Source organism: Sorangium sp. So ce119 (assembly GCF_051524405.1).
Classification (GTDB): domain Bacteria; phylum Myxococcota_A; class Polyangia; order Polyangiales; family Polyangiaceae; genus Sorangium; species Sorangium cellulosum_G.
Genome location: NZ_CP150310.1, coordinates 2,944,387 through 3,175,072, shown reverse-complemented (window position 1 = coordinate 3,175,072; position 230,686 = coordinate 2,944,387). Strand labels below are relative to the sequence as shown.

164 protein-coding genes (1 of these 164 cut by a window edge) are annotated in these 230,686 nt (G+C 72.6%); 61 read left to right on the top strand and 103 right to left on the bottom strand.

The window, feature by feature from the left end; translation table 11 throughout:
- A protein-coding gene (locus WME76_RS12025) for a molybdopterin-containing oxidoreductase family protein (RefSeq protein WP_437960277.1) crosses the window boundary here: on the top strand, positions 1-737 show its end. 1,225 nt of this gene lie to the left of the window's left edge; 737 of the gene's 1,962 nt are visible here — the last part of the coding sequence; its start codon lies beyond the left edge, outside the window; the stop codon is at positions 735-737.
- 111 nt (positions 738-848) lie between these two features.
- Here WME76_RS12025 and WME76_RS12020 read toward each other — a convergent pair whose 3' ends face one another.
- Both WME76_RS12020 and WME76_RS12015 read right to left on the bottom strand, forming a co-directional pair.
- Positions 849-2,450, bottom strand: a complete 1,602-nt coding sequence (locus WME76_RS12020; protein ID WP_437960276.1) for a hypothetical protein — start codon at positions 2,448-2,450, stop codon at positions 849-851.
- Between the two features lie 106 nt (positions 2,451-2,556).
- Entirely contained in the window at positions 2,557-3,081 is a 525-nt protein-coding gene (locus tag WME76_RS12015) for a DUF4126 family protein (RefSeq protein WP_437960275.1), read from the bottom strand.
- A 307-nt stretch (positions 3,082-3,388) separates the two neighbouring features.
- Between WME76_RS12015 and WME76_RS12010 the strand changes: the two genes are divergently transcribed.
- Positions 3,389-3,895, top strand: a complete 507-nt coding sequence (locus WME76_RS12010; RefSeq protein WP_437960274.1) for a DUF4112 domain-containing protein — start codon at positions 3,389-3,391, stop codon at positions 3,893-3,895.
- 36 nt (positions 3,896-3,931) lie between these two features.
- Here the strand turns inward: WME76_RS12010 and WME76_RS12005 are convergent, their stop codons facing one another.
- The 10 genes from WME76_RS12005 to WME76_RS11960 form a co-directional block, all read right to left on the bottom strand.
- Positions 3,932-5,041, bottom strand: coding sequence for a glycoside hydrolase family 5 protein (locus WME76_RS12005; RefSeq protein ID WP_437960273.1), 1,110 nt, complete (start codon positions 5,039-5,041; stop codon positions 3,932-3,934).
- Positions 5,042-5,325: 284 nt separating this feature from the next.
- Complete coding sequence (locus tag WME76_RS12000) at positions 5,326-6,030, bottom strand: Bax inhibitor-1/YccA family protein (protein ID WP_437960272.1); 705 nt, start codon at positions 6,028-6,030, stop codon at positions 5,326-5,328.
- A gap of 284 nt (positions 6,031-6,314) precedes the next feature.
- A complete protein-coding gene (locus WME76_RS11995; RefSeq protein WP_061619397.1) occupies positions 6,315-6,662 on the bottom strand; it encodes a hypothetical protein in 348 nt (115 codons plus the stop codon).
- Positions 6,663-6,852: 190 nt separating this feature from the next.
- The gene (locus WME76_RS11990) at positions 6,853-8,280 is read right to left on the bottom strand and encodes a ParA family protein (RefSeq protein ID WP_437960271.1); all 1,428 of its coding nucleotides are present in this window, start codon (positions 8,278-8,280) and stop codon (positions 6,853-6,855) included.
- 191 nt (positions 8,281-8,471) lie between these two features.
- Complete coding sequence (purH, locus tag WME76_RS11985; protein WP_437960270.1) at positions 8,472-10,040, bottom strand: bifunctional phosphoribosylaminoimidazolecarboxamide formyltransferase/IMP cyclohydrolase; 1,569 nt, start codon at positions 10,038-10,040, stop codon at positions 8,472-8,474.
- A gap of 76 nt (positions 10,041-10,116) precedes the next feature.
- Complete coding sequence (gene lon / locus WME76_RS11980; RefSeq protein WP_437960269.1) at positions 10,117-12,609, bottom strand: endopeptidase La; 2,493 nt, start codon at positions 12,607-12,609, stop codon at positions 10,117-10,119.
- A 218-nt stretch (positions 12,610-12,827) separates the two neighbouring features.
- Positions 12,828-14,084 (bottom strand): ATP-dependent Clp protease ATP-binding subunit ClpX, encoded by a 1,257-nt coding sequence (clpX, locus tag WME76_RS11975; RefSeq protein WP_012235779.1) that lies wholly within the window; start codon positions 14,082-14,084, stop codon positions 12,828-12,830.
- A 515-nt stretch (positions 14,085-14,599) separates the two neighbouring features.
- Positions 14,600-15,244, bottom strand: a complete 645-nt coding sequence (locus WME76_RS11970) for an ATP-dependent Clp protease proteolytic subunit (RefSeq protein WP_012235778.1) — start codon at positions 15,242-15,244, stop codon at positions 14,600-14,602.
- 246 nt (positions 15,245-15,490) lie between these two features.
- Positions 15,491-16,783 carry a trigger factor gene (tig, locus tag WME76_RS11965; RefSeq protein ID WP_437960268.1) on the bottom strand — a complete coding sequence of 431 codons (1,293 nt, stop codon included), beginning with the start codon at positions 16,781-16,783 and terminating at the stop codon, positions 15,491-15,493.
- A gap of 235 nt (positions 16,784-17,018) precedes the next feature.
- Positions 17,019-17,183 (bottom strand): hypothetical protein, encoded by a 165-nt coding sequence (locus WME76_RS11960; RefSeq protein WP_061606239.1) that lies wholly within the window; start codon positions 17,181-17,183, stop codon positions 17,019-17,021.
- A gap of 533 nt (positions 17,184-17,716) precedes the next feature.
- On the opposite strand from WME76_RS11960, the gene WME76_RS11955 reads away from it, so the two are divergent.
- Together WME76_RS11955 and WME76_RS11950 are read left to right on the top strand one after the other, a co-directional pair.
- The gene (locus tag WME76_RS11955) at positions 17,717-18,649 is read left to right on the top strand and encodes a ParA family protein (RefSeq protein WP_437960267.1); all 933 of its coding nucleotides are present in this window, start codon (positions 17,717-17,719) and stop codon (positions 18,647-18,649) included.
- A complete protein-coding gene (locus WME76_RS11950; protein ID WP_437960266.1) occupies positions 18,646-19,554 on the top strand; it encodes a ParB/RepB/Spo0J family partition protein in 909 nt (302 codons plus the stop codon). Before WME76_RS11955 ends, WME76_RS11950 begins: the two co-directional genes overlap by 4 nt.
- Before the next feature lie 133 nt (positions 19,555-19,687).
- Here the strand turns inward: WME76_RS11950 and WME76_RS11945 are convergent, their stop codons facing one another.
- Genes WME76_RS11945 through WME76_RS11930 form a run of 4 tightly spaced genes read right to left on the bottom strand, consistent with a single transcriptional unit; the run spans position 19,688 to position 24,760 of the window.
- Complete coding sequence (locus WME76_RS11945; RefSeq protein ID WP_437960265.1) at positions 19,688-20,743, bottom strand: tetratricopeptide repeat protein; 1,056 nt, start codon at positions 20,741-20,743, stop codon at positions 19,688-19,690.
- Positions 20,740-23,601 carry a [protein-PII] uridylyltransferase gene (glnD, locus tag WME76_RS11940; protein WP_437960264.1) on the bottom strand — a complete coding sequence of 954 codons (2,862 nt, stop codon included), beginning with the start codon at positions 23,599-23,601 and terminating at the stop codon, positions 20,740-20,742. The genes WME76_RS11945 and glnD overlap by 4 nt, the downstream gene beginning before the upstream one ends.
- 19 nt (positions 23,602-23,620) lie before the next feature.
- Entirely contained in the window at positions 23,621-24,454 is an 834-nt protein-coding gene (locus tag WME76_RS11935) for a CheR family methyltransferase (RefSeq protein WP_437960263.1), read from the bottom strand.
- A gap of 18 nt (positions 24,455-24,472) precedes the next feature.
- Positions 24,473-24,760, bottom strand: coding sequence for a hypothetical protein (locus tag WME76_RS11930; protein ID WP_437960262.1), 288 nt, complete (start codon positions 24,758-24,760; stop codon positions 24,473-24,475).
- 112 nt (positions 24,761-24,872) lie between these two features.
- Between WME76_RS11930 and WME76_RS11925 the strand changes: the two genes are divergently transcribed.
- Both WME76_RS11925 and crcB read left to right on the top strand, forming a co-directional pair.
- Positions 24,873-25,823 (top strand): ABC transporter ATP-binding protein, encoded by a 951-nt coding sequence (locus WME76_RS11925; RefSeq protein ID WP_437960261.1) that lies wholly within the window; start codon positions 24,873-24,875, stop codon positions 25,821-25,823.
- A 54-nt stretch (positions 25,824-25,877) separates the two neighbouring features.
- Entirely contained in the window at positions 25,878-26,261 is a 384-nt protein-coding gene (gene crcB / locus WME76_RS11920; protein WP_437960260.1) for a fluoride efflux transporter CrcB, read from the top strand.
- A 121-nt stretch (positions 26,262-26,382) separates the two neighbouring features.
- Here crcB and WME76_RS11915 read toward each other — a convergent pair whose 3' ends face one another.
- From WME76_RS11915 to rpsB, 3 genes are all read right to left on the bottom strand, one after another.
- On the bottom strand, positions 26,383-27,327 hold the full coding sequence (locus tag WME76_RS11915; RefSeq protein ID WP_437960259.1) for a polysaccharide deacetylase family protein: 945 nt from the start codon (positions 27,325-27,327) through the stop codon (positions 26,383-26,385).
- Positions 27,328-27,336: 9 nt separating this feature from the next.
- Positions 27,337-28,287, bottom strand: a complete 951-nt coding sequence (tsf, locus tag WME76_RS11910) for a translation elongation factor Ts (protein ID WP_437960258.1) — start codon at positions 28,285-28,287, stop codon at positions 27,337-27,339.
- A gap of 263 nt (positions 28,288-28,550) precedes the next feature.
- Positions 28,551-29,390, bottom strand: coding sequence for a 30S ribosomal protein S2 (gene rpsB, locus WME76_RS11905; RefSeq protein WP_061617664.1), 840 nt, complete (start codon positions 29,388-29,390; stop codon positions 28,551-28,553).
- Between the two features lie 522 nt (positions 29,391-29,912).
- Between rpsB and WME76_RS11900 the strand changes: the two genes are divergently transcribed.
- Positions 29,913-31,958, top strand: coding sequence for an IPT/TIG domain-containing protein (locus tag WME76_RS11900; RefSeq protein ID WP_437960257.1), 2,046 nt, complete (start codon positions 29,913-29,915; stop codon positions 31,956-31,958).
- Entirely contained in the window at positions 31,958-34,009 is a 2,052-nt protein-coding gene (locus WME76_RS11895) for an IgGFc-binding protein (protein WP_437960256.1), read from the top strand. Before WME76_RS11900 ends, WME76_RS11895 begins: the two co-directional genes overlap by 1 nt.
- 51 nt (positions 34,010-34,060) lie before the next feature.
- Here WME76_RS11895 and mutS read toward each other — a convergent pair whose 3' ends face one another.
- The 3 genes from mutS to WME76_RS11880 form a co-directional block, all read right to left on the bottom strand.
- Positions 34,061-36,754: a DNA mismatch repair protein MutS gene (mutS, locus tag WME76_RS11890; protein ID WP_437960255.1), complete on the bottom strand. Its 2,694-nt coding sequence runs from the start codon at positions 36,752-36,754 to the stop codon at positions 34,061-34,063.
- 177 nt (positions 36,755-36,931) lie between these two features.
- Positions 36,932-39,811: a hypothetical protein gene (locus WME76_RS11885; protein WP_437960254.1), complete on the bottom strand. Its 2,880-nt coding sequence runs from the start codon at positions 39,809-39,811 to the stop codon at positions 36,932-36,934.
- Positions 39,808-41,526: a hypothetical protein gene (locus WME76_RS11880; RefSeq protein WP_437960253.1), complete on the bottom strand. Its 1,719-nt coding sequence runs from the start codon at positions 41,524-41,526 to the stop codon at positions 39,808-39,810. The genes WME76_RS11885 and WME76_RS11880 overlap by 4 nt, the downstream gene beginning before the upstream one ends.
- A gap of 686 nt (positions 41,527-42,212) precedes the next feature.
- On the opposite strand from WME76_RS11880, the gene WME76_RS11875 reads away from it, so the two are divergent.
- From WME76_RS11875 to WME76_RS11855, 5 genes are all read left to right on the top strand, one after another.
- Entirely contained in the window at positions 42,213-43,511 is a 1,299-nt protein-coding gene (locus WME76_RS11875) for a PP2C family protein-serine/threonine phosphatase (RefSeq protein WP_437960252.1), read from the top strand.
- A 437-nt stretch (positions 43,512-43,948) separates the two neighbouring features.
- Positions 43,949-44,989 (top strand): hypothetical protein, encoded by a 1,041-nt coding sequence (locus WME76_RS11870; protein WP_437960251.1) that lies wholly within the window; start codon positions 43,949-43,951, stop codon positions 44,987-44,989.
- A 225-nt stretch (positions 44,990-45,214) separates the two neighbouring features.
- Positions 45,215-49,357, top strand: a complete 4,143-nt coding sequence (locus WME76_RS11865; protein WP_437960250.1) for a serine/threonine-protein kinase — start codon at positions 45,215-45,217, stop codon at positions 49,355-49,357.
- Between the two features lie 33 nt (positions 49,358-49,390).
- Positions 49,391-50,149: an OmpH family outer membrane protein gene (locus WME76_RS11860; RefSeq protein WP_437960249.1), complete on the top strand. Its 759-nt coding sequence runs from the start codon at positions 49,391-49,393 to the stop codon at positions 50,147-50,149.
- A gap of 71 nt (positions 50,150-50,220) precedes the next feature.
- Positions 50,221-51,396, top strand: coding sequence for a hypothetical protein (locus tag WME76_RS11855; RefSeq protein WP_437960248.1), 1,176 nt, complete (start codon positions 50,221-50,223; stop codon positions 51,394-51,396).
- A gap of 73 nt (positions 51,397-51,469) precedes the next feature.
- Here the strand turns inward: WME76_RS11855 and WME76_RS11850 are convergent, their stop codons facing one another.
- Entirely contained in the window at positions 51,470-52,528 is a 1,059-nt protein-coding gene (locus WME76_RS11850) for a PEGA domain-containing protein (protein WP_437960247.1), read from the bottom strand.
- Between the two features lie 123 nt (positions 52,529-52,651).
- On the bottom strand, positions 52,652-54,766 hold the full coding sequence (locus tag WME76_RS11845) for a hypothetical protein (RefSeq protein WP_437960246.1): 2,115 nt from the start codon (positions 54,764-54,766) through the stop codon (positions 52,652-52,654).
- A 64-nt stretch (positions 54,767-54,830) separates the two neighbouring features.
- On the opposite strand from WME76_RS11845, the gene WME76_RS11840 reads away from it, so the two are divergent.
- Positions 54,831-55,265 (top strand): hypothetical protein, encoded by a 435-nt coding sequence (locus WME76_RS11840; RefSeq protein WP_437960245.1) that lies wholly within the window; start codon positions 54,831-54,833, stop codon positions 55,263-55,265.
- A 77-nt stretch (positions 55,266-55,342) separates the two neighbouring features.
- Positions 55,343-56,950, top strand: a complete 1,608-nt coding sequence (locus tag WME76_RS11835) for a hypothetical protein (protein WP_437960244.1) — start codon at positions 55,343-55,345, stop codon at positions 56,948-56,950.
- Positions 56,951-56,983: 33 nt separating this feature from the next.
- Here the strand turns inward: WME76_RS11835 and WME76_RS11830 are convergent, their stop codons facing one another.
- The 9 genes from WME76_RS11830 to WME76_RS11790 form a co-directional block, all read right to left on the bottom strand.
- Entirely contained in the window at positions 56,984-57,565 is a 582-nt protein-coding gene (locus tag WME76_RS11830) for a hypothetical protein (RefSeq protein ID WP_437960243.1), read from the bottom strand.
- On the bottom strand, positions 57,565-60,318 hold the full coding sequence (locus WME76_RS11825) for a type VI secretion system Vgr family protein (RefSeq protein WP_437960242.1): 2,754 nt from the start codon (positions 60,316-60,318) through the stop codon (positions 57,565-57,567). The genes WME76_RS11830 and WME76_RS11825 overlap by 1 nt, the downstream gene beginning before the upstream one ends.
- Positions 60,319-60,334: 16 nt before the next feature.
- On the bottom strand, positions 60,335-62,614 hold the full coding sequence (locus WME76_RS11820; protein ID WP_437960241.1) for a type VI secretion system Vgr family protein: 2,280 nt from the start codon (positions 62,612-62,614) through the stop codon (positions 60,335-60,337).
- 27 nt (positions 62,615-62,641) lie between these two features.
- Complete coding sequence (locus tag WME76_RS11815) at positions 62,642-64,867, bottom strand: type VI secretion system Vgr family protein (RefSeq protein ID WP_437960240.1); 2,226 nt, start codon at positions 64,865-64,867, stop codon at positions 62,642-62,644.
- A gap of 203 nt (positions 64,868-65,070) precedes the next feature.
- A complete protein-coding gene (locus WME76_RS11810; protein ID WP_437960239.1) occupies positions 65,071-66,126 on the bottom strand; it encodes a beta-ketoacyl synthase N-terminal-like domain-containing protein in 1,056 nt (351 codons plus the stop codon).
- Positions 66,123-67,154 carry a DUF2169 family type VI secretion system accessory protein gene (locus WME76_RS11805; RefSeq protein WP_437960238.1) on the bottom strand — a complete coding sequence of 344 codons (1,032 nt, stop codon included), beginning with the start codon at positions 67,152-67,154 and terminating at the stop codon, positions 66,123-66,125. Before WME76_RS11805 ends, WME76_RS11810 begins: the two co-directional genes overlap by 4 nt.
- 52 nt (positions 67,155-67,206) lie before the next feature.
- On the bottom strand, positions 67,207-68,694 hold the full coding sequence (locus WME76_RS11800) for a YkgJ family cysteine cluster protein (RefSeq protein WP_437960237.1): 1,488 nt from the start codon (positions 68,692-68,694) through the stop codon (positions 67,207-67,209).
- Between the two features lie 245 nt (positions 68,695-68,939).
- Positions 68,940-70,253 carry a DUF1566 domain-containing protein gene (locus WME76_RS11795; protein WP_437960236.1) on the bottom strand — a complete coding sequence of 438 codons (1,314 nt, stop codon included), beginning with the start codon at positions 70,251-70,253 and terminating at the stop codon, positions 68,940-68,942.
- 712 nt (positions 70,254-70,965) lie between these two features.
- Positions 70,966-72,006: a hypothetical protein gene (locus tag WME76_RS11790; RefSeq protein WP_437960235.1), complete on the bottom strand. Its 1,041-nt coding sequence runs from the start codon at positions 72,004-72,006 to the stop codon at positions 70,966-70,968.
- Between WME76_RS11790 and WME76_RS11785 the strand changes: the two genes are divergently transcribed.
- A complete protein-coding gene (locus tag WME76_RS11785; protein WP_437960234.1) occupies positions 72,005-73,081 on the top strand; it encodes an MJ1255/VC2487 family glycosyltransferase in 1,077 nt (358 codons plus the stop codon). The genes WME76_RS11790 and WME76_RS11785 overlap by 2 nt on opposite strands.
- Before the next feature lie 90 nt (positions 73,082-73,171).
- On the opposite strand, the gene WME76_RS11780 is transcribed toward WME76_RS11785, so the two are convergent.
- Together WME76_RS11780 and WME76_RS11775 are read right to left on the bottom strand one after the other, a co-directional pair.
- Complete coding sequence (locus WME76_RS11780) at positions 73,172-73,432, bottom strand: hypothetical protein (RefSeq protein ID WP_437960233.1); 261 nt, start codon at positions 73,430-73,432, stop codon at positions 73,172-73,174.
- A gap of 122 nt (positions 73,433-73,554) precedes the next feature.
- Positions 73,555-74,346, bottom strand: a complete 792-nt coding sequence (locus WME76_RS11775) for a Stp1/IreP family PP2C-type Ser/Thr phosphatase (protein WP_437960232.1) — start codon at positions 74,344-74,346, stop codon at positions 73,555-73,557.
- 58 nt (positions 74,347-74,404) lie between these two features.
- On the opposite strand from WME76_RS11775, the gene WME76_RS11770 reads away from it, so the two are divergent.
- Positions 74,405-75,790: an aldehyde dehydrogenase family protein gene (locus WME76_RS11770; protein WP_437960231.1), complete on the top strand. Its 1,386-nt coding sequence runs from the start codon at positions 74,405-74,407 to the stop codon at positions 75,788-75,790.
- A gap of 149 nt (positions 75,791-75,939) precedes the next feature.
- Here WME76_RS11770 and WME76_RS11765 read toward each other — a convergent pair whose 3' ends face one another.
- Complete coding sequence (locus WME76_RS11765) at positions 75,940-76,638, bottom strand: TetR/AcrR family transcriptional regulator (RefSeq protein ID WP_437960230.1); 699 nt, start codon at positions 76,636-76,638, stop codon at positions 75,940-75,942.
- 230 nt (positions 76,639-76,868) lie between these two features.
- Between WME76_RS11765 and WME76_RS11760 the strand changes: the two genes are divergently transcribed.
- Positions 76,869-78,359: a carotenoid oxygenase family protein gene (locus tag WME76_RS11760; protein WP_437960229.1), complete on the top strand. Its 1,491-nt coding sequence runs from the start codon at positions 76,869-76,871 to the stop codon at positions 78,357-78,359.
- Between the two features lie 15 nt (positions 78,360-78,374).
- Here the strand turns inward: WME76_RS11760 and WME76_RS11755 are convergent, their stop codons facing one another.
- Positions 78,375-81,020, bottom strand: coding sequence for a hypothetical protein (locus tag WME76_RS11755; protein ID WP_437960228.1), 2,646 nt, complete (start codon positions 81,018-81,020; stop codon positions 78,375-78,377).
- A gap of 410 nt (positions 81,021-81,430) precedes the next feature.
- Between WME76_RS11755 and WME76_RS11750 the strand changes: the two genes are divergently transcribed.
- The gene (locus WME76_RS11750) at positions 81,431-83,020 is read left to right on the top strand and encodes a BNR repeat-containing protein (RefSeq protein ID WP_437960227.1); all 1,590 of its coding nucleotides are present in this window, start codon (positions 81,431-81,433) and stop codon (positions 83,018-83,020) included.
- A 53-nt stretch (positions 83,021-83,073) separates the two neighbouring features.
- Here WME76_RS11750 and WME76_RS11745 read toward each other — a convergent pair whose 3' ends face one another.
- Positions 83,074-83,325, bottom strand: a complete 252-nt coding sequence (locus WME76_RS11745; protein WP_437960226.1) for a hypothetical protein — start codon at positions 83,323-83,325, stop codon at positions 83,074-83,076.
- Between the two features lie 394 nt (positions 83,326-83,719).
- Here WME76_RS11745 and WME76_RS11740 point away from each other — a divergent pair, with 394 nt between their 5' ends.
- Positions 83,720-84,358, top strand: a complete 639-nt coding sequence (locus WME76_RS11740; protein WP_437290879.1) for a PadR family transcriptional regulator — start codon at positions 83,720-83,722, stop codon at positions 84,356-84,358.
- Positions 84,359-84,372: 14 nt separating this feature from the next.
- Here WME76_RS11740 and rpsD read toward each other — a convergent pair whose 3' ends face one another.
- The 9 genes from rpsD to WME76_RS11695 form a co-directional block, all read right to left on the bottom strand.
- Positions 84,373-84,984 (bottom strand): 30S ribosomal protein S4, encoded by a 612-nt coding sequence (gene rpsD / locus WME76_RS11735; protein WP_437960225.1) that lies wholly within the window; start codon positions 84,982-84,984, stop codon positions 84,373-84,375.
- Between the two features lie 133 nt (positions 84,985-85,117).
- Positions 85,118-85,900, bottom strand: coding sequence for a class I SAM-dependent methyltransferase (locus WME76_RS11730; protein ID WP_437960224.1), 783 nt, complete (start codon positions 85,898-85,900; stop codon positions 85,118-85,120).
- Positions 85,901-86,077: 177 nt separating this feature from the next.
- Positions 86,078-86,749 (bottom strand): hypothetical protein, encoded by a 672-nt coding sequence (locus tag WME76_RS11725; protein WP_437960223.1) that lies wholly within the window; start codon positions 86,747-86,749, stop codon positions 86,078-86,080.
- Positions 86,746-88,875 (bottom strand): DUF6055 domain-containing protein, encoded by a 2,130-nt coding sequence (locus tag WME76_RS11720; protein ID WP_437960222.1) that lies wholly within the window; start codon positions 88,873-88,875, stop codon positions 86,746-86,748. Before WME76_RS11720 ends, WME76_RS11725 begins: the two co-directional genes overlap by 4 nt.
- A 342-nt stretch (positions 88,876-89,217) precedes the next feature.
- Positions 89,218-93,057 (bottom strand): methionine synthase, encoded by a 3,840-nt coding sequence (metH, locus tag WME76_RS11715; protein ID WP_437960221.1) that lies wholly within the window; start codon positions 93,055-93,057, stop codon positions 89,218-89,220.
- A 2-nt stretch (positions 93,058-93,059) separates the two neighbouring features.
- Entirely contained in the window at positions 93,060-94,013 is a 954-nt protein-coding gene (locus tag WME76_RS11710; protein WP_437960220.1) for a metalloregulator ArsR/SmtB family transcription factor, read from the bottom strand.
- A 150-nt stretch (positions 94,014-94,163) separates the two neighbouring features.
- Complete coding sequence (locus tag WME76_RS11705) at positions 94,164-95,474, bottom strand: ferritin-like domain-containing protein (RefSeq protein ID WP_437960219.1); 1,311 nt, start codon at positions 95,472-95,474, stop codon at positions 94,164-94,166.
- A gap of 140 nt (positions 95,475-95,614) precedes the next feature.
- On the bottom strand, positions 95,615-96,145 hold the full coding sequence (locus WME76_RS11700; RefSeq protein WP_437960218.1) for a GNAT family N-acetyltransferase: 531 nt from the start codon (positions 96,143-96,145) through the stop codon (positions 95,615-95,617).
- 29 nt (positions 96,146-96,174) lie between these two features.
- The gene (locus tag WME76_RS11695; RefSeq protein ID WP_437960217.1) at positions 96,175-97,308 is read right to left on the bottom strand and encodes a UTP--glucose-1-phosphate uridylyltransferase; all 1,134 of its coding nucleotides are present in this window, start codon (positions 97,306-97,308) and stop codon (positions 96,175-96,177) included.
- Between the two features lie 327 nt (positions 97,309-97,635).
- Between WME76_RS11695 and WME76_RS11690 the strand changes: the two genes are divergently transcribed.
- Positions 97,636-98,523: an ATP-grasp domain-containing protein gene (locus tag WME76_RS11690; protein ID WP_437960216.1), complete on the top strand. Its 888-nt coding sequence runs from the start codon at positions 97,636-97,638 to the stop codon at positions 98,521-98,523.
- An 81-nt stretch (positions 98,524-98,604) separates the two neighbouring features.
- Here the strand turns inward: WME76_RS11690 and WME76_RS11685 are convergent, their stop codons facing one another.
- Positions 98,605-100,137 carry an O-antigen ligase family protein gene (locus tag WME76_RS11685; protein WP_437960215.1) on the bottom strand — a complete coding sequence of 511 codons (1,533 nt, stop codon included), beginning with the start codon at positions 100,135-100,137 and terminating at the stop codon, positions 98,605-98,607.
- Positions 100,138-100,420: 283 nt separating this feature from the next.
- Between WME76_RS11685 and WME76_RS11680 the strand changes: the two genes are divergently transcribed.
- Complete coding sequence (locus WME76_RS11680; protein ID WP_437960214.1) at positions 100,421-101,026, top strand: polysaccharide biosynthesis/export family protein; 606 nt, start codon at positions 100,421-100,423, stop codon at positions 101,024-101,026.
- A gap of 316 nt (positions 101,027-101,342) precedes the next feature.
- On the opposite strand, the gene WME76_RS11675 is transcribed toward WME76_RS11680, so the two are convergent.
- A complete protein-coding gene (locus tag WME76_RS11675) occupies positions 101,343-101,981 on the bottom strand; it encodes a hypothetical protein (RefSeq protein ID WP_437960213.1) in 639 nt (212 codons plus the stop codon).
- Positions 101,978-103,048 (bottom strand): AAA family ATPase, encoded by a 1,071-nt coding sequence (locus WME76_RS11670; protein ID WP_437960212.1) that lies wholly within the window; start codon positions 103,046-103,048, stop codon positions 101,978-101,980. Before WME76_RS11670 ends, WME76_RS11675 begins: the two co-directional genes overlap by 4 nt.
- A gap of 254 nt (positions 103,049-103,302) precedes the next feature.
- Here WME76_RS11670 and WME76_RS11665 point away from each other — a divergent pair, with 254 nt between their 5' ends.
- A complete protein-coding gene (locus tag WME76_RS11665; protein ID WP_437960211.1) occupies positions 103,303-104,511 on the top strand; it encodes a hypothetical protein in 1,209 nt (402 codons plus the stop codon).
- A 38-nt stretch (positions 104,512-104,549) separates the two neighbouring features.
- Here WME76_RS11665 and WME76_RS11660 read toward each other — a convergent pair whose 3' ends face one another.
- Positions 104,550-105,764 carry an alpha/beta hydrolase gene (locus tag WME76_RS11660; protein ID WP_437960210.1) on the bottom strand — a complete coding sequence of 405 codons (1,215 nt, stop codon included), beginning with the start codon at positions 105,762-105,764 and terminating at the stop codon, positions 104,550-104,552.
- Entirely contained in the window at positions 105,761-106,300 is a 540-nt protein-coding gene (locus WME76_RS11655; protein ID WP_437960209.1) for a VOC family protein, read from the bottom strand. The genes WME76_RS11660 and WME76_RS11655 overlap by 4 nt, the downstream gene beginning before the upstream one ends.
- Before the next feature lie 308 nt (positions 106,301-106,608).
- On the opposite strand from WME76_RS11655, the gene WME76_RS11650 reads away from it, so the two are divergent.
- Positions 106,609-107,649 carry an AraC family transcriptional regulator ligand-binding domain-containing protein gene (locus tag WME76_RS11650; RefSeq protein ID WP_437960208.1) on the top strand — a complete coding sequence of 347 codons (1,041 nt, stop codon included), beginning with the start codon at positions 106,609-106,611 and terminating at the stop codon, positions 107,647-107,649.
- A 63-nt stretch (positions 107,650-107,712) separates the two neighbouring features.
- Here WME76_RS11650 and WME76_RS11645 read toward each other — a convergent pair whose 3' ends face one another.
- Positions 107,713-108,618: a LysR family transcriptional regulator gene (locus WME76_RS11645; protein ID WP_437960207.1), complete on the bottom strand. Its 906-nt coding sequence runs from the start codon at positions 108,616-108,618 to the stop codon at positions 107,713-107,715.
- Positions 108,619-108,757: 139 nt separating this feature from the next.
- Here WME76_RS11645 and WME76_RS11640 point away from each other — a divergent pair, with 139 nt between their 5' ends.
- Positions 108,758-109,537, top strand: coding sequence for an NAD(P)H-dependent oxidoreductase (locus tag WME76_RS11640; RefSeq protein ID WP_437960206.1), 780 nt, complete (start codon positions 108,758-108,760; stop codon positions 109,535-109,537).
- Positions 109,538-109,556: 19 nt separating this feature from the next.
- The gene (locus tag WME76_RS11635) at positions 109,557-109,910 is read left to right on the top strand and encodes a DUF4267 domain-containing protein (RefSeq protein WP_437960205.1); all 354 of its coding nucleotides are present in this window, start codon (positions 109,557-109,559) and stop codon (positions 109,908-109,910) included.
- Between the two features lie 109 nt (positions 109,911-110,019).
- On the opposite strand, the gene WME76_RS11630 is transcribed toward WME76_RS11635, so the two are convergent.
- On the bottom strand, positions 110,020-111,039 hold the full coding sequence (locus tag WME76_RS11630) for a metalloregulator ArsR/SmtB family transcription factor (RefSeq protein ID WP_437960204.1): 1,020 nt from the start codon (positions 111,037-111,039) through the stop codon (positions 110,020-110,022).
- Positions 111,040-111,282: 243 nt separating this feature from the next.
- On the opposite strand from WME76_RS11630, the gene WME76_RS11625 reads away from it, so the two are divergent.
- From WME76_RS11625 to WME76_RS11615, 3 genes are all read left to right on the top strand, one after another.
- Positions 111,283-112,614, top strand: a complete 1,332-nt coding sequence (locus WME76_RS11625) for a cytochrome P450 (RefSeq protein ID WP_437960203.1) — start codon at positions 111,283-111,285, stop codon at positions 112,612-112,614.
- A gap of 351 nt (positions 112,615-112,965) precedes the next feature.
- Positions 112,966-114,903: an alpha-amylase family glycosyl hydrolase gene (locus WME76_RS11620; RefSeq protein ID WP_437960202.1), complete on the top strand. Its 1,938-nt coding sequence runs from the start codon at positions 112,966-112,968 to the stop codon at positions 114,901-114,903.
- Positions 114,904-115,098: 195 nt separating this feature from the next.
- On the top strand, positions 115,099-115,773 hold the full coding sequence (locus WME76_RS11615; protein WP_437960201.1) for an O-methyltransferase: 675 nt from the start codon (positions 115,099-115,101) through the stop codon (positions 115,771-115,773).
- A gap of 308 nt (positions 115,774-116,081) precedes the next feature.
- On the opposite strand, the gene WME76_RS11610 is transcribed toward WME76_RS11615, so the two are convergent.
- Positions 116,082-117,620 (bottom strand): FAD-dependent oxidoreductase, encoded by a 1,539-nt coding sequence (locus WME76_RS11610; protein ID WP_437960200.1) that lies wholly within the window; start codon positions 117,618-117,620, stop codon positions 116,082-116,084.
- An 83-nt stretch (positions 117,621-117,703) separates the two neighbouring features.
- Here WME76_RS11610 and WME76_RS11605 point away from each other — a divergent pair, with 83 nt between their 5' ends.
- Positions 117,704-118,357 (top strand): TetR/AcrR family transcriptional regulator, encoded by a 654-nt coding sequence (locus WME76_RS11605; protein ID WP_437960199.1) that lies wholly within the window; start codon positions 117,704-117,706, stop codon positions 118,355-118,357.
- Between the two features lie 239 nt (positions 118,358-118,596).
- Here the strand turns inward: WME76_RS11605 and WME76_RS11600 are convergent, their stop codons facing one another.
- The 6 genes from WME76_RS11600 to WME76_RS11575 form a co-directional block, all read right to left on the bottom strand.
- The gene (locus WME76_RS11600; protein WP_437960198.1) at positions 118,597-119,007 is read right to left on the bottom strand and encodes a VOC family protein; all 411 of its coding nucleotides are present in this window, start codon (positions 119,005-119,007) and stop codon (positions 118,597-118,599) included.
- Positions 119,008-119,103: 96 nt separating this feature from the next.
- Entirely contained in the window at positions 119,104-120,255 is a 1,152-nt protein-coding gene (locus WME76_RS11595; RefSeq protein WP_437960197.1) for a ferritin-like domain-containing protein, read from the bottom strand.
- A 259-nt stretch (positions 120,256-120,514) separates the two neighbouring features.
- Positions 120,515-121,690, bottom strand: coding sequence for a PAS domain-containing protein (locus WME76_RS11590; protein ID WP_437960196.1), 1,176 nt, complete (start codon positions 121,688-121,690; stop codon positions 120,515-120,517).
- A 372-nt stretch (positions 121,691-122,062) separates the two neighbouring features.
- Positions 122,063-122,938, bottom strand: coding sequence for a hypothetical protein (locus WME76_RS11585; RefSeq protein ID WP_437960195.1), 876 nt, complete (start codon positions 122,936-122,938; stop codon positions 122,063-122,065).
- Between the two features lie 8 nt (positions 122,939-122,946).
- A complete protein-coding gene (locus WME76_RS11580; protein WP_437960194.1) occupies positions 122,947-124,671 on the bottom strand; it encodes a protein kinase domain-containing protein in 1,725 nt (574 codons plus the stop codon).
- 4 nt (positions 124,672-124,675) lie between these two features.
- A complete protein-coding gene (locus tag WME76_RS11575) occupies positions 124,676-125,683 on the bottom strand; it encodes a formylglycine-generating enzyme family protein (protein ID WP_437960193.1) in 1,008 nt (335 codons plus the stop codon).
- A 260-nt stretch (positions 125,684-125,943) separates the two neighbouring features.
- Here WME76_RS11575 and WME76_RS11570 point away from each other — a divergent pair, with 260 nt between their 5' ends.
- The 4 genes from WME76_RS11570 to WME76_RS11555 all read left to right on the top strand — a co-directional run bounded on the left by WME76_RS11570 (position 125,944) and on the right by WME76_RS11555 (position 132,137).
- The gene (locus WME76_RS11570; protein WP_437960192.1) at positions 125,944-127,320 is read left to right on the top strand and encodes a sigma 54-interacting transcriptional regulator; all 1,377 of its coding nucleotides are present in this window, start codon (positions 125,944-125,946) and stop codon (positions 127,318-127,320) included.
- Positions 127,321-127,560: 240 nt separating this feature from the next.
- Positions 127,561-129,255 (top strand): DUF1592 domain-containing protein, encoded by a 1,695-nt coding sequence (locus WME76_RS11565; protein ID WP_437960191.1) that lies wholly within the window; start codon positions 127,561-127,563, stop codon positions 129,253-129,255.
- On the top strand, positions 129,252-130,616 hold the full coding sequence (locus tag WME76_RS11560; protein WP_437960190.1) for a DUF1552 domain-containing protein: 1,365 nt from the start codon (positions 129,252-129,254) through the stop codon (positions 130,614-130,616). The genes WME76_RS11565 and WME76_RS11560 overlap by 4 nt, the downstream gene beginning before the upstream one ends.
- A gap of 42 nt (positions 130,617-130,658) precedes the next feature.
- The gene (locus WME76_RS11555; protein ID WP_437960189.1) at positions 130,659-132,137 is read left to right on the top strand and encodes a discoidin domain-containing protein; all 1,479 of its coding nucleotides are present in this window, start codon (positions 130,659-130,661) and stop codon (positions 132,135-132,137) included.
- Between the two features lie 153 nt (positions 132,138-132,290).
- On the opposite strand, the gene WME76_RS11550 is transcribed toward WME76_RS11555, so the two are convergent.
- The 3 genes from WME76_RS11550 to WME76_RS11540 all read right to left on the bottom strand — a co-directional run bounded on the left by WME76_RS11550 (position 132,291) and on the right by WME76_RS11540 (position 134,816).
- The gene (locus tag WME76_RS11550) at positions 132,291-132,869 is read right to left on the bottom strand and encodes a c-type cytochrome (RefSeq protein ID WP_437960188.1); all 579 of its coding nucleotides are present in this window, start codon (positions 132,867-132,869) and stop codon (positions 132,291-132,293) included.
- Between the two features lie 78 nt (positions 132,870-132,947).
- A complete protein-coding gene (locus WME76_RS11545; RefSeq protein ID WP_437960187.1) occupies positions 132,948-133,916 on the bottom strand; it encodes a TauD/TfdA dioxygenase family protein in 969 nt (322 codons plus the stop codon).
- An 84-nt stretch (positions 133,917-134,000) separates the two neighbouring features.
- Positions 134,001-134,816, bottom strand: coding sequence for a class I SAM-dependent methyltransferase (locus WME76_RS11540; protein WP_437960186.1), 816 nt, complete (start codon positions 134,814-134,816; stop codon positions 134,001-134,003).
- 731 nt (positions 134,817-135,547) lie between these two features.
- On the opposite strand from WME76_RS11540, the gene WME76_RS11535 reads away from it, so the two are divergent.
- From WME76_RS11535 to WME76_RS11525, 3 genes are all read left to right on the top strand, one after another.
- Positions 135,548-137,140, top strand: a complete 1,593-nt coding sequence (locus WME76_RS11535; protein ID WP_437960185.1) for a DUF1592 domain-containing protein — start codon at positions 135,548-135,550, stop codon at positions 137,138-137,140.
- A complete protein-coding gene (locus WME76_RS11530; protein ID WP_437960184.1) occupies positions 137,140-138,522 on the top strand; it encodes a DUF1552 domain-containing protein in 1,383 nt (460 codons plus the stop codon). The genes WME76_RS11535 and WME76_RS11530 overlap by 1 nt, the downstream gene beginning before the upstream one ends.
- Before the next feature lie 126 nt (positions 138,523-138,648).
- On the top strand, positions 138,649-139,410 hold the full coding sequence (locus WME76_RS11525) for a hypothetical protein (protein WP_437960183.1): 762 nt from the start codon (positions 138,649-138,651) through the stop codon (positions 139,408-139,410).
- Positions 139,411-139,573: 163 nt separating this feature from the next.
- Here the strand turns inward: WME76_RS11525 and WME76_RS11520 are convergent, their stop codons facing one another.
- A complete protein-coding gene (locus tag WME76_RS11520) occupies positions 139,574-141,619 on the bottom strand; it encodes a rhamnogalacturonan lyase (RefSeq protein ID WP_437960182.1) in 2,046 nt (681 codons plus the stop codon).
- A gap of 271 nt (positions 141,620-141,890) precedes the next feature.
- Between WME76_RS11520 and WME76_RS11515 the strand changes: the two genes are divergently transcribed.
- Positions 141,891-143,195, top strand: coding sequence for an RICIN domain-containing protein (locus tag WME76_RS11515; protein ID WP_437960181.1), 1,305 nt, complete (start codon positions 141,891-141,893; stop codon positions 143,193-143,195).
- A gap of 138 nt (positions 143,196-143,333) precedes the next feature.
- Here WME76_RS11515 and WME76_RS11510 read toward each other — a convergent pair whose 3' ends face one another.
- The 6 genes from WME76_RS11510 to WME76_RS11485 all read right to left on the bottom strand — a co-directional run bounded on the left by WME76_RS11510 (position 143,334) and on the right by WME76_RS11485 (position 149,747).
- Positions 143,334-144,410 carry a hypothetical protein gene (locus WME76_RS11510; RefSeq protein ID WP_437960180.1) on the bottom strand — a complete coding sequence of 359 codons (1,077 nt, stop codon included), beginning with the start codon at positions 144,408-144,410 and terminating at the stop codon, positions 143,334-143,336.
- Positions 144,407-145,723, bottom strand: coding sequence for a FecR domain-containing protein (locus WME76_RS11505; RefSeq protein ID WP_437960179.1), 1,317 nt, complete (start codon positions 145,721-145,723; stop codon positions 144,407-144,409). The genes WME76_RS11510 and WME76_RS11505 overlap by 4 nt, the downstream gene beginning before the upstream one ends.
- Positions 145,713-146,393, bottom strand: coding sequence for an RNA polymerase sigma factor (locus WME76_RS11500; protein WP_437960178.1), 681 nt, complete (start codon positions 146,391-146,393; stop codon positions 145,713-145,715). Before WME76_RS11500 ends, WME76_RS11505 begins: the two co-directional genes overlap by 11 nt.
- A gap of 328 nt (positions 146,394-146,721) precedes the next feature.
- Positions 146,722-147,057, bottom strand: coding sequence for a 4Fe-4S binding protein (locus tag WME76_RS11495; protein ID WP_433936185.1), 336 nt, complete (start codon positions 147,055-147,057; stop codon positions 146,722-146,724).
- The gene (locus WME76_RS11490; RefSeq protein WP_437960177.1) at positions 147,054-148,724 is read right to left on the bottom strand and encodes an FAD-dependent oxidoreductase; all 1,671 of its coding nucleotides are present in this window, start codon (positions 148,722-148,724) and stop codon (positions 147,054-147,056) included. The genes WME76_RS11495 and WME76_RS11490 overlap by 4 nt, the downstream gene beginning before the upstream one ends.
- Before the next feature lie 192 nt (positions 148,725-148,916).
- The gene (locus WME76_RS11485; protein WP_437960176.1) at positions 148,917-149,747 is read right to left on the bottom strand and encodes an NADPH-dependent oxidoreductase; all 831 of its coding nucleotides are present in this window, start codon (positions 149,745-149,747) and stop codon (positions 148,917-148,919) included.
- Between the two features lie 362 nt (positions 149,748-150,109).
- On the opposite strand from WME76_RS11485, the gene WME76_RS11480 reads away from it, so the two are divergent.
- Both WME76_RS11480 and WME76_RS11475 read left to right on the top strand, forming a co-directional pair.
- Positions 150,110-150,871, top strand: coding sequence for an alpha/beta hydrolase (locus WME76_RS11480; RefSeq protein WP_437960175.1), 762 nt, complete (start codon positions 150,110-150,112; stop codon positions 150,869-150,871).
- 123 nt (positions 150,872-150,994) lie between these two features.
- Entirely contained in the window at positions 150,995-152,029 is a 1,035-nt protein-coding gene (locus WME76_RS11475) for a hypothetical protein (protein ID WP_437960174.1), read from the top strand.
- 135 nt (positions 152,030-152,164) lie between these two features.
- Here the strand turns inward: WME76_RS11475 and WME76_RS11470 are convergent, their stop codons facing one another.
- Both WME76_RS11470 and aroA read right to left on the bottom strand, forming a co-directional pair.
- Positions 152,165-152,893 (bottom strand): hypothetical protein, encoded by a 729-nt coding sequence (locus WME76_RS11470; RefSeq protein ID WP_437960173.1) that lies wholly within the window; start codon positions 152,891-152,893, stop codon positions 152,165-152,167.
- 523 nt (positions 152,894-153,416) lie between these two features.
- Entirely contained in the window at positions 153,417-154,718 is a 1,302-nt protein-coding gene (aroA, locus tag WME76_RS11465) for a 3-phosphoshikimate 1-carboxyvinyltransferase (RefSeq protein ID WP_437960172.1), read from the bottom strand.
- A 303-nt stretch (positions 154,719-155,021) separates the two neighbouring features.
- Here aroA and WME76_RS11460 point away from each other — a divergent pair, with 303 nt between their 5' ends.
- From WME76_RS11460 to WME76_RS11450, 3 genes are all read left to right on the top strand, one after another.
- Positions 155,022-156,926: a PEGA domain-containing protein gene (locus WME76_RS11460; protein ID WP_437960171.1), complete on the top strand. Its 1,905-nt coding sequence runs from the start codon at positions 155,022-155,024 to the stop codon at positions 156,924-156,926.
- A 39-nt stretch (positions 156,927-156,965) separates the two neighbouring features.
- The gene (locus tag WME76_RS11455) at positions 156,966-160,160 is read left to right on the top strand and encodes a kelch repeat-containing protein (RefSeq protein ID WP_437960170.1); all 3,195 of its coding nucleotides are present in this window, start codon (positions 156,966-156,968) and stop codon (positions 160,158-160,160) included.
- Positions 160,161-160,391: 231 nt separating this feature from the next.
- On the top strand, positions 160,392-163,574 hold the full coding sequence (locus WME76_RS11450; RefSeq protein WP_437960169.1) for a Kelch repeat-containing protein: 3,183 nt from the start codon (positions 160,392-160,394) through the stop codon (positions 163,572-163,574).
- 64 nt (positions 163,575-163,638) lie between these two features.
- Here WME76_RS11450 and WME76_RS11445 read toward each other — a convergent pair whose 3' ends face one another.
- The 3 genes from WME76_RS11445 to WME76_RS11435 all read right to left on the bottom strand — a co-directional run bounded on the left by WME76_RS11445 (position 163,639) and on the right by WME76_RS11435 (position 166,608).
- On the bottom strand, positions 163,639-164,556 hold the full coding sequence (locus WME76_RS11445; RefSeq protein WP_437960168.1) for an isoaspartyl peptidase/L-asparaginase: 918 nt from the start codon (positions 164,554-164,556) through the stop codon (positions 163,639-163,641).
- 53 nt (positions 164,557-164,609) lie between these two features.
- The gene (locus WME76_RS11440; RefSeq protein WP_437960167.1) at positions 164,610-165,170 is read right to left on the bottom strand and encodes a hypothetical protein; all 561 of its coding nucleotides are present in this window, start codon (positions 165,168-165,170) and stop codon (positions 164,610-164,612) included.
- A 937-nt stretch (positions 165,171-166,107) separates the two neighbouring features.
- The gene (locus WME76_RS11435; protein ID WP_437960166.1) at positions 166,108-166,608 is read right to left on the bottom strand and encodes a hypothetical protein; all 501 of its coding nucleotides are present in this window, start codon (positions 166,606-166,608) and stop codon (positions 166,108-166,110) included.
- Between the two features lie 585 nt (positions 166,609-167,193).
- Here WME76_RS11435 and WME76_RS11430 point away from each other — a divergent pair.
- The 3 genes from WME76_RS11430 to WME76_RS11420 all read left to right on the top strand — a co-directional run bounded on the left by WME76_RS11430 (position 167,194) and on the right by WME76_RS11420 (position 172,705).
- A complete protein-coding gene (locus WME76_RS11430) occupies positions 167,194-169,014 on the top strand; it encodes a hypothetical protein (protein WP_437960165.1) in 1,821 nt (606 codons plus the stop codon).
- Positions 169,015-169,186: 172 nt separating this feature from the next.
- On the top strand, positions 169,187-170,467 hold the full coding sequence (locus WME76_RS11425; RefSeq protein ID WP_437962103.1) for a pyridoxal phosphate-dependent aminotransferase: 1,281 nt from the start codon (positions 169,187-169,189) through the stop codon (positions 170,465-170,467).
- Between the two features lie 90 nt (positions 170,468-170,557).
- Positions 170,558-172,705 (top strand): protein kinase domain-containing protein, encoded by a 2,148-nt coding sequence (locus WME76_RS11420; RefSeq protein ID WP_437960164.1) that lies wholly within the window; start codon positions 170,558-170,560, stop codon positions 172,703-172,705.
- Positions 172,706-172,737: 32 nt separating this feature from the next.
- Here WME76_RS11420 and WME76_RS11415 read toward each other — a convergent pair whose 3' ends face one another.
- The gene (locus WME76_RS11415; RefSeq protein ID WP_437960163.1) at positions 172,738-173,178 is read right to left on the bottom strand and encodes a response regulator; all 441 of its coding nucleotides are present in this window, start codon (positions 173,176-173,178) and stop codon (positions 172,738-172,740) included.
- A 222-nt stretch (positions 173,179-173,400) separates the two neighbouring features.
- Between WME76_RS11415 and WME76_RS11410 the strand changes: the two genes are divergently transcribed.
- From WME76_RS11410 to WME76_RS11400, 3 genes are all read left to right on the top strand, one after another.
- The gene (locus WME76_RS11410) at positions 173,401-173,907 is read left to right on the top strand and encodes a DUF2505 domain-containing protein (protein WP_437960162.1); all 507 of its coding nucleotides are present in this window, start codon (positions 173,401-173,403) and stop codon (positions 173,905-173,907) included.
- A 235-nt stretch (positions 173,908-174,142) separates the two neighbouring features.
- Positions 174,143-175,474 (top strand): NAD(P)/FAD-dependent oxidoreductase, encoded by a 1,332-nt coding sequence (locus tag WME76_RS11405; RefSeq protein ID WP_437960161.1) that lies wholly within the window; start codon positions 174,143-174,145, stop codon positions 175,472-175,474.
- 146 nt (positions 175,475-175,620) lie between these two features.
- Positions 175,621-176,415 carry a hypothetical protein gene (locus WME76_RS11400; RefSeq protein WP_437960160.1) on the top strand — a complete coding sequence of 265 codons (795 nt, stop codon included), beginning with the start codon at positions 175,621-175,623 and terminating at the stop codon, positions 176,413-176,415.
- Between the two features lie 24 nt (positions 176,416-176,439).
- Here the strand turns inward: WME76_RS11400 and WME76_RS11395 are convergent, their stop codons facing one another.
- The 3 genes from WME76_RS11395 to WME76_RS11385 form a co-directional block, all read right to left on the bottom strand.
- Positions 176,440-177,927: a tetratricopeptide repeat protein gene (locus tag WME76_RS11395; RefSeq protein WP_437960159.1), complete on the bottom strand. Its 1,488-nt coding sequence runs from the start codon at positions 177,925-177,927 to the stop codon at positions 176,440-176,442.
- 111 nt (positions 177,928-178,038) lie between these two features.
- Positions 178,039-180,249, bottom strand: coding sequence for a protein kinase domain-containing protein (locus tag WME76_RS11390; RefSeq protein WP_437960158.1), 2,211 nt, complete (start codon positions 180,247-180,249; stop codon positions 178,039-178,041).
- 44 nt (positions 180,250-180,293) lie between these two features.
- Positions 180,294-180,950, bottom strand: a complete 657-nt coding sequence (locus WME76_RS11385; protein ID WP_437960157.1) for a hypothetical protein — start codon at positions 180,948-180,950, stop codon at positions 180,294-180,296.
- A 151-nt stretch (positions 180,951-181,101) separates the two neighbouring features.
- Here WME76_RS11385 and WME76_RS11380 point away from each other — a divergent pair, with 151 nt between their 5' ends.
- Positions 181,102-182,316 (top strand): LNS2 domain-containing protein, encoded by a 1,215-nt coding sequence (locus WME76_RS11380; RefSeq protein WP_437960156.1) that lies wholly within the window; start codon positions 181,102-181,104, stop codon positions 182,314-182,316.
- Between the two features lie 22 nt (positions 182,317-182,338).
- Here the strand turns inward: WME76_RS11380 and WME76_RS11375 are convergent, their stop codons facing one another.
- Entirely contained in the window at positions 182,339-183,028 is a 690-nt protein-coding gene (locus WME76_RS11375) for a lysophospholipid acyltransferase family protein (protein WP_437960155.1), read from the bottom strand.
- Between the two features lie 220 nt (positions 183,029-183,248).
- Positions 183,249-184,310: a hypothetical protein gene (locus WME76_RS11370; RefSeq protein ID WP_437960154.1), complete on the bottom strand. Its 1,062-nt coding sequence runs from the start codon at positions 184,308-184,310 to the stop codon at positions 183,249-183,251.
- A gap of 182 nt (positions 184,311-184,492) precedes the next feature.
- On the opposite strand from WME76_RS11370, the gene WME76_RS11365 reads away from it, so the two are divergent.
- Positions 184,493-184,969, top strand: a complete 477-nt coding sequence (locus tag WME76_RS11365) for an acyl-CoA thioesterase (RefSeq protein ID WP_437960153.1) — start codon at positions 184,493-184,495, stop codon at positions 184,967-184,969.
- Here the strand turns inward: WME76_RS11365 and WME76_RS11360 are convergent.
- The 9 genes from WME76_RS11360 to WME76_RS11320 form a co-directional block, all read right to left on the bottom strand.
- Positions 184,966-186,543: an AMP-binding protein gene (locus tag WME76_RS11360; protein WP_437960152.1), complete on the bottom strand. Its 1,578-nt coding sequence runs from the start codon at positions 186,541-186,543 to the stop codon at positions 184,966-184,968. The genes WME76_RS11365 and WME76_RS11360 overlap by 4 nt on opposite strands.
- The gene (locus WME76_RS11355) at positions 186,531-187,616 is read right to left on the bottom strand and encodes a mandelate racemase/muconate lactonizing enzyme family protein (protein WP_437960151.1); all 1,086 of its coding nucleotides are present in this window, start codon (positions 187,614-187,616) and stop codon (positions 186,531-186,533) included. Before WME76_RS11355 ends, WME76_RS11360 begins: the two co-directional genes overlap by 13 nt.
- Before the next feature lie 5 nt (positions 187,617-187,621).
- Entirely contained in the window at positions 187,622-188,557 is a 936-nt protein-coding gene (locus WME76_RS11350; protein WP_437960150.1) for a 1,4-dihydroxy-2-naphthoate polyprenyltransferase, read from the bottom strand.
- 177 nt (positions 188,558-188,734) lie between these two features.
- Entirely contained in the window at positions 188,735-190,567 is a 1,833-nt protein-coding gene (gene menD / locus WME76_RS11345) for a 2-succinyl-5-enolpyruvyl-6-hydroxy-3-cyclohexene-1-carboxylic-acid synthase (protein ID WP_437960149.1), read from the bottom strand.
- Between the two features lie 33 nt (positions 190,568-190,600).
- Entirely contained in the window at positions 190,601-191,332 is a 732-nt protein-coding gene (ubiE, locus tag WME76_RS11340; RefSeq protein WP_437960148.1) for a bifunctional demethylmenaquinone methyltransferase/2-methoxy-6-polyprenyl-1,4-benzoquinol methylase UbiE, read from the bottom strand.
- A complete protein-coding gene (locus WME76_RS11335; RefSeq protein WP_437960147.1) occupies positions 191,329-192,603 on the bottom strand; it encodes a hydroxymethylglutaryl-CoA reductase, degradative in 1,275 nt (424 codons plus the stop codon). The genes ubiE and WME76_RS11335 overlap by 4 nt, the downstream gene beginning before the upstream one ends.
- Before the next feature lie 101 nt (positions 192,604-192,704).
- Complete coding sequence (locus WME76_RS11330; RefSeq protein ID WP_437960146.1) at positions 192,705-193,715, bottom strand: polyprenyl synthetase family protein; 1,011 nt, start codon at positions 193,713-193,715, stop codon at positions 192,705-192,707.
- 156 nt (positions 193,716-193,871) lie between these two features.
- Positions 193,872-194,429: a GbsR/MarR family transcriptional regulator gene (locus WME76_RS11325; protein ID WP_061616620.1), complete on the bottom strand. Its 558-nt coding sequence runs from the start codon at positions 194,427-194,429 to the stop codon at positions 193,872-193,874.
- Between the two features lie 261 nt (positions 194,430-194,690).
- A complete protein-coding gene (locus tag WME76_RS11320) occupies positions 194,691-196,439 on the bottom strand; it encodes a phosphoenolpyruvate carboxykinase (GTP) (protein ID WP_437960145.1) in 1,749 nt (582 codons plus the stop codon).
- Between the two features lie 187 nt (positions 196,440-196,626).
- Here WME76_RS11320 and WME76_RS11315 point away from each other — a divergent pair, with 187 nt between their 5' ends.
- Positions 196,627-197,484 (top strand): metallophosphoesterase, encoded by an 858-nt coding sequence (locus WME76_RS11315; RefSeq protein ID WP_437290806.1) that lies wholly within the window; start codon positions 196,627-196,629, stop codon positions 197,482-197,484.
- Positions 197,485-197,542: 58 nt separating this feature from the next.
- Here WME76_RS11315 and WME76_RS11310 read toward each other — a convergent pair whose 3' ends face one another.
- Both WME76_RS11310 and WME76_RS11305 read right to left on the bottom strand, forming a co-directional pair.
- A complete protein-coding gene (locus tag WME76_RS11310; RefSeq protein ID WP_437960144.1) occupies positions 197,543-199,534 on the bottom strand; it encodes an FTR1 family protein in 1,992 nt (663 codons plus the stop codon).
- Between the two features lie 102 nt (positions 199,535-199,636).
- Positions 199,637-200,836 (bottom strand): aminotransferase class V-fold PLP-dependent enzyme, encoded by a 1,200-nt coding sequence (locus WME76_RS11305; RefSeq protein ID WP_437960143.1) that lies wholly within the window; start codon positions 200,834-200,836, stop codon positions 199,637-199,639.
- A 328-nt stretch (positions 200,837-201,164) separates the two neighbouring features.
- Here WME76_RS11305 and WME76_RS11300 point away from each other — a divergent pair, with 328 nt between their 5' ends.
- Together WME76_RS11300 and mutH are read left to right on the top strand one after the other, a co-directional pair.
- Positions 201,165-204,722 (top strand): protein kinase domain-containing protein, encoded by a 3,558-nt coding sequence (locus tag WME76_RS11300; RefSeq protein WP_437960142.1) that lies wholly within the window; start codon positions 201,165-201,167, stop codon positions 204,720-204,722.
- 219 nt (positions 204,723-204,941) lie between these two features.
- Positions 204,942-205,625 carry a DNA mismatch repair endonuclease MutH gene (mutH, locus tag WME76_RS11295; RefSeq protein ID WP_437962102.1) on the top strand — a complete coding sequence of 228 codons (684 nt, stop codon included), beginning with the start codon at positions 204,942-204,944 and terminating at the stop codon, positions 205,623-205,625.
- Positions 205,626-205,656: 31 nt separating this feature from the next.
- Here the strand turns inward: mutH and WME76_RS11290 are convergent, their stop codons facing one another.
- From WME76_RS11290 to WME76_RS11280, 3 genes are all read right to left on the bottom strand, one after another.
- On the bottom strand, positions 205,657-207,384 hold the full coding sequence (locus WME76_RS11290) for a serine/threonine-protein kinase (RefSeq protein WP_437960141.1): 1,728 nt from the start codon (positions 207,382-207,384) through the stop codon (positions 205,657-205,659).
- A gap of 275 nt (positions 207,385-207,659) precedes the next feature.
- Positions 207,660-209,777: a hypothetical protein gene (locus WME76_RS11285; RefSeq protein WP_437960140.1), complete on the bottom strand. Its 2,118-nt coding sequence runs from the start codon at positions 209,775-209,777 to the stop codon at positions 207,660-207,662.
- A gap of 387 nt (positions 209,778-210,164) precedes the next feature.
- Positions 210,165-210,335: a hypothetical protein gene (locus WME76_RS11280; protein ID WP_437960139.1), complete on the bottom strand. Its 171-nt coding sequence runs from the start codon at positions 210,333-210,335 to the stop codon at positions 210,165-210,167.
- A 448-nt stretch (positions 210,336-210,783) separates the two neighbouring features.
- Between WME76_RS11280 and WME76_RS11275 the strand changes: the two genes are divergently transcribed.
- The 3 genes from WME76_RS11275 to WME76_RS11265 are packed head-to-tail and all read left to right on the top strand — an operon-like array spanning position 210,784 to position 214,162.
- Complete coding sequence (locus tag WME76_RS11275; protein WP_061618990.1) at positions 210,784-212,115, top strand: HD domain-containing protein; 1,332 nt, start codon at positions 210,784-210,786, stop codon at positions 212,113-212,115.
- A complete protein-coding gene (locus WME76_RS11270) occupies positions 212,115-212,861 on the top strand; it encodes a hypothetical protein (protein ID WP_437960138.1) in 747 nt (248 codons plus the stop codon). The genes WME76_RS11275 and WME76_RS11270 overlap by 1 nt, the downstream gene beginning before the upstream one ends.
- Positions 212,858-214,162 carry a DUF4147 domain-containing protein gene (locus WME76_RS11265; RefSeq protein WP_437960137.1) on the top strand — a complete coding sequence of 435 codons (1,305 nt, stop codon included), beginning with the start codon at positions 212,858-212,860 and terminating at the stop codon, positions 214,160-214,162. Before WME76_RS11270 ends, WME76_RS11265 begins: the two co-directional genes overlap by 4 nt.
- Positions 214,163-214,260: 98 nt before the next feature.
- Here the strand turns inward: WME76_RS11265 and WME76_RS11260 are convergent, their stop codons facing one another.
- The 4 genes from WME76_RS11260 to WME76_RS11245 all read right to left on the bottom strand — a co-directional run bounded on the left by WME76_RS11260 (position 214,261) and on the right by WME76_RS11245 (position 217,470).
- Positions 214,261-215,265 (bottom strand): hypothetical protein, encoded by a 1,005-nt coding sequence (locus WME76_RS11260; protein WP_437960136.1) that lies wholly within the window; start codon positions 215,263-215,265, stop codon positions 214,261-214,263.
- 191 nt (positions 215,266-215,456) lie between these two features.
- Positions 215,457-216,038, bottom strand: coding sequence for an ExbD/TolR family protein (locus WME76_RS11255; protein WP_437960135.1), 582 nt, complete (start codon positions 216,036-216,038; stop codon positions 215,457-215,459).
- Between the two features lie 15 nt (positions 216,039-216,053).
- A complete protein-coding gene (locus tag WME76_RS11250; RefSeq protein ID WP_437290797.1) occupies positions 216,054-216,623 on the bottom strand; it encodes an ExbD/TolR family protein in 570 nt (189 codons plus the stop codon).
- 226 nt (positions 216,624-216,849) lie between these two features.
- A complete protein-coding gene (locus tag WME76_RS11245) occupies positions 216,850-217,470 on the bottom strand; it encodes a MotA/TolQ/ExbB proton channel family protein (protein WP_231864858.1) in 621 nt (206 codons plus the stop codon).
- Between the two features lie 1,012 nt (positions 217,471-218,482).
- Between WME76_RS11245 and WME76_RS11240 the strand changes: the two genes are divergently transcribed.
- From WME76_RS11240 to WME76_RS11230, 3 genes are read left to right on the top strand one after another with little or no spacing between them, the layout of a single operon-like run.
- Positions 218,483-219,145 carry a MotA/TolQ/ExbB proton channel family protein gene (locus tag WME76_RS11240; RefSeq protein ID WP_434047396.1) on the top strand — a complete coding sequence of 221 codons (663 nt, stop codon included), beginning with the start codon at positions 218,483-218,485 and terminating at the stop codon, positions 219,143-219,145.
- A 3-nt stretch (positions 219,146-219,148) separates the two neighbouring features.
- On the top strand, positions 219,149-219,712 hold the full coding sequence (locus WME76_RS11235; RefSeq protein ID WP_437960134.1) for an ExbD/TolR family protein: 564 nt from the start codon (positions 219,149-219,151) through the stop codon (positions 219,710-219,712).
- Positions 219,709-220,317, top strand: coding sequence for an ExbD/TolR family protein (locus WME76_RS11230; protein WP_437960133.1), 609 nt, complete (start codon positions 219,709-219,711; stop codon positions 220,315-220,317). The genes WME76_RS11235 and WME76_RS11230 overlap by 4 nt, the downstream gene beginning before the upstream one ends.
- Before the next feature lie 192 nt (positions 220,318-220,509).
- Here WME76_RS11230 and WME76_RS11225 read toward each other — a convergent pair whose 3' ends face one another.
- The 3 genes from WME76_RS11225 to WME76_RS11215 form a co-directional block, all read right to left on the bottom strand.
- The gene (locus tag WME76_RS11225; RefSeq protein ID WP_437960132.1) at positions 220,510-223,839 is read right to left on the bottom strand and encodes an SNF2-related protein; all 3,330 of its coding nucleotides are present in this window, start codon (positions 223,837-223,839) and stop codon (positions 220,510-220,512) included.
- A gap of 94 nt (positions 223,840-223,933) precedes the next feature.
- Entirely contained in the window at positions 223,934-226,150 is a 2,217-nt protein-coding gene (locus WME76_RS11220) for a sodium-translocating pyrophosphatase (RefSeq protein ID WP_437960131.1), read from the bottom strand.
- 163 nt (positions 226,151-226,313) lie between these two features.
- Complete coding sequence (locus WME76_RS11215) at positions 226,314-227,933, bottom strand: TolC family protein (protein ID WP_437960130.1); 1,620 nt, start codon at positions 227,931-227,933, stop codon at positions 226,314-226,316.
- A 474-nt stretch (positions 227,934-228,407) separates the two neighbouring features.
- Between WME76_RS11215 and WME76_RS11210 the strand changes: the two genes are divergently transcribed.
- Complete coding sequence (locus WME76_RS11210; RefSeq protein WP_437960129.1) at positions 228,408-230,225, top strand: c-type cytochrome; 1,818 nt, start codon at positions 228,408-228,410, stop codon at positions 230,223-230,225.
- Positions 230,226-230,686 lie beyond the last annotated feature (461 nt).

Here is a 230,686-nt window from a genome sequence, read left to right as displayed (position 1 = left end):
TCGTGCTGCCCACGAGGACGCTCCTCGAGGCCGACGACGTGCTGGGCGCCTACGGCCACCACTACCTCGGCGTCTCCACGCCCGTGGTCCCGCCGCCGGAGGGGGTGAAGAGCGATCTCGAGATCATGCAGGCGCTCGCGCGGCGCGTCGGCCTCGGCGGCGCGCTCGACGGCAGCGCCCGCGACTGGAAGCGGCGGCTCACCGAGCCCAAGCTCGCGCCGTTCGGCGTCACCCTCGAGACGCTGGAGCGCGGGCCGGTGCGCAATCCGCTGGCGCCGGAGGTGCTGTTCGCGGACCGGAAGTTCCCGACCGCGAGCGGGCGGGTCAACCTGATCACCGAGGCGCCGGAAGAGCGCGGCGATCCCGACGCAGGCGAGTTCCCGCTGCTCCTCATGGCGCTCTCCACCGACAAGTCGCAATCGTCGCAGTGGGCGCGGCCCCAGCAGGGCCCCGCCGTCGTCACGGTCCACCCCGACGCGGCCTGCGGCGTGCCCGACGGCGGCGTCTGTCGGATCGCGTCGCGCGTCGGCGCCATGACGGTGCGGCTCCGCCACGATCCCGCCCAGCGCCGCGACGTGGCGCTGATCCCGAAGGGCGGCCACCTCCGCGACGGCCGCTGCGCCAACGCGCTGATCCGCGCCCGCACCACGGACATCGGCGAGGGCGGCGCGCTCTACGAGGAGCGGGTGCGCATCGCGCCGATCGCGCCGGACGACCTGCCGCAGCCCCGCTCGTGACGCGCGCTGCGCCGCGCCCGCCACCGGCCGCGGATCTGCCGTGACCCGAGGCGGCCGCGGCTCCTGCTCCGGAGCCCTCGCCCTCCGCCGCGGGGAGCGCCGCGTCGCCGCTCAGTCCTTCTGAGCCGGCTCCCGCATCGGTTCCCGCGGCGCGCCTCGCTCCGAGGGCGCGGCGGCCGAGCCCTCCACGGCGTCCCCGATCTCGCGCGCCACGTTCTCCACCGTGCGCAGGCTGATCCGCCCGGCGAGCACCAGGGTCGCGCCGAACTCGCGGCAGTCGATCGGGTCCAGCCGCACGGGGGACGCGAAGGTGTTGACCGCCGCCATCTGCCCCGCGGCGTAATCGAAGCGCGCGCCGAACACGAGATCGCCGTACCGCGTATACGACACCAGACCGAGCGCCGCGTGCACGCCGCTCATCCGCTCGAGGAAGAGCCTCGACTCGATGGACAGGGGGCCTCGCAGGCTGGACAGCGCGTTGAAATCCGTGACGACGCCGCTCGCCAGGCTGAGATCGCGCGTGAGGAACACCTCGGCGCCGAGCCCCACGTTGACCATGGGCGCCGCCGCCTCGACGACGCCGAACCGGCTCTGCCGTCGGCTCGTCACCGTCCCCGCCTCCATCGCGATCTCCTCCCGATCGGCGGCGATGCGCGCGAACTCCCGCTGGCCCATGTAGAAGAAGCCGTCGAGCTCCAGCCGCAGCCTGCTCCACTCCGCGCTCGCGCCCACGGCCACGCGGGCCGGCGAGGGCGCCACGAACTCCCCCGTGCCGGACCAGTGGCGCACCGCCGCCGTCCCTGTCGCGAGCGTGTCCTGGTAGCTCGCGTCGAAGGAGTCGAAGACGTGAACGCTGGGCGTCCTCACGCTGATCCCGGCCGAGAACACCCGGGTCAGCCGGTACGTCGCCCCGAGGTGCGCGAGGAGGTCCCAGGAGTCTCCCGAGAGCGCCGTCTGGTACGTCGTGCTGCTGGCCGCGCCCGTACCCGTGTCCTCCACGATGCTCGAGATGCTGAGCGAGCTCGTGTAACGCGTGCGTACGACCGAGAGCGAGGCGCCCACGGCGAGGCGGTCGTTGACGCTGTAGCTCCACGACGGGCCGGCGCTGTAGCGCCCCCACCTGTAGCGGAGCGTCTGCGCCTGGGTCACGCGGCGCGCGGCCGACTCCCCCGAGAACCCGAGCGCGTCGAACCCGAACTCGCTCTCTTCCGTCTTCGCGAGGCACGCGGCGAGGGTCTGGCGGCCGACAGGCACCCGCGCCGAATTCCCGTCTCGCGCGCCGCTCCTCAGGTCGAAGAAGTAGCAGGTCGCGTCCGGGAGGGTGCTCAGGCCCTGGTCGGTCACCGTCGTCCGGTCGAGCCGGAGGTCCCCGTACCGCTCGGCGTCGACCGGGCCTGGCTGGTGCCACGCCTCCAGCGTTCGATGCGCGTAGCGGAAGAACGACGACGAGAACGCGATGTTGCGGTCCTCGATGCGGACGATCGTCGCCGGGTTCAGGAAGGGCGCCGCGCCGTCGACGCCGAGCACGACCCCTGTGCTCCCGAGGAGCGCGGATCGCCCGCCGAGCAGCGCGGACTCGTATCTTCCCTGGGCGCGCGCCGGGGATTCGCCCAGCGCGCCGAGGAGCGCGCTGGCCGCGCCGACCAGGGCGAGGCGCAGTCCAGGGCGGCGGAGGGGAGCGCGCGGCCTCAGCGGCATGTCGGGCGCCAGCATGCATCGCGGCGCCGTGACCGCAACGGCAGCGGCGCCCCGCTGTGGCAGGAAGCGACGTGCGCGCGGGCCGGAAGCTCCCTGCGGGCGCTGGAGCGCATGCGCCTGCTCAGCGGCGGGCAATCACCGCGCCCAGGCCGAAGGCGATGGCATCCTCGATCATGGCTCCGACCGGGGCGGGAACGCGCGTCCCGCGGTCCATCCACGCGCGGGCGCGGTTGCCGACGAGCGCCCCCACCGCGGCTGCCACGGCGCCCACCACCGCGCCGGCGACGCGCAGGTTCTTCTCGGGGCTCTGGGCGCCCACCGCGGCGCCGAGGAGCGCTCCGATCACGAGGCGCCCGCTCAGCGGCCCTGTCGAGAGGCGGCTCGGCGCGGAGGGCAGCTTGTCCATCAGGAGCTCTCCGCCCGCGAGCACGCTCATCACGCGCTGCGCTGTCGGCGAGCGGAGCGCGCGCCAGAAGCTCCCGCTCTGCCCGTCGAACGCGCCGCGCCGAGCGCTGGACGCGAGGATCCTCACGCCCAGCATGGAACGCATCCCGGTCACCAGCCCGAGCCCTGCGGCCTGCCCGAGGAGAACGATCTCCGAGGAGCTGGGCCGCCGGGCGCCTCCAAAAAACGTTGCTGTCGCCATGACGACCGGCACTAGCAACGCATATGCCCCGGTTGGCGTGCGCGCTCTCCGTCCGGGGGACGTGGAGCGCTCCTGAACGACCTCCGCCCGCAGCGCGCCGGCCCGTCCCCCTCGCGGTGAGCCGGGGCACCGCTCTCCGGCGGCGTGGAGCGCCCTGCGTCCATCCGCTTCGTCGCGATGTCCGGAACCGGAAAGTTGCGGACCCGAGCGACGGCCTGTCCGCAGGTCCTCCGGCATCGCGGTTGAATGGGCGCGGGAGGTGCATTACCTGAGAATCTTCACCTTGCACCCCGGAGAACGGTCCGCCATGCCCGTGACCCCCATCGCCGCGCTCAGGACCGTTGACGTCGAGGATGAACGGCTGAGGCGCCTGAACGCGCTCGGTCAGTTTCTGGACAACGCCATTCGCATCCCGGGCGTCGGCTACCGGGTCGGCTACGACGCGGTGATCGGGCTGATCCCGGGCGTCGGAGATCTCATCGGCTTCGGGCTCTCGATGTACATCATCCTCGCGGCGACGCGGTACCGCCTCCCCGCCTCGACGTTGCTGCGCATGATGCTCAACGTGGGTCTCGAGGCGCTGATCGGCATGATCCCCCTCCTCGGTGACCTCTTCGACGCGGCCTACAAGGCGAACGCGCGCAACCTCGACCTCCTGCGGTCGCACCTCGCCGCGCGGGGCCAGGGCGGCGCGCGCCCCTCGGATGCCGGCTTCTATGCAGGGCTGCTGATCGTGGTGGCGGGCGTCGTCGCGCTGGCGGGCCTGCTGCTCTTCTCTCTGGTGCGCGCGGCGCAGGGCCTCTTCGGATCCTGAGGGGAGCGACAGCGGGCCCCGGAGGGGGCCCCCCGGCTACCGGACCGACGCCGACAGGTGCGCTTGCAGCGAGATCATCTGCGGCGTGTCCGCGCCATCTCGCGGCTCGAGCGACGTGAAATAGTCCTTCCAGGAGGGCCCTGCCGCCCAGTAGGTCCAGCCCACGTAAACGTCCTTGTTTTGCTCGAGGTAGATCACGACGTTGGCGATGGCCTTCAGGCATACCGCGCTCGCCCCGCCGCTGAACTCGCCGAGAAACCCCTTCTTCCCGTGCTTCCTGAGCCACGCCGTGAACCCCTTCAGGCGCTCCACCCCGACGGTCTCGCTGACGCAACTGGGCGATTCTCCGGAGGAATCGTCGTCGAGGTGCTGGTGGACCTCGAACGCGACGACCTGCTTCGGGTCGACGATCTTGACGAGCGCCTCGGCGTTCGATGTTCCGTAGAAGGTCGCGTCGAAGCTGTGCGCCCCGGACCATCCGTTGCCGGGGACGATGATGAGGTTCGTCGCCCCGGTGCTGCGGATCGAGACGATCGCGGCGTTGGCCGCCTCGATCCACGGCTCGGTCGGCATGTCGTGCGGCTCGTTCATGAGGGCGAACACGACCTTCGTGTTGCCCTTGAACTCGACGGCCACCCGCCCCCAGAACTCGGCGAAATCCGCGATCGGGATCTCCGCGCCGAGGACACCGGTTCCATAGCGGCCGTAGTTGTGCACATCGAGCACCACGTAGGCGCCCTTGGCGACCAGGTTGTTGACGGTCGTCTTCAGCCGGTTCAGCTCTGCTGCGTTGAGCGGCTGGTTGCGCGCGGGCTGCAGTCGTTCCCAGCGAAACGGCACCCGGAAGGTGTTCATCCCCTTGCTGAGGAAGTAATCCGCGGACGTGTATCCCTTGGAGAACGCGGGATCCGGGTAGGTGTAGTGGACGCCCGGGGTACCTGGGAGCGTGCCTTTGCCGAACGGGTCGACCGCGAACTCCGCCCCCGCGAGGCTGACGCCTCTCAGCGAGAGCGGCCGCGCGATGATCTCGGCCTCCGCCGCGCCGCTCACGGCGACGGCCGTTTCGCCCTTCTTCTCCGCGTCACCCCCCCGGCACGCTGCGAGAACAACCCCGAGCCCCACGAGCGCGCACGAAATCTTCCTCACAGCCGCTCCTCGGACCGCATGAGACCCCGGCCCGCCCCACCGCGCAAGCGTTCCCGTCCGGCCAACGCCACGCCGAGCGGCGCGCTCCGGCATCCGCCACGCCGAGCGGCGCGCCCCGGTGTCCGCCACGCCGAGCCGCGCGCTCCGGTATCCGCCACGCCGAGCGGCGCGCACCCGCACAGGAGACGGGCCCAGATCGGCGTTTTCGGCGCGCAGGCGTGCTCCCGCACGCCGAGCACCGAAAACGTCGAGGTGGGCCCGTATCCGAAGCGGGTGCGTGCCGCTCAGTCGCGGGAGCTGGTGAAGAGGCGGAGGATGTACCAGAACAGCATGGCGACGGACGCGAAGAGCTCGAGCGCGGCGCCGACATACCGGTCCTCGGGGAAGTGGTGGAGGATGTTCGAGGTGTCGTAGAGGATCGCAGCACCGGCGAACGCGACCATGGCGACGCTGAAGAACGTGCCGAGCTCGAAGCCGAACAGCGCGCCGGCCGCGATGAGGACGAGCGCGCAGATGCCGCCCCAGCGAAGGAGCGCGCCCAGGAAGGAGAAGTCCTTGCGGGTCACGAACGCGATCGCGGTGAGGCCCGCGAAGCCGGCCATGGTGGCGAGCCCGGCGCTCTGGATGGCGCCGGGGGCGACCCTGTCCGCGATGAAGAGGAGCGGCACGAAGATGATCGCCTGCGCGAGCACGTAGCCGAGCAGCGCGGCGTACTGCACCGGCTTCGACATGGAGGTGTGCGCGGCGCGGCTGGCCAGCCAGCTCACGAGCATGAACCCCCCGAGCACCAGCAACCAGCTCGTGCCGATCATCGCCCGGGCGATGACCAAGGCGGCGCCGGTCTTGAAGAGCGCGACCTCGATCGCCGCGAAGAGGGCGATCGCCCCGAACAGGTGATTGTACGTTCGCACGAGGAAGCGCTCGCGCGAATCGGCGCCGGCACGGATGGCCGAAGACCGGGCCCCGTATCCTACGTAGTTCTGGTTCATGTTCCCTCTCGTCGGTATAGGCCTCGACCGCTCGCGATACTAGCACGCCGCGTGCCGCCGACGCGATCGCCGGGGCAAGACGCGCTGCGACACGGTGCCGTGGACGCTGACGCTCCAGGGCGGTCTTCTCCGGCGCGCGCCGGATCGCGAGAAGCCGGGATGGCTCCACCACCACCGTACTGCCGGAGCGCCGCCAGGGGACGCTGCGGCGCTCGCGGCCGATGCTGGAACAGCCGGCGTGAACTTCGTGTGGGACGGCGTGGAGGTCCCCCTGAAAAGCTGACTTAGATCCCCTTCGGGATCTTGTCGAGGTCCACCTGGGAGAGGGCGTGACGGATCAACGCGCTCCGGTTGGCCTTCGTCATCCCGCGCGCCTTGAGCGCGCTGACCATCTCGTCCAGGCGCCCGAGATCCTCGGTGTACATCGAGATGCAGATGACCTTGTAGTGCTGCGGTCTCTCGGGTGGCGCTGCCCCCGGCTCGGACGCGGCGCCGGCGCCGGTCGTCCGGGTCTTCGCGCGCGAACGAGGCGCTTCCGCGGGCGTATAGAATGCCCCGGACAGAACACCTTCCACTTCGTCGCGATCGAGCAGCGCCCGCGCGGCGCCCCCGAGATCGCCTTCGCTCTTCATTGCTTCCTCCAGCTCCCTGCCCGCTCCATCCCCGGTGAGACCTCGCGTCGGCGGGTCCCTTCATCCTGTGGAATCCCGCGTCGCGGGTCCCTTCATCCTGCGGGATGCCGCGTTCGCGGGTCCCTTCATCCTGCGGGACTCCGCGTTCGCGGGTCCCTTCATCCTGCGGGACTCCGCGTTCGCGGGTCCCTCATGCGCCCGCCAACGCAGCGCCCGGCCGTTCGGTGCTCCACGACCCCTGATCGCGCGCCGCGCCGGCGTCGGATCCGGTCGCGCCGCGCTCGCGGCTCTCGATGATGCGGTCGACCACCGCGAGGTAATCGTCCGCCGCCGGGGTGCCCGGCGCATACTCGAAGATCGTCTGGCCCTGCGCGGGTGCCTCCTTCACCTTGATGGCCTGGCGGATCGGCGGAAGGCAGCGCTCCCCGAAGTGCTGCGTCATCGTGCTCACCGCCTCGCGCGCGATCTTCGCGCGACCGTCGAAGAACGTCGGAAGCACGCCCCATATCTGCACCGGGTGGTGCAGCAGCGCGTTCACGTTCTTCACCGTCTTGATCACCTGCCGGACACCGACGAGCGACAGGTAATCGCACGCGACCGGGACCAGCACGCTGTCCGCGAGCACCAGCGCGTTCTGGTTCATCAGCGAGAGGCTCGGCGAGCAGTCGAGGACCACGTAGTCGTAGTCGGCCGCCGCGGCGGAGAGCCGGTCCGAGAGCACACGGTCGCGGTTCTGGCGCCCGGCCAGGTAGAGCTCCGCGGCCGCCAGCGTCTCGTTGGACGGCAGGAGATCCAGGTTCGGGCGCACCGTCTTGATCGCGTCCGCGACCCGGAGCCCCATCACGAGCACGTGATAGAGCGATCGCTCCGCGCCGGCGCCGAGCGACACGGAGACGTTCCCCTGCGCGTCGGTGTCGACGAGCAGCACCCGCTTGCCGCGCGCCGCGAGCCCGGCCGCGACGCTCACGGCCGTGGTCGTCTTGCCGGTGCCGCCCTTGTGGTTGAACACCGCGAGGCACCGGGGCACCCCGGTCGGACGCTGCGGCGGCTGCGCCGCCCGCTTCGCACCCCCGGCTGGCGACAGGGGCACCGCGACCGCCCCCTGCTGCCCCCGTGCATCCGCCGGGCGCACCGCCGGCGCGACCGGGGCGGCGGCCAGCGCCGCGGCCGTTCCCGGCGCGCCGGGCCGGCCGGCCCGCTCGGCAGCCGCCGGCTCGCTCGCCTCGGCAGCGGCGCCGGCGCCCCCCGCCGCTGGCACCTCGCGGCGGGTCGACGGCAGTCCTTCCGCCGGCGCCGGCGCCACCGCCGCCGCCGCGATGTCGCCGAGCCGGACCCCCTTCGCCTCGCGCACGAGCTGCGTCCGGCACCCCAGCGAGCACGCGTAGTGCCGCCGCCCGGCGACATAGAGCACCTGCGACACGAGATGCGGGGTGAAGCGCTTTGCGCACGCATCGCACGTGGCGAGCGCGGCGCCGGCCTCCCCGCCGAGCTGGCTCTTTTCCAGGCATTTCTGCGAGCAGAAGAAGGAGAAGCCGCCGTCCTTCTCCTCCATCTGGTACCGGAACTGGACCTCGAATCCGGTCCCGCACACGCTGCACGTCTCGCTGATTCCGCCCACAGCTCGCTCCTTCACGCCGCGCACAGCGCTTTGCCCAGGCGCAGCGTTGACCATCATCACAGTCAAGGACCAAAGGTCAACTTTTCTGCGAGCATGGAAGCGCCGCGCGCGCGGCCACGAGGGCGCCACGCCGAGCGCCTTCCCCGGCCGGGGATCTCGCCCCCGGGGGGATGGGCCGGTGCCAGGGCGGCTCAGTGACGGAAGTGCCGCGTCCCGGTGAACACCATCGCGACCCCCGCCGCGTCGGCAGCCGCGATGACCTCCGCGTCCCTCACGCTGCCTCCGGGCTGCGCGACAGCGGTGATCCCGTGCTCGGCGGCGACCTGCAGGCCGTCCGGGAACGGGAAGTAGGCGTCCGACGCGAGGACGCTCCCGCGAACCCGCTCGCCCGCCTTGCTGCAGGCGATGCGCACGCTCTCGACCCGGGACATCTGCCCGGCGCCGACGCCGACCGTGCTCCCGGGCACCGCGAGCACGATCGCGTTGGATTTCACGTGCTTGCACACCCGCCAGCCGAGCTCGAGCGCCTCGATCTCCCGCTCCGTGGGCGCCCGCTTCGTCACGACCTTGCCGCCGCGGACCTCGCCGGCCGCGGTCGCGTCCCGGGCCTGGACCACGAGGCCCCCGCCGACGCGCTTGAACGTCAGCTCCCGGTGGTCCGCGGGCAGGAGCGCGCCGGTCGCGAGCACCCGGAGGTTCTTCTTGGTCCGGAGCACCTCGACCGCGTCAGGGGTGTAGGCAGGAGCGATCACGCACTCCAGGAACGTCTCGATCAGCACCTCGGCGGCCGCGCGGTCGACCTCGCGGTTCAGCGCGACGATCCCGCCGAAGGCGCTCACGGCGTCGGCCTCGCGCGCCGTCCGGTAGGCGGTCGCGAGGTCGTCGGCCGTCGCGACGCCGCACGGGTTCGTGTGCTTCACCACGACGGCGGCGGGCTGGGTAAACTCCCGCACCGCCTCGAACGCCGCGTCCACGTCGACGAGGTTGTTGAACGACAGCTCTTTCCCGCCCGCGCCCAGCGACTCCGCGAGCGCGAGCGACCCCGCGGCCGCGCCCCGCTCGCGGTAGAAGGCGCCCGACTGGTGCGGGTTCTCGCCGTACCGGAGCGGATAGGCACGCTCGAGGGCAAGCGTCAGGAAGCGCGGATACGCCTCGCGCTCCGCGGCGTTCGGCTCGCCCTCCTCCGGCAGCGAGGAGAGATAGCCGGCCACCATCCCGTCGTAGGCCGCCGTGTGCGCGAACGCCTTCGTGGCGAGCCGGCGGCGCGTGGCGCTCGACACCTCACCTGCCCTGTCGAGCTCGCCGAGCACAGCGTCGTAGTCGGCCGGGTCGACGACCACCGCCACGCGGGCGTGGTTCTTGGCCGCGCTCCGCACCATAGACGGACCGCCGATGTCGATGTTCTCGATGATCTCGGCGTGCGTGACCCCGGGCTTCCGGACCGTCGCCTCGAACGGGTAGAGGTTGCAGACCACGAGGTCGATCGGCGCGCCCCCGAGCCGGCCGAGGTCCTCGTCGTCGATCGCGCCGCGCATCAGGATGCCGCCGTGCACCCTGGGGTGGAGCGTCTTCACCCGGCCATCCATCACCTCGGGAGAGCCGGTATAGGCCTCCACGCCGACGACCGGCACGCTGGCCTCCTGGAGCGCCCGCTGCGTCCCCCCGGTCGAGAGGATCTCCACACCCTTGTCCGCGAGCCGCCTGGCCAGCGGGAGCAATCCCGTCTTGTCGGATACCGAAATCAGTGCGCGTCGAATCATCGCGACGCCAGCTAGTGCGTCTCGGCGCCCGCCGCCAGCCTATCCGTCCAGCGGCGTGCTCCCGCTCGCACGCCGCTCAGGCGGCGGGCGGCGCGGCCGGCGTCGGCTCGCCCGCCGGGGCCGGCGGCGCCTTGGCCGGCGCCTCCTCGGTGACGAGCTCGCCGTCCCGGTACTCCAGGACGTCCTTCGGGGGCCCGAAGACCGCGTTGGGGTCGGGCAGCATGAGCGCTTCCCGGAGCACGTCGTCGACGTGCTCCACGAGCACGAGCCGCAGCGACTTGAGCACCCGCCGCGGCACGTCCCGGAGATCCTTCCGGTTCTCCTTCGGAAGGATCACGGTCTTGATGCCCCCGCGGTGGGCGGCGAGCAGCTTCTCCTTGAGCCCGCCGATCGGCATCACGCGGCCGCGCAGGGTGATCTCGCCCGTCATCGCGAGATCGCGCCGGACGGGCACCTTCATCAGCGCGCTCACGAGCGCTGTCACCATGGTGACGCCGGCGCTCGGCCCGTCCTTCCGGACGAAGTCGGGGAAGTGAATGTGAACGTCGACCTTCTGGTAGACGTCCGCCTCGAGCCCGAGCCGGTCGAGGCGCGAGCGCACGTAGCTCATCGCCGCGTGCCCGCTCTCCTCCATCCCCTTCTCGAGCAACCCCGTGATCACGAGCTTGCCCTTGCCCGGGACCACCGTCGCCTCGGCCGGGAGCAGATCGCCGCCGACGTTGGTCACGGCCAGGCCGTTCACGAGCCCCACCTCGTCGCGCTCCTCGCGCCTGCCGAGCCGGTACTTGGGCACGCCGAGGTACTTCGGGATGCTCTTCGCGACGACCTCGATCGGCTTGTCCTTGCCGTCCGACACGACCTTCCGGGCCACCTTGCGGCACACGCTCGCGATCTCGCGCTCCAGCGAGCGCACGCCGCTCTCCTTCGTGTAGTGGTGGATGATCGTCCGGAGCGCCCCCTCCGTGAAATCGAGCGACACGTCCTCGAGGCCGCACTCCTTGCGCTGCCTGGGAACGAGGTACTTCACCGCGATGTTCAGCTTCTCGAACTCCGTGTAGCCCGAGAGCTGGATGACCTCCATGCGGTCCTGGAGCGGCACCGGGATGCCAGACAGCGTGTTCGCCGTCGTGATGAACATCACGTCGGAGAGGTCGTAGTCGAGATCCAGGTAATGGTCGTTGAAGGTGTGGTTCTGCTCCGGATCGAGCACCTCGAGCAACGCCGCCGCCGGATCGCCGCGGAAATCGGTCGACATCTTGTCGACCTCGTCGAGCAGGAAGACAGGGTTGTTCGTCCCGACCTTCTTGAGCGACTGGATCAGCTTGCCAGGGAGGGCGCCGATGTACGTCCGCCGGTGGCCGCGGATCTCCGCCTCGTCGCGCACGCCGCCGAGCGACAGCCGCACGAACTTGCGCCCCGTCGCGCGCGCGATCGACTTCGCCAGGCTCGTCTTGCCGACGCCGGGCGGGCCAACGAAGCAGAGCACCGGGCCCTTGAGCTTCTTCGTGAGCGCCTGGACCGCGAGGTACTCGAGGATCCGCTCCTTGATCTTCTTCAGCCCGTAATGATCCTCGTCGAGGATGCGCTCGGCCTCCACGAGGTCATAACGCTCCTCGCTCTTGTCGTACCAGGGGAGCTCCAGGATCCAGTCGATGTAGTTGCGCACCACGGTCGCCTCGGCGCTCGTGGGGTGCATCATCTTCAGCTTCTTGAGCTCCTTCTTGACCTTGGCGGCGGCCTCCTTGCTCATCCGCTTGGTCTTGAGGGCCTCCTCGATCTCCTGGATCTCGTTCTTGAATTCGTCGCGCTCGCCGCCACCCAGCTCCTTCTGGATGGCCTGCATCTGCTCGTTGAGATAGTATTCCTTCTGCGTCTTCTCCATCTGCTTCTTGACGCGACTCCGGATCTTCTTCTCCACCTGGAGAATCTCGATCTCGGCCTGCATCAGCTCGATGAGACGCTCGAGCCGCTTCTGCGGCTCCTCCATCTCGAGCAGCGCCTGCCGGTCCGTCAGCTTGATGGTCGGCAGGTTGGCGATGATGGTGTCGGCGAGCCTCGAGGCCTCGTCGATGGCCTGCACCGCCATCAGGACCTCGGGCTGGATCTTCTTGTTGAGCTTGACGTACATCTCGAACGTCGACTGGACCGAGCGCATCAGCGCCTCGACCTCGACGCTCGAGACCGAGCTCTCGATGATCTCGTCGTACTCGATCAGGAAGTACGCATCGCTCTGGACGTAACGGCGGATGCGCGCCCGGCGCTTGCCCTCGATCAGGACCTTCACGGTCCCGTCCGGCAGGCGAAGGAGCTGCATGATCGCGCCGACCGAGCCCACGCCGAAGATGTCGTCCGGCGTCGGGTCGTTCGTCTTCGCGTTTCGCTGCGCGGCGAGGAAGATCTCCTTGCCGCGGTTCATCGCCTCGTCGAGCGCGGCGATGCTGCGCTCGCGCCCGACGAAGAGCTGGGAGACCATATGGGGAAAGACGATGATGTCGCGTAGCGGGAGCAACGGGACGATCCCGCGCTCGGGTGCGTTCTTGCCGCGATCACTGTCGTTCTTGAAGAACATCCGCCGTCTTTCCGGGAGTGTCAGGAGGCCGGGGCAGCCCCGCCTCGGTTGTCACGAGTTTCCTGGTCTACTGCTGAACTTCGGCCGGATCGGCCCGCGTCCCGTGAGGACGCGCGCGGCGCCGGCATGCTGGAAGGGGGGTTGTGGGGGCGAGGCGCGCTTCGGTCCGGCGCCGGCTTCTCGCCGAGCGCCCTGGGCCGCGCCCCCCGGAGCAAGCGCTACGCGAGCTCCGCCTCCTTCGTGTACACGATGAGCGGCGGCTCGTGCTTCACGATCACGTCCTCGCTCACGACGACCTCCTTGATCCCGGTGCGGGACGGGACGTCGTACATGATGTCGAGCATCGCCGACTCGAGGATGGCGCGCAGGCCGCGCGCGCCGCTGTTCCTCTCGAGCGCCTGGCGGGCCACCGCCACGAGCGCGCCCCGGGTGAACTTGACCTTCACCCCGTCCATCTCGAAGAGCTTCTGGTACTGCTTCACCAGGCTGTTCTTCGGCTTCGTGAGGATGTCGATGAGCGCCTCCTCGTTGAGCTCGTGGAGCGTCGCCACCACCGGCAGGCGCCCGATGAACTCCGGGATGAGCCCGAACTTGAGGAGGTCCTCCGGCTGAACGACGCTGAGCAGATCGCCCAGCTTGAAATCCTTCTTCGCCTTGATGTCCGCGCCGAAGCCGAGCGTGTTCTGGCCGATGCGCCGCTGGATGATCTGATCGAGCCCGACGAACGCGCCGCCGCAGATGAACAGGATGTTCGTCGTGTCGACCTGGAGGAAGTCCTGCTGCGGGTGCTTGCGGCCGCCCTTCGGGGGGACGTTCGCGATCGTCCCCTCGATGATCTTGAGCAGCGCCTGCTGCACGCCCTCGCCCGAGACGTCGCGCGTGATGCTCGGGTTGTCGCTCTTCCGGCTGATCTTGTCGATCTCGTCGATGTAGACGATGCCGCGCTGCGCGCGCTCGACGTCGTGGTCCGCGTTCTGGAGGAGCTGGACGATGATGTTCTCGACGTCCTCGCCGACGTAGCCGGCCTCGGTCAGCGTCGTCGCGTCCGCGATGGCGAAGGGGACGTTGATGATCTTGGCGAGCGTCTGCGCGAGGAGCGTCTTGCCCGAGCCCGTCGGGCCCAGCAGGAGGATGTTCGACTTGGACAGCTCCACGTCGTCGGAGGAGACCCGGCTGTCGATACGCTTGTAATGGTTGTGCACCGCGACAGCGAGGATCTTCTTGGCGCGGTTCTGGCCGACGACGTACTCATCCAACGTCGCTTTGATGTCGGCGGGCTTGGGCACCGGGGTCGACCCCGCGTACGGCTCGTCCTTCTCGACCTCCTCCGCGATGATGTCATTGCAGAGCCCGATGCACTCATCACAGATGTACACCGTGGGGCCCGCGATGAGCTTCTTCACCTCTTTCTGCGACTTGCCGCAGAAAGAGCAGCTTAGATTGCCATTCGAGTGATCGTCCCGCCTTCGCTCCACTTCGACCCTCAGTGCGGTCTGCCGACGCTGCCGCTTCAACGAGAGGTGGGGTTCCGCCGTCGCGGCCCCGCCAACTTGAGAGGGGCGCGGCTTCCACCGTCCCCTGGATTTTCAGCGATGCGCAGCCAAACGCCGCGCTCGGATTCTAGTCCGGTGCCCGTACCGTCGCAAGCTAACGGGGGTGGTCTCCAGCCTGTGGCCGAAGTCAGGGAATCGCCCGATGGCGCCCCGGCGCGAGCCGGGGATGAGACCGTGCGCTGCGGGGCAAGCAAAGGATCGGGCGAGGGCAGCGGGGGCGCATCGGCTGACGCTGCCGCGCGCTGCGCGACCGTGCAGCGCCCGCCTCGCGCGACCGTGCAGCGCCGGGCAGCCCCGCGCGCCTGCGCGCCGCCGACGGCGTGGCGTCGCTGCGCGGCGCGCAGGCGCCACGCGGCGCGACGTCGCGCCGCAGCGCGACGCCGCTCCGCGCCGGCCCTCCGCCACAGCACGCCCGCCAGCCGAGGGGGCGCGGGCACCTACTTGTTCCGCTTCGGGAAGACCTCGTCGATCAGGCCGTACTCCTTGGCCTGCGTCGCGCTCAGGTAGAAGTCGCGCTCGATGTCCTTCGCCAGCTCGTCCCGGTTCTTGCCGGTGGCGTCGACGAGGATGTCGATCAGCGTCTCCTTGATCTTCTTGATCTCGCGCGCCTGGATCTCGATGTCCGTCGCCTGGCCGCGCGCGCCGCCGAGCGGCTGGTGGATCATCATCCTCGCGTGCGGCAGCGCGAAGCGCCGACCCTTGCGGCCCGCGCCGAGCAGCACGGCGCCCATCGACGCGGCCTGGCCGATGCACATCGTCGACACCGGGCAACGCACGTACTGCATCGTGTCGTACATCGCGAGCCCCGAGGTCACCACGCCGCCCGGGCTGTTGATGTAGACCTGGATCTCCTTCTCGGGATCCTCGCTCTCGAGGAAGAGGAACTGCGCGATCACGGCGTTCGCGACGAAGTCATCGATCTCCGTGCCGATGAAGACGATGCGATCCTTGAGGAGGCGGCTGAAGATGTTCCACTCCCGCTCGCCGCGGTGGGTCACCTCCGTGACCGTCGGGAGGATGTAGGCCTTCTCGCGTTCGAGAAACTCGATGGCTTGGGTGCGGGTTTCGACTCGTCGGGTCATCCGGTGCTCCGGGGGGTTTCCTGCCGCGCGGCAGGGGCTCTACTCCTGGGCCAGACTGCGTCCGATCGCAAGACCGAACGCGCCCGAGGTTACCGGAATCGTCGGCCGCTCGCCGGGCAACGCACGGAACGCGCGCCGCGCCGGCGCGCAGCGCGCTGGACGTGATCGATGTCGTCGGAGGAGGGCCGCGCGGCGCCACGAGGGCGCCGCGCCGAGCGCTGATCGGCCGTCGCCGGCCGGGGTAGATCAGGCGCCGCTGGGCTGCTGCGTCGGGTCCGCCTCGGCGACCTTCGCCGCGGCCTCGATGATGTCGAGGATCTTGTCCTCGAGGATCATCCCGGCGAAGAGCTCGCGCTTCTGGGGCTCGCGGTACTCGGCCTTGATCTTCGCCACGTTCTTGCCCGTCTGCTCGGCGAGCTCCTCGTAGCCCTTCTCGAGATCGGCCTCGGTGATCTTGACCTGCTTCGCCTTCGCGATCTCGGCCATGACCAGGCCCGCGCGCACCTTCATCTCGGCGTCGAGCCGCACGCGCGCGCGGAACTCCGGCGTCGGATCGATGCGCTGCCCCTGCCGGCGCGCCGTCGCGAGCAGCTCGCGCTCGGCGAGCTGCGCCTGCTGATCGACGAGCGACGGCGGGACCGGGATCGGGTTCGCCTTGCAGAGCTCGATCACGAGCTGCTCGGCGACGGCGTCGCTCGCCCGCTGCGTCAGCTCCTTCTCGAGCTTCTTGCGCACCGACTCGCGGAGCGCGGGGAGGCTCTCCTCGCCGCAGTCCTTCGCGAACTCGTCGTCGACCTCCGGGAAGATGCGCTCGCGCAGGTCCTTCAGCGTGATGTGGAAGGTCGCCTCCTTGCCACGGAGGTCCGCGTTCGAGTGCTGCTCGGAGAACGTGACCTGGACGTCCTTCGCCTGGCCGGGCGTCATCCCGAGGAGGGCGTCCTCGATCTCCTTGAAGACCTGGCCGCTGCCGAGCTCGGTCTCGATCTCCTGCTCCTTCGTGTCGCGCAGCGCGCCGCCGATCTCCAGGGTGAAGGAGATCGTCGCCATGTCGCCCTTGGCCGCGGGGCGCTCGGGCTCGGGCGCCTGCAGCGTCGAGTGCTCGCGCCGCAGGGCGGTGAGCTCGGCGTCGATCATCTCCTCGGACGGCGTGGTCGAGGGGCGCTTCACCTCGAAGCCCTCCCACTTCACCTCGGCGATGTCGGGGCGGACCTCGAAGCGCGCCTTGTAGGAGAACGTGTCGTCGGGGCGGAGCTCGGTGGGCGCGATGGCCGGCTGGGACAGGGGCTGCACCTGCTTGTCGGCGAGCGCCTGGTTCAGCGTGGCGTCCACGAGCCGCTGGGCGACATCGGCGTGGATGCGGCCGCCGTAGAGGTGCGCGAGCACCTGGCGCGGCGCCTTGCCAGGCCGGTAGCCCCGGACCCGGGCCGTCCGCTGGAGCGCCGTATAGGCCTTGTCGACCTCGCTCCGGACGCGGTCCGCGGGGACCTCCACCTGAAACTCCATCAGCACGGGAGAAAGCTTTTCGACGTTGACTTGCATGGCGTTCTTTTCGAAGGCGGCACTCGTGCCACGCGTCGCCGGGGGGGTCAAGACGAGCGACAGGACGCTGCTTGAAAAAAAGGAGCCCCGGCGGAGAGGCGGCCGCCGGGGCTCGGATCCCGGGAGGGATCGTGCAAGCTGATGTGCATCGCCGCGCGGCGCGCCGTCGTCGACGGCGTCGCGGCTCAGCGGGGCGCGGGAGCGACGAGGCCCGTCCGCGACGCACCGGCCGCGCTCAGTCGTCGTCCGAGACGTCGAAGGGGTCCTTCTCGAAATCGAGCTCAGCGTCGAAGGATCCCTCGTCCTCGACGATGTCCTCGAGCGAGAAGCCCACACGGTTCGGGCGCAGAATCTCCCGCTCGAACTCGGCAAAGTTCTGATACGATTTGGGAAGCGGCATCTGTCCTCCTCACATGTGCCGAGGCGACGTCGGGGCGTCGGTCCGCTCGGCGAAGCTGGGCGTCACGTCCGTGGATCCAGGGGCGGTCAGCGCTGCCCCTCGACGCGCGTCGAGGGCAGACGACGGGGCGAGCCGGTCGCCGACCTGCGTTGAAGCGAAGGCGAAAGCACTAGGACCTGCGCAGGCGCGAGCAACGAAGGCGCGCGCCCGTCGCACCAGAACGCGCGGGCAAGGACACGGTCGACAGGGCCGGAGTCGCCGCAAGCCAGCAGCGCCCCACCGAGGCCGAAGCAGCGGCCCCGCCTCGAGCCGCGCCCGCGGATCGACAGCCGCGCCGCGCGCTCACCCTTGACCACATCAAGCGACATGTGGGGCACTGTATACACCCCCGCCGTTCAGGCCAACAATCCGGCGAGCGAACCCGCGCAGGGCCGGACGCGCGCGTCCGGTCGAACGTGCAGGCCGAGGCGCCGCATCTCTCGACGTGCCGATGGGGGTCGTGTAAGCAGCCGGGTCGGACGCGACACAGCACGATGCCATCGCCCAACGAGGGGGGCGCGCCCGGCAAGCCCGGCGCCGCCCCCAAGCCTTCGCCTGTCGTCTTTGCCGTCGCCAACCAGAAGGGGGGCGTCGGCAAGACCACGACCTCGGTCAACCTGGCCGCGAGCTTCGCCGCGGCGGAGCGCCGTACCCTGCTCGTCGACTGCGATCCGCAGGGGAACGCGTCGAGCGGCGTCGGCGTGCGGCGCGGGAGCTTCGAGCTGTCCCTCTACGACGTCATGATCGGGCGGGCGACGCTGAAGGAGGCGGTCGTCGCGACCGAGGTGCCGCTGCTCGACGTGGTGCCCGCGACCCAGGACCTCGTCGCGGCGGAGCTCGAGCTGGTCGACGCGGACGATCGCGCGGTGCGGCTGCGGCACGCGCTGCGCCCGCACCTCGACGGGTACGCCTTCGTCGTCCTCGACTGCCCGCCGTCGCTCGGCCTGCTGACGCTCAACGCGCTCACCGCGGCCCACCGGGTGCTCGTGCCGCTCCAGTGCGAGTACTACGCGCTCGAGGGGCTGACGCACCTCATGGCGACTATCGACCGGGTGCGGAGCGCCTTCAACCCGGAGCTCACGGTCGAGGGCGTCGTCCTCACGATGTTCGACGGGCGCAACTCGCTCACGCACCAGGTGGCCGACGAGGTGAAGGCGCACTTCCGCGTGTTCGACGCGATCATCCCGCGCAACGTGAAGCTCAGCGAGGCGCCGTCCCACGGCAAGCCGGCGCTGCTCTACGACGCGCAGTCGAAGGGCGCGCAGGGCTACCTGAGCCTCGCGCGCGAGATCCTGGACGGCCCGCCCGCCGCCGCGGACCCGAAGAAGCGGCAGCGCGGGGACGCCGCCCAGGCGGAGCCGCAGGCCGAGCCCTCACCCCCGCCCACCACCGGAGCGCGCGCGAGGGACGCACGACCCAGATCATGAATGCCGATCAGAAAGGGGCGCGGCGCGCGCTCGGACGGGGGCTCGACGCCCTGCTCCCGGCGGCGCCGCCGGCGACATCGACGGCGGCCGAAGGGCGCAGCGTGTTCGTGTGCGCGATCGAGAAGATCGTGCCGCAGAAGGGGCAGCCGCGGCAGCACTTCGACGAGACCGAGCTCGAGGAGCTCACCGGGAGCATCCGCGAGCACGGGCTCATCGAGCCGCTCATCGTGCGCAGGACGCAGTCCAGCAACGACACCTTCGAGCTCATCGCGGGCGAGCGGCGGTGGCGCGCGGCGCAGCGCGCGGGGCTCCGGGAGGTGCTCGTCGTCGTCAAGGACGTCTCCCCCAAGGAGGCGTTCGAGCTGGCGCTGGTCGAGAACGTGCAGCGGGCCGATCTCAACCCGATCGAGATCGCCGAGGCGTTCGATCGGCTGCTGCGCGAGCACAGCTACACGCACCAGACGCTCGCGGAGCGCGTCGGCAAGGACCGCACGACGATCGTCAACTCGCTCCGGCTCCTCCGCCTGCCGCCGCGCATCCGCACCATGGTGATCTCGCGCGAGCTCAGCGAGGGTCACGCGCGGGCGCTGCTCGGCGCGCCGAGCGACAAGGTGATGGCCGACGTCGCCGAGCGGACCGTCCACGGCAAGCTCCCGGTCCGCAAGGTCGAGGCGCTGATCAAGGCGGCGAAGGAGAAGGAGGCCCGGGGGGCCACCGACGGCGAGGAGCCGGGCGAGAAGAAGCGCGCGGGGAAGTCGCCGGCGATCAAGGACCTGGAGGCGCGCCTCATGCGCCGGCTCGGGACCCGCGTCGAGGTCCGCGATCAGGGGGGCCACGGCGAGCTCGGCATCACGTACGGCTCGCTCGACGAGCTGGACAGGATCATCGCGCTGCTGGGTGCGTGAGCCGCCGCGCGCAGGCGTGCGCCTGCCCGGCGCCAGCTGCGCGCGACCCGCTCGAGCGACGCCGCGCGACGGCGCGGCGCCCGCTGCCGCGCCCGGGCGCGGCGATCCGGCGCGCGATCGCCGCGCGACGGCGTCACTTCAGCCTGGCGCTGAGCTCCTTCACCTTGGCGCGGGCGCGCTTGCCGATCTCGGTGTCGCCGCCGTGCTTCCCGGCCTCGGTGAGCGCCGCGAGCGCGCTCTGCGGCTTGCGGTCGGCCAGGAACGACAGGCCGAGGTAGTAGTGCGCGGCCGCGAACCGCGGATCCACCTTGATCGCCGCCTGGTAGTCCCCGCGCGCCCCCGCCTCATCGCCGAGCTCGTGGCGGCACGTCCCGCGGCGCACGTGGAACTCGGCCTCCGGCTTCAGCTTGATGGCGCGGTCGAAGGCCGCCACGCAGTCCGCGTACGCCTTCGCCGGCCCGAGCATCCGGCCGATCGTGGCGATCGTCGCCACGTCGTCGCCGGTCGCGGCGAGCGCCTTCCTGAGCTCCGCGGCGGCCCGGTCGAGCTCCTTCGCCTCGAACAGCATGGCGCCGTACGCGAAGCGCGTGGCCGCCGAGTCCTCGGCCTTGAGCGCCGCCTCGTAGTGCTTGCTCGCGTTCGCGACGTCCTTCTTCAGGCCGTACGCGTAGCCGAGGTTCTGGTGGAGCGCGCCCCGGTCCGGCGCCTGCTCGACGGCCTTCGTGAGCACCGCGATCGCCTCGTCGGGGCGCGGCGGCTCGTCCAGGTAGAGCGCCGCCAGGTTCAGCGCGGCGGCCTCGAGCTTCGGGTCGCTCGCGAGCGCCTTCTTGTACGACGCCTCGGCGCCGGCGCGGTCGTTCGTCTTCTCGCGCGCGAGCCCGAGGTAGTAGTGCGCCTCGGCGCTGCCCGGCTCGTGCTCGATCGCCTGGAGGAGATGCTGCTTCGCCTCCTCGTACCGCTCGTTCTTGATGTACGCGACGCCCCGATCCAGCGCCGTGGACGACGCGCCCTTCGAGGTCGCCGCGTCGCTGCCCTCGGGCGGATCGGCGAAGAGCTGCTCGCGCGGGGGCTCCTGCGCTCCACCGCATGCTGCGGCGCACGCCGCGAGCGCCGCGACCGCCGCCGCCGCCACCACCCGATGAGCGGCGGGCCTCGCCCACGCCGCGCGCGACAACCACCTCTCGTTCATCCGACACTCCCTTCGCCGTCCAGGCCCTGGAGCACCGCATGGAGCCGCTCCTCGACCTCTTGCATCCGATTGCCGTTCGAGATCTTCGTCCCGTCCGCCTCGCTCACATAGAACACGTCGGCCACGCGCGTCCCCTCCGTGTTGATCTTGGCGACCGAGATCGAGAGGCCGAGCTGGTAGAGCGCGTCCGAGACCGCGAACAGGAGGCCGGGGCGATCGCGCGCGAGGACCTCGATCACCGTGTGGTGGGAGGCGCGGTCGTCGATGGATATCTGCGTCCGGACCTTGGGCGTCGGGCGCTCGCGCAGCGCGCCGCCCCGCCGCTTCTTGGCGAGCTCCGCGCCGGAGAGCTGGCCCGTGAGCACCGCCTGGATGTCGGCCATGAGCTTCGGGATCGCGCGGGCCACGCCCCCTACCCCCTCGCCGCGGTCGCGCACCCAGAACAGGTCGACCGCCTGGAGGCGCACGCCCGCCGGCGGAGACGAGCTCGCCCGCGCGCGGATCGCGCCGCCGTCGTCGAGGCCCTGATCGTCGCACGCGCGCGAGTGGATCTGCGCGGCGTGGACCTCGAGGCGCGAGGCGGCGAGCGCCGCCGTGATCGCCGCGAGCAGGCCGGGGCGATCCGGCGCGACCACGCAGATCTCCGCGGCCTCCGGGTGCCGCGACGGCACGAGCGCGACCGAGACGCCGTTGCCGTTGCCCTGCTGCTGCCGCGCGAGCTCGGCGTGCGCGGCGATCGCGACCGGGCTGTTCGCGAGCAGGTAGCGCTCGGGCATCGACGCGAGGTAGCGGGCGAGGAAGTCTCGCTGCGCGCGCCGCTCCGCCTCGCTCGCGGCCGGCATGTCCTCGAGGGCGCCCACCGTGCCGCTGATCGCGCGGGCCATGCGCTGGTCGTCGACGCCGAGCGGCCCGCCGTCCTCGCGCGCGCCGCGCAGGGCCGCGTCGGCCGAGAGGTACAGCTCGTCGAGCATCCGCGCCTTCCACGACGTCATCGACGTGGGGCTCGTGGTCGACAGATCGGCGACCGTGAGCAGGTAGAGGTCGCGCAGCCCCTCGCGGCCGTGCACCTCCTGGCAGAACTCCGAGATCGTCGCGGGGTCGTCGAGATCGCGCCGCGTCGCGATGAGGTACATCACGAGGTGCTTCAGGATGAGGTGGCACGCCTCGTCGACGTCCTCCGGAGGGAAGCCGAGCCGCTCCAGGATCTTCCTCGCCATCTCGGCGCCGCGCCGGCTGTGATCGGTGCCGCCGATCGCCTTGCCCACGTCGTGCAGGAGCGTGGCGAAGAACAGCATCGTCGGCCGCGTCGCCTCGGCGGCGAGCCGGCACGGGAGGCCGAACTCGCCCGCGAGCTCGCCGCGCGCGAGCGCCGCGAGCCGATCGACCGCGGCCACCGAGTGCACGTCGACGGTGTAGACGTGGTAGACGTCGTGGTGGACGCGCCCGACGACCGGCAAGAACTCGGGGATCATCGCGAGCAGCAGGCCGAGGTCGTGCAGCTCGCGCACCACCGAGCCGCTCTGGAGCGAGGTCTCCTTGCACGTGGCGACGAGGGTCCGGAACCGCTCGGCGGCCTCGGGGCTCTCGCGGAGCGCCGCGCAGAACGCAGGATCGCCGGCGGCGCGCACGATCGCCCCGCGGGCGTAGGGCAGGAGCGGGACGCCGCGCTCGACGGCCTCGGAGACGAGCCGCAGCGCGATGGCCGGGTCGGTCCGGAGCAGATCCGGATCGCTCATCGTGATGCAGCCGTCGAAGAGGCGGACGCCGCGGCCGAGATCCTCGTCGCGGCGGCGGCGCCGCGTGAGCGTCGGCGTGGCGCGCGAGACGATGACGTCCAGGGCGCGCGAGATGGTCCGAGCGCTCCGGTAGTAGTCGCTCATCATGCGCTCGATCGCCTCGGGCGACACGGCGGGCTCGTCGGCGGACGGCGCGGCCTTCTGGCCGTCGCCGGCGGGCCCCGCGGCCTTGCTGTAGCCGAGCGCGCCCGCGCACAGCTCCTGCTCGTCGAACGTGAGCCGGTCGGTCCGCCGCCCGGAGTGAGCGTGGAGGAGGTTGCGGATGCGCCAGAGCATCTCGGCGGCGCCGCGGATCTCCTCGGCCTCGCGGGCGACGAGCGCGCCGAAGCGGACCAGCGCGTCGAACTCGCCGACGCCGTAGCGCGCCTTCGCCGCCCAGCGGGCGACGTCGAGATCGCGGAGCCCGCCCGCGCCGTTCTTCACGTCGGGCTCGAGCAGGTAGACCGAGCCGCCGAAGCGCTCGTGGCGCTGCGAGATCTCCTTGCCGAGCCGCTCGATGAAGCGGGGCAGCTCCGAGTGCGCGAAGATGCCCATCGCGGCGCGCTGCCAGAGCGACTCGGACAGCGACGCGTCGCCGACGACGTGCCGCCAGTCGAGCAGGCTCGTCGCGGTCGGCAGATCCTCGCGCGCGCCCTCGACGAGGTCGTCGATGGTGACGACCTGGTGCCCCACGGTGACCCCCATGTCCCAGAGCGGGTAGAGCAGCGCGTCCGCGATGGCGCCGGCGCGCTGGGCGTCGCGGGCGAGGATGCGCACGTCGAGATCGCTCCGCAGCGCGACGGCGCCGCGGCCGTAGCCGCCGACCCCGGCGATCGCGACCGAATCCCACGCGGCGCGGCTCGGCGCGCCGGACTCGCGCAGCAGGTGGAAGAGGCGGCCGAGGAGGTCGTCGAGCAGCTTCGCGTGGCGCCGCCCGAGGACGACCCCGAGCGCGGAGGGATCCGCGGCCGGCGTGGGGCCGCTCGGCACGGTGCGGTCGAGCCCCGCGCGTTCGCGCGCGTAGGCGGCGCGGAGCTCGGCGAGCCCGCTGGGCCTGGACGTGGGGGAGAGGTCGAAGCTCATTCGATGTGGTGTAGCTCTCTCAGGAGCCCGGGGCGCGGAAGGCGGTGACGTGAGCGTTCACCCTGACCGAGGTGAGTCCGGCGCTGCAGAGCCGCGGCGCCTCGCTCGCGGCCGAGAAGAGCAGCCCACCCGGGCTGAGCTCGGCCGCGAGGCGGCGGGCCACCGCGTCGCCAGCCGGCTCAGCGAGATACAGGAGCACGTTCTTGAAGAAGATGATCTGGAAACCGCCGCTCGGTACGGCGTGCACCAGGTCGCAGACCTCGAAAGATACGACGTCGCGGAGCTTCTGGCAGACGTGCAGCGCTCCGCCCTTCTGCTCACAGTACCGCTGAAGCAGGGCCGGGGGGAGCTGCTCGGCGGCCTCCGGGGCGTAGACGGCCTCGCGCGCCGCCTCGATCGCCGCCGGGGCGCGGTCGACTCCGAGCACGCTGAAGCGGCGGCCGGCGCTGGCGAGGATCATCCCCAGCGTGTAGGCCTCCTCGCCGGTGCTGCAGCCGGCCGAGAGGCCGGCGATGGGGAGGTCGGGCGGGAGCCTGGGCAGCACCGAGGAGACGATGGCCTCCCAGATGATGGGATCGCGGTAGAACCGCGTCTCGCCCACGCGGAGCGCGCTGACGATCTCCTCGGAGGCCTCCCTGTCGTCGTGCAGCCGCTCGGCGGCCGCGAGCGGGGAGACGCCGTGGCGCGCGGCGACGCCGCTCAGGACGGTGAGGACCCGCTCGCGCACCCACCCGGGGGCGGCGAGGCTGCGGCCGAGGCCGAACCGGCGCTGCAGATCGGCGAGCGCCAGGTCGACGGCGCGCTCGGCGGCCCGCCCCCCAGGACCTCCACCCGCTCTCGGCGATCTGGCCATACGAAGGCGACGCCGCGATCAGCCCAGGAAGCCGGCCTTCCTGGCCTGCGCTCCCTTGCCACCGCCGTCGAGGGCGATGGCGAACACGTCCTTCAGGGCGAGCACGAAGGTCTCGCCCTTGGTGCTGCGGGCCTTCAGGAGCCCGCCCACGCTCGAGACCGCCTCGATCTTGCTCACCGGGAGCGACACGCCTTCGTGGGCGGCGTAGAGCGTGAGCACCCGCCCTTCGGGGAGCTCGGCCCAGCCATCCTTGTCGATCTTGGCCTCGGCCGTGTCGAGGGCTGCCTTGAGTATGTCGTCGGTCATGAGCAACGTTTCCGTCCCACGCCCGGCCGCGTCAAGCGCGTGCTGAGCCTTACGGCAATGCAAGGCGATCGCCGTCCTGCGGGGGCCCCCTCCGTGGTACCGTGACGCGCCGATGTCGAGAAGGCCGCCCAGCCACCCCCCCGAGAACGGGCAGCCCCCCCGGAACGGGGCCGAGGCCGCGCCGGGGGGCGGGCCGCAGGCGCGCGAGATGCCTCCGGGGTGGCTGCCGGGGGATCACCTCTTCGTCGATGACATCAAGAAATCGTTCGGGCCGACGAAGGTGCTGCACGGGATCACCATGCACCTCCGGCGGACCGAGACGGCGGTGATCATCGGCGGGTCGGGCGCGGGCAAGACGACGCTGCTGCGGCTGCTCATCGGGCTCGAGCGGCCGACCACCGGGCACATCTGGGTCGACGGCGTCGATATGGGCGCGCTGGACGACTACGAGATGAACCGGATGCGCCAGCGGTTCGGCATGGTGTTCCAGTACGCGGCGCTGCTCGACTCGCTCACGATCTTCGACAATGTGGCGTTCCCGCTGCGCGAGCACCGGAAGCACATGTCGAACAAGGACATCCGCGACAAGGTCGTGGGCATGCTGAACTCGCTCGGCCTCGAGAACAAGGAGGACCGGATGCCCTCGGAGCTGTCGGGCGGGCAGCGCAAGCGCGTGGGGCTGGCGCGCGCGCTGATGCTCGAGCCCGAGATCCTCATCTACGACGAGCCGACCAGCGGGCTCGATCCGCTGACGAGCCGGATGGTCGACGACCTGATCGAGGAGACGCGGGCGCGTTACAAGGTGACGAGCGTGGTCATCTCGCACGACATGGCGAGCACGTTCCGCATCGCACACCAGGCGTTCCTCGTGATCCAGGGGCGGGTCGTCGCGTCGGGGACGCCGGACGAGCTGGCCTCCGGCGACAACGAGCAGGCGCGCCAGTTCATCGCGGCGGCCGGCGTGGCGCCGGATCAGATCTCGCGGGTGAACCGGCCGGCGCTGGCGGACAGCAGCAAGGGCGACGGCGGCCAGGTCATCGAGTTCAGGAAGGCGGCGGAGTAGGCGGCGGCAGAGCGGCGGCGCTGCTGACTGGCGCGTGCGCGGTGAGGTGGGCCGATGGATCGGTGGTTCTGGATCGGAGTCGGCGGGGCGGCGGGCACCCTCGCCCGCTACGGGCTCTCGACGTGGTGCCAGCAGCGCTTCGGCGCTGGTTTTCCGTACGGCACGCTCGCCGTCAACGTGCTCGGGTCGTTCTTGCTCGGCGCCATTGGAGAGATCGCCGAATCGACAGCGCTCCTGTCGCCGACGCTCCGCCTCAGCCTGAGCACCGGCCTCATGGGCGGCTTCACCACCTATTCGAGCTTCAACAACGAGACACTCAGGCTCATCCACTACAAGTCCTGGGCAGCGGGGCTCGCCAACATCACGATCACGCTGGTCGGCTGCTTGCTCGCCGGCGCCCTCGGGATGATCGTCGCGAAGCGGCTCGTCGCGAGCTAGCGTGCCGGCGGTCGGCGAGCCGCCGCGCGCAGCGGTGGGGCTCGCGGCCCCGCGCGAGGCTCTCGGGGGAATGCGACAAAGTCGCGCCGACGCCGGCTCCGCCTGTGCCGCCCGCCCCCGGTCACCCCACGAGCCCGCGCTCCCCGGCTGCCTCGTCCAGCCGCACGAATCGCGCTCCTCGCCGCGCCGTCTCCTCCACGAACGCCCCCAGCGCATCGAGCCGCCTTCCCAGCGCCACCCGGAGCTCAGGCTGGTACGGCGCGAGCGCCTCGAGGCCGTCGCGCCGGTCGAGGAAGTCCATGCCGTGCAGCTCCAGGTTCACGAGCGCCTCGCCGGCGCAGACGCGCGCCAGCCAGCGCGCCCCCGCGGCGCCCGCGAGCGCCACGCTCGTGCCGATGACCGGCAGCCGGAGCCCGGGAGTCACCTGGATCGGCAGCTCGACGAAGCGCCGGCCGCCACGCCGGTACCACGGGCGCCCCGGCCGGTACGGGCGGCGCGGCGCCGCGAGCACCCGCGGCGTGTCCAGGATCGCCGCCGATCCCCTGCCCTGCGCGCGCTGCACGCCCAGCACGAGGGCCTTCGCTGCGTAGTAGGGCGGGCACGGGAACACCGAGGAGTCGAACGCCACCCCGACCGCCTCGAGCGCGTCGAACAGCGCGTCGCTCACGGTGTAGCCCGGCGCGCGGAAGCCCGTCGGACGACGCCCGACCGCCTCCGCGATCGCCTCGGCGCCCAGCAGGACGTCGCGCGCGATCGCGGCGCGCGGGAGCCGCGACAGGTCGTAGCGGTGCCCGTACGAGTGGTTCTCGACCGCGTGGCCCGCGTCGCTCAGCGCGCGCAGGGCCGCCGCGCTCTCCGGGCGCGCGAGGTCGCGGCCGATCGCGAACAGCGTGACAGGGATGCCGTGGGAAGCAGCGAAGTCCGCGATGCGGGGCAGCGCCGCGTCATAGACGGCGTGCAGCGCGGCCACCGCCCCGGGGCGATCCGGGGCGGCGAGGCCGTGGAGGGCAAGGTAGTTCGGGACCTCGTCGAGGTCGATCGAGACGGCGGCGAGGCGCCCCCGCATCGGACCGCGTCAGCTCGCGGCCATCTTCGCCACCTCGGCGGCGAAGTTGTCCTCTTTCTTCTCGACGCCCTCGCCGCGCTCATACCGCACGAAGCGCGTGAGCGTGAGCTCGCCGCCGGCCGCCTTCGCGGCCGCCTCGCGCAGCTTGTCGATCGTCTGGCCCGACACGCCGCGCGACGCCGCCTCGACCGACTCCTGCTCGAGGAGCGCGACCTCCGAGTACCACTTGTTGAACTTGCCCTCGATGATCTTCGGCCACGCCGATTCCGGCTTCGGCTTCGGATCCTCGCGGAGCTGCGCCTCGAAGATCTCCTGCTGCTTCGCCTTCAGATCCGCCGTGACCTCGTCGCGACGGAGGACGAGCGGGCTCATCGCGGCGGCCTGCATCGCCGTCTCGTCGATGAACTTCTGCACCTCGGGGTGCTCCGCCACCGCCTGGCTCGACGCCTCGACCGCCACGAGCACGCCGATCTTACCGCCGAGGTGCACGTACGCGTGCGCGACGCCGTGCTTGCCCTCCGGGATCGACACGCGATCCCAGCGGCGCACCGCGACCTTCTCGCCGATGCGCGCGGTCAGCTCGGTCGCCGTGTCGGCGATCGACTTGCCGCCGATCGAGAGCTGGCTCACGTCCGCGCCCTCGGGCGCCTTCTCGACCGCGGTGAGCACGTCGCCGACGAACTGCCGGAAGGCGTCGTTGCGGGCGGCGAAGTCCGTCTGGATGTTGACCTCGACCATCGTCGCGCTCCGCCGATCGGCCGCGACCGTCGCGCGAACCTCGCCCTCGGTGGCGGACGCGCCGGCCCGCTTGGCGCTCTTCGCGAGACCCTTCTTGAGGATGATCTCGACCGCCTTCTCCATGTCGCCCTCGGCCTCCGTGAGGGCGCTCTTGCAGTCGCTCATCCCCGCCTGGGTACGCTCACGAAGCTCCTTGATCGCCTGCGCATTGATGCCGGCCATGGCTCTTTCTCCTTCAACCTAGATAGGAAGGAGCCGCGCCGAGCGGCCCCTCTTCATCGCACTTCAGACTGATGACCACGAGCGCCCGCGCGATGCGCAGCTCGGACCGCAGAAGCACCGAGGGCGCAGAGAAATGAAACTCGCATTTCTGTCCCTGCGCCCTCGACGCGCTGCGGTCTCCGATTCCGGGGCGAGAGGCGGCGCCATCGCTCCACCTCCCTGCCCCGGGCCGTCGGGCCGCTCCGATGCGGCTCGCGCCGCCGCTACGACGCCTGCTGCTGGCGCGGACCGCCGCGGCCGCCGCGGCCGCCCTGGTACACGTTGATCTCGTCGCGCTGGCCGCGACCGCCGGCCGGAGGCTGCGAGCCGTGCGCGCCCTCGCCGTGGTCCTTGCGGCGCTGCGCGCCCTCGACGCACGCGTCCGCGACGCGGGCCGTGATCAGCCGGATCGAGCGGATGGCGTCGTCGTTGCCAGGGATCACGAAGTCGACGAGATCCGGATCGCAGTTCGTGTCCGTGATGGCCACGACCGGGACGTTCAGCTTCCGCGCCTCGCTGATCGCGATCGACTCCTGGTGCGGATCGATCACGAAGATCGCCGCGGGCAGGCCGCCCATGCCCTTGAGGCCGCCCAGGTACTTCTCGAGCCGCTCGCGCTCCTTCTCGAGGCGGACGACCTCCTTCTTGAGGAGCTGCTCGTACGTCCCGTCCTCCTTCATGCGCTCGAGGGTGCGCAGGCGATCGAGGCCCTGCTTGATCGTCCGGAAGTTGGTCAGCGTGCCGCCGAGCCAGCGGTTCGTGACGAAGTACATGCCCGCCCGCCGGGCCTCCTCCTGCACGATGTCCTGCGCCTGGCGCTTCGTGCCGACGAACAGCACGTGGCCGCCGCGGCCGACGGCGTCGGTCAGGAAGTCGTACGCGCGCTTGAAGAGCCGCGTCGTCTGATCGAGATCGATGATGTGGATGCCGTTGCGCGCGCCGTAGATGAACGGCCGCATCTTCGGGTTCCAGCGCTTCGTCTGGTGGCCGAAGTGCACGCCCGCGTCGAGCAGCGAGCGCAGCGGGAGCGGGAAATCCCCCTGCTGGGGGGCAACGGCCTGCATGGTGTCGGCCGCGGGAGCGGATGCGGAAAAGCTGGTATCGGTCACGGCAGTGTCCTTTCGGTTGGTCCGCCGCTCCCCCTCCCGCGACCAACCCCACGCACGGACAGGAGCGTCCGTGTTGGTGGGGCACCGGGTCGCGGAATGCCGTGGTGCCAGGAGAGCGTGTGGATTTACTCGCAGCGACAGCGAAGGCGAGGATTCAACCTCCGCTGTCCCCCTCGTCACGAGACCGCACGAAGGGGGCGGTTTGCTACCCCGATGCGCTCCGCTTGTCAAGCGGCGGCGCCGCCGCGCCAGCGGTCCATGCCACCGCGTGTTGCCCGCCCTTTTTCGGCCGTTTCGCCCCGAGTTGGACGCGTTCCGACCGCGGGAGGAGAGACGCGCCGCGCGCGCGAGAGCTCCGTGCCGCGCCGTGTCCCGGCCTCCATGATGACGTACACTCCGCCCGTGCGAACCGCCTTTCTTACAGCACGCTTCGCCTCGGTCGGCGCATGTTCCGCGTGGTGCGCAGGCCTCGCCGTCGTGTCCGCCTGCATCGCCTCGGCGCCCGAAGGCATCCGCCGGCAGACCGACGGTGACGGAGGCGGCGGCGGCGACTTCGGCGTGGACCCGCAGGCCACGGCGTCGTCCACCAGCGCCGGGCTGCCGAGCGCGGATCCGCACGCGCTGCTCGGCGCCGACCCGACGCACGGCCCGTTCAACGGGGGCCAGCGCGTCCTCCTCCACGGGAACGGCTTCAGCTCCAAGGTCCGCGTCTGGTTCGGCGACGTCGAGGTCGATCCGTCCGCGATCGTGCCGATCGATCCCAACCGGGTCCAGGTGGTCGCGCCCCCGGGCGCGGCCGGGCCGGTCGAGCTGGTCGCGCAGAACGGCGACGACACGTCGACCCGGCGGGCGCTGCCGGGCGGCTACGTCTACGACGCGCTGTACGCGTCCCCGTCGAGCGGGCCGATCTCCGGCGGGACGACCATCGAGCTCATCGGGCAAGGGACGCGCTGGGACGCGACCACCATCGCCAGGATCGATCAGAAGCCGTGCACGTCGCTCGCGGTCGAGGGGCCGAGCCGGCTGGTATGCACCGTGCCCCGGGGCACGCCGGGCGCGAAGACGGTCGCGGTGACCACCGGCGACGAGACGATCCTCGTGCTGGACGGCTACACCTACGAGGACAGCACGAACGGCTACAAGGGCGGGCTCAGCGGCGCGCCGCTCGCCGGGCGGCTCAAGGTCCTCGTCTACAACAACTTCACCGGCGATCCGATCCCGGGGGCGCGCGTCGTCGTGGGCAGCAGCCTGACGTCCGCGCTCACCGGCGAGGCGGACGCGTCCGGCGTCGCCGTGTTCGAGGACGCCTCGCTCGACGCCCCGCGGACCGTCACGGTCGCGGCGACGTGCCACAGCCCGATCTCGTTCGTCGATGTGCCGGTCGACACGGCGACCGTGTACCTGGATCCGGTGCTCACGCCCGCCTGCGGCGCTTCCGGGGATCCGCCGCCGCCGGTCGGCGGCAAGGTGGGCACCGCCGGGGTGATCGACGGCGAGCTCGTCTGGGACGAGTCACTGGACCCAGGCGGCGCCGCGTGGAGCAACGTCCCGACCCCGCAGCGCGAGGCCGAGCGCCAGGTGGCGTACGTGTTCACGACGGGGAGCGATCCGCTCGCGACCTTCAAGCTGCCGCCCGCGATCCAGGCGATCACCCCGACGACGCCGGGGGACCTGGGGCACGGGTTCACGATGTACCTCGCGCCCGGCAACCGCTCGCTCTATGCGCTGGCGGGCCTCGAGGATCGATCGGCGGTCCCGCCGCGGTTCACGGCGTACGCGATGGGCATCGTCCGCGGGATCCCGGTGCTCCCGGGCGAGGTGACGAGGGACGTGTTCGTGCGGATGAACCAGCCCCTCGATCACGCCCTCGCGATGGACGTCACCGCGCCCGCGAAGGGACCCAAGGGGCCGGACCGCATCCAGGCGAACGTGTCGCTGATGATCGGCAACGACGGGTTCGCCACGCTGCCGATCGGCGCCCAGAGCCCGCTGATCCCGTTCGACGGGAGGCTGACGTTCGTGGGCGTGCCGCCGCTCAACCGCGATCTGCTCGGCGCGAGCTACCACTCCTCGGCGCGCGCCGTCACCGGCCAGGCCGGGCTCGCGCCGCTGTCCGTCGTCGGGCGGGTCCTCTCGACCACCACGAGCGAGCCCGTGGGCATCGGCGACTTCGTGGGCGTGCCGACCCTGGAGACGCCCGCGCAGAACCGCGCCTGGGACGGCGCGCACCTCGCCACCACGTTCAGCGCGGGCGCGCCCGTCGACCTCAGCGTCTACGACATCGCGAGCGGGAACGGCCTCATCCGGTGGACCATCGCCGTGCCGGCGGGATCGCACGCGATCGAGGTGCCGGACATCCGGCAGCTCGGGATCGACAACGGCTCGATCCCGCCGGGGCCGATCACCCTCGGGGTGTACGGGGCGCGGATCGACGGCTTCGACTACGGCAAGCTCGTCTACCGGCAGCTCACGCCGCAGGGGATGACGGCGTACTCCCTCGACAGCTTCAGCGCGCACCTGTGATGAACACGCCGGTCCACACAACGCGCGCTCGTCGATGGAGCGCAGGCCGCCGCGCGCGACGGTCCGCGGCGGCCGCGGCCCTCACGGTCGCCGCGCTGCTCGGGCTGGCGCTCTCGCCGAGCTGCTTCGACCGCGGCACGCGGTGGGGCGACATCCCCGACGAGCCGCCGCCCCCGCCGCCCTGCGCGGCCGGCGACGTCCGGTGCGGCGCGGACCTCGCGCGCTGCGAGGAGACCGACGCGGGGCCGGCCTGGGTGACGGTCGACGACTGCGCCGCCCAGGGGCTCGTGTGCGCGTCGGTGGAGCTCGGCTGCAGGCCGTGCGTGCCCGGCACCACCTCGTGCCGCGGGCAGGAGGTCGTCGCGTGCGAGCCGGACGGCAGCTTCGGCGGCGCGCTCGACACGTGCGACACGGGCGCCGGCGAGGCGTGCCGGGGCGGGAGCTGCCTTCCGCTCTGCGCCGTCGCCGAGGTCGAGCGGAGCAACGTGGGGTGCGAGTACTGGGCGGTCGATCTCGACAACGCGCGGATCGACGCGACCAGCAACGCGGCGGCGCAGCAGTTCGCGGTCGTGATCTCGAACCCGCAGCCCGACGTGCCGAACGAGGTCCACATCTTCCAGGACGACGGCGCGCCGGGCGATCCGCCCGCGCCCGTGGAGATCGCGAGCGCGATCATCGCGCCGCTCTACCTCCAGGTGTTCAAGCTGGGGCCGCGCGAGGTCGACGGCAGCCCCGAGGGGGAGTTCAACACCGGCACGCACACGGCGCTCACGCGCCACGCGTACAAGATCACGTCAAAGTTCCCCGTCGTGGCGTATCAGTTCAACCCGCTGGAGAACGTCAACGTGTTCTCCAACGACGCGTCGCTCCTGAAGCCGCGCGAGGCGCTGACCTACAGCCCAGGTGTCATGTCGACCGCGTACGTCGTGACCGGGTGGCCGCAGACCATCGCGAGCACCGACGACCCGGACACGAACTTCAACCCGCTGAACCCGATCGATCTGCGCGCGTTCCTGACCATCGTGGGGACGCGCGACGGGACGACGGTCCAGGTGCAGACGACCGCGAGGGTGGTCGGCGGCGGGCCCGTGCCGGAGACGCCCGCGAACGGGTCGATCGAGGTCGAGCTCGGCGCGTTCGACGTGCTCAACCTGGAGACCGGCGGGTTCAACGCGGACTTCACCGGCTCGATCGTCAAGGCCGACCAGCCGATCGCTGTGTTCACCGGCGGCGAGGCGTCGGACGCGCCCCACTTCAGGACGCTCGCGGACCGGCGCTGCTGCGCCGACCACCTGGAGGACCAGCTCGACCCGATCCGCGCGACGGGCAAGCGGTTCGCCGTGCCGCACACGCCGAACCGGTCGCAGACGGCGAAGGAGGCCGGCGCGCGCATCGAGGTCGTGCCCGAGCCGGAGTACGTGAGGATCATGGCCGCCACGAGCAAGGGCGCCGAGATCACGACGACCCTGCCGCCGCCGGACGACCGGATCACGCTGTCCTCGCTGGGCCAGTTCCACGACCTGACGGTGTGGGGCGACTTCCTGATCGAGAGCTCCGAGCCCGTCGTCGTGTCGCAGATCATGGCCAGCCAGAACGCGACCGGCGTCAGGCAGGGCCTGCCGGGCGGAGACCCGAGCCTCCTCATCCTGCCGCCCGTCGAGCAGTTCCGGCAGGACTACGTGTTCCTGACGCCCGACAAGTACGCGTTCGACTTCATCTCCGTTGTCGCGCCGCCGTCCGCCGTCGTGCAGCTCGACGGCGTGACGCTCGGGGCGGAGGAGTGCGAGATCGCACCCGCGGACGGCCTCACGGACGAGCAGCGCGGGGGCGGCGCGCCGCCGTTCGTCGTCTACCGATGCCAGCTCAGCTTCGCGACGATCGATCCGGAGAAGCAGGCGCCCGACAACGTGCTGCCCGGGAGGCAGCGCGACGGCGTGCACCGGATCGCGGCCTCCGCGCCCGTGGGGCTGCTCGTGACGGGGTTCGACTCGTTCGTGAGCTACGCGTACGCGGGCGGCACCGAGCTCCGGGAGATCGCGGCGCCTGACTGAGCCGGCGCGCGGTCAGCGTCGCCCGCGGTCACCGTCGCCTCACGCCGCCCGTCACTTCGCGCCGCTGCCGAGCAGCCCCTTCAGCTTCACGACGAGCTTGAGCGCGTCGAGCGGCGCGAGCCGGTCGACGTCCACCGAGCGCAGCGTCTCGATGACCGCCGCCTGCTCCGGCGGCACCGCCGCCTGCGCCGGGGCGAACAGGTCGAGCTGCGCGGCGCCCGAGCGCGAGCGGCCGCGCAGCGAGGCGTGCTTGCCGCCCGGCAGCGCGGCGCCCGACTCCAGCGTCGCGAGGATCGCCCGGGCGCGCGCGAGCACCCCCTCGGGGACGCCCGCGAGGCGCGCGACCGCCACGCCGTAGCTGCGGCTCGCGGGGCCCGCCTCGAGCTTGTGGAGGAAGATCACGTCGTCGCCGTGCTCGCGCGCGGCGACCGAGTAGTTGGCGATGCCCGGCGCGCGCGCCGAGAGCTCCGTCAGCTCGTGGTAGTGCGTCGCGAACAGGGCGCGGCAGCCGACCGCCTCGAACAGGTGCTCGGCCACCGCCCAGGCGATCGCGAGGCCGTCGTACGTGCTCGTGCCGCGGCCGATCTCGTCGAGGATCACCAGCGAGCGCCGCGTCGCGTCGCGGAGGATCTCCGCCGTCTCCCGCATCTCGACCATGAACGTGCTCTCGCCGCGCGCGACGTTGTCGCTCGCGCCGACGCGCGAGAGGATCCGGTCCACGAGGCCGATCTCCGCCTCGCGCGCCGGCACGTAGCTGCCCATCTGGGCGAGCACCACGATCAGCGCGACCTGGCGCATGAGCGTCGACTTGCCCGCCATGTTGGGGCCCGTGATCAGCCAGAGCCGCTCGCCCGCGAGGTCGAGGCGGGTGTCGTTCGGCACGAAGTGCCCCGCGGCCGCGAAGCGCTCGACCACCGGGTGGCGGCCGTCGCGGATCGCGATCGCCTCGCCCGAGGTGACGTGCGGCCGGACGTAGTCGTTGCGGTGGGCGACGTCGGCGAGGGCGGCCGCGACGTCCCACGCCGCGAGCCTGCGCGCGAGCGCGCGGAGCCGGCCCTCGCTCTTCGCGACGAGGGCCCGCAGGCGATCGAACAGCGCCGTCTCCCGCTCCAGGGCGCGCGCCCCGGCGTGCTCGATCTTGTCGGCGAGCTCGTCGAGCTCGTCGCTCGTGTAGCGCTCGCCGGTCGCGACGGTCTGCTTGCGGCGGAAGCTCTCCGGGACCTTGCTGACGTGCGCGCGGGTCACCTCGATGTACCAGCCGAACACGCGCGTGTACTTGACCCGGAGCGAAGGCGCGCCCGTCTGCGAGCGGAGCTTCGCCTCCAGCGCGAGGATGAGCTCGGTCGCGTTCTTCTCCACGGCCCGCGCCTCGTCGAGCTCCTTGTCGTACCCCTCGCGGAAGATGCCGCCCTCGCGCGTGTTCGGCGGCGGCCGCTCGATCAGCGCGGCGGTCAGCTCGGCGCGCACGTCGGCGGCGAGATCGAGCGCCGCCGCCTCGGCGAGCAGCGGCTCCGCCGCCGCGCTGCCGAGGTCGGGGATCGACCGCACCGCGGCGACCGCCGCCGGGGCCGCCGCGAGGCCGTCGCGCAGGCAGCCGAGGTCGCGCGGCGTGGCCTCGCCGAGGAGCGCGCGGACGCTGAGGCGCTCGAGGTCGCCGACGCCGCCGAGCGCCTCCCGCAGCTCGCCCCGGGCGCGCGGGTGCGAGACGAAGAGCTCCACCTCGTCGAGGCGCCTGCGGATCCCCGCTACGTCCGCGAGCGGCGTGAGCAGGCGGCGGCGCAGCAGGCGGGCGCCGCCCGGGGTGACCGTGCAGTCGACGACGTCGAGCAGCGTGCCGCGGCGGCCCCCGTCCGCGGCGCGCACGAGCTCGAGGTGCGACTGAGCCGTCTCGTCGATCCGCAGCGTGCCCGAGGTGTCGTGCGGGGCGATGCGGCGCACCGGGATGCGCGCGCCCGGGCTGCAGCGGCGCGCGAAGCGCAGCGCCCGCGCCGCCGCGCGCACCGCCGGGAGCGGGTGCTCTGCCAGCGCCGCCGCCGAGATCGGCTCGAGCGCGGCGTCGTCGAGGATCGACGCGACCTGGGCGCTGTCGAGATCGTCGTCGTCGCGCAGCGCCGCGCGGCAGGCGAGCGACGTCGCGGCCGCGCGGACGTCGGGCAGATCCCGGGCGATCAGCGCCTCGCGCGGGTCGGCCCGGGCGAGCTCTGCGAGCAGCGTCGCGGCGTCCGGGATGGAGGTGGCCGAGAGCTCGCCCGTGGAGAGATCGAGCAGCGAGAGGCCGTACGGCCCGCCCGTGGCGCCGGCGTCCCCGCGGGGCACGCCGCCCCCGTCGACGGCGGCCAGGTAGTGGTTGGCGCGCGCGTCGAGCTGCTCGCTGTCGGTCACGAGCCCCGGCGTGACGACGCGCACCACCTGCCGCGGCACGAGCCCCTTGATCTTGGAGGGATCCCCGCACTGCTCGCAGATCGCCACCTTGTGGCCGAGCGCGAGGAGCCGCGCGATGTAGCCGTGCGCCGCGTGGTGCGGGACGCCGGCCATCGGGACCTCCTCGGGCTCGCCCTTGTTGCGGCTCGTGAGCGTCAGGTTCAGCGCGCGCGAGACGAGGACCGCGTCGTCGTTGAACATCTCGTAGAAGTCGCCCATCCGGAAGAAGAGGATCGCGTCAGGGTGAAGCGCCTTCGCTTCCTCGTACTGGCGCATCACCGGCGTCAGCTTCTTCCTGGCCGCGGGCTGCTCGGACGGATGCATCGCCGGCGTCTTAGTCTCGACGTCCGGTGAGGTCTACGCGGGATGCGTACGTTCGTTTCGCGGTTTTCGTGGAAAAATCGGCGTCAAATTCGGAATGACGCGAGGACCGACGCGCTCACCCAGCGGCGACCGCGCGTCGGCGCCGCGCGCGCTGGGCGCGCGGGCTCGACGAGCGGCTCACCTGAACCGGCGCGTCACGCCGACGCTGCGCGCGCTCAGCAGGATCAGGCCCTGGAGCGAGCCGTCGGTGATGGCGAGCTCCCCCGTCGCGGGGACGAGCCGGATGGCCTGCGGCTGCAGCTCCACGAGCTCCGTGCTGTCGCTGAGCCGCACGAACAGCGGCGTGAACGCGCCCTGTGTGGTGAAGCGGAACTGCATGTCCTGCTCGGGCGCGCCGCCCGTCACCGCGAAGCGGAACATCGGGTTGACGAAGGCGCCCAGGTCGCCGTCGGTGACCCGCCCGTCGTCGGGCGTGTGCGCGACGCGCCCGTTGAGCCGCGCGAGGCGCTCGTCGCACGCGTTGCGGCACCGGCCCGTCTCCGGGTCGGCGACGACGTGGTGCAGGAAGCCGGCGCCGCCGCTCTGGACGACCCACTGGCCCGCGGCGCGGACGCCGAGCTGCACCTCGCCGCCGAAGCAGCACGCCGCGAACGCGACCTCGTCGACCGCCGGATCGCGCGACTCGAGCGTGAGGTGGTCCTCGTAGGCCTCGACCACGCGGAGCCCCGGGCGCGACGTGATGACGCTGCCGTACTTCGCGTTGCAGCTCTCGAACGAGCACGCCTTCGCCTTGTCGCTGTCCCAGTACTCGGCGTCCTCGGCGGGGAGCGCGGACGTGATCTGCACGAAGTCGGCGAGCTGCGCGGCCCGGGCCGGTGCCTCGCGCGCGTCGACGCCGGCGGCGAGGAGCTGGTCCTCGACGCTGGCCTGGCTCTGCACGCCGCGGCGGCAGAAGCGCGCGTCCGCGCTCCCCACCGCGCCGTCCTCGCCGAAGCGGACGAACGTCCGGGTGAACCCGGGGAGCACGCCCTCGTAGGTCACCGTCCACGTCTCGTTGGCGAGGTGCACCCGCGGATCCTCGAGGTTCATCGACAGCGCGTGCTGCGGCTCGCCGGACCTCAGCACGAGCCCCTGCTCGTCGAGCAGGGTCTGACCGCTGTCGGCCGCCTGGATCGGCTCGCGCTCGACGCCCACCGCCAGGGTGAGCGCGGCCGCGTCCCCGGAGGGGAACGTGGCGCGCATCTTCGGGCCCTCCGCGGAGAACGGCACGACCGTGCCGGTGCGGTCGTAGAGGACCGGCAGGCCTTGCACGCCGGGCTCGAGCTGGCCGGCGCTGTCGCTCGTCACGACGTAGTTGGCCGAGCGGGGCGTGTGCGGGGTGACGACGTTGCAGGAGACCTCGCCGCTCGTCGCGAGCGGATCGCCGGTCGGCGCGCCCTCGCCGCAGCCCGCGCGCGCGCTGCCGATCGCGGGCCCGCGGCAGGCCGCGTCGAGGTCGTCCACGTCGACGATCGCGACGTCGCCGTTCGTGAGCACGAGGTAGCCGAACGAGCCCCGGAGCTTCAGCGGGCCGGCGCCGGCGTCGCGATCGGACGACGTACGGTACAGCGTCTCGATGTCGCACGAGGCGACGTTGCTGTCGCACGTCCTGAGGCGCGGATCGGGATCGCACCGGATCCCCTCCGGCGCCACGCCCGTCGCGGGCAGGCTGGCGGGGGCCTCGCGCTGCACGACGGCGAGGTCGCGGACCGGCGCCTGCAGGCGGATCCGGTCGGGCGGCTGGAACGGGTTCCACTCCGGATGGGGGCGCGAGAGCGGCGCGCGGCTGGCGGCGCCGTCGCTCACGTCGAAGACCATCACGCTGCCGTCGCCCGCGTCGACCGCGTAGAGGTAGCGACGGAAGTCGGGCGGCGACGCCGGGCTCACCGCGACGCGGCTCGTCGTGACGACGCGCTCGGGGTCGAGCGTCGACGAGGGCAGGAGCGGGGGCAGCTCGATCGGATCGCACGGCGTCGGGACATCGACGACGTGGATCACCGGGGCGTCGAGATCCGCGATGAAGAGCCGGTCGCCGGAGAGCGCGAGCCCCGCGGGCCGGGGCGCCTCGACGGCCTGCGCCGGCCTGGCCGAGGCCGCCGGCGCGACGCACTCCGGGCCGTGCGGCGCCGCGCCGGGCGTCGCGGCCGGCGGGAGCGATGCCTGAAGAGGGACCCACCGCTCCACCTCGCACGGCGCGAACCCGCCCTCGGCGTACCGCTCGTCCTCGAGGAGCGTCTGCGCGTCGATCACGGCGAAGCCGCCGAGCTCCGGCATGCTCACGATGAGCTTCTGCCGGCCGAGCCCTTCCTGGCTCAGGTCGCCGCTCGCGCTGCCGCACGCGTCGCCGGTCGTGTCGGCCTCGCCGGGGCTCGCCGCGTCGACGTCGTAGTCGCTCGAGCACGAGGTCCGCAGCTTGCCGTCGGGGCTCGGCGGGTCGGAGACGAGCAGGATCTCGCCCGGCGGCGAGCCGAGCGAGCAGGAGGGCCAGGAGGTGAGCGCCGGGACCGGGCACCCCTCGCGCGGGAGCACCCTGGCCGACGGGAGCGCGAAGATCCCCTCGCGCCCCGGCTCGGCCACGGAGACGAACGACGCGGTGCCCCCCCGCGTCGCGACGATGTCGACGGGCTGCGCGCCCACCGGGAGGAAGCTCGCGCCCGGCGTGCCGGAGTCGAGATCAAGGATCGGCGAGCGCTCGGTGGTCATGTCGATGACCGCGACCTCGCCGCGCGACGTCTGCGTCACGAGGGCGTAGAGGTGCGGCAGCTTGGCCCTGCCCCCCTCGTCCTCGTCGACCTCGAAGTCGCTGGGCGAGTCCGCGGTGCGGTACGAGCAGTCCGTGATCGGGAGCGAGCGCAGGACGCCCGGCTTCCCCGGATCGGGCTGGTCGATGGCGAGGCAGACGAAGGCGCTCCGGCCGGACTGCGCGAGGGCCTCGACGTCGACCGGCGTGGCCTCCCCGGCGCACCCGGCGAGCGCCAGGACGGTGGTGGGGGCGAGGAGCGCGGCGCGCTGCTTCATTGGGACTCCCGGGGCGGGACGGGCTTGCCCACCGTGAGGATCATCGATCCGAACGTGTTCGCCTTGCGCATGTCGAGATCGACCACGCCGAGGTACGAGTCGGTGAAATGCGCGATGTACATGAGGGAATAGGGTTCGCAGGCGTCGTCGCCCGGGGAGCAGTCGCAGCGCTCCTTCTCGGCGCCGCACGTGTAGCCCGTGTCGAACGCGAGCGCCTGGGGCCCGCGGCCGGTGCGGATGACGCCATCGATGCGGCGCGCCTCCGGGTCGTACGAGAACGCGAGGCCCGAGTCGAACGCGAGCGCGAAGACCCTCCGGTGGCGCGCGCCGTCGGCGCCGATCACGTGGCCCACCTCGACGCGGGACGGGTAGGCCGCGAGCGGCGCGGCGTCGCGGATCGCGAGCGTCTCGTACGCCGCGGCCCACCGGTCCTCGGGCCGGTCCTCGGGCGTCTCCGACTCCCGCTCGATCAGCGTCGTGGTGAGCTCTCCGATGATCAGCGAGTTCGGGTAGCGGTGCGCCACGAACACCTGGATCGGGATCGCCGCGCACCGCGCGAGGCACTCGAGGTCGGCGTCCCCGCAGCCCGACTCGCACGCCTGCCGCTCGCTCGCGTCGACCGCGATCCCGCGGGAGTCGGAGCCGCTCGCGAGGGCGCTGATCCGGGTCGCGGTCGACTGGAACAGGAGCGCCGGCGCGGAGTCTGTGGTCTCCTGGTACCGGATCAGATCGAGCTGCGGCGCCGCGACGTACGTGAGCGCGAAGGTGGGCTGGTAGTCGATCGCCTTGACCTCGTTCTCCTCGTTCTCCTCGTTCTCCTCGTTCTCCTCGCGTAACTGCTGCAGCCGCGTGACGAGGCGCGGGGGCGGCACGGCCGCGAGCTCCGTCGGACCGGAGGCGAGATCCGTGAGGATGCCGGCGAGCTGGGGCCTCGTGTTGCTCGTTCCTACGCTCTCCCACGGGTTCACGATGACGCTCGCGATGTTCTCCACCTGGTGCGAGACGACGATGCTCCTCCCGTCCGGACCGGCGGCGATGCCGAACGGCTCGAGCGGGAGCTTGCGCCGGATGCGCTCCTGGCCCGGGTCCTCGCCGATGCGGTGGTCCCTCGCGCAGCGGCCGCCCGTCGCGGTCGCGCCGCAGTCGAGCTGGAAGCAGGCGTCGCCCGCGCAGCGCTGCGCCGCGGGGGCGTCGGTCCGGTCGTCGGCGACGTCGAAGAAGGTCACCGAGGGGTCGCCGCGGACGGGCACGAACAGCCGCGCGAGCGGGTCCCCGGTCGCGGCGGGCTCGGCGAGCGGGCGGTGCACGAGGACGAGGTTGGACGCGAACGCGCCGATCACGGCCGAGCGACGGACGATCTCCTCGTCGCCGTCAAGGGTGGAGATGTCGAGCGGCCCGCACGGCCCCGGATAAAGGAGCGGCGCGGCGTTGAGGCCCAGGCCCGCCGCCTCGCACGCCGCGTTCACGCTCCCGCCGGCGCCCGCCTCCGGCGGGTTGAGCGACGCCTGGAGGCCGAGCGCCCGCCGGCGCAGCCGCTGGAGATCCAGCGCCTGGACCGTGCCGCCGTTGAACTGGAGATCGAAGTCCGAGTTCGCGACGTAGAGGACCCGCCCGCCGGGGGACGCCGCGATGCCCGACGGGAAGTAGAGCCCCTCGACCGGCGGCGGGAGCCCTTCGCTGTCCACGAAGCAGCCGGCCACCCCGAGACCGCCCACGATCGAGGCCGCGAGGCCTGCACCAAGAATGCGAGGTGTCCGGAGAAGTGCGCAGGCGAGCGTCATGCGGGCGCGGAGACTAGTCAGCACCACGAGCACTGGCAACCCGCTCCAGGAGTTCGTTTGCGGCGGACGTGCGCCGAACACGCCGGCACCGGCGCGCCCCGCGAGCCCGCCGCCAGACGGCGGCGAGCGCGCCGCGCGGATTCCGTGTACGGGTGTACCGAGGAGGCGCGCCGCCCCGAGCGCAGGGACGCCGAGCGCGAAGACGCCGTCACCCCCTCTGCTCCAGAAGGGGAGTGCCGCGCCGTGCGCCGCATGACGTCGTCGACGTCGCCGCGCGACGGGCTTCCCGGCGGGCAAGCGGAGGAGCGCGCTCTCCTGCGCGCCTGCCGCAGCGCAGCACGGGCGCAAAGCGAGCCGGCGAGCGCGCACGGCTCGGCAGAACCCCCGCTCGCGGCTCGCTGTGGCGCCCGTCCGCCATCGGTCGCGCGCCGTACGGCAGGACGCGCAGGCGCCCTCCTGCGCCGGCAGGTGCCGAGGTGCGCCCCCGCAGCGCCGCTGTGCGGGCCGAGGACCAGGAACGTTCGCCGTCGTCCGTCCCCCTGCATGTTGATCTCGGAGACGCGGCGCGCCTTTGCTACGTTGGTCGCCGGGACATGGCCGATCTCGCAGCCGCCCTTGTCATGGGAATCGCCCTTCTGGGGCTGATCTATTGGTATTTTCGTTCAAACAACGGCGATCGGGCCCGCCCGCGCACGGCGATCGCGCCGTCGCAGGGTGGCCCAGGAGCCCAGGCCCTCGACGAGGGGGAGGCAGATCTCGAAGGTTCGACGACGAGTCCGGGCGCAGACGGCACGCGCGTGCCCGCGAGCGAGAGCTCCCACGCGAAGACCACGGGAGGACAGGGCCGCGCGGAGCGGGTCTCGAGCGCCGAGTGGAAGCGCACGACCGGGTCGTCGCGCCGCGACGACGACGACGACGCGTTCGGCGATGACGACGACGACCTCACGCTGATCACGCTGGCGCCGCCGGAGGTGCTGCAGAACGCGATCAAACGCCCGAGCGCCCCGTCCTACGGCGGCGACGAGGAGGACGACGACGACGACGATCACGAGCGCGAGGAGCCCTCGGCCGTCCCCATCATCTACGACGACGAGGCCGCCGTCGACGAGCCGACCAGCTCGTCGCCGCTGCTGCTCATCAGCGCCGTCGGGCAGACAGACCCCGGGCAGAAGCGCAAGAAGAACGAGGACTGCTATCTCTGCCTGGACGAGCACTACCTGTTCGCCGTGGCGGACGGCATGGGCGGCCACGCGGGCGGCGACGTCGCCAGCCGCCTCGCCGTCGACACGATCGCGCGGGCGTTCCGGGACCCGTCGTTCGTGGACAGCGACGCGGAGCGCGCCTACCCCGATGTCCCCCGGCGCGGCAGCGAGCTCGCGGTCGCGATCCAGCGCGCGAACCAGGCCATCTACGAGCGAGCCCACGCCGAGCGCAGCCTCACCGGCATGGGCACGACCCTCGTCAGCGCCCGCTTCTCGCCCAACAAGCAGCGCCTCTACATCGGCCACGTCGGCGACAGCCGGTGTTACCGCCTGCGCGACAACGAGCTGACGCAGCTCACCACCGATCACACGATGGGCGCCGCGGGGATCACCGGGCCGATGGCGAACCACCTGAGCCGCGCGATCGGGATCTCCCCCGCGGTCAAGGTCGACCTGATCATCGCTCGCCCGCACCCCGGCGATGTCTACCTCCTCTGCTCGGACGGCCTCTCGAAGATGACGACGCACGAGGCCATCCGCGACATCCTCCTCGCCGAGCCCGATCCCGAGAAGGCGTCCCAGGCGCTCATCGAGAGGGCGAACGCGGGCGGCGGGCGCGACAACATCACCGTCATCCTCGTCCGGGTCAGCGACCCCAAGGACCTCGCCCGCCTCGCCTCGCGCGCCGGCATCGGCGCGGGGGCCGGCGCAGGCTGACCGCTCGCCGGCCCTCTCCTCTCGCTCCCCTCCCCTGAAGATCGATCTCCGCGCGGCGCGCCGCGCGGCCCCGCCGCGCGGCTCGCGTGACCGGCGGAGCGCGCCAGTGCGTCCGCGGCCGCCCCGCGATCACCTCCGGATTGTAGTCTTTTACGGACAACGCTCCTCGTTTGCCACGAAGACAGGCGTGCTCGCGTGATGGACCGCGGAGCAGCGATATACGGGCGACGGCGACAATCGTCACGAATAACGCTCATGCTCGATCGCAATCGCATTGCGATCTCATTGCGTCACGCGGCGCGCGATTACCACGCATACGGCACCCGGCGGGCTCGAGATCGCGCGAAAAGAAGCGTCATGCGACCTTGACGCGCTGTGGCTCGAGAGCTCTCAATGGCTGCCACCAACGACTCGCTCAGCGGAGCCATTGACCCGGGATGCAACGACCCTTTCTCTTCAACATCGTCTTGCTCTCTCTCCTGCTCGGCGCGCCCGCCTCCGCCGCGGAGCCGGCGCGCCGCGTCCTGCGGTTGCAGTACAGCGAGGATGCGCGAGCGGCGTCGTGCCCTGGAGAGGCCGGGCTGCGCGAGCAGATCCAGGCGCGCACGGGGTACGACCCTTTCCGGGAGGACGCGCCCGAGGATGTCGCCGTCACGATCGTCCATCGCGGCGCCGACCTCGTCGCGACCGTCAAGTACCGGGACCCGGGCGGGAACGTCTCCTCTCAGCGCGAGTTCGACGTCCCGAGCAGCGACGCCGCGTGCGGGCTGCTCACCAGCTACGTCGCGCTCTCGATCGCCTTTGCCCTGACGCCGTTCGGGCTCGACGAGCGAGCTCCCGCGGCGGCGGCCCCGGCCGAGGTCGCGCTGCCGGCGACGCCGCGGGCGAGACAGCCGGCGCCGCGCCCGGCTCCCGCGATCGCCCCCGACAGGCCGCTGCGCTCGACGCAGCTCGGCGTCGGCGCGCTCGCGCGGGTCGGGGTGACCGGCGAGGTGCTCGGCGGCTTCTCCTGCTCTTTCCGGTCTCGCCTGTCGAGGAGCGTGACCCTCGCTCTCGAGAGCCGGAACGTCTTCCCCGCGTTCGCGCCAGACGCCCGCACGGGCGGCGCGGGCGCGGATCAGGGCGCCTCGAGCCCTGCCGGAGGTCCGGCGGAGCAGGCGCTGTACACGCGGGCGATCACCTCCGGCGCCATCGCCTCGTGCTTCCATCTGCGCGATCCGCTCGTCGGCTGCGGCCTCGTGGAGGCAGGCACGCTGCTGCTCTCCGGCCAGCCCGGCGGCGACCTCGACGCGATCCTGCTGATGATGGCGCTCGGGGTCCGCGGCGGGGCCGAGGTCGCGCTGAGCGACACGTTCTCGTTCTATGCCCACGGCGAGCTCCTCGCGGCGTTCAGGCTCCAGGACGCGACCGCCATCGACGCCCTGAGGACACCTCGCCTGACGGCATCGGTCGGCGCCGGGCTGCTCGCGGGCTTCTGAGCGCACCACGAGTGGCCAGCGGCGCGAGGCTGCGGTTCACGGGTGGATTTTTCGACCCCGGCGCGGACCGCGCGTCGCCGCGCCCTCCTCGACCGCGCGGCGCGCCACGCGAGGCTCGGCCCAGGTCGCCCGGCGGCGACCTTCGCGCCGCGCGGCTGACCGCGGCGGCGCGGAACGCCTTCTCTCTGGCACGAGGCTGCGAAGTTCGCGTAGCCTGTCCCAACGGTGCTCCCGGAGTTCACCGATCCGACCGACCGCTTCATGATCGAAGCCCGCAGCCGAAGCGGCGGCATGGGCGATATTTTCAAGGGCACCGATCAGTCGACCGGCGCCCCGGTCGCGATCAAGATCCTGCGCGCGGCCGCGTCGCCCCAGGAGCGCGCCCGCTTCGCGCGCGAGATCGCGATCCTCGCCGACCTCCGGCACCCGAACATCGTCCAGTACATCGCCCACGGCACCTGGCTCGACGGGCGCCTCTTCTTCGCGATGGAGTGGCTCGACGGCGAGGACCTCGGGCAACGCCAGCGGCGCGCGCCGCTCGGGCTGCGCGACTCGGTGGAGGTCGTCCGGCGCAGCGCGGCGGCCATGGCCGCGATCCACGCCCGCGGCGTCGTCCACCGCGACCTCAAGCTCTCCAACATCTTCCTCGTCCGCGGCAAGGGCACCGCGATCAAGCTGATCGACTTCGGCGTCGTGAAGCTCGCGGTCCCGGACGACTGCCCCACCGAGCGCGGCACGATCATCGGCACCCCGCACTTCATGGCGCCCGAGCAGGCGCGCGGGGAGCCGGTGGACGCGCGGGCCGACGTCTACTCGCTGGGCTCCGTCCTGTTCCGCCTGGTCACCGGGAGGAACGTGTTCGAGACCGAGCACGCGATCGCCCTGCTCGGCCGCCTCGTGCTCGAGGATCCGCCCCGCGCGCAGCAGATCCGCTTCGACGTGCCGGAGGCGCTCGACGAGGTGATCACCCGCGCCATCGCCCGCGATCGAGAGAAGCGGTACGAGAACGGCGGAGAGCTCGCCCGCGCGCTCGCGCGGGTCGGAGAGCTCAACAACGACCCCCCCGCGACCGACAGGTCCGCCTCGGCGGTGCGGCGGGCGGCGGCGCCGGAGATCAGGGCGACCCCGGCGAGCCCGGCCGGCCCGGGCGACGAGCGGCCGCAGACGCGGCTCGCCACGAGCGAGCGGCGCGTGGTCGCCTGCGTGCTCTTCGAGCTGGGCGCCGGTCCCCTCCGCCCCGACGTGGACGCCGCGCTGCGCGAGGTCCTCGGCGACGACGCGCGGCTCGAGCCGCTCCTCAGCGGGAAGATGGTGGCGGTCCTCGGGGTGGAGCGCTCGCGCGGCGACGAGGCGATGCGCGCGGCGCGGGCGGCGCTGACCGTCGCCAGGTCGACGCCGGGGGCGCGGGTCTCGGTCGCGGTCGGGCACGCCGTCCGCGGCCGCGCGAACCTCGCCGGCGAGGCGCTCGAGCGCGCGGCGCAGCAGCTCGAGTCCGCCGTGCCCGGGGCGGTGCGGATCGACGCGTACGCGACCGCGGCGCTCGAGGGGCGGTTCGTGGTCCAGGAGGACGCGCGCGGCGGCGTGCTCCTCCACGAGGACGCGACCGGCTTCGACGCGCGCAAGCTGCTCGGGCGGCCCTCGCCGACCATCGGGCGCGAGCACGAGATCGCGAGGCTCCAGGGCATCTTCAGCGAGCTCGCCGAGGATGGCGTCCCGCGCGCCGCGCTCGTGACCGGCGCCGCCGGCATCGGCAAGAGCCGCGTCCGCGCCGAGCTGATCCAGCGCCTCGACATGGCGCCGCACGCGCCCGTCATCCTGCTCTGCCGCGGGGATCCGATGAGCCAGGGCTCGGGCCTCTCCGGGCTCGGTCGCGCCCTGCGCACGCTCATGGGCGTCCACGACGGCGAGCGCCGCGAGGATCAGGTGCAGAAGGTGAGCGCCCACGTGGCGGCGCGCCTCGCCCGCCCGCTCCGCTTCCTCGCCGCGTTCATCGGGGAGCTCACCGGCGTGCCGTTCCCCGACGAGGGCAACGAGCCGCTGCGCGCCGCCCGCGAGAGCCCGCAGCTCATGGAGTCGCGCATGCGGATGGCGATCGAGGCGTTCTTCCGATCGAAGTCCGAGGAGACGCCGCAGATCCTGGTCATCGAGGACATGCACTGGGCCGACGGCACCACCATCGAGCTCGTCGACTGGCTGCTCGGCTGTACCGATCTCCGCTTCGGCGTCTTCGGCTTCGCGCGCCCCGAGCTCTTCAGCCGGTTCCCGGCGCTTTGGGCGCAGCGCAACGTGACCCGCGTGCCGCTCGCGCCCCTGTCCCCGCAGGCCGCGGACCGGCTCGTGGCGACCGCCCTGCCCCAGGCCGACCCGGCCACGCGCGGCGCCATCGTGCAGCGCGCCGGCGGCTACGCGCTCTTCCTGGAGGAGCTCATCCGTCACGCCGCCGAGGGGCGCGACGACGTGCCGCTCAGCGTGCAGGCGCTCGTGCAGCTCCGCGTCGACCGCATGTCGAAGGGGGTGCGCGAGGCGCTGCGCGCCGCGTCCGTCTTCGGCCAGGTCTTCTGGACCGGCGGCGTCGAGGCGCTGCTCGAGCGCCCCGTGGGCGCGGAGCTCGCCGAGCTCGAGGCGGGCGAGATCATCGCGCGCCAGGTCGAGCAGCGCGTCGCGGGCCAGGCGCAGTGGGCGTTCCGCCAGGCGCTCGTGCGCGACGCGGCGTACGCGTCGATCCTCGAGGAGGACCGCGCCGCGCTCCACCGCGCCGCGGCTGCGTGGCTCGAGTCCGCGGGCGACGTCGACCCGGGGCTCATCGCGCGGCACGCCGAGGCCGGCGGCGAGAAGGCGCGGGCCGCGCTGCTCTACGCGCGGGCGACGCGGAGCGCCGCGGCGAGGGGCGCGGCGCTCGACGCGGCGCTCGATCTCGCGACGCGCGGGCTCGCGTGCGGGGCCGAGGGGACGACGCGCGCTACGCTCCTGGTCCACAAGGGGACGATCTGCGAGCTGATGGGCCGCGTCCCCGAGGGGCTCGACGCGGCGGAGGAGGCCGCGCGCCTCGCGCTGCCCGGCTCGGATCTGTGGGGCGAGGCGCAGGTGCTCGCGGTGACCTGCATGATCGAGGCAGGCCAGAGCGCCGAGGGGGACGCGCGCGCCGCGTCCGCGCTGTCGCCGCAGTTCGCGGCGGCGCTCTCGCCGTCGATCCGGGCCATGCTGCTCGCGTCGCGCGTCCGCGGCCTCGTGGACCTGAGCCGGCCCGCCGAGGCGCTCCGCGCCGCGGAGGCGGCGGTCGAGGTCGCGCGCTCGGGCGGCTCGACCGACGCTCTCCTCCACACCCAGGAGGCCCGCCTCGCCGCGCTCATCCACGTCGGCGACCTGTCCGCCGCGCTGGCCGCGGGCGCGTCGCTCATCGCCGAGGCCGACGAGGCGGGCGACGCCGTCGTCGCGACCAAGGCCCGCCTGAACATCGGCTCGACGCTCAACTACATCGGCCTGTTCGAGGACGCGCAGGCGACGCTCGAGCGCGCGCTGGTCGACGCGCGGAGCCGGAAGCTGCGGGTGCTCGAGGGCTTCGCGCTCCACAACCTCGGCATGTCGTACGCGCGGCTCGGCAACCTCGAGGAGGGCATCGCGTGCCAGCGGCAGGCGGGCCGGTTCGCCGACGAGTGCCAGGTCGCGCGCCTCAGGATCGTCGGCCGGCTGTACGAGGCGATCTTCCTCGTGTGGCGCGGCGCGCCCGGCGATTACGGGACCGCGCACTCCATCGCGCGCTGGCTGTGCGAGGAGACGGCGCGCCACGCGGCCGCGCTCCAGGCGATGGCGAGCTTCGCGCTGGCGCGCGTCCAGCTCGCGCGCCGCGAGATGAAGGAGGCGGTCGACGCGGCGCGCGAGGCCGCTCGCCACCTGGAGGGCGGGCCCATCGAGGAGTGGAACGACGCGATCCGCCTCACGCTCGTGGAGGCCCTCGTCGCGACCGGGGACGAGGCGGGCGCGAACGCCGCGCTGGACGCCGCGTTCACCGCGCTGGCCGCGCGCGTCGGGGCCCTCCGCGATCCGCGCCACCGCGAGGCGTTCCTGCGCGGGAGCGACGACGTCGGGCGGCTCGTCGCCCTCGCCCGCGAGCGCCTCGGCCGGTCGCTGCCGGCGCCCTCGGCGCTTCAAGCGTCGAGGGACGCGGAGGGGCCCTTCGAGCGCCCCGCGGCGGCGCCGCCGCGGGGCAAGGACGCGAAGGCGATCGGCGCCCCTCCGCGGCGGGAGCGCGCGGATGCGCCGGGCGGCGATCCGGCGGCTCAGCGCGGCGCGGGCTCCGCGCAAGGCAAGGACGCTCACGCCGACGGCGCGGCGACTCCGGCGCGCGAGAAGGGCGCGCCACGTTCTTGACGTTGGATGGCCGGGTAGCTAAGGCCATCCGCGATGCAAAACAACGTCTCTGAGCGGCCCTTCGCGCGCTGCTCCACGCTCTCCAGCCCCGCGCGTCCGGCCGACGCGAGCCCGCGCGCCGCGCTCTCGGCCCGGCCGACCGCGGGCCGGCGGCTCGCGGCGCGCGTCCTGCCGCTGCTCGCCGCTGCGGCGCTGGGCGGCGCGGCGCTCCTGTCGTCCGCGCCCGCGTCGGCGCAGTCGAAGATCGCCGTCGTCGACGTGCGCCGCGCCATGCTGGAGACGGAGGAGGGGCTCCGGGTCCAGGCGACGCTCAAGAAGCTGTTCGACAGCCGCCAGGTGGAGCTCGACACGAAGCAGCGCGCGCTCGCCGACGAGCGCGACAAGCTCGACAAGGAAGCGCAGGCCGGCAAGACGCCGAAGGACGCGCTCCAGCGCCGGTTCGAGACGTGGCAGCGCCAGGCCGCCGAGCTCCAGGCGACGATGGTCGACTACCAGCGCGAGATGCAGCGCAAGGAGAGCGAGCTGACCACGCCGATCCTGCAGAAGGTGCTCGGCCTGCTCCGCCGGCTCGCCGCGCAGGAGGGCTACGACCTCATCCTCGACAAGTCGGCGGCGCCCTATTACCGCGCCGATCTCGAGCTCACCGACCGCGCCATCCAGATGTACAACAGCGGTCAGACCGGCGACGCGGCGCCCGCGAAGGCCGCGCCGCCGGCCAAGGGCGCGCCGCAGGCGGCCCCGGCGAAGCCGGCGCCCAGGCCGGCCGCGCCCGCCGCGCCCGCCAAGAAGTAGCCGGATCCACGTCACGAGGGCGCGGCGCTGGAGCGCTGCGCCGCGGCGGCCCCAGGCAAGGAGGTGACTCGGTGAGCTCTTGTCTCGTCGGCCGGGGAGCGCGCCTCGCGGCCTGGATCGGGCTCTGTGCTGCCGGCGCCCTCGCGTCGCCCGCGGCGTGCCTCTATCCCGACTACACCTTCGACGAGCCCGAGCCATCGGGGGGCGGCGGCAGCAGCTCGAGCGGGCCCGGGTCGGAGGATTGCTCGAACGGCGCCGACGACGACGGGGACGGCCTGGTCGACTGCGCCGATCCGGCCTGCGGCGACTTCGTGTGCACGACGGCGGTGCCGGAGGGGTGGAGCGGCTACTTCGCGCTGTTCGACGGGGCGCCCGCGATGGACCCGGGATGTCCTGCCGCGTTCGCCGCGGGGGAGCCGTTCGTCGGCAACCGGGGTCTGTCCGCGCCGCCGGCGCGCTGCACGTGCTCGTGCGGCCCGGCGCAGGGACAGCGGTGCGGGGATCTGGGGACGATCCAGATCAGCGTCAGCGACGCGCCGTGCGGATCACCGTGGGTGTGCGCCTGGGACCTGGAGCGCATCCCCGGCTGGGCGCGCGACGAGTGCGCGGGGCCCGACGGGGTCTTCGGCGGCGGGGTGGCCTGCGAGCCGGGCGACGAGTGCCTTGCGACCCGGGAAGCGCACCCCTGCGTTGCCTCGGTCTCCGCGACCCCGCTCGAGGCGACCGGCGGGAGCTGCGCGCCAGACCCCGTGCAGGTCGAGGCGGCGGCCCCCCGATGGACGGGGCTCGGGCGCGCGTGCCCCGCAGCGCCACCGGGCCAGGGCTGCAACCTCGGCCGGGTCTGCGTGCCCAGGCCGGGCGCGCCGTTCGAGGCCGGGCTCTGCATCGCGAAGGACGGCGACGACGCGTGCCCGCCGGGCGCGTACACCGAGAAGCACGTGTTCTTCACCGGGATCGAGGACGACCGCGGCTGCGAGGACGACTGCGCGTGCGGCGAGCCGTCGAACGGGGCGTGCCGGACGACGATCGCCCTCTACGCCGACGCCGAGAAGAACACGTGCGACACGCCGCTGGTCGAGGTCCTCTCCGGCGAGTGCGCGGACGTCGAGGGAAACCCCACGGTCGTCGGCCGCAAGGTGACGTCGGCCACGCCCACCGGGGGCGCGTGCGCGCCGAGCGGCGGCACCGCGACCGGCGCGGCGCGGGGCGCCGCCCCGAGGACGTTCTGCTGCCAGAGCCAGGGCTGAACGGCCCGCGGGCGGCGGGCCTGTCACCGCGCTGCGGGCGCCGGGCCTGTCGCGGCGGCGCGGGCGCCGGGCCTCAGAACCTGCCGGCGACGCTGAGGCCCGCGAGGTCGGCGCCGGGCGCGTGCAGCACGACAGCCGCGCGGTCAGCGCCCCCGCCAGCGCTCCGGCGGTTCGCGACGGCGCCCGCGCGCGGCTCGGCGGGCGCGGCGCCGCCGCTCGTCACGAGCAGCGCGATCCCCGCGGCCACGCCGACGACGCCGAGCCCGATCGCGACCTCGGCGACGCCCGTGTAGAGCCGGCCGCGATCGGCGGTGGGCCTGGCCGAGGGAGGGCAGCGCGTGTCGCCGCCGCAGAGCGCGTCGAGGTCGCTCAGCGTGCCGGCGCGGAGCCCGAGGAAGACGCCGCCGACGGCGCCGCTCGCGACGCCGGCGCCGAGCACCACGAGGCCCGGCACCCGCGACGGCCGCGCCGCCGGCGCCGGCGCGGCCGCCGGCGGAGGCTCCGGCGCCTGAGCCGCGGGCGGCGGCTCCGCCGGGGGCTCGGCGATCGCGACCTCCACGGTCTTCGCTTCGCCCTCCGCGAGCGTGACGGTCTCTCGCGCCACCTCGCGGTCGCCGATCCTGGCCGAGACCACGTGCGGCCCGGGGTCGACGGGGATGTCGGCGCTCATCTCCGCGGCGCCGAGCGCGGCTCCATCGAGCAGGATCGTCGCCGTGAGCGCCCCCTGGCCGCGGCGGATCGCGAGCTTCGGGGTGCGCTGCTCCAGGTCCTCGATGCGCGCGCCGACGTTGGCGGTGACGTCGTTCGCCCTGGGGTCGCCCGCGGCCGCGGCCGCCGCGATGCGGTAGTTGCCGAGCGCCGAGACGAGCTTGCCGAGCCGCGCCTCGCACTCGGCGATGTTGAACAGCACCTGCGGCGTGCGCCGCACGCTCGCGACCGCGTGGAACCTCGCGAGCGCCGCGGCGCAGTTGTTCGCCGCGCTCAGCGCGACGCCCTCCTGGAAGAGCGCCCGCGCCTCCGCGAGCTCCTCCTTCGTCTGGGCCCCCGCCGGAGGCGCCGAGAGCACGGCGACGCCCAGCGCCGCAGCCACGAGGATCTGCCTGCCGCCCTTCCGAAGTCCGCCCTGGTCCATGCTCCCCCTTGGCGGGCGCAGCGCCCGGCCTAGGCCATGCTCCAGCCGCCGCGGCGCGGCAAGGCCGGCGGCCCGACGCGGAGGCGGCGCCAGGCGCGCGGCGCCTCGTCGATGTCGCCGCGCTCACCCCGCGCGTCGGCGGGGCCGCGTCCAGCGGCCCGGGGCGCCCGAGGCGCGCGACGCGATCGGCCGCCAGGCCGCGATCGCCTCCTCCTGGTCCACCACGAAGTCGTGCGGATCGAAGCGCACGAAGTGCCCGGTGCGGACGATGAGCTCGCGCTGGATCGACCGACGCTCGCCCGGCGTCACCCGGCCCGTATCGAGCTCGTCGAGCGCGACCTCGGGCGTGTACGGGAGCCCGCGCCGGTACCGCGCGCCCAGATCCCAGCCATGGCAGCGCTCGATCCAGAACGCCCGCCAGCGCGCGGCGTCCACCGTGGGCTGCTCCACCAGCTCCGGCGCCGGCGCCGCGGGCAGGTCGCGGGGATCGCTCACGATCTGCGCGAGCTTGAGCTCGCGCGGCTCACCCACGTCGGGGTCGGGCGGCTCGGCGACGACGATCTCGTCGTCCTCCACCGCGACCTCCTCCCACATGCCGGCGCCGGTGATCCGCTCCAGCGCGTAGGCGGCAGCGAGCTTCGTCGCCTTGTCCCCTTCGCGCTCGAGCAGGTCGATCAGCAAGGGCACCGACGAGGCCGCGCCCGCCCAGCCCACGGCGACGATCAGGCCGTGGCGCGGCGCCTCGAAGGCGCGCGCGACGAGGTGCCGCGCGTCCGCCTCGTCGCCCGCGAGCGCCAGCAGGAGCGCCGCCGCGTCCCCGCCCTCCGGCGCCTCCATCGCGGTGCGCAGCATGATCGAGGCGTGCGGGTGGTCCGAGAGCGCCATGGCCGTCCAGGTGGCCTCGCGGAGCTCCGGATCCGCCGCAGCGGCCGACGTGAGCGCCCGCTGGATCAGCTCGGGCAGGCGCTGGCTCGGCGCGCAGCCGAGGTGGTGGAGCGCGCGCGCCGCGACGGGCGCCGCCTCGTCCGAGGCCGCCGCGACGAGCTCGTCCTCGGTCGCGAGGCCCCGGTAGGCGAGGACGTCGATCGCCATCGCGCGGAGGAGCGGCTCGGGCTCGCGGAGCAGGCCGCGGAGCGCGAGCGGCAGGAGCTCGTGCGGGACGAGCTTCAGCGCGGCGCCGAGCGCCTCGATGAAGGCACGGTCCCGCTCGCTCCGGAGCAGCGCGTGCTCGGCCGCGGCCAGCGCGTCGCGGCCCGCGAAGCAGCCGAGCACCATCGCGCTCGCGAAGGCGAGGCTCGGGTCCTTCACCGGGGCCTCGGCCACGAGCCGCGGCACGTGCTCGAGCGCGGGCGCCCCGATCGCCGCGATCACGTCGATCGAAGCGAGCATGCGCCGCTCGAGCACCAGCGCCCCGCGGAACGGGTCGCCGAGCAGCGGCGCGCGCTGCATGCCGACCATCGCGACCTCCTCGAAGCACTCGCGGGTGCGGCCGCGGAGGAAGGCGACGTCGTCGATCGCGGCGCCGATCTCCCGCGCGAAGCCCGGCGGCGGCGCGGGGCGCGCGCCGGGCTCGTCCCCGCGCGGCGCGGGCGGCCGCGCCTCCGCCGCCGCGGGGAGCGCGCCGGGCGCGGGCGCGCGCTGCTTCAGCGTCGCGACGGCGGCCTTGAGCTCGTCGAACGTCGTCGGCCGCGGGATCGGCGGCGGCGGCTTCGCCACGAGCTCGGCCGGGGGCGGCTCCGGGACCTTGAGCCTCGGCACGAGCGACGCGCGCCGGACCGCGTGCAGCCGCGGCCGATCGCGGCTCGCGAGGATCGGGGGCGGGTCGAGCGGCGGCGCGGGCGGCGCGCCGGCGAGCCGCGCCTCGGCGTGCTCGAGCCAGCCGCGCGCGTCCCGGAGCAGCGCGCCCACGGTCGCGAGGCCCGCGTCGAGCCCCGCCGCCTCGCCGATCGGGACAGCAGCGCTGTCGATTTCCATCATGGCAGCGCGCACCGCGCCCTGGCGGTCGGCGCGGCCGTCGAAGGCGTCGTAGATCGCGCCGGCGGCGCGCTCCAGGGCGCGCGCGGGCGCCGTCAGGTCGATCACGGGCTCGACGTCGTGCTCGAGCGACCGCGCGGCGCGGCGGAGCGCTGCGTGCCCGCGCTCGAGCTGGTCGAGGGCGGGCGGGGCCATCCCGGCGGGCGCGGAGGGCTGCCCCTCCTGACCGCCGGGCGCGACGAAGGGCAGATAGGTGAAGGACACGCGCCATGGATACACCTGCGCGGAGGAGGCCCCAAGCTGCGCGCTGAGGTAGCCTGGCCGCGCGATGAAAGATCCCTCGGAGGACCTCGAGGCGTACGCGACGCTGGCCGCCCGGCTTGCGGACCCGAGCGCCGATCGCGCGGCGCTCCTCGCCGCGCACGGGCTGGACGAGGAGCGCTGGGAGGCGCTCGACGACGCCTGGCAGGCGCGCCTGTCCGAGGCGGATGACGAGGACGGCGAGGACGTGGGGGTGCCACCGCTGGTCGCCGTCTTCGCCGAGACGTTCGCGAGGGTCCAGCGCGCCCGCGCGAGGAACGAGCTGTCGTTCGACCGCTTCCTCGAGGCGGCGCGCGCGATGAAGCGGGGCACCGACATGGCGACGGTGCTGAGCCGGCTGGACCTGACGCTCGAGGACTACCTGAGCGCGCAGCAGCGGTGGACCGCGGCGATGCTCGAGGACGAGGAGCTCATGGCGCGGTTCCAGCGGGCGATGAAGTAGCGGGACGGCCGCGCCGCGGGATCGGCCGGCGCCGGGGCCGCGCTGCGGCGCGGCGGCGGGGGTATGCTGGGGGAGGCATGGTGGAGAGCGAGGGGAACAGCCGATCGATCACGCTCGAGGAGCTCGCCGCGATCGCCGGGGCCCTGGAGGCGGGCGCGCCGCGGGACGAGGCGCTCGCCGGCGCGGGGCTCTCGGTCGAGGGGTGGGAGGCGGCGCGGGAGCGCTGGCTGGCGAAGCTCGCCGCGCAGGCCGCGCGGGGGCAGCTCCGCCCGAGCCAGCGCTACCTGGAGCTCGTCGGCGAGCAGAAGCGCCGCGCCCAGGCGAAGCTGCGGGAGGCGCGCAGGAAGCCGGAGGGGCCGATGCCGGTGGCGCCCGAGGCGCACCTCCCGGCGCTGGGGGGCGCGCCCCCGGACGGGGCGGCGCCGGTGGCCGCCGCAGGCGTGAGCGACGAGGAGGCTGCGCGCTCGCCGTGGGCGAGGTCGAGCGCGAGCGGGCCGGCGGCGCGACCGCTCATGGATCGGTCGCCGCTGCCCTCGGGCACGCCGTCGCCGCTGCCCTCGGGCACGCCGTCGCCGCTGCCTGCGGCCATCCCGTCGCCGCTGCCTGCGGCCACGCCTACACCTCGGCCCTCGCCGATTCCGGAGCCGCCGCCAACCGCGCCGCGGGCCTTCGTGACGCTCCTCGACATGCGGGCTGTCCCACTCCAGGACGCGCTGCCCTTCCGTCAGGGCGCGTCGAACGCAGCCCCGGTCGAGGCGACCGCGGCGAGGATGGACACCACGAACGTCGGCACGATGAGCGCGTTACCCGCCGACAGGGCGCTGCCCTTCGCTCGGAAGATCCCTGGTACGCTGACCGACAGCGCATTGCCCTTCTCTCGGGGGGCCCCGCCACCTTCGACCGACAGCGCCCTTCCCTTCTCGCGCCCGAACCCTCCGCCTGCGGCCGACAAGGCTTTGCCCTTCTCGCGCCCTGTCACTCCTCCGGCCGACAACGCATTGCCCTTCTCGCGCCCTGTCGCTCCTCCGGCGGCCGATAACGCATTGCCTTTCTCTCGCCCTGCCCCGCCTGCCGCGGCCGATAACGCATTGCCTTTCTCTCGCCCTGCCCCGCCTCCCGCGGCCGACAAGGCGCTGCCCTTCTCTCACCCGAGCTCTTCGCCTCCCGCCGACAACGCGCTGCCCTTCTCGCGTCAGAGCCCTTCGCCTCCCGCCGACAACGCGCTGCCCTTCTCGCGTCAGAGCCCTTCGCCTCCCGCCGACAACGCGCTGCCCTTCTCGCGCCCTGTCGCTCCTCCCGCGCCGCCGCGGGCCTCCAGCAGGGACGAGGCCGTGCCACGGCCGCCCCCGCTGCCGACCGGGCGCTGGGCCTTGCCGTTCCAGCAGCCGAGCTCCGGCGACGGGTCGCCGGCAAACACGTCGCTCTCGCGGTCCGCGGCGGGGGCGCGCCCCGAGGTGGACGCGGAGATGAAACGGCGCGTCGAGCGCATCTCGCTCGCCCAGTACGCGCGCATCTGCGCCGACGTGCGGGAGCACCCGGCGCACGTCCACGACATCCAGGGTCACTACGGGCTGGACCCGCAGAGCTGGACCGCGCTCCACGCGATGTGGCACGAGCGCTTCCAGTCCGATCCGGCGCTCAAGGCGCGATGGCAAGCGCTCGTCGAGCAGAGCGCGCGGCGCTGAGCCGCGCCCCGAGGGCCCGCCCGGCGCGCGGCGTCAGTTCAGCCGGAGCAGCCGCCCCACGATCCGGAACAGCCCCCGCGACGCGGCGCTGATGCGGCTGCCCACCACCTCGATGTCGCCGTCCTCGCGGATGCGGACCGCGCCCCGGCCCGAGCGCAGGAGCAGCTCCTGCTCGCCCTCGATCGTGATCGTCGCCGCCTTGAGGTGAAGCGCCTTCGGCCGCTGCGTCGCGAGCGCCCCGACGATGAGCGGCAGCGCGCCGTCGCAGAGCTCGACGAGCACGGCGTCGCCGCGGGCGCGCGCGTCGGCGATCGCCTCGGGGTCGACCTCGGGCGCGACCTCGGCCTCGATGGGCCCGTCCACGCCCCGCAGGAAGATCTGCGCCGCCCGGCCGGCGATCGAGGCAACGCGCGCGGTCCGCATCGCGGCGCCGAGCGGCTGCGCCTGCCGCGCCGGGAGCGGCGCCGCCGCCGGCGCGACGGGCTCGGCCAGCACGTCGTCCAGGGTCACGCGCGGGGCGTCGGAGGCCTCCTCGGCGCCGGCATCGGCTTCGAGCTCCTCCACCGCGGGCGACGCGCCGGCCGGACAGGAACCACCGTCGAAAGGAGCCGCCATCAGACCTCCGAGACCTTCTTCGGGAGCTGGATCTTCGGGGCCAGGAAGGCCACGAGCGGCGACGTGATCGTGACGCCCCCGCCGTCGATCACCACCTCGCTGGCGCCGCACTTGAAGACGATGGCCCCCTTCGCCTCCACCTTGTGGAACGCCCCGATGAACGTCGCAGGCCCCACGGCCTGGACGACGTGCGACCCCTTGAGCTTGTCGACGATCGCGCCGCCCACCATCGCGGTGCGCGAGCCGGTGACCGTCTCGCTCTCCCCCGCGCTGCTGAGCACGACCAGCCCCGTCGCCTTCTCGTTCTTCGAGCCGGTCACGGTCTCCGAATAGCTGCCGAACGCGACCTGCACCGTCGCCGCGCCGACGTCGATCGTCTTCTTGCCGGTCACGTTGTTGTCGATGTCCTTGACCGCGCCGAGGACCTTCATCGACCCGACGTCCTCCTTGTGCGTGCCCGCGACCTTCGCGGTCGAGTGCCCGGGCCCCTTCTCGCGATCGGTCGCGTCGACCCCGTCGACGTTGCCCTCCGGCCCGGCGGCGTTCGCCATCGACTCGCCGCCCCCGCCGCCCGAGTCCATGCCGAGCGCGGAGGCGAGCGCCTCCGGCTGGACGAAGATCCCGCCGGCGAGCGCGTTGTGCGCCGCGTTCGAGGCGATCGACGCGAGCATGTTCGGAGGGCCACCAGCACCGCCGCCGCCGCCAGCACCACCGCGGCCTCCTCCGCCCATCGAGGCGGCGAGCTGGCTCGCGCCGGGGATGCCCGACGCGCCCGCGATCATCCCGGGCATGCGGCTCATGTCGCCGCCGGCGACGGCGCCCATCGCGCCGGCGACCCCCTGCACCTGCTGCGTGAGCCCGTTGATCGGCGCCATCACCTGGTTGATCGCGCCGTCGACCTGCCCCTGGATCGCCGAGATCGCGTTGTTCGCCATCACGCTCGCGAACTGCACCGCCGCCTGCGCGGCGAGCGCGAGCATCGCCTCGAGCGGGTTGCCGTCCATCTCGAACTGGTTCCCGCCCACCGTGGTCGTCGCGTTGCCCTTCGCCGTGAGCGCCGACACCGCGTTCACCTCGAGGGTGCGGTTGCCGCCCACGCTGATCGTCTGATCGGCGCCGATCGTGTTCGACGAGCCCTTCGTGATCTTCGTCGTCTGGTTGCCGCCGACCTCGAGCGACGCGTTGTTCCCGATCACCGTGGTCTCGTTGTTGCCGATGTTCTTCTTCGCGTTGTTCGCGGCGGCCGTCTTCATGTCGTGCTGGGCGTGCATCATGATCTCCTCGGCGCCCGCCTTGTCCTCGAAGCGGACCTCGTTGGTGCCGCCGCCGCCCGGCGTGCTCGCGGTCCGGATCGCCGAGCGCGTCTTGCCCTCGGGTAGCGCGTACGGCGGCATGAAGACGCCGTTGTAGAGGCGGCCCGTGACGATCGGGCGGTCGGGGTTCCCCTCGAGGAACTCGACGATCACCTCCCAGTCGATGCGGGGGAGCATCATCGAGCCCGACGTCTGGAGCTGCGCGACGCGCATCCAGCACGAGGCCTTGTCGTCGACAGCGTCGCTCCGATCCCAGTGGAACTTGACCTTGCACCGGCCGTGCTCGTCGGTGTGGATCGCCTCGGGCTGCGAGCCGGCCGGCGCCACCACCGTCGCCGTCTGCGGCCCCTCGATGACCGGGATCGGCGTGATGCGCCGCGGTCGGTACTTCACGTCGGCGGGCACGAGCCGCGCCCGCGCCCTGGAGCGCGGCGCGGCGCCCTCGCGCTCGCCTTCCTCCTCGTGGACGAAGGTGTGCGTCACCGAGAACAGGAAGTACTCGCCGTCGAGCTCGCCGGCGTCCGTGATCGTGAGCTTGTGGCCGACCGCGAGGCGCGGGCACACGGCGTCGATCTCGATCGTGCGCCGCTCGACCTGCTCCTCCTCCAGGCGGATCTGCGCGAGCCGCTCGCCCTCGCTCGGCTCGAAGTAGCCGCCCGGGTAGTCGTACCGCTCGAGCTCCGTCCGCTCGCTCGACGCCGCGGTCACCGTGAGGTCGAGCTTCGGTCGCTTGAAGTCGAAGTCGCGGAGGACGAACTTGCCGGAGCGCACCCGCTCCCGCTCGCGGATCGCGTAGATGGCGTCGCGCTCGTCGGCCGCGCTCAGGCCGGTGCGCCGCCGGAACGGCAGCGCGGGATCGCCGGAGATCGGCCCGGCGACGGTGCTGTCGTCGTCGAAGACGAGGAGCTCCCCGTCGGCGTCCACCTCGACGAAGCTGTAGATGCCCTCGTGCTCCATGAGCCGCGAGATGAACGCGAGCGCGCTCTCCTGGTACTGCACGCAGTACTCGCGCTTCGGACAGTCGCCGCTGAGCCGCCACTCGACCCGGGAGACCCCGTGCTCCGCGAGGACCTGCGCGACGATCTCCTTGGCGCTCAGCTCCTGGAAGATGCGCGAGTCGACGCTGCGCGCGAGCAGCGCGAGCGAGGAGACGACGCGCACCGCGTAGCGCGCGCCGATGATCTCCATGCCGAGCTCGGTCGAGCCGATCGAGGTCGCGGCCTCCACCGTGCCGGCGATGACGCGCGGCTCCTCGCCGGGCGCGCCGAAGGAGAGCACCGCTCCCTTCCCGATCATCGCGTCGAGCTCCTGGTACATGTGGAGGACGACCTCGACGTCGAGCACGAGCGGCCTGCCCGCCTCGTGGATCGACTCGAAGCGGAGCACCCGGGCCGCCGGGACATCCTCGATCGTGAAGTGCGCTACGGTCTGGCGTGCCACGTTCGCCTCCTGCTCCTCAGTTGTCGAGTACCAGCGCGGCGGTGTCCGCGACGTCGCCGTCGAGCTTCGCGGACAGGCCGAGGATCGCGACGCTCGCCGGTGTCAGCGAGACGATCGACGCGCCCATGACCAGCGTGAGCGCGCCGGTCGCCTCGAAGACGACGTTGTTCGCCTTCACGATCTGCGCGCCGCCGGCGAGCTCGGTGTAGGTGCCGAGCGAGCTCTCCACGCGATCGCCGTTGGCGACGTTGACGATCGCGCCGCCGACCTTCACGTTCATCGAGCCGCCGACCTCGACGCCGCGCCCGGACTTGACCGCGATCACCTTCGCGCCGGTGGCCGTCTCGCTCCGGTCGCCCTGGACCGTCACGGTGCGATGCCCCAGCGCGAGCTCGACCAGCGCCGCGCCGACCTCGTGCTTGAAGGCGGCCAGGGTCGCGTCCGTGACCGAGCCGACCACGAGATCGATCTGGTTGCCGGAGACGGTGAGCGCGCTGTCGCCGGTGACGTCGCGCTTGTGATCGCCGCCGACCTTCATGTCGCGGTTGCCGCCGATCGCGAGCTTGTGGTCGCCGCCGATGTCGTCCACGTGGAAGGTCTCGACCTTCATCGCCTGGTTGCCCGAGACCGAGATCTTCTGGTTGGCGCCGACGCTGCTCGTCGTGCTGTTCGTGACGTTCGTCGACTGATCCGCGCCGATCTTCTTCGCGTGGTTGTTGCCGATCGACTCGGTCGCGTTGTTCTTCACCTCGGTGGACATGTCCTTCGAGGCGTTGATGAACATCTCCTCGGCGCCCTTCGCGTCCGACATCCTGAGCTCGTTGGAGCTGCCCCCGCCCGGCGTCGTCGCGGTCTGGAGGGAGCTCTTCCCGGCCTCCTTCGGCAGCGCGTAGGGCGGCGGCGTGAGCGCGTTGTACATGCGACCCAGCACGAAGGGCCGGTCGGCGTCGCCCTCGAGGTTGCGCACCGTGACCTCCCAGCCGACGCGCGGCAGCAGCATCGAGCCCCCGGTCGGGACCTGGCTCGTGCGGATCCAGCGGCTCGACGTGTCGTCCTTCTTGCCGGAGCGATCCCAGTGGAAGGAGACCTTCACCTGGCCGCTCGCGTCCGTGTGGATCTCCTGCCCCGAGGGCCCGGTGGTGATCGCCGTCTGCGCGCCCGGGATGACCTGCTCGCGGGCGCGCCGCGGCGGCCGGTAGCGCGTGGTCCCGGTGGGCACGCCCCAGAACTCGCAGGCCATGCGGAGGTCGCGCGCGCCGTCGCCGTCGTCCGCGCCGGCGCGGCCCGCGAGCTCGAAGTTCCGCGGGCGGCTGCCGGCGATGCGCGCGCGGACCACGAGGTACTCCTGGTTGAGCGGGTCGTAGGGGTGGCCCTCCACCGAGAAGCGCCGGCCCGGGAGCAGCGCGAGCGAGCCGGTCTCGCCGTGCACGACGTCGCGCTCGGCCTGCACCGCGTCGAGCAGCACCTTCGCGAGCCGCTCCGCCGCGCTCACGTCGGCGGTGCGCGCGGGGTACTCGTAGATCTCGAGCACGTGCGACCCGGGATCGCTCCCCTCGGCCGACGCCTCCAGCTTGAGCGAGGGCTTGTCGGGGTTGTAATCGCGGACGAACACCTTGTCGCTCCGCACCGAGACCTCCCGCGAGAGGCGGACGACGCGATCGGCGAAGCCGTCGACGCCGAAGTCCTGGTAGAACGGGAGCGTGGTCGCGCCCTCGATGTCCTCGAGGCCGGTCGGCGAATCGCTGAAGACGAGCACGTCCTGCTCGTCCTTCACGTGGATCGCGAAGTAGATCCCCTCCTCGGCGAGGAGGCGGTGGATGAAATCGAGATCCCGCTCCCGGTACTGGACGGTGTAGACGCGCGCGGGGTGCGGCTCGGCCAGGCGCCAGTCCTGCTGGCCCGCGGGCACGCCCGCGCCCTCCAGGACCTCCTTCACGATGTCGACCGCGCTCTTCTCCTGGAAGATCCGGCAGTCGGCGCGCTGCCCGAGGTTCCAGAGCGCCGGCGCGACCTCGATCCGCAGCGTGGGCACGTCGTCGCTGTCGGGCAGGAGCTCGGCGGCCACGATGGTGCCCGCGAAGGTGCGGGTCTGCGTGTCGTCGCTGCGCGTGAGCGTGAACACCGCGCGCTTGTCGAGGACGTCCTTCGGCCGCGGCAGCGGCGCCTCGTCGTCGAGCAGCTCGCACTCGAGGCGGGTGAGCTCCGAGAGCTGCTCGGTGAGCTCGAAGCGCAGCACCCGGTAGACCTTGCCCTCGACGCTGACGGAGGGGATCGCGAGGATATGTTGTTCAGCCACTCTTCACCTCACTGGCGCCCGCGGATCTCACGATCCGAGCTTCATCGACGCGCCCATCTTGACGACGAGGGCGCCCTTCACCGCGATCTTGGTCCCCTTGATCACGACGGGTCCGCCGCCGAGCTTGAGCTCGCTGCCGCCGCCCTTGAACGAGCCGACGGCGCCGAGGAGCGTGATGAGCGGCGCCTGGACGACCAGATCGCCGTTCAGCTTCTGGTAATGCAGGCCGCCCACCAGGTTGGTGACGCCGGTCGCCACCTGGGAGATCGAGCCCTTGGTCAGGTGGAGCTCGGCGGCGAGGGAGGTCTGGTCCTTGTTGGCGGTGATCTGCTCTCCGTGGCTCCCGTTGATGATCTGCGCCTTCACGGCGCCGACCGTCTCCGCCATCCCGCCGAGGACGTTGTCGTTGATCGAGGCGAGGCTGCCGGCGATCTGCACCGCGCCGACCTTGCGGCTCATGTCGCCGGTGATCGACTGCTCGATGCCGTTCGATATCGTGATCTGATTCCCGCTCACCGTATACGAGCGGTTGCCCGTGACCTTCTCGACGTGATTGCTGATCGCGTTGGTCGTGTCGTTGCCGCCGATCGAGATGCTCTGGTTGCCCGTGATCTTGTGGGAGAGCACCGCGCCGACGTCGAGCGATTGATTCCCGGACACGGTGATCGACTCGTCGACCTTGACCGAGCGGGAGCCGTTCACGCTGATGTGGTTCTCCTCGTTGACCGCGACCTCATCGACCTTGTCGTTCTTGACGGTGACGTTGAGGTCCTTCTGGGCGTGGACGCCGAAGCCCTGGCTCCCGGAGCTGTCGGACATGCCGATCTCGTTATGGCCGCCCGCGCCCGGCGACGACATGCTCTTGAGAGAGCCGGACGCCTTGGCGGCGGGGAGCGACTGCGGCGGCGTCTTCTCCGCGTTGTACGTGCGCCCGAGGGCGAGCGGCCGGTCCGGGTCGCCGTCGAGGAAGGCGACGGAGACCTCCCAGCCGACGCGGGGGAGGATCATCGAGCCGCCCATCGCGAGCTGCGAGACGCGCAGCCAGCAGCTCGCGGTGTGGTCCTGCTGGCCCTGCCGGTCCCAGAAGAAGCGCACCTTGATGCGGCCGTAGTTGTCGACGTGGATCGCCTGCTCCTGGGTGCTCGACCCCGTGACGACCGCCGTCTGGATGCCGCGGATGCGCGGCCGGCGCGCGCGGCGCTCGGCCGCGAAGGGCGCGCCCTTGGGGATGCCGCGGAAATGGTTCTCGACGTCGTAGTTCGTCTCTCCCCCGGTGAGCGTCTGGTTGCCGCGCGAGACGAGCTGGGTGACCACGAACTGGCCGTTGAGGCACGGCTCGGCGGCGCCCTCGACGAGGAACGGCTCGCCCACCTTGAGGCCCGCCGCGCGGCTCTCGCCCTCGCACACGTCGGCGTCGGCGGAGAGCTCGCGCATGCGGGCGTCGGCGCGGCGCGCGCCCACGCTCCCCTTGGTGAAGCCGCCGGGGTACTCGAAATAGGGCAGCTCGATGGCCTCCTTGCGGGGCAGCGCGGACTCGGGCTTCACGGCGGGCTTCTCGAAATCGTAGTCCCGCAGGTGGACGCTGCTCGTGCGCAGGGCGCGCGTCCTCGTGAGCTTCGCGAGCGGCTGGCTGCCGGGCAGGCCGCCCTGCGCCATGCGGAAGATCACCGGCGTCCCCTCCTCCACCTCGAACGAGGAGGGATCGTCGGTGATGATCATCGTGTGTCCGGAGACCTCGTGCCGGAAGTAGTAGAAGAGGCCGTTGTCCTCGAGCAGGCGTGAGACGAAGTTGAGGTGCGACTCGCGGTACTGGACGATGAACTCGCGCGCCTCGTATTCCTTCGCGTTCCGCCACTCGACCTTGTCGCCGAAGCCCGCCTCCTCGAAGACGGTCTGCGCCACCTGGACGATGCTCTTCTCCTGGAAGATGCGGGACCCCTCGCGGTGCGCGAGCGCCGCGAGCGCAGGCCGCAGGCGGACGTCGAACTGGCGCCCCTCGCCCGCGACGCGGGCGAAGCCGGCGCGGTCGACGATGCCGTCGAACAGCCGCTGCGCGCCGGAGGTGTCGATGACCCGCAGGCAGAGGCGGCTGCGCAGGCAATCCTCGACCCGGAAGGCGGTGTCCACCGTCGAGAAGCGCACGTCGACCGCGTACGGGGTGGAGACCCCCTCGACGGCCTCGAATCGGGTGACGGCGATGTCCGCGGGGAGGTTGTCGCCCTCGAGGGAGAAGGTGGCGAAGGTGGCGGCCATTCGGGGCATGGTAGGCGATCGGCGTGCGGCGCCAAGCCCCGCGGACGCGGCGAAAGCGGCGTGGGAGCGGAATTTCGACGGGCGTGGGAGCCGAATTTTGCGGAGCTCACGGCCGGCGACGGATTGCTGCGCGCGCCCGCGCCAGCGTCGGAATGGCGCCGCAATCGCCGCCGGAAAGCGTCGGGGCGCTCGCTGTACCGGCGTCAGCCCGGCGCGACGACGACCATCGCCGCGCGCTCCCCGCCGTCGCTGCCGGCGAGGGAGACCGCGCAGGGGTGCGGCGCGAAGCCGCGCGCGAACGCCTCGGACGCGATGCTGAGGTGCAGCGGCATGGCGGCGGCGCCGAGGTGGCCTATCCGCTGCGCGGGGCTCTCGACCTGCTGTGGATCGCAGAAGAGCTGCTGCGTGCGCACCGAGGCGGCCTGGAGCTCGAAATGGCGGAAGGTCTCGAAGGTGAGATCGGTGAGCATCCAGCCGGCGCGCAGCCCGCGCTCGGACAGCGGCGCGAGCGCGGTGCGGAGCGCGGCGGTGAGGCCCGAGGCCTGGAACGCCGATTCGTCGTTGTCCGGGCGGGCCCGCTCGTGCGCGGTGGCGAGGCCGACGAGCTGCCCCTGGTCGCGGAGCTGGGCGCGGCGCGCGACGTCGGGGCGCATCAGGACCACGAACGCCGCGCACTCGCCGGGGATCAGCGCGTCGAGGTTGTCGGACCGGAAGATCCGGCCCGCGGCGTCGAGCGCGGCGATGCGCGCGGGATCGTAGTCGGTGTGCACGCCGCCGAGCAGCGCCGCGTCGATCGCGCCGCGCGCGAGCGCGTCGCACAGCTCCGGCAGCAGGAACCCCGGCCCGGCCGGGCCGCGCGTGGCGACCTTGACCGAGACCCCGGGCGCGTGCGCCTCCGCGCGCGCGGCGAGCTCGGCGGCGAGCCGCTGCGCCGGGACCTCGCCCCCGGGCTGCCGCTGCCCGAGGTGCTCGTCCAGGCACAGGGCCATCTGCATCCGCAGCCCGCGCGCGGCGGGGCCGAGCTTCTCGAGCGCCTCGCCGAGCGCGCGGGCCCCGAGCAGGGCGGCGCGCGAGGCGCCGGTGGCGAGCGGATCGAGCGTGGGGAGGAAGCACATCGTGACCGGCTCCCCCTTCGCGTCGAGGAGCGGCGCCTCGCGCATCGCGGCCGCGGCGGCGCGGTGCGAGAAGGCGGTGTCGATCGACCGCAGCCCGACGGGCGTGACGGCGCCCGCGGCGACGATGACGGCGAGGGGCCTCACGCGCGCCCCCGCTCGCGCACGACGACGCGCGCGTCCTTCATCCGCCGGGGCGCCTTGACGTGCGCGCGCCAGACCATCTCCACGGCCACCGGCTTCTGCGGGCCGGTGGCGTAGAGGTCGACGAGCACCGTGTCGAGGTGGGGCGCGAAGGCGGCCGGCGGGCGGTCCTTCACCTGGAACTCGATCTCCACCTGCACCCTCGGGAGCTCGAAGCTGAGCGCCCCGTCGGGCGTGAGGTTGAGCACCCGCACCGGCTCGCCGCCGGCGAGCGGCGGATCCGCGATCAGGCCCGGCGAGGCGCACAGGTTGTAGCGGTGGTCGAAGTCCTCGGGCAGGAGCGGCGCGCGGAGCTCCTGCCACGTCCGATCGTACGTCCCCGCGTACCTGCGGCGCGGCTCCCAGTGCCGGCCGATCGGCCCGATCCCGGCGGGCGGCGGCGCGGACTTCGCGGTCCGGATCGGGAACGACGGGTCCTCGATGGTCGGCGCCGGCTGGTGGGTGAGCGAGGCCGGCGCGCGCGTGACGCCCGTGCCGATCGGGTTGCGCGGCTCCTCGAGGATCGCCGCGGGGTCCTCGTCGTCCCTGCCGCCCCAGGCGTGGTCGTAGCGCATGTCGATCTGGTCGATCGGCCCCGGCGCGGTGAGCGCGGCGCCCTTGTCCACCCAGAGCCGCCTGCCGAACACCACCAGCGACTTCCTGAGCGGGCCGACCTCGACGCGCACGTCGAACGAGGGCGCCGGCTTGCCGTTCGGCGCGTACGCCCTGGCCACGAAGATCACGTCGGTGGCCGGCTTGAACAGGCAGATGTCGGCCGGGTAGGCGACGCTCTCGGGCTTCTCCTTTTCCCACGGCAGGTCGGCGAACCGGATCGCGCGCGTGCGCTCGGGCGGCGCGAGCTCGAAGCCGCCGTCCTCCTGGAGCTCGAAGCTCGCCTTCACGATCGTGACCAGCTTCTCGCCGTCCCGATCGACGAGGAGCTGCGGGTGCGCGGCGAAATCCGTCTTGTTGTCGAGCGGCGGCTGGTCCATCGCGGGCGCATTATCGACAAGATCGGGCGAGATGTCTCTCCGGCCGGCGCGATCACGACGCCCGCGCCATGTCGGCGGCGTAGGCGTCGAGGCCGTGGCCGCGCAGCATCGCCTCGACGAGCGCGATCGGCTCGGCGCAGGCGGGGTCGCCGTCCGGGCCCGCCTCGGCGCAGACCAGCGGCAGCGCCCGGGCCACGACGAGCCGCGCCGCGCGATCGCGCAGCGCGAGCGAGAGCGGCAGCGCGCCGAGCAGGCGGTGGCCGTGGAGCGCCGCGCGCAGGGTGAAGCGCTCGCGGTCGGGGGCGCGCGGGGGTGACAGGAGCAGCGCGGCGAGCAGGTCGGGGTCGGCCAGGGCGAAGGTAGCGGCGGCGATCCACTGCGTGGCCCTCCGGGCGAGGTCCCGCTCGCTCCGCCAGGCGGCGTCCTCGCGCGCCCGCCGCGCGGCCCGCCGGTGGAGCGCGGCGAGCCAGGGCCCGAGCGCCGCCGGCTCCAGCGGGTCGGGCCGCTCGAAGCGCGCGATGGCGTCTCCCGTGAGGCCCTCGGCCTCGACGGCGGCGGCGAGCGAGGAGAGGCCCGCGGCGACGTCGGGCGGCGGCGCCGCCGCGGCGAGGCGGCGCGACCACGCGACGAGCTCGGCCCGTGGGGCGGTCGCGCCGGGCGCCACCTCCGCGCGGTCCGGGAGCGCCGCGACGTCGATGCGGTCGTCGAGATCGCCCCGCGCGCGCAGCCGCGGGTCGATCAGCGGCGCGCCGCCGGGGCGGCCCACGCTGGCCAGCACGCAGGCGCACTCCACGGAGACCGAGATCCGGATCGACTCGCCGTCGTCGATGAAGCTGGTCGGGAACGTGCGGCACCCGAGCGGCTTCGCCGCGGGCCCCCCGGCCGCGTGGAGCGAGCAGCGCCCCACGCCGCCCTCGCCCTCCAGGTAGGCGCACCGGCCGTCCCGCATCGCCACCACGGACGCGGCGCACGGCCACGCTCCGCGCTCCGGCGTGAAGGCGCGCTCGTGCCGCGCGCCGCCGCTCAGCACCTCGGGCCGCAGCGCCCGCGCCCGTGCGGCCTCCTCGGGATCGAAGAGGATCGAGGCGTAGATGCGGCAGCAGCTCCCGCTGCCATCGCAGTGGAGGCTGAAATCGGGCAATACCTCGAGCGGGCGCTCGCGGGGGTCGCGCGCCCCCGCGTCGAGCGCGGGCGCCACGGGCAGCGCGGAGGGCCTGGGCGCCGCGGACGCCGAGGGCGCCGCGTCCTCGCCGGCGTCCTCGCAGCCGAGCAGGCCCGCGGCGTGGAGCTGCGCGAAGAAGGCCTGCGCCGCCGGGACGCGCGCGGGCGCGCCCTCGCGGGCGGCCGCGATCACGATGCCCTCGACGTCGCGGGTGCCGTCGGCCGCGGAGAGCAGGCCCCACTCGCGCGGGCCGAGCTGGAGCAGCTCGCCGGTGCGGAGGTCGTGCAGGATGATGCGCTCCTCCTCGCCGACCAGGTGGCGCCGCGCGAGCACGTGGGCGGCGAGGCGGGGGCGGGCTGGCAGCGCGTTCGGGCTCACCCGCACAGGCTAGTACCGTGGGGCAGCAATCACGCCAGGGATCTGCCCCGCAGACTGGAGAGCGGGTCGACACAACGATGCCAGATGCGCAAGGACGCAAAAATGCAGCACGATTACACTTTTTGCGCCTTTGCGCCTTTGCGCCTTTGCGCCTTTGCGCCTTTGCGCCTTTGCGCCTTTGCGTTGAAATCTCTCCGTATTCCCGAGCCGGCGGCCGCGACGCCGCGCTCAGCGCCACGCCGCGCTCAGCGCACGCACTTCACCCACGCTTCGGTGAAATAGTTCCACTTGCCGCTGGCGCCGGCGTTGAACCCGGTGAAGCCGTCGTCGAAGTTCAGCGCCCACGCCGCCGGCGCGTTCCTCGCGGCCTCGTGCGAGCCCCAGTACCAGTCGTTGCTGCGGGCGCCGTACTGCGTGTCGGGGAACATCGCCCGGTTGATCGACGGCGCCACCTGCGCTTCGTCGACCAGGGTCGCCAGCTCCCGGATGCTCGGCAAGCGCCAGGCGTGATCGTTGAGGCCGAACGTCTCGCAGTAGCTCGCCGCGTCGGCCCAGCTCATCGTGGTGGGCGAATAGCCCTGCTGCCAGATCAGCCCGGTATACTTATCCATCACCTCGCCGGCCGACACGACGGCGTACTGATCGGGCGGCGCCACGGCCGGGCTGCTCGGCGCCTCGCCCTCGCCGTTGCCGCGCACGCAGCGCAGGCTCGCCGCCGTCGCCTTGGAGTAGGCGTTGCTGACGATCCCGTCGCTCATGTTGAAGGCCCAGGCATAGTCGCGGCCGGCCCCGGCGCCGGCCTGACGGATCGTGAGGATCCAGTCGGAGGACGTCTTGTGGAATCCCCCCCGCGCGCCCGGGAATGCGGCCCTGTCGATGGCCGGGCTCAGGGTGAAGTCCACGATCGACGTCATCTCGATGCGCGTGGGAAGACGCCAGTCGGAGTGCCCGCCGAGCGTCAGGTCCTCGCAATAGCGGATCGCCTGGTCCCACGTGTACGCCTCGGAGGGAGGGCTCTGCTGCCATTCGAGGCACGTGACGTTGTCGCGCACCACGCCCCCTCCGACATCGCCGTAGCTCGCCGGGTTGGGCAGGCCGCTGCCCGCGGGGTTCGGCATCGGCCAGCACGCCCACTTGTGCGTGCCGCAGGCGGCGGCCCTGCTGCAGGTGTCGGGCACTCCGGCGCCGCCGCCTCCCGCGCCGCCGCCCTCTCCCGGCGATCCCCCGTCGCCCGTCGCGCCGCCGCTCGACGCGGTCCCCGCGGCGCCGTCACCGCCAGCCCCGCCGCTCCCGGTGATCCCGGAGCTCCCCGCGTCGCTGGCCCCGGCGCCCGCCTCGGAGGCTCCCCCTGTCGCGAGCGCGCCGCCTGTCCCCGACGCGGCGCTCTCGGTGAGCGCGTCGCCGCGATCGCCGGCATCCACGCTCCCGCCGGTGTCCCCCGCGGTCGAGCAGGCCGCAGCCGCGAGCGCCAGGCCGAGCGCCATTCCCCTGCGGGCGCACGCGGCCGTGGTGGACGTCGCCAGGGTCGCGCGAAGGACCCACCGATTGCTTCGATTCACAGGCACCTCCATCAAGTCAAGCTGGTGCCGCGTCGCCGGCGTTTGTCCATGGATCATGAGAGAGAGAGAGAGAAGGAACCACAGAGGCACAGAGGGCACAGAGGTCAGAAGAGAGAGAGAGAGAGAGAGAGAGAAAAATTCTTATCCTCTCTTCCCTCTGTGCCCTCTGTGCCTCTGTGGTTCAAATTCTTCCCCATCACGGGATCAAGAACGAACCTCGGGACGCGGCAACGGCGCTCAAGATAAACCAATTCGAATCGCACCAACCTATCACACGATGCGCAACGAACGTCAATGTGCGCACCGGAAGAAGGATTCATTTCTCATCGCGTCCGATCGCACCTCAACCCCTCTGCGCTGCGCGGGGTCGCAGGACTGGGGCGCTTTCCGCAGGCGCACCGACCCGGCGTGGTCGACAGGACGAGCGCGCGTTCTCGTGCGCTGCCAAATCTTCAACCAGCCGACAAAGCGCGGGCGGTTCGAGCTTCTGGTGATTGGGTCCGAGGGGATCGAGCAACCTGATCAAGAACGCCAAGAATCTCTCGATCTTCGTGCCGTCCGGGCCCCTTTCGCTCGCTCCGTCCCGGCGCCATGAAGCGCGCATGTCGTTGTCCACCAAGAAGACGTCTATCGGCGGCTCCAGCAACAGCAGACCGAAGAACAAGAACAAGCGACATCACTGGAAGCGCTACCGCGGCCAGGGCAAGTCACATCACGGCTGATCGCTCCGGCGCGCGCGGCCGGCCGCCCGCCCGACGAGCGCGGCGGCCGCGGCCACGCCGCGCGCGCGCAGCGTCGACCGGGGGAGGCGCGCGTCGATCGGCGGGGACACGAACGCCTCAAGCCAGGCCTCGGCCGGGGGACGCGCCAGCACGCCGCCGAGGTCGAACAGCGCGAGATCCGGGACCCCGGCCGCCACCGCGACCGCGACGTCCTCGCGCAGCTCGTCGGGCGACCGGTAGACGGGCTCGTCGCCGAGCGCGCCCATGCCGACCGCGCCCAGCGAGACGCCCGCCCTCGATCCGAACCGCCGCACCGCGGCGCGACACCCGGAGGCGAGCAGCGCGACAGCGTCCGCCCGGCCGAGCGCGCCCCGCGAGTAGCCCTCCAGCAGCGACGTGTAGAGCATCGCGCCGACGCGCCCCCACGGCGGCGCCGACACGGGCGTCCCGAGGAGGCGCTCCCAGCCGCGCGACGGCCCGTCGGCCAGGACGAGCGGCACGATCGCCGCCGAGGTGGCCACCCCGCGCGCGTGCAGCGCCGCGGCCATCCCGGCATAGGCGCGCTCCGCGTCGCGCCACCGCGGGCTCAACCCCGCTCCCGCGCGCCCGCCGCGGAGCAGATCGAGCGCGCCGCGGCCGCCCGCGAGCGCGCGGCGCACGTCCTCGATCGGCGGCTCGAGATCGAACACGACCTCCGCCGCAGCGAGGCCGCGGGCGTCGAGCGCCTCGAGCAGCCGCGCGACGAACGCGCCGAACGCCACCGCGTTGCCCGCGCTCGCCCAGCGCCCGGCCTCGTCCTCGATCATCGGCCACACCGCGACCGCCACCCCGGCGTCCGCGCACGCCGCCGCGAGATCGGGCAGCCCGGCCGCCGTCTCCGGCCGCACGGCGACCGAGAGCTCCAGGCCGTGGCGCCGCAAGAGCGCGAGCGTCCGCGGGGCGCGCACCACCTCGAGCGGCAAGAGCTCGCTCCAGATCCGCCGCCGATCCCTTCCGGAGCCGGGGTCGCCCCCGCTACACTCGCTCGTCATGAAGATCCTCTATGGCGTCGTCGGCGAAGGGATGGGGCACGCCATGCGCTCGCGCGTCGTGATCGAACACCTGCTCGCGCAGGGACACGAGCTCGAGATCATGGCGTCGGGCCGCGCGACCGACTTCCTGTCGAAGCGCTTCGCAGGGGTGAACCGCATCCACGGCCTCCACATGATCTACGAGGAGAACCGGGTCCGGCGCGGCAAGACGCTCTGGTCCAACGTGCTCTCCGGCGCGACGGGCATCCCGAGGAACATCGCCGCGTACTTCGAGCTCATCAAGGACTTTCGCCCCGAGCTCACCGTCAGCGACTTCGAGTCGTGGACGTACCTCTACGCCAAGCTCCACCGGCTGCCGATCCTGTCGGTCGACAACATGCAGATCATCAACCGGTGCACGCACGGCCCGGAGATCCTCGCCGGCCACGAGGCGGAGTTCCAGATCACGCGCGCGTTCGTGAAGAGCAAGCTGCCGTTCTGCAAACACTACGTCATCGCCACGTTCTTCCGCCCCCCGGTCCGCAAGCAGGACACCACGCTGGTGCCGCCGATCCTCCGCCCCGAGATCATCGCGGCGAACCGCCGCCCCGGAGAGCACCTGCTCGTCTACCAGACCGCCGAGGGGAACGACGCGCTCTCGGAGACGCTCGCGAGGACCGGGCTCGAGTGCCGCATCTACGGGATGCGCCGGAACATCCAGGAGGAGCAGGTCGAGGGGAACCTGCGCTACCGCCCCTTCAGCGAGGACGGCTTCATCGACGATCTCGCCTCGTGCCGCGCCGTCATCGCCGGAGGCGGGTTCACGCTGATGGGCGAGGCGGTCTACCTGCGCAAGCCGATGCTCGCCGTCCCCCTCGGGCGCCAGTTCGAGCAGGTGCTCAACGCCCGCTACCTCGAGCGCGAGGGGTTCGGCCGCGCCGCCGACTCGCTCGACGATCCGGCGGTCATCCTGGATTTCGTGAAGGCCATCCCCGCCTGCGAGGAGAAGCTCGCGGGCTACTCCCAGGACGGCAACCGGCAGCTGTTCGCGGTGATGGACGGCCTGCTCGATCGCGCGGCCGCCGGCGTGCTCTGAGCGGCGCGCCGGCGAGCAGCGCCCGGCTCGCCGCGCCGCGCCGCGCTGCGCCGCACGCCACCCGCGCTGCGCAGCGCGCCTTCCCCTCCCCTACTTCGGCCTGCAGCCCTTGAGGGCCGAGCCAGAGATGCCGTTGCACTCCTGGTCCGCGGGGCAGTCCGTCTGCTCGACGCAGGTCTTCAGACACTGGAGCGCCGCGCTGTCGTCGGGCTTGCCGCAGACCGACCCGTCCTCGCACTCGCCGTCGACGCCCTCTTCCTCGCACGCCTCGCCGAGCGCCGACTCGCCGCCACAGCCCCAGGCGAGCAGCGCGCCGACGAAGAGCCCCATCCCGATCCACGTGGTTCGCATCGAATGACCTCGCGTTTCTTCAACCCAACTGCACACAGCGGGGGGCGCGAGCGGAGGCGATCGCATGGTGACGCGGCGCGCTCCTCGGCCCTTCCGTGCGTCTCCGGATGCTATCGCGCGCGCTACCGCGCGTTGCGGGTCTTCGCGCCCTGGCGCTGGCTCCACGACGCGGCCGCGGTCTCCTCGATCCGGATGAGCACGGCGGTGATGTTGTCGCGGCCACCGTTCTCGTTGGCGCAGTCGATGAGCTTGCAGCACGCGTCGGCGAGCACGGCGTTGTCCTCGATGATGCGCGCGATCTCGCGATCGTCGACGAGCCCATGCAGGCCGTCGGAGCAGAGGAGGAAGACGTCGCCGGGCTCGACGCGCTCGGCGCGCAGGTCGACGTCGACGCTGGGGCCGATGCCGAGCGCGCGCGTGATCACGTTGCGGGGCAGGTACGCGAGGTCGCTCTCGGTGAGATCGGGCCGCTCGAGCAGCGCGTCCGCGATGAGCGAGTGATCCCGGGTGAGCTGCGCGATCCCGCCGCGGCGCAGCAGGTAGCAGCGGCTGTCGCCCGCGTGCGCGACGTAGAACTTGCGCTCGCGCGGCGCGAACGCCGCGGCGACGACCGTGGTGCCCATCCCGCGGTAGAACCGGGAATCGTCGGCGTGCGCGAAGATGCGTGCGTTCGCGTACGTCACGGCGGCGCGCAGCCGATCGCCGGTGGACGCCTTGCGGCGCTTGCCGTTCGCCTCGCGGAAGTAGCCCGCGATGGCGCTCGCGGCGATCCGGCTCGCGACCTCGCCGGCCTCGTGGCCGCCCATGCCATCCGCGACGACGTAGACGTTGAACTCGGGGAGCAGGATGTATCGGTCCTCGTTGTGGACCCGCTCCCTGCCGACGTCCGATAGACCTGCCGCGATGGCGCGCATTCGCCCCGAGTCTAGACGACGCTTGGCCCCCCAGGGAACTGGGTTAATCTCCCCCGCCATGCCCGACCTGGTGATCGACAACCCCTATACCCTCGAAGAAGCCGCCCGCCGGCCCCTCGCCGATGAGTCCGAGGTCGACCGGCTCCTCGACACAGCGACCGCCGCCGCGCGGAGCTTCGCGCGCACCCCCTTCGCCGAGCGCGCCGCCCTGTGCCTGCGCGCGGTCGAGCGCATCGAGGCCAGCGCGCCGGCGATCGCGGCCGACATCACCCGGATGATGGGCAAGCCGCTGCGCCAATCCCGCAATGAGATCGCGGGCATGGCCAAGCGAGCTCGGCACATGATCTCGATCGCCGAGGCCTCGCTCGCGGACGTTGTCCTCCCCGAGCAGCAGGGGATGGAGCGGCGCATCGTGCGCGCCCCGCTCGGCGTGGTGTTCAACCTCCCCGCCTGGAACTATCCGCTCCTCACCGCGGTGAACGTGGTCATCCCCGCGGTGCTCTCGGGCAATGTGGTGCTGCTGAAGCATTCGCCCCGCTCGCCGCTCTGCGGGGAGCACTTCGCGACGGCGTTCGCCGAGGCCGGCGCGCCGCCCGGCGTGGTGCAGGCCTTCCACTGCGACCACCCCACGTCCGAGCGCATCGCCGCGGACCCGCGCGTCAACTACGTCGGATTCACCGGTTCCGTCGAAGGCGGACGCAGGATCTACGCGGCGACGTCGAAGAAGGTCGCGGTCGACGCCGGCCTGGAGCTCGGCGGCAAGGACGGCGCGTACGTCGCGGCGGACGCGGACCTCGAGAAGGCGGTGGACGGGATCGTCGACGGCGCCTGCTACAACGCCGGACAGAGCTGCTGCGCGGTCGAGCGCGCGTATGTCCACCGCGATCTCTATCCCGCCTTCGTGGAGGCCGCGCTCGAGCTGATGAAACGTTACGTCCTCGGCGATCCGACCCACGAGGGCACCAACCTGGGGCCGATGGCGCAGCCAAACGCGCCGGCGTTCCTGGAGGCGCAGGTGAAGCAGGCGCTCTCGCGGGGAGCGCGGGCGCTCTGCGGCGGGCGGGCGACGCAGGTCGACGGGCGCGGGCGCTTCTTCCAGCCGACGCTCCTCGTCGACACGGCGCCCGATCTCGACGTGATGCGCATCGAGTCGTTCGGGCCGGTGCTGCCGATCGTGCCCGTCTCGTCGGACGAGGAGGCGCTCGCGCTGATGAACGACAGCGATCTCGGGCTCACGGCGTCGATCTGGACGCGCGACCGGGAGCGCGCGGCGCGGCTCGCGGCCGAGCTCGAGGTCGGCACGGTCTACATGAACCAGTGCGACACGCTGGATCCGGCGCTCCCGTGGACGGGCACGAAGAACACCGGCAAGGGCGCGACGCTCTCGACGCTCGGGTTCCTCCACCTGACGCGGCCGAAGTCGATCAACTTCAAGCTCGGCTGACGGGAGCTGGAGAAGGAGAGAAGAGGACCGCAAGGCGCAAGGGACGCAAGGAGAGATGGGGAAAAAGAGATGGAGTGAGAAGAAAGGCGCCGTCGCGCCAGAGCTTCTTTCCCTCAGCTCTCCCTTCTCTCCCTTGCGGCCTCTTCTTTTCAATCCGACCGTGCCCCCCCGACCGGCGCCTGCGCCAGCCCCTCGCCGAGCACCTCGAAGACGGCCTCGGTGAGCTCCATCGCGCCCTCGCGCGGCAGCTGCCCGTCGATGAACATGCGCGCGAGCCCGTAGACCATCGCGCGGCCCGCGACCTCCGTGACGATCGGATCGGTCGGGCGCAGCTCGCCGTGCTCCCGCGCCTCCTCGATCATCCTCCGCAGCCGCGCCTGCGCCTCGTCCTGGGCGGCCAGGAGCGCGCGCGCGCCCTCCGGGTCGCCGCGAAAGGCGGGGCCCTTCAGGAGCTCGAAGAGCGCGGGGTGCTCCAGGGCGAACCGGACCGACGCGAGCCCGAGCGCGCGGAAGCGCATCAGCGGGGAGGTCGCCGCCGCGATCTCCGCCGCCGAGGCGAGCTCGAACCGCTCGATCCCGGCCAGGGCGACCTCGCGCAGGAAGTCCTCCCGCGAGGGGAAATGGCGGAACGGCGCGGCCGGAGAGACGCCGACCCGCCGCGCCGCCTCCCGCACCCGCACGGCGTCGACGCCGCTCTCCTCGAGGAGCGCCAGCCCCGCGTCCACGAGGGCCCGCTTGAGGTCGCCATGGTGGTAGCCGCGCGCCGCACGCTTCGAGGGCGCCCGCCCGGCAGGCGGCTTCGCGGTCTTCTTCGATGGCGTCGCCCTCTTCTTCACAGGCCGCTTCACAGGCGGCTCCTCGACGCGCTTTCGACCCGGAGGCATGCCGCCCTTTCCAGGGGACGAACGGCGGCGTCAAGCAGGAGACCGCCGCTCCGACGCGAACAACGGCGGCACAGAGGGCCGAGGACGCCCGGCGACGCCGCCCCGCACGATCCAGCTTGCGCCGATGTAATCATCGATTACATTACCCGAACGCGATGTGATCGATGATTACATCCGTCCCCACCGGAGGTTCCATGTCCATCGCCCTGTCCGCCCCCGTCCCCGACGCCGCCCTCGACGCTGCCTTCGCCGGCGCGGGCCGCGCTTCCCCGGAGGCCGCGCGCGGGGCGCGCGCCTTCGATCACCTGACCGACCTCGAGGCCGAGTACGGCTTCACGCCGCTCGCGGTCGAGGGAGCGCTGCCCGAAGGACTCGAGGGCACGCTGTTTCGCGTGGGCCCGGCCCGCGCCACCCTCTTCGGCGTCCGCGCGCCGCACCCCTTCCAGGCGGACGGGGGCATGCTCGCCGTGCGGCTCTCGGGCGGCCGGGCGGAGGGCGCGCACCGCCTGGTGCGCAGCCGCGGCCTCGTCGAGGAGCTCGCGGCTGGCCGGCGCCTCTACGGCTCGACGTTGTCCTGGCCCAGGCGCGTGCTCCGCGCCCTCCAGGGCAAGGACCGCAAGAACGTCGCGAACACGAGCGCCTTCGTCGCCGGCGGCCGTCTGTTCGCGCTCGTCGAGAGCGCCAGGCCGACAGAGCTCGACCCAGCGACCCTCGACACCCTGGGCGAGAGCGATCTCGGCGGCGCGCTCGGCCCCACCTTCTCGGCCCACCCGCACCGCGTCGCTGCCCGGAAGACCAGCTACAACTTCGGCGTCCGGTACGGCCGCACGCCCCAGCTCGACCTCTATGCGGTCGACGACGAGGGGCGCGCGCGCGCGCTCGGCGCGGTGCCGTTGCCGGCGCCGGTGATGCTCCACGACTTCTGCGCCACCCGGCGGCACCTCGTTTTCTTCGTCTCGCCCGCGGTCATCCGGGTGGCGCGCGCGCTCCTGCACTGGGGAGGCTTCGACACCTGGGTGCGCTACGAGCCGCGCCGGGGCACGGAGGTGATCGTGGTCGACATCGACGACGTCTCCCGCGTGCGCCGCTTCCGCGTCGACGCGTTCTTCCAGTGGCACTTCGCGAACGCCTACGACGACGGCGACGACCTCGTCGTCGACCTCGTCCGCTACCCCGGGCTCGGCACGCTCGGCGCCATCGGCAAGGACACGGACCGGCCCGAGAACTCCTCGGTCGAGATCGGCGTCCTCGTGCGCCACCGCGTGCGCGCCGCGCGCGAGCAGCTCGTGGCGGAGGACCTCGGCGGCGTCCTCGGCGAGTTCCCGCGCTGCGACCCGCGGGTCGAGGGGGAGCGGCACGACGTGGTCTTCCTCGCCACGGCGGGGCGGGACGAGGACCGGCACGGCAACGGCGTCGCCCGCGTCGAGCTCGGGTCGGGCGCGGTCACCCGGGCGCCGCTCGCGCGGCACGAGCTGCCCTCGGAGCCGGTGTTCGTGCCGCGCTCTCCCGGCGCGGCGGAGGGGGACGGCCACGTGCTCGCCCTGATCACCGACGTGAAGGCCAGGAAGAGCGCCGTCCACGTCTGGGACGCGGCGCACCTCGACGACGGGCCGCTGGCGCGGATCCACCTGCCCCACGCCTCGCCGCAGACGTACCACGGGACGTTCCTGCCGCGGGAGAGCTGAAGGACGGAGGCCGCGCTACGTCGCCGGCGCCTCCACCTCGATCCGCTTCCTCGCGACCGGCCGCGGCGCGACGTCGTTCAGGACCACGCCGAGGATGCGGCGCTCGCCGATCTGCTCGGCGGCCCGCGTGAGCGAGGACGCGCGCGTCACCGAGGCGCGCGCGACCAGGAGGATGCCGTCGGAGGCGTCCTCGATGACGTTGGCGTCGCCCGAGCCGAGGACCGGCGGGCCGTCGATCACCACGTAGTCGTAGTAGCGCCGGAGCGTGCGCAGCGCGGCCTCGAAGTGGACCGAGTGGAGCGCCTCGGGGTAGCTCGCCTCGAGCGACGGCTCCGCGAGCACCGAGAGCGACGGGCTGAGGGCGACGACGCCGAGCGGGCGCGCCTGACCCGCCATGCGCCGCCGGAGCTGCTCGGAGAAGCCCGCGCGCGCGGGCAGGCGCAGGCCGAGGAGCGCCGCGACCCGGGGGCGCGCGAGGTGGCCCTCGACGAGCAGGACGCGCGCGCGCTCGGCCTCGGCGAGCGTCATCGCGAGCCGGGTCGCGAGCGCGGTCTTGCCCTCGGCCCGGCCGGGGCTCACCACCGCGACCGCGAGCGGCTCGCCCCCGCGACGCTGGTCGAGCCGGTGCCGGAGGACCCGGAGCGCCGCGAGCGCCGCCGCGGGCGCGCCGCGGAGCAGCTCGAAGACGCCGTACCCCTCGGGGTCGACGTCGGCGCCGAGGATCTCCACCTCGGGCTCGCCGAACGCGGCGCTGGGCGCAACCGAGAGGGGGCGCGCGCCCACGCAGGCGAGCGCGGGCGCGCTCCAGGACGACCCGGGGAGGACGTCGGCGCCGTCGAGATCGAGGTCGTCGGAGAACGCGTCCTCCGGGCCGAGATCGGGCGGGTCGGCGTCCGGATCCGGGGGCGCGTGGGGCGGCTCCGTGATGTGCGGGGGCGCGCTCGACGGCTCGGCGCCGCGGCCGGGCGCGCTCGATGGCTCGTCGGCGTACCCGGGCGCGCTCGACGGGTCGGGGCCGTACGCGGAGACGATCGCGCGCTCGCGGAGCGGGGGGCGCGCCGGGAGCTCCGGCATCGCGGCCAGCAGGGCGGGGCCGCCGAGCGCGTGGATGTCGCCGCCGTCGTAGAGCGTGTCGTTGAGCAGCACCCGGGCCCCGGCGACGCCGAGCGCGAAGAAGAACGTCACCGCGGCGCCCGCGAAGAGGACGCGGCCCCGCCCGCGATCGGGGCGGCTCGGCAGGTAGGCCGGGTCGAGGATGTCGAGCTCGGTCTCGCTCTTGTCCTCGGCGGCGTCCGCGGAGAGGTTCGCGGCGCGCTCGTTGGCCTGCGCCGTCTTCAGGTACTCGCGCGCCCGCTCGAGATCGAGGCGGAGCCGGTGCCACTCGGTCTCGAGCTCGATGACGCGGTCCTCGGCGCCCTGGTCGGGCTCACGCGATCCGCGCAGGGCCTCACCGTCCGCCGCGCTCCCCGCGCCCGCCGTCGCGGGGCGCCGGGCATCGCCGCTCGCTGCCGCCCTGCCGCCGCCGCCGGCGCGCGCGCGCAGGCCCCCGATCTGCCGGAGCAGCGCGCTCCGCTCCGCCTCGAGCGCCGCGCGCCGCGGCGGCGTGAGCGCGCGCGCCTCGTCGCGCGGCACCTCGGTGAGGCCGGCGCGCACGAGGCCGAGCGCGCTCTCGGCGGCCGCGAGCTGGCCCTTCGCCGCCTCGACGCGGCGCTTCGCGGCGATGGCGTCCGGGTGGAGCGGGGTCACGGTCGTGAGCTTCTCGGCGAGCGCCGCCTCGGCCGACGCGACCGCCGCGGCCGCCGCGTCGCGGGCCCGCTGCGCCTCGACGACGCTGTGGGGCAGCGGCTGCCCCGGCGCCGCCGAGGGCGACCGCCCGGCCCCGAGCAGCGCCTCGACCCGGGCGAGCTGCCGCTCGAGCGCGGCGAGCTGCGGATCGACGGGGCGAGCGGGCTGCGCGGGCGCGATCCGCGCCGCCGCCGGCGCGGGGGCGCCGGGCGGGCCGAGCGGCTGGGGCGTGGGCGCGTACGGGGAGTCGTTGAGGCCCCACTGGAACTGCGGATTCCTTGCGAGGAACGTCGCGAGCGCGCGGCTCGCCTCGTCGACCTTGGCGCTCGCCTCGGCGAGCTCCTCCCGGAGGAAGTCGCGGGTCATGGTCGCCGCGCCGACGCTGGCGCGGCGGTAGTCCTCGATCAGGATGTGCGTGAGTCGGGCGGCGACCTGCTGCGCGACGTGCGGGTCGTCGTGGGTGAAGGAGATCACGTACGTGTCGCTGCTCTGCGCGCGGAAGCCGACGTGGTTCTTCATCTCCTCGACGGCCTCGACCATCGAGCGGGCGGTCTTCTCCGGGTAGAGCCCGAATTCCTCGATGACGCCGGCGAGCGTCCCGCGCGCGGTGAGCGTGTCCTTGAGCTTCGGCCCGAGGCGCGCCGCGCGCGCGGCGCTGCTCTGGGGGTCGCGGCCGGTCTGGATGGTCTCGCGGTAGAGGAGGGTGGCCTCGCTCCGCCACACCCGCTTCGTGGTGAGCGCCAGGGCGAGGGAGATCGAGAGCCCGACCGCGATCATCGCGGCCACCCCGCGCCAGTACATCCGGACGCGGCCGAGGACGCTGATCGCGCGATCCAGGCGCTCGCGGGGTGTGCTCTCCGTGCTCAGGCTGGACATGATGTTCCTCGCCGCGCGGGCAGCGCGTCCGGCGCCGCGCGGCGCAGGGCGCGCGCGGCGGTGTTTCGCGCCCTCACGGCAAGGCGCGTGCTCGCGGTCGCGTCACCTGGGGACGCACCCGCGTCGAGGAGACCGGGAGAGGCGATTCAGGGGGGGTGAGGAGGGCGAGCGCCGTGGACGTTGCGCACGCAGGGAGCGCGAGTTCCTTCGCGGACACGTGTTTGGAGAGAGGCGATCATCGGGCCCTCCATGCAACAGGGCTGTGCCGTTCCAGTTCGGGGGCCCAGTTCCAGACTCGCCACGAGCTGCGCCCGGTACCCTCATCGTGCGTTGTGCAGGGCGGCCCCGGAGAGATGGAAGCCGGCGCCGCTTGGCGCCGCCGCTGAACGGCAGTATCGCCGGGCAGACGCATGACCAATCCCCTTTCCTTCTCCCTGCTGCTCGTTCTTTCGTCGGTCGGCTGGCTGGCGAGCTGCGGCGACGGCGAGCCCGCCCCGCCGCCCGGCGACTCGGCCTCGAGCGGCGGCGCCGCCGTCAGCGGCGCGACCGGGGGCGGCCATGGCGCGGGAGGGGCGGCCCCCGGAGCCGCCAGCGCGAGCGGCAGCAGCACCGGCGGGGTCGCCGCGGGGGGCGCGGGCAGCACGGGAAGCGGTGGAGTCATCGCGACAAGCTCGACCACCGGCGCCGGCGGCGCGGAGCCGGTCGCGCCCGGGATCGTCAAGCGCGGCGAGGGGAAGCTCGCGGAGTCGGGGCTCACCGTGGTGTCCTATGGCGGCTACGTGAACGGCGAGTCGTTCCAGCAGGACGCGATCGTGTCCTTCAACGGCTACCAGTACACGGCCTTCTGGAACAGGAACCGCAACGTCGTGCTCGCGCGCCGCGAGCTGCCGGCCAGCCCTGGTGGAGCCGCCGGATCCTGGCAGAAGTTCGACTTCACCGACCACCGGCTGAGCGCCGACGACGCCCACAACACGATCTCTCTCGGGATCGCGCCGGGCGACGGCACGCTGCACCTCGCGTTCGATCACCACGGCAGCACGCTGCACTACCGCCGCTCGGTCACGGGTCTCTTGACCGATCCGGAGGGCGCCGCGTGGGCCGCCGCGAGCTTCAGCGCCGTCTCGAGCGCGCTGGTCGGCTCGAACACCGTGCGGCTCGTCACGTACCCGCGGTTCGTCACCGAGCCGGGCGGGGACAAGCTCCTGTTCAGCGCCCGGATCGGCGAGAGCGGCAGCGGCGACGAGCACCTGTGGGAGTACGACGCGGCGACGCACGCCTGGCGCTCGCTCGGCGAGTACATCGAGGGCACGGACGCCAGCATGAACGCCTACCTGCACGGCCTGGCGTACACGCGCGGCGGCTCGCGGCTGCACGCGGCGTGGTGCTGGCGAGACACGCCCGACGCGACGACGAACCACGACCTCCTGTACGTGTACAGCGACGATCACGGGCGCACCTGGATGAACAACGCGGGCGAGAAGGTCGCGACGACGGGCGCGTCCTTCGTGACCCGGAGCACGACGGGCCTCTCCGTGTGGCCCATCGGCCAGAACCGGGGGCTGATCAACCAGGAGCACATGGCGGTCGACGCGAGCGGCCGGGTCCACGTGCTGCTCTCGCACCTCCCCGACGCGGAGGCCGACAACTCGAATTTCACGAGCGCCCGCTCGCGCAGCGAGTTCTTCCATTACGTGCGCGACACCGACGGGACGTGGGCGCGCCACGGGCTCGGCCTGCGGGTCATCGAGAACTTCCGGGGCAAGCTCGCGATCTCCTCCACCGAGAACGTCTACGCGATCCTCCCGGATCTGCGCATCGCCGGCGCGTCGCCGAGCGACGGCTACGCGACGTGGACGCTCCTCGACGACACCGACGCGGGCCGGTTCTTCTCGGATCCTTTGATCGACGCCGCCCGCCTCGAGACCTCGGACGAGCTCACCGTGTACTATCCCGAGCGGGGCTCGGTGAACATCTGGGGGCTGGAGTACGCGCTCCAGTGAGCCGCGCGAAGAGCGCGCCTGGATGGCCCACGGTGGTCAGCGGCCTGGAGTGGTCAGCGGTCGAGCGTGCGCTCCCACGTCTGTAGATAGACCTCGGCGGGGTTGTAGAGCGCGGTCAACATCGCTTCGCCGCCCTCGAGGCGGACCTCTTCCACCCGGTCTGCGGCCAGGCCGTCGTGCGCCATGCCGGAGTTATCGAGAGCCCGGCGCAGCGGTGTGAGATTCCACCAATGCAGGAATCGCGCTTCTGCCTTCTCGATATCGGCAACTCCGAGGCGAGCGCACGATTTCGGCGGGCTGGCCACCCGGGTCGGGTCCGCGCGCCTCAACCTCGGTCGGGTCCGCGCGCCTCAACCTCGGTCGGGTCCGCGCGGGGTCGCGCGCGCCTCAACCTCGGTCGGGTCCGCCCGCCTCAACCTCGGTCGGGTCCGCGGTCGGGTCCGCGCGCCTCAACCTGGGTCGGTCCGCGCGCCTCAACCTCGGTCGGGTCCGCGCGCCTCAACCCGGGTCGGGTCCGCACCGGACCCGTCCCTTGACAGGGGTCCGTCGAGAGCTATCGTCTAGATATATCTTTTAGACTATCGGACCGGGCGCCGCGGGCTGCCCGGACCCGCAAGGCCGGGCGGTCCGCCCACGCGCGCGGCAACTGAGTGCTCGCCGACGTGGCGGTCCGACGCCGAGCAGAGAAGGAGCTCACCTATGTTCTGGGGATGTGACCACCACCACCATGGCCACCACCATCACGCCGGCCCGCGAGGGCCCAGGGGTGGTCCGTTCGGGAGAGGTCGGCCGGGCTTCGGCGGCGGGCCGCCCGGCTGGTGGGGCGACTGGTTCGGAGGACCGCCGCTCCGGGCCGACCGCGGCGGCGTGCGCTACCTCGTCCTCGACGTGCTCGCCGAACGAGCGCGCCACGGTTACGAGGTCATCCAGGCCATCGAGCAACGCAGCGGCGACGCCTACAGGCCGAGCCCCGGCGTCATCTATCCGACGCTGCAGATGCTCGAGGAGCTCGGGCACGCGCGCGTCATCGAGGCCGACGGGCGCAAGGTCTACGAGATCACCGACGCCGGACGCGAGGACCTCAAGGCGAACCGCGAGTACGTCGACGAGTTCTACGAGCGCTTCGCCGAGACCTCGTGGGAGCGCTTCGCCGAGGACTTCGGCGACGTCATGAAGCGCGTCGGCTCGCTCATGAAGCTGCTGCGCCACGCCATGCGCCGCGGCCGCCTCACGCCGGCCGTGCTCGCGCGCACCGTCAAGATCCTCGACAAGGCTGCCGCCGACATCGAGGAGCTGCTCGACGAAGACCCGGAGAACCGCGCCGGCCGGCGGCCGTGATCACGCGCTCGTCGTCACAGCCGCTGCGAGTAGTACTCGATGATGAGCTGAACCTCGATCGGGAATGGGATGCTCGTCTCGTCCGGCAGGCTGGTCACGCGCGCCTGCCGGGCGTCCTTGTCGACCGCGAGCCACGTGGGCGCTTCCATGTCCGCCCTCGCGAGGCCGGCCACGACGGTCTGGTGGTCACGCCGCTGATCTCGCACGCTCACCGTCTCTCCGGCGCGGACCCGGTAGGAGGGGATGTCGACGCGCTTTCCGTCGATGAGCACGTGCCCGTGGGTCACCAGCTGTCGCGCGGCCGGGATGGTGCGCGCGAAGCCCGCGCGGAAGATCACGTTGTCGAGCCGCCGCTCGAGCAGCTCGATGAGCTTCGCCCCGGCGGCCATCTTGCTCCTGCGCGCCTCGAGCATGAGCGTCCGAAGCTGCGTATCGGTGAGGCCATAGTTGAGCCGGATCTTCTGCTTCTCGCGGAGCCGCAGGGCGTACTCGCTGAGCTTCTTGCGGGCCTGGCCGTGCTGCCCCGGCGGGTAAGGCCGGCGCTCGGTCTTCTTCGTCGACAGCCCGGGGAGCTCGACCCCTAGCGCGCGCATGACCTTCACGCGAGGTCCCGTGTAACGGCTCATGTCGAGGACCTCCCCAGAGAGGCGCGCGCGTCGCGAGGGCAGATCGCGGCGCCGTCCGGCGCCGGTGCGTCAACGGATTCGTGGATGTTCATCGAGATCCTTTGTCTTCTTTCCTGGTCCTGTTCTGGAGGGGTCACACGCGCCGCAGGTGGCGGAGGATGGGGAGCTGCGATCTTCGAAGGAAGCGCGCGAGTCCGTTCGTGGTCCGGACCCGGGCGCCGAGCGGCTCGGGGTAGTCGTCTTCGTCGAGGACCCGCAACCACGGGAACGTCTCGACGCCGCCCCCCTCTCGATGGAGCTCGACGTGACGCGCGCCCCTCGCCGCGGAGGCACGAAGGCGGAGGCACGGGGTCGCGTCGAGCAGGAGCTCCACGCCTGTCGCGAGGCGCAGGGAGGCCTGGGTCAGAAAGGCCGAGATCCGCTCGGGGCCGAGCTGGGAGAAGAGGCCGAGGCCGAGGATCAACGTGGGCCAGCCGTGCGCATCGGAGAGCTGATCGATCCAGTGATCGCAGCCAGGGGACGCGGCGGCCAGCGCGTACCGCGGCGTGTCGGGGGCGCGCCGGAGCCTCCATGCGATCACGCGGGGAACGTCGATGTCGATCCAGTGGAGCAGGCCATTGTCGACGCGCGAGAACCGAGTGCACGGCCCGGAGAAGAGCCCGATGGCCAACCCCTCCGGGTGGCGGCGGAAGAAGTCGCGCACGACGTCGTCCACCAGGCGCGCGCGGGTCGCGAGCGGGCGGAGCTCCTGCTCCGTGAAGCCCGCGCGCTCGACGTCGAGCACGCGGGCGAGGCGACGCGCTTCTTCGTCGTGGAACCCGAGGTCAGGGAACGCGTCGGCTGCGTAGGCGCACGCGGCGACACCTGCGAGCTCGCGTCGAGCAAACGAAGGGGCCGCATCGATGTTGAAAGTCATTTTCATTTTCATGACAGATCCATCTGTCGTTTGTCAAGCCGAACAGCGAGGGGCGAGGCGCGGTCCCACCCAGGTTGACCAGCGGCGTGCCCTCTCACCGGGCTGACACGCCAACCACGGGGAGCCGGCTCCGCTGTCAGGCCGCTGCGCGACGCGCTCCAGCCGCGGTGAAGCCCGCTACCGCCCTCTCCCGGCGAGGGCGACCGCTCCGAGGCCTCGTTCGCCCCGTCGCTCGTTCGAGCGGCGCGTCGGGCGCGTCGTATCGGTCCAACACGGCGCGCCCGCCGCCCTCATCGACGTTGCCATGGCCCGTAGCGCGCGGAGCTCGATATCGTCGGCGATGCGCTCTTCGAGGAAGCGCATCGGCGAGCCCGGCGTCCGCGCGCTCGCCCAGAGGAGCGCCGCCGCGTCCCGCGCCGGCGCTGTGGCGCGCGCGAGAGCCCAGCGCCCCGCGAGCTCCGAGACGCAGAGCCCCCGGTAGCCGGACGCCTCGCCGACCAGCGCGGCGTCGAGCGCGCGCGCAAGCCGCCGCGCCGCGCGGGCGTTCGTCAGCACGGCGTCGATGAGAACGCGCAGCGCCTCGCCGGACGGCTCCTCCGCGACCGCGCCGTCCTCCCTTCCGACCGCGGCGCTCACCAGGACGCCGATCTCTCCGCTCGAGAGCGCGAGCGCGACGATCAGGCGGAGGACGCGCGGCGAGCAGCGCCACGGGCCCAGGCCGGCGAGCCCGAGCGGGGCCCTCGCCCGCGGGAGCGAGCCCCCGAGCGCGGGGTCGAGCTGCGGGCCGTCGCTCCCCCACCCCCGAGGAACCGCGGCGCGCCTGACGCCGAGCGCTGGCCGCGGCATCACGGCCGCCAGGCGTACGGCGGCGCGACCGTCACCTCGGTCACGGACGAGACGCCGGTCCAGTCGCCGGGGACGAATCCGTAGAATGTATTGCTCGACTTCGACGTGGCGACGAACTCGACATCCCCGAGCAGCCGCGCGGTCCCGGAGACGGACTGGCCGCCGCCGAACCAGCCGAGCGGATAGAACGTCGTCTGCACGACCGCCGAGCCGCTCACGTCGAAGGCGCGCGCCTGAGTGCCCGCTCCGCCCTGCCCGACCAGGCTGAGCGCCCCGATCCGACCGCCGGAGATCGTCCCGTTGACGATGGTCGCGTGATCCTCGACGCGCACATCGCCGCTCACCTCGCCGCCGAGGATCCTGGCGTACGGGCCGACATACACGCTCGACGGCGTGCCCGGGGGCGCGCAGCCGCCGCCGTTCGAATGCCTCTCCGTGCCCGCCGGACACGCCTCGACCTGACCGTCCTGGAACCCTGCAGGCCAGGCCCCGTCCACCTGCACCATGTACGGATAGCGATAGATCGACGGGTATGCCGGCCCGTCGGAAGGATTCGTCCAGACCAGCTTCTGGTATTCGGTCGGCGTCGCGACCACGACCAGGTAGACGTTCTCGCCCGGGTTGACGCAGAAGCTCAGCGCGCCGTCGGCCCCTCGCTGCAGCGGGCTGTAGCGCGCCCTGGTGAGATCCGGATCGGTCGCCACCAGCCCCCAGCGCCACCCGGACTTTGCATCGGCCTGCGTGACACCCCGGAACTCCACCTCCACGCTGGTCGCTTCCGGCTCCGGGTGCAGGCGCACGACGTTGTACCCCCAGCGCTGCGGCGCCCAGTGGTACGGCGAGACGAAGCGGCGGTCCTGGGCCCAGTCCGCGTCGAGCGCCTCGAGCCGGGTGAGCCGCAGCCGCCGCTCCGTGCGGCCGCGCGAGGTCGGATCGGTCTCGATCGACCCGTACGCCTGGCGATACACGCTGGCTCGATCGGCCCCGTCGGTGGGCGGCGGGTCCTTGTAATCCCAGGTGATGTTGTGCATCGCCCACTCGCCGAACAGGTCGTTGAGCTGCTCGATGTCCCACCCCCGGCTCAGCATGAGCTTCTGCCACGGGTCGCGCTGGCCGCTCGGGGCCTCGAAGGCCCACATGTCATTGACGGCGCCATAGCAGTGCTTGTCCTTCAAGAACTCGAAGAACTGCCAGTTGCAGTAACGGTCGCGCGTGTTGCCGTAATAGAGGTGCGGCATGTTCGGCAGCATCTCCGAGCAGTGCACGTCGTCCCGCCAGATCTGGTGCGGCATCCAGTTCGCGTGGCTCTCGAAGATCCAGCAGCCGGCGCCGCCGCACTCCGGGAACGCCGGGGTCGTCGACTGAACGCCGTGCATGAACTCGTGGGCGAGCCCCCACCGATCCCTCGCGGCGCCGGGGCCGATCCACATCCCCATGTAGCTGATGCCGTTACGGGTCCAGCCGCCTCCCCAGAGCGGGAAGTCGTTGTCGAAGTGGACCGCGGCCTTCCACTTGTCTGCCGAGCCGCAGTACGGCTCGGGGAAGAAGATCGGGCTGCCGAAGTACGCGCTCCAGATGCTCTCGAGCGTCTCCGCGGCCGCTTCCGCCTGGCTCAGCGTGATGTCGGTGCCCTCTGGCCAGTAGATGGCGAAGTGCTCGGACTCGTGGCGCAGGGGCGCGCCCGTCTCGCCGCCGTCGCGCGGCGCCCTCCACGTGCCTGCCGCGCAGCTCTCCCGCGTGGCCTGGCAGCTCGTCGCCCACGTCGTGCTCGCCGTGCCCTCCTGGCAGGCGCCTGGACCGCCGCCCGTGCCGCTCGCCGAGGGGCCCGCGCTCGCCGTGGTGCCCGTCGCTCCTCCGCTGGAACCGGCGCCCACGAGCGCGCCGGTGCCTGCGGTGGCCGCCCCCGCGCCGCCGCTGCCGGACGCGGACTCCGCAGCACGCTCCTCCGAGGGCTGACCGCACGCGACGAGGAGCCCGGCGACGGCGAGCGCCGAGCCCTTCGCGAGCCCCTTCTCGAGCAACGCGCCCAGCCTGCGTCGAGCGCCCGCTCGCGCGCGGCGTGTACAGGCGGAGATCTCGGGGACGCCATGACTGCGCAACGCCGGAGTGCCATCCGCCCGTTCGAGCATGCTGTATTCTCGCCCAGAGCTCGCCCGGCAGGCAAAGCAAAATCACGCCACTGCCGGCCACAGCGCCGCTCGCCAGGTACCATGGAGCACGTGAAGTGGTCGTGCAGGTCGCGTCGCGAATGTCGCCCGGCAGCGAGTAACGTCTTGTGATCATCGGGGCGACGCGCTGGGCGAGGCAGCGAAGACCGTTGCGACGGCGATGAAGGTCGTCGTGCCGAGCGACCGGACAGGCGAAGGGAAATCCGACGTGGGGTCCTGTCCGGCGACCATGGCTCTCTCGAGAGGGACGCAGATGGTCGGGCCCTCCCGCGCTCGGCCGGTTCGTCCCTGGGTGACGAGGTACTAGCTCGATGCGTCGTAGTTGAGGTTCGGGCCGAGCCAGCGCTCGACCTCCGCGACCGTCAACCCCTTGCGCGCGTGGTAGTCGACCACCTGGTCACGATCGATCTTTCCAAGGGTGAAGTACCGGGCCTGCGGGTGCGCGAAGTACAGGCCGCTCACGCTCGATCCGGGCCACATCGCGAACGACTCGGTGATCCGGATGCCGGTGCTCTTCTCGACGTCGAGCAGCCGCCAGAGCGTGCCTTTCTCTGTGTGATCCGGGCACGCCGGGTACCCCGCGGCCGGCCTGATGCCGCGGTATTTCTCCTCGATGAGCTCGCTCTTGGTCAGGTCTTCCTGCCGGCCATAGCCCCACTCGTCGCGCACCCGCTTGTGCAGGCACTCGGCGAACGCCTCGGCCAGGCGATCGGCGATCGCCTCGGCCATGATGGCGTTGTAGTCGTCGTAGCTCGCCCTGAAGCGCTCGCACAGCTCCTTCAGGCCGATGCCGGTGGTCACCGCGAAACCGGCGATGTGGTCCGGGAGGCCGGTCTCCCTGGGCGCGATGAAATCAGCGAGCGACCGGTTCGGCTCGCCGTTCTCCTTCGCCGTCTGCTGGCGCAGGAAGTGAAACCGTTCGAGCACCTCCTTGCGCGTCGCGTCCGTGTAAACCTCCACGTCGTCGCCCACGGCGCTCGCGGCGAAGAAGCCATACACGCCGCGCGCCGTCAGCAGCCTCTTCTCGATGATCATGTCGAGCAGCGCGTTCGCCTCGGAGTAGAGCTGGCGCGCCTGCTCGCCGTATTTCTCGTGCTCCAGGATCCGCGGATAGACGCCCTTCAGCTCCCACGTGTGGAAGAACGGCGTCCAGTCGATGTACTCGCGCAAGGTGGCGAGCGGGAAGTCCTCGAGCACGCGCGCGCCGATGAACTCAGGCACCGGCAGATCCTCGGCGCGCCAGTCGATCCGCGTCCGGTTCGCGCGCGCGGCCTCGATGGGGACGAGCTTGTGCTTCGGCGCCGAGTGGAGCCGCCGGAGCTTCTCGTACTCGGCGCGGTGCTGGGCGACGAACGCCGGCTTGCCCTCATCGCTCAGCAGGCTCGTCGTGACGGGCACGGCGCGGCTCGCGTCGACCACATGCACGACCGGCTCGCTGTAATGCGGGGCCACCTTCACGGCGGTGTGCGCCTTGCTGGTCGTCGCCCCGCCGATCAAGAGCGGCAGCTTGAAGTTCTGCCGCTCCATCTCGCGGGCGACGTGGATCATCTCGTCGAGCGACGGCGTGATCAGCCCGCTCAGGCCGATCAGATCCGCCTTCTCCTGCCTGGCGCGCTCGAGGATCTTCTCGCACGGGACCATGACGCCCATGTCGATCACCTCGTAGTTGTTGCACGCGAGCACGACGCCCACGATGTTCTTGCCGATGTCATGGACATCGCCCTTCACCGTGGCGAGGACGATTTTCCCCTGCGTCTTCACGGCCTGTCCAGCGGCGGCCATCGCCGCTTTCTCCGCCTCCATGAACGGCGTGAGGTACGCGACGGCCTTCTTCATCACGCGCGCCGATTTCACCACCTGCGGAAGGAACATCTTACCGGCGCCGAAGAGATCTCCGACGATGCCCATTCCGTCCATCAGCGGGCCCTCGATCACGGCGAGCGGACGGCCGAGCTTGGCGCGCGCTTCCTCGGTGTCGACGTCGATGTGCGTATCGATGCCCTTGACCAGCGCGTACGACAGCCGCTCCTCGACGGTGCCTTTGCGCCACTCCTCTTCTTTCTTCTCGGTCGCGGCGGCGCCGGCGTTCTTGGCCTTCAGCGCTTCGCCGAAATCGACCAGCCGCTCCGTGGCGTCCGGACGCCGGTTGAGCAGGACGTCCTCGACGAGCTCGCGGAGCTCCGGCTCGATCTCCTCATACACCTCGAGCATGCCCGCGTTGACGATGCCCATGTCCATGCCGGCCTGGATGGCATGATAGAGGAACGCCGAGTGCATGGCCTCGCGCACCCGGTTGTTCCCGCGAAAGCTGAACGAGATATTGGACACGCCGCCACTCACCTTGGCGTGCGGCAGGTTTGCCTTGATCCAGCGGGTGGCCTCGATGAAGTCGACGGCGTAGTTGTTGTGCTCCTCCATGCCGGTGGCGACCGTGAGGATGTTCGGATCGAAGATGATGTCCTCGGGAGGAAACCCCACCTCGTCGACGAGGATATGATACGCGCGCTCGCAGATCCGGATCTTGTCCTGGTAGGTGGCGGCCTGCCCTTGCTCGTCAAAGGCCATGACCACGACGGCGGCGCCGTACTTGAGGATGGTCTTCGCGTTCTCGCGGAACTTCGCCTCACCCTCCTTGAGGGAGATCGAGTTCACGATGCCCTTGCCTTGCATGCACCTGAGGCCTGCCTCGATGACCTCCCATTTCGAAGAGTCCACCATGAACGGGACCTTCGCCACCTCGGGCTCGCTGGCCAGGAGCAGCAAGAAGCGCGTCATCGCGGAGACGCCGTCGATCATGCCCTCGTCCATGCAGATGTCGACGACATTGGCGCCGTTCTCGACCTGCTGGCGCGCCACGCTCACCGCTTCTTCGAACTTCCCTTCCTTGATGAGCTTCGCGAACTTCGGCGACCCGGCGACGTTGGTGCGCTCGCCCAGGATCATGTAAACGCCGGGCTGCTGCGTGAACGGCTGCGAGCCGGACAGGCGCAGGGGGATCGGCGGGCCTGACGAGGGCGCGCCGCCGGGCCGGGTGTCACGGGAAGCCTTCGGGTCGAGGGCGCGCGGGGGCTTGCCGGCGATCGCCTTGGCGATGGCCGCGATGTGCTCGGGCGTGTTGCCGCAGCAGCCGCCGGCGATGTTGAGGAGGCCTGCCTCCACGAAGCCGCCGATGTGGCGCGCCATGTCCGCCGGCTCCAGATCGAAGCCCGTGGGCGAGAGCGGGTTTGGCATGCCGGCGTTCGGGTAGCAGGATATCGCGGCGCTGGATTTCTCCGAGAGGTCGGCGAGGAACGGATACATCACGTCCGGGCCGAGCGAGCAGTTCAGACCGACGGCGAGCGGGTTCACGTGCTTCACCGCGTTCCAGAATGCCTCGACCGTCTGCGCGGAGATCATCGTCTCTCCGCCGCGCCCGACCGCCGCCGAGATCATCACCGGCAGAGTTTTGCCGTCCTTGTCGAACACCTCTCGAATGGCGACGAGCGCGGCCTTCGCGTTGAGCGAGTCGAAGATGGTCTCGACCAGCAGCACGTCGGAGCCGCCGGCGATCAAGGCGCGGACCTGGTGGAGGTACGCTTGTTTGACCTGATCGAACGTCACGACGCGGAAACCGGGGTCGTCGGCGTCCGGGGAGCTGGACAGGGAGACCGTGAGCGGGCCGATGGCGCCCGCGACGAACCGCTGCCGCCCGTCGGCGTTCGCCACGCGATCCGCCCATTCGCGGCACTGCCGCGCGGACTGTTCATTGATCTCCCAGGCGAGGTCGTTGAGGAACGGGTCGTCGATGATCCGTTGATAGAAGGCTGGATCTTTCCGCCCGCCGTGCTCCCGCGGGTCGTCCACGAAGAACTCGCTCTGGGTGATGCTGGTCGCGCCGAAGGTGTTCGTCTCGATGATGTCCGCGCCGGCCTCGAGGAACCGCCGGTGGATATCGCAGATCATCTCCGGCTGCGTGAGCGTGAACAGATCGCCGTTGTTCAGCAGGTCTTTCTTCGAGTCCGCGAATCGCTTGCCCCGGATGTCCGCTTCCTTCATCCCATAGGTGCGGATGGTCGTCCCCATCGCCCCGTCGATGATGGCGATGCGGCTCTGGAGGAGCTTCTGGAGTGGATGAAGGGGAGGCGCGGGGTTGTTGGGCAACATGATCAGACTCGCTTGACGCTCTTGGAGGGATCCGGGGTCGGCTTGTCGGCGATGGCGAGCACGACCTGGAAATGTGGCTTTTTCGCCTCGCGGCAGGCGACGTCGGACGCGACGACATCGAGCCTCACGCGGGTGAGCATGGCGCGGATGTCGGAGGGCGAGAAGCCGGGGTGGCGCTCGCCGTAGGGGGCGGTGACCTCCGGCTGCTGGTGCGCGTCGAGCGACAGGATCACCAGCCGTCCGCCCGGGCGGAGCACGCGGGCGCACTCTTCCAGCGCCCGCGCCGGGCGCTCGGCATAGGTCAGCGTGTGGAACACGAGGACCGAGTCGAAGGACGCGTCTCCGAACGGCAGGTCGTGGACATCGGCGACCAGGGCGCGGACGTGGGGCTGGGTCGAGAATCGCTCTTTCGCGGATTCGATCATCCGGCTGCTCGAGTCGATGCACGTGAGCGAGCGGCAGTAAGGTGCGAGGGAGCCCGCCGCCGCGCCGTCGCCCGAGCCGACGTCGAGGACGTCGCCGAGGCGCAGCAACGCGGCGATGCCGGCCGCGAGCGACTGCCACGTGCGGCCTGGGGAGTAGCGCCTCTCCATCTCGCCGGCGAAGGACTCCGGGAGGCCACCGCGCCGCTCGGCGTCGAGCTCCAGGAGGCGCCGCTGGTCGCCTTCCAGGGTCGGGTCAGCCGATCTCGTGGCGTCATCGAGGAGCGCCTTCGCGGTCCCGGGCAGGGAATCGACCGCGAGCGTGTAGAACGACTGCGGTCCCTGGCGTCGATCCCGGACGAACCCTGCCTCGCGAAGCCGCCCAAGGTGCGTCGAGACGCGCGACTGCGCGATGCCCGTGACGCGGACCAGATCCGTCACCCGCAGCTCGCGCTCGCGGAGGAGCACGCAGAGCCGTATCCGGCTCTCGTCCCCGAGGAGGTTCAGCGTCTCGATGTACTCGGACAGACCCATGCATCCCTGTATCTCGATGCACGAATGCAGTAGACCCCCCGGCTTCCGGAGTCAAGGGCGCCGGTCCTCGAGGCGCACCGAAAGCGAGGCGCACCGAAAGCTGGCCGCCGAGCTGAGTCCGGAACACTGGCGGGACTCTGACCCGCGGTATCAGGCGGCCAGCAGCGCGCGCATGGCGGGGTCGATGACGTCTGCGATCGCGCAGCGCCGGGAGGCGGCGAGGACGGCGTCGTCGGGGCGCCCGTGCGCGGCGAGGGCGGCCGCAGGGGCGTCCGACGCCGCGGCGGCCGGCTCGGGCGCGGCGAGGGCCGCCTCGAAGGCCGCGGAGACCGCGCGGCGCACGGCGTCGCCGCCGGTCTGGAGCGCCCAGGCGACGAAGCGCCACGCGAGCTCGGCGTGCCGGGCCTCGTCCTCGGCGATCGCGGCGAGGGCGCTCCGGACCGCGGCGTCGGTGGCGTGCGCGAGCTGCTCGCTGGCCTGCACGGCGGCGAGCGTCTCGCCGACGCAGCCCTCGTGGACGGCGCGCGCCGCGAGCTCGGCGAGGTCCGAGGTGACCTCGACGCGGCCGCCGAACGCGAACGGCATCGGCTCGAGGGCCGCGCCCGCGTAGGCGCTCGCCAGCCCGAAGCAGAGCGCGGCGTGCCGCACCTCGTCGCGCGCGGCCTCGTGCGCGGCGTCGAGCATCTCGGCGGGGGCCCCGACCGCCATCATCTCCAGCGCGAACCGCGAGAACGAGGCGACCGATGCGTGCTCGAGCAAGGCGTCGCGGAGCCACGCCTCGGCCAGCGCAGCGCGGGTCGCCGGCGTGAGCGGCGCGACGTCCGGACGCGCCGCGGCAGCCCCCCATGCGCCCGCCGCGCGCCGCTGCGCCCGCGCGGTGCGGGCGCGCTCGCCCACGAGGAACGGGCGGCCCGAGCCGCCGCAGCTCGCGGTGAACTCGTAGCAGCACTGGCCGCCTCGCGGGACACCGCCGCCGAGGCTGCTGTACCAGCACCCGGCGGGCGGCCTGGGGACGTCCGGGTCCATGGGGTCGAACTCAGGACATGCGCCCGTGTACGCGCCGCCGGAGCCCCCTGCGCCGCCGGAGCCGCCTGCGCCGCCGGAGCCACCCGCGCCGCCGGAGCCACCCGCGCCGCCCTGCCCTCCCTCGCCCAGGAGCTCTGGCGCGACACACACCGTTCCTTCCTCCGTCCACGAGACGCCGCCCGCCTGGACCGACGTGACGACCTCGGGATTGTGGCCGCCTTGCGCTCCCTCACCGCCCATCCCTCCGGGCGCTCCCGAGCCATCGTCGCTGCGCCCGCCGCCGCCCTCGCCGGAGGGGCGATCGTGGATGACGTTGGCGCTGCAGGCGGCGCCTCCAGCAGCAACGCCGAGCGTCGCCGTGGCGAGGATCGCGCGTGTCAGATGATGAGCGAACGCGCTTCGGAAGTGAGCCGGAGAGGGGGGCGTGTTGGACATGAAACCGCGTCGTAGCAGCAGATGTACCAGCGGCAGTTCCGCAGGAATTCAGCGTCTCCGCGACGAGAGGCTCGGCACAGCCTGGCACAAATTCTGTCTTCCTGGCACGCTGCCGCAGCGCCGCCGCGCCGCGGAATCAATCAGACGGTGACGCGACCCGGCGCGCTCTCGAAGGAGAACACCCGCCAGGCGTTCGGCTGGCCTGGACGCGTGGACTCTGTCGCAGCGCCGCTGGTGAACTCCGCGATGACGCCGCCCCAGAACGCGAGAGCACCCCGGTTCCCCTCGGAGACGCGCACCGTCCACGCGCCGGGAAGACCGCTCCACAGCAGGAAGGCTGCCCGACGACCCACACCGGAACGGCGGTAGGCACGGAGGACGAAGAACTCGGCGATATCGAGGACGTCCGGGTCCTCCGCTGCAGGTGAACCGCGCGTCGCCAGGACGAAGCCCGCGACGCGCCCGCCGCATCGGATGATGAAGGCGAACCGCCGATCGCGCTCGGACCAGTAGAGAGGAAGCCTGGGGTAGCCGAAGCGCCCGTCCGCCCCCAGCTCGATACCGGGGAACACGTCGCTGAGATCGTGAATGTACAGCTCGAGAAGGTTGGACAGCAACGAGGCGTCGGACGAGGTCGCCGCATCGAGAGAAGCTGTCTGGAGTTCGCTCATATCTCGCAGGCGGCGCTCCTCGGCTCAGCTCAGCCGAGGAAGCCCCGCGCCCGGGCGATCGCCTCGATCGCCGGCCTCCGCCGCTCCAGCTCCTCGACGTCCTTGACGGGGAGGAACCGGGCCGCGAGGCCCTCGCGCGGCACGCGCAGGAACCTGGCCGGGAGGCCGAAGGTGATCTCGTTCAGGATGCGCTCGAACTGGATCGCCTTGCGGTCGCCCACGTTCTTCTCGACCTCCACGTAGACCCAGTCCATCGCGAGCGCGCTGAGCGCCTCGGCGCTGGCCAGGAAGGTGTTGGTGTTGAAGACGGGCACGACCTTCGGGTCGAAGCTGGTCGGCAGCCGGAAGTCCTCCGCCATCACCGAGCGGCCGTTCCATCGCATCGGGCCGCCGCCCTTGTCGCCGCCCTTGTCGACCACCTCGACCGTGAGGGGCCCGCCGTGGCCGAGGTGCCAGCCGAGGATGACCGGATCCACCGTCGCGCCGAGGTTGTCGAGGTTGGCGATCCACACCGTCTTGCCGCCGCGGGCGATGAAGCGGCCGAGGATGCCGCTCTCCCGGAGCGCGTCCGGGAGGTCGCCGTGGCCGGTGGCGTAGACGCTCGGCTCGCCGTCCTCGTCGAGGAACAGCTCACCTTCCTGGGTCAGCCGCAGCGAGACGTGCTGCTCGAACGTGGCGCAGAGATCGCCCTGCTCGTCGAGGCGCGGGCCGAGCGCCTCGCGGATCGGCTCGTTGGTCGCCTCGCTGGTCATCAGCCACAGCGGCACCGGGACGCCCGTCGCGCGCCGGAGGTGGTCGCTCTCGGCGAGGCGCAGGTCGAGGAACGTCCGGCCCGGCAGCACCTCCACGAGCGCCTTGACCACGCCGCCCATGCGCGTGGCCATCCCGCCGGCGAGGACGCAGAGGGCGACCTCGCCGCGGCGGAGCGCGTCGAGGCCCGCCTCACGGCAGCGAGCATGCTCGGGCGTGCCCTCGGCGGGCAGGTCGACGACATCGCCGGGCGCGGGCGGCTCGACCGTGCCCTGGAGGCGGTTGCGGGCGTCGCGGTCCTTGCCGATGGACGCAGCCCACCGGGCGACGCGGTCGGGGTCGAACCCGCGCGCCCGGAGGCGGCCGAGGAGAGGAGCAGGGAGCGCGGCGATCTGCTGAGCGAGAGAAGACACGGTATCTTCAAGAGCACGATGCGATGCGCGAGGCAACAGCATTGTGCCGCGAGTCGTGGGTCGAGCGAGCCTTCCCACCGCGCTGCTCCCCGGCGCGCACGACGCGGCTCCGGGCAGGGCTGGACGGGTTGTAGGCTGGTCCCTGATGGGGATTCGGAGAGCCGAGATCCGGCGTCACGGAGGGGCGAGCTCCACCGTTGGCCGGCTGGCGCCGCCGCCGCTCCCGTGGCTGACGGCGCCGAGCCCGCCGGACGGCCTTGACGGCCGCGCGACGCGCGCGAGAAGCTGGCGGCCAGGGCGCCGCGGCGCGACGCGAGGGACGACGGCATGATGAACATCGCTTACGCCGTGATGGACGGGTATCGACAGCTCATGGACGCGCAGCGGGAGGTGGTGGACGAGAGCCAGGTGCTCCGGCGAGAGTTCGCGCGGCTCGACACGGAGTTGACGGCGGTGAGGTGGAGAGATCCCGAGGTGGACTGGGCGCGCTTCGACGCGGTGCTCCCGAAGGCCTGCTGGGATTACGTCGAGCGGTCGACCGAGTTCCTTGCATGGCTGGATCGGCTTCGCGGCCTCGGAGCCCGCCTGGTGAACCCGGTGGAGCTCATCCGCTGGAACAGCGACAAGCGCTATCTCCTCGAGCTGCGTCGAGGCGGCGCGAGCGTCGCGCCGCTCGTGTACGTCGAGCGGGGCGCCTATCGCGATCTCCGGGCCGAGCTCTCGTCGCTCGGACGGGGGGAGATCGTGCTCAAGCCGGCGATCTCCGCGGGCGCCTACAGGACGCTCCGCGCGAGCTCGCTGGACGCCGAAGGGGTGCTCGATCACGCCGAGACGATCCTGCGCGACTCGGGGCTCCTGATACAGCCGTTCTTCCCGGAGATCCTGCGCGACGGGGAATGGTCGCTCCTCTTCTTCGGCGGCGTGTTCAGCCATGCGCTCGTGAAGGTGCCTGTCCGCGGCGATTTCCGCACGCAAGCGATGTTCGGCGCGACGGTGACAGCGCGGGAGCCGCCGCCGGCGCTCCTCGGGCAGGCCGCCGCGGCCCTCGACCTGCTGCCCGGGAAGGCAGCGTATGCTCGAGTGGATGGATTCGTCCGCGAAGGACGGCTGCAGATCATCGAGGTGGAGCTGATCGAGCCGTATCTGTACCTGGAGCACGGCGGTCCGCTCGGGGCGCGCCGGTTCTGCGAGGCGATCCTCGCGGCGCTGCGCTGAGACGGGGAGTCTGCCGGCTCCCCGTCTCCCGGAACAGCTCCGGCCTGCGGGGGGTGGCCCGCCGGGCGGCCCGGCGCGCGCTCACCCGAGGATCCGCAGAAGGATATTGAGCGAGGTGAGCACCGCGAACATCCCGCCGCACACGAGGGCGGCCTCCCTGGCGGACACGCGCACCGAGACGCGGCTGTCCTCCGCCCGCGCGGCGCCGTACAGCGCGGCGGAGGCGCCGAGCACCATGTAGAGAACGTCCTTGTAGGCCCACGACAGGAAGAAGATGCCTATCAACGCGCCGCACAGGCTCACGAAGATCGCCGGCGCGAACCGCCTCGCCGCGGGGCCCACCTCGATGTCGCCGAGCCAGATCACGAGTGGCACCTTGAGCGACGCGTAGAGGACGAGCGCGAACAGGCACATCCCGAGCAGGCCCGTCTCGGCGGCGGCGAGCATGTACGAGTTGTGGGCCGTCAGGCCGAACGACGACTCGTCGCCGAACTGCCCTGCGCCGACGCCGATCCCCTTCGTGCGCCGGATCATCTCGAAGGCCTCGCGGAGCAGCGCCACGCGCTCCTCCGAGCTCTCGGTCGCCTCGTCGCCGCTCCGGCCGCCGAGCAGGAGCATGGGCGGCCCCACGAAGCAGGCGGCGACGACGCCCAGGGTCCCGCTCCGCCGGATGAAGGTGAGCCCGAGGACCGCCAGGTACACGATGAGCCCCGAGCGCGAGCGCGACATGACGACCGTCGCGCCGATCGCCACGATGACCGCCGTCACGGGCAGCGCTCGCAGCGCCGAGGCCACGCGCGAGAGCAGCCGATCCGTGAGCAGGAGAGGCAGCGTCGGCGCCGCGCGCGCCCGGCGGGGAGCTGCCGGCGCGCGCGGGTCGGCGCCGGCCGGCGGCGCGCTGTCCGGCGGACGCGGGCGGCCGCTGCCCGGCTCGCGGGGCGCGCGCGGGCCGGCGCGCCGCTCCGCGAGCGCGATCGCGAGCGGGATCGACATGCCCGCCATCAGCGACAGCTCGTTTGGATCGGCGAGCGAGCCGCGGTAGCGGACGCGGCCGTCGATGGTCGACGTACCGAGCGGCCCGGGGCGCTCGCACCGGTAGTTGCCGTCAGGGACGGGCGCATCCTTGCGGCAGTCGAGGTTGGTCTCGCACGGGCGTCCATCCGGCTCGAGCTCGCCCCTGCCCGCCCAGTCATCGGGCGCGGCGAGCATGCAGCCGTAGGGCTGAAACGCCTGCGTGATCGCGACGGCGGTGGTGAGGACGGCGCAGCCGACGAGCGCGATCGCGAGCGCGCGCAGCCCGCGCGGCGACGCGGCGGCGAAGGCGACGGCGAGGAAGAGGCCCGCGACGGTCGCGAGCTGCAGGCCGCGCTCCTCGAGCGCGGCCGGGCGCTTGAGCGCGGTGGTCAGCGCCGCCCAGGCGAGGAACGCGATCGCATAGACGATCTGGGGGGCGAGCGTCGGCCTGAGCCGCCGCCACACGACGTCGAGGGCGACGCAGAGAAGGGTGAGCCCGAACGCCGCGTGCACGAGCGGAATCCCCGAGAGCTCGGGGATGAACTCCTGCGGCTTGATGATGACGAGCGCGCACAGCGCGCACACGACCCACGCTGCCATGGTGTGGCGCGCCGCGCGGCGCGCGCGGGCCGCCCGCGCCGCGCCCTCGTGACGGCCGCGGAGCGGCGCCCGACGCAGGCGCGATGAGGCGCGGCGCGCATTCCCCCCTTCAGCGCGACGGATCTAGCACCGTGGGTCCGACCGGCACGCGGGAAGCGCGCCGGTGCGCGCGCGAGGAGCAGGCGCGAGGCGCGGCGGCGGGATCGGGGCTTGCTGTGCGCCGTCACGTCGACCACGCGGTCGCGACAATCACGTCAATCACGTCGAGGAGGCTGGAAACCGCATGTGCTCCCGCTGTGTCCGGATTGCCCTGCTCTGCTCCGCGCTCGGGGTCCTCGTGGCGCTCTCGGGCTGCGGCGCGAGCGCGCCGCGGGTCGACTTCGAAGCGGAGCGCCGCGCCACGAGCGCCTATGCCGTCGGTCCGGGCGACGTGCTGGAGGTGCGCGCCTGGAAGAACGAGGCGCTGAGCCACCGCGTCACCGTGCGGCCCGACGGGTTCATCACGATCCCGCTCGTCGGCGACATCATGGCGTCGGGGCGCACCGTCATGGGGATCGCCGAGGAGATCGCGAATCAGGCGGCCAGGTTCTACCATGAGAAGCCGGTCGTGAGCGTGGAGGTGGCGGAGCTCCACAGCTACCGGGTCTACGTGATGGGCGAGGTGTCGCGTCCGGGCGAGTTCACGCCGAGGGGGCAGATCACCGTGCTCCAGGCGCTCGCCCTGGCGGGCGGGTTCACGCGCTTCGCCGATCCCGACGAGGTGGTGATCGTCCGGCGCGACGCGCACGGCGAGCGCCGGATTCCGTTCGTGTTCGAGGAGGTCGTCGGCCAGGGCGACCTCCGCGGAGACCTGCCGCTGCAGACGAACGACACGGTGGTGGTGCCGTAGAAGGCCTACCACGGACGCACATGGATCCGGGCGCAGCGTCAGCCGGGCGCGGGAGCAATCTGCCGTGCTGGATCTAGCCTGACCGCTCCCGCTCTGCGCGAGCGAGGATGAGGCGAAGGAGAGCGGCGAGCTCGGGCGGCGGCTCCCGGCACTGGTCAAGGTAGCGCTCGGCCAGATCCATACGGTCCGGCCGCTTCCGCGCGCAGGGAATCGAGCGATGGATCTCCTGGAACACAAGCTTTCCGGAGACGTGCTTCTGCAGCTCGTCGAGGTCGTCCTCGCGGGCTCGCAGGAACGAGAGCCGATCTCGGTACACCTAGCGCGCGGCGTCTTGCGCTCCGAACGCGCTCGCCCAGTTCGCGAGCGCGTCCTCGGCGTTCACGGTCGCGAGCGCCTGCACGGCGGTGAGATAGCTTCGGCCGACGAAGCTCGAATGCGCTGCATGCCTCTCGGCCAGGCGCCGCACGGTCCAGTTGTGCGCCGCGATGGGGAGCGCCTCGCGATAGAACGCGCGGATGCGATCGGCGACGGCTTGCGCCGTGTCCCACTCCTCAGGCACACGGCCCTCGCGGCGCCACAATACCCTCCGCAGCACGCCCAGCCACCCTTCCGGATCGAGCAGGTAGCTCTCCAGGTCGTAACGAGGGAGGCGATAGCAGGAGCCGTCGAACGACGGCTCCGACTGGCGCGCGAGCTCCTCGTCCGGCGTGAAATCCCTGTCGAGAAGGCCGTACACGGGCACCGGTGTGCCGCGGCGCCTGAGCTCCTTCACGGCATCCTGCACGCACTCCCAGCCATCCTGGGCGTGAAACGTGACCATCCGTCCGAGATCGCCGAACCATTCCTTGTAGAAGAACTCGTCCTCCCGGTAGTCCTCGCCTTCGCAGATGATCGCGATTCCGGCGCCGCTCCGCAGGACAATCTCGAGCTCGTCGAGGCTCTTGTAACCGCTCATGATGCGCCCTCGTCGGGCACATCGAAGCGGCTTTCCGGGTAATCGAGGCTCTTCACCTCCACCGACGGGACGCTGCGCACGATTTCCGGCGAGTGCGTCGCGAGAAACACCTGCATTTCGAGGAGCCGCGCGACGCGGCGTAGCTGAGCGAGGAGCTGACGCTGCAGGGTCGGGTGCATGCTGATCTCGGGCTCGTCGATGAACAGGACGCCGTGCGACCGCTGGCGCCGCGCGATCTCGCCGAGGAGCATCACGCACTGTCGCTCGCCCGAAGGTAGCTGATCGAGCATCACCTCTGCAGGTGTACCCGACACGTCGTTCCAGGGCGCCGTCACGCGCACCCTTCCCTCGCGAACGAAGACCTTGCGCCCGGGACCGAGCGCTTCCTGGAGAAGCTCGACCGACCCCGCGAGCTCCCCGGGGTCCTCTCCGCGGCTCTTCCGTTCCAGGTCGAGATAGTTCTGCCAGACCCAGAGCTGCTCGAGGGAGCCGGTCCACTGGCTCGTGGGGGAATACCGGGAGATCCACCGCTTGTCAGCGGGCGGGGGCTCGATGGTGCCACCGCGGACAGGGCGGAGCTCGCGGTCGTGGGGGAAGTAGATGAGGCCGCCGAGAGGCTGGGCCCTGCCCTGCTCCACCTGCTTTGCGTGAAGACGTAGAGCTTCGGTGTAGTTGTTCTCGGACCACCGGCGCGCCGCATCGCCGTCGTTCATTTTGAGATAGACTGTGCCACCGGTGACGCGGACGTCGCTGTCGGAGCGGTAAGATGCCTTCCCGTAGACGATCAGTTGCGGGTACTGCTGGCCCTGAACGAGATTGCTCAAGGGTTGCTCGAGCGTCAGCGCCACGAGCCCGGCCTCGTCGAGGATGGGCGCCGGTCTCTCGGGATCGACGACGAAGGCGAGCATGGCCTCGATGACGTCGAACACCGTCGTCTTACCCGACCCATTGCTCCCGACGAGGACGACCCGATCCCGCGCATCGCCCGTGACCGGATCGGTGAAGTCAAGGACGTGCTTGCCCCGGAAGCAGCGCAGGTCGTGGATCTCGAGGCGCTTCACGCGCATGGCGGTCCTCCCTCTACCCCAGGCAGTACCACGGCAGAAGGGGCCATGGCTTGAGCGAACGCATCATGAACGCCGATCTCGAACATAGGCGACGTGCGGATGGACCACGCAGCCCGCTCGCCCGTGTAGCGCGAGCGCTGCTCCACGCATCGCGCTCGACCTCTCCCCGACGCCATGCTCGCGCAGAGCCTGCCGCGGGCGGCCGCGCGGCGTCAGGTAGTGATGGGCGCTCGGCGTCCTGGCATCCTGGGACGATGCGCCCCGACGCTACGCTGCCGCTCCTCGCCGCGCTGGCGCTCGCGTTGCCGGCGCTCGCGGTCGCGTGTGCCCCCTCCGGCCCGGGCAACGCGGCGCCTGCCGGCAACCCCGCAGCGCCGCCTCCGGGCTCGCCGGCGCCCGCGGCGGCCGGCGCGCCTCCTGGCCCGGGAGGCCCTGTACCTGCCAGCGCCGCCTCCACGGGGGCAGCGGCAGCATCAGCGCGCGGCGCGCAGGTCAGCGCCCCCTCCCCGGCCGCGCGCGAGCCGGCCCCCTCCATCTCGGCCGATGAAGCCGAGGCGATCCTGTTCCCGGAGGACGCCGCCGCGCACCAGGCCGGCATCGACGCCTGCCGGCGCGGCCACGCCGGGGCTGCCGGCACCGCCTCGCCGCAACACGAGCGCGTCCGCTGTCTGCTCGCGCTCCGCTACCAGGGCGACGTGCAGGCCGCGGCGAGCGCGACCGCGCTCTTCGACGGCACGGGCTGCGTCGCCGGGCTGGAGCGGGAGCACCTGATGGACGGCGGCTACCGCGGCACGCTGCACCTCGTCCCGGAGCTGCCGGTGCGCGCGGAGCGCCGCCACCTCGAGTGGACGGCCGCGGCCATGGCCGACGTCGACGCGCTCGTCGCGGATCTCGCGGCCGCGGCCAGCTCACCTGTACGCTATCGCCACCGCGCCCTCGCGCTGCGGTACTTCCGGTCCGTACGGGCGCGGACGCCCTCCGCCTACGCCACGGGCTGGACGGTCGCCTACAACCTGGCCGGCTCGCTCCACCGCTCCGCGGACGCGGTGCGGGAGACGCTCTTCCACGAGATCTTCCACCTGAACGACAGCGCGCACGGCGCGTGGTCGCAGGCGGCGCTCTCGCCGATCTTCGACGGCATCGTCGCGCGCTGCGGGACGAGGATCTCGTGCCTCACGCCGTACGCGCCGAACGAGACGCTCGTGAAGGGCGGGACATACTACGCGTTCCAGCCGGGCAACGGCGTGGGCGAGTACGCCGCGGAGCTCGCGATCCGCTACTACCGCGAGCAACGGGCGGCGCTCCGCGGCGAGCGGCTCGGCAAGGCGCCGTTCAAGTGCGGCCCGCCGGAGAACGCGCGGGCGTGGTCGCTCCTCGCGGCCGAGTTCTTCGGGGGCGCGGATCGCGTGGCGCCCTGCCACGAGGGCGCTCCTTCACCTCCTCGGCCGAGCGCAGCTCGCTGACGCGCCCTGACGGCCTCGCGGCCCGAGCCCGCAACCCCCTAGTCGAGGCGCTCCCGGATCCACCCCGCGATCAGCTCCGCCGCCGCCTGCCGGTGCCCGTCGAGGAAGTGCGTCGCCCCCCGCAGCTCCACATAGCTCCTGTCCGGCGCCGCGCTCGCCTCGAAGATCTCCCGCGCTTGCCGCCGCCGGATCTCCGTATCCGCCGTCGCGTGCACGACCAGCGTCGGGATCTTCACCGCGCGCAGGCTGTCCGCGAGCCGCGCCCTCGACGACAGGCTCGACCACGTGGACAGCCACGCGCGCGCGGTCAGCGTCCGCGCCACGCCGCCGTATCCATGGTTCGCCAGAAACGGATCCGGCGACGCGAAGATCGACCCCATCGCGCGATCATCCGGCTCGATGGTCAGATCCAGGTACGCCGGGTCTGCCACCGTCCGGTACACCGTCAGGTACCTGCCGTGCGCGCTCCGCCGCCGCAGCCGGTTCCAGTCGGGATGACGCGCCTCCATCCCCTCCATCGCCCTCTCCGCCTCGGCCTGCGCCTCGAGCGCCGCCCGCGCGATCGCGTCGATGCGGGCGACCCGCGCCCGCTGCGCCGCTCGATAGCGCGCGAGCCACGCGCGATCGTACCTGCACGGCTCCGGCCACGGCCGCCAGCCGTTGTCCGGCGCGTACATGTCGAGCGCCGGATCGACCGACAGGGGATCTGCCTCCTCCACCACCGAGGGATCGATCGCCTGCTCCAGGAACACCCCCTGTCCCGGGTGCGCCGCCAGCGCGATGAACGCGTCCCCCAGCCTTCGCCCCTCGGCCGCCGCGCCCGCCTCCGCCAGCGCGAGCAGCGAGCCGCCCCCCGAGTTGCCGAGCAGCACCACGGACTCCGCGCCCCGCGCCCGCGCCGCCTCCACCGCGGTCTCGACGTCGAGCGCCGCCTTCTCGTGCAGACAGTCGGTGTCGTTGTTCACGTAGCGCGTCGCGAACCCCAGCGCCGCGATCCCGCGCGCCGCGAGCAGCGGGCAGAGGTAATGGACCGAGAAATCCGCCCGCGGGTGCGCGAGCACCGCCGCCACCTTGAACCGGCCGCCCGGCGGCGTCCAGAGCAGGCCCCGCACCAGCGCGCCGTCGTTCCCCACGGCCACGACCGGCTCCCGCCCGAGCGAGACGGCCGGATCGTCCTCGGGCGAGGGCCAGTATCCGGCGGACGCCGGGCGGCGCCCGTGCCCCAGCATCGCGTCGATCGGCGGCGCGCTCATCGCCGCACCTGGGGCCGATGGACGATCACGGGCCGCGGCAGCTCGAGCGGCGGCATGGGATCGCGCAGCGCGCGCTCCGCGTCCTCCACCTCCTCGGCCGAGAAGGCACGGAGTGTCTGGCAGAACTCGACCATGATGCCGTTGGGATCCATCGTGTAGATCGACCGGCAGAAGTCGTGATCCATCTCGGTCACCTCCATGCCGTGCGAGAGCCACCGCGCCAGCATCTGGCCGTAAAACTCGGCCGTCGGCGCGTCGAAGGCCAGATGGTTCATCCACACCGGCAGCCCCAGCCCTGTCGAGAGGTCCGTCCTGAAGCGCCCCTCCAGCGTCGTTTCGTGCGGATCCCAGAACGCCAGGAGCGGACCATCCGACGCGCTCGTCCGATAAAAGGCGTGCCTCGCCCAGCCCCCATCGCGGCTGCCCTCGTACGGGACGGCCATGACCTTGACGAGACGGAACCCCATGACCTGGGTATAGAAGCGGTGTGTGGCGGCCATGTCCCCGGTCGCCAGCGCGATGTGATGCACCCCCATCGTCCCCCCCGTGTGTGCGCGAGGAGCATGTCAGCGCCGGCGCGCTCGTTCAAGGTGCACGCCGTACGATGATCGTGAAACGTCGATCAGAGCCCACGAGTCACGGCCGCGATCGTCCGCAGCGCGACAAGCCCGCTTCGTTCCGAACGGCGAGAGGCCTTGTGGGGTTCGCGCCATTGCCGATCGCGCGGTCGTGGCTGACGCGATTCCGGACCGCGCTGCCCCCACGCGGCCCGGGCCACCTGGCGTCGTGACGCGCTCCCGCGCGCGCATCTCCTCGGGCGCCTGCGCTATCCTCCGCGCACGCCATGTTCGACGGCGACGTCGTCTTTGCATCGATCCCCGCGGCCCTCATCGCCTTCGCCTCCTCGCGCGGCGTGCCGCGCGACGATCTCCTCCGCGCCGCTGGAATCGCGCCCGAGGCGCTCGACGCGCCCGACGAGCTCGTGCCGTACGGGTCGCTCCTCTCGCTGTGGGAGCTCCTCCTCCAGCGCTTCCCTGGCGAGCCGCTCGGGCTCCAGTACTCGCGCTGGATCCCGGTGTCGGTCGTGGGCATCGTCGGGCACGTCCTCCGCCACAGCGAGACCCTGCGGCAGGGGGTCGCCGTCTATGGCCGCTTCTGCAGCCTCATGGACCCGTACCTCCGCATCACGCTCGAGGAGCACGGCGACGTCGTCCACCTCGCGCTCGAGCACGAGCCGCGCGTCGTCGCCCTGGCCGAGCCGATCGAGCTGATGATCGCGACGCTCGCGCGCTTCATCGCGCTCTACCTCGACGGCTCAGCGCGGCCGATCGAGGCCATGTTCCGACACCCTCGCCGGCACCCGCCGTCGCTCTACGAGGAGGCGCTCTGCGCCCCCGCGCGCTTCGAGGCGGGCGCCACGGGCCTCGTCTACGACGCGCGCGTGCTGGACGCGCCCGTCGTCGGCGCGGATCCCCTGGTCCGCGACTACCTCGTCCGCCAGGCCGAGCACCTCCTCGCCACGCGCGCGGCGCCGGCCAGCGCCGCGCCCCTGGGCAGCGCCGCGCCGCTCGACGCCCGCGTGCGCGCCCGCATCGACGAGCGGCTGGACCGCGGCGACGTGGTGGACCAGGACGGGATCGCGCGCACGCTGGGCATGAGCACGCGCTCGCTCCAGCGCGCCCTCAAGGACCTCGGCACCTCGTTCACGGCGCAGCTCGACGAGGTCCGGCGGAGCAAGGCGCTCGACCTCGTCCGCCGGCGCGATCTCGCGCTCCAGGAGATCGCCTTCCTGCTCGGCTACGGCGAGCCGCGCCACTTCTACCGCAGCTTCCGCCGCTGGACGGGCACCACCCCGGGCGAGTACCGGCGCACCTGCGCCCGCTAGCGCCGCGTCGCCCGGCGATGAGGCGCGGGCGGGGACGGCGGCGCGGCGCGCCAGGCACGGCGCTCACCCGACGTCGCCCGCGAGCGATCGCACCCGGTCCCGGAGCCAGGTGAGCGCGGGGTGCCTGGCTGTCCTGTGGTGCCACACCATCGCGATGGCAAAGCCCGGTACGGGGACGGGCGGCTCCAGGAGCTGGAGCCGGTCGGCGCGGTCGCGCGCCACGCGTTCGGGGACGAGCGCTGCCATGTCCGAGCGCGCCACGATCTCCGGCACCATGAGGAACGAGGGCACGGACAGGACCACGCGCCGCTCACGTCCGAGCGCGGCGAGCGCGGCGTCGGTCGCGCCCGTGAAGCCGCCGCCGCGCGGGCTCACCACCACATGGTCGAGCGCGCAGAGCTGGTCGAGGCTGACGGCTCGCGAGACCCGCGGGTGGTCGCGCCGGACGATGACGACGTAGCGCTCGTCGAGCACCTTCCTGCGCTGCAGGTGCTCGGGCGCTGTCTCGGGCGTGATGAAGGCGAGGTCCACCTCGCCGCGCTCCGCCTGGTCCGCGAGCTGGGCGCCGTCGAGCGCTCGCCACGCGAGCCGCACGCCCGGCGCCTCGCGCCGGAGCTGAAAGGCGAGCGGCATCAGCAGCGCGTACTGCACGTAGTCCGACGCGGCGACCGCGACCGTCAGCTCGGCGGTCGCGGGGTCGAAGGCGGCACCGGCGGCGAGCACGGCGCGCACGCCCTCCAGCGCCTCGTGCAGCGGCGCTTGCAGCTCCAGCGCGCGCCTCGTGGGCGTCATGCCGCGCTGCGCGGGGAGCAGCAGCGGGTCGCCGATGAGGTCGCGCAGCCGCTGGAGCTGGGCGGACAGCGCCGGCTGGCTGAGGTTCAGGCGCCTGGCGGCCCTCGTCACGTTGCGCTCGGCGAGCAGCACGTCGAGCGCGACGAGCAGGTTCAGGTCGAGGCGGCTGCTATCCACCCAGATGATAGCAGCACAGAAGAACCACGCTTTCAACGATGCCGGGGAGGGCCGTAGCTTTCGACGCGTCAACCCGGCCGCCCCGGGCAGCCCGGTGATCCCACCGCGCGAGAAGAACACTCCTGGGAAAGGACAAGGCATGAACCTCCTCATCGTCTATGCGCATCCCGAACCGCGCTCATTGAACGGTGCGCTCCGCGACAGGATGGTCGCGACGCTCACCGCCGCCGGGCACGAGGTGCTCGTCTCCGACCTCTATGCGCAACGGTGGAAGGCGGCGCTCGATGGCGCCGACTTCCCGGCCGAGCCCGGAGGCGCACCCCTGCGCCTCATCGACGCTTCGCACCGCGCGTTCGCCAATGGCACGCAGACATCCGACGTCGCCGAGGAGCAGCGGCGCCTCCTCTGGGCCGACGCCGTCATCCTCCAGTTCCCGCTCTGGTGGTTCTCCATGCCGGCGATCCTGAAGGGCTGGGTCGAGCGCGTCTTCGCGCACGGCTTCGCCTACGGCGTCGGCGAGCACTCGGACCGGCGCTGGGGCGACCGCTACGGCGAGGGCGTGTTCGCCGGCAAGCGCGCCATGCTCGTGGTCACCGCCGGCGGCTGGGCCGACCACTACGCGGAGCGCGGCATCAACGGGCCGATGGATGACCTGCTGTTCCCGATCCAGCACGGCATCCTCTTCTACCCCGGCTTCTCTGTGCTCGATCCGTTCGTCGTCTACCGAGCCGAGCGGATGAACGAGGAGCGCTTCCGGGCCATAACGACCGACCTCGATCGGCGCCTGCATGGGCTGTTCGCCGAGCGGCCGATCGCCTACCGGCCGCAGAACCACGGTGACTACGAGATCCCGTCGATGAAGCTGAAGGACGGGCTCGGCGGGGCGGGACAGCAGGGCTTCAGGCTGCACCGGGCCTGAGTCGCGGTGGAGGGGTCGGGTGGACGCCGGAGCCGCCTTCTCGACGCCTGCCGCCATCAGGGTGCCCGTCGTGGGACCTACCGGAGATGGCCGAGGGCGTCGCGCCGGCGTTCCCTGGCTGCGCATCAAATCCGGGCGAGACCTCGGCGTGGCGCTGGCCATCTTCGGCCTGGTCGCCACCCGGCAGCGGCGCGCGGCGGGAGTCTTCGTGCTCGCCTGCACCGTGATGCCCGTGGTCGACGCGCTGACCACGTGGAGCAACGGCGCCTCCCCCGCCCTGGCGCTCTCGGTCCACGGCGGCGCCGCGGCCTACGTGCTGGTGCTCGCCCTGGCGCTGCTGCAGCCGTCAGCCATCCGTGGACACAGACCGTAATGGAACGGAGCCGCCGGTTCAGGAGCACGTACACCGCGTCACGGGGCAGGGCCCCAACCGCGTGCGACGGACACGGCCGTGGGCCTCGGCCTCTGGTCTCCCCGCCGGCTCACTCGCGGATCCGCGTAGCGGTGTTGTAGCCGCGCGGCGCGAGGGGCGACAGCTTCTCCAGCCAGATCTGCTCGAGCAGGGTGAGCTCATCCGACACGGAGAACCCCGGCTCGTCCTTCTGCCGCACGACCTCGAGCACCTCGAACGTGAAGGCGTCCGCCCCGTGCTGCTTCCAGTCCCGCTGGAGCTCCTGGTTCATGTGCATGCCGTTCGACAGCATGAAACGGTGCTTGTTGAGCGGCCCATGGAGGTTCGTGCTGCTGCCGAGCAGGACCTTGCCGTTCACCGTGTTCTTCACCTGGAAGATCCCCGCTTGCTTCGGGGTCTCGAGATACTGCCGCTTCAGATCCTTGCGCGTCTCCACCTTGCTCACGCCCGCCTCCCTCGCTCCTGCCTCTGGCGTCCTGGTCTCCGCCTCGGGTGTCCTCGTCTCCGCCTCGATCAGCCTGTAGAGCTCGCTGTCGCGCGTCATGTACCCCTCGTCCAGCAGCATGCGCCGGATCGTGCAGTGGTCGGGGTACAGGGCATGGATGATCTCGTTCACCTCCTGCTCCCGGTAGCTCCGGCCCGCCTGGAACCGGCCCACGAACTGCTCGAGCACGATGCGCCGCTTGCGCCATTGCTTCGGCATCTGGACCAGCACGCCCCCGCGGAAGAAGGCGCGCAGCACCTGAGTCCGGGATCGCTCCGCGCGCCGCTGCGCGGGCCCGTCGCCCGCGGAAGGCAGCGCGACGAGCTCCTTCAGCGTGAGGCGGAGCAGGTCGTCGCGGAGCGCATAGACCTGGTAGTACTGGGTCTTGCGCTTCGTCACCAGCCCGGCCTCGTCGAGCTTCCGGAGGTGGAAGGAGACCGTCGACGCCGAGCGCCCCAGCCGCTCGGCCAGCTCCTCGGCGCAGTGAGGCCGCCCGATCAGGGCGCTCACCACCTGGAGCCGCGACGCGTCGGCGAGCGCCTTGAGCACGCCGACGCGCGCCTCGACGCCCAGCGCGCGCGCCGGAGAATCCGCTTCGATGGTCATCGAAACAAATCTGCGGCGCCGCGCGGCGCCCGTCAAGCTGTTTCGATGGACGTCGAATCAGATTTTCGTGACGTGGCGCGATGGGCTTCATCGCGACCCCCCCGCCGCAAGCCGGGCCTGGCGCGATCCGTCGCAACGTTGGCGCCCGGCGCCGCTGCGGCGGCGCCGCGGCGTCCCCATCGTTGCATCGCTCCCGGTGAGGCGCCGCGCGCCGCCGGGGGCGAGCCCCTCCCGAGGTACGCCATGAGCCATCTACCCCGAGGCCCGCAGGGCCGACTTCGCACGACCTACCAGTTCCTCACGCGTCCGCTCGAGTTCCTGTTCCGGTGCGCCGACACCTACGGCGATGTCTTCAACATGCCGATGTACAACGGCGACGTCGTGATCGCCGGCAGCGCCGCGTCGGTGCAAGACGTGATGACGGCGCCGCCGGAGACGTTCGTCCCCTACGCCGTCAAATCGATCGCCTCCCTCCTCGGGGAGCACTCGCTCCTCATGCTCTCGGGCGAGCGACACCGGCGCGAGCGGAAGCTGCTGACGCCGCCGTTCCACGGCGATCGCATGCGCGCCTACGCGGCGATCATGGCGGACACCGCCGCCCGCCGCTTCGCCGAGGCGGCGCGCGCGCCCCGCGCCGTCGCCCAGGAGATCACCCAGGCGATCTCGCTCGACGTCATCATCCGCGCCGTCTTCGGCGTCGAGGAGCCGCATCGCACGCGCGCTTTCGCCCGCGCGGTCGTCGCCATGGGCGACGCGGTGACCCCGGCGCTCGCCTTCCTGCCGCTCCTGCAGCGCGAGCTCGGCGGCTTCGGCCCCTACGCGCGCTTCCGCCGGCGCGTCGAGGCCCTGGAGGCCCTCTTCCGCGATCAGATCGAGCGCGCGCGCGCGACGCCGGGCGACGACATCCTGAGCCTCCTGGTCTCGGCCCGCTACGACGACGGGTCGGCCATGAGCGACCAGGCCATCTTCGACCAGCTCCGGACCCTGCTGTTCGCCGGTCACGAGACCACCGCGCTCGCCCTCGCCTGGGCCCTGGATCATGTGCACCGCGACCCCGGCGTCCTCGCGCGGCTGCGCGACGAGATCGACGCCCTCGGCCCGGAGCCCGACCCGGAGCGCCTCGCCGCGCTGCCCTACCTGGACGCGGTGTGCAAGGAGGCGCTGCGCCTGTACCCGATCGCGACCGAGGTCCCGCGCCTCGTGGCGCAGCCGTTCCGCCTCGGCGAGCACGAGCTCCAGCCGGGGACGGGCGTCGCGCCCTGCATCCTGCTCGTGCACCACCGACCGGAGCTCTACCCCGAGCCCTCCCGGTTCAGGCCCGAGCGCTTCCTGGAACGCAAGTTCTCTCCGTTCGAGTACCTGCCGTTCGGCGGCGGCAACCGCCGCTGCATCGGCGCGGCCTTCGCGATGTTCGAGATGAAGATCGTGCTCGGCGTGGCGCTCTCGGCGTGGCAGTTCCGCCTGCTCGACGAGCGACCGCCGCGCCCCGCGCGGCGCAACGTCACGCTGGGCCCCGCGGGCGGCGTCCCGGTCGCCCTGCGCGCCCGCGACCGCAGCGCCCTCCGCGCCGCGTAGCGCTGGCCGCCTCCAGCGCAGGAGCGCACAGGCGAGGAGGATACCCGGCCTGCGCCGGCGCCGCGGTGTCCGCTGCGACACACGCACACGGAGGAGACGGGGGAAATCGCGACATAAAACTCCGCGCGTCCTCCGTTGCGGCGATCCGCTGGGGGCAGTTCCGGAATAGAAGGGCTCCCCCGCTCCCCGCGCCGCGCCATGCCGAGATCCCTTGTCGATCGATTGACCTCCTCCCCCCTGGGTGCATGCCAGTCTCCGTCGGTCGCGCCGCTCGACGCGAGCACCGCTGTCCGGCGACAGCACCCCCGCTGTCCGGGGCGGCGCCCGCGGCCGCTCGCCAGGTTCGCATGGATGGCGGCGCTGCTCTCGGCGGCGTCGTCCTGCGAATCGGCCGCGACCTCCCCGTCCCCGCCCCCTTCCCGGACGACGCAAGCCCGGCTGGAGCTGCACGCCGGCGACGCCGAGGTCTGGGCCTGGAGCGCGCGCATCCAGGGCGCCCTCGCCGGGCCGGGGGCGCTGGAGGACTGCGTCGTCCAGGTGGGCGGCGCGGCGATCCCCGCGGCGATCGAGCCCCCGCAGCGGTTCTCCGCGGACGTCCCGCTGCTCGAGGGCGAGAACGAGATCGTCGCGCGCTGCCGGGAGACGGGCTCGGGCGACCTGGCCTCCGCGCCCGTCACCTACCACGTCAGGCTGCGCGACGCGCCGAGGGCCCGCGCCCGCGCGGCGTGGGCCGACGGCAGGCTCCTCCTCGACGCGGCGAGCAGCGAGCCCAGCGAGCGCTCGCGCGCCGAGGTCGTGGCCTTCGAGTGGCTCCGGCTGCGTGATGCCGCGACGCCGGAGCGGCTCGGGCTGGGCCCTCGCCTCGAGCTGCCGGCCACGGACGCCGCGGATCCGGCGCTCTATGAGCTCCGCGTCCAGGACGACCGCGGCCGCAGCGACGCCGCGCGCGTCGCGCCGCCGCCCGACGCGGCGCGCCCGGGAGCGAACGCGCGGGCGTGGATCGACGACGCCATCCTCTACGGCGTCGTGCCGCCCTTCTTCGGCGACCCGCCGCTCGAGAGCGTCCGCGCCGCCCTGCCCGCGCTCGAGCAGCTCGGCGTCACCGCGATCTGGCTGTCTCCGCTCTTCGGCGCGCCTCCAGGCGACTTCGGGTATGCCGTCACGGACTACTTCGCCGTGCGGCCCGACTACGGAACGGAGCGCGATCTCCGCGAGCTCGTGGACGAGGCGCACCGGCGCGACATCCGGGTGCTGCTCGACCTCGTGCCCAACCACACCTCCGCAGAGCACCCGTATTTCCGGCAAGCCGAGCAGCGCCAGGGCCGCTCTCACACGTTCGCGTTCTACGATCGCGACGACGGCGGCGAGCCCACCCATTACTTCGACTGGGAGCACCTGCCGAACCTCAACTACGACAACGCCGAGGTCGAGCGCTGGATGCTCGAGGTGTCGCTGCACTGGGTACGGCGGTTCGGCATCGACGGCTATCGCGTCGACGCCGCGTGGGGCATCAAGGACCGCCGCAGCGCGCTCTGGTCCGCCTGGGCCGCGGAGCTCCGGCGCGTGAACCCGGAGCTGTCGCTGATCGCCGAGGCCTCCGCGCGCGATCCCTATTACCTGCAGAACGGGTTCGACGCGGCCTACGACTGGACCGAGGAGCTCGGACACTGGGCCTGGAAAGACGTGTTCAGCGCGCCGCGCGGCGTCGCGGCGCGGCTCGGCGCGGCGCTCTCCGCGACCGCGGCGGGCGCCTCGCGCGCCGAGCGCACGCTGCGGTTCATCAACAACAACGACACCGGCGCTCGCTTCATCACGCGCCACGGCCCGGGGATGACGCGCGTCGCGGCCGCGGCGCTGCTGACGCTGCCGGGGATCCCGTGCGTCTATTCCTTCGACGAGCTCGGCGCCGAGTACGAGCCCTACGGCGGCCTGGAGCCGGTCTCACGGCCGGCGCCGGGCGCCCTGGCCCGCCATTACGAGCGGCTGATCCGGCTCAGGCGCTCCACCGCGGCCCTCCGGGCGCCCGGGCTGCTCACCCTGCACGCCGGGCCGGACGACGAGATCCTCGCCTACCTCCGGCACGGCGACGACGCGTCGCGCTTCGCGCTCGTGGTCCTGAACTTCAGCGATCGACCGGCGAGAAAGCGGATCGTCGTCCCGGAGCCGTTCGCCGGCCACGCGCGGGGCGGCCTGCGCGACAGCCTGAGCGGCGCCGCCGCGCGCCTCCACGGCCGCTCCCTCCCGCTCGACCTCGCGCCCTGGGACGTCCGGGTCCTCGTGCCCCGGTAGGAACGATCCGCACGCCGCCGCAGGTGGTGTGCCCCAGCGCGCCATCTGTTATAACGGACAAACGTCCAGCATCGAGCCTGGCCGGGAGCCGCCCTTCCAGAGGCTCAGATCCATCACTACCTGATTTTTTCACATTCCGAACGCGCAGCGCACGCGCGCGCGGCGGCCGTGGTCGCCGCCGAGGAGGAGAGATTCATGGCTCAGGAGCAATGGTCCGCCGTCGATCGCTACATCACCGATCTGCTCGTTCCGGCCGACGCCGCGCTGGATGGAGCGCTCGAGGCGAGCGCCGCGGCCGACCTCCCCGCGATCAACGTCGCGCCGAACCAGGGCAAGCTGTTGCATCTGCTGGCGCGGATCCAGGGCGCGCGCGCGATCCTCGAGATCGGCACGCTCGGCGGTTACAGCACGATCTGGCTCGCACGGGCGCTGCCTGCGGACGGGCGCCTGATCACGCTGGAATCGAACCCGAAGCACGCCGAGGTCGCCCGCGCGAACCTCGAGCGCGCCGGCCTGGCCGACGCGGTCGAGCTGCGCCTGGGGCGAGCGCTGGACACGCTGCCCGCGCTCGCCGCCGAGGGCCGCGGCCCGTTCGACTTCATCTTCATCGACGCCGACAAGCCCAGCAATCCCGACTACTTCGCGTGGGCACTCAAGCTCTCCCGCCGCGGCAGCGTGATCGTGGTCGACAACGTCGTGCGCAGGGGCGCCGTGGTCGACCCCGAGAGCGCCGACCCCAACGTCCAGGGCGCGCGTCGCCTGGCCGAGCTGCTCGCCGTCGAGCCGCGCGTGAGCGCGACGGCGATCCAGACCGTCGGCAGCAAGGGGTACGACGGCTTCGCCATCGCGCTCGTCACCGCCGACCCGTAGCGGCCGTGGCCGGGTGCCAGCCAGCCGTCCGCAGCGGCGACCCCCGGCGGCCGCTTTGCCGGAGCACAAAAAACAGAGCGCCCATTCGACGGCGGGGGGGGGAAGCCGTCACGGGCGCTCTGCCATCCCTTTTTAGCAGGACTCGGGCCAGGGGCTTTCTCTATTCACTTCGCGGAGTTACCCGTAAGGATCGCCCCGAGGATTTCGTTCCTGAGATTGCTGCGTTGCAGACCTGACGGCTGAGCGGCGCCCCGAAGAACCACGGCGAGGCGCGCGGGCAAGCGCGATCCTCTGACCAAGCGCGCTCGCTAGGCCACGCCCAGCAGGCAGAGGTAGTCGTCGAGCTGTCCGGCCGTGCCCGGGGAGGCAAGCCATCCGATGTGGCCGTCCGGGCGGACCAGCGCGAGCGCGTCGCCGTCGACGTCGTAGCCCGCGCGCGCGTGCCCGCCGGCGTCGACGAGGGTTCGCTGGGCGGCTGGCTCCCCCGGCCGCACCACGGCGCGCGCCTGGACCGTCGAGCCGTGGCGGGCATGCACCCGGGCGACCGTGTCCGCGTGGGCCGCGCCGAAGGCCAGCAGCGTGAAGTGCGGACCCCGGAACGCATCGAACAGGCGGACCGGGGCGCCCGCGTGGTCATGGCAGGGTGCGTCGGGCGCTCGGTCCCCCGGATGGACGCGCGCCGGCGCGCCGCGCTCGTCGCGGGCGAGCGAGCTGCCCCGGTAGCTGAAGTCGAGCTGCTGCGTCTCCGAGCCGCGCCGCGCCGCCCCCGGGTTCCCCTGCGCGGCCTGATGATGCAGCCTCGCGGTGATGCCGAGCACCGCCCGGGCGATGGGCAGCCGCTCCTCCTCGTAGGTGTCGAGCAGCGCCTCGGGGGCGCCCGCCAGCACCAGGCCGAGCTTCCAGCCGAGGTTGTAGGCGTCCTGGATGCCGGTGTTCAGGCCCTGCCCGCCCGCCGCGGGGTGCACGTGCGCGGCGTCGCCGGCCAGGAACACCCTGCCGACCCGGTACCGGTCCACCATCCGCACGCTGGGCCGGTACAGCGAGAGCCAGCTCGCGTCGCGCAGCCGGACGTCGGAGCGCCCGGTCCGCTCCTCGAACAGCCGCTGGACAGCCGCCAGCGTCAGGTCGAGCGCCCCCTCGCCGGGGAGCGGCGCCACGATCTGGAAGCGATCCGTGCCGGGCAGCGGGCACAGCGCCACCGGGCCGCCGCTCGCCTTCGGCCAGACGTGCCAGCGCTCGCGATCCAGCCCGTCAGCGCAGACATCCCCCACGAGCGCCGGGTGCGCCTCCAGGGCCTCCCCCTGGAAGCCCACGCCGAGCGCGCGGCGCACGAAGCTGCGGCCCCCATCCGCGCCGACCAGGTAGGCGGCGCGGACCAGCTCGGTCCCGCCCGCGTGGGCCAGGGTGGCCGTCACGCCGTCGCGGCCCTGCTCGAAGCCGGTCAGCTCGGTGGCGAGCTCGACGCGGCCGCCGAGCTCCGCGAGCCGGGCGCGCAGGATCTCCTCGGTGCGCCATTGCCCGAGGAGCACGATGTTCGGATACGGCACGTCCGGGGTCGGCTCGCGCCGCTCGAACATCGCCCAGTCGCCCAGCACCGTCGCGCCGTCGTGCGCTCGCATCGGCGGGTACGGCGCGCCGGCGGCGATCACCGCGTCGATCACGCCGAGATCGTCGAGCACCTCCAGCGTGCGCGGCTGCACTCCCTTGCCGCGGGAGCCAGCGAAATGGGCTGGGGCCTTGTCGATGATCCGGCACGCCACGCCGCGACGGGCCAGGTCGCACGCGAGCGTCAGGCCGGTGGGCCCCGCCCCCGCGATGAGAACATGCGTGCTCAGCGACTGATTCATGGGCTGTCTCCTGTCAGGTGAACTCACGCCATGATGGAGGCCGCCGCTTGCCTCGTCAGCTCGTGTTCTGCCAGCATGGCTTCATGCGCAAGCGGGTCGCCATCACGCCCCGGAAACAGCCCACGCAGGAGCGGTCGCGCGCCACGGTGGAGGCGATCCTCCAGGCGACTGCTTACATTCTGGTCCGCGAAGGGTACGCGCGCCTGACGACGAACCGCGTGGCCCAGCGCGCCGGGGTGAACGTCGCCTCGCTGTACCAGTTCTTTCCGAGCAAGGAGGCGCTGCTCGCCGAGCTGCACCGCCGGCACGTCGAGCAGGGGCGCGGGGCCGCGCGCGCCGTGCTCGTCGCCCATCGCGGGAGCTCGCTCGATCGGCTGCTGCGGACGATGGTGGAGGCAGGCATCGCCGCCCACGCCGTCGAGCCCGAGCTCCACCGCGTGTTCTCGGAGCAGATGCCGCGCATCAAGGAGCTCCGGTCCGCAGCGAGCGAAGGCTTCCTGCTCGACGAGGCAAGGCAGCTCCTCTCGGCGTGGGGGTGCGCCCCGCCGGACGTGGAGCTCGCGTGGTGGATGCTCCAGACCGTCGCGCACGCCGTGGTGCACCAGGCGATCATCGAGCGGCCCGGCGACCTGCGCTCCGGAGCGCTGGCCGAGGAGCTCGTGCTGCTGCTCGAGCGCTACCTGCTCGCGAAGAAGGAGGCGCGCCCCGGCGCGGGCGTCGGGCGCGAGGTCACGTGATCTCGGCGCACCGTATTGGCCGGCGCGGGGCGCATCACCTCCGCGCCCGCGCCGGCGCCGGCGTCGTCAGGACGCGGATGGGGCGCGCTCCGCGCTGGTCGCATAGGCGATGCCGGACTGGAGCGTCCCGCGTATCACGATGTCGCCCCACGGGACATCCAGCTTCACGAGGGTGAGGATTCGAGGTGCGGTCGCGCCGAAGGCACGACGCCGCGACGGGCGCCGCACGCGTGCCGCGCTCAGCCGGGGGTGGCGATCTCGTCGTAACCGCGGCCGCTGAACTGAAGAAGGCAGATGCCATGGCCGAAGGGATCGGCCAGGCGGAGCATGCGTCCCCACGCGGCCACCTCGATGTCGGCCTCGGGGACCGCGCCGGCCTCCTGTGCGCGGCGCGCGGCGGCCTCGAGATTCTCGACGACGAAGTCGAGGTGGACCGGCGTCCAGTGGCGCCGGTAGTCGCGCGGGGACGCGCCGCCGGCGGGCGCGCTGCCAGCCGGCTTCACCAGGAGGTAAATCGGCGCCGCCGCGCCGAGGAGCTCGACGAATGAGTCGCCGAAGCGTCGCCCGACGCGGAGGCCGAACGCGCGTGTATAGAACGCGAGAGCCGGGTCGAGCGCCGGAACATCGATGTTGACGAGCAGATCGGACATACGCCCAGCCTAGCCGCAGAGCGCGTCACCGCACAACGCGCGCACGAGGGGCGCGCGGACGCGACGCGGAGGCGTGAACCGAAGGGACCTTTGCGCTCAGACCACCATCTCGCTCCGGGCCGCGCCGTCCCCGCGCCGCGCCAGGAGCAGCTTCGCCGCCGGCCGCACCACCTCGGCGACAGCGCGCGCGGCCGCCTCGGCGCGCGCCGCGGCCCCGAACCGCCCGTGCGACGCGAGCGCTGCGCCCTTCGCGCGGTCGTCCTCCCCCCCGTCCGCGATCTCCCACGCATCCGCGCGCTCGAGCCCGGCGAACACCTCCTCGACCGCCGCGCGCACGCCCTCGCCGCCCGCGCGGATCGCCCACGCCACCGTGCGCCACGCGAGCTCCGCGTGCCGCGCCTCGTCCGCGGCGATGATCGAGAGCGCGCTCCGGACCGCAGGGTCCTCCGCGGCGCCGAGCTCCTCGGCCGCGATCACGGCCGCGAGGGTCTCGCCGATGCAGCCCTCCCTCGCGGCGCGCGCCGCGATCGACGCGAGGTCCGCCTCGACCTCCACCCGCCCCTCGAACGGAAACGCCCCGGGGGCGATCGCCTCGCCCGCGTAGGCGCTCGCGAGCGCGAAGCAGAGGCGCGCGTGGCGGGCCTCGTCGAGCGCAGCGCGGTGCGCCTCCTCGACGAGGCCGGCCGGCGCGCCCGCGGCGAGCAGATCGAGGGCAAAGCGGCCGAACGAGGCCACGGACGCATGCTCGAAGAGCGCGTCGCGCGTCCACGCCGCGGCCAGCGCCTCCTGCAGATCGGCGGACAGGTGATCGATCCGCGGGGTCATGGCCTCGGCCGCGCCCCACCCGGCGTCGTGGCGGCCGCGCACGGAGGGCGCCGTCCGCGCCAGCTCGTCGACGAGGTACGGGCGCCCCTCGCACATCGGGATGACGTACGCCTCATAGCAGCACTCGCCGGCCTTGAAGGTCCCGTCGCTCTTGACGGAGTGGGACGCGAAGTGCGTTTGGTTGAGGATCTCCTGCCCTTCCGACCGCGATGGGCACGCGAGCGGCTCGCCACCTGCGCCGCCGCCTGCGCCGCCTGCGTCGTCCTGCGGCCACGCGAAGCAGGCCACCTTGGAGACGGGCTCCGGATTTTCGGGACAGCTGCTCATGCTGAGGCAGCCGGCGGAGGCGCCCGCGGCGGGCAGCGCGAGCAGGGCGAAGAGGCGATGGGCGAGCGTCAGGCGAAAGGCATGTGCGGTGTTCATCGAGGACCTCGTCGGCAAGGGAATCGGAGTGGGCGCCCCCCCATGCACGACGAATGCCTCTCTCGCAGCCAGGCCGAACGCGCGCCCCGCGCGCGGGCAGGGCATGATCGGGCGGTCATGGCTGGCGCAGGCGCCCTGGCGCAGGCGCCCTGGATACAGGCGCCCGCGTCACGAGCAACGCAATGGCCGGCAGGTGCGCGGTCGGATGGCGTTCCATGGCTCGCTCCGGCGTGCGCCGGGGCTGACCAGGCCCTCGCCGTCACGCGCGCGCGGCGCGGCTCCTCGCGCGGATGCAGTCGAGCAGCGCGTCCCGCAGGCCGTTGCGCGTGGGCAGGCGCGAGAGATCCACCCCGAGCGCGACGATCGTCCGCGCCACCTCCGGCCGGATGCCCGACAGCACTCCCTGCGCGCCGAGCACGCGCACCGCGTCGAGCATCTTCATCAGGTGACTCGCGACCTCGGTGTCGATGATGTCGACCCCGGTCAGGTCGACGATCACATGGCTGCTGCCGCTCGTCACCACCGCGTCGAGCAGCGCCTCCGTCATCTGGTTGGCCCGCTCCCGGTCCACGAAGCCCATGATCGGCAGGATGAGCACCCCGTCCCACACCTCGATGATCGGCGTGGAGAGGTTGCGGATCGCCTCTGCCTGCGCCTCGATGAGGCGCAGCTTCTCGGCGAGCGATTGCTCCGCGCGCACACGCTCGGTGACGTCGGTGACGTAGCCCTCGAGCGCGAGCAGCGCGCCGTCCTCCGCGCGGACCCCGCACCCCTGCTCGTACACCCACCGCTCCTCGCCCTCGGCCGTCCTGATCCGATAACGCAGCGTGAACGGCTGGCGCACCCCGAGCGCGGCCTGCACCTCGTCCCATACCCGCGCCTGGTCCTCGGGGTGGATCAGGTGCCCATACATCACCCGGTGATCGACATACTGCTCTGGCGAGTAACCGGTGAGCTGCTGGCACCCGTCGGTGATGAACTCCAGCGGCCAGTCCGGCTCGTTACGGCACCGGTACACCATCCCGACCAGGTTGCTGAACACCGACGAGAGGAAGCGCTCGCGCTCGTGCGCCGCGCGCTCGGCCTCGTGGAGCTGGTTCACGTCGTGCAGGATCACATGGACGACGCGCTCGCCCGCGGGCGCCGCGGCGCTCCAGTCCATCCAGCGCGCACCGGCGCCCCGCGGCTGGAGGCGCGCGCGCCACGAGCGCGCCTGCTCCCCCCGCCCGAGGTCCACCAGGCACGACTCGACCTGCCGGCGATCCTCGAGGTGCACCAGCTCGGCGATGTGGACGTCCCGCACCCGCTCGCGGTCGACGCCCGCCGCGCGCGCCAGCGCGGGATTCGCCGTGGCGATCGACCCGTCAGGGCGCAGCAGCGCCTGCGGCGCGGGATGGAGCGAGAAGCAACGTTCGGCAAACCCGGGGGAGAACACCGACAAGGCCTATACCACGACGCCACAACTGGGAGCCACCTGTCAGCGGCGCGCCGAACGGGTCGCGCGAACGCTTCGGGAGCTGTCTTGTCCACAGCCACGCCGCTGTCACCGAACGGCTGTCCAGGTCCATGATGTGAGTCCGCGCCGGGCTCAGCAGGCATGTTCGAATCAAGGGCATGTTGAACATCCATGGACCGGATCGGCAACACCGCATCGATCGACTCACGTCAAGCAGCGCCAAAGCGCAGAACTTCGAACCGCCAAGACGCGAAGAGCGCCAAAAAGAGAATCCTATCTTGGCGTCCTTGGCGTCTTGGCGGTCTAGTTCTCACTTGATCAATGTGATCGGCGTTCCAGCGACCTCGTCGCTCAGAGCCCGAGCGGCAGCGCGAGCTGCACGAAGCCGCCGCCCGGGCCGACGCCCGCGGTGATCCGGGGGCCGGCGGCGGCGGCGGGCTCGGCGGGCACGTCCACGAGCCAGAGCACCGCGGCGAGCGCCAGGGCGGCTCCCCCGACGCCGAGCATCACGCCGGACACGGCGAACTTCGTGCGCGTGGGGGCGACCTCGTCCTCGGTGCACGAGCTCGTCCTGCCGCAGCCGTCCTCGAGGTCGGCATACTCGGCCTGCGCGAGGCCCTGGAGCACGCCGAAGGCCGCGAGCCCGGCGGCTCCGACCCCGAGCGAGATCCAGGGGGCGACGGAGACGCCGCTGTCGCCGGGCGCTGCCCCGGCGAGGCGGGGAGCGGCTCCAGGAGGAGGGACAGCGCCCGGCCCGGCCGGGGGCGGCGCGCTGCCCATGACCACCTCGACGAGCCGCGACTTCTGGCCCTCGAGGACGACGATCGTCCGCTCCACGGGCGGCAGCCCCGCGGACTCGAACCGCAGGTCGAGCTTGCCGGGGTCGACGCTGACGGCCGAGCCGTCGAGGCGCTCGACCAGCGGGCGACCGCCGGCGGAGACGCGCACGTCCGTGAGGTCGCCGCCGCGGGGATCCCGGGCGCCGAAGACGAGCGAGGGGCGCCGCGCGTCCACCTCGCCGAGCCACCTCGCGCAGTCGTCGCGCACGACCGCAGGACAGCCCTGCTGGGCGCAGGTGAGGAGCTTCTCGCGGGCCAGACCGAGCTTGCTGGCGTCGCGGAGCGCCTGCGCCTCCTCCGCCGCGGCGGCGCACTGCGCCTTGTCGAGCGCATGGGCCGCGCCGCCGGACAGCGAGAGGCCGAACGCGACGCCGAGCCCGACGCTCATGGCGCGTATCACAGACATTCTCGCTTGTAGATCTTCCGTCCCTGCGCGTCGACGGTGTACGGCACGGCGCAGTCGACCGCCGGGCGCTTCGGCGCCGCGCCGCGCCGCGAGGCGGCGCCGGATCGAGGCGGGGCGGCGCGCGACGAGGCGGCCCCCGGGACGGCCGATGCGGCGGCGCTCGCGGCGGTCGGGGCGGCGCCCGCGGCCGGGGGCGCGGAGGCGGCTGCTCCCTCGGCCGCAGGAGAGGCGCTCGCGGAAGCGACCAGGGGCGCCCGCGGCGGCGGCTCGGAGGCGGCGGCGGCCGACGCGGGCGCGACGGCCGCCGCGGGCGCGGCGCCGGCGCTTCGGCCTGAAGGATCCGCCGCCGCGGACGGCTCCGGCGCGCCCTCCGGCGGGGGCGGCGCGGCCCCGGACCGGAGCCCGAGCCAGGCGATCGGGACGCTCGCGGCGAGCGCCGCCGCGAGGAGCCAGGGCCAGATCCGGCGCGCCTTGGGTCCCACGGCGGTCGGGCTCGACGGGCCGACCGCCGCAGGCGTCGTGTCGAACGCGCGCTCCGCCCCTGCGGCAGGCGCCCTCTCGAGCGCGACCTCCCCGGCCCCCTGCGCCTGCGGGAGCGTGGCACGCGGCGGTATCTCCTCGGGCGGGGCGGAGGAGGCGCCCGCCCGCGGCGGGCGGGACGACAGCCCGGCGCGGCTCGCCCGCACGGTAGCGCCGGCGTCGAGCAGCACGGCCCCGGACGCGATCGACGCCGGGATATCGCCGCTCGGGGGCCCGATCCGATCGAGCACGGCCGCCTCGATCGCCGCGAGCTTCTCCTCCTGCCGGGCGAGCGCCTCGCCCACGAGGCCGCCGAGCCAGGCGGCCACCTGCGACGTGAGCGCCGGGGTCACCGCCGCCTCGACGGCGCGCGCCATCTCGGCGGCCGTGGCGAAGCGCTTCTGCGGGTCGCGCTCCAGCGCCCGCATCACGACGTCATCGAGCGCAGCGGGGACCCCGACGGCGCGCCGCCCCGGCGGCTCGACGGCGGTGTAGAGGATCTGCTCGAGGACCTCGGCCTCGTTCGTGCCGTCGAAGAGCCGCTGTCCGACGAGCGCCTCCCAGAGCACCGCCCCCGCCGCGTAGATATCGGTCCTCCGCGTGACGTCGCCGCCGCGGAGCTGCTCGGGCGCCATGTAGGGCAGCTTCCCCTTGATCTTGCCCTCTTCCGTCGTGTGAAAGCGCCCGGCCGCCTTGGCGACGCCGAAGTCGACGACGAGCGCGGTCCCGTCGCCGCGCACCATGACGTTGTGGGGCGTCACGTCGCGGTGCACGAGGCCGAGCGGCTCGCCGCGCTCGCCGCGGACCTCGTGCGCGGCGTGGAGCCCCTCGAGCACGTTGACGAGGATCGCCGCGCAGAGCGGCGCCGCGATCCTGCCGTCGGTGCGGGCCGAGGCCTTCTGCAGGCGCACGAGCGCCTCGCCGTGGACGTACTCCATGACGAGGAAGAGCTCGCGCTCGGTGGCGACCACATCGAGCATCGCGACGACGTTCGGATGCCGGATGCGCCCGGCGAGGCGCGCCTCGTCGAGGAGCATGGCGACGAACTCCCGATCCCGGGCGAGGTGCGGGTGCAGGCGCTTGATCGCCACCGTGCGGGCGAAGCCGCCGGTGCCGAGGAGGCGGCCGAGGTGCACCGTGGCCATGCCGCCGCGGGCGAGCTCGTCGAACAGGGCGTAGCGGCCGATGACCTGCATGGCGTCAGGGCGCGTCCCAGCAGCACCGGACGCCGACGAACTCGTACGCCGTGCCCCGGGCGTGCTTCTGGCCGGGAAAGGCGCAGTAGGTGTACTCCGTTCCCAGCCCGCAAGCGCCGCCGCGCGGGAAGCACTCGTCGTCGTCGAAGACGTCGGGAGTGCCCGTGTCGACGCAGTTGTCGACCCACTCGTACGAGTTGCCGCTCATGTTGTAGAGGCCGTCGACCCCGCCTTCACAGCGCGCATTCTCGGCCGCCGGGTCGAGCGCCCTGTAGCCCTCCTCCGGGGAGCAACCTTCTACCTTGCAGCGGGCGGCGTCCGGCGTGTCGCTCCTGTAGGAATAGGTGTATTCGCCGCCGTTCGAGCACGCCGCCACCCAGCGGGAAGAGCGCCAGTCCGAGCCCTCGGCGCTCGCGCCGTCGAGGTGGCCGCAGAGCTCCTTTCCCGCCCAGCGGCAATGCATCCGCGCCTGGCACCAGGTCATGCCGATCGCCGGCAGCGCCTGGCTCGGGAACGTCGGGTCCGAGTAGGCCTGGGTCATCGCGTAATACCCGAGCAGGCCCTCGTCATCGAGCGTGAGCGGGATGCTCGCGCACTCCGCGCCGAGGAACCGAGCGCGGTCCTCGTCGGAGATGGATGGGACCGCAGCCAGGAAGTCGATGTAACGCGCGAAGCTCACCTCGACGGCATCGATGCAGAAGGGAGGATGGTCCTGGCCCGCAGGTGTGATGAGGACGCCATCGGCGCCGCGGCCCAGGGGGTCGACGCACGGCGATGGCGTCGACCCGCCCGTGCCCGCGCCGCCCGCCCCGCCCGCCCCGCCCGTGCCCGCGCCGCCCTCGCCGCCCGCGCCGCCCGCGCCCACGCTGCTCGAGGCCTCCCCCCCGCCGGACGACGAGGAGACGGCCGTCGCTCCGCCACAGCCCTGCTCACACCGGGTGAGCGCGTCGAACGACGGGAAGAGACAACCCTGGCAGAGCCCGGCGCCGGCCAGGACCCCGAGAACGAGCACGAAGCGCATGCAAGTCCAAGGTATCACGCGCGCACCTCGGACGTTTTCACGCGATCCGTCGCACACGCAGGTTCTGGGTGAGACGTAGGGAACTGTCTCACCCGAAACGCCGCCGCGTTCCCACGGGCGCTGCGGCGGCTGCCGGTCGGGATGGCGGCGCGCCGGCCAGGCGGGCGGCGTGATCGCGCGGCGGAGGGGCCGGCGGGCGCTCTCTCGGCGCGTGATTCGGGCGTGATCCGGGCGTGATAGGTTTCACGCACATGTCGAACCGTCTCGAGCTCACCGGCGCAACGTCGGTCCGGGGGATCGTCGCGGAGCTGCCGGACGGGACGTTCGCGATCGCGATCGCGGACGGGCCCGCCGCGGGCCAGCGCCTGGTGCTCGATGGCTCGAGCCCTTCCCGCGTGCTCGTCGGCAAGTCGTCCGCCTGCGATCTCCGGCTCGACGATCCGGAGGTATCGCGGCGGCACTGCGCGCTCGAGCTCACGGGCGCGCGGCTGCGGGTGACCGATCTCGGCTCGACCAACGGCACGTTCGTCGATCATGTGGCCATCCGGGACGCGTGGCTCGCGGGCGGCGAGACGCTCCGGGTCGGGACGACGCGGCTGCGGGTGGAGCGGCAGGCCGGCGGCCAGAACCCGCCGGTGCCGCCCGGCTCGTCGTTCGGGCGGATGCTGGGCGCGAGCCGCGCGATGCGGCGGCTGTACCCGCTCTGCCGCAAGCTCGCCGCCGCGCGCGTCCCGGTGCTCATCGAGGGCGAGACGGGCACGGGCAAGGAGGTGCTCGCCGAGGCGCTCCACGAGGAGGGCCCGCTCGCGGCGCGGCCGTTCGTTGTGTTCGACTGCACGGCGGTCCCCCCGAGCCTCGTCGAGTCGGAGCTCTTCGGCCACGAGCGGGGCGCGTTCACCGGCGCGACGGCCGCGCGCCGGGGCGTCTTCGAGCAGGCCGACGGCGGGACGCTGTTCATCGACGAGATCGGGGACCTCGACCTCGCGCTCCAGCCGAAGCTCCTGCGCGCGATCGAGCGGGGCGAGATCCGCCGGGTCGGCGGGGACCGGTGGCTCCGCGTGGACGCGCGCATCCTCAGCGCGACGCGGCGGGACCTGGATCACGAGGTGCAGGCCGGGAGGTTCCGCGACGACCTCTTCCATCGCCTCGCCGTGGCGCGGGTCGAGCTGCCCCCGCTGCGCGCGCGGGCGGGCGACATCGCGCTCCTGGCGGAGCACTTCTGGCGGCTGGCCGGCGCCGAGGGCGCGCCGCCGCCGGCGCTCGTCGCGCGCTGGTCCGACGACGCCTGGCCCGGCAACCTGCGCGAGCTCAAGAACGCGGTGCTCCGCGCCGTGGCGCTCGGGGACGCGACGCTGCTGCCCGAGGAGCCACCCGAGACGGAGGCGTCGCCGGCGAGCGCGCCCGGCGCGGCGCCGCCGGGCGCGGCGCCGCGCGGCGCCGATTTCATGGACGAGACGCTCCGGGCGCAGCTCCCGCTCGCGGCGGCGCGGGCGCGGGTCGTCGAGGAGTTCGAGCGGCGGTATGTCGAGCAGGTGCTCGCGGCTCACGACGGGGTCGTGTCGCGGGCGGCGGCGGCGAGCGGGATCGCGCGGCGCCACTTCCAGCGGATCAAGGCCCGCTCGCGCTGACACAGCCATCGCGCCCCGCGCCGCCTCACGGCGCCGCCCCGCCCCCTGCGACGCGCGAGGTCGCGCCCACCCCGCCCTGCGACGCCGCAGGTCGCACCCCTCCGGCCGCGCGCGACCTCCGGCGTCACCCCCACCCAACGAACACGCTCGAATCCCGGGAAATCGCGCTGATCCCGGCCCCGGCACGCCCCGTGCTGAACGTCCTCACCAGACGCCCTTCAGCGTCCCTCGAGGCCCACGATGCGCACTTCCCTTCTCCTTCGTCTCAGGCCACGGCTCGTCGAGCTCACGCTCGCCGCGTCCGTCGCCCTCGGCGGGTGCACGGGCGTCCTCGGCGCCGACCCCGCGGCCGGCGACGACGTCGCGAGCGACGGCCCCGCCGACGGCCCCGCCGCCTGCGAGGCGTCGCCCCTGCCGCTCGCCCACCTGACGCGCGACCAGTACGACCGCACCGTGGTCGACCTGCTCGCGCTCGACCCCGACGAGCCGCGCCCGTCCAGCGGCTTCCCCGCGGACGACGCCGTCGAGGGCTTCCCCCTCGGGCTCACGGTCTCGCCGCTCCTCGTCGAGAAGCTGCAGGGCGCCGCCGAGGCGCTCGCCGCGCGCGCCCTCGAGCACCCCGAGCGCATCGTCCCCTGCGCGACCGAGGACGACGCCTGCGCGCGCGCCTTCGTGCAGGCGTTCGGCGCGCGCGCGTTCCGCCGGCCGCTCACCGCCGCCGAGGAGACCGCGCTGCTCGACGTCTACCGCGCCGCGCGCGAGGACGGCGCCCGGCCCTTCCTCGAGGGCGTCGGCCTCGTCATCGAGGCGGCGCTCTCCTCGCCGCAGTTCCTCTACCACTGGCCCGACGACGGCGGCGCCGCCCCCGGCTCCGTCATCGCCATCGTCGACCACGAGCTCGCGAGCCGCCTCTCGTACTTCCTCTGGGGCACCATGCCCGACGACGCCCTCTTCGCCTCCGCGGCCGAGGGCCGGCTGCGCACGCCGGAGGACATCGAGGTCGAGGCGCGCCGCATGCTCGAGGACCCGCGCGCCCGCGCCACCACGGCGGCCTTCTTCCGCGAGCTCCTCGGCGTGGGCGACGTCGGGTCCATCAACCGCGACCCCGAGGTCTTCCCGGAGTTCGACGCCGCGCTCGCCCGGGACCTCCAGGCCTCGCTCGAGGCGTTCCTCGACGACGCCGTCTGGTCGGGCGGGACGTACGACGATCTCTTCACGTCCCGCCGCGCCTTCATGAACGCGCGCCTGGCGAGCTTCTACGGCGTGGGCGGCGAGCTCGGGGACGAGCTCTCCCCGGTCGAGCTCGACGCCTCCACGCGCATGGGCCTGCTCACCCAGCCGGCGCTGCTCGCGAAGCTCGGCAAGTTCGACCAGTCGGATCCGATCCGGCGCGGCGTGTTCCTGCGCGAGAAGATCCTCTGCCAGGAGCTCGGGGAGCCCCCGCCGGACGTCGAGTTCAACGTGCCGACGCCCGCCGCCGAGCCGGCCAGGACCACGCGCGAGCGCTTCGCGGCGCACACCTCGCAGCCGGGGTGCCAGGGCTGCCACCAGTTCATCGATCCGCTCGGCTTCGCCCTCGAGACGTACGACGCGCTCGGGCGCTACCGCGCCACCGAGAACGGGATGCCCATCGACGCGACAGGCGAGGTCGTCGGGACCGACGGCGCGGACGGGGAGGTCGACGGCGGCGTCGAGCTCGCGGAGCGCCTCGTCTCGTCGGTCGACGCGCGCGCGTGCTTCGTCGAGCACTGGTTCCGCTACGCCGTGCGGCGCGGCGCGTCCGAGGGCGACGCGTGCGAGCTCGAGTCGCTCGGCGACGCGTTCGAGGAGGAGGGCGGCGACATCCACGCGCTGCTCGTGCGGATCGTGAAGAGCGAGGCGTTCAGGTCGCGTCGCGTGGCCGAGGTCGCTGGCGACGGCGGAGGTGAGCTGTGATCGGACGAAGAATGAACCGGCGGACGTTGCTCGGCGGGCTCCTCGCGGGCGCCCTTGGCTCGCTCATGGCGGGACCCACCGCGCGCGGTGATCAGCCCGGACCGCGCAAGCGCTTCGTCGTGTGGTTCACGCCGAACGGCACCATCGAGTCGGCGTTCCGCCCCACGGGCGGAGAGCGCGACTTCACCCTCGGTCCGATCCTCGAGCCGCTCGAGCCGCTCCGGGATCACCTCCTCCTCTTCGGCCCCGAGGGCGAGCCGGACTCGGACTTCCGCAGGGAGCGCGGGCTGAGCATCCGGATCTCCGAGGACGGCCCGAGCGGCGGACACGGCTGCTCGAAGCTCCTCACCGGCCGGCTGCCCGCGCTGGTCGAGGGCAACGAAATGGCGTCCGGGCCGAGCGTCGATCAGGTCATCGCCGCCGCCGTCGGCCAGGACGACTACCTCCGGTCGCTCGAGCTCGGGGTGCGCTCCGGGGCGCCGAGCTCCCGCGACCACCTGCTGTATGCCGGCGCGGGGCAGCCGGTCCCGCCGGAGAACAACCCGAGCGCCGCGTTCGACCGCGCCTTCGCCGGGCTCGCGACCGTGGACCCGGACGCCGAGCGCCGGAAGAACCGCCGCCGCGAGGTGCTCCGCTTCGCCCGCGAGGAGGCGAAGCGCCTCGCGCCGCGCCTCGGCGGCGCCGACCGCCAGCGGATCGACGCCCACGAGGCCGCCCTCGCGGACCTCGACGCCCGCCTCGACGGGCGCATCGCGTGCGCGCCCCCCGGGCTCCTCCACTCGAGCCCGGGCGACTGGGAGGAGGGCTGGGACACGTACGACAAGATGCCCGACGTCGGCCGCGCCCAGATGGACATCCTCGCGACAGCGCTCGGCTGCGGCATCACCCACGTCGGATCGCTGCAGTGGACCGCCGCCGCGGCGAACGCGCGCCACCCCTTCGTCGACGCGCCGGAGTGGCACCACGAGCTCTCCCACCACGTCGTGCGCGAGGCGGATCGCACCGTCGATCCGGTCGTCACCCGGAAGGTGATCGACATCAACCGCTGGTACGCGTCGCAGCTCGCGTACTTCCTCGGCCGCCTGAAGGAGATGCCGGAGCGCGACGGCAGCTCGGTGCTCGACCACACCGTGGTGCTCTGGTGCAACGAGATGTCCGACGGCTTCTACCACACCCACCAGAACATGCCGTTCTTGCTGGCGGGGGGCGCGGGCGGACACTTCCGGACGGGTCGTTACCTGAAGTTCGAGAACCGGGCCCACAACGATCTCCTGACCTCGCTGTGCCAGGCGATGGGGCTCTCGCTCGACACGTTCGGCGACCCGGCGTTCTGCGACGGGGCCCTGCCGGGCCTCGCGTGAATCAGACTTGGTAAATAATCTTTAATATTCTTGAGGTACATCATGTCTCTTCGACTCCTCGCCCCCGTTCTCATGGTCGTCGCGAGCCCCCTCGCCCTCGTGGCCTGCGTGGCGGGCGACGCCGCGCAAGCGGACATCACGAGCGCGGGCAGCGCGGCCGTCGTGGCCGAGCAGAACTACAAGGCCTCGGGCATGGACCGGTTCTCTTACCAGTCGAAGCTCGGCAAGCACGAGGCCCTCGTCTATGCCGCGGAGGGGTGCCGGAAGGACGACGGCGGGAGCGACTGCCCCGTCATCCTCTTCCACCACGGCAACGGCCAGAACGGCGGCGTGCAGCACCAGCTCTCGGACTGCTGCGACATCACGGGCAAGATCAAGGGCGGATACCGGCCCAAGGGGCTCATCATCGCCGCGCCCGCGCGTTACCTGGGCTGGAGCGAGGGGCGGGTGGCCGACGCCACCACGATGCAGGACGCGCTCCTCGACGCGCTCGAGGACAGCTACAAGGTCAGGCCCGGCGCCGTCCACGTGACGGGCCTCTCGGGCGGCTCCGACCCCGTCCTCTCCTACGTCGCCAAGCGACCGCGCAAGGTCGCGTCGTACTCGGTCTTCGCGGGCGTCGCGAGCTTCGAGGCCTGCAAGGGCAGCGACACGAGGAACTGCGTGGCGCCCGCGGACATGGCGGCCCTTGTCGCGCTCCCCAGCTTCTGGGGCATCAGCTGGGGTGATCCGCTCGCGGGCATCGGGTCGCAGGACGGCAACGTGAGCTTCCTGCTGGAGCACGGCGGCTCGCTGTCGAGCATCCAGCAGTACCTCTATTGCCGCCGCAGCCCGGTGGCCCGCGACTCGACCTTCGACTGGTTCACCCGCCTCGCGTGGGAGGACTCGAGCGACCCTGCGTACTGCGGCAACAAGCTCGGGCACATCGGCTGGCATTTCGGCTACAGCACCGAGGCCGGCGACCCCCACGCCGTCACCTGGTGGGACTGGGTGCGGTCGACCTTCGACGGCGCCGCCGATCCCGGCGGCGACGACGGCAACACCGATCCCGGCGGCGACGACGGCAACGCCGATCCCGGCGGCGGCGCGTGCGTGGGCGCGGGCGGCGTGCTGAAGAACAGCTGCTTCACGGCCGTCGACCAGGGCAAGTCCGAGGCGGCGTCGCGCCTGCTCGACGGGACGACAAGATCCGACGAGGCCACGGCGTGGCTGAACGGCAAGTGGCTCTTCTCGAACGAGTACCCGGCGGCGGCGTACATCGACATGAAGCAGCCGTACAACGTGACGAAGCTCGAGTACTTCGCGGGCAACCTCGGCAGCAGCTCGGAGCTGGAGATCAGCTACGCGACCGAGGGCCCGAGCAACTGGACCCTCGCCGCGAACAGCAAGCCCGCCGGCTGGAGCACCTGGTCCACCGGGACCACGACGCGCTTCAAGGCCCGCTACGTGCGCCTCCGCTTCCTGGGCTATGGCCAGCGCTTCAACGTCTCCGAGCTGCGCCTGACCGGCAGCCCGCTCTGATCGCCCGCGCCGGCGAGCCCCACGAGCCCCCCTCCGGCGCCCCCCTTGCGCCGGAGGCCCCTGCGCCGCACGCGGCGCCCCCATCGCCCCGGGTAGCCCGCCACGCGCGTCGCGCGATCCGCGGCGGGCGCAGCGCCGTCCGGCCCGCGCCCCTCAGGGCAGGACGCGGGTCGACCGGGCCGCCGCGAGCTCCGCGCCGCCGGCCCACGGCGCCTGCCGGTCGCCCAGCGAGGCGCGCACCCGCGCCACGTCGTCCTTCGTGATCGCGGGCGCGCTGTTCCCCCAGCTCGATCGCACGTAGGTGAGCACCAGCGCGATCTCCTCGTCCGAGAGCGTCACGCCGAGGTTGGGCATCACGTCGTTGTAGACCACGCCGTTCACCTCCATCGGGCCTGTCGCGCCGAGCAACAGGAGCCGGATCGGGGTCTCCGCGTCGTCGAGCAGCCATGACGTGCCGACGAGGGGCGGATAGCGGCCGGGCTTCCCCTCCCCCCTCGCCTGGTGACAGCCGGTGCACGAGCGGTAATAGACCTTGCCGCCCTGGGCGAGGTCGTCGGCCGTGACGCCGGAGCCCAGGCTGCCGCCCGGCGGCAGCGCGCGGCCCTCCAGCTTGCGCAGGACCATCCACGGCAACGCGAGCACGCCGAAGGCCACGATCAGCAAGATCACCACGACGTGCGCCGTGCTCTGCTCTCCCCCTCGGGCGTCGTCGCGCTTGCTCGCTGTACCCACGCGGCACTCCTCCGCCGCAGATGAAGCGCACGCGATCCCCGACGTCAAGGACCCATCCGTCGGCCGCGGCTCGCCGCGCTACGCCGAGGCAGCCGCCACGGCAGCCGCCGGGACGCCGGCGCTCTCGGTCCTCGCCGCAGGAGCGCGCGGCGCCTTCTTGCGGGTGAAGCTGCGCCGTCCGTCGACGCCGACAGGCACGTCGCCGTCCACCGTCACCCGGCGCACAACGCGGAGCTGATCGCCGTAATCGTTGATCGCGTAATGCTGGGTGGCGCGGTTGTCCCAGACCGCCACGTCGCCCACGGCCCAGCGCCATCGGACGGTGTTCTCGAGGCGCGTGATGTGCTCCTGGAGCACCTGGAAGAGGTGCGCGGAGTCGAACGACGACACGCCGACGAGGTTCTTGACGAAGTGGCCGAGCAGCAGCGAGCGCTCCCCGGTCTCGGGGTGGACGCGCACGACGGGGTGCTCGGTCTCGTAGACCGTCGACGTGAACACCTCCTGGTACCGCCGCTCGTCCTCCGGCGAGGACTGCGGCCTCCGCGCCTGGTAGTCGTACTGGTTGCTGTGGACCGCCCACAGCTTGTCCGCGAGCTCGCGCAGCGCGGGCGGCAGGTCCTGGTACGCCGCGACCGTGTTGGCCCAGACCGTATCGCCGCCGTGGGCGGGGATCACGAGCGCCCGCAGGATCGAGGCCTTCGGGTACGCGTCGACGAACGTGACGTCGGTGTGCCATGAGTTCGCGCGACCGCCGTACCGCGAGTCGAGCTCGTGGATGTAGTCGGTGCCCTGGACGACCGGCACCGTCGGGTGCGCGACCGGCTTGCCGTCGAACAGCGCGGTGAGCGTCTGCTGGCCGGCGTCGTCGAGGTGGTGCTGGTTCCTGAAGAAGATCACCTTGTAACGCAGCCACGCCTTCCGGATCTCGCTCACCGTGGCGGGGTCGAGATCGGCCGAGAGGCGCACGCCGCGCACCTCCGCGCCGATCCGGCCGGCGACCGGCACGATCTCGAGGACATTGCTGCTCTGGTTCACTGTGGCGCTCATGCGGAGTTCTCCTGATTGCGGGGTCGGCCGGTCCGCGCCGCGACATCACGTCGCGACGCGGCGCTCGGCGGGCCGGTGGACTGCTCAGTGCGACGCGGGTTTGTGGGCGATGGCGAAGAGGCGCTTTCCCTCGAGCCGGATGCCCTCGGGCGTCCGGAAGGCCTCGAGCTCGCGCTGGATGTCCTCGATGGCCTGGGTGCGCAGCGACTCCGGCAGGTGACCGAGGAAATTGCCGAACGAGCTCGCCTGCGAGAAGGCGATGGCCGCGCGTCCGTCAGGTTGGTAGTGGACGTTCTCCTGGGCCTCGATCTTCTGCACGGCGAAGCCGGCGCCGCCGAGGAGGCTCGAGAGCTCATCGGCCGTGACCCAGTGGGGCGTGCCGGCCTTGGACTCCGGATAGCGCGCGTAGGGCTCCCGCGACAGCACCTGCCGCTTGATGGCCTGCAGCCGGTTCGGGTGGTCCTTCGCGCCCGTGGTGAGCCCGACCCGGCCCCCCGGCTTGAGCACGCGATGGATCTGCCGCAGCGGCTCGGTCTTCTCGGGGAGCCAGTGGAAGACGGCGTTGAGGTACACGACGTCGAAGCTGCCCGAGGGGAGCTCGTCGAGCGCGTAGGCGTTGCCGACCCGGAACGAGAGGTTCGCCTTGGCCTTGCGCTGGGCGATCTCGATCCGCAGCGGCAGCGGGTCGATCCCGAGCACCTGGCCCGTGGGCCCGACGATACCCGCCACGTGCTCCGCGAGCAGCCCGGTGCCGCTCCCGATGTCGAGCACGCGCTCGCCGGCGCGCACGCCGAGCTCGGCGATCAACCGCTGGCCGTGGCGGAACTGCCGCTCGGCGCTGCGTACCTCGTAGTCCTGTGCGAGCTGCGGCGTATCGAAGACGAGACTGAGTCCACTCATGCGACGGCTCCCGAGAGAAGAGGGTTTGCCGGGCGCTCTCGGCGGCGGGACGTCCTCGCCCGCGCCCGTCGACGCCCACGTGGACCCCCTCACATCGCACGCGCCGTGCCAGCGTTTTCCACGCGTTCCGGCCGGGCCTCGCGCGCCGGGTGCTGCGTCACGAGCACGCCGCCAGCACCTCATGTTGCGCAGGCCGCACCTCGCCCGCCCGCAGGGCTACGCTCCCAAAGCAAAGCTCCATCTCCGCTGTATTCACTCTCGCGGTGAGCCGATCCGAGGGCGAGCCGCTACTGCCGGACGAGTGCTCCGCTGGCTCCTGCTTTCGCTCACCCCTCCCGGCCAGTCCGCCGCCAGGGAGCGGCGCGTCACGGCGCGTCGGGGGCAGATCGGCGATGGCGCGCCCGCCGGAACACAGCACGTCCCTCGACATGATTCCCTGATTTTATCACTGGAGCACTGATCAGCTCGAACAGCTCCGACACGTCTTAACACACCAGCAGGGCCCTCCGGGGGGAGGGCAGCATGACAATTTGTACTCATAAAAGAATTCCTGTTGTTCGATGATGGGACTTCAGCGCGCCCTGAGCGGGCGAAGAGCGACATCGATGTACAGATCCTTGAACCATGAGCAGGTGAGGCCTCTCAGAGGCCTTAGGTCAGCTGTTCCGATCGCGTTGATCGTGGCCAGCGGTTGCACTGGAAACGTGGGCAACGGGGGCAACGCGGGCGGCGTGGGCGAGCCTGACGCCGAGAACCCCACCACGGTCGACCCGCGCGCCTGCGAGGATGGCGCGATTCACCCCGGCCGGGCGCCGCTCCGGCGGCTGACACGGTTCGAGTACAACAAGACGGTTCGCGACCTCTTCGGGGACACGACCGAGCCAGCCTTCTCGCTGCCGAGCGAGGATGTCGGGAACGGCTTTGGCAATGACGCGGACGCGCTGTCGGTCTCGAGCCTGCTGGCCGAGCAGCTCGGCACCGTCGCGGAGGGCGTCGCCCGGCGCGCGACCGCCACGCCGGAGGCGCTCGCGAAGCTCGCCCCGTGCGCGAGCAACGTGACGAGGGAGAGCGAGGAAGCGTGCGCGCGCACGATCATCGAGCGGATCGCGCCGCTCGCCTATCGCAGGCCGCTCGCCGCCGGCGAGGCGGACGAGCTCCTCGCGCTCTACACCGTCGGGCGGACGGATGCGACGTTCGACGTCGGCGTCGCCACGGTGATCGAGGGGCTGCTTCAATCGCCCGATTTCCTCTACCGCATCGAATGGGGCACACCCGACCCGGGGCGCCCCGAGCTCCGCCGGCCCACCGGCGACGAGATGGCGACGCGGCTCTCGTACCTGCTCTGGGGCACGATGCCCGACGACGAGCTGCGCAGGGCGGCGCAGGCAGGCGAGCTCTCGACGAAGGAGGGCGTCCGGGCGCACGCCGAGCGCATGATCGAGGACCCCCGGTTCCGGACCACCGTCCGGTTCTTCTTCGACAACCTGCTTCCCATCAGCAACCTCGCGGACCTCGAGCGAAACGCGGAGGCGTTCCCGACCTTCTCGCGCACGCTCGGCTCGTTCATGCGCGAAGAGACGCAGCGATTCCTCGAGCACGAGATCTTCGAGGGGACCGGCACCTGGCCGGCCATCTTGACGGCCCCGTACTCGTTCATGAATGGTCCTCTCGCGAAGTTCTACGGCGTCGACGGCGTGACGGGCGACGAGTTCCAGCAGGTGCAGCTCGACACGACCCAGCGCCTCGGGCTCCTCACCCAGGCGGGCGTGATGGCCGGGACGACGCACTCGAACACGACCAACCCCGTGACCCGCGGCTCGTTCGTGATCCAGAAGCTGATGTGCCAGAAGATCCCGCTCCCCACCGGCGACATCCTGGAGCGGGTGAAGCCGCCGGATCCGTACACCGGCGCGACGGCGCGGGACCGCTTCAGCCAGCATAGCCAGGATCCGGTCTGCGCGGGGTGCCACCAGTTCCTGGATCCGGCCGGGTTTCCGTTCGAGAACTACGACGCGGTCGGCCAGTTCCGCACGACGGAGAACGACGTGCAGATCGACGCGAGCGGCGGGGTCCCGGGCACGGACGTCACGGTGAGCGGGCCGATCGAGCTGGTGCGGGAGCTCGCCGAGAACGAGGACGTGCTGAGCTGCTTCGCGACGCGCTGGGCCGAGTACGGCTATGGCCTCACGCTGCGCTCCGAGGACGCTTGCACCAAGACGGACGTCACGGCCGCCTTCAAGGCATCCGGGTACAACGTGAAGCAGCTCCTGGTCGAGCTCACGCAGACGGACGCTTTCCACTACATGGCTGCCCGAGAGGAGTGATGGTGATGTCGAACTTTCGCTTGAGCCGACGTGCCGTGCTGCGCGGTGCTGGCGCCATCGCCATCGCGCTCCCCTGGCTGGAGATCATGGGCCCCGAGCGCACCGCGCGCGCGGCCCCCGCCCCCGCCAAGCGCTTCCTCTCCGTCTACACGCCGGGCGGGACGGTGATCAACCGCTGGCGGCCGAGCGGCACCGAGACGAACTTCACCCTGGGGCCCATCCTGTCGCCGCTCGCGCCGGTGCAGGACCGTCTGCTCGTCGTCGACGGCCTCGACCTGAAGAGCGCGCGCGGTGAGCAGCACCAGAGCGGGATCATCGCCTGGCTCACGGGCACGGCGCAGGAGGGCTCCTCGAACGGCGGCTACGGCAACGGTCCCTCCGTCGATCAGGTGATCGCCTCCCGGATCTCCGCCGGTCAGAAGGCCAAGGCGAGCATCGAGATCGCGGTGCGCTGGGCGACGGGCAAGTCCCACGGCCTGGTGTCGCCGATGAACGCCGCGAACTTCGAGACCGCCGCGCCGTTCAAGCCGATCCCGCCGCGCCTCGATCCGGCGGAGATCTTCATCGAGCTCTTCGGCACGCTGGATCCCACCGCCGGCAACGACGCCGCCCGTCGCCTCGCGCGAAAGCGCTCGATCCTCGATTTCCTCGACGGGCGCTACTCCGCCCTGTCCTCGCGGCTCGGCGCGGCCGACAGGCAGAAGGTCGACCAGCACCTGACGAAGATCCGCGAGATCGAGATGAGCCTCAACAACGTGCCGGTCGAGACGAGCGCGTGCAAGGCGCCGGAGCGGGTCGACACGTCCGACTACAACCCGCGCACGGGGCTCAACTCCTCGGACAACGGCTCGATCAAGGACACCTCGACCGACGCGGCGATCCCCAAGGTCGGCAAGCTCATGATGGACATGCTGGTGATGTCGCTCGCCTGCGACATCACCGCGGTCGGCACGCTTCAGTGGAGCGACACCGAGGCGAAGCACACCTTCCCCTGGCTCAACCTGACCGAGCACCACCATTACTACCAGCACGACGGCGGCTTCAAGCCGGACGAGTGCGAGCGCATCTGCAACTGGTATTCGAAGCAGCACCTCTATCTCCTGCAGGAGATGGAGAAGGTCGACATGGGCGGACACTCGCTGCTCGACGAGAGCGTCGTCTTCTTCGGGTCCGAGCTCTCGGATCCGCCGAGCCACAACAAGACGAACATGCCGTTCCTGCTGGCCGGCGGCGGCGGCGGCCTGCGCACAGGGCGCTGGGTCCGGTACCCGAACCTCCCGCACAACAACCTGCTCGTCTCGATCTTGAACCTGTTCGGCGACACCCGGGACACGTTCGGCGACCCTCGGTACTGCACCGGGCCGCTCACCAACCTGACGTAGCCACCCCCGGGGGGGACACCCGCTGCTTCGATACGGACGAGACGACGTCCGTCAGCTCCAGCCTCTACACCGGCGCTCTCGCCGGAGTGGTATCCTATGAGAGTATATCTTCTTACGATTCCAGTGATGATGTTCGCTCTTGCCTGCGGCTCCGATGCCGACCCGCCTCCGACAGACCAGGGCACCTCCAGCTCCACGGGCGCCGGCGGTCCGGGCGGGGGAGCCGATGCGGCCACCAGCACGAGCGCCTCCAGCAGCGCGAGCTCCGGCGGGGCCGGCGGCAGCGGCGGGGCCGGCGGCAGCGGCGGGGACGGCGGTAGCGGCGGGGACGGCGGTAGCGGCGGGGACGGCGGCAGCGGCGAAGACCCGCGCGCGGCGGCCGCCAGCATCGACGGCTTCCGCTGGGAGATGCCCTGCGATCGCGACCCGGGCGGCAGCGACGAGTGTTCGACGTCCGCGCACGTCGACGAGACCAGGACATTCGGCGGCTCGCCCGACACGACCTATCAAGTGACCGTCCGGCTACGCGGCGTCGTCGAGACGATGAAGTACCGGGGCGGCACGCCCGACGGCATGCACTTTCGCGTGGGCGGTACGCCCGACGACGCGACGTACAACATCTACAGCTTCACTGTCTCCGATCCGCCGGAGGTCTACTACCTCAACGACAGCCCCAACGTGGGTCACGACACGTTCATCATCGACCATACGAAGACCATTCCAGTCCGGGGTGGAGCCACCGTGTCTTTCCTGGGCGACGGTCAGAATGGTATAGAGATCGCCAACTTCAAGCATCTGGTCGTGGACGGCGTCCCCCCGGCGCCCGAGCCTTATGTCGGTCAGTTCATCCAGCTCGACGTGCAGTCCGTCGAGGTGGCGCAGCCCTGACCGCCACGGCAACCAGGTCAACACAGTCGACGGGTTCATCACCGGGGGCGCCGACACCATCGTGATCGCGCCCCAGGGATCGCTGGCTGGAAACGGGCGGCATCGGGGCCCGGCTGTCGTTCGCTGACGACGCGCTCGGAGGGCCGCGGCCGCCCCGGGTATCTCAGCGGACGTGGATGTCCGGCTTCGGCACCTGGGCCATCCCCTCCCCGATGTGGAAGCTCGGGTGGGGCGGCTGGTTGTAGGCGCCGTTCTGCCACGAGATGGCGACGCGGTACTGCGGATCGTGCATCAGGGTGTGGATCCGGTTCTTCGCGAGCTGGCTCGTCGTGAAGATGCGGATCGAGTTGCCGCAGCGGAAGATCACCTCCTCGCGCCAGTCGCCCAGGATATCGGCGCTGAGGGTCGGGTTGCTCTTCGAGCCGTTGTTCGCGGCGCACCCGTCGGCCGTGAAGTTGCCGCCGTCGCCGTCGACCTGGCGGATGCCGTTGCCGTCGAGGAGCTCGCGGCTCAGGTCCGCGTCCCACCAGATGAGGAAGTTGCTCGACGCGGGGCGGTTCCCGACGCTCTTGCCGTCCGAGCCGCTCAGCAGCTGGCTGTTGTTCACCCACGCCTCGCTCCCGGGGTTGCGCGGATCGACGTCCGCCGCCACGCCTCGGCCAGGCCCCTCCTCGCCGCCGTTGCCGGGCCCCTGCCAGATGACCTCGCACGTGCGCGCGTCGCGCATGGCGTACGCGGGCGACTCCCCGCCCTCGTACGGCATGAACACCTCGAGGCCAGGGCGCGACGGGATGTGATCCGTGACGTGCAGCGCGTCGCCGTGAGCGTAGTAGTCCACGGTGCAGAGGCCCGTGCCGTCGTCGTCGAACGTGGCGCCGCCGTTGATGATCTCCTGCTGCGGGTCGTCGTCCACGTTCGCGACGCTGATGGAGTGGGCTCCCTTGCCGGCGAACTTCCCATTGTCGCGGCTCGAGCTCGAGTCGAACGTCCAGAGGTTCGAGAGCGCGCCGTCGCGGTAGTTCCAGGCCGAGAGCGTGGTGCGCGCGTAGTAGCCGCGCCCGAACACCGCGCTCGGACGCCCTGTGTCGTCGAGGAACGCGATCGTGCCGACGAACCGGTCGACGCGGTTGCCGTAACACTCGTTGTTGCCCCAGCTGCACGGGTCGTCGCGCCCCACCTTGAACTCCGTCGTGGCGAGCTCGGCGCCGGTCTCTCCCGAAAACACCGTGAGATACTCCGGGCCGGTCAGGATGTAGCCGTCGCCGTTGCGGTAGTCCCTGGCGTCGTCGTCGCCGGCCGCGGGCCCCTTGCTCAGGAGCTCGCCCTTGCCGTCGCGCGTCCCCGGCGCGGTCTTGACGGCCACCTCCGCCTTCCCGTCGCCGTCGAGATCGTAGACGAGGAACGGCGAGTAATGCGCCCCGGCCCGGATGTTCACGCCGAGATCGATGCGCCAGAGCCTCTCGCCGTCGAGCGTGTAGGCGTCCAGGTAGGTCTTGCCGGTGCGGCCAGCCTGCGAGTTGTCCTTGAGGTTCGACGGATCCCACTTGACGACGATCTCGTATCGCCCGTCGCCGTCCAGGTCCCCCACGCTGCCGTCGCCGCTCGAGTAGGTGTAGCCGTCCCCGGCGGGCGGCGGCGTCGTCTGGATGGACAGGGATCCATCCTTCCACACGGACGCGGCCTCCGACTCGCCTCGCTCGACGCCGCCGACGACCGGCCGCACCGTGTAGACCGAGCTCGGAGAGCCGCCGCGGTCCACGACGTTGGTGGAGTCCGTGATCGGCGCGTCATTGACCTTGGTGCCGTCCCGGTAGACGTTGAATGCGATGTCGCCGGGATCGTAGCCGAACAGGCGGAAGCCCACGTAGATGCCGCCGTCGGTGGGAACGGCCACGACGCCGCGGTCGAGATCCTCCATCTGCGCGAACCCCGTCGGCGCGGGCGCGCCCCCGCCGCCGCCCGCGCCGGGGCCCGCGCCCGCGCCGCCGCTGCCCGACGCAGCGTCGCCGCCCGACGCCGTGCCGGTCGCGCCGCCTCCGGACGACGATGTGCCGGTCGCGCCGCCTCCGGACGATGTGCCGGTCGCGTCGCCTCCGGACGATGTGCCGGTCGCGTCGCCGCCGACGCCGCCGGCGCCGGTATCGCCCGACCCGCATGCCACGAGCCCGGCAGCGAGCGAGAAACAGATCGAGAGAACAGGGCGCCTCATGAATTACCTCGCGTTGCCGCTCCTCCTCCGGTCGGCGGTTCGCCTCCAGGCCGTGAGCGGCATGATGATCTGGTTGCTGGCCTAGGTTGTGACATCAGCGCAGACTCAATCACCTCGACCGCTCATGTCCTGCGTTTTCTCGACGGGCTGGAAATTTGAACACCGCTCACGAGAACGCGGCTGTGCTCCGAGCAACACCGCGAGGCCAATTGGCATGCCAGCGCAGTTTTATGGTGAAGCGGATGAGTCTGGGGTACGCAAGAAGGCCGACATGCAGCAGTCGCGCACACCGCACCGCGCCATCACCAGGACGCTCAGCGCAGCGGCAACCGCGGGCGGACGCGTGGCGCCCCGCTGTCTGGCCGCGGTCGCGTCGCTCGGGCTCGCGGCCTGCGCGAAGGGGCCGCTCGACGCCGTCGAGCTGACGCCGCCGACGTTGGCCCAGGGCCTCGTCGCGTACTGGACGTTCGACGAGGGCGAAGGGACGGTCGTGAACGACCGGTCCGGCAACCGGCGCGACGGCGAGCTCACCGGCGGCACGTGGGTGGAGGACGGCCGGTTCGGGCGTGCGCTGCACCTCGACGAGGGCGAGTTCATGACGGTGGGCGGGTTCCCGAACGCCACGCCGAGCTGGACCGTCTCGGCGTGGGTTCGCGTGCTCACCGACGAGCCCCCCGCCGGCGACACCCTGAGGACCGTGATCAGCGCGGAGGACACCGGCGGATGGGAGCTCAACGTCGACTACGGCGGCGATGCGCCGGGCATCCACTTCGGGTTCTGGAAGGGCCCCGAGGTCAGCGATTACCACCACATCCTGTGTCCCTGCCTGGAGCTCCAGCGGTGGACGCACGCCGCCGGGGTCGTCGACGGCGACGCGCTGACCATGAGCTTCTACATCGACGGGCGCCTCCACAGCACCGCGCCCATCGAGAAGACGATCTCGCCCGGCCCTACCAGCCTCTACGTCGGCCGATGGCCGCAGGAGGGTCGGCTCCTCGTCGGGGACGTCGACGACATCGCGATCTACAGCCGAGCGCTCGGCGCGGCGGAGATCGCCGAGCTCTCCCAGCACGCCGTCCCGGCGGAGGTCGCCGCGGACGTCTCGACGGATACCCCCTACACCCTGGTCGGCGTCCAGAGCGGGCGCTGCGTGGACGTCGACGCCGCCGTGGCCGCGGCCGACGATGTCGTCGTGCAGCTCTGGGATTGCAACGGCGGCACCAACCAGCAGTTCCGCTTCGAGGCGGCGGACGGCGGGTATCACCGGATCCGCAACGTCAGCAGCGACAAGTGCCTCGACGTCCGCGCCGGGTCGACCGCGGACGGCGCCGTCATCGTGCAGTTCACCTGCCACGGCAACCGCAACCAGCAATGGTCCGTCACCGATCTCGGCGGCGGCGCCGTCCGCATCACGTCGCGCCTCAGCGGCAAGGCCATCGACGCTTACGGCTCCCCGCCCGGCAACGGGACTGCCCTCTTCCAGAGGGCTTCCAGCGGCGCCACCAGCCAGCAGTTCAGGCTGAACCCGGTCGGAACCGACACCGGCACGGGCACCACCGGCGGCCCGGAGCCGTGACGCCAGGCGCCTCTCCGCAGGCGTGGAACCTGCTCGGCCGCATCTACGACCCGTGCACGCGGCGACGGCCGGCGCGGGCGACGACGCCCTGGGACGATCTACCGCCGGGCGCGCGCCGCGACACCGCTCGTCCTCCGATCACAGCCACCCCACGAGGCTGAGGCTGCCGAGCAGCGCCGGGCGCGCGCCGTGCGCCGCCTCGGTCTCGACGAAGCGGACCACCGGATACGGGTGCGCGACGAGCGCGTGCGCCTCGACGACGACGTCGATCCGCCGCATGAGCCCGAACTCGACGCCGGCGCCGGCGTCCGCGGCGAACGCCCACCGCGCGCTGTGGCCGCCCCGGTACGGCCACGATGCCTCGCCGTCGACGGCGACGTGGAGCGCCCCGAGGCCCACCGAGAACCTCGGGCGCAAGCGCAGCTCGGGCCAGGGGAGCGCCGCGAGCTCGACGAGCCCGAACCGCTGCTGCACGGTCGCGCTGGCCTGCGGCCCAGCGACGCGCGGCGCCGTCCCGAGCCCGGCGAGCGAGATGCGCCCCTCGATCGGCCCGTGCGGCCCGTGCGGCGCGACGCGCAGGCGCGCGACAAGGAGCAGCGCCGGGCCGATGCCGCCGGGGCTCGCGAGCAGCCCGCCCCCCAGCTCGACGCCCCACATCGATCGGCGCGACGGCTGATCGAGCGACGGCGCTGCCGGTCGAGGCACCGGCGGGTTCACCTCGCTCGGAGGCGGCGCGGCGTCACCGAGCGGCGCCGCGGGGCGCCGCGAGGACATCAGGAGCTCCAGCAGGCTCGCGCGGAGCAGCTCGACGGCGCGCACCGCGAGCACCTCGACGATGTGCTCCCGCGCCTCGCCGCGCGTGTCGATCCGCCGCACGAGCGTCTTGTTCGTCCGCGGGTCGACCACCCAGAGCTCGGCGGCCTGACCGTCCGGCGCCAGGAACAGCCCGATCAGGGCCGCGGAGCCGGCCTGCTGCCCGGCGTCGTCCATCGTCGGCCGGGGGGCGGAGGCCGACTGCGCGTCGAGGAGCTCCACGTCGAAGCCATCGGCGACGAGCTCCCCGCGGATGCGGATCAGCGCCTCGGAGATCGACGGATCGGCGGCGCCGGGCCGCACGAGGACCACACGCGCAGGCTCCGCCGACGCCGCGGGGCTCGCCGCGCAGAGGAGGAGCGTGAGGGCCCCGGCCAGCGCCTGCGCCCGCGCGAACCTCACGGCGTCCGGGCGAGGGCCCGCGCTGCCTGCGCGTAGGTTCCGCCCGGGAACCGGCGCAGGTACGCCCGCGCGACGGTCTCTGCCTGCGCGTCGCCGTGGAGCCGCTGCACGATCACCATCTTGCGCCCGAGCGCTTCGGACGCGTAAGCCCCCTGCGGCGCCTCCTTGAGGTAGGTCTCGAACCAGGCGAGCGCCGCGGCGCCTCCCTCCTGGGTCTCCGCGAGGCGGCCGAGCTGGAACGCCGCCTCCTTGCCCCGCTGCGTCGCCGGAAAGCGCCGGCGCTGGGCGAGGAGCGCCCGCCGCGCGATGTCGTTCCGCCGCGTGTACCGCGCGGCGTCCGCGAGGGCCGAGAGCTCCTCGTTGCTGCTCTCCGCGAGCGAGGCGTCGAGCCCGCGGCGCTGCGCCTCGTCGACGATGACGTCGAGCTTCCCGGCCGCGAGCTTCCCGGCCCAGTCGCGCCTCGGCTCGGCCACGGGCGCCGCCGCGGTCGCGTCCGCGGCCGGCCCTGGCGCATCCGGAGCCGGCGCTGCGCTGGGCTCCTCGACGTGGTCGGGCGCCGACGGGGCGGGCGACGGCGACGCCTCCGCGCCCTGCTGAAGCGCCCCCTGCTGAAGCGCGCCCTGCTGAAGATCGAGATCGCGCAGCAGCACCTCTCCCGTGCGCCGCCGCAGGGTCAGCCACTGCCCGGCGCGCACCGCGATCGGCTCGCCGGCCAGCGGCCCGCTGACGACGACGGCGCCGTTCTCGAGCCGCAGATCGAGGCGCTCGTCCTCCGGCGTCCAGGAAAGCGCGAAGGCCGTCCCGGTCACGGTCACGAGGAACGGCCCCGCATCGAACAGCCACTGCGCCTCCGACCGATGGACCACGCGCGCGTGGACCTCTCCCCTGTCGAGGGCGACCCTGGCGCCCTGCTCGTTCACCGACACGATGTGCGCGCGCGCCATCTCGGCGAGCTGAACCTCGGTGCCGTCGGAGAACCGGACCTTCGGACGGCTCGATGTGTCCGCGTGGACGGAGCCGTCCTGCTGCACGGCGCCGCCCTCCACCTCGTAGGAGAGCCGATCGGAGCGCGCTCCTCGCTGCTGCCACCCGTTGACGCCGACCAGGACCGCGGCGGCCACGGCGAGCGCGAGCGCTCCGCCCCGGAGGGGCGACAGCCGGAAGCCCGGGCGCCTCGCCGTCCGCTCCGTCACGCGGAGCAGCCCCTGGACACGCTGCTGGGGAGACATCGCGCCGAGCGACAGGCGAGCGAGATCGACCGCGCGCGCGGCCTTCGGGCTGAGTGCCGGGTCCTTCTCGTCGTCAAGAGTCATCCCGCGCCTCCCCTCTCATGCAGTAAGCGCCGAGAGACATGTCCTTCTCGACCTCGGACGACACACGCTCCGTCGCCCGGCTGAGCCTTCGCTTCACGGTGGCCAGCGATATCCCGGTTGCCTCCGCGATCTCGGGCAGGCTCATCCCCTCCATGTGACGGAGCACGAACGCAGTCCGGTCGTCTGCGCTCAGCGTGTCGAGGATCGCATAGAGGCGACCCAGCGCCTCGCGCGCCTCGCTGTCCGCCGGCGCGACCGCCTGCTCCGGGAGCTCGGCAGTGTCCGCGAGCTGGAGGATGCGCCTCACGCGCCTGCGGCGGAGCTCCCACTTCAGGAGTCGAACGGTCACCGAGAACACGAAGCTCCCCAGCGCATCGGGGTCTCTCAGCCCGGATACTCTGGAGAACACGCGAACAAAGACCTCCTGCGTGACGTCCTCTGCGTCGGCGCCCGGCCCGAGCACGCGCGCGACGATCCGGAACACCTTGGGCGCATGCGCGTTCCACACCGCGGCTGCCGCCCACGGCTCTCCTGCGATGAGCGCGCGAACCACCTCGCTTTCGTCAGTACCGCCACGCCCGGGCGGAGCGATGGCAAGGCTGGCTCTACGCACAACGTCATCGCTCCGAGGGCTCGTGACTTTCGCGGGTCGATCGTGAGGAGCGAGCACAGTACCGAGCCGAGGTTCCCGGCGCAAGGCGGTCAGCGCGCACGGCCCGGGAGGAGCCCACCAGATGACCTTGAGTGGAGTCAACATCGCATCGGACGCTCCCGAGCTGGGTTGCCCGGATGCCCGGCACGGCGACCACCACGGATGTCCGCGCAGGTCGCAGAGATCTCGGTGGGCACTTCGACCCAGCCAGCCGAGCGCACGTCTGTCAGGCAGTAGCCGCGCGCCCTCGAACCGGCTCACCACGAGAGCGAATAGCGCGAGGGCGGAAAATTCCCGTCGTGAAGGCGGAAACGGCGCGGGTGGAGAGGAGCGCACGGCGCTGGCGTCAGCCGCGACGCGCGACCTCGAGGACGCGGAAGGTCTGGTCGGCCTCGGCGCCCGGCTTGCGGCGGGTCCCCCACCCCACCGCGGCGCGGTAGCTCCCGAGGAGCCCGGACGCCGAGAGCTGCTCCTCGTCCACCGGGACGGGCCGCTCGGCCTCCGGCGCCACGTAGAGCGCGTCCACCGGGCAGTAGGCCTCGCACATGAAGCACGTCTGGCAGTCGCTCTGCCGGGCGATCACGGGCGCGCCGCCGGGCACGCGATCGAACACGTTGGTCGGGCAGACCTCGACGCAGAGATCGCACCCGATGCACCGGGCGTCGCTGACGAGCTCGATCATGGCGCGTGCGCCTCCACGGCGGCCGCGCCGATCGACGCCGGCGCGGGCGACTCGGCGCGGACCCAGACCTGGTCGAGCCCCCCGGTGATCAGGCGCCGCTGCTGCGCCGGATCGAGGCCCGGGTGGTCCTTGTGCTTGTGCATCCCGCGCGTCTCGGTGCGCGCGCGCGCCGCGTTGAACATCCAGCGCGCGGTGGCGACCATGGCCGCGCCCTCCCGCGCCCGCACGGCCTCGCGCACCTCCGCCGCGGGCCGGGCCTGGCGCACGTCGCGCCAGAGCGCGTCGAGCCGGTCGAGCGAGATCGCGAGCCCGCGCTCGGTGCGGAAGAGGTTCTTGTCGTACGGAAACACCTCGTCTTGCACCGACCGGATCACGCCCTCGGCGTCGATCGGCCTCGCCCCGCCCGCCGCGGGGAGCGCCGCGCGGCCGGCGCCCTCGACCTTGCGCTGACCGGCGCGGGCGCCGACGCCGCGCGCGAACAGGGCGGCGCCCTCGCCGGCCCACTGCCCCGAGGAGATGGCCCACGCGGCGTTGTGGCTGCCGCCGCCCGTGAAGCCGCCGCAGATGAGCTCCCGCGTGGCGGCGTCGCCGGCGGCGTAGAGCCCCGGCGCCGAGGTCGCGCAGGCCTGGCTGGTGATGCGGATCCCGCCGGTGCCGCGCACCGTGCCCTCGAGCCGCATCGTGACGGGGAAGCGCTGCCGGAAGGGGTCGATCCCGACGCGGTCGAACGGCAGGAAGAAGTTCGGCTGGGCCTTGCGCATCCACGCCTGGAGCGCCTCGTCGGCCTTGTCGAGCTGGGCGTAGACGGGCTGCGTGAGCAGCGTCTCCGCGATCACGGACCGCCCGCGCTGCGAGCCGGCCCCCTCGATGACGCGCCCGTCCTCGTAGTAGAACGTCGCCCAGTTGTAGAAGAGGGTCTTCGTGACCGACGCGAAGGCCGGGGCGATCGCGTACGCGTTGGAGAACTCCATGCCTGACATCTCGGCGCCCACCTCGGCGGCCATCAGGCCGCCGTCGCCGGTGAGCACGTTGGTGCCGAGGGCCTTGCTCAGGAAGGCGCACCCGCCTGTCGCGATGACGACGGCCCCGGCCTTCACCGTCCACCGGTGCCCGAGCTGCCGGCAGATGCCGGCGGCGCCGGCGACCGCGCCGTCCGCGTCGACCAGGAGCTCGAGCGCGGGGCTGTGGTCGAGGATGCGGACGCCCGCGAGCTTCACCCGCTTGCGCATGAGGCGCATGTACTCGGGCCCCTGCAGGCTGCGGCGCACGGGCTGGCCGCCGTCGTCTGTCGGAAACGGGTAACCCCAGGTCCCGAGGTCGTTCACGCTGGACCACGTCCGATCGAGCACGCGGTCCATCCAGCCCCGGTCCGCGAGGAAGCCGCCCAGGCCCTCGCGGCTGGCCTTGGCTGCCTCGCGCAGCTCGGGGACCGGCGGCACGTACCACACGCCGACCCCGGACGGCGCGGTGGCGCCGCTGCTGCCGCAATACCCCTTGTCCGCGAGCACCACCCGGGCGCCCTTCGCCGCTGCGGCGAGCGCCGCCCAGGTCCCGGCAGGCCCGCCGCCGATGACCAGCACGTCGGTCTCCAGCGCCAGCGTGTCGCTCCCGTCGAGGACACGTCCACCCTCTCCCGCGTGTGATTCAGGCTCCAGTAGCTCGCTCATGATCGGCGACTCCCTTGCTCAGGCCGACTCCCCTCTCCCCTCGAATGCAGCCGATATGCCATCACGCGCTCACTGCCCCTCTCCGGCCGGCGACGTCCTTCGTTGCTGGCGAGGCACCAGGGCCTGCTGCTCGGGTGTTGCTCCGCGCGCACTCCGTCGCGCGCGCGTGGTGGCGAGCGGGGCTCCGCCGCGTCAGCGGAGCCCGAAGCCCATCGAGGCGAGCGCCGCCCGCAGCCGGTCGCGCCCGCGCAGCGCGTGGGCCGACTCGACGCGCGCGGCCGAGTGGCGGCTCCAGCTCCCCTGCACGTCCATGCGCTCGTTCGCGTAGAAGCGCTCCATGAGCCGGTCGTAGCCCTCGAGCGCGCCGATCGAGCGATCGAAGGCGCCATACTGCTCGTGGTGCAGGACGACCTCCTGCGGGAGCCGCGGCTTGACGCTCGCCGGCGCGCTCGGGTCCGGCCAGCCGACGCACAGGCCGAAGGTCGCGAACACCTGCGGGGGCAGGCCGAGCTCGGCCGCGACCGCTTCCGGGTGGTTCCGCAGCGCGCCGATGTAGACCGTGCCGAGGCCGAGCGACTCGGCCGCGACGAGCGCGTTCTGGGCGGCGAGCGCCGCGTCGACCACGGCCATGACGAACATCTCGAGATGGTCGAGCCCCTCGTGCCCGACGCCGCGGTGCCTCGCGAGGTCGCCGATCCGCCGCAGGTCGGCGAGCCAGACCAGGAACAGCCCGCAGTCGCGCACGTGCGCCTGCCCGCCGGCGAGCTCCGCGAGGCGCCGCCGCCGCTCGGCGTCCTGCACCGAGAGCACGCTCCAGAGCTGCAGGTTCGAGGAGCTCGGCGCCGACTGCGCGGCGGCCACGAGCAGCTCGAGCGTCCCCTCCGGGAGCGGCTTCTGCGCGTAGCGGCGCACCGAGCGGTGGCCGAGCAGGCTCTCGATCACCGCGTTCCACTGCTCGAAGCGGGGCGCCGCCGCCTCGCTGCCGTATCGCTCGCCAAAGTGCTCCAGGGCGCGATTGCTCATCGGATGTGCTCCTCCTCTTCAATCCATCTTCCGGGCGCGCTCAGGGCACGAGACGTGATTCTCGGCCTCGTCGCCGCGGCGCCCGAGGTGCTCGCCAGCGAGCCGGACGCCGCGATCCCTCGGCGCGACGCGCCGCGGACGCCGGCCAACCAGGCTCATCCACCAAAACGGACAAGTATTCTGTTAAAACGGACATGTCAACAGCGCGCACAGACGGAGCTCCGGGTGTGGCGAAAAGGAGAGAGCGATCACGCGCTCGCCCGCCGCGCTTTCCGCACGAATTGCGCCGATTTCCGAGACGTGCTCGCGCTGAGCGCGGTCGAGCGCCATCCGTGGCCTGGTCCTGGCATTGCGCCAGTTTTATGAAATTTTCCGTTGTAGCCATCGCCGGGTTGGGCCTCGCCGTGCTCACGACGGGGTGTGGCAGGGAGGAGCGAGCGCTCGCGGAGGAGCGCCCGGTGCAGCCGGCGGTGGTCGAGGTCGACCAGCGCGCTGTCGATCCGCCGCTGGTGGCGACCGAGATGGCTGTGCCCGGCGACCATCCGGCGTTCGTCGTCACCGGGCCGGGCGGCGCGTGTCCGCGGATGATCTTCCTGCACGGCATGTGCGGGCACGGGCTGGGCTATGTGCAGGCCATCCAGGGCGCGGCGCGGGAGCACGGCGGGGTGCTCGGGCTGCAGGGCAACGTGCCCTGCGGCGGGGACGGCGTGTTCAGCAAGTACTCGCCGAACCCCGAGGAGCAGGACGGCCGGATCCGGGCCGCGCTCGCGGCGTGCGGCGGCGAGGCGGAGGACCTCGTGGTCATCGGCTACTCGCAGGGGGCCTACATCGCGGAGCGGCTCGCGGAGCGCTGGCCGGACCGGTACTCGCGGCTCGTGCTGCTCGGCGCGCCCACGACGCCCTCGGCGGCGCGGCTCCGGGGCATCCGGGGGGCGGTGATGATCAGCGGCGAGTTCGACGCGAAGTACCGCATGAAGGAGGGCGCCGGCGGCCTCATGGCGGCGAAGATCCCGGCGGTCTACAGGGAGATGCCCGGCGCGCAGCACGGAGCGATGCCGGACGCGGAGCGGGTGATGGACGAGGCGCTCGACTGGCTCGACGCGAATGCGCTGCCCCGCCGCTGACATGCGGCGCGCGCGTGGGCCCGAGCTCGATCGCCTGTCGCGGTCCACGCGTGCGCTCCGGCGCGCGCGCTCGAGCTGCCCTCGGCTTCGGGCGCGGGCGCGTGTGCTATGGAGCCCGCGCAGATGATCGAGCGCGCATCTTCCGGGGTGTCGTGTGAGGATGGCGCCGCGCCGGAGCCCGCGGACGCCGCGCCGCAGGGCGATGCCGCGAGCGCCGCGCTGAACCCGGGCGACGCGCTCGGCGACCTCAACCAGGCATTCCTCGACGCCTACGCCGCGCGCCGGGAGGCCATCCTCGCCAAGATCGAGCCGGTCATCGCCCAGATCGACGACAGCCTCATCCTGCGGCGCGGCGGCCAGCGGTTCGAGGGGCCCGCGCGCACCCGGCGCTACCACGAGCTCAAGGCGATCGCGCACGTCCCCCTGGCGGTCCACGCGCTCCTCTCGGGCCGGCGGGGCGCGCTCGACGGCGGCGCGCGTGCGCGTGATCAGATGGCCGAGCTCCGGCAGCGCATCGCCGCGGCCGCGGGCGACCTCGACCGCCGCGGCTTCACCCCGGAGCAGCTCGCGCGGCAGCGCCGGATCCTCGGCGCGTCGGTCGCGCTCCTCGACGAGGCGAGCGCGACCGGCGGCGTCGCGCCCGAGGCGCTGACCGCCTTCGCCCGCGCGCAGACCGAGGACGTCCTGCTCAACGCCGAGGACGCGGCGCGCGATCAGATCGAGACGATGCACGCCACGGTCGAGGGCTGGCGGCGGCAGATGACCCCCGAGGAGCGCGACGGGCTGCGGGCGGTTGTCGCGGTCTCGCACATGGCCCGGCCCGGGAACGTGGCCGCGCAGTACTTCTCGGTGACCCTGGGAGAGGCGTGGCAGGGTCGCTTCGATCAGGAGGACCTGAGGCCGGGCAAGCGCGTGCTCACGGCCGAGGCGACGTTCGACGAGGCGCAGGCGTTCGCGCTGCTGGCGACGCACGCGCTCGACGCGGGGGTGGCCACGCGGTTCTTCGACGAGGAGACCCGGCTCTCGCGCGACATCCTGGCCGACGCGGCGGAGCGGATCCTCGCCGGGATGTTCCGCAAGGCGCCGGAGCCGCCGGCGCAGCCGGTGGAGACCTCGATCGCCGATCGGCTTGAAACACCCAGGAATGAAGAGATGTGAACCACAGAGGCACAGAGGACACAGAGGAACAACAAAGAAAACGCTGTGCCCTCCGTGCCCCTGTGGCTCGTTTTCTCGGGGTTTCAGCCTGTTCGATGGGGGTCGACGCGCTGGATCGCGATCGACGTCACCTCCTCACGCCGTCTGCGGAGATGCCTGGGGCGGCTGTGCGCCCGGCGATGGCGCGGCCGTCGGTCGCGCGGCCGGCGGCTGTGCCGCCGTCGGCTGCGCGGCCGTGGGCTGCGCGGCCGTGGGCTGCGCGACCGGCGGTCGCGCGACGGCGACAGCGCCCCTCGCGGCCCGGGCTCGCCCCTCGACGATGGACGCCGCCCGCGTCTCGAACAGCGCGCGCAGCGCCGCGTAGCGCTCGGCCAGCTCGGGTGCGTGCTCGAGCGCGTTGGCGAGCTGCTTGTTCTCCGCCTCCAGGAACACGAGGGCGTCGCTCAGCGCGATCTGCTCCATCTCGCGGGCATACAGCGCGAGGGCCTGCACCGCGGCCGACAGCCGCCCGACCCGCTCCAGCCGCTCGACGAGCGCCGGCGCGCGCTGCGGGTCGGGCGCGTACTTCCCGAGGTCCGCCGCCAGATCCAGCCCGGCGGCCTCGCGCAGCGCGGCGAGCACCTCGGCGCGCAGCTCGGAAGACACCTTGCGCAGGCGGCGGTTGCGCGTGTCCGGATCCGTCGGCCGGAAGCCGGCCGGCGGCCTTGGCAAGCTCGCCGGATCGAGGATGGGCAACGCGCGGTTCTTCGCGATGGTGTCGTCGAAATCGGCCTCCGGCGCGCGGCCGCCGCCGAGCGTGGGCTCGGCGCCGGCGGGTGTCACGGGGCTCGGGGTGTTCTTCGTGCTCTTCTTTCGCGACGGCATGGGCTCCTCCTGGGGGGCGCGCGCCACGGCAGGTCATCACGGCTCGCGCGGCGCGCAGGTCTGCGCAGGGCGTATTCAAGGAAGATGCCCGCGGCCGCACGTCCGGTCACACGCGGCCCGGCGATCCGCGCGGAGGGGTGAGTACGCAATGGATTGCCGCAAGCCGCAGCATGATTGCGTAGAGATGCGCGGACGCGCCGGATCACCCCCGGCCGGGGTTCGACCATCCCAACATCCATGGTCGATCATCCCCTGTCCGTGGATTGACCCTCCAGCCATCCATGGTCGTTCATCCCGTGTCCGTGGATTGACCGTCCTCGGCCGGGGGCCGTTCGTCCCGCCGCCGAGGACCGACGATCCTCGGCCGATGACGGACCGTCACCCTCCGGCCAGGACCGTCACTCGGCCGAAGATCCTCGGCGTGCCCCTCCGTGAGCGCCGTCGGATCGCTGCTCTGCTGCGCCAGGGCCGCCGGTGCCTCCCCGGAGGCGCGTCACGTCTCGACCCGGCCCGCCGCCGGCGGTCAACCCGGCAGCGCGCCGCCGCCGACCACGCTCCGGCACCGCTCGACGTCTTCCCAGAACGTCGGATACGTCTTCGCCACGCAGGCGGGGTTCTCGATCGTCACCCCGGGCCGGCACAGCCCCAGGACCGCGAAGCTCATCGCCATGCGGTGGTCGCTGTAGCTGTGCACCACCGCCGGCGTCAGCGGGCGCGGCTCGATGCGCAGCCAGTCGTCGCCGTGGGTCACCTCCTGCCCGAGACGGCGGAGCTCCGCGACCGTCGCCGCGAGGCGATCCGTCTCCTTGATCCGGATGTTCGCCACGTTCCGGATCGTCGTCGGCCCCTCGAGGAGCGGCGCGATCGCCGCCAGCGTCATCACGGTGTCCGAGATGTGGTGCATGTCGACGTCCACGCCGCGCAGGCGGCCGCCGCCGCTGACCGTGGTGGTGTCCGCCTGCCGGGTCACGCGCGCGCCGGCCTGCTCCAGGAGCTCGACGAACCGGTAGTCACCCTGCAGCGCGCCCTCGCCGAGCCCCGGCACGGTGATCGCGCCGCCCGCGGCCGCGGCGAGCGCGAACGGGTAGCTCGCGGACGACGCGTCGGGCTCGATCGCGTACCTCCGCGGCCGGTACCCCTGCGCGGGATGGACCGCGAACCCGCCCGCGGCCTCGTCGATGCGGCCGCCGAAGTCCGCGACCATGCGGCGGGTGATCTCGACGTAGGGGCGGCTCACCAGCTCGCCGGCGATGCGCAGATCGATGGCGGACTCGGCGAAGGGGCCGGCCATCATCACCGCCGAGAAGTACTGGCTGGAGCGATCGCCGCGCATCGTCAGGGTGCCGCCCTTCAGCCGGCCGCCCCGGATCCGGAGCGGCGGGCACCCTGTCGGGCACTCCACGTCCGCCCCGAGCTGCCTCAGCCCGTCGACCAGGTCGGCGATCGGCCGCTTGGCCATGTGCTCGTCGCCGACAAGCACCACCTCGCCGGGCACGAGGCACGCGAGCGCCGCCAGGAAGCGCACCGTGGTGCCGCTGTTCCCGATGAACAGCTCGCGCCCCGGCGCGCGCAGCCGGTGACGCCCGCCCTCCACGACCAGCGTGCTCGGACCGGCGTCCTGGATCCGGATCCCCAGCGCCTCCAGGGCAGACCGCATGTGCCGCGTGTCGTCGCTGTGCAGCACCCCCTCGAGCGTGCTCTCGCCGTCGGCGAGCGCCGCCAGGACCAGCGCGCGGTTCGTGATGCTCTTCGAGCCGGGGACACGCCAGGTCAGCTGTGGGGGCGAGGAGAGCGGGACGATGGGCAAGGGACCGGCGGGGATCATGGGGCGCCAGACTAGATCCTGACGCCCGAGCCCGCCACTTCGGTCATACGGCCGGCACGCCCGATCGAGCCGCTCGTCCCCTGCGCCGATCGAGGCTACGCCCCCCGCGCCTCATCATGTAATGGGATGTCATGGACTCCGCAGCGGCAGGGTGCGAGCACCTCGCCGTGCGCTCGCTGCTCTCGTCGGACTCCTGCGGATCTCGTCGATTCCTTGATGAAGCTCGCCCGCTTCAGCCACACACCGCACCGGCGAGGCTCCCCTGCTTCAGCCACGCGCCGGCCCCCTTGACCGAGGCCCCTCTTGTCCTCTCGCCCGACCCATCGCGAACACCACCGCGGCCCCCGCTGCCGTCTCCTCCTCGCGGCCGCGACCCTGGGGCTCGTGCTCGCCGCCGCCCCCTGCGCGCTCGCTGCGCCGCAGGAGACGCCCCAGCCCGCCGACGACGCGCCCCGGCCCGCCGACGACGCGCCCCGGCCCGCCGACGACGCGCCCCAGCCCGCCGACGCGCCCCAGCCCGCCGACGCGCCCCAGCCCGCCGACGCGCCCCAGCCCACCGGGCCCACGGCGCGGGACAGGGCCGCCGAGCACTACAGGAGGGGCCTCGCCTTCTACGACCGGCGCGACTGGTCCAGGGCACTTGCCGAGTACCTCGCCGCGCAGCAGCTCTACACGAACTGGACCGCGACGAGCGCCGCCGCGCTCTGCCTGACGCACCTCGGGCGCCACGACGAGGCGCTGGAGATGTTCGAGGCGCTGCTGCGCGACTTCGGCGACCGGCTGCCCGCCGCGGCGCAGGCGGCGGCGCAGCGCCAGCTCGACGACCTGCGCCGGATGGTCGGCATCCTCGAGGTCGACGCCGCCGAGCCGGGCGCGTCGATCGTGGTCGACGGGCGGCGCCGCGGCGAGGCGCCGCTCCCGGCGCCGCTCCGCATCACCTCGGGCAGCCACTGGGTGCGCGTGTTCAAGGAGGGCTTCGAGCCGTTCGAGCAGCGCGTGGAGGTCGCGGGCGACCGGCTCGTGCGCGTCCATGCGCGGCTCCGGCCGCTCTCGCGCATGGGGCGCCTGCGGGTCGTCGAGCAGAAGGGCCGCCCGCTGGATGTGCTGGTGGACGGCAACATCATGGCCAAGGCCCCCTGGGAAGGGCTGCTCACGCCCGGCGAGCACACGGTCGCGCTGCGCGGCGAGCGGCGCCTCGGCACGCCGCCTGTGCGCGTCGAGGTCGAGGTCGACAGGACCGTGCCGCTGACGCTCTCGGCGGAGGAGCTCGCCTCGGCGCTGCGCATCGAGCCGGTGCCGGTCAACGCCAGCGTGGCTATCGACGGCGTGCTCGTGGGCCGGGGCCTGTGGGAAGGGCGGCTGCGCGCGGGCGCGCATCAGGTGGAGATCGCGGCGCCCGGGTTCCTGCCGGAGTCGCGCCGGGTGGTCCTCGGGCGCGACCAGATCGAGGTCGCGCGCGTGAGGCTGGAGCGCGACCCGAGCTCGCCCTTCTGGCGCAGGCCCTCGCGCCCGTCGCGCCTCGTCGTCGAGGCCGTCACCAGCGTCGTGCTCGTCCCCGGCTTCGGCGGCGGCGTCGCGGGCACGTGCATCCGGAGCTGCGAGGAGTCGCTCGGCACGGGCGGCGCCGCCGTGCTCCAGGTCGGCTACGAGCTCGGCATGGGCCTCGGGTTCGGCGTCACGGCCGGCCACCTGGCGGCGTCGCAGCGCCTCGAAGGCCGCGCGACGACGGTGACGCCGGTCGGCCTCGAGGACAACCCGGGGACCGTCGACGATCGGCTGTCGCTGCGCGGCGCGCTCCTCGGCGGGTGGGTCGGCTTCACGCTGCCGCTCTCCGACCGCGTTCCACTGCATTTCCGGCTCGGCGGCGGGGCCCTCATCGGCTCGCTCCTCGACGAGCGGACGAACGGCGCGTTCATGGCGAGCGGCGACGCGCCGTACGAGCTCGGTCCCTACGTCCAGAAGCACCCGGCGCTCTTCTTCTACGCGACCCCCGAGGTGCGGCTCGGATGGTCGCTCGGCCGGCGCGTCCAGGTGACCGCCAGCGTGGCCCTGCCCCTGCTCGTCGATCGCCGGCAGGCGCAGTGGGACCCGGGCCAGGTCGTGCCGGCGGGGACCGACGGCCGCGGGCAGTTCCTGGCAGAGCGGCTCACCGGCCCCGTGGTCCTGACGATCGCGCCCGGGATCGGCGCTCGTTACGAGTTTTACTGAGCTGCTTGGAGAGAGGTCGAGATGCTCGCGGAAGGTTCGATGCGCCGTGCCGGCTCGTGGACGCTGGCGGTCTTCTGGGCTGCCACGCTGGCCCTGCTGCTCGGCTGCAGCGAGGTCGGAGGTCCGATGGACGCGCGCGCGCTGCGCCGGCAGTTCCCGGAGCAGGCGGACGCCGTCCTTCAAGGCCCGTTCGCCTTCACCGCGGCAGGAGACGGGTTCGAGGCGCTGCGGCCGCCCAACGCGCAGACCGACGCGCGCGCCGACGTGCACGGCGAGGCCGGTCTGCGCCCGAGCTTCCCGCAGCACGGCGACGGCGCCGTTCGCTTCCCGCTGCCCGACGGCGCCGAGGCCCTCGTGCGGGAGCTCGACGCCGCGGGCGAGGCCGCGGTCGCGGACAACGCGGTGGCCTATGCGCGCAAGGGCGGAGCGTCGTTCTGGACCGCCCTGGAGGACGGCTACGAGGAGTGGCTGCTGCTCGAGCCGAGCGCGGTGCGGCGCGACGCGCCCGTCGCCACCTGGCAGGTCGACGGGGCCGCGCTGCGCCAGGACGGCGCGGCCGTGGAGCTGGCGGACGCGCGCGGAACACCGCAGCTCCGCGTCACGGCGCCCGAGGCGTACGCGGCCGGAGGAAGGCCGGTCGACGCACGCCTCGTCGCCCGGGGGAGGCAGATCGAGCTGTGGGTGGATGCCGAGGGCGAGACCGTGCTCGTGGATCCGCGGTGGAGGTCCGTCAGAGAGATGAACTCCCCCCGCTACCGACATACGGCGACGCCGCTGCCGGACGGGCGGGTCCTCGTCGTCGGCGGCTATCATCGCTGGAACGCGCACGACAGCGCTGAGCTGTTCGACCCGGCCTCGGGCGAATGGTCGGTCCAGGGGTCGATGAGCGCCGCCCGCGCCGATCACACGGCCACGCTGCTGCCGGACGGGCGGGTCCTCGTCATCGGCGGCGATACCGGCGGCACCGAGGGCGATACCGCCGCCCCGGATCTCGCAGGAGCGCTCGACAGCATCGAGGTGTTCGACCCGGACTCCGGCCAAGCAAGCGGGTGGTCCACCGGAGATCCCATGAAGGCTGCCCGCGCCGATCACACGGCCACGCTGCTGTCGGATGGACGGATTTTCGTCGCCGGCGGCTACGGCCCTGAAGGAGCGCTCGACAGCGCCGAGCTGTTCGACCCGAGCTCCGGCAGGTGGTCGACGCTGCAGCCCATGCGCGCCGCCCGCACGGCGCACACGGCGACCCTGCTGTCGGACGGGCGGGTCCTCGTCGCCGGCGGCGAAGGTGCCGACGGCGTGCTCGACAGCGCCGAGCTGTTCGACCCGCGCTCGGGCAGGTGGTCGACGCTGCAGCCCATGCGCGCCGCCCGCACCGCGCACACGGCGACGCTGCTGCAGGACGGGCGGGTCCTCGTCGTCGGCGGCGCCGATCCAGACGGCGCGCCCAACGACGCCGAGCTGTTCGACCCGGGCACGGGGACATGGCTCACGGTCAGGCGCATGGCCGCCGCCCGCACCGCGCACACGGCGACGCTGCTGCCGGACGGGCGGGTCCTCATCACCGGCGGCGACGGGCCTGAAGGATCGCTCGACGGCGTCGAGGTGTTCGACCCGGGCTCCGGCAGGTGGCTATCGCTCCAGTCCATGCAGAGGTCCCGGGCCGAGCACACAGCGGCGCTGCTGCCGGATGGGCGGGTGCTCGTCGCCGGCGGCTCCGTGCATGGAACGATCGACGACGCCGAGCTGCTCGACCCGGACGTGGGCCTGTGGCGGTCGGTCGCCCCGCTGCACATCGCTCGGGAGGAGCACACAGCGACGCTGCTGCAGGACGGACGGGTGCTCGTCGCCGCCGGAACGGGCGGCTCCGGCGGCCCACACCCCGGAGGGCGCGTCGACGTCACCGAGGTGTTCGACCCGGACTCCGGCACCTGGCACGTCGTCGGCCCCATCGGCCAGGTCCGGACTGAGCACACGGCAACGTTGCTGCAGGACGGACGGGTGCTCCTCGCCGGCGGTTCCGAGGTCATCGATGACCAATCGGGCGAGCTGCGATCGCTGACTCACGCCGAGCTGTTCGACCCGGGCTCCGGCACCTGGCAGCCGGCCAGCCCCATGAACATCGCCCGGTACTCGCACACGGCAACGTTGCTGCAGGACGGACGGGTGCTCGTCGCCGGCGGCCGCAATCAACAGGGAACCGGACTTCCGGACAGCGCCGAGCTGTACGATCCCGCTTCAGGCAGGTGGATGCTCGTCGAGCCCATGCTCGCTCCGCGACAGGCGCACACGGCGACGCTGCTGCTGAACGGGCAGGTGCTCGTCGCCGGCGGCTATAGCCCTGATGGAGTGCTCGACGGCGCCGAGGTGTTCGATCCGGGTTCTGGCGGGTGGCTGCCGCTCGGGGCCATGATCTCAGCGCGTTCGGTGCACACCGCGACGCTGCTGCCGGACGGACGGGTGCTCGTCGCCGGCGGCTTCGACGCCGCGGGCGATCTCGACAGCGCCGAGGTGTTCATCCCGGACTCCGGCAGGTGGCTGCCCCTCGGGTCCATGCACACCGCCCGCATCGATCACACAGCGACGCTGCTGCCGGACGGGCGGGTGCTCGTCCTGGGCGGCGCCAACATCCAGGCCTTCACCCTGCAGCCGCACACCGTCGAGGCGTTCGATCCGTCCTCCGGAGCGTGGTTCCCCCTCGAGCCCCTGCCCCTGGCCCGGTACTTCCACAGCACCACGCTGCTGAAGGATGGCGGGGTCCTCGTGGCCGGCGGCGGCGATGAAGGAGAGCTCGACAGCGTCGTCCTCTTCCGCCCGATGTCGGACGGCAGCCCCTGCGCCGCGGACGTCGAATGCAGCAGCGGCCACTGCACCGACGGCGTCTGCTGCGAGCGGGCCTGCGACGTCTACCTCTGCGAAGCGTGCTCGGCGCTCCGGGGCGCCTCCGCCGACGGCGTCTGCACGTCGCTGCACCCCGACTACGTGCCCTTCGCCTGCTCGCCGCAGACCGGGGAGCGAATGGATCCCTGCGAGTCGGTCCACCACTGCGCCGACGGCTTCGTCTGCGATGAAGGCGGAGAGTGCGTCCCGCCGCCGCAGAGCGGCGGGTTCCTCGCCAAGGGCGGCTGCCGCCTCGCCATCGCGACGGCCGCGGAGCCGGCGGGGCGCGTACCCGCGGAGCTCGGCCTGCTGACGCTCGCCGCCGCCTCGGCGGCGCTGCGCCGGCGCCGCAGGTGACGGCCTCGGCGGCGCTAGCACACGGTCGCGCTGCGCGGCGAGGGACACCTCGGCACGCCGTCGGCGCCGTCGCCGGCGCGCTCCTGGACGCGCGCCAGGTCGTGGCCGCGGGGCCCGATGGCTACGGGACGTTCCCGGAGGAGAGGCTCACTGGCCCCGTGTTCCGCACTGTCGCACCGGGGATCGGAGCTCGTTACGAGCTTTACTGACAGGAGGAGAGGGAGATTCGATATGCCCATCGCGGGTTCGACGCGCCATCCCGGCCTGCGGACGCTGGCGCTCTTCTGGACGGGCGTGCTCGCCGTGCTGCTCGGCTGCAGCGAGATCGCCGATCCGCTCGACGCGCGCGCCCTGCGGCGACAGTTCCCCGAGCAGGCAGACGCCATCCTCCAAGGCCCGTTCGCCTTCACCGCGGCGAGCGGTTCGTTCGAGCCCGTGCGCTCCTTCGAAGCGCCCGAGGACCGGCCCGGTGAGGCCGCTCCGCGTCCCCGCTTCCCCATGCACGGCGACGGCGCCCTTCGCTTCCCGCTGCCCGACGGCACCGAGGCCCTCGTGCGGGAGCTCGGCGCGGCGGGCGAGGCCGCGGTCGCGGAGAACGCGGTGGCCTATGCGCGGAGGGGCGGAGCGTCGTTCTGGACCGCCCTGGAGGACGGCTACGAGGAATGGCTGCTGCTCGATCCGAGCGCGGTGCGGCGCGACGCGCCCGTCGCCACCTGGCAGGTCGACGGGGCGGCGCTGCGCCAGGCCGGCGCGGCCGTGGAGCTGGCGGACGCGCGCGGAACACCGCAGCTCCGCGTCACGGCGCCCGAGGCGTACGCGGCCGGAGGAAGGCCGGTCGACGCACGCCTCGTCGCCCGGGAAAGGCAGCTCGAGCTGTGGGTGGATGCCGAGGCGGAGACCGTGCTCGTGGATCCGCGGTGGAAGCTCAAGAGGACGATGAGCACCCCCCGGAGCTGTCACACGGCGACGCCGCTCCCGGGCGGTCGAGTGCTCGTCGTCGGCGGCCACGACAGGGATGGATCGATCCTCGACAGCGCGGAGATCTTCGACCCGATATCGGATACATGGCTCCCCGCCGAGCGCATGCACACCGCCCGCGCTTGCCACACCGCCACGGAGCTGCCGGACGGACGGGTGCTCGTCACCGGCGGCACCCGGTATTCTGGCGACGAACCGTTGCTGGCGAGCGGCGAGCTGTTCGACCCAGTCTCCGGCGCTTGGTCATCGGTCAGCGACATGCTCACGGCCCGCATCGATCACATCGCCGTGCCGCTGCCGGACGGCGAGGTGCTGATCGCCGGCGGCTCGACTCGGGGAAACGCAATCATCGGCAGCGCCGAGGTGCTCGACCTGGCCTCCGGCACCTGGTCATCGGTCGGCGACATGCTCACGGCCCGCACCCTACACATCGCCGTGCCGCTGCAGGGCGGCGAGGTGCTGGTCGCCGGTGGGAAGATCCGTGTCGGGCCTGGTGAGATCGGCACCCTCAGCAGCGCGGAGGTGTTCGACCCGGCCACGAAGGCGTGGCGAAGCACCGAGCCCATGATCGTCGATCGGTCCTCGCCCACCGCCACGGTGCTCCCGGACGGGCGGGTGCTCGTCACCGGCGGCGATCGCGACGAAGTCATCGACGGCGTGGAGCATGGGTTAAAGATCGACAGCGCGGAGGTGTTCGACCCGGCTTCCGAGACATGGTCGCCGATCCCGCCCATGCCCACGGCCCGCAGCCAGCACACCGCCTCGCTCCTATCGGATGGGCGGGTGCTCGTCGCTGGTGGCCAGGGCGCCTGGCCTGATCTGGACAGCGCCGAGGTGTTCGACCCGGCGTCCGGTATGTGGCGAGCGGTCGCGCCCATGGTCGACGCCCGCAGTCAGCACACCGCCTCGCTGCTACCGGATGGGCGGGTGCTCGTCGCAGGCGGAAACGGCGACGGCAGCCTCGCCAGCGTCGAGGTGTTCGACCCGGCCTCCAGCGTGTGGTCACGCGCTGATGACATGGCCAACGCCCGCCATGAGCTCACCATGACGGCGCTGCCGGACGGTCGGGTGCTCGCCGCTGGCGGTTATGCTCAGTCCGCAGTCACCAACAGCGCGGAGGTGTTCGACCCGACCTCCGGCACGTGGTCACCGGCCGACTCCATGAACACCGCCCGCTTCCAGCAGACCGCCACGGCGCTCGGGGACGGTCGGGTGCTCGTCGTCGGCGGCGAAGACTTCCTCACCGGGCAGCGTATCGATAGCGTCGAGATCTTCGATCCGGTCTCCGGGGTATGGCGCGCTCTCGCGTCCATCAGCGCCCGCTCCTCGCACACCGCGGCGCTGCTGTCCGACGGGCGGGTGCTCATCACGGGCGGCTCCGGGAACGAAACAGGGCTCCACCATGCGGAGATGTTCGATCCGGTCTCGGAGACATGGCGATCCACCGGGGCCATGCTCGAGCCGCGCATGGAGCACACGGCCACGCTGCTGCTGGATGGACGGGTGCTCGTCGCCGGCGGCGGTGGCGATGGCAACGCCCGGATACTCAAGGACGCCGAGGTGTTCGATCCGGCATCCGAGTTGTGGGTGACCGTCGGGACGATGCTCGACGCTCGCAGCGAGCACACCGCGACGCGCCTGCTGGATGGGCGGGTGCTCGTCGCCGGCGGTATCATCCAGGGACGGATGCTCGACAGCGCCGAGATGTTCGATCCGATATCCGGCACGTGGACGCCCCTCGCGCCCATGCTCACCCCCCGCTTCCAGCACACCGCGACGTTGCTGAGCAACGGGCAGGTGCTCGTCATGGGCGGCTCCTACCACGATATGGGGATTCCCTACCTCGACAGCGCCGAGGTGTTCGATCCGGCATCGGGGATCTGGCGCGCTGTCGGGTCGATGCTCGTCGGCCGCACCGGGCACGAGGCCGTGCCGCTGCCGGGTGGGCGGGTGCTCGTCGCGGGCGGCAGTGGGTACGAAGGCGCCCTGACGAGCGCCGAGATCTTCAGCCCGATGCCGAACGGCCGCATCTGCGCGGCCGACGCCGAGTGCCAGAGCGGCTTCTGCACGGACGGTGTCTGCTGCGATCTGCGCTGCAACGAGTACCTCTGCGAGGCGTGCTCGGATCACCGGGGCGCCTCCAAGGACGGCGTCTGCACGTCGCTGCACCCCGACTACACGCCGTTCGCATGCTCGCCCCGGACCGGTCAGGCAACGAGGCCCTGCCAGTCGGTCCACGACTGCGCCGAGGGGTTCGTCTGCGACGCTCCCTCGGGCGACTGCGTCCCGCCGCCGCCCGCTCGCGGTTACCTCGACAAGGGCGGCTGCCACCTCGCCGCCCGGGCGGCCGCGGGCCTACCCGCGCGCGGCCCGCTGGAGCTCGGCCTGCTGGCGCTCGCCGCGCTCGCCGCCGCGCTGCGCAGGCGCGGCGCGTGACCCCACGACCGCGCCCCGGCGAACCTGCAGGAGAGCGCCCGGCGGACGCGCCACCGATGCAGGATCACACCCCGCTCTCCTCACCCCAGTCCCCGGCCGCCGCCCAGGACATCGTCGCCGTGGAGCGCGCCAGCCCGAACCGCCCGTCGCGGTCGATGGCGATGACGCCGCCGGTCATGTCGAGCCGCTCGGCGAGGTGCGCGATGATCCCCCGCGCCGCGTCGACCGCGCTGGCGCCGGCGCGCATCCGCTCCGCGGCCGAGTGCGCCACCGCGAGGCGGATCATCCCCTCGCCGTAGCCGGTCGTGGACACGGCGCCGGCCTCGTCGTCGGCGTACGTGCCCGCGCCGATGAGCGGCGAGTCGCCGACCCGCCCGACCCGCTTGTTCACCGTGCCGCCGGTGCTCGTCGCCGCGGCGGTGAGCCCGCTCGCGTCGCGCGCCACCGCCCCGACCGTGCTGCCCGCCCAGGAGGTCGCGCGGCCCGCGCCCTGCTGGGCGGCGGCGAGCGCCTCCCGCGCGGCCTCGGTGATGAGCGCTGCCTCGCCCACGGGCGTGAACCCCTTCATCCGCGCGAACCTCGCGGCGCCGTGCGCGGCGTAGAGCACGTGGCGGCCGTCCTCCAGCGCCGCGCGCGCGATCGCGATCGGCTCGGCGAAGTCCGCGAGCGCGCAGACCGCGCCGGCGCGCAGCCCGCGGCCCTCCATGATCGACGCGTCGAGCTCGATGTGGCCCTCCTCGTTGAGGCACGCGCCGGTGCCCGCGTTGAAGAGCGGATCGTCCTCGAGGACGCGCACAGCGCGCTCGACCGCGTCGAGCGCGCCGCCGCCCTCGGCCAGCACGCGCGCCCCCTCGCGCGCCGCGCGGAGGCACCCCGCCGCGTGCAGCGGCCGCCGCTCGGGGGCGACGTTGCCCGCGCCGCCGTGGACCAGGATGGAGCGCTGTCCGCCGCGCCCGCCCAGATGATGGATGACGTGCTTCACGGTCGCGGCACCCTACCGCGGCGCGCGCCCGGAGGTCCACGCTCCGCCGCCGCTCACTCGGGCGGACGCGCGCTCCGCTTCGCCTCGAGATCGTAGGTCATCCCGCACGGCAGCGCCGCGAACACCGGCGCGACGCTGAGCTCGCCGGGCACGAGATCCTCGCAGCGCGAGCCCGCCGTCGGCGCGAACTCGTACGTCATCCGCGCCTCGAAGCGGGTGAACTCGTCGTCCACGCCGCGGAGCTCCCCGCGCGCCCGGTCGCGCCGCTCGACCGAGCAGGGCGGCCCCGGCGGCATGTCGCCGCCGCGCATGTCCACCACCACGCGCGCCTCGATCGAGAAGCCCTCGTCGTCGTCGAGGATGCCCTCGACGACGCTGGCGCCGTTGTCCCAGTACAGCGCGCCCTCGTCGCGCGCGAGCTCGACGTCGAACTCCCAGAGGCGCGCCGCGCCGAGCGCCCCCTCGCCGCACGTGTTCGACGTCTGCGTCGCGACCACGTGGAACGCGCCGAGCGCCGTCCCCGGCTCGTCGGCGGCCTGGTCCCCGAACGCCTCGACGCACCCCGAGAGCGCAGGCAACGCCGGCATCACCGCGAGCAGCAGCAGCATCCGCATCGACGCCGCCTACCAGACCGGCGCAGCGCAGGACAAAAAAGCGCGCGCTGGCAATGGAAATAAAAAACGGGCCGGGTGCTTCGCTTGCACCCGACCCGTCCCGTGGGCCTCTACCGTAGGCCTTCTGGACCCCGCTTGATCCCGCCTGTGCGGCGCCTCCCCTGTCCCATCGCGACGAGCGATCGACCCCGGAGCACCGGTGAGAATCGTCTCCGGAAGACCTGAGTCTTCCACGATTCTCTCTCTGCCGGCCTCGCGGAGGTCGCGATGGCTGTCAACAGGTTGTCAGGCGCCGGACCTGGCCGAGCGCGGACGCGTCTCGCAAGGCCCTGATGGCCCTGCGTCACGCTCCACGAGGGTCAGCTGTTCCCAGCCTCCGGTATAGAAGAGCCACTGGTACTGTGCATGGTGTCCATCCCTCCTCCGGCGTGCCGGCACCCCGCGCCGGATCGAAAGCATCGTCCGGCATGGCAGGGGTGTTCGATTGCGGATCAGCGGAGAGCCCGCCGATCTGGTATCGACCCCGGTGCCACGGTGCTCCGCGGCAGGACCATCCTGGAGCTGACGCTCCGTCCGAAGCCGAGGACCAGCCTATCACCGCTGTTCAGGCGAGCAAGGGCCTCACGCACCGAAACATGCAAAGTGACTCACTTCCTTTTTCTCCGGCTCTCGCCTCCGCTGGCTCGGCTGCCGGAGCGGTCAGACGGCAGCGCGCGCAGCGCAGCTTGACAAGAGCAGCAGAGCGGTCGAACGGGAGGGCGCGCAAAGCGCGTGCGACGGAACCGACGGAACGTACGAGACCGAAGAGACCGGCGAGCCCGCGGCGCGGCAGCGGCGAGGACGGCCGCGGGATCGCCCCGCGCGCAGCGATCTCCGCCGCGGGATCCGCGGCGCTGCGCGGCCGCGGCGCCGGGGCGCGGGGTCGGTCGCGCGTCCGCTACACGTGCACGAACCAGCTCGTCTCCTCGCCCTCCGGCAGCGCCGAGGCGAGGACCGCGAGCATCGCGTCGATCTCTTCCTTCGTGTGCACGCCGCTGCGCAGGATGGCCGCCGGCCCCTCGCCCGCCGGCACCACCACGGACTCGACGGCGAGCGCCGTCTCGACGCCGTAGCCGTAGGACGCCAGCGTCACGACGGCGGTGGCTTCCCGGTCGTCGAGCAGCCTGCGGATCGTCAGCGTGCGGCGCACGCGCTCGCTGTCCTCCGCCCACGTCGCGAGCCACGCGCGCGTGGCCTCGTCGAGGCCGACGAGCACGAGCTGCGCGGGCGGCATCGCGTCGGGATCGGCCGCTGCCACCGCGGCGCGGTGGAAGCCCCGCACCTCCCGGCACCAGAGCGGCGGCGCGCCGTCGACTCGGACGACAAAGCCGTAGGGACCACGAGCCCCCTCGCGCTCGGAGCCCCCCGAGGAAGCGGAAGAGAAACTGTCGTTCGACACGAAGGGAGACGATACACGAGCTCTGCTCTGCGGAGGAAGCCCGCTCGATTGCGCAGCACGTCGAACCGACACGGCTCCGCCCTGGCCACACGCGGCACCTGGGTACGCTCGCTGTTCCCGGTTGTTCCCGGTGGTTCCCGGTTGTTCCCGGCTGTTCCTGCTGTGAGCTCCCGCTGTTCCCGCTGTTCCCGGCTGTTCGTGGCTGTTCCTGCCGGCTCCCGGCGCGCCTTGCCGTTCCCGACGGTTCCTTGCTCTTCCCATCGGGTCCGCGGCTCCCCGCCGTGCTCGCATCCGCAGTTCCTCGCAGTTCCTCGCGGTCGCCGCAGTTCCCCACGCCCCCTTCAACGAGACCGCCACACTCCCTGGATTTCGGCTAAGGTGGCCCCGCCTCCCCTGTGGAGCCCGTCCGGGACGGGGTGCGTTTTGCACCTACGGTGCCGCCCCTACCGACGCGCTCCAGCCCGCCTCCGCGGGTCGGGGCGGCGGCGGCAGCGCCCGCCGCCGGGCGCCGCGGTGGCAACCGGCGCAGAGGCCCGTCGGCGCGCCCCGCCGCGTCACCCCCGATCCCGATCCGACACGCAGGCCATGAAGCTCACGTCACAAGAAATCATCGAGATCGTCGCCGCGCTCTGCGCGTTCCTTGTCGTCGCGTACGCGCTCAACTCGTTCGCCCCGGCGCGCTCCCGCGTGCTGGCGCGGTACGTCACGGTCGCCGGCGGCGTCGCGCTGTTCTTCTATGGCCTGCACCGGTACATCGACGAGCACGCCCGCGCCGTGGACCTGGCGAAGGTGCTGATCGCGATGGGCGCCGCGCTCTGCGTCTTCTACGAGACGCAGCGCGAAGGGATGCGCAGGCCGATCGCCGAGCGCTGGAAGCGGTTCGTCGGCGTGGCGCTCGGGATCGCCGCCATCCTCTGCTACTTCAACGGCTTCCGCTTCGGCTATCCCAAGTATTACCACCGCTGGGATCAGTTCCATTACTACATGGGGGCCAAGTACTTCCCCGAGATGGGGTACGACGGCCTCTACAAGTGCGCGCTGATCGCGCAGGACGAGCTCGGGCTCGTCACGTACACGAACGAGGACACCGGGCGTCAAGTCAAGCTGGACATGGCGAAGGAGGTCCGCCATCCGGACAAGAAGATCCGGAACCTCGGCGGCGACAACCTCCTCATGCCGGCGAGCGAGGTGCTCAGTCAACCGGAGGTCTGCAAGGCGCACTTCTCCCCGGGACGATGGGAGGCATTCAAGGCCGACGTGCAGTTCTTCCGGACGTCCTCGGACAAGGGCTACTGGGAGGACATGCAAAAGGACCACGGCTACAACCCGCCGCCGGTCTGGACGATCATGGGCAAATTCTGGGCGGACCTCCAGCCGGCCAGCACGCGCTACCTCCAGTTCCTCGCCAGCTTCGATATTTTCTATCTCCTCGGGATGTTCGTCGCCCTCTACTGGGCCTTCGGCTGGCGGGTCTTCGCGGTCGCGGCGATCTTCTGGGGCTGCCAGTCGTCAGCGCCGTTCTACTGGACCGGCGGCGCGTTCCTCCGGCAGGACTGGCTCTTCTACCTCGTCCTGTCGGCCTGCCTCATCCGCAAGCGGTACTTCAAGCTGGCCGGCGCGAGCATGGTCTACGCCGGTCTCCTGCGCATCTTCCCGGGCCTGCCCGTGATCGGCTGGCTGACGGTCGCGGGGATTCACCTCGTCCGTCACAAGCGCATGGCGAAGTCACACGTGCAGGTGCTGATCGGGGGCGTCCTTGCGGCGGCCGTGCTCATCCCGGTGAGCATGAAGGTCTCCGGCAAGGAGTCGTACGTGCAGTTCTACGAGCACACGCTCAAGGTGCACGACCAGACGCCGCTGACCAACCACATGGGCCTGCGCGTCCTCGTCGCCCACAAGCCCGGGACCGGCGTCGAGTCCGGCCGGATGAAGTACACGAAGGACACGAAGCTCGTCGATCCGTTCGAGGTCTGGAAACGGATGCGCAACGAGCGCTACGCGAAATACCGCTATGTCGCCTACGCGATCATCGCCGCGAGCCTGGCTGCCTTCGTCTACGTGTGCCGGCGGATCCGCTCGCTCTGGGTGGCCCAGTGCCTGGCCCAGATCTTCATCATCCTGCTCTCACAGCTCACCTGTTATTACTACTCGTTCATGATCCTGAGCGCGCCGCTCACCCGGCTGAAACGGCAGATCGAGGTGCCCCTGTTCGGCCTGGCCGCGCTCAGCCAGTTCATCTGGATCACGTTTCACTATAACGACGACAAGTACACGGCGCTGACCGCGGTCTCACTCGCCTTCTGCTACTACCTGCTTTGCCTCTTCTCGGGTAAGCCGGTGCCGTGGGCGCGGCGCGTCGAGCCCGAGGCGGCGGACGGCGGAAAGCCTGCCGCGCAGCAGGCCTGAGGCGCTCGCCCCTCCGCGCTGAGAGACCTCGACAGCGCACCCCCGCGATGCCTGGAAACGAACGATGACGGACGTAGTGCGAGAGCATCCAGAAGAGCCCGGCGACCTCCAGGGAGACGAGGCCCGCCCGAGCGACCCCGGGGCGCCGGCCGACCGGGAGAACAAGGCGCCCATGCGCGCCGACGAGCGGGCGGTCCACGCCTTCCGGAAGGTGCCGCGGACGGGCGTCATCTACGTGACGACCGAGGCCGCGCGCCTCGGGTTCAAGCCCGGCGCCGACGAGGGCACGGACGGCTGGTGCAACCTCGGGCAAGGGCAGCCCGAGACGGGCCCGCTCCCGGGCGCGCCCGAGCGCTGCGCGGCGGTGCCGATCGCCGGCGACGACCAGGAGTACGCGCCGGTGGCCGGCCTGTGGGAGCTGCGCGAGGCGATCGCCTCCCTGTACAACCGCGCGTACCGGCGGGGTATGCCGTCGCGCTACACCGCCGAGAACGTCGCCGTGTCGGGCGGGGGCCGCATCGCCCTCACCCGCGCCGCGGCGGCGCTCGGGCAGATCAACCTCGGCCACTTCCTGCCCGACTACACCGCGTACGAGGAGCTGCTCGACGTCTTCCGGTTGTTCTCGCCGATCCCGATCCTGCTCGAGGGCGAGCGGGGCTACTCGTTCTCGGTCGGCGACCTCCGCCGCGAGATCCTGGGGCGCGGCCTGAGCGCGATCCTCGCGTCGAACCCGTGCAACCCGACCGGAAAGCACGTGCGCGGCGAGGAGCTCGCCGCCTGGGTCCGCACCGCGAAGGAGCTCGATTGCGCGCTCTTGCTCGACGAGTTCTACTCGCACTACGTCTACGGGATGGGCGACGTGGCGCCGATGGAGAGCGCCGCGCGCTACGTCGAGGAGGTCGACCGCGATCCGGTGGTGATCTTCGATGGGCTGACGAAGAACTGGCGCTACCCTGGCTGGCGCGTCACCTGGACGCTCGGGCCGCGCGAGGTCATCGAGGCGGTCGCGAGCGCCGGCAGCTTCCTCGACGGCGGCGGCTCGAAGCCGATGCAGCGCGCTGCGGCAGAGCTGCTCACCATCGAGCACACCCGCGCCGAGACGACGGCCATCCACCGGGCCTTCTCGCGCAAGCGCGAGCTCCTGATCGCCGGGCTGCGCAAGCTCGGCGTGACCATCGACGCGGAGCCCGAGGGCACGTTCTACGTCTGGGGCTCGGTCGCCGATCTGCCCCCAGGGCTCTCCGACGGGCACGGCTTCTTCCGGGCGGCCCTCGGGGAGCGGATCATCGTGGTGCCGGGCGAGTTCTTCGACGTCAACCCGGGCAAGCGGCGGGCGGGACGGCCGTCGCGGTTCCGCCATCACGTCCGCTTCTCGTTCGGACCGAGCGAGGAGGTCCTCGTCCGGGCGCTCGGGCGGCTCGAGCGCATGGTAGGCGAGCGTCGCCGGGCCTGACACCGGCGGCGCCGCGCAGCGGAGCGGCAGGACGGTGCCGAGCGCCAGGTCTTGTCGCGCTGCACGTCTTCCGACATGGTGGGGGAGCGCGTGGCCAAAGATCCGTGGAGTGATTGGAACGACGACGACCCCGGTAACTTCCAGCCGGGCGATACGATCGGCCCCTATGAGCTGCTGTTCCCTGCGGCCGTGGGCGGCATGGCCGCCGTGTGGGCTGCGCGCCTGAGGCGGCCCAACGGCTCCGTCCAGATCGTCGCCGTCAAGCTGCTGTCCGACGCGATGCGGGGGGACGACGACGCGCGCGCGATGTTCCTCGACGAGGCGTGCACCGCGTCGCGCATCCTCCACCCGAACGTGGTGCACATCCTCGCGTACGGCGAGGTCCGCGACCGGCCGTACCTCGCGATGGAGTGGATCGACGGCGCGCCGATCGCGAAGATCTTCTCGAACCAGAAGGCGAAGCGGGCGCTGCTGCCGCTCGGCTGGGTGCTCCACGTGATGATCGACGCGTGCGCCGGCCTGCACGCGGCGCACGAGGTCCGCGACGACACGGGGGAGCTGCTCAACCTGATCCACCGCGACGTCACGCCGGAGAACGTGATGGTGACCTTCGACGGCATGGTCAAGGTCGTCGACTTCGGGGTCGCGAAGACGCGGGCGCGCGCGCAGATCAGCCGCGTCGGCGCGATCAAGGGCAAGACGGGGTACTTCTCGCCCGAGCAGGTCATGGGCGGGACGCTCGACCGCCGCAGCGATCTCTTCTCCATGGGCGTGCTGCTGTACCTGCTCGTGACGGGTCACACGCCGTTCCGCGGCAAGGGCCCGCTCGAGGCGATGCAGCAGATCGCGAACCGCAACCCGCAGCCGCCGCGCGAGATCATGCCCGAGGTCCACCCGGAGCTCGACCGCATCATCATGCGGGCGCTCGCGAAGAACCCGAACGAGCGGTACCAGACGGCCGCGGAGCTGCGCCGCGATCTCGAGCAGGTGAGCGTCGCGGTCCGCGAGAGCTACAGCGACAAGCAGGTCGGCCAGCTCGTGCGCGATCTGCTCCCCGGCGTCGCCGAGGCGCGCAAGGAGCGGATCGACCAGGCGATCGACGAGCTCGACCGCATCCTCGCCGAGCGCGCCCACCCGCAGCGGCCGCAGGCCGCGCGGCCCGAGGACGCGACGGAGGTGATGCTCCGGCGCATCTCCATGCTGCCGATCCTGCAGGACGGGCCGGAAGCGACGGAGGACGGGGCGTCGTCCGATGCGGCGTCGGCCTCGTCCGCGGCGGGTCCGGCGAGCTCGCGCATGTCCGGGCCGGCCAGCTCGCGCATGTCCGGGCCGACCAGCTCGCGCATGTCGGGACCGGCCAGCTCGCGCATGTCGGGGCCGACGAGCTCGCGGCGGACGAACCAGGACCCGACGCGCAAATCGAACCCGGATGCGACCCGCAAGTCGAACCCGGACGCGACCCGCAAGTCGCACCCGGACGCGACGGTCTCGCCGCTCGAGTTCGCGGCCGGGCTTCAGCCGCTCCCGCTGGGCCTGCCGCCGACGCACGCGGGCCACGCGCCTGCGCACGGGGGGCCGGCGGTGCACGCGGGCGATCCCACGGACGCGGGCGCGTCGATCCCCGAGCGGCGCGCGCGCCCGGCCCCAGCGAGGGGGTCCCTCGTCCGGACCGCGCTGCTCACGCTGGCCATCCTGGGCCTGGCCGCCGTCGTTGCGCTCCTGCTGGTCCGGCGCTCCCGCGGCCTGCCGTTCGGCTCGCTGGTGTCGCCTTTCGCGATCCCCAGCGCGCCCGGGCCGACCCTGGATCCGCCCGACGCCGCCGTCGACGCGGCGGCAGCGCAGGACGCGAGCGCGCCCGCCGTGGCGGCTCCAATCGAGCCCGTCGCCGACGCCGCGGCGCCGGCCGACGCGGCCGCGGTCGAGGTGGTCGCCGACGCCGCGGTCCCTGCCGACGCCGGGGCCGGCGCCGAGGTCCCCGCCGACGCCGCCGCGCCGCTCGCGAGCGGGCAACCCGGCGCTGCGCCCGCGCCGGCAGTGCCATACCCGGTCGCCCCTGCGCCGCGCGTCCCGGGGCCGATGCCCACGCCGGCCGTCACCGGGTTCCCGTCGCCGCGGCCCGCGGCGACGCCGTCGAGCCCGCCGGGCCCCGCGCAGGCCCCGCCGCGCGCGCCCGTTCCGGGCCAGCCCCCGCCGCGCGCGCCCGCGCCGCCGCCGAACCTCGACCTGGCGCCGCGGTAACCCCGCCCGGCCCGCCCCGCCGCAGCGGGCGCTCAGTCCTTCTTCGGCCTGTCCACCTGACTCTTGTCGGGCAGCGGCGATGGCGGCGTCGGGGTGACGCGGGACGCCGCCTTCTTCAGAGACGACTCCGCGAGCGACACCAGCGTTGCGAGGTGCACCGGCTTCGAGAGCAGGAAGATCGCGTGACGCCGCAGCGCGCGGATGCGGGCCTGCTGCGACTCATCCGCGGTCACGACGAACACGGGCGTGTCCCGGTTCAGCGCGCCCTTGGCCGAGAGCGAATCGAGCACGCTGAAGCCGTCGACGAGCGGCATGTGCAGGTCGAGCACCACGAGATCGAACTTGCGCGCGGAGAGCCGCCGCAGGGCCGGCGCCCCGCCGTTGGCCTCCTCGATGTCGCCGAGCGTACGGAGCGCGCGCGCAAACATGCCTCGAATCGCAGCGTCGTCGTCGATGACGAGGATGCACGTCACAGCATGATGATGTTTGCACGGGTACGGAAGCGCTGGAAGCTCGGCGCAGAGTTCCGCATCACGCGCAGCGAGCGTCTCCGCAGCAATCCAGGGCGCACAGCGGAGACGGACGCGCCGTCAACGCAGCACGTATGTCCACGGGCCGAGGGCGAACATGGACGCCACGGACGGGGTGCGGTACACGCGGGGGAAGACCGCATCGGCACCGCAAAGGAATCATCCATGGGCAAGTTCACCGTCACGAACGAGATCAACTGCAACATCGATACGTTCTGGAAGCTGTTCCTGGACAAGACCTTCAACGAGGAGCTCTACAGGAAGGAGCTCGGTTTCCCCGAGTACACCATCACGGAGCAGTTCGAGACCGAGAGCGAGATCGTCCGGAGGTCGGCCGGGAAGCCCAAGATGAACTTGCCCGGCCCCGTGGAGAAGCTGCTCGGCTCCGGCTTCCGCTACACCGAAGAGGGCAGGCTGAACAAGGCGACGAAGGTGTGGACCTTCAAGCTGACGCCAAGCACCCTGGCGGACAAGATGCGCAACGAGGGCGCGGTGCGCGCCGAGGCGATCGGCGACAACAAGACGCGTCGGATCGCCGAGCTCGTCATCGAAGCGAAGGTCTTCGGCGTGGGCGGCATGATCGAGAGCAGCGCCGAGAAGGAGCTGCGGCAAGGGTGGGAGCAGAGCGCGGTCTTCATGAACCAATGGATCGCCCAGGGTAAGGCGGTGTAGCCGCTCCCGCACGGACCGCTCGACCAGACCTCGCCACGCGCACCCGCCCGCCCGAAGAAGGCGGCGCCCGACAGATCACCAGGTAATCCCCGACGAACGGGCATGCCGAGGAGCGACCGTCTCGCCGTCCATCCGTGTCCTGACGAGGACACGAACCCGGACGTTCGATGCGAAAGCGAGAGATCGGCGCGGTCGACTCTTGCCGATCGGGGGGACGTGCAGCAGGGCCCCGGGCATGGAGCACGTGGTCATCATCGGCGCCGGCTTCGGCGGCCTCTACGCGGCGCGGGCGCTCCGGCGCGAGCCGGTGCGCGTGACCGTGATCGACCGGCGAAATCACCACACGTTCCAGCCCCTCCTGTATCAGGTCGCGACGGCGGGGCTGAGCGCGAGCGACATCGCCGCGCCCATCCGGCGCGTCCTCCGCAAGCAGAAGAACACGAGCGTGCTCCTCGCCGACGCGACGGCGATCGACCCTGTCCAGAAGAAGGTGATCTTCGAGGACGGCGAGCTCGGCTACGACACGCTGATCGTGGCGGCCGGGGCGTCCCACTCCTACTTCGGCCATGACGAGTGGGCGGAGTTCGCGCCGGGGCTCAAGACCGTGGAGGACGCGCTGGAGATACGCCGGCGCGTGCTCCTCGCCTTCGAGGCCGCCGAACGCGAGACCGACCCGGCCCGGCGCGACGCGTGGATGACGTTCGTGGTGGTCGGCGCCGGCCCCACGGGCGTCGAGCTCGCCGGGGCCCTCTCGGAGCTCGCCAGGCACACGCTCCTGCGCGAGTTCCGGCACATCAACCCGGGCGAGGCGCGCATCATCCTGCTGGAGGGGGCAGGACAGGTGCTGCCGTCGTACGTCCCGGAGCTCGGAGAGAAGGCGCGGAGGCAGCTCGCGGCGCTCAACGTGGATGTGCGGACCGACTGCCGCGTCACCGGGATCGACGAGGAGGGCGTATCGATCGGCGACCGGCGGATCGAGGCCAAGACCGTGCTCTGGGGGGCCGGCGTGGCGGCGTCCCCGCTCGTCCGCACCCTCGGCGTGCCGCTCGATCGCGCTGGGCGCGTGCTGGTGCAGCCGGACCTGACGGTGCCCGGCCACGAGGACATCTACGTCATCGGCGACCTCGCGTCGGTGAAGCAGGAGGACGGGACGCCCGTGCCGGGCGTGGCGCCCGCGGCCATCCAGGAGGGGCGCCACGCGGCGCGCAACGTCGCGCGCACGCGGCGGGGGCAGCCGCGGCTGCCGTTCCGCTACCGCGACCGGGGATCGATGGCGACGATCGGGCGCGCCGCGGCCGTGGCCGACTTCGGCAAGCTGAAGCTGTCCGGGTTCATGGCGTGGCTCGCGTGGCTCTTCGTCCACATCCTCTTCCTGATCGGCTTCCGCAACCGGTTCGTGGTGCTGTTCTCGTGGGCCTTGTCGTACCTGACCTACGAGCGCGCCTCTCGCCTGATCACGGGCGAGACCCCGCCCCTCCTGGAGGCCCCCCACGCCCGGGAGCTCGAGCTGCGCAAGGACGACGGGGCCGCCAGGGGCCAGCCGATGCCCGAGCACGCGCGTACCTAGCGTCGCGCTCAGCCGCTGTGTCTGCAGGGCGATCGCCTGCGCGGTTTCGCCGCCCGAGAGCAGCCGCGCGTGGAGCACGGGCGCGCACAGCGGCGACTTGCGCTCATCTGGACGTTTGCGCGCGAGCTGCGTTAGCGTCGTTGACCATGCGAATTCATCCCGGACAGGACGCCACCGCGCACCTCTCGCGAGCTCTCTTCGCCAGCGCAGCACCTCTGGCCGCACTCCTGCTCAGCGCCTCCTCCGCCTTCGCGCAGGCGCCTCCTGCGGCGTCCGCACCGGCGAGCGCGTCCGCCCCTCCGGGCTCCGCCCAGGCCCAGCCCGCCCCGTACGGGGCCCCCGCGCCGTACGGCGCTCCCGCCCCCTACGGGCAGCAGCCCGGCTACTACCCGCCGCCTGGATACGCGCCGCCCCCCGGCTACCCGCCCCCCGGGTACGCGCCGCCCCCCGGCTACCCGCCCCCCGGGTACGGGCCGCCCCCCGGCTACCCACCGCCGCCCGGCGCTCCCCCCATCGGGCCGAGGATCATGAACTACGAGGAAGGGCAGGCCATCCCGGAGGGCTACCGCGTCGAGCCGAGGGCGCGTCGCGGGCTGGTCATCGGCGGCGCCGTGACGTTCGGCGTCACCTACGTGCTCTCGGCGATGGTCGGGCTCGTCGCGGAGGCCGACGATCGCGCCCAGGGCGGCAGCGGAGCGAGCTACATGCCGCTCTACATCCCGCTCGCCGGCCCCTTCATCACCATCGGCACCGCGGACGCCAAGGGCGGTGGCGTCTTCATCCTCATGATCGACGGGCTCGCCCAGGTCGCCGGCGCCGCCATGTTCATCGGCGGCATCGCGGCGCCCGAGAAGAAGCTCGTCCGCAACGACGTCTCGCTGTCGGTCAAGCCGATCGTCTCGGCCGACACCCTCGGGCTCGGCGTCTCCGGCTCGCTCTGAGCGCGCGCCGCCGGCGCCCTCGCTTCACGTCACGACCGGCGGCGTCTCGTCCATCGTCTTGACCGCGCGCTTGGCCCGGCGGCGCACGTCGACGTGCAGCGACTCGTCGAAGTTGATCGCCGAGAACGCCGCGCGCGCCTCGATGTTCTTGCCGAGGGCCGCGTAGGCTTCGGCCTCGTTCCAGCGCAGCTTCCAGTCGCGCTTCGCGAGATCCGAGAGCTTCGCGGCGTCGGCGATGATGTCCGGGTAGCGCTGCTGCTTGCCGAGCTCGCTCCAGTACTCGGCCCTGAGGTCGTCGTCCTCGGGCGCGAGCGCGACGGCCGACGCGAAGCCGGCGAGCGCGTCGTCGATGCGGCCCGCGACGAGCTCGGCGCGGGCGAGCGAGCGGCGCGCGCCGGCGCTCTCGGGGTGCGCCGCGACGAAGGCGGCGAGCGCGGGGATCGCCTCGTTGACCTTCTGGATGTCCGCGGGATCGCTCGGCCAGAACCGGAGCGAGAGCGCGGCGAGGTCGCCGGGGTCGCCCTCCAGCGCGCGCTCGATCGCGGCGGGGGCCTCCTCGCCACGACCGGCCTGCGCGAGGCACTTCGCGAGCTCGACCCACGCGCCCGACGAGGACGGCGCGTCCTTCGCGTAGGCCTGGGCCGCGGCGAGCGCCTCGTCGAGGCGCCCGAGCGCGCGGAGCGCGGCGATCCGCGCGAGCTGCGCGCGCTCGACGCTCGCGCCCTCCGCCGCGGCGACGGCGCGCTCGGCGGCGGCCAGCGCGACGTCGTGGCGGTTCTCGCGCTCGTGGTAGGCGAGCTGCTCCAGGTAGAAAGCGCCGTCGCGCGGCGCCGCGTCCCACTGGCCGGTGAGGTACTCGAGCACCGCGTCGGAGCGGACGTAGACGAGCGAGGCGGCGTCGCGCGGGTTCTCGTAGATCGGCACGAGCACCCCGAGCTGCACCATCGCGTCGAGCGCGGGCTGGCAGTCGGGCTTCGCCTCGAGCGCGAGGACCATCTCGTCGAGCGCGGCGTCCTTCTTCTGCATCGCCAGGTGCACCTGCCCGACCGCCACGTGGTAGTCGGCGTCGCCCTGGAACGTCTTCCGGATCGCCTGGAAGCTCTTCAGCGCCGCGGGGTGATCGCCCATGTTCGCCTGCGCCGAGGCGAGGTTCAGCCGCGCGGCGTGGTCGTCGGGATCCATGGTGACGATGCGCTTGAGCGCCGAGATCGCCTTCTCGTAGTCGCGCTCCCCGAACGCCTTCTGCGCGCGCTCCCAGACCGGCGCCTTGTCGAGGAAGGCCTCGAACTGCGAGACGAGCGTGCTGTTCTGCTTGCGCCAGACGCCGCTCTTGCCGGGCTCGGAGTTCGTGAGGAAGTCCTTGATCCACTTGCGGGCGGCGTCGATGCTGAGCCCCTTGTCGGCCAGCCCCTCGAACTCGCCCCGAGGCACCGGCATGCGCGCGGGGATCCCCTGCCGGCGCGCCGTGTTCTCGTCGAGGCCGATCAGCACCCAGTCGCCTTGCTCGCTCATGATCAAGGACGGTAGCCGCCGTTCCCCGCCGGGATCAAGCGACGTCTCGGCGCGCCGCGCCCGCGCGGCGGAGGCGCAGCGGAGCGCGACGGCGAGCGCCGGGACGGCGCTTCAGGAATAGAGCCAGGCCAGGAGGACGAACGCCGCGAACGCCGCCGCCGCGACGGCGACGACGATCGTGCGCGGCACGCCGAGGAGCATCGGCCGGACGCTCGCCTGAAACGCGATCGCCTCCACGGAGCTGGGCGGACTGCTCGGCACGTCGACGCCGGACGCGCCGCCCTGGACGATAGGCGGCGCGGCGGCGGTCCCGGCGGCGGCGCCCCTCGCGGGGGCCGCGGTCGCGGTCCGCGGGGCCGGGGGCGCGATCCGCGGGGCCGCGATCGGGTCCTGGGGCGCGGGAGGAGGGCTCTGCGGGGGCGGGCCGAGGTCCGGGGGCCGCGACGTCGCGGGCGACGCCAGGTGCTCCAGGCCGAGCTGCGCCAGGATCGCGTGCTGCTCGTTGCCCCACGCGACAGGTCCAGCGGCCGCCTCGGACGCGAGCGTGAGCGGCGCCGACATGACCTTGTGCATCGCCCGCTCGAGCGTGAGCGCCTCGTCGAGGCGGCGCGACGCGCGCTCTGCGCCGGAGCTCGCGGCGAGGCGCAGCGCCTCGGCGGCGATCGACGAGATGTGGGCCGCCACCTTGGCGACCGCCAGCTTGCGCTCCGCGTGCGCGACCGCGAAGCGCGCCTCCTCGCGGAGCCGCAGCGCCTCGGTCGTGAGGCGGTCGACCTCCACGTCGAGCTGCTTCTCGCCCTCCGGCGCGCCGTGCGCCGGCGCGGCAGCCGCCGCGTCGCGCTCCGCGGAGAACGTGACCGCGGTCGTCGAGCGCGGCGGCTCGGGCTGCGGCGGCCTCGCGGACGGCGGGCGGGGCTCGCTGTCCAGCGAGGTGATCGAGCCGTACGACGGCTGGCTGTTGCGATGTCGTCCGCTGACGGAGCTGGCGGACGCGGGGTCTGCGCGCCCGCGGCCGTTGCCCCCGACGACGACCGTCTTCTCGTCGGCCGCGTCGGACGACAGCGGTCCGCGCAGGCGCGCGCCCTCGTCCGCGATGTCTACGCGGCGGGTCGTGGCGCTCGAGGGCAAGGGGGAGGACGTGACGCCGCCGCGCGAGTCGAAGTCGGTCGGCTCGTCTTCGTGGACGCGCTCCTGTGCGCGCGCCGCTTCCTGAGCGCGCTCCGCGCCGCCGGTGCGGAGCCGGTCGGGGGCGCCCGCTCCCCTGTCGCGCGCGGCGTCGACGAGGGGCCGGCGCGGGATCGCCGTCGTGGCCGAGAGCGAGGGGCGCGGCGCCTTGTCGACGCCCGCGAAGCCGCCGGAGACCGCGCGCTCGAACCAGCGCATCTGCCTCATCGCGTTGCGCCGCACGAAGCGGCCGAGCGCCTCCTCGTTGCCCTCGAGGTACCCATGGCTGCGCAGCCAGCCCTCGAGCCGCGCGAGGATGTCGTCCGCGCTCTGGAAGCGCGACGACGCGTCCTTCTCGAGGCAGCGCATCACGATCGCCACGAGCTCCTTGTCGATCTTCGGCCGGAGCTCCCGCAGGTCGGCCGCGGGCTGCGTCGTCAGGGCCCGGAGGAGCTCGTAGTCGCTGGACGACGGCCACGGGTGCTTGCCCGAGAAGAGCTCGAACAGCACGACGCCGAGCGAGAACAGGTCGGAGCGCTTGTCGGCGGGGCCCCCGCGGGCCTGCTCCGGGGCCATGTAGGTCGTCACGCGCCGGCGCGCCCCGACGGCCGTGGTCATGACGCGGAGCGAGGATTTCGCGAGCCCGAAGTCGGCGATCTTCACCTCGCCCTGGAAGCCGACCAGCACGTTGCCGGGCGTGAGATCGCGGTGCACCAGGTTGAGCAGCTCGCCGGCCGGCGAGCGGAGCTCGTGCGCCGCGGCGAGCCCGCGGCAGAGCGTCGCGCCGATGTGGACGACGAGCCGCTCGGAGAAGACCTCGCCCGTGTCGAAGACGGTCTTCATGAGCCGCGCGAGGCTCACGCCCTGCACGAGCTCGACGGCGAAGTACGACCCCTGCTCGTCGTTCCCCCAGCCGGCGACCTCGACGACGTTCGGGTGCTTGAGCGCCGCGGTCGTGCGCACCTCGTCGAAGAACCGGGTGGACACCGCCGGATCCTCGGCGAAGTGCGGGTGCAGCCGCTTGACGGCGAGCAGCTCCCCTGGCCGGTTCGGACCGACCGATCGGCAGAGATCGACGCGGGTGGTCGCCCCGGACGCGATCTCGGCGAGGAACTGAAGCGAGAGCGCGGCCGGCGCGGGCTCTGGGAGCCGAGACATGCGCGCCTCAGTCTAGCGGGCGAGAGCCCTCACCGGAAAGGGCCTCAGACGCCCGCGCGCGCCGCGGCGATCGCCGCGGGGACCCCGGAGGGGGTGGCCTTGAGGTGCACGTCCAGGTGGTCATCCTTGGTCTTCAGCGCACGAACGCCGAGCACCGGCGCGCAGATGCGCAGCGCGCGGGCGACCATCGGGTTGCCGCCGATCGCCGGAATCTTGAGCAGATCCAGGGTGATCCTGTCGTCCTTCGCGTCGATCAGCGCGGCTGGCCGCTTTGGCATGAAGGACACGAAGTTACCGGGCTTGTTCAGATCGATCGCCCCCGAATTAATGAGCCCGGCGATGGGCGAGCTCTCGTCGCCCATCACGTGGAGCTTGAGGTCGGCGATCCGCAGGCCGACGCGGATGGCGTCCGCGCATACATCGAGCTCCTCGGCGTACACGGCGAACGAGGCCCGGATCGGGGCGCCCATGGCCTTCACGGTGAGCGCGAGGCGGAGGCCGGGCGGCGCGGCCTCGATCACGATGTCCTTCGGCGCACGTTTTCCGCCGCTGAGCTCCCGCGCCAGATAGCGCAGCGCATCGATCGGGACGCCGAAGCGCAGGCCGAGCGCGCCGCGCAGCGCCCTCACGATCTCTTCGGGGTGAGCCTTGAGGTAGTCGCCGGCGTGGCGGAGCAGCAACTTCGGGCTGGGCTTGGGCATCGTTGGGGCAGCTACGATTGCCCGGAGTCCGGCCCGCACGCAAGGGCCGAACGCGACCGCAGCGAGGTCGTCGGGCCCCCGAAAGGCCGTTGTTCTATCGGGGGCGACTCGGCCACACTCGGGCGCGATGCACATCAAGATTCTTCTTGTCATGGCCACAACAGCGTTCGCGATCGGCTGCGGCTCGGCCGACGCGACGCTCGGGAGGGCGCCGGGCGACGAGCCGACGGGCGGCGATACATCGAGCCAGGGTGGCGGCGACGGCGGGTCGACGGACGGCGGAGAAGACCAGGGCGGCAGCGGCGGCGACGACTCGAGCGGCGACGGCGGTGAGCTGTCGGCGGGCGGCGATGTCTCGAACGGCGACGACGGCGATGGCGGCGATGACTCGAGCGGCGGGGGTCCGGGCGTCGTCCTCTGTGGCCCGCCTCCGGCGTGCAACGCGGCGCCGCCGGATCCCGGCGAGGAGCTCTCATGGAACCACCCGACCTCGTACATCATCTCGGCCGCGGGGAGCCCGAACCACCGCGGGCGCGACCTCTACCTGGCCCCGGATGATCCGCAGTGGATCCTCGGCAAGTTCGCCTACGGGCTCACCGACAAGGACCTCAAGGGCGAGCGGGTCGACATCTACCTGCTCCGCGGCTGCGACGGCGCCTGGGAGCGCCTCGGCTCGGCGACAACGACGGAAGGCGACTCGGCGCACGCCGAGGTCGAGGGGGTCAGCGACAGCGGCGGCCGCGTCTACTTCCAGATCCCCGAAGCGCAGCGGCTCGGTCCGGGCAGGCACCGGGTCCACCTGGTCGTCCGCGGCGACCTTTCCAGCGCCGAGCTCTTCATCGAGGTCGTCCCCCGGGGGACGCCGATGTTCGTGAGCGACGTCGACGGGACGCTCACCGGCACGGAGACGGAGGAGTTCACCACCCTGCTCACCGGCCTGCTGCCCGACGTGCACCCGCACGCCACGGCGGCGTTCCACCTGCTCACGTCGAAGGGCTACCGCCCGATGTACCTGACCGCGCGACCGGAGTGGCTCGTGCAGCGCACGCGCGACTTCCTCGAGGCCTACGGCTTCCCGCCCGGCATCGTGCACACGACGCTCGGCCTGACCGGCGCGCTGGGCCAGAGCGCCGCGGAGTACAAGACCGCGGAGCTGCAGCAGCTCTTCGACACAAGGGAGATGCGGCTCGCCTGGGCGTTCGGCAACACGAAGACCGACGCCGAGGCCTACGACAACGCCGGCGTCATGCCCCTCGGCCGGCGCGTGTTCTACCAGTTCGACGACGACGCGTACGGGGGCCGGCGCATCGACGACTACGCCGAGCTGTTCGACGAGATCGAGGCGCTCCCGAGCCTCTGCGACTGATCCGGGGCGGCGCGCCGGCGCGTCAGCCGGGCGCCTGCTCGGTCTGGACGCCGCTCGCCGGCGGCTCCGAGGCCGTCGCGGCGCCGGCCGGCGCCTCCACGCGGCCGCCGATCGATCGGAGCAGCTCGCTCACCGCGGCGTGGGCGCGCTCGCGCAGGTCGTTCACCCGCGCGCCCTCGCGGCCGTCCGGGGACACGGTGAGCGGCGCGCCGATCCGGACGCGGACGCGCCGCATCGTGCCGTCGCCCGTGTCGATGGCGCCCTTCTTCATGAGCAGGTGCGTGCCGTCGATGGCGACCGGCACCACGGGCACGCCCGCGCGGACGGCCGCGTAGAACCCGCCGTTCTTGAACGACCGGAGCACGCCGTCCTCGCTGCGCGTCCCCTCCGGGAACACGAGCAGTGGCTTGCCTTCCCGGAGCACCTGCTCGAACCGCGCGATCGCCTCGGCCGCTGCGCGGGTGCCGACCGTGCGATCCACCGGCACGTGGCCCGCGAGCTGGAGGTGCCAGCCGAGGAACGGGATCTTCATGAGCGAGCGCTTCGCCGCCCACTTGAAATCGCCCGGGAGCACGGCGCCGAGGGCCAGGATGTCGAGCACGCTCTGATGGTTGGAGCAGTAGACGAACACCCCGGAAGGGACGTTCTCGAGGCCGCTCACCTCGACGTCGATATCGAGTGCGCGCGCGCTCGACTGGCACCAGCGGCGCATCGCCCAGAGGCTCGCCGAGCGCCGCGGCGTGAGGGGACCCAGCGTCAGAGAGACAGTGCCATAGGCCATGGTCCTGACGGCGAACGGGACCCATTGTCGCGTCGCCAGCCATGCGCTCCTGAGATCCATACTACAGCGCTTACCACTGTCCCTGAGTGGCGAAAACGCGTAGCGACTTGCGCACTTGCGCCGCGCTGGCCGCCGTGCTGTGCGCCTGCGTCTACGGGCCGCGCGGCGGCGTGAGCAACCCCCAGCCGACGGTGATGGGCCTCCCGGCGCGCTCGAACTTGACGGTGTACAGGCCCGTCTCCTCGGCGCTCTGCACGACCGCGGGGCGCAGCGTGCCCACCCACTCGGCCCAGACGCTCGCCCCGATCTTGAGCTGCGGCTTGATCGGGATGGGTCGCAGCGCCGACTCGTCGGCGATCAGGGCCGCGCCGCCGTAACCGAGGGCGAACCACCGCGCGGAGCTGCTGGCCAGCGACGTCAGGACGGCGCCCGGGTCGGCCGCGGGGCCGCCGAGCCGCGACACGAGGAGCACGTGGCGCCACGTCTCGCCGTCCTTCCATGCCGCGAAGTTGCCAGGGACGAGCCCCTCGGTCTGCACCACGAAGCGCACCCCCTTGAGCTGCGCGAGCGGGGTGCGCGGGTCCATGTCGGTGTAGCGGACCTCGAGCTTGTCCTTCACGAAGCGGGTGATGACGGCGTGCTTCATCACGCCGTTCCACTCCGTGAGCACCGGATCGTGGGGACGGAGGCGGGGCACGTCGGGCACGGGGACGACGTAGCCAGGGTGGACCTTGTAGGAAGGGCCGCCCTTCGCCTCGATGATCAGATCGTCGCCCTCGAAGCCGACCACGGTCGCGGCGTACAGCACGAGCGTCGATCCGAGCCTGGCCCCGGCGAGCATCCGATCCGAGAAGGTGAACACGCGGCGGCCTGGATCGAGCTTGACCGGATACGCCGGGAGGCCGAGCGGGTTCGACGCATGCGCCGCGCCGGTCGGCGCCGGGGTCTCTGCGGACGGAGGCCGCGGCAGCGCCGCGAGCGAGGCGAGGGGCGGGCTCTGGGAGGGCGTCGGCGTCGGGGTCGACGTCGGCGCAGACTCGCACGCGACCGCGGAGCACGCCGCCAGGAGGCAAGCGAGCGCTGCGACCGCGGCGCGGCCGCGCGGCGCCGCTGTCCCGCGACGTCGCTTCGCGCACCTCTGGCGGTCCTCCGCGGCGGCGCGCCCCGGCCTGCGGGACCCGACCCCGAGGCCGCCGGGACATCGGTCAGCCATCGGGGGCGAGCATGGACCGCGGAACGGGCGGCGGCGAGCAGAAAGGGACAGGGCCGGCCACGCGACGAGGGCCTGCTCTGCCAGCGCGGTCGCCGTTCACGCCGGAGGCCGGGCGCGCGGGTGCGGCGGCGCGCGGCTTTCCGCGCGACGCGCGCGGCGCCGCCTGCGCTAGCCTGCCGCGCATGAAGCGCGCGTTCAGCGTCGATGAGCTCAAGCAGACCGCGCCGCGCCTCGCCGTGGAGCGCCGCGCCGTGCGCTTCCAGGACGTCGACGCGGCCGGCATCGTCTTCTACCCGCGGGTCCTCGAATACTTCAGCGACGCGTACATGGTCGCGCTGAAGGAGCGGGGCATCGACGTCCCGGGCCTGATCGCGGGCGGCGCGCTCAAGCTGCCGCTCGTCCACGCCGAGGCCGACTACCTGCTGCCGCTCCGGTTCGGCGACGCCGTCGAGGTCGAGGTGCTCGCGCCGAAGCTCGGCGATACGTCGTTCACGGTGGGCTACCGCGTGACGACGGCGGGCGGGATCGCCGCGGTCGGGCAGACGGTGCACGTGTGCATCGATGGCGCGCGCTTCGTTCCGCGTCCGCTCCCGGACGACCTGCGCAACGCGCTGGGGCTCACCGCGCCGGGCGACGGCTCCGGCGCGGCGCCCCGCTAGCGCGGCGGGAACGGGGCGAGCGCGGCCGCGAACCGCGCCGCCGCGCCGGCGCGATCGAGCTTGCCCGCGGCGGTGAGCGGGAGCGCCGCGGCGGCGCAGAGGCGCCGCGGGCGCTTGTGCGGGGCGAGCCGCGCCGCGGCGGCGGCCGCGAGGTCGTCGAGCAGCGCGGGCGGGAGCGCGGCGCCGTCGAGCGCGCCGGGCGCCCCGTGGTCGGGGACGATCGCCGCGGCGACGACCTCGCCCCAGCGCTCGTCCTGCACGCCGAACACGACCGCGCCCGCGACGCCCGCGCAGGACGCGAGGACCTGCTCCACCTCGGCGGGGTAGACGTTCTCGCCGCCGGTCACGATGAGATCGCTCCGGCGCGCGGCGACGTGCAGCCGCCCGGCGGCGTCGACCGCGCCGAGATCCCCGGTGCTGAACCACCCCGCGCCGTCGACGAGGAGCTCCGGCGCGCGCTCCGGGCCGCGGTAGTAGCCGCGGAACAGCACGGGGCCGCGGATCTCGATGCGGCCCACGCCGTCGCTGCCGGCGCCCGCGATGCGCAGCTCGACGCCGGAGATCGGCGCGCCGGAGCCCGGCTCGCGCGTGCGCGGATCGCGCGGGCGCTGGACGGTGACCTGCGAGCACGCCTCCGTGAGGCCGTAGGTGGTGAGCGCGGGGACGCCGCGGCGCGCGCACTCGTCGAGCGCCCGCTCCGGAGCGCCCGCGCCGCCGACGAGCACCGCGCGCAGCCGGGCGAGGACGTTGTCGCGGTCGGCCTCGAGCAGCGCGAGCAGCATGGTCGGCACGACGGAGAGGAGCGTCGCGCGGTCGCGCGCGATCGAGGCCAGCACCGCGACGGGATCGAAGCGGGGCACGAGGACGACGGCGCGCCGCGCGAGCAGGCAGCGCGTCACGATCGAGAGGCCCCCGACGTGGCAGAGCGGCATGCAGAGCAGCCAGCGATCGTCGTCGCGCACGCCGAGGTTGGCCGCGCTCGCCTCGGCCGCGGCGAGGAACGCGCGGCGCGGGAGCACCGCGCCCTTGGGGCGCCCGGTCGTGCCCGAGGTGTAGACGATGGCGAGATCGCCCGAGGGATCCGGCGGTACGACGCCGGCCTCCCGGGCGATCTCGAGGGCCTCGGCGGCGCGCGGCCCGCGCTCGCGACGCGCGGCGAGCTCCCGTCCGGCGTCGTCGAGCAGGGCGGCGAGCTCGGGCTCGCGGAGCACGAGGTCCGGCCGCGCGTCGTCGATCAGGAGCCTCGCCTCGGCGGTCGTGAGCCGCGGGTGGATCGGGACGAGGACGGCGCCGAGCGCGAGCAGGGCGTGGAGGACGACGACGGTCCCGAGCGCGTTCGGGGCGACGAGCGCCACGCGAGCCCCCTGCCCCACCCCCGCGCGGGCGAGCCGCGCGCATACGGCGCCGACCGCGGGAGCCAGGTCGCCGAAGCGGAGGGCGCCGCCCGGGCCGACGCGGAGGCCGGGGACGTCGAGCGCGGGCGGCGTGTCCGCGTCGCCGCCGCCGTGCACGAGCGCCGTCCGCGCCGCGACCGCGGGGTCGCGCACGGCGTCGAGGAGGCTCAGGCCCTCCATCGTCCGACCCCGAGGCCCGGCCGATCGCTGGGCCCGATCAGGCCGCCCTCGCGCAGCTGCGGGACGCGGACCGCGGGCCACGCCTCCAGGCCGGCGTGCGCGTCGAGGCCGCACGCGAGCGGAGCGCGCGGCAACGACAGCGCGAGCTCGCACGCGGCGGCGAGCGCGATGGGGCCGTCGAAGAGGTGCGTCACCACGGCGTCGAGGCCGCGCGCCTGCGCCCTGCAGCCGAGCTCGTGCGCGCGCAGCAGCCCGAGCATCGCCGGCTTCAGGATGAACGCGGCGCAGCCCTCCGCGTCGAGAAGGCGCTCCGGCATGCCCTCCACCGCGAGCGACTCGTCCGCCGCCCACGGGACCTCGCACGCGCCGAGGTGGTGGAGCAGCTCCGGCGCGACCGGCTGCTCGACGAAGCGGGGGCGGAGCGGCGCGAGCAGGCCGAGCCGGCGGGGCGCTTCGTCCAGCGACCAGGCCGCGTTCGCGTCGAGCCGGAGCTCGACGGCCGGGTGCTCCCGCCGGAGCGCGCGCAGCGCCTCGAGATCGCGCGCGAAGCCTTCCTGCCCGCGGGAGCGGAGCTTCACCTTGATCGCCCCGACGCCGCGCCCGGCGAGGGCGCGGGCGCGATCGAGCATCTCCGGCAGCGCGGCCGACGTCGTGAGCAGCCCGTTGACCTGGACCTCCTCGTAGCGCCGGTGCCCGCCGAGGCACGCGGAGACCGGGACGCCGAGGCGCTGGCCGAGCAGGTCGAGCAGCGCCGTCTCCAGCGCGAAGCGCGCCGCCGGAGCGCCGCGCAGCCGCGAGGACAGCGGCGCGAGCGCGCGCTGGATCGCGAGCACCGTCGCCGCCGGCGCCGCGCCCGCGGCCGGCGCGTCGCGGGGCAGATCGATCGGGCCGAGCGCCCCTGGCAGCTCGGCGAGCGCGCGCTGGTCGTCGTCGGCCGACTCGGGCGAGAAGCCGGGGAGCGGCGTGGCCTCGCCGACGCCCACGCGCCCGTCCTCGTCCGTGATCGACAGCACGAGACCCCGGCGCGCGCCCTCGAGTTCGACGAGCTCAAGGCTGGCGGCGGCGACGCGCATGCTCGCTACAGCCCCGCGGCGAGCCCCAGCGAGAAGAGCAGCGCGTAGGCGAGCAGCAGCTTCGCCGTCCCGGCGAGGCACTCGTTGAGCGGGCGGCCGTCGGTCGTCGCCAGCACCTGGAGCAGGCGCACGGCGCGCAGGAACGTCGCGAACACGAGGAGCGTCCACGGCCGGCCCTCGCTCACGGCGAGCGCCACGGGGACGGCGTAGGCGACCGCGAGGAGCATCGCGTATTCGAGGACGCCCGCCTTGCGGCCGAAGCGGACGGCGAGCGTGCGCTTGCCGGCGACGACGTCGGTGTCGCGATCGCGGACGTTGTTGACGACGAGCACGGCGGTGGCGAGGGCGCCGACGGGCACCGCCGCCGCCCATGCGAGCGGCGGGACCGAGCCGAGCTGGACGAACGCCGTCCCGCAGACGGCGACGAGGCCGAAGAACACGAACACGAACACGTCGCCGAGGCCGTGATAGCCGAGCGGATACGGGCCTCCGGTATAGGCGACGCCGGAGAGGATCGACGCGACGCCGATCGCCACGATGGGCCACCCGCCCACGAGCGCGAGGTGCACCCCGAACGGCAGCGCCAGGGCGATCGTGACGAGGAGCCCGACGCGCACCTGGCGCGGCGTGAGCAGCCCCGCCTGTACGGCGCGGGTGGGGCCGAGCCGCTCGTGCGTGTCGGCGCCCTTCTCGTGATCGAACACGTCGTTCGCGAAGTTCGTGGCGATCTGGATGAGCATCGCGCCCGCGAGCGCCGACAGCGCCGAGCCGAGCCGCATACCGCCGAGCGCGTAAGCGACCGCCGTGCCGACCATGACCGGCGCGAGCGCCGCGGTGAGCGTCGCCGGCCGGCACGCGAGGAGCCACGCCCGGAACGAGCCCGGCCGCACGCCCGCCGCGACCGCCGCCCCGGCCGCCTGGGAGGCCGCCGCCGCGCTCATGTTCCCCTCCCCTGCCGGCGGCGACGTCGCCCGCCCGCGGCGGAGCGATCGCTCCCGCGCCGCGCGGTGGCCTCGCGCGCGAGGTCCTCGGCGCCGGAACTCCTGTTCGCGTTGACCTGGCTCATGACCGTGGCTCCCTCTCCCTCCGCAAGCTCGGGTTGTCGGCGCGCGCGCCGCTCATGAAGGCTGGAGATCGGCCGCCGACGGCGCGCCGATCAGCGCGGCGACCTCGCGGCGGACATCGGACCAGAGGCGCGCGACGCGGGCGGCGCCGTCGTGGGGCGGAACCACCGCCTCGATCAGCGTCGCGCCAGGCCGCTGGTGGGCGGCGGCGAGGGCGCGGGCGAGCCCCTCGGCGGTGCCGGCGCGCTCGTACGTGAGCCCGAACATCGCCGCCGCGGGCGCGAAATCGAGGTGCTGCGGCATCGTGAAGCCGCGGTCGAGCAGATCGGCGCCTCGCCCGGCGATCGGGAGGTGCTCGAAGATGCGGCCGCCGTCGTTCTGGACCACGACGACGACGAGCGGCGCGCCGCGCTCCCCCGCCACCTTCGCGGCGAGGAGCAGGCCGGTCAGATCGTGCAGCAGGCTGAGGTCGCCGAGCAGCAGCGTGACCGGCTCTGCCGCGGCCGCGCGGGCGCCGGCCGCCGCCGACACGAGGCCGTCGATCCCGCTCGCCCCGCGCTGGTGCAGGACGCGCAGCGCGCGCCCCGACGGCGGGCAGTACGTATCGAGATCGCGCACCGGCATGCTGTTGCCGATCGCGAGCAGCGAGCCCTCCGGGCACGCGCCGGCCACCGCACGGGCGACCTCCCCCTCGGTGAGCTCGTCCCCGGCGCACGCGCGCGCGGCCAGCGCCGCCGCGAGCTCGCCGGCGCGCGCGAACGACGCGGCCCACTCCCTCCGCGCGCGCCCCAGGTCCCCCGCCGCCCCGGCGAGGCGCGCCGCGAGCCCCTCGCACACGTCGACGGGCTCGGCCATGACGAGCGCGGCCGCGGCGCTCGTCGGATCGTTCCAGCCGTGCGGAGACACCACGAACCGGCGGCAGCCCGCGTGCTCGGCGATGTAGGTCGCGTACCCGGACGAGGTCGGCGGGGCGCCGATCTCGAGGAGAAGATCCGGCGCGTTCGCCGCGCGGAACTCGGGCGCCCGCAGGAACGAATCGAACGAGGCCGGCATCACGACGCCGTCGGCGACGCCGCCGAAGTAGATCTGGCTGGTGCCCTCGGCGAGCACCGGGAAGCCGGTCGCCCGCGACAGCGCGAGCACCGCTCGGCGCGCCCGCGCGTCGTCCTCACGGCTCGGGGCCGGGCCGCAGACGATGAGCCCCCGCTCGGCGCGCGCGCAGCGCGCGGCGATCTCGTCGAGCGCGCGCGCGTCGACGCCGGCGCGGGCCGACACGACCCGCGGACCGGCGCGGCGCATCAGCGCCTCCCACTCGGCCTGCCACGGCTCGGGCCCGGCCACCTCGACCGGCTCGAGCGGCTTGCGGAAGCGCGCGTTGATGTGGACCGGCCCCGGCGTCGGCGAGAGCGCGCGCGAGACCGCCTGGGCCGCGATGCGCGCCACGGCGCGCAGCGCGAGCGGCGACGGATCCGGCAGCCCGATCTCGGCGAAGTGACGGACGTGGTCCCCGAAGAGCTTGATCTGATCGATGGTCTGCGAGGCCGCCGCGTCGGCGAGCTCCCACGGCCGGTCGGCGGTCACCGCGATGAACGGGGTGAAGCTCTGGTGCGCCTCGATGATCGCCGGCAGGGCGTGAGCGCCGGCCGTGCCCGAGGTGCAGACGAACACGCTGGGCCGGCCCGTGACGCGCGCCTGCCCGAGCGCGAAGAACGCCGCGGCGCGCTCGTCGATGACCGCGTGGCACCGCACCTCCCCGCTCTCCATCGCCGCGAGCGCGAGCGGCGTGGAGCGCGACCCCGGGCAGAGCACCACGTCGCGCACGCCGGCCTGCGCCAGCGCGCGGACGAAGAGCTGAGCCCAGGCCGAGTGGAGGTTCGAGCCGCTCACCGCGATCCTCCGCGTCCTTCCCGCGCGGGCACGTCAGCCCCCCTCGGGCGTCGCCACGAAGAGGCACACGACGCCCATCGTGAGCGGCTCCACGCGCAGCACCCGCAGCCCCGCGCCGCGCATCTGCTCCGCGAACTCGTCCGGCGGGGGGAACCTCGCGATCGAGTCCTGCAGGTAGCGATACTCGTCCCTCCCGGAGATCGCGCCGCCGATGTACGGCACGACCGTGTGGATGTGGAAGCGCGCGAGCTTGCTCATGAGCCCCCCGCGCGGCTCGCTGAGCTCGAGGATCGCGACGCGCCCCCCGGGCCGCGTGACGCGCGCCATCTCGCGGAGCGCCCGCGCGCGATCCGGGACGTTGCGGATCCCGAACGCCATCGAGATCGCGTCGACGCTCGCGTCGCCGAGCCGCAGCTGCTCCGCGTCGCCGACCTCGAGCTCGACCCGCCCGGCGAGCCCCGCGGCCTCCACCTTGCGGCGGCCGACGGCGAGCATGCCCTGCGAGGGATCGACCCCGATGACCTTCACGTCGTGCGTCTGCGCGATCGCGATCGCGAGGTCGGCGGTGCCGGTCGCCAGATCGAGCACCGTGGCGCCGGGGACGAGCTCGAGCGAGCGCACCGCGCGCCGCCGCCAGCCCTGATCGAGCCCCATCGAGATGATCCGGTTCAGGAGGTCGTACCGCTCGGCGATGCCGTCGAACATCGCGCCGCTGCCCGCGCGCCGCTCGCCGCGCGGCGCCTCGTCTCGCTCCATCTGGCTCATGTCCCGCCCTCCACCTGCGCCGCGCGCTGCCCCTCGCCGCGCTCCGGCGCGAACCGCTTGCCCTCGCCCGACGCCGGCGCGGCGGCATCGCCGCTCCCCGCCGCCGGGGCGCCGGCGAGCCCGCGCTTCCGCTCGTGGAGCCGCATGTGGCCCCGCTGGATACCCTCGCTCGCGAGCGCGCGCAGCGCCGCCAGGTTCGACGCGAGCCCGACGGAGGCCAGCACCACCGCGAGCTCGCGCGCGCCCTTCGCGCCCACGAGCTGCAGCGCCGCGCGCACGCCGGCGTGCACCTCGGTCGAGCCGCCCACCGTGCCGACGGCGAGCGGCAGCTCTGCGCGGCCCACGAGCCCGCCGGGCACGCGCTCCCACGTGCTGAGCGGCCGGTACTTGCCGCTCAGCGCCGCGTACGCGTGCGCGCCCGCCTCGATGGCGCGGAAGTCCTGCCCGAGCGCGACCGCGGCCGCGTCGAGCCCGTTCATGAAGCCCTTGTTGTGGGTGGCCGCCCGGTACGGATCGAGCTCCGCGAAGCGGCTCGCCCGCGCGATGCCGCTCGCCACGTCCGCGCCGCCGAGCGCGTCGTCGCCGACCGTGGCCGTCACCCGGACCAGGCGGCGGACGGTCAGGTTCGAGAGGATCCGGAGCCCGAGCGTCCCGCCGGCGATGCGCTGCACGAGCGGCGCCACCGCCTCCGCCACGGTGTCGACCAGGTTCGCGCCCATGGCGTCGCCGACCTCGACGTAGAGGTGCACCACGAGCACGCCGAGCTCCGCCGAGAGGACGCGCACCTCGACGTCGCGGCAGCCGCCCCCGCGCGCCACCATCCTCGGGATCGCCGCGTCGCCTGCCGCGAGGAGGCTCTCGCGCGCCGCCGTGAGCCGGCGCGCGGCCTCCTCGACGTCCGGCACGTCGTCGAGCTGGACCTGCGCGGTCATGATCGGCGGATCCGCCTCGCCGGAGAAGCCGCCGGACAGGCGGACCATGCGCGCCGCGTTCGACGCGGCGGCGATCACGCTCGGCTCCTCCACCGCCATCGGCACGAGCACGTCGCGCTGATTGACGCGGAAGTTCAGCGCGAGCCCGAGGGGGAGCGCGTGCGTCGCGATGACGTTCTCGCACATCCGATCGGCCACCGCCGTCGGCAGCCCGCCCCCGCTCGCGAGGTGCGCGAGCGCGTCCTCGTCGAGGAGGCCGAGCGCCTGGATCGCGCGGAGCCGATCCTCGAGGCACCGCTTGTAGAAGCCGCTGATCCGGCTGGAAACGTTCTGGCTCATCGGGCGCCTCCGCGCGTCGCCTGCGCTCGCGTCGACCGGGCGCGCCCGGCCATGTCGTCCACGGGCGCCGCGCGTTGCATCAGGGAGATGGTCATCGCCGCTCACCGCCTCCGCCGGGGGGTCGACATCGCGACCCCCTCGAGCGCCGCCTTCGCCGGGCTCTCCGGGAGCGGCTCGATGCTCCGCACAGCGTCCCCGCAGAGCCGCGCCGCGAGCTCCAGGCAGTCGTCCACGACGTGCTTCTCGACCATGATGCGCGCGATGCGCCGGCCGAGCTCGGGCTCGACCGCCGCGTCCTCCGTCGCGCAGTGCGCCTCGAGGGCGGGCGTGAGCTCCCGGTCGCGCTCCATGGCGAGCAGCAGCGGGTACGTCATCTTGCCCTCGCGCAGGTCCGTGAGCAGCGCCTTGCCGGTCGCCTCCGGATCGCCCGCGAAGTCGAGGACGTCGTCGACGAGCTGGAACGCGACCCCGAGGCTCGTGCCGAAACCCTCGAGCGCCTTGCAGAGCGGCTCGCTCACGCCGCCGGCGCGCGCCCCCGCGAACATCGCCCAGCGGAACAGCGAGGCCGTCTTGCCGTCGACGATCTGGAAGTACTCGCTCGTGCTCGTGCGGACGCGGCCGCGCGACGCGAGCTGGAGCGCCTCCGCGATGACCATCTCCTTGATCACCTGGAGCACCCGCTCGAGCACGTCGGGCATGCCCACCGCCTGGATCTTGCAGAGCGCGTCGAGCAGGAGGTAGTCGCCGCCGAAGATCGACGCGGCGTTGCCGTAGATGACGCGCGCCGCGTCCGCGCCGCGCCGGCGGTCGCCGAGATCGACAACGTCGTCGTGGAGGAGCGTCGCGTTGTGGACGAGCTCGACCGCCACCGCGAACGTCCGCGCGGCCTCGTTGAACCCGCCGCCGATGTGGGAGGCCAGGGCCACGCAGATGGGCCGCAGCCGCTTGCCGCTGATCCCGAGCAGGTGCCGCGCGCTCTGGTGCGCCGGCGTGTCCCCGTCCAGCCCGACCTTCGACAGCGCGCGCTCGACATCCTCGAGGTCCCCGTCGAGCAGGCGCCGGAGCTCCGCGAGGCGTGCGGCGAGCGAGTCGAGCCCGCGTCCAGCGCACATGCCTCCGAGGCTCGAGACGACATCGCTCCGCTGGACCGCCCCAGTAAACGTTGTTGTCGCAGTCATCCCATCTCCACCTGGATGCACGAGCGCACGCTGTTCCCCGCACCGCGCGGGGCCCACGTAGCGGTCGAGCCGTCCGAAATCACGAGCCCGCTATGCGCCTCGCCGGGACCGCACGGCGCGGATCGGGAACCGGACCAGATCCCCGAACCGCGAGAAATCCACGGTCCTGCTCTTGATGAACCCGTCGAGCGCCGTCTGCGCGACGATCACGAACGAGAGGAGCCGCTCCACCCGATCGAGGCTGAACCTGGCCGCGTCGGTCGGCGGCAGGCCCTCGAGCAACGCGGAAGCACGCTCCAGCCGTTCCCTCACGGAGTCGGCGATCAGCCGCTCGCGCTCGGCGAACACCTTGGAAATCATCTTCCAGAAGTCCGTCTCGGCCTCGAAGAACTCCTTCCGCTCGCCCGGTTTCCATACCCTTCGTACTACACCCCACCTCTGCAGTTCTGTCAGCGACATACTCATCGCGCCGGAAGAAACCTGCAGGCGTTCGCCGATCTCCGCGGCGGACAGGGCGCCGCCCGCGATGAACAGGACGGTCCAGATCCGCCCGAGCACCCGGCGAAATCCCCAGTGCTCGATGACATCGCCGATCGCGTCCGCCGCGAGCAGCTCCGCCTGACGGTGGATGTCGGCTGAAGAGCTCATTGAACTTTCAAAATTCTCTGAAGGAACTGTGTGGGCCAAGCTGGACCGGCGTCAAGACGCTCCCGACCGTGCTCAGCAAGAAACGGACAGGCGCGGCTGTAGCGCGACCCGCCCGGCGCGCCTTCCGGCTCGGCGGCCGTCGCACGCCGCCAAAGGCGGCAGCCCTTCGCCTCGGCGCGGACCGCGCGTCGTCGGCGCCGCGTGTGGGAGCCTCGGGCTACCGTCGGCCACGCCGGCCGCGCGGCGGCGGCCGGCGCGGGCTCACGCCTGCATCCGGGCCGCGAGATCCCGGTTCTGCCGGAGCAGCGCCTCCGGCATCCGGGCGCCGAACGACGCCAGGAACGTCTCGCGATCGCGCGCCTCCTCCAGCCACGCGTCGCGGTCGACGGCGAAGAGCTCGCGCAGCGCCTCGTCGTTCACGTCGAGGCCGCTGGTGTCGAGCTCCCCGGCCGCGGGCATGATCCCGAGCGGCGTCTCGCGGCCCTCCGCCGCCCCGCCCACGCGCGCCGCGATCCAGCGCAGCACGCGGAGGTTCTCGCCGAAGCCCGGCCAGAGGAGCTTGCCCGCGTCGCTCTGCCGGAACCAGTTCACGTGGAAGATCCTCGGGAACGCCGCGCGGCGCTCTCCGAGCTCGATCCAGTGCCGGAAGTAGTCGCCCATGTTGTATCCGCAGAAGGGGCGCATCGCCATCGGGTCCCGGCGGACGACGCCCACCTTGCCGGTGGCCGCCGCGGTCGTCTCCGAGGCCATCGTCGCGCCGAGGTAGACCCCGTGGGCCCAGTCGCGCGCCTCGCAGACGAGCGGCGCGAGCCGCGCGCGCCTGCCGCCGAAGACGATGGCCGAGATCGGCACGCCCGCCGGGGCGTCGAACTCCGGTGAGACGGAGGGGCACTGTCGCGCCGGCGAGGTGAACCGGCTGTTCGGGTGCGCCGCGGGCTCGTTGCTGTCGCGCGTCCAGCGGCGGCCCCTCCAGTCGGTGAGCGCCGCCGGCGCCGGCCCATCGAAGCCCTCCCACCACGGCGTCCCCTCCGGCGTGAGCGCGACGTTCGTGAAGATCGAGTTGCGGGAGAGCGTCGCCAGGGCGTTCGGGTTCGTCCTCGAGCTCGTCCCGGGGGCCACGCCGAAGAAGCCGGCCTCGGGGTTGATGGCCCAGAGCCGGCCGTCGGGGCCGATCCGCAGCCAGGCGATGTCGTCGCCCACGGTCCACACCTTCCATCCCTTCTGGGACGCGGGCGGGACGAGCATGGCGAGGTTCGTCTTCCCGCAGGCGCTGGGGAACGCCGCGCAGATGTACGTCACGCGGCCCTCCGGGTCCTCCAGGCCGAGGATGAGCATGTGCTCCGCGAGCCACCCCTCGTCGCGCGCCATCGTGCTCGCGATGCGCAGCGCGAAGCACTTCTTGCCGAGCAGCGCATTGCCCCCGTACCCGGAGCCGATGCTCCAGATGAGCCGCTCCTCGGGGAAGTGGCAGACGAAGCGGCGCTCCGGGCTCAGGTCGCCGAGCGAGTGCAGCCCCCGGCAGTACTCCTCGGAGCTGCCCAGCGCATCGAGCGCAACCCGGCCCATGCGCGTCATGATCCGCATGCTCGCCACGACATAGGGGCTGTCGGTGATCTCGACTCCGACCTTCGCCGACGGCGATCCGACAGGGCCCATCAGGTAGGGAACGACGAACATCGTCCGCCCCTTCATCGCCCCGTCGAACAGCCGGCCGACCTTCTGCGGCGCCTCGTCCGGCGACATCCAGTTGTTCGTCGGGCCGGCGTCGTCCCTGTCCCGACTACAGATGAACGTGAGGTGCTCAGTCCGGGCGACGTCGGTCGGATCGCTCCGGTGAAGATAGCAGTTGGGGTACTTCTCCTCGTTGAGCGCGAGGAGCGTGCCGTCGCTCAGCATCCCCTGGATCAGCGCCCGGTTCTCCGCCTCGGAGCCGTCACAGAAGACGACCCGATCGGGCCGCGTCTGCTGCGCGACCTCGTCGACCCACGCTGAAAGATTCCGGTGTTGCATACAGCAACGCAGCCTAGCCCGGGCCAGAAGGACCGCCAATGGACAGTAGCGCTGTAGCAATACAGCAAAACTGGATGATCTGGCGAACTGCGCGCCGCGCAGCAACGTGCGGCGACCGGGCCGCGGTGACGGTGAGCGGGCTCAGTTCGCGCGAGGAGAAGCAGGGGCGTTCGGCTATGCTGGAGACGTGCAGCGTGTCGTCGACCTCCCCGAGCGGGGCAGACTGATCGTCGCCACCGACTTTCAGGGGAATGTCGCGGATTTCGAGCGAATCGCCGAGATCTTCGAGCAGGCGGCGGCCAGCCGCGACGGCGCGGTGCTCGTGGTCACGGGCGACCTGGTGCACGGCCCCGAGCTCGATGAGGGCGAATGGCCTGATTACCTGGGTTCGTTTTACCGGGGCGACTCCGTGACCTTGTTGAAAAAGGCGAGGAGACTCGCAGATCGCCACCCGGGTAGGGTTCATTACCTGCTTGGCAACCACGAGCATGCGCATGTCGGCGGCCCCGTGGTGGCGAAGTTCTTTCCAGACGAGGCCCAGCGGCTCGAGGACCTGCTCGGACCGGAGGACACGCTGGCGATGCGGAGCTGGTTCCGCGGGTGGCCGTTCGTGGCGGTCGCGCACGCGGCCCGGATGGTCATGCTCCACGCCGCGCCGCACGCGCGCATCCAGAGCCGCGAGGATCTGGAGCGGCTCCCGCTCGACGGGTTCCTCGACGTGCCGCTCACGGAGATGACCCTGCAGGGGACGCTCGGCGCGCTGCTCTGGGCGCGGAGCACCTCGAGCGAGCGCGCCCATGCCTTCCTGCGCGCGCTCGATCCGGACGCCTGCGTGGCCGTCTACGGGCACGACGTCGCGCGCGCGGGGTACGCCACCGAGCGCGAGCCGCTGCTCTGCCTCTCGACGAGCTTCGGCTGCTACGACGGCGACAAGCTCTACCTGGAGTGGGATCTCGCCGAGCCCGCGGAGAGCGCGTCCGACGTCGCGTGGCGCGGGCTCCGGTCGCTGTACCCCGAAGCGCCGCGCGTGCACAGCGAGCCCTGAGCGGCCGCGGAGGGCGGCCGCGGAGAGCGCCTCGACGACGCGCTCCGCGGCGCGGCGCTCACGCCGCGGGGCCGGGCGCGACCTGGGCGGGCGGGGCAGGCGGCTTCGGCGCCGTGTTCGCGTGGCGGCGCTCCGCGAGGATGCCGACGAGCGCGAGGATCAGCAGGACGAGCTGGGCCGCGAGCGTCTCCACGGTCGGGAAGATGCCGAGGGCGGGCACGCCGCCGAAGGGCAGCGCGTGGACAGGCACCTTGCCGGCCATCTGGAGGGCGGCCACGCCCTGCCCGGCGAAGATGACCGCGAGCGCGTAGAGCAGGTAGCTGGAGATGCGGAAGAAGACCTGCGGCGGAGCGAACCTGCCGGCGCGCGTGTAGGCCGCGACCACGGCCACGAGCACCACAGCGCCCCCCACGGCGCCCGCCAGGGCCGCGGTCGCGGAGGCGTTCGAGGCGAGCAGGGCCTGGTAGAACAGCACCGTCTCGAACGCCTCGCGGTACGCCGCGAGCATGGAGACGCCGAAGAGCGAGAGCGCCGCGCGCCGCGGCGAGATCTGCGTCTTCAGGAACCTCATCCAGCGAGCGACCTCGCGCTTCGCGAGCAGCGAGTAGCTCACGTAGAACAGCACCGCCGTCGCGAGGAGCGCCGTCACGCCCTCGATGAGCTCGCGCTGCGCCCCGGAGATCGCGACGATGCGGGCAGAGGCGATCCACGTGAGGACGCCGAGCCCGAGCGCGGTGATCCAGCCGAGGTGCACGAAGCGCCGCTTGTCCGCGAGCCCCGCCTGGGCGGCGAGCCCGAGGAGCGCGGCGATGAGGAGCGCGGCCTCGACCCCCTCGCGCAGGATGATGCCGGCGCTCGAGAGGGCCGTCGACGCGAAGCTCTTCGGCGCCGCGGCGGGCGACAGGAGCGACTCGGCGCGGCCGACGTCGCGCAGCAGCGCGTCCATGGCGGCGCCGAGCTCGGCGGGGGAGGCGCCCCGCTCGAGCTGGCCGCGGAGCTCCATGCTGCGCGCCTCGAGCGCGGCGGCGAGCGAGGCGTCGGCGGCGCGGAGCGGGGCCTCGATCGGCTCGATCCCCTCGAGGTACGCGTCGATGAGGTTCCCGCGGGCCGCGTCGCGATCGCCCCGCGCGATCGCCTGGCGCGCGCGCTCGATCTTCACGCGGACGAGGCCGAGCGGGGTGCGGGCGGCGCGATCCTCGTACGGCGCGCGGAGCCGCAGATCGGCCAGCACCGCGGCCTCGGTGTCGGCCGGGACGCCGGCGCTCCGGAGCTCGGCGCGCAGATCGGCGTCCGTGCGGGCCGCGAGCTCGGCGAGCGTGTAGGCGGGCGCGACGCCGGCCGGCGCGGGGGCGACGTCGGCGTGGCGCAGGCCCGTGATGAAGAAGGCGAGATCCCAGCGATCCGCGTCGGAGAGGAACGTGAACGGGACCATCGCCGTGCCGTCGACGCCGAAGCGGACGGTGCTCACGACGCGGTACGGGGCGATCGCCTCGCCGCGCTCGGGGTCGTGGAAGTTCACCGGGCGGGGCGTGAGCGTGGCCGCGCGCGCGGTGTCGGCGCGCCCGGTCTCGCCGTGGCACGTGGCGCAGTGCTCCTGGTAGAGGCTCTTGCCCCGCGCGGCGTTCGGCGCGGCGCGCGGCGCCTCCTCGATCTGGAAGGCGCCGACGAGCTCGGCGCGCAGGCCCGTGATCAGCGCGACGACGTCCGCCGGCGGCGCCTTCTGGTCGAGCAGCTCGCGGAGCTTCGCGACGCGCGCCGAGAGATCGAGCTGCCGCTCCGGGGGGATCGCGGTCTGGATGCGCGCCGCGATCTTCGCGCCGTCCGCGGCGAGCGAGAGCTGCTCGGCGTACTCGTCAGGCACCGTGACGACGCCGTTCGCGACGGAGCCGCCGTAGTCGGCGCCGATGTACCCGAGGATGTGCACGAGCCGCTGCGCCTCGATCTCGGGCGGATCTCCCTGATCCGCGCGGGCGAGCGGAGCGCCCAGCAGCACGGCAGCCAGACAGAGGAATGCGAGCATCCGCTGGCTGCGCGTGATGTTGATAGTCATATTCAGAAAGTACCGCGGGCTGTGTGCGGGGATCAAGGCGAAGTGAGGCGTGGGTGAGCGTGAGCGCGAGCGAGCCGCCGGCCTCTGGGGCGGCGCGCGGCGCTAGCGGCCGAGCTCCTCGAGGAGGGCCGCGACGCCCTCGTCGATCTCGGCGTCGGTGAGGTACGGCGCGGGGCCGATGCGGACCACGTCGCGCCGCGCGTCGACGAGCACGCGCCGGGCGCGGAGGCGCTCCACGACGTCGCCCGCCCGCGCCGCGCGGACGGCGACGAAGCCGCCACGCCGCTCGGGCTCGCGCGGCGAGATCACGTCGCCGGCGCGGCCCGCCGCGTCGAGGAGGCCGAGGATGCGCCCGGTCTGCCGGAGCGAGATCGCGCGCAGCCGTGGGACGGTGAGGCCGAAGCGATCCCAGTGCTCGAGCGCCGCGGCGGCGCGGTAGAGCGCGGAGGGGTCGAACGTGGAGCCCGCGAAGCGCGCGCCGCCCGGCGCGTACGCGACGCCGCCGCCGCTGCCCGCAAGCGCGCCGAAGTCGGCGAACCAGCCGGTGAAGACAGGGCGCAGCGCGCAGGCGCGCGGGACGCGCATCCAGCAGATCCCCTCCCCCATCGCCGCGTACTTGTAACCGCCCGCGACCGCGAAGACCTGAGGCGCGGCGCTGCCCCACGCGACCGGGACGACGTTGAAGGCGTGGTAGGCGTCGACGAGCGGGACGGCGCCGATCTCGGCCGCGCGCGCGACGATCTCGTCGAGCCGCGGCACCACCGTCGCGCTCTCGAAGAGCACGGCCGAGACCGCCAGCATCGAGGTGCCCGGCCGGAGCGCGGCGAGCAGCCGATCGGCCAGCGCCGCGCGCGGCTCGACGCTCACCCACTCGACCTCGGCGCCCTCCTCGCCGAGGCGCGCGAGCTGACGCCTGAGCGAGTGGAACTCGCCCTGGGTGGTGACGATCCGCGGCCGCTCGCGCAGAGGCAACGCCGTGATCAGCCGGTAGACGAGCTCGTGCGTGTTCTGGCCGAAGGCGATGGCGTCGCCGCGATCGAAGCCCATCCGCTCCAGGATCGCCTCGCCGACCGCCGCGCGCTTCGGGAGCACCGCGGCGTCCCACTTGTCGTCGACGAGCCGCGCGGCGTCGTCGAAGCACGCGACGAGCGCGTCGCGCGCCACGTCGGGCCAGGCCTGGTGGGAATGGCCCGTGAGCAGGATGCGCGGCGCCGCGCCGTCCGCGGGCGTGAGGAAGCGCGAGTACGCGGCGCGGAACGCGTCGAGGTCGAACGAGAAGCCCGGTTCCGCGTCTCCTTGCATTCCAGCTCCTCGGTCACGGCGTCGCGCGACGTGCGCGCGAGGCGGTGAGGCTCCGCGCGCGTCCCCGCTTAACCCACTTCCGAGTTCACTTCCACCGGGTCGGCCCGTGGATCCTGCGCGCGACGCGCGGATTGCGTCCTCGGCGAGCGGGACGGGCGGCCGGGGCGCGCCCCCGGCGCGTCCGATCATCGTAGGGGGAGGTAGCTCTCCCGGGGTCGGGCGGAGAGACGCGACAGCGGAGGGGGTGGGAGGTTCCGTGACGCGCGAGGATTGCTGCGGCGTGGGAGGGGGGCCGGCGCGCCGTCGCGCTAGACTGCGCAACCTGCCGATGCGACCGCGCGCGGAATACCTCGAAGGGCTCGTCGATCTCACGTCTCACGACGACCCGAACGTCCGGCGCGCGCTCTTCCGCCAGACGATCGCCTCGATCGCCCTCGTCGACGCGCTCGAGGGGTCGACCCCCCTCGACTCCCTCAGCCCGGACGGGCTGCTGCGGAGCGTCCAGACCGCCATGGCCGACGGGCTGCTCGAGGACCTGAGCTGGCTGGCGCCGGCCGCTGCGAGCGTGGCTCTCTACGAGATCGCCGGCGCGCTCCCGCACGGGCCCGAGCGGCGCGAGCTCGGCCGGCGCGTGCTCAACCAGCTGTACGCCGGCAACGCGGCGACGTTCGTCGCGCTCGCCACGCGCATGGCCGCCGGCTCGGCCCGCGGCCTCTCCGGGGCGGGGATCCGCGCGCGCGTCATGCTCTCGCTCTGGCTCCCGGCCGGCACCGACGTTCCCGTCGATCCGCTCGCGCTGCTGCTCGCCTCGCGGCGCGAGCTGTCGCGCGACTGGATCGCGGCGCCCTCGACCGGCTCACTCCCCGAGCGTCGCCTCGCCGCGCGCCTGCTCGAGCGCGCCGCCCGCGAGGCGACCCGCAGGGCCATGCAAGGCGACGACCTCCCGCTCCGCGTCTTCCGCAACGTCAGCGACGGGCGCCGGCGCGACCTGGACCGCAGCGCCGACGGGATCGCGCTCGCGTGGCAGACGCTCCTCGCCGACCGCGAGCCGCTCGTCTGGCGCCACGTCGCCGCGGCGCGCGGCTTGCTCGCAGGGGTGCTGCCCGACTTCGCCGACGAGGTGCGCGCGCTGCTCGGTCAGGATCTCTCCCCCACCGAGTGGCGACGCGGGGCCGCGTCGCTCGCCGCGAGCATCGCCGTCGACCCGGACGGCGCGCTCCGCCGCGCCGTCGAGCTCCTGCGGAGCCCGCTGCTCACGGCCGACCCGGGCATCGCCACGGCGATGGCGTGGGGCCTCCCCGTCGCGGCCGACGCGGAGCCCGAGGCCGCCGACGCGCTGCTCGACGAGATCGCGCGCGCGTCGCCGATGTCGACGGCCGAGGCGATCGTCGAGCTGCGGCGCGACCTCCGCGGGGCGCTGAGCCGCGGCGAGCCGCTCGGCGCCCGCGCGGCCGCGCGGTGCGCCCGCGCGCTCGAGGACGCGCTCGAGGCGCCGCCCAGCGCGCACGCGCGCGACGACGGCCTCGCGGCGCTCGCGCGCGTCGTCCACCGAGACCTCGCGATGGACGGCGCCGGGGTCGCGCTGCTGCGCGGCGCGCTCGACGGCGCCGTCGCCGCGTTCGTCGAGACCGGGCCGCGCGAGGCGCACGGCCGCGCGCTCGAGGCGTACGCCCTGGCGGCCGAGGTCGTGGGGGCGCTCGAGGAGATCGAGCTCAGCGATCTCGACGACGGGCAGAGCACCGCGGCGCGCAGGGCCGCGGTGGGGCTCGTGCGCGAGCTCGACGCGGAGCTGCTCGGCTCCGGCCTGCTGAGGAGCCTGCTGCTCCTGAACCGCCGGCCGAGCGAGGACGCGACCGGGGTCGCCTCGCTGGACGATCTGGACGAGCGGCTCGCCCGCTGGCTGCTCCGCGCCGAGGGGCCCGCCGCGCGCGCGAGCGCCTCGCCGCCCCTGCACGTGACCGTGCACCAGCGAAACCTGCGCGCGCTCATCCACCTGATCGACGGCGAGAACACCGATTTCGGCGGCGAGCCCGAGCTCAAGGCGCGCGTCCTCGCGCGCTGGACAGGGGCGATCGGCGTGCTGCTCGACCGGCTGCGCGCCGACCGCGGCTCGTCGCTCCGCCGCGCCATCGCCGCGTCGGTCGCCCGCGGCCTCGACGCGCTCGTGCGCGAGGGGGCCGCCGACGCGGCCGACATCTTCCTGCACGCGGCGATGCGCGGCGGCGACCCCGACGACCTGGAGGTGCTCGGGGAGGCCAGCATGCACCCGGACGTCGCCCAGCTCCTGCGCGCCTACGCGCGGTTCGCGCGCGGGGGGCGCGAGGGCGGCGCGCGCGGGGGACGCGCGCCCGACAGCGACGCCGCGGTGTCGGTCCGGTCGACGCGACGGGGGTCGCTGGACGCGGAGCTCGCCGAGGCCGAGCGCGCGCGCGCGGCGCTCGAGCGCATCGCCGCCGTCGACGCGCTCGTCACGGCGTTGCCCGCGGGCGCCTCGCAGCGCACGGAGATCGTGCGCGGCGCGCTCGCCCGCCTCGCGCGCGCGCTCGGGGCGGTGAACACGGCCGGCGCGCTCAGCGCGCTGACCGGGGCGGGCGACGGGGACGCGGACGCCTCGCCGCTCAGCGCCCTGGAGGACGCCCTCACGCGGCTCGCGCAGCTCACCGCCGGCGCTCGCCGGCGCTGCGGAGAGCACCCCGCCTCGGCGCCCTCCGGCGCGACCGAGCCGCTGCGCCTCGCGATCGAGGTCGCGCTGCAGGAGGAGGAAGAGGGCGTCGAGCCGGGCGTCGCCGCGCCGATCGAGGCGCTCGTCTCGGCCGCGCGCGCCAGCATCCCGGGCGCGCTCGCGGACGTGGTCGCCCTCGTCGCGCCGCGCATCATGCGGCTCCCGGTCCGGCGCCCGAGCGCGCCGGGCAGCGTCACGCTGCCCGAGCAGCCGCTGCCCGCGTGGCTACCGAGCCGGCGCACGCTCGGCGGCTTCTACGTGCACCGCCAGCTCGGCGGCGGCTCGCTGGGGACGGTGTTCGTCGTCACCCGCACCGAGGAGCGGCACGATCCGTCGGCCGAGCGCTTCGCCCTCAAGGTGCCGGAGTACGATCACACGGCTGCCCGGAGCGTCTCGGAGGCCGACTTCCTCCGGCTGTTCCGGGAGGAGGCAGGCGCGCTCCTCTCGCTCCCCGACCACCCGAACCTCGCCCGCTTCGTCACGTTCGACGCGGGGGCCCGCCCCAAGCCGATCCTCGTGATGGAGCTCATCGAGGGCATCCGCTGCGACAAGCTGCTCGACGCGCGCGGCCTCACCTCCCGCAGCGCCGTGGCGCTGCTCGACGGGATCCTCGCCGGGCTCGAGGCGATGCACGCGGTCGGCGTCGGGCACCTCGACATCAAGCCCACCAACGTGATCCTGCGCGGCGGGCGAGAGCCCGTGCTCGTCGACTTCGGCCTGGCGGGACGCCACATCCGCCCCGGCTGCGCCACCGGCTGCTACGGCGCCCCGGAGATCTGGGGGGTCGTTCCGCCCGGGGTCACCCCGACCCCGCTCACGGCCGACGCCTACAGCTTCGGCTGCCTCGCCTACGAGATCCTCACCGGGAGGACGCTGTTCGACGGGCCCACCGAGGTCGCGCTCATCACGGCGCACGTCACGCACGACGGGCTGCCGGCGCCGGTCAAGCGCCTGGCCGACGATGCCAGGACCGCCGATATCGCGGCATTTTTGTATGCCTGCCTACGGCACAACCCGCTGGACCGTGCGACCGCCTCCTCGTTGCGGGAGATGCTCCTCCGCATCACCGGTCAGCTCGCCGACCTGAGGTGGCCGCTCGACGACGGACGCACCGCGAGGCACAGCATCGCTGGATCCCGCAAGAGTCATACAGGAAATTCCTGACCAACTTTTCCTCCGAAATCCGGCGGTCCAAAGAGGGATTTAGGCAGTAGGCTTCTTCTTGGCGGCGCGTTCGGGGGGGCCGCGTAATTCAGGCCGCCATGGCCCCCGGGTCAGCGCTGCTCGATTCCCATCGACGTACCGGCGCATCCCGGCGGCCAACCTATCTTGATCGCGCCGGAGCGCTGGAGTCGCGTCGGTCGATGTTCTAAGGGCGGCGTGTTGATCCCGGCCCTGGAACCACCTCGCGACGAAGTCGACCTCCGCTGCCGCGCGGCCGCGCTGACGGGCATGACGCTCGCAGATCTCGCGCGCGCCCTCCAGCGCGCGGTGCCCCGAGGCGGCGTTCGCACGAAGGGAGCGGCCGGCGCGCTCGTGGAGCGCGCGCTCGGCGCGACCGCCGGCTCGACGTCCAGGCCCGATTTTCCCCATCTCGGGATCGAGCTCAAGACGATCCCCGTGGACGCCGCCGGGGCGCCGCAGGAATCGACGTTCGTCTGCTCGATCTCGCTGTCGGACGCCGATCGCGCGGAGTGGGAGACGTCGCGCGCTCGCGCGAAGCTCGCCCACGTGCTCTGGATCCCGATCATCGCTGCGCCGGGTCAGCCGAGCGAGGAGCGACGGCTCGGCGCCCCGCGGCTCTGGCGGCCCACGGAGGCGCAGGAGGGCGTCCTGCGCGCCGATTTCGAGGACCTGATGGGGCTCATCGGCATCGGCGCCATCGAGGCGCTCACCGCGCACGCAGGACGGTGGCTGCAGGTACGGCCGAAGGCCGCGACCGGGCGCTCGCGGACGCTCGCGTTCGGCCGCGACGGGGAGATCATCGCGGCGCTGCCGCGCGGCTTCTACCTGCGCCCCAGCTTCACCGGCGCCATCCTGGGCGATCCGGCCGCGATGCCGGCGTGATCGGGCCCCGGACGCGCGGGCTCGACGCGCGTCACTTGCAGGGGACGACCTTCTTGGTGCCGTCCGGCATCGTCGCGGTGCACGTCTCCATCGAGAGATCGCTGTTCACGGTCACCGCCGGCGCGACGGTGCGCGGCGGCCCCGGATCGTCAGCGGGAGCCGCGCCTGTCCCACCCTGACGCCCGCGCCCCCGCCCGCCGCCGCGCGACGGTTTGCCGGGCCCCGCGTCCGGCGCGGTCGCGCCAGCCGCGGCCGCTCCGGCACCGCCGTCCGCCGCGGCCTCGCTCGAGCTGACGCCCGCGTCCGCCGCCCCCGCGTCCGCTGCGCCCGCGCTCGTCGCCGTGGCGCTCGTCGCGGCGGCGGCCGCGTTCTCGGCGTCGCCTGCGGGGATGACGTTCGGCGCCGCGACCGGCGTGTCCGGCGCCTGCGGCGGCGGCGCGGGCTCGACGGACGCCGCCGTCTCGCTCGACGAAGGCACCGCCGGGTTGGTCACGTCGCTGCCCCCCAGGGCGAACCGGCTGCGCTGGAACTGGAGCGCCCCCCACGCGCCCACCGCGACCGCGACGGCGCCGACGCCCACGTAGAGCAGCGTGCGCCGTCGGCGCGGGGCCTCGTCGTCCGACGGCGGCGTGGAGCCCGCGGTGCGCGCGCCCTTGTCGGTCACCGACGGGCCGCCGCTGCTCGTGCGCGACGCGCGGGACAAGGTCCTCGTCATGGCCGCGCGCGAGGCCGGCGGCGGCAGGTCGAGCTCCGCGGCGTGCTGGCGGAGGATCCCCGCGATGGTCGTGCGCGTGCCCGGCGCGGCATACGGCGCGAGCGCCTGCACGAACTCCGCGATCGACTGGTAACGATCCTCGGGCTCGCGCGCGATCGACTTCTCGATCACCTCGACGAGGCCCTCGGGCACCTCGGGGCGGAGGTCCTGGAGCGGCTCGGGCGGCGACGTGTAGATCTTCGCGCACAGCTCCGGGAAGCTGTCGGCCACGTACGGCGGCCTGCCGCCGATGATCTCGAAGAGGCACACGCCGAGCGCGTAGATGTCCGTGCGGGGATCGACGCTCTTCGACGAGCGCATCTGCTCCGGGGACATGTACAGCGCCGAGCCGAGGATCGTGGTCGTCTGCGTGAGCGAGACGTTGCCCGTGTCGCCGGTGAGGATCTTCGAGACGCCGAAGTCGAGCACCTTGATGAGCGGCGCGCCGTCGGGGCGCTTCGTCAGGAACAGGTTCGCCGGCTTCAGATCGCGGTGGACGATCCCGAGCGCGTGCGCCTCCGCGAGCGCCTCGCACGCCTGGACGATGTGATCGATGCACTCGCCGATCGCGAGCGTGCCCGCCTCGGCGGCGTGGCACGCGAGGTCCTCGCCGTCGAGCAGCTCCATGACCATGTACGGCTCGCCGCTGTCCAGCGCGGCGACGTCGAGCACGCGGACGACGTGGTGCGTCTGCAGCTTGGCGACCGTACGCGCCTCGCGCATGAACCGCTCCGACGCCTCGGTGTACGACATGAACTCTGGCAACAGGAACTTGATCGCGACGCGCGTATCGAGATCGAGGTGCAGCGCCTCCACGACGAGGCCCATGCCGCCACGGCCGATCGTGCGCTCGACGCGGTACTTGCGCGCAATGACGGTGCCAGGCGCGATCGTGTAGACGTTGTCGGCCTTCGGTTCCCCCGCGCCGAGCGGAAACGCAGCCGTCTCCGGGCCGACCGGGTCGTCTGCGTCGGTCGAGTCCGGCTCTCCAGAGGAGCGCGCCATCGAGCTAAGGTATACACGTCGCGCTTCGGCGAAGCGATTCCCCTCACGTCGCAGGAATGCAAAGGGCTGCGAAAAACCTCCGCGCGGGTGGGACGAGCGCGCGGGAGATGCGCAAGCGGGCGCGGCTTGAAGCCGTCCTACGCCCATGGCGCACCGCGAGCGCAGCCTCCGCCATCAGCGCGCCTCCGTGGTCCGCTGGAGCCGATGTCGCTGGCGCGCTGCTCCTCGGAACCGGCCCCGCGTCCGTGTTCGCGCGACGCGGCCCGACAGCGAGCTCAGCGGGTGCGCGCCGGCGGGGTCCTGGAGCGGCGCATGCTGGCCGTCGACGAGGTCCGGTGCGGCCCCTCGGTGCCGTGCGCCGGCGTCTGCCGCGTCGCCTTGAGGTTGCCGAGGTCGGCCTCGATCTCGACGCCGAGCGCGCGACAGCGCCGGATGAGCCGCTCCAGATCCACGCCCGCCTCGATGAGCAGGCCCGAGGGGGGCGATGGATCGACGAACATCTCGGCGGCCGGCCTGCGGGTGCGGAGCAGCTCGCGGATCTCGGGGTCCTCGATCCAGAGGAAGCCGGAGGCGCCGACGAAGCTCGCCTTGCCGATCACGACGCTCGCCTGGATGAGCATGCGCGAGATCGTGTCCGGCAGCGGCGCGACCGCCTCGATGCGCGCCCGCAGGGCGTCGCTGTCGAGGCCCACCGACAGCGCGCGCGCGATCGACGGCGGCGTGAGCAGAAGATCGACCTGATCGCCGACGCGGCCGATCTCGGCGAACGCCGAGAGCCCGAGCACGGCCGAGACCCGGGCGCCGGTGCCGACGCGCAGCGCGTGGGCCTCCACGAACTTGCTCTTGCTGTTGTCCGAGCTCGGCGCGGAGCCCGCGAGGAGCGCCCGCCCGCGCGGCGTCAGCCGGAGCGCCAGCTCCGCGCTGGCCGCGTCCTCGGCCCCGCCGAGATCGATGATCCCGAGCGCGGGCAGCGACTCCAGGGCGATCCGTCGCGTGATCTCCGGGATCTCCGGCGCCTCGACCGAGGCGCGCTCGGCCCAGCGACGGACCAGCCGCTCGACCCCGGCGATCCGCTCGTCGGCGGCCAGGTAGCCCTGCAGCGACTGCCAGGGGACCCAGCGGCCCTCGCCGAGGTCGTGCAGCGCGTCGAGCACCATCTCGCGGAGCGCGCTGATCGGGCTCGCGTCGCGGTTGTCCGACGCGACCCGGAGCACCTCCCGCTCGGCCCGCGCTTCGTCCCACGCGCCGCCGCGGCGCCACGTCGTGAACAGGAGCGGCGTCAGCTCCTGCACCTGGAGCGAACCAGGCGGCGTGGCCGGCGATGCGGCCGACGCATCCCAGAGCCCGACCGCGCGCGACAGCGCGGCGACGAGCGCGACGCCCTCGACATCGCGCCCGAAGCGCTGCGCGAGCCGGACGAGCAGAGACCGCGGCGTCCCGACGCCGGGGCGCACGTCGCTGCCGGGCTCGCGCACGCAGTACGCGAGCGCCAGCGCGAGCATCCCGGGATCCGAGGCGAAGCGGGCGCGCCGCGGCGCGTGGTCCTCCTCAAGGACGAACGAGCGGATCTGCTCCCGCCGCTTCTCGCGCATCCGGCGGCGATCCGCGCCGACGATGGCGGCCACCTCGGTGGGCACGACGTGCCGGTTCGGGTGGATCGGAATGAGAAAGGCGCGGCGCTCGAGCGCGAAGCCCGCGCCGCGGCGGCTCGCCGTCACCCCGCTCGCGCTGCGGAGGCGCATCGGCTCCCGCTCCAGATCGAGCAGCTCCTGCGTGTCGACCTCGCCGCCGACGGACTCGATCGCCTCCAGCAGGCGGCGCTCGACGGGCGCGAGGCGGTCGATCTCCTCGCGCAGCCGCTCCGGAGCGCTCAGCGTCTCCCACGCGACCTCGAGGGACAGCGCGATGGGCGGCGTGGCCGGGCGGCCGAGGTAGTGCGTCGCGATCGCGCTCATCGTCTCGAAGGGCGCCTGCGCCAGCAGCGCCCGGATCGCCCGGGGATCCTCGCTCTCCCAGCTCTTGAGCTGGACGAGGAACGCCGCCGGGAGCACGAGCTCGATGCCCTCGTCGGTCTTGCGCGCGTAGACGACGCCGCGGGCGATGAGCGGCTCGAGCCCGGCCGGCAGCGAGGGGACGACGAGCACGCCCCCCGCCTCGGCGATGCGGTGGAGCAGCTCGCGGCTGGCGGTCGGGAGCCGCGACGGGTCGCGCACGTCGGGGAGGCCGACCAGCGCGCGCGCCGCCTGAGACGGCGCGTCGATGCGCTTCGCGGCGTCGATGCGGATCCCCATCCTCGTGATGAGGCCCTTGAGCTCCGACTCTGGAAGGGCGCGGAGGATGGCGTCGAGCCGCCTCGGCGACTCGTCGAGCTCAGCCTCGTCACTGCTCGCCATGCCTCCCGATTCGCGCGTCACCCGACCTAGCTCCTCATCTGCAGGATGTGCCCGCCCCGACTGTCGTCCGTTGGTCGTGGTCATGTTCTCGACCTATCTCCCGGATATCCAATGACCCACATTAACCAGCGGAATAGCCAGCCTCCTAACGTACACCAGGATGCTCGTCCAGCTCCAAGAAATCGAGCACTTTCCTTCCCCGTTCTCATTTTCGTCCGCTTCGTCCGCTCACGTGGTCGCGCGCCGTCTCGTGCCGCGTGTCGTTGCGTGTCCTTACGCATCTGGCGGTTGCGCGCACGCGAGCCATCTCGACGTCTCGTGTCACGCCCCCCCGCACACGCCCCGTCGACCACGTATGCGCTCGCATGCGCTCGTACGCGCTCGCGCTCACCAGCAGGCGGCCGCGCGGCTCGCGTGCGTCGGCACGATCGCGGTGATGCGGTGCGCGAAGCGCGCCATGACGCATTCCGCGCTGTTCATCGTGTTCATCGCGGGCCTCGTGTTCATCGCGGCGCCGTTCGTCGTTGCGTTCGTCTTCACCTTCAGCATTACGTTCATCGTCGCGCTCGTCTTCACGTTCAGCGTTACGTCGTTGCCCTTGGTTTTCGACGTTTGTCACGCGACGTCCATCCGCAGGATCCCGCCCCGGCGCCCCGGACCCCTTGCCGCTGCGGGGCGGCCGTCGCGCGCCTCGATCGGGGCGCCTCGCGCGCGGCGTCCTCGCGGGAGGCGACGACCAGGTCGCCAGACCGCCCATGAGGGCGCTCCGCGACAGCCGCCCTTGCCTTCCCGTGCGCTCGCGTGGGAACGTCGCACACCTCCCTGATTTCCCGCCCCTGTCGAGGCGCATCATGCCGTGCTCCACACCGCACGCCCGAAGCTCGAGACCGCACGCCCGAAGCGACCAGCCCTCCACCCGTCGCGCACGCGCGCGGTTCGACACCATCAGGCAACTCCTGAGTGACCCGGTGCCCCCTGCGCCCATGGGGTCGCGCGGAGACCCATTGTGATCCTGCGCGACCCGGTCCACGGCCTCATCGAATTCGAGAGCGGCGAGGCGGCCATCGTTCCGCGGCTGCTCGGCGCCCGCGAGGTGCAGCGGCTGCGGCGCATCCGTCAGCTGGGGCTGACGTCGCTCGCCTTCCCGGGCGCCGAGCACACCCGCTTCGCGCACGCGCTCGGCGCCGCCCATGTGATGCGCCTCCTGATCGCGAGGCTCCGTCAGATCGATCGCGACCTTCCGTTCTGGCAAAGGGTCACCAGCGACCGCGCGCGCGACGCGATCGCCGCAGCGTTCCTGCACGATCTCGGCCACGGCCCGCTCTCGCACCTCTTCGAGGAAGCGATGCCGGGCGCGCTCCACCACGAACGATGGACCGAGCGCATCCTGCTCGACCCGTCCTCGGACGTGCACCAGGTGCTCGTGCGCCAGGACCCCTACCTGCCGCAGCGAGTCGCCGACCTCATCGGCGGTCGACACGAGCTGCCCTACCTCGCCAAGGCCGTGAGCGGGACCTTCGACGTCGACCGCTGCGACTACCTGCTGCGCGACGCGCACGCGACCGGCGTCCGCTATGGCGAGTACGACCTGCCGTGGCTGCTGCGCAGCCTCCGGTTCAGCGACGTCCAGGTGGAGATGCCCGGCGGCGGCGCCGCGTCCGCCCCGCCTGCTCCGTCGCTCGCCATCGACGGGACCAAGGGGATGAGCGCGATCGAGTCGTTCCTGCTCGCGCGCTACTTCATGTTCCAGCAGGTCTACTTCCACAAGACGACGCGGAGCGCGGAGTGGATGATCGGCGCCATCCTCCGGCGCGTCGTCGCCCGGCTCGCCGAGGGAGACCGGATCCCCGAGGTGCCCGCCGCCGTCGCCGCGATGGCGTCCGGCGAGATGCCGACGTTCGGGGAGTACATCGAGCTCGACGATCAGGTCCTGCTCGGGGCCATCCACGCATGGGAGGCGGCGCCCGATCCCGTGCTCTCCGATCTTGCCCGCCGCCTGCGCGTGCGCTCGCTCTTCAAGGCGCTCGAGCTGTTCCCCGAGCCCGGCGAAGGGCCCGCCGAGCGCGACGCGCGGCGCGGAGAGGCGCTGGAGACGGTGCGCGGGATCGCGCAGGCCGCGGGGCTCGACCCGGATGTGTACGTCGGCGTCGACGTCGCCGAGGACACGCCCTACGCCGAGGACGAGTCGCTCCTCGTCGTTTACCCGAGAGGACGCCCGCGGCGCCCCGCCGAGGTGTCCTTCCTGCTGGACCGGCTGCGCAACGAGACCATGACGCGCACCCGGATCCTCTTCGCGCCCGAGCTGCGGGACGCGGTGCGGGAGGCGCTGATACGCTGATGACAACCTCGAAGAAAGCAGCCCGAGGGTCGTTCGAGGCCGCGCGCCGACGCCGCGCCAGCGCCACAGCGCTCGCCGGCGTCGCGGCGCTCGCGGCGCTCGCCGGAGCGTCCACGGCGCGCGCCGAAAACGACGGCGCGTACGGCCGCCTCGACGGCGATCTCGATCTGCGCGTGGGCGCCGGCGCCTCGTTCGCGGAGGGCGGCCCGGCGCTCTGCGCGCGCGGCGCCGCGGTCTACCTGGAGACCGCCGGGATCTACGCGCACTACGTCGACGCGCTCGGCGCCAAGGGGACGCCGGTAGCGCGCTCGCTCGCGGGCGGCGTCTTCCTCCAGCCTCTGTTCCTCGCCCGGTACGCGAGCGATCTCGAGCGCGGCCCGCCCTGGCTCGACCTCTTCCTCGATTCCGTCGCGCTCGGCGTGGGCTCGTTCTGGGAGGCGCCGCCGGGCGCCGGCCTCGCCCCTGAGCCCGGGCTGGAGCTCTCGCTGTCGCTCGACGTGCCGCTCCTGGGAGACGCCACGGGCCCGTTCCTCGGCCTGCGCGGCGCGCTCCGCTGGCGGGGGCCGGAGCTCGCCGGCGACGGGAGCGCGCGCGACGCGCAGCGGGCCCTCTTGTCGGTCACGCTCAGCTGGCACCACGTCCTCCGGGTGCACCTCGTCGACGCCGGCGATCGCTCCTATGCCCGGGGCCGCGCCCCCGTCGAGGTGGCGGCGAGCGGCGGCGTCGCGGGGGCGAGGAGCCCGTGAGCGCGGCGCTCGACGGGCTCCGCGCGGCGCTCGTGGACGCGCTCCGCGCCGGGCTCGCGGAGCTCGATCCGGCAGGGCTCGTCGAGCGCGCGCTCGACGCCGAGGCGGCCCCGCTGCGCGGCCGCGTGGTCGTGATCGCGGCGGGCAAGGCGGCGCTCGGAATGGCTCAGGGCGCGCTCCGGAGTCGCTGGGCAGACAGGATCGTCGATGGGCTCGCCGTCACCGTCGCGGCGCCCGCGTGCTCCGCGCGCGATCTGCATGCCGCGGCGAGCGATCCCGACGAGGCGGCGCTGCGCCCGCTGCGCGTGATGCGCGCGGCGCACCCGATCCCCGACGGCCGCAGCATGGATGCAGCCGCGGCGGCGCTCGCGATCGCGGCCGCGCTCGGGCCCGACGATCTGCTGCTCGCCCTCATCTCCGGCGGCGCCTCCGCGCTGCTCGCGGCGCCGCCGCCGGGCGTGTCGCTCGCCGACAAGCAGGCCCTCGTGGCGGCGCTCCTCGAACGAGGCGCCCCCATCCAGGAGGTCAACCTCGTCCGTCGCCACCTGTCGCGGATCAAGGGCGGGCGGCTCGCGGCGGCAGCGGCCCCGGCGCGCGTGCTGACGCTGCTCATGAGCGACGTCGTGGGCGGGCTCCCGCACGACATCAGCTCTGGGCCCACGGTGCCGGACCCGACGCGCGTGGAGGAGGCGCGCGCCGCGCTCGACCGCTGGGCCCCGCAGCTCTCGCGGCTCGCGCCCGCGCTCAGCGAGTCGCTGAAGCCAGCGGGCGCGCCGCCCCTGGAGACGCGAATGCTCGCGGATCCGGAGAAGCTCGCCGAGCGCGTGGCGGCCGCCCTCGCCGCCCGGACAGGGCTCCGCGCCGTCGCCGCCGCGGCGGAGGACGGCGACGCGCGCGCGATCGTGCAGCGTCGCCTCGCGCTCGCGCGCGCGCTCGCCCCTGGCGAAGCGGCCGTGATCCCGTGCGAGCCGACGCTCGCGCTGCCGGCAGAGCGCGGCGCCGGCGGCCGCGCGGGCTGGATCGCGCTCGCCGCCCTGCGCGACTTGCCGCCGGACGTCGTGCTCCTCTGCGCGGCCACCGACGGCGCGGACGGCAGCTCCGGCGCAGCGGGCGCGGTCGTCGCCCGAGCGGCAGCGGCCTCGATGGACGACCGCGCGATCGAGGCTGCGCTCACGCGCTTCGACGACGCCGCCGCTCACCGCGCCCTCGGCACGCGGCTCGAGATCGGGCCGACCGGTCACAACCTCACGGATGTGCACATCATCGCGCGGGAGTTCACCCGCGCCGCGCCCGCGCGCTGATTTCGCGGCGCGCGCACCTGTCCGCGACAGGCGCGCTGGCGTGACCCGCGCCTGTCGTGGCCAGGCGCGCGCCGATCACCCCGCGCCCTCGCGCGGCCTCACTGCGGCTCGGTGACGGCGGCGGTTGTATCGCCCATCGCCTCGCGCACCGCGAGCGCCAGCGCGCAGCTATTCGCCTGCCGCTGCCGCGCCTCGAGCACGCCCCCCTCGACCGAAGGCGTCCCGCCGATGAGGTTGCCGCTCGCTTCCCTGCGCACGCGCAGGATCGGCTTGCCGTCCGACAGCCGCCAGACGCCGACGCGCGCCATGTGCGGCACCGCGAGCAGCGCCTCGGTGGTCGTCGCGCCCTCGGCGGGCTCGTCGAGCACGAGGAGGTAGTACTGCGCCCGCGTGAGGAGCTCCGCCGCGAGCGGCACGTCGTCCCGCATCGTGTCCTCGAAGCTCGACTCCAGGAGCCGCAGGCGGAGCTCGCTCGAGGCGTCCTGCGCGTCGCGCACCCACTCGTCCGAGAGGACGTGCATCGTCCGGTACGCGACGCGCAGGTTGAACGGCTGCGCCGGCCGGGAGCAGCGCTCCGCCTCGTTGCAGTACTCGCCCGCAGGGCAGTCCCGCGTGCGCTTGCACTCCGCGCCCGCCAGCGGGTTCGGGTTCGGGACCCGCAGGAGGCACGCGGTGAACGCGTCGCGGAGCGACTGCTGCGCGTTCTTCCGGACGGCGTCGACGCTCGTCGCCTCGTCCACCCGGAGCCGCAGGTAAATTCCCGCAAGCTCACGGAAATTCCATGACTTGAGCGCCTCCTGGTCCACGAGATCGGCGCCGGCGCTCCGCGCCAGCTCGAGCGTCCAGGCCTCCACGCGCTCGCGCATCGGGAACCAGCGCGGGCCGAGCTCCACGGCGACGGCGCGCTGGCGCGCCATCAGCTTCTGGCGCGCGCTCTCGATCTGCCCCTGGGACCACTTCCAGTGGAGGATCGCCGAGACCGCGAGGACGAGCGCCGTGTAACCCCAGAACTTCGCCGGGGGCCAGCGCATCTTGGTGCGCGCCTCCCGCGCCTTGTAGACCGAGGGCAAGCCGCGTTCGCGGGGCGGCTGTTCAGAGGACATAGGAGAGGCTCCGCGCACGAGGCCCCAGTCCGGTCGCGCGGGCGGGGCAGCCTCCTCCACACGAGCCGCGTAGAGGGAAGGCCGCGCCGAGCGCGCCGCTGGAGCCACCACGTTCGATGGTGACACCGGGGCCGCCAGGCATCGCCCGGCGCGCCCCGTCCTTCTCTGCTCGATAGGTCAAGAAGCGGGGATCAATTCGACTTCGGCAGCTTGCTGACCATGAAGCTGACGTTCGGGTAACCGGCGAACGCCGCGGTCTGGAACACGCTCTTGACGACCAGCGCGGGCACGTTCTGGTCGACCTGGAGGATACAGACGCCCGGGAACGGCTTGTTCGGCTGCACCTGCTTCCACAGCTCGCGCTTGTTCTTGAGCAGGTTGAAGAGCTCGTCGATTTTCTGGAGGCGCCCGAGCTCCTCGATCGCGCGGGTCGACCCAGCCAGGGCGCCGTCGACGAGGATCTGGTTGCCGTTCACCGCGACCATCGGCGCGTCGATGACGTCTTCGACGTTCTCCGCCTTCGGGAGCCTGACGTTCTTGTCGACGGCGATCTCGCCCGACGCCGAGAAGGACATCAGGAGGAAGATCACGGTCACGACGAGGAAGTCGATGAAGCTCACGAGGTTGAGCCCCGCGTTCGGGCTGCGAGCTCCGTGACCCGACACCTTGTTCCACACGAACCGGAGCGGGACGCCCTTCATCAGCCGGCGGCCCGGCTGGTGGATGACGTGGGCGTGCGGGTTCTTGTGATGCTTCGGATTGAACCTATCCATGTGCGCGCTCCTGCCTCACCGGACCGAGAACGTCATGTTGAACACGGGGACCTGCTTGTTCCCGTCGGGCAACCTCATCTCGCGCTTCGGCGCGTAGAGCGCGTCGAGCACCGCGACGATCTCCTTGAAGGGCGTGCGGTTGTCGGTGTGGAGGATGGCCTGGTCGAGCTTCTTGTCGCTCGGGTCCCGGTGGCCGCCGTGCGTCTTCCACTCCTCCTCGATCCGCTTCGCCAGCTCGGGGTAGCGGACGATCTTCGAGGACGCGTCGCCGATCTCGACCTGCGCCTTGGGGACCTTGACCTCGTTGACCACCGTCGCGCCCTGCTTCCACACGAGCCCGAACTCGCTCTCGCCGATGTGCAGGTTCAGCACCTTCTCCGGCGTCTGCGGGGTCAGCTCCTTGTTCGGATCCGGAGGGCCAGGGACCTGGGCGTCCGCGTTCATGCGCGAGTTGGTGACCCAGACCGCCGTGATCAACAGGAATGCAATCGTGACCATCAGCAGGTCGATGAACGGGATCATGTTGATGTCGCTGTTCGTCGACCGCTTCTTGCCGCCACCGTCGCCGACGTCTACGCCGCCCATAATGCCTTCCCAACGTGAGCCTGAGCTCACCTATCCAAGTTGTTCCGGGGAACGCCCTGCCCGCTGCTCGCGGAGGGCCACCATGCTGGGTCTGACTTCGTCGCTCTTCCGAAGTTCCCGGTGCCCCGGCGGCGCGATCCGCCGTCCGGGGCTTCGAGGCGCGAGAGCGGGCCCAGGCGCAAGCGCACGCGAGGGGCGCTCGACATCCCGGGCCCGCCGAGGACCATCAGGCTGCCGCCTGACCGACGGCTGCGACATTCACCTTCTGGCGGTTCGCGACGACGAGGTTGAGGATCTGCACCGATGCCTCGTTGATGTCGTCCTCGATGTGCTGCGTCTTGCCGTTCAGCACGGCGAAGCCGATGAGGCCGATGATGGCCACGCCGAGGCCGAAGGCGGTGCAGTTCATGGCCTCCGAGATCCCGAGGGCGAGCACGCGCGCCTTCTGGCTCGGGTCGACCGACTCGCCGGCGACGGAGCCGAAGGACTTGATGAGACCCGTCACGGTCCCGAGCAGGCCGGAGAGCATCGCGAGGTTCGCGAGCAGCGCGAGGTACGAGGTGCGCGCCGAGATCTTCGGCAGCTCGCGAAGAGCGGCCTCGTCCATCGCCGCCTGGACCTCCTCGTCGGGGCGGTTCACCTTGACGAGGCCGGCCTGAACGATGCGGGCGAGCGGGGCGTTCGCCGCCGAACACATCTTCACAGCCTTGGCGACATCACCCGCCAGGATGCACTTCTGCATGGTGGCGAGGAAGACGTCCTTGTTGATCGACGAGCCGAACAGGTAGAGGGCGCGCTCGACAATGATGCCGATCGTGAGGATCGACCAGAACAGGATGGGCCACATACCCCACCCACCCTCTTTGAAAGCTTCATACGCTCCGTGCATTGCTTCTGTCCTCCAGTTCGCCTCGCGTCCCCGGGATGAGGTATCGCGCAACTCGATCGGTTCCCTTTGTCAGACTCGTGTTGCCGAGGGGCGGCAGTCTTTCGCTCACACGTAAACAACGGATGAGAGGCCTATTTCGCTTGGCGGCGCTGGCCGTGGACGGCGTGCTCCTGTCGCTCTCTGGCGAGATGCCCACGGGACGCTAGCCGAGCGGCGCTGACCTCTGCAAGAGTCCTGATCGTCCCTCCTGGTCGCGGCGCCCGGCGCCGTCCCAGCTCTCTCACCTGTCGTCCAAGACTGACTTCACGTCGTCACGCCAGGGGCCGTGATGGCTCTGGGCGCGGCTCCCCCCCGTTCACCCTGGAGCGTGCCGCCCTCTGGTGGCCAAGCGACGCCGATGCGCCCGGGGGACTCGCGCATCTTCGCGATTGAGACCCGGCGCCGTCAAGAGAGATTTGGCCACATCTGAGCGCTCTGATGCGGGCAAAACTTTACAACAATCGCAGGGTTATGCGGTGCTCCGACGCGAGCGAAGCGGGCGGACCCACGGCTGAGCCGGCGGCTTCCAGGAGAGGCGGCGCCGGCGTGACGTCGATCGAGATGACAGCGCACTGCGGCACTGCGAGCAGCATCACCCGGCGAGGGCGCGCTCCGACTCGGCAGGCGAGCGGCCCCGGGGATGGCAGGGCGCGGCGGCCGACCGGCCGGTGGCGGCCGGAGCGATTCAGGGCGTTCCGTACCCGGGCGCCCCGGGACGGCCGGCGCCGCCTCGTCGCGGCGGGCGCCAGATCGCCGCGTCGCACGCGGGTTCTGCCGCGGATCTGCGCCGATCCCGGCAACTTGCCGCCGGTCGCAGCCGCATCGCCGAGCTTGCACACGGGATCGGGCGGCAGTTATAGTCGCCGCGCCTAGAGATTGTCGGGCTTCTGACGACGCTGAGAAAGGGACTTCGAGGATGCGTCATCTGCTGATGTTGGCGGCCGAGGGTGGTGGCGAAGGTGGGATGTGGGAGGCCATCAAGCACAATCCGACCTTCCTGATCGCGAACCTGGTCGTCTCGGCGGTCGTGGTGACGATCATCATCGAGCGAACCGCGTTCCAGCTCGGGCGCTACCGCGTGAACTCGAAGGAGTTCTTCGCGCAGGTCAAGAAGCTGGTGGCCGCCGGCAACATCGACCGCGCCATCAAGCTCTGCGACGCGAGCGATTACCCCATCCTGCAGCTCGTGAAGGCGGGCCTCACCCACGCGAACAAGGGCGCCGACGAGATCGACGCCGCCCTCAGCGAGAAGCTGTCGGAGCTCAAGCCCGCCGTGGAAAAGCGCATCGGCGCCCTCTGGTCGCTCGCGAACATCGCGACGCTGATCGGCCTCATCGGGACGGTCTCGGGCCTGATCAACACGTTCGCCTCCATCGCCGCCCAGGGCCTCTCCCAGGCCGACAAGCAGCGGATGCTCTCGAACGGCATCGCGGAGGCCATGTACAACACGGCGTTCGGCCTCGCGATCGCCGTCGTGTGCATGATCGCGCACGTCCTGCTCCACACCCGCTCCAAGAACATCCAGCACGATCTTGAGGCGACCACGGAGCGCGTCTTCAACCTGCTCACGATCAGCAGCAAGCCTGGCTACTAGCCCATGGCGGCCCCGCAAGACGTCCCGCTCAGCTCGGCGCAGCGATCGAAGATCCGGCGCCTCTCGCAGCCCAAGGAGCCCGAAGCCGGGGAGGAGGCCGGCGAGCTCAACGTCGTTCCTTACCTCGACATCATCACGAACATCCTCATCTTCGTGCTCGCCAGCGTCTCGGTGACATTCGTGTCGTCGATCGACACGACGCCGCCGTCCATCGGCGGGGGCAAGGTGCGCAGCGAGCTCTCCAGCAAGGCGTTGAACCTCTCCGCGTTCATCACCAGCCAGGGGATCTCGCTGAAGACGTCGAGCGGCAACATCGCGACCGGCTGCCAGGACGTGGGCAGCGGGGTCACGGTGCCGAAGACGAACGAGAGCTATGACTTTCCCGCCCTCACGGCGTGCGCGAAGCGCCTCAAGAACGCCCGCCCCGAGTTCAAAGAGGAGACGCAGGTGACGATCACGGCGAACCCGGGCATCGACTACAAGACCATCATCGACGTGATGGACGCGCTGAGGAGCGACGCCGGGGAGGAGCTGTTCCCGGAGGTCCACTTCGGGGTGGCCCGATGAGCGCCGCCGAGCAGCCCCCTCCGCCGCAGCCCAGGGCGAGCATCGTCCGCTACAAGGCGGCCCTCCGGAAGGCGATCCGCCGGAACCGGCGTGAGCCCGAGATCGACTTCCTGAACATCACCGCGATGCTCGACCTGATGACGATCATCCTCGTCTTCTTGCTGAAGAGCGTGGGATCGTCCGCGGCATCCATCCCGCAGTCCAAGGACCTCACCCTGCCGAAGTCGGTGATGCAGGCCGAGCCCTCGCAGGAGGGCGTGGTCGTCATCGTCTCGAAGTCGCAGATCCTCGTGGGCGAGGATCCGACCCCGATCGTCGTGCTCCCCAACCGCGAGCAGCTCGCCCAGTCCGGGGTCGACGCGAAGTACAAGCGCAGCGGGCCCAACGATCTCTACATCGTGCCGCTCGCGAATGCCCTCTCCCATGCGCGCGAGACGGACAAGGCCATCCGCGCCGCGAAGGGGCTCGATCCGTCGTCGTCCGAGGCGATCATCGTGGCCGACGCGACCACGCCGTACCGCCTGCTGATCGAGGTCCTGTTCACCCTCGGACAGAGCGAGTTCGGCAAGTATCACCTGATGGTGCTGAGCGGCAACAAGCAGTAGCCGCTCCCCTGCCCCGCTCCCGGCGGCCACCTGCCGTGGCCGCGCACCTCACCCCACCCCACGATCGGCGCGCCGTCGCTCGGTCGAGACGCGCCCCCCGACGGGCGCGCTCCCCCTGCGCTCCGCCGCGCTGTGAGTTCTGACAGGCCCCCGCGGCCGGCGCGCTCGCGGCGCGCCGTGCCGCCGGGGCGGTCAGTCCACCGCGAACAGCTCTTCGAGATCGGCCTTGGTGAGCTTCTTGGCGCCGCCGGCGTCCTCGCTGAGGACGGAGGCGACGAGCTGACGCTTCTTGTCCTTGAGCAGCAGGATCTTCTCCTCGATCGTGCCCGCGGCGACGAGGCGGTACGCGGTCACCACCTTGGTCTGCCCGATGCGGTGGGCGCGGTCGGTGGCCTGCTGCTCGACCGCGGGGTTCCACCACGGATCGAAGTGGATCACCGTGTCGGCCGCGGTGAGGTTCAGGCCGGTGCCGCCCGCCTTGAGGCTGATGAGGAAGACCGGCACGCTCGGATCGCTCTGGAAGCGCTCGACGCGCTCCGCCCGGTCCTTCGTGGAGCCGTCGAGGTACTCGTAGGCGACGCCATCCTCCTTCATCGCCCGCTCGATGAGCTTCAGCATCATCACGAACTGGCTGAAGACGAGGACCTTGTGCCCGCCCTCGACGGCGTTCGAGATGAGCTCGCGCACCGCGACGAGCTTGCCCGAGTCGTCGTCGCTGAACTCGCGCGGCAAGCCGAGCAGCCGCGGGTCGCAGGCCGCCTGCCGGAGGCGCGTGAGGCCGGCGAGGATCTGGAGCTGGCTCTTCGCGAGCCCGACGCGCTCGACCTCGCCGAGGACCTGCGCCCGCACCTCGCGCGCGACCTGCATGTAGAGCGCCCGCTGCTCGCCGGTGAGATCGCAGATCTGATCCATCTCGATCTTCTCCGGCAGATCCTTGGCGACCTCCTGCTTCGTGCGACGCAGGATGAACGGGTGGATCACGGCGCGGAGCCGCTGCGCGGTCTTGTAGTCGCCCGCCTCGATCGGCCGCGAGAAGCGCGCCTCGAACTTGTCGAGCGAGCCGAGCAGGCCCGGCGAGACGAAGTCGAAGATCGACCAGATCTCCGACAGCCGGTTCTCGATGGGCGTGCCCGTGAGCGCGAGCCGGCGCTTCGCGCGGAGCCGCTTGGCCGCGGCCGCCGTGGCGCTCATCGGGTTCTTGATGTGCTGCGCCTCGTCGAGGATCGCGTAGGTCAGATCGAGCTGCGCGAGGAAGTCCTCGTCGCGGCGGAGCAGCGCGTAGCTCGTGATGACCACCTCGGCGGCCTTCACCTCGTCGATCTGGTCCTTGCGGTCGGCGCCGTGCCACAGGGCTATCGAGAGCGACGGCGCGAACCGGGAGAGCTCGCGCTCCCAGTTCGTCACGACGCTCGTCGGCGCGACGATCAGCGTGCGCAGGTGCTTCTCCTCCTGCTTGACGGCGAGCAGGAGCGCGATCGTCTGGACCGTCTTGCCGAGGCCCATGTCGTCGGCGAGCACGCCGCCCGAGCCGATGTCGTGGATGAACTTGAGCCACGACAGGCCGGCCTCCTGGTAGGGACGCAGCGTCGCCTTCAGGTTCCGGGGCCGCTTGGTGCTGCCGATCTCGTCGATGTTGCTGAGCTTGTGAAAGAGCTCGCGCGCGGAGGCGGTCACGCTGGTCGAGCTCGCGTGCTGGAGCAGCTCGTGCACCCGCCCGGCCTGCGCCAGCGGCAGCCGGCCGCTCTTGCCGGCGGTCATCATCAGCTCGACCTCGCGATCGAGCATCGCGCGCACGGCGTCGGGGTCGAACGCGGCGAACGACCCGTCCTCGAGGCGGACGTAGCGCTTGCCCTCGGCGAGGCAGCGGCGCAGCTCGTCGCGATCCACGCCGACGCCCTCGCTCTCGAAGCTGAGCTTGACGTTCAGCCAGTCCATCCCCGAGGTGACCTTGGCGAACACGCCGATGGGCTTGCTGCGCACCTGCGTGTCGACGAGATCCTCGGGGACGAAGAGGTCCCAGTCGTCGGGGAGCTCGGCGAGGCCCTCGGTCCAGAAGGTGAGCGCGTGGTCGCCGTTCGCGATGAAGCCCTGGCCGGTCTCGTCCGGCCTGAGCCCGAGGCCGAGCAGCTTGCCCGCCGCCTCCTGCTGCGCGGCGATGTCCACGCGGATACAGCGGGCGCGCTTCATCCCCTCCTCGGGCGGCTGAACGAGCACCGGGGGCGAGATGCCGTCGGCGCGCACGGCGACCTCCGCGTCGCCGTACGCGGCGAACAGCGTGACGCGCGCCTCGATCAGCGAGCCGCCCGCGCGCATGCGGAACGTGGGCACGAGGTCGACGACCTCGGCGATCTGGTTCAGGTCGGGCAGCTCCGCGCCGACCTCGAGCGCGATCTTGGGCAGCCCCTGCATGATGATGCGGGGCAGCTCGCTCATCGGCTCGCCGATCGTCGGCGAGCGCAGCAGGCGGCGCATCGCCGCGGGCGAGACGCGCTTGTCGATGCGGCGCGCGAGCCCCTCCTGCGTGTCGATGTGCCAGCCCGGCCAGCCCTCGAACCACCCGCCCTGCAGCAGGGAGAAGCGGCGCTTGTCGTTCCCCCGCTCGAAGCTCGCCTTGACGATGATCGTGTCGCCGCCGACGGTCTCGAGATCGAAGCGCGGCCGCAGGCTGTCCTCGCCGAAGCGGAGCTGCATGAGCGCCGGCTCGAGGAGCACGCGCTGGCCTTCCAGCAGCGGGAGCAGCTCGGCCACGTCCTCGCCGCGGATGTCGACGGCGGGGTGACGCGGGTTGCCGCTCTCGAAGCGGGCGAGCAGCCGGAGGGCGTCGCGATCGGGCGTCGGGTAGAGCGCCTGCCAGGCGAGCGCCGCGGAGGGCAGCACCGGGACGCGCGCCTCGGCGTCGAGGACGGTGACGGTCAGCGCTCCTTGCCGCACGTGAAGTCGGAACTCCACGCGCCGGGCGCCGGTGACGCCCTCGGGCGGGAGCCACGCGCCGATGCCGGTCTGCTTGGCGGTGGCGTCGAGCACGGGGGCCGTGAGGGCGACGGCGGAGCCCGGCGGCCCGTGGGTGCCGACGACGGTGGGTACAGGGACCGGCGGCGTGATCGCCAGCCGCCCGCGGCGGTCACGACGGCGCACGCGCTTCAGGGCGTCACCGCCGGCATGGGCGGTCTGAGGGACGAGCGCCGGGATCGGCGGCTCGCGTCGGGGCTGCGCGCCGCGAGCCTGGTCTCGGATGCTGATGAGCAGCGCCGCGACGTGCTTGCAATGCTGTCCGGCCTTCTGGAATGCCGGGCAGGAGCACTGGGACTGGATGCCATCGGGCGAGAGCTCCACCTTGACGGGGTACGGCTCGGAGTCGGCGGCGCGGACGGTGCCGCTCGCCATCGTCTCGTGGATGGAGATGTCCTCGACGACGCGGCGACGGAAGTACTCCAGCCCGCGGAGAAAGGTGCGGGCGCCAAGGAGCCTTCGCAGGCCACGATCGCTGAGGGTGGAGAGTGCGTCGGAGATCGGAGGCGGCACGTCGTGGGCTCGGGATACAGGTGCGGCGGCAATTCGCCGGGATGGGTCGGGTGGACGGGACCTCTGGCGGATCCCGCTGGATGAAGAACCGGCATCAGATGAAGAACGGCAAGAACACGATGGTCACGGCGGGAAGCATCTTGATCAGCACGTGGATCGCAGGACCGGCCACATCCTTGAGAGGATCGCCGATCGTGTCGCCAACGACGGCGGCGCCGTAGGTGGGGTTGTCCGCCCGCGCCCCGGTCTCGTCGACAAGGTAGCGCCCGCCGTGCGCGCCGGTCGCGATGTACTGCCTCGCATTGTCCCAGATCGCCCCGGTATTCCCCAAGAAGAGCGACCCGAGGACGCCTGCGACCGTCCCGGCCATGATCAGGGCCGCGACTGAATCCGCCGCGACCAGAGGATTATCTTCCGTCCTTGCAAAGCGCAAGGCAAGTCCCACGACGACCGGCACCGCCGCCGAGACCAGGGCTGGCGCGATCATATGACGTAGCGCCGCCCGCGAGACCATCTCGACGCAGGGCTCGTGGTCGCCGACGAAGCCCGGCGGGCGGGCCCGGGCCTGGCGCCTCACCTCGTCGAGGACGCGGCGGCCGGCCTGGAGCACGTTGCGGATGCAGCGCCCGGCCAGCCAGAAGACCAGGAGGATCCCGACCAGCGCGCCGAGGTAGACCTCGGGCCGGTCGAGGCGCACGACCATGGAGGCCGTCTCGCCGCTGCTCGATGCGCTCAACGTCAGCGCGCGCCGCCGGGACTCGTCGAGGTAGCCGGCGACGAGCAGCAGCGAGGCGAGCGCCGCCACCCCGGCCGTGTACGCCTTCGTGAGCGCCTTGGTCGTGTTGCCGACGGCGTCCAGCACGAGGGTGCGGCCCCGCACGTCCGGTCGGTCGCGGGCCACCGTCAGCGCGACGATGCCGCCCGCGTTGTCCACGATGGGGCCGAACGCGTCCATGGCGAGGACATACCCGGCGGTGCCCAGCATCCCCATCGTGGCGACCGCGGTGCCGAACAGGCCTCCCCCGGCGAGGCCGGAGCGGGCGCCGAGCAGGTACGAGCCGAAGGTCGCGCCGACGACGACCAGGAGCGGGAGCACCGAGCTCTCGAGGCCGATGGCGAGCCCGCGGAGCACGGCCATCGCGGAGCCGCTGCGGGCGGCCTCGGCGAGCTCGCGGACCGGGCGATGCCGCTGCTCGGTGTAGTACTGCGTGACGTGCAGCACGCCGATGCCGGCGACGATGCCGATGACGCCGCACGCGAAGAAGACGACCCAGTGGGCGCCGAGCAGCCACTTGGCGGCCCCGGCGATCCCAACGGCGTGAAGGATCGCCGTGACGTAGAGCCCGCGGACGAGGGCGTTGAAGGCGTCCTCCCGGTCGTCGGTCTTGACGACCATCACGCCGAAGAGCGTCGCGATGAGGCCGAACGCGCGGCTGACCAGCGGAAAGAGCACGACGGCGAGGGCGCTCGGGAGCCCGGCGTTGTTGCGGAAGAGCATCGCGCCGACCACCATCGCGCCCGCGTTCTCGGTGACGGTCGAGGCGAAGACGCCGGCCGCGCGCCCGGCGCAGTCGCCGACCATGTCGCCCGCCAGATCGACGATCGTGGCCGGGTTCTGCTGGTCGTCCTCATCGAGCCCGACCTCGGCGCCGGCGAGGTCCGCGCCGAGGTCGGCCGCCTTGGAGAAGGTGCCGCCGCCGAGCTGCGCCATCAGCGCGGCGAACGAGGCGCCGAGCGGGTAGCCGGCGATGACCCAGGGGATCGTCGGCGCGAGCGCGAGCGCCTCGGCCGGCTCGGCCCCGAAGCCGCCCCGGAACGCGAGGACCGCGGCGAACAGGCCGCCGAGGCCGAGGAGGCTCATGCTCGCGACGAAGAGCCCTGACACGGCCCCGCCCCGGAGGGCGACCTGCAGGGCGAGATCGAGCGAGCGGCGGGCGCCGCTCGCGGCACGCACGCTGGTGCGGGGCGCGATCCAGGTGGCGACGCGGCCCGTAGCGACCGCGCTGGCCGCCCCGACCGCGAACGAGAGCGTGAGCCAGACGCCGAGCTCCAGCGCGGGCACCGGGTTCTTCTCGCCCGCGCGCCGGAGGAGGCCGTACGCGAGAAAGATGGCGCCGCCGAGCATCGCGGAGACCGCGCCGATGACGCTGCTTTGGCGGCGAAAATACGCCTCGGCGACCCCCTGGATGAGCGCGGCCACGCGCTGCATCTCCGGCTCGACCGCGGGGCGCGCGACGACCCAGCGAGCGAGGTAGGCCGCAAAGGCGAGCCCGATCAGGCCGCCGCTGAGGATGAGCGCAAGCTCCGTCATGACGGGCGGGCCGGGCGCGCACCGTGAAAGCGCTGCCTCGGCCGGTGAGGATGGTGCGGGCGATGCCCGCGGGAGCGCCGCAGGAACCCGCGCTGCAGCGGCGCACGCCTTCCCTACTCCGGCCAGCAGGGCCGCGCAAGCGAAGACGACGCGCGCGACCCGGTCATTTCACGTCGTTCGCATCGCGCCCGACCGCGTGCTCCAGCCGGGTCTTCGCGACGAGCGCCCCGACGCGCGCGTTGAGCTGCTGCAGCCGCGCGCGCGTGACCTCGGTCTCGGCGTCGACAACGTCGACGCTCGTGGCCCGACCGGCCCGGAACAGCTCGGACCTGACGCGCATCGACTCCACCGCCGCCGCGAGCTGGCGCTCGGCGGCCTCGATGCTGCTCACGGTCTTGCCCAGCTCAGCGTAGGCGGACGCCACCTCGAGCCGGAGCGCGTCGCGCAGCGCGGCCTTCTGCTCGGCGACCTGCGTGGTGCGGGCGCTCGCCTCGGCGGAGGCGGCCGCGGTGGTGAAGACGTCGTTGAGCACCCACGAGGCGCGGACGCCCGCCGCCCACGTCAGATCGAACCGCTCCTGGGTCGGGAAGATGCGCTGGTTCGGGTTCGCATAGGTGACGTCGGCGAAGGCGTCCACGCGCGGGAAGTACCCGGCCCTCGTGACCGCCTCGGCCTTCTCGAGCGAGTACTGCGTCTCATCGAGGGCGCGGATCTCGAGGCGCCGCTGGAGCGCCTCCTGGAACAGCGCCGGGAGCGGCTCGGCGGGCGGCTTCGCGGGCGCGCTGCCCATCACGTCGATCCCCAGGTTGAGCGGCCGGTTCGGCGCCGCGCCGAGGGCGATCCGGATCTGGTCGTCCGCGACCAGGAGCGCGGCCTGGGCCTCGTGGAGCACCTGCTCGGCGCTGGCCACCTGGGCCTCGAGCCGGAGCACGTCGGCCCGCGAGAGCAGCCCCACCTCGAAGGTGCGCCGCGCGTCCTCGACGTGGGCCCTGGCCTGAGACACCGCCTCACCTGCGACCACGACCTGCCCCTTCACGCGAACCCAGTTGAAGAACGCGATCTTCGCGTCGGCCGCGGCCTGCAGGGACTCCGCCTGGAGCTCGAGCTTCTTCGCGCTCTCCGCGTGGGACGCGGCGGCGTATCCCTGGGAGATGCGGAGCACGTAATCCGAGATGGGCACGGCGAGGTTCGCCGTGAGCGAGTAGCTGTTGAGGAGCACCGGAAAGGAAAACGCCGCTGCCGCGACCGGCGAGCCGGCGCTGTCGACGACGCACTGGCCCGGCAGGCCGCCCGGGCACGGGCCGACCTGGATCAGGCCCTGATTCCGCGCTCCGACGATGGCCCCGCCGCCGAGGCCCGCGCTCTCGACCTCCGACAGGCGCGTGTAGCTCGCCGTCGCGGACACCCGGGGAAAAAAGTTGACCACCGCCTGGTCGACCCTGGCCGAGGCCGCGCGGAGCTCGGCCTGCTTGGCGCGGAGCGACGCGCGCGTCCGCAGCGCAGCCTTCGCGACCTCGTCCGGCGTCAGCCCCCCGGGCTGCGGCGCGAGCGCGGTCGCGAGCGGATCGGCCTTCTGCGCCGCCGGCTGGGCCGCGGTGAGAGGAGCCGGCGGGGGCTGCGGCTGTCCGGGGGCGGGAACAGCGGGCGCGGGCTGCGGCGCGACCGGCTGCGGCACGGCGGGCTGCGCGGCCGCCAGCGGGGCGATGAGCCCGAGGGCGAGCAGCCCGGCGAGCGTCGAAGCCAGCGAGATGCTGCGTCGAGACGAGGGTGCGGTGCTTTTCATGACCGGTCGGTCACTTATGGGCGGCGAAAGCACCCGTCAAGTCACAGGCGATCACCCGCGCCGCGCCACGGCGATCGCTCGCCTCGCCTTCCCGCGAGCGTGACCGGGCGCGTGACCCGGCGGCGAGCGCGCTCGAACCGACGGCAGCTCTGGCGCGCATGAATCGGTGACTCCGCTGGCGACGTCCGTGACCCCGCTCGGCGCCGTGGCCTGGCGTGGTCGTCATGCCGTGCCGCAGTGGGCCATGACAGCCGGGACATCAGCGCCGACGCAGGAGAGGTGTCTGGTCCGATGCGCCGCTCAGCGCACGGTCATCGCACCGTTCGGAGCGCCGTCCGCACCCACGCACGCGCGCTGTGGACGGCAGCAATCCGTCGCTTGCTCCGCGGCAACGCGTATTGCGGCGCTCCATGGGATGGAAGAACATCCAATTAAGTGGCCGCCATCTTGCTTGGCGGCGGACCGGAGGCCCTCATGCATAGACTGCTTGCATCGCGCCGCAGCTTCTCCCCGATGCTCGCCATCCTCGCGACCGCATCATCGTTCGCCGCCTGCGCTCCGTGGGATCTCGGGGAAGACGAGCCGCCGCAGATAGACGATCCTGGCAGCGTCGCGGTCGCGGCGGAGCCGCCGCCCGCGATCAGCGGTGGCACGCTCGCCGTGAGCAGGAGCGCTGTCCGGGCGGTGGCCGCCGATCCGGATCGCGATCGCGTGTGGATCATCGATCTCGGGGCGCAGCAGCTGACCGCGGAGATCGTCCTCGAGAAGGGAGACGAGCCGGGCAGGGTCGTCGAGGACGACGCGGGGCGGTTCCACGTCGCGCTGCGCCGCGGAGGCGCGGTCGTCACGATCGACGCGGAGAGCGGCAAGGTCGTCGACCGGCGCGACGCGTGCCCTGCCCCGAGGGGGATCGCCTACGATGCGCAGACGGACCAGCTCCACGTCGCCTGCCTCGGCGGCGAGCTCGTGACGCTCCCAGCCGGTCCCGGGGCGGCGACGCGCCGCCTGCAGCTCGAGCGCGATCTGCGCGACGTCATCGTGGACGGCGATCGGCTCCTGGTCAGCAAATTCCGCGCGGCGGAGCTGCTCACGGTCGAGGCGGACGGCAGCATCGCGGGGCGAGAGTCGCTCCCGCAGTTCGACCTGTTCGGGCAGGTGTTCGCGCCGGCCGTCGCCTGGCGGACGCTCCCGCTGCCGACGGGCGGCGTCGCGATGGTGCACCAGCGCGCCCTGATCGCGCCCGTCGAGATCGTGGAGGGCGGCTACAGCTCCGGCGGCTGCGACGGGAGCATCGTGCACGGCACGGTGTCGGAGCTCGGGACTGCGACCCCGGACGGCCTGTTGAAGCTGTCGGCGGCCCTCCCGTCCGCGACCCTCCCGGTCGATCTCGCGATCTCCGAGGACGGCGCGTCGTACGCGGTCGTCGCGGCCGGAAGGAACGAGGTCCTCGTGACGAGCCCCGCGAGCCTGAACCAGAATGTGGAGGTTGGCCTGGAGCAGGGGACCTGCATGGAGCCGCAGCACCGGGTGATGGTGGACGGCGAGCCCACCGCCGTCGCGTTCGCCGGCGACGCAGTGATCGTGCAGACCCGCGAGCCGGCGAGCCTCCAGGTCCTCGCGCTCGACGGCGTCTCCCGGAACCGCGTCATCACGCTCCCCGGCGAGAGCCGCAGGGACACCGGCCACGAGATGTTCCACAAGAACGCGTCGGGTTCGATGGCGTGCGCGTCGTGCCACCCGGAAGGCGGCGAGGACGGCCACACCTGGGTCTTCAACCCGATCGGGCCGCGGCGCACCCAGTTCGTGAGCGGCGGCATCCTCAATACGGCGCCGTTCCACTGGGACGGCGACATGTCCGGCATCGAGGCCATCATGAGCGAGGTGTTCGAGCGGCGGATGGGCGGCACGCATCAGGGCCCGCGCCGGGTGAAGGTCTTCGCCCGGTGGATCGACAGCCTCCCGGCGCCGCCGGTGTCGTCGGCGCCCGACAAGGACGCCGTGGCGCGCGGCGAGGCCCTCTTCCACGACAAGACCGTGGACTGCGCGAGGTGCCACGCGGGCGCTCAGCTCACGAGCAACGAGTCGTTCGACGTCGGCACGGGCAAGGCCTTCCAGGTGCCGTCGCTGGTCCGCATCGGCGCGCGCGCGCCGTTCATGCACGACGGGTGCGCGACGACGCTGAAGGACCGGTTCACCAAGGCCGCCTGCGGCGGCGGCGACATGCATGGCAAGACGTCTCACCTGTCGGACGCCCAGCTCGACGATCTGGTCGCCTTCCTCGAGACCCTCTGACCCTCCTCCGATCCGGCGTTCCGGCGGGATTTCCGCAGGAGATCCCGCCCTGATCGCGCCCCCCTCACCGCGAATGATGTAACGAGCGCCGAGCCGCGATATGCTGGCGCGGCGTGAACGTCGCAGAAAAAGTCGCCACCCTCGAAGCGCTCCTCCAGCGGGTGCAGCGGAACGCCGCTGCGCCTCGAACCCGGACGTTGCTCCCGGTCTCGGCCGAGCTCGTCCCTCACCGCGGTGAGGCGCCCGGCGCTTTCGCCGACGACATCGCAGGCGCGGCCTTGCCGGACGGCGGGCTGAGCTCGGCGGAGACGTCGCCGGCGAGCGAAGCGCGGCCGGCAGCGGCCTCACCGGCCGCGGGCGGACCGCCTCGCGCCCCCGAGCCGTTCCTCGACGATGCGCGCCATGTCGCCGCGTCGCCCGCCGCTCAGGCGCCGCAGACCGCTGCAAGGCAGCCGGCAGCG

What these genes read in the sequence shown, in the direction of transcription:
- WME76_RS11750 (WP_437960227.1), top strand. Translation starts at nt 81,431, where the DNA reads ATGACCAATCCCCTTTCCTTCTCCCTGCTGCTCGTTCTTTCGTCGGTC.
- WME76_RS11895 (WP_437960256.1), top strand. Translation starts at nt 31,958, where the DNA reads ATGAACACGCCGGTCCACACAACGCGCGCTCGTCGATGGAGCGCAGGC.
- glnD (WP_437960264.1), bottom strand. Translation starts at nt 23,601, where the DNA reads ATGAGCTTCGACCTCTCCCCCACGTCCAGGCCCAGCGGGCTCGCCGAG.
- WME76_RS11760 (WP_437960229.1), top strand. Translation starts at nt 76,869, where the DNA reads ATGTCCATCGCCCTGTCCGCCCCCGTCCCCGACGCCGCCCTCGACGCT.
- WME76_RS12020 (WP_437960276.1), bottom strand. Translation starts at nt 2,450, where the DNA reads ATGCTGGCGCCCGACATGCCGCTGAGGCCGCGCGCTCCCCTCCGCCGC.
- WME76_RS11320 (WP_437960145.1), bottom strand. Translation starts at nt 196,439, where the DNA reads ATGCAACACCGGAATCTTTCAGCGTGGGTCGACGAGGTCGCGCAGCAG.
- WME76_RS11495 (WP_433936185.1), bottom strand. Translation starts at nt 147,057, where the DNA reads ATGATCGAGCTCGTCAGCGACGCCCGGTGCATCGGGTGCGATCTCTGC.
- WME76_RS11755 (WP_437960228.1), bottom strand. Translation starts at nt 81,020, where the DNA reads ATGTCCAGCCTGAGCACGGAGAGCACACCCCGCGAGCGCCTGGATCGC.
- WME76_RS11470 (WP_437960173.1), bottom strand. Translation starts at nt 152,893, where the DNA reads ATGCCGTCGCGAAAGAAGAGCACGAAGAACACCCCGAGCCCCGTGACA.
- WME76_RS11680 (WP_437960214.1), top strand. Translation starts at nt 100,421, where the DNA reads ATGTGCTCCCGCTGTGTCCGGATTGCCCTGCTCTGCTCCGCGCTCGGG.
- WME76_RS11375 (WP_437960155.1), bottom strand. Translation starts at nt 183,028, where the DNA reads ATGCGCCGCTGGTGCCAGTCGAGCGCGCGCGCACTCGATATCGACGTC.
- WME76_RS11545 (WP_437960187.1), bottom strand. Translation starts at nt 133,916, where the DNA reads ATGAGCGCCACAGTGAACCAGAGCAGCAATGTCCTCGAGATCGTGCCG.
- WME76_RS11700 (WP_437960218.1), bottom strand. Translation starts at nt 96,145, where the DNA reads ATGAGCGAACTCCAGACAGCTTCTCTCGATGCGGCGACCTCGTCCGAC.
- WME76_RS11785 (WP_437960234.1), top strand. Translation starts at nt 72,005, where the DNA reads ATGAAGATCCTCTATGGCGTCGTCGGCGAAGGGATGGGGCACGCCATG.
- WME76_RS11815 (WP_437960240.1), bottom strand. Translation starts at nt 64,867, where the DNA reads ATGGCCGCCACCTTCGCCACCTTCTCCCTCGAGGGCGACAACCTCCCC.
- WME76_RS11485 (WP_437960176.1), bottom strand. Translation starts at nt 149,747, where the DNA reads ATGAGCAATCGCGCCCTGGAGCACTTTGGCGAGCGATACGGCAGCGAG.
- WME76_RS11290 (WP_437960141.1), bottom strand. Translation starts at nt 207,384, where the DNA reads ATGGCGCGCTCCTCTGGAGAGCCGGACTCGACCGACGCAGACGACCCG.
- WME76_RS11405 (WP_437960161.1), top strand. Translation starts at nt 174,143, where the DNA reads ATGGAGCACGTGGTCATCATCGGCGCCGGCTTCGGCGGCCTCTACGCG.
- WME76_RS11400 (WP_437960160.1), top strand. Translation starts at nt 175,621, where the DNA reads ATGCGAATTCATCCCGGACAGGACGCCACCGCGCACCTCTCGCGAGCT.
- WME76_RS11270 (WP_437960138.1), top strand. Translation starts at nt 212,115, where the DNA reads ATGACAACCTCGAAGAAAGCAGCCCGAGGGTCGTTCGAGGCCGCGCGC.
- WME76_RS11790 (WP_437960235.1), bottom strand. Translation starts at nt 72,006, where the DNA reads ATGACGAGCGAGTGTAGCGGGGGCGACCCCGGCTCCGGAAGGGATCGG.
- WME76_RS11915 (WP_437960259.1), bottom strand. Translation starts at nt 27,327, where the DNA reads ATGCGGGGGCGCCTCGCCGCCGTCTCGATCGACCTCGACGAGGTCCCG.
- WME76_RS11720 (WP_437960222.1), bottom strand. Translation starts at nt 88,875, where the DNA reads ATGCTCGAACGGGCGGATGGCACTCCGGCGTTGCGCAGTCATGGCGTC.
- WME76_RS11570 (WP_437960192.1), top strand. Translation starts at nt 125,944, where the DNA reads ATGTCGAACCGTCTCGAGCTCACCGGCGCAACGTCGGTCCGGGGGATC.
- WME76_RS11475 (WP_437960174.1), top strand. Translation starts at nt 150,995, where the DNA reads ATGATCGAGCGCGCATCTTCCGGGGTGTCGTGTGAGGATGGCGCCGCG.
- WME76_RS11770 (WP_437960231.1), top strand. Translation starts at nt 74,405, where the DNA reads ATGCCCGACCTGGTGATCGACAACCCCTATACCCTCGAAGAAGCCGCC.
- crcB (WP_437960260.1), top strand. Translation starts at nt 25,878, where the DNA reads ATGGATCGGTGGTTCTGGATCGGAGTCGGCGGGGCGGCGGGCACCCTC.
- WME76_RS11595 (WP_437960197.1), bottom strand. Translation starts at nt 120,255, where the DNA reads ATGAACACCGCACATGCCTTTCGCCTGACGCTCGCCCATCGCCTCTTC.
- purH (WP_437960270.1), bottom strand. Translation starts at nt 10,040, where the DNA reads ATGATTCGACGCGCACTGATTTCGGTATCCGACAAGACGGGATTGCTC.
- WME76_RS11490 (WP_437960177.1), bottom strand. Translation starts at nt 148,724, where the DNA reads ATGAGCGAGCTACTGGAGCCTGAATCACACGCGGGAGAGGGTGGACGT.
- WME76_RS11240 (WP_434047396.1), top strand. Translation starts at nt 218,483, where the DNA reads ATGTTGGCGGCCGAGGGTGGTGGCGAAGGTGGGATGTGGGAGGCCATC.
- WME76_RS11410 (WP_437960162.1), top strand. Translation starts at nt 173,401, where the DNA reads ATGGGCAAGTTCACCGTCACGAACGAGATCAACTGCAACATCGATACG.
- WME76_RS11630 (WP_437960204.1), bottom strand. Translation starts at nt 111,039, where the DNA reads ATGACCATCGAAGCGGATTCTCCGGCGCGCGCGCTGGGCGTCGAGGCG.
- WME76_RS11285 (WP_437960140.1), bottom strand. Translation starts at nt 209,777, where the DNA reads ATGGCGAGCAGTGACGAGGCTGAGCTCGACGAGTCGCCGAGGCGGCTC.
- WME76_RS11385 (WP_437960157.1), bottom strand. Translation starts at nt 180,950, where the DNA reads ATGCCCAAGCCCAGCCCGAAGTTGCTGCTCCGCCACGCCGGCGACTAC.
- WME76_RS11530 (WP_437960184.1), top strand. Translation starts at nt 137,140, where the DNA reads ATGGTGATGTCGAACTTTCGCTTGAGCCGACGTGCCGTGCTGCGCGGT.
- WME76_RS11230 (WP_437960133.1), top strand. Translation starts at nt 219,709, where the DNA reads ATGAGCGCCGCCGAGCAGCCCCCTCCGCCGCAGCCCAGGGCGAGCATC.
- WME76_RS11305 (WP_437960143.1), bottom strand. Translation starts at nt 200,836, where the DNA reads ATGCAAGGAGACGCGGAACCGGGCTTCTCGTTCGACCTCGACGCGTTC.
- WME76_RS11390 (WP_437960158.1), bottom strand. Translation starts at nt 180,249, where the DNA reads ATGTCTCGGCTCCCAGAGCCCGCGCCGGCCGCGCTCTCGCTTCAGTTC.
- aroA (WP_437960172.1), bottom strand. Translation starts at nt 154,718, where the DNA reads ATGATCCCCGCCGGTCCCTTGCCCATCGTCCCGCTCTCCTCGCCCCCA.
- WME76_RS11860 (WP_437960249.1), top strand. Translation starts at nt 49,391, where the DNA reads ATGCAAAACAACGTCTCTGAGCGGCCCTTCGCGCGCTGCTCCACGCTC.
- WME76_RS11350 (WP_437960150.1), bottom strand. Translation starts at nt 188,557, where the DNA reads ATGAGCGCGGCGGCGGCCTCCCAGGCGGCCGGGGCGGCGGTCGCGGCG.
- WME76_RS11705 (WP_437960219.1), bottom strand. Translation starts at nt 95,474, where the DNA reads ATGTCCAACACGCCCCCCTCTCCGGCTCACTTCCGAAGCGCGTTCGCT.
- mutS (WP_437960255.1), bottom strand. Translation starts at nt 36,754, where the DNA reads ATGCATCCGTCCGAGCAGCCCGCGGCCAGGAAGAAGCTGACGCCGGTG.
- WME76_RS11540 (WP_437960186.1), bottom strand. Translation starts at nt 134,816, where the DNA reads ATGAGTGGACTCAGTCTCGTCTTCGATACGCCGCAGCTCGCACAGGAC.
- WME76_RS11885 (WP_437960254.1), bottom strand. Translation starts at nt 39,811, where the DNA reads ATGAAGCAGCGCGCCGCGCTCCTCGCCCCCACCACCGTCCTGGCGCTC.
- WME76_RS11430 (WP_437960165.1), top strand. Translation starts at nt 167,194, where the DNA reads ATGAAGCTCACGTCACAAGAAATCATCGAGATCGTCGCCGCGCTCTGC.
- WME76_RS11930 (WP_437960262.1), bottom strand. Translation starts at nt 24,760, where the DNA reads ATGACCGACGACATACTCAAGGCAGCCCTCGACACGGCCGAGGCCAAG.
- WME76_RS11380 (WP_437960156.1), top strand. Translation starts at nt 181,102, where the DNA reads ATGGCCACAACAGCGTTCGCGATCGGCTGCGGCTCGGCCGACGCGACG.
- WME76_RS11280 (WP_437960139.1), bottom strand. Translation starts at nt 210,335, where the DNA reads ATGAACGTAATGCTGAAGGTGAAGACGAACGCAACGACGAACGGCGCC.
- WME76_RS11685 (WP_437960215.1), bottom strand. Translation starts at nt 100,137, where the DNA reads ATGGCAGCGTGGGTCGTGTGCGCGCTGTGCGCGCTCGTCATCATCAAG.
- WME76_RS11710 (WP_437960220.1), bottom strand. Translation starts at nt 94,013, where the DNA reads ATGGGTCTGTCCGAGTACATCGAGACGCTGAACCTCCTCGGGGACGAG.
- WME76_RS11260 (WP_437960136.1), bottom strand. Translation starts at nt 215,265, where the DNA reads ATGTCCTCTGAACAGCCGCCCCGCGAACGCGGCTTGCCCTCGGTCTAC.
- WME76_RS11945 (WP_437960265.1), bottom strand. Translation starts at nt 20,743, where the DNA reads ATGAACGAGAGGTGGTTGTCGCGCGCGGCGTGGGCGAGGCCCGCCGCT.
- WME76_RS11310 (WP_437960144.1), bottom strand. Translation starts at nt 199,534, where the DNA reads ATGACTATCAACATCACGCGCAGCCAGCGGATGCTCGCATTCCTCTGT.
- WME76_RS11615 (WP_437960201.1), top strand. Translation starts at nt 115,099, where the DNA reads ATGGCTCAGGAGCAATGGTCCGCCGTCGATCGCTACATCACCGATCTG.
- WME76_RS11950 (WP_437960266.1), top strand. Translation starts at nt 18,646, where the DNA reads ATGAATGCCGATCAGAAAGGGGCGCGGCGCGCGCTCGGACGGGGGCTC.
- WME76_RS11395 (WP_437960159.1), bottom strand. Translation starts at nt 177,927, where the DNA reads ATGAGCGAGCAAGGCGACTGGGTGCTGATCGGCCTCGACGAGAACACG.
- WME76_RS11605 (WP_437960199.1), top strand. Translation starts at nt 117,704, where the DNA reads ATGCGCAAGCGGGTCGCCATCACGCCCCGGAAACAGCCCACGCAGGAG.
- WME76_RS11555 (WP_437960189.1), top strand. Translation starts at nt 130,659, where the DNA reads ATGTCTCTTCGACTCCTCGCCCCCGTTCTCATGGTCGTCGCGAGCCCC.
- WME76_RS11675 (WP_437960213.1), bottom strand. Translation starts at nt 101,981, where the DNA reads ATGAGCGGTTACAAGAGCCTCGACGAGCTCGAGATTGTCCTGCGGAGC.
- tsf (WP_437960258.1), bottom strand. Translation starts at nt 28,287, where the DNA reads ATGGCCGGCATCAATGCGCAGGCGATCAAGGAGCTTCGTGAGCGTACC.
- WME76_RS11830 (WP_437960243.1), bottom strand. Translation starts at nt 57,565, where the DNA reads ATGGCGGCTCCTTTCGACGGTGGTTCCTGTCCGGCCGGCGCGTCGCCC.
- WME76_RS11995 (WP_061619397.1), bottom strand. Translation starts at nt 6,662, where the DNA reads ATGAAGAGCGAAGGCGATCTCGGGGGCGCCGCGCGGGCGCTGCTCGAT.
- WME76_RS11455 (WP_437960170.1), top strand. Translation starts at nt 156,966, where the DNA reads ATGCGCCGTGCCGGCTCGTGGACGCTGGCGGTCTTCTGGGCTGCCACG.
- WME76_RS11425 (WP_437962103.1), top strand. Translation starts at nt 169,187, where the DNA reads ATGCGCGCCGACGAGCGGGCGGTCCACGCCTTCCGGAAGGTGCCGCGG.
- WME76_RS11870 (WP_437960251.1), top strand. Translation starts at nt 43,949, where the DNA reads ATGCAACGACCCTTTCTCTTCAACATCGTCTTGCTCTCTCTCCTGCTC.
- WME76_RS11480 (WP_437960175.1), top strand. Translation starts at nt 150,110, where the DNA reads ATGAAATTTTCCGTTGTAGCCATCGCCGGGTTGGGCCTCGCCGTGCTC.
- WME76_RS11235 (WP_437960134.1), top strand. Translation starts at nt 219,149, where the DNA reads ATGGCGGCCCCGCAAGACGTCCCGCTCAGCTCGGCGCAGCGATCGAAG.
- WME76_RS11780 (WP_437960233.1), bottom strand. Translation starts at nt 73,432, where the DNA reads ATGCGAACCACGTGGATCGGGATGGGGCTCTTCGTCGGCGCGCTGCTC.
- WME76_RS11220 (WP_437960131.1), bottom strand. Translation starts at nt 226,150, where the DNA reads ATGACGGAGCTTGCGCTCATCCTCAGCGGCGGCCTGATCGGGCTCGCC.
- WME76_RS11850 (WP_437960247.1), bottom strand. Translation starts at nt 52,528, where the DNA reads ATGGACCAGGGCGGACTTCGGAAGGGCGGCAGGCAGATCCTCGTGGCT.
- WME76_RS11840 (WP_437960245.1), top strand. Translation starts at nt 54,831, where the DNA reads ATGAAAGATCCCTCGGAGGACCTCGAGGCGTACGCGACGCTGGCCGCC.
- metH (WP_437960221.1), bottom strand. Translation starts at nt 93,057, where the DNA reads ATGTTGCCCAACAACCCCGCGCCTCCCCTTCATCCACTCCAGAAGCTC.
- WME76_RS11440 (WP_437960167.1), bottom strand. Translation starts at nt 165,170, where the DNA reads ATGCGGATGCTGCTGCTGCTCGCGGTGATGCCGGCGTTGCCTGCGCTC.
- WME76_RS12010 (WP_437960274.1), top strand. Translation starts at nt 3,389, where the DNA reads ATGCCCGTGACCCCCATCGCCGCGCTCAGGACCGTTGACGTCGAGGAT.
- WME76_RS11805 (WP_437960238.1), bottom strand. Translation starts at nt 67,154, where the DNA reads ATGGACCAGCCGCCGCTCGACAACAAGACGGATTTCGCCGCGCACCCG.
- WME76_RS11650 (WP_437960208.1), top strand. Translation starts at nt 106,609, where the DNA reads ATGTTCGACGGCGACGTCGTCTTTGCATCGATCCCCGCGGCCCTCATC.
- ubiE (WP_437960148.1), bottom strand. Translation starts at nt 191,332, where the DNA reads ATGAGCCAGATGGAGCGAGACGAGGCGCCGCGCGGCGAGCGGCGCGCG.
- WME76_RS11620 (WP_437960202.1), top strand. Translation starts at nt 112,966, where the DNA reads ATGGCGGCGCTGCTCTCGGCGGCGTCGTCCTGCGAATCGGCCGCGACC.
- WME76_RS11625 (WP_437960203.1), top strand. Translation starts at nt 111,283, where the DNA reads ATGAGCCATCTACCCCGAGGCCCGCAGGGCCGACTTCGCACGACCTAC.
- WME76_RS11580 (WP_437960194.1), bottom strand. Translation starts at nt 124,671, where the DNA reads ATGCAGGTCATCGGCCGCTACGCCCTGTTCGACGAGCTCGCCCGCGGC.
- WME76_RS11335 (WP_437960147.1), bottom strand. Translation starts at nt 192,603, where the DNA reads ATGAGCCAGAACGTTTCCAGCCGGATCAGCGGCTTCTACAAGCGGTGC.
- WME76_RS11210 (WP_437960129.1), top strand. Translation starts at nt 228,408, where the DNA reads ATGCATAGACTGCTTGCATCGCGCCGCAGCTTCTCCCCGATGCTCGCC.
- WME76_RS11960 (WP_061606239.1), bottom strand. Translation starts at nt 17,183, where the DNA reads ATGCCGCTTCCCAAATCGTATCAGAACTTTGCCGAGTTCGAGCGGGAG.
- WME76_RS11365 (WP_437960153.1), top strand. Translation starts at nt 184,493, where the DNA reads ATGAAGCGCGCGTTCAGCGTCGATGAGCTCAAGCAGACCGCGCCGCGC.
- WME76_RS12015 (WP_437960275.1), bottom strand. Translation starts at nt 3,081, where the DNA reads ATGGCGACAGCAACGTTTTTTGGAGGCGCCCGGCGGCCCAGCTCCTCG.
- WME76_RS11640 (WP_437960206.1), top strand. Translation starts at nt 108,758, where the DNA reads ATGAACCTCCTCATCGTCTATGCGCATCCCGAACCGCGCTCATTGAAC.
- WME76_RS11610 (WP_437960200.1), bottom strand. Translation starts at nt 117,620, where the DNA reads ATGAATCAGTCGCTGAGCACGCATGTTCTCATCGCGGGGGCGGGGCCC.
- WME76_RS11255 (WP_437960135.1), bottom strand. Translation starts at nt 216,038, where the DNA reads ATGGATAGGTTCAATCCGAAGCATCACAAGAACCCGCACGCCCACGTC.
- WME76_RS11370 (WP_437960154.1), bottom strand. Translation starts at nt 184,310, where the DNA reads ATGGCTGACCGATGTCCCGGCGGCCTCGGGGTCGGGTCCCGCAGGCCG.
- WME76_RS11585 (WP_437960195.1), bottom strand. Translation starts at nt 122,938, where the DNA reads ATGAGCGTCGGGCTCGGCGTCGCGTTCGGCCTCTCGCTGTCCGGCGGC.
- tig (WP_437960268.1), bottom strand. Translation starts at nt 16,783, where the DNA reads ATGCAAGTCAACGTCGAAAAGCTTTCTCCCGTGCTGATGGAGTTTCAG.
- WME76_RS11655 (WP_437960209.1), bottom strand. Translation starts at nt 106,300, where the DNA reads ATGGGGGTGCATCACATCGCGCTGGCGACCGGGGACATGGCCGCCACA.
- WME76_RS11245 (WP_231864858.1), bottom strand. Translation starts at nt 217,470, where the DNA reads ATGTGGCCCATCCTGTTCTGGTCGATCCTCACGATCGGCATCATTGTC.
- rpsB (WP_061617664.1), bottom strand. Translation starts at nt 29,390, where the DNA reads ATGCAGGCCGTTGCCCCCCAGCAGGGGGATTTCCCGCTCCCGCTGCGC.
- WME76_RS11835 (WP_437960244.1), top strand. Translation starts at nt 55,343, where the DNA reads ATGGTGGAGAGCGAGGGGAACAGCCGATCGATCACGCTCGAGGAGCTC.
- WME76_RS11520 (WP_437960182.1), bottom strand. Translation starts at nt 141,619, where the DNA reads ATGAGGCGCCCTGTTCTCTCGATCTGTTTCTCGCTCGCTGCCGGGCTC.
- rpsD (WP_437960225.1), bottom strand. Translation starts at nt 84,984, where the DNA reads ATGAGCCGTTACACGGGACCTCGCGTGAAGGTCATGCGCGCGCTAGGG.
- WME76_RS11775 (WP_437960232.1), bottom strand. Translation starts at nt 74,346, where the DNA reads ATGCGCGCCATCGCGGCAGGTCTATCGGACGTCGGCAGGGAGCGGGTC.
- WME76_RS11450 (WP_437960169.1), top strand. Translation starts at nt 160,392, where the DNA reads ATGCCCATCGCGGGTTCGACGCGCCATCCCGGCCTGCGGACGCTGGCG.
- WME76_RS11935 (WP_437960263.1), bottom strand. Translation starts at nt 24,454, where the DNA reads ATGGCCAGATCGCCGAGAGCGGGTGGAGGTCCTGGGGGGCGGGCCGCC.
- WME76_RS11250 (WP_437290797.1), bottom strand. Translation starts at nt 216,623, where the DNA reads ATGGGCGGCGTAGACGTCGGCGACGGTGGCGGCAAGAAGCGGTCGACG.
- WME76_RS12000 (WP_437960272.1), bottom strand. Translation starts at nt 6,030, where the DNA reads ATGAACCAGAACTACGTAGGATACGGGGCCCGGTCTTCGGCCATCCGT.
- WME76_RS11565 (WP_437960191.1), top strand. Translation starts at nt 127,561, where the DNA reads ATGCGCACTTCCCTTCTCCTTCGTCTCAGGCCACGGCTCGTCGAGCTC.
- WME76_RS11600 (WP_437960198.1), bottom strand. Translation starts at nt 119,007, where the DNA reads ATGTCCGATCTGCTCGTCAACATCGATGTTCCGGCGCTCGACCCGGCT.
- WME76_RS11505 (WP_437960179.1), bottom strand. Translation starts at nt 145,723, where the DNA reads ATGACTCTTGACGACGAGAAGGACCCGGCACTCAGCCCGAAGGCCGCG.
- WME76_RS11970 (WP_012235778.1), bottom strand. Translation starts at nt 15,244, where the DNA reads ATGACCCGACGAGTCGAAACCCGCACCCAAGCCATCGAGTTTCTCGAA.
- WME76_RS11360 (WP_437960152.1), bottom strand. Translation starts at nt 186,543, where the DNA reads ATGGAGGGCCTGAGCCTCCTCGACGCCGTGCGCGACCCCGCGGTCGCG.
- WME76_RS11690 (WP_437960216.1), top strand. Translation starts at nt 97,636, where the DNA reads ATGATGAACATCGCTTACGCCGTGATGGACGGGTATCGACAGCTCATG.
- WME76_RS11660 (WP_437960210.1), bottom strand. Translation starts at nt 105,764, where the DNA reads ATGAGCGCGCCGCCGATCGACGCGATGCTGGGGCACGGGCGCCGCCCG.
- WME76_RS11515 (WP_437960181.1), top strand. Translation starts at nt 141,891, where the DNA reads ATGCAGCAGTCGCGCACACCGCACCGCGCCATCACCAGGACGCTCAGC.
- WME76_RS11215 (WP_437960130.1), bottom strand. Translation starts at nt 227,933, where the DNA reads ATGAAAAGCACCGCACCCTCGTCTCGACGCAGCATCTCGCTGGCTTCG.
- WME76_RS11330 (WP_437960146.1), bottom strand. Translation starts at nt 193,715, where the DNA reads ATGTGCGCTGGACGCGGGCTCGACTCGCTCGCCGCACGCCTCGCGGAG.
- WME76_RS11325 (WP_061616620.1), bottom strand. Translation starts at nt 194,429, where the DNA reads ATGAGCTCTTCAGCCGACATCCACCGTCAGGCGGAGCTGCTCGCGGCG.
- WME76_RS11730 (WP_437960224.1), bottom strand. Translation starts at nt 85,900, where the DNA reads ATGACTTTCAACATCGATGCGGCCCCTTCGTTTGCTCGACGCGAGCTC.
- WME76_RS11740 (WP_437290879.1), top strand. Translation starts at nt 83,720, where the DNA reads ATGTTCTGGGGATGTGACCACCACCACCATGGCCACCACCATCACGCC.
- WME76_RS11525 (WP_437960183.1), top strand. Translation starts at nt 138,649, where the DNA reads ATGATGTTCGCTCTTGCCTGCGGCTCCGATGCCGACCCGCCTCCGACA.
- WME76_RS11955 (WP_437960267.1), top strand. Translation starts at nt 17,717, where the DNA reads ATGCCATCGCCCAACGAGGGGGGCGCGCCCGGCAAGCCCGGCGCCGCC.
- WME76_RS11665 (WP_437960211.1), top strand. Translation starts at nt 103,303, where the DNA reads ATGCGCCCCGACGCTACGCTGCCGCTCCTCGCCGCGCTGGCGCTCGCG.
- WME76_RS11300 (WP_437960142.1), top strand. Translation starts at nt 201,165, where the DNA reads ATGCGACCGCGCGCGGAATACCTCGAAGGGCTCGTCGATCTCACGTCT.
- WME76_RS11355 (WP_437960151.1), bottom strand. Translation starts at nt 187,616, where the DNA reads ATGCGCGTCGCCGCCGCCAGCCTTGAGCTCGTCGAACTCGAGGGCGCG.
- WME76_RS11925 (WP_437960261.1), top strand. Translation starts at nt 24,873, where the DNA reads ATGTCGAGAAGGCCGCCCAGCCACCCCCCCGAGAACGGGCAGCCCCCC.
- lon (WP_437960269.1), bottom strand. Translation starts at nt 12,609, where the DNA reads ATGTTCTTCAAGAACGACAGTGATCGCGGCAAGAACGCACCCGAGCGC.
- WME76_RS11670 (WP_437960212.1), bottom strand. Translation starts at nt 103,048, where the DNA reads ATGCGCGTGAAGCGCCTCGAGATCCACGACCTGCGCTGCTTCCGGGGC.
- WME76_RS11875 (WP_437960252.1), top strand. Translation starts at nt 42,213, where the DNA reads ATGGGAATCGCCCTTCTGGGGCTGATCTATTGGTATTTTCGTTCAAAC.